We start from the raw sequence: 229,873 nt of genomic DNA, 5'->3' as shown, positions 1-229,873 counted from the left end.
CGAGGACACCGCCGCCGCGATCGCCGAGGGCGACCTGTCGCGACGCGTCCCGCCCGAGCCGCCGACCACCGAGGTGGGCCGGCTCTCCGCCGCGCTCAACACGATGCTCTCCCAGATCGAGCAGGCCTTCGACGCACGGGCCGCCTCCGAGGACCGGATGCGGCGGTTCGTCGCCGACGCCAGCCACGAGCTCCGCACGCCGCTGGCCACGATCCGCGGGTACGGCGAGCTCTACCGGATCGGCGCGCTGCCGCCCGACGAGCACGCCGCGGCCATGCGCCGGATCGAGGACTCGGCGCACCGGATGGGCGCCCTGGTCGAGGACCTGCTGCACCTGGCCCGGCTGGACGAGAACCGCCCGATGCACCGTGACCACGTCGATCTCGCCGTGCTCGCCGCGGACGCGGTCGCCGACCTGCGCGCGCTGGACTCCGCACGCCCGGTCCGTCTCGAGCCGCTCGCCGAGGGCGGGACCACGGCGGGCGCCCTGGCCTGGGGCGACGAGGCCCGCCTGCGGCAGGTGGTCGCGAACCTGATCGGCAACGTCGTCCAGCACACTCCGGGCGGCACCCCGACCGAGCTGGCGGTCGGCCGGACCGACGGCGCGGCGATCCTGGAGGTGCGGGATCACGGTCCCGGCATCCCCCCGGAGCACGCGGCACGGGTCTTCGAGCGCTTCTACCGGATCGACGCCGCACGCGGCCGCGAGTCCGGCGGCGCCGGTCTCGGCATGGCGATCGTCGCCGCGATCGTCGAGGCGCACGGCGGGCGCGTCGAGCTCGCGGCCACGCCCGGGGGCGGCACCACGGTCCGGGTCATCCTCGCCGCCATCGAGGAGGACGCCGACGCGGACGACCTGGACGACCTCGAGGAGCTCGAGGTCGAGCTCGACGACGCACCGCGCACAGCAGCCGAGAGCGCCGACACGGCCGAGCCCGGCGATGCGGCCGACGGGCCCGCGGACCGGTCCGGCGACATCGACGACGACGACTCCCGGATCGAGCAGGGTCACCGGATGGGGTGACCCGTCGAGGAGGTGGTCAGAGGTCCCGCAGCAGCGGGCTACGATGTCCAACCGTTGTCATCGACGGACGGAAGTGTCATGACTGTTCCCGACGCGCCCGAGTGGCTGATCAGGGAGTGGGTACGAACGTGCCAGCACGCCGGCACGACGGCTGACGAGGCCGAGGTCGTCGAGACCGGCGACCGCCTCATCGGGCGCTGGATGCAGGCCGGACGGCATTTCCACAACATCCGGCACCTGACCGACGTCCTGGCGCGGGTCGACGAGCTCGAGCGCGAGACGCACGAGCCCGACCTCGTGCGCCTCGGCGCCTGGTACCACGGTGCGATCTTCGACGCCGACGAGGGCGCCTCCTACGACCGCAGGGGCGGTGAGGACGAGCAGGCCTCGGCCGCGCTGGCCCGTGCCGAGCTCATCGAGCTGGGGATGCCCGCCGAGCGCGCCGACCGGGTCGCCGAGCTGGTGACCGCACTGCGCCGCCACGCCCCCAAGCCGGAGGACGTCGACTGCGGTGTGCTGTGCGACGCCGATCTGGCGATGCTCGCCGGCGACCCGCAGCGCTACAAGACGTACCTCGCCGAGGTACGGGCCGAGTACGCACACCTCCCGGTCGAGGAGTTCGTGCGCGCGCGGATCGCGATCCTGCGCAAGCTCGACCAGCGCGACACGCTCTTCCAGACGCCGCTCGGCGCCGCGTGGGAGGAGCCGGCCCGGCAGAACCTGCGGGCCGAGCTGCACCGGCTCGAGAAGGAGCTCGCCGGGATCGAGGCGGAGCACGCCTCGGCGGACGAGACGCACGACGCCCACGCCTGAGCCGACCCGGCCGGCGGAACCGCTCCGGGCCTGAGACGACCCGGCAGGCGGAACCGCTCCGGGCCTGAGACGACCCGCCCGGTGCACCGGCCCGGGCCTGAGACGACCCTCACCCACGCGCGGGCCGCCGTTCGCGGGGCGCCTCCCAGCCCCGAGGGCGTCTGGCCGTCCCCCGTCTCGGGAGTGGCGTGCGCGTCCACGACCTCCGCGGACCCGCGCGGGCTGCCGTCCGCCTCCGTCTCACCCTGGTTGCCCTGACGAAGGGAGCAACCATGAGGTACGAGGTCGACAGCGATCAGGTCGCCCGGGCGTCGTCCGCGGCGGCCGCGTCGGTCGGCGCGATCCGGACCGAGGTGGCGGCACTGCTGCGCCACCTCACCGACCTGCAGGCGGGCTGGCGGGGCGGCGCGGCGAGCGCGTTCGCGGGCGTGCTGACCGACTGGACGGCCACCCAGCGCCGGGTCGAGGAGAGCCTGGACCAGATCACCGCAGCGCTGGGTGCGGCGGCACAGCACTACGACGCCGCCGAGCAGCAGGCCACGCGCCTGTTCCTGCGGTAGGGCACACGCGGGGCGCGCCCCGGGCCGCCCGCACACCCGCCGTGGCGCCTGGCCGGCGCCGCGCCGCGCGGAGCCACGGGCCACGTGACAGCATCGGCGGATGACCGTGCTCGTGGACCCGCCACTGTGGCCGCGCCACGGGCGCGTCTGGGGCCACCTGGTCAGCGATGCCTCCCTGGGCGAGCTCCACGAGTTCGCGGCACGAGCCGGGATACCCGAGCGCGGCTTCGACCTGGACCACTACGACGTCCCGGCCGAGCGCTACGACGAGCTGCTCGCTCTCGGTGCTCAGCTCGTCGACACCCGCGAGCTCGTGCGCCGGCTGCGCGCCTCAGGGCTCCGGGTGCCCGCGCGCGACCGGCACCGCGACCGACACTGAGCGAGCGGACCGGACGGTCCGCCGCGCGACGCAGCCCCGGCACGACGAACGGCGGGCGCCCCCGAAGGGACGCCCGCCGTTGCGTGTCGGTGGAGCAGGACTCAGAAGTCCATGCCGCCCATGCCGCCGTCCGGCATCGCCGCCGGCGGGTTCTTCTCCGGCTTGTCGGCCACGACGGCCTCGGTGGTGAGGAACAGCGCGGCGATCGACGCGGCGTTCTGCAGCGCCGAGCGGGTCACCTTGACCGGGTCGTTGACACCCGCGGCGAGCAGGTCCTCGTACACGCCGGTCGCGGCGTTGAGGCCCTGGCCTGCCGGGAGGTTGCGGACCTTCTCCGCCACGACGCCGCCCTCGAGACCGGCGTTGACCGCGATCTGCTTGAGCGGGGCGTCGATCGCGAGCTGCACGATCCGCGCACCGGTCGCCTCGTCACCGTCGAGCACGAGGCCCTCGAACGCGTTCTTGCCGGCCTGGATGAGCGCGACGCCGCCACCGGCGACGATGCCCTCCTCGACGGCCGCCTTGGCGTTGCGAACGGCGTCCTCGATGCGGTGCTTGCGCTCCTTGAGCTCGACCTCGGTCGCGGCACCGGCCTTGATGACCGCCACGCCGCCCGCGAGCTTGGCCAGGCGCTCCTGGAGCTTCTCGCGGTCGTAGTCCGAGTCGGAGTTCTCGATCTCGGCGCGGATCTGGGAGACCCGGCCGGCGATCTGGTCGGCGTCGCCCTGGCCCTCGACGATGGTGGTCTCGTCCTTGGTCACGACGACCTTGCGGGCCTGGCCCAGCAGCTCCAGGCCGGCGTTCTCGAGCTTGAGGCCGACGGTCTCGGAGATGACCTGACCCCCGGTGAGGATCGCCATGTCCTGCAGCATCGCCTTGCGGCGGTCGCCGAAGCCCGGGGCCTTGACGGCGACCGACTTGAAGGTGCCGCGGATCTTGTTCACGACCAGGGTCGCCAGGGCCTCGCCCTCGATGTCCTCGGCCACGATGAACAGCGGCTTGCCGGCCTGGATGACCTTCTCCAGCAGCGGCAGCAGGTCCTTGACGTTCGAGATCTTCGACTCGACGAGGAGCACGTAGGCGTCCTCGAGGACGGCCTCCTGACGCTCCGGGTCGGTGACGAAGTACGCCGACAGGAAGCCCTTGTCGAAGCGCATGCCCTCGGTCAGCTCGAGCTCCAGGCCCAGGGCGCTGGACTCCTCGACCGTGATCACGCCCTCCTTGCCGACCTTGTCCATCGCCTCGGCGATGAGCTCGCCGATCGCCGGGTCGCCGGCGGAGATGCCTGCGGTCGCGGCGATCTCCTCCTTGGACTCGACCTCCTTGGCGGCCTTGAGCAGCTCGCCGGTGACGGCCTCGACGGCCTTCTCGATGCCGCGCTTGACGGCGATCGGGTTCGCGCCGGCGGCGACGTTGCGCAGGCCCTCCTTGACCAGGGCCTGGGCGAGCACGGTGGCGGTGGTGGTGCCGTCACCCGCGACGTCGTCGGTCTTCTTCGCGACCTCCTTGACGAGCTCGGCGCCGATCTTCTCCATCGGGTCCTCGAGCTCGATCTCCTTGGCGATCGACACACCGTCGTTGGTGATGGTCGGCGCGCCCCACTTCTTCTCGAGCACGACGTTGCGGCCCTTGGGGCCGAGGGTGACCTTCACGGCATCGGCGAGGGCGTTCATGCCCCGCTCCATGCCGCGACGTGCGTCCTCGTCGAACGCGATGATCTTGGCCATGCGGAACTGTCCTCCGTGTGTGGCGGTGTCTGGCCGCGGTGCCCGCGACGGACGACGCGGGCCGACCGCGGTCACGTCCCGCGCCCGGCCCGGTCTCACCCGGCCAGCTGTGCTGTCACTCTCGTCGCGAGAGTGCTAAGCAGATTATTGGCACTCGGGCACGGCGAGTGCAAGCGGGCGTCCTGGCGACCAGGACACAGCCTCAGGGCGTGTAGTCCGCCTCGAGGACCACGAGCACCACGTCGCCGGCGAGGTCCGCGTTCTCCTCGACCCGGGTGATGCCGAGCGTCTCGGCGATCCGGGCCGCGGTGCCGACGTCCTCGGCCGTCGGGTAGAAGACGGCCGAGGTGCCGACGTCGGCGCCGCTCCAGTTCCCGGTCGACACGTCGGTGAACCCGTCCGCCTCGAGCACGTCACGCGCGCCACCGGCAAGGCCCGAGGTCGTCGTCGCGTTGTCGATCCGCACCGTGCGTGCGAGGTCGGGCTCGGGGGTCGGCGTCTCGGTGGCGGTCTCGGTCGGCGTCTCGGTGGCGGTCTCGGTCGGCGTCTCGGTGGCGGTCTCGGTCGGCGTCTCGGTCGCCGACTCGGTCGCCGACTCGGTCGCCGTGCTCGTGGCCGACGTCGACGACGACTCGGAGCCCGACGCGCCGATCCCGAACCCGAACAGGGTCCCGCCGGACAGCAGCGTCACCGCGACGAACGCGAGCGCAGGGAAGACGATGAGAGCGACGAGCCACGGCCACCACCGGCTCCACGTGGAGCGCGGTGTGCGGTGCACGCCGCGCGGTCCGCCGGCGTTCGCGGCGGCGTCGAACTCGTCTGGGGGATACGGGTAGTCGGCCGACCTCACGGCGGACAGGGTATCCGCTCGCGCCGAGTCCTCCACCCGGATGGCCGACGGGTTTCGATCAGTCGGCCCGCGGGGAGGCTCAGACCTCGACGCCGAGGCGGCGCGCGGTGCGGGCGCGCTGCCGCGACGAGCGCATCCGACGCAGGCGCTTGATCAGCATCGGGTCGTGCGCGAGAGCGGCCGGGGAGTCGATCAAGGCGTTGAGGACCTGGTAGTAGCGGGTCGCCGACATGTCGAACAGCTCGCGGATCGCCTGCTCCTTGGCGCCGGCGTACTTCCACCACTGACGTTCGAAGGCGAGGACCTCACGGTCACGCTCGGACAGCTCGGGAACCACCTGGGCGACCCGGTGTGCGACGGCGTCCATGGTTCTCCCTCCTGACCGACCCCGTCATCGTAGTGCCGGAATCACACGCCTGTCATTCGGCCGTCCGGGCCGCGCGCGCCCCGGTCGCTCTACCCTGCGGATGTGCCACGCCAGCCACTCGACCAGATCATGGCGCCCGACTGGGCCGAGGCCCTCGCACCCGTCGAGCCCACGCTGCGACGCATCGGGGACGCGCTCCGCGCGGAGAACGGCGCCGGCCGGGCGTGGTTGCCTGCGGGCGACGCCGTGCTGCGGGCGTTCGCCCGGCCGATGTCCGAGGTCCGGGTGCTGGTCGTCGGGCAGGATCCCTACCCGACGCCGGGGCACGCCGTCGGGCTCGCGTTCTCGGTGGCGCCGGACGTGCGACCGGTGCCACGCTCGCTGGTCAACATCTTCACCGAGCTGTCCGCCGACCTCGGCTGCCCACCCCCGCCGAACGGCGACCTCACCCCGTGGACCGAGCAGGGCGTCCTGCTGCTCAACCGCGTGCTCACGGTGCGCGCAGGGACCCCCGCGTCACACCGTGACCTCGGCTGGCAGGAGGTCACGACATGCGCGGTCGAGGCCCTCGTGGAGCGCGGCGGCCCGCTGGTGGCGGTGCTCTGGGGCAGCCAGGCGCAGGAGCTGCGGCCCGTGCTGCGCGGCGTGCCTGCCGTGGCGAGCCCGCACCCGAGCCCGCTGTCCGCCGCCCGCGGGTTCTTCGGCTCACGGCCCTTCTCCCGCGTCGACGCGCTGCTCGCGCCGCGGCCCCCCCCGCCGCGGCGGGGGGCCCGCCCCGCGGCCCGCGCCCCGCCCCCCCCCCCCCCCGGGGGGGCGCCGCCACGTCAACCGCATGAGGGGTCAGGCCCCTCCTCTGAGCACGACGCTCACCCCCGTGAGCTGCTCAGCAGCGACCGGCGTGGCCGCCGGTACCACGACGCGTACCCGCGTCGCATCGATCTCGGTGGTCATCTCGGCCAACGGCGCCCCCCCGGGCCCGTTGAGGGAGACGATCGCGTCGTATCCCTGGCAGCGCTCGTCCAGTCCCGACAACCAGGCGGCGCTCACCCCGTATCCACCGAGCTCGACGTCATAGGCGAGGTCGTAGTCGACCTCGATCGCAGAGCTCCCGCACGGATCCGCAGCGGAGCTGCCGATGAGCAGACCGGGTGCGGACAGACCGGAGCCGAGAGCGTTCGCCGTCGGGACGGCCGCCAAGGCCATCACGACAAGGGCCACCGCTGTGGCCCGACGAGTGCTCGCGCTGCTCACGTGTCCCCCTCCGTGGGTCCCGCTCCCGGGTGCTGCTCCGGCGGACGTCCGTGCCCTCCGGTCGTGCCCCGGTCGCGCATCCTGCGGTGTCGGGGCAGTACTTCTCCCGTCAGATCGGGAGCGTGGTCCCCTTCCTGATGGGACCGCGGCACGCCGCACCCCGGGCACGCGTCATGCGTGCCTCACGGGTGGGAAGGGGAGCTGAGCCCCGAGGTGCCCTCATGGTCGATCCTCTGTCGTTCGGTGGCCCGGCTGACCCGGAGGGTCCCGTGGCTTTGCGTCCCCACCTCACGGTGGGTTTGCCGTTTGTCGCTGACATGAACAGGATGACCGAGGGCGTCGGTCGCGTCCAGGTCCGCAAGCGCCCGGTTCGTCCCGACCTGTGCGTGTTGGAGGTGATCTGCGGCGTGGGAATCACCCGATCGCGCCACTCGGATGCCACACCCCGGACCCCGGCCTGGCGGCGGTACGTCGCCGTCGGGGACTCGTTCACCGAGGGCCTGTGGGACGTCCCCGGTGCCGCCCCACCCGAACGGACCACGACGACCGACCCGGCCCTGGTCTGCCGCGGCTGGGCCGACCTGCTCGCCGGGCACCTGGCGGCCAGGGCGGACCACACCTCCGACACCCCGGTGACCTACGCGAACCTGGCGATCCGCGGACGCCTGCTCGGTCCCATCGTCCGCGACCAGGTGCCCGCCGCCCTCCGGCTGGAACCCGATCTGGTCAGCGTGATCGGCGGCGGCAACGACCTGTTGAGGCCCAACGGCGACCCGGACGCCCTCGGCGCGCTGCTCGAGGAGGCGGTCGTCCAGGTCAGGGCCACCGGCGCGGACGTCCTGCTGGCCACCGGGATGGACACCCACGACAGCCCGGTCGTGCGGCACACCCGCAGCCGTACCGGCGTGCTCAACGCGAACATCTGGACGATCGCGCGCCGGCACGGCGCGTACGTCGTCGATGTGTGGGGCATGCGGTCGCTGCGCGACTGGCGGATGTGGGCACCGGACCGCATCCACCTCACCACCGAGGGGCACCGCCGCGTCGCGCAGGCGGCCCTGGTGGCGCTCGGCCTGGAGCCGGACGACGAACGATGGGACGACCCGCTGACACCGCTGCCGGGCCTGCCGCGCAGCCAGCAGGTGCGCACCGACGCCGTGTGGCTGCGCGACCACGCGTACCCGTGGGCCACCCGCCGCCTGCGCGGCCGTTCCTCGGGCGACACGCGCCGCGCGAAGCGCCCGGCGCTGGAGCCCGTCGAACCCGGCTGAGGGCGCCGGTCGTACCGCCCGCCCGCGCGGCCGTCGCCCGATCGCGGGCTCGGTCAGCAGCCGGGCGTCAGGACGTCGTCGTAGCCGGTCTCGGTGCGGTTGACCACGAGCGAGAAGAAGCGGTCGCGACCGGCCCGCACCACCGCGAAGTCGCGGTTGTTGTTCCGGCTCGTCGTGTCGCCGGCCACGGTGAGCGACGGCAGCGCGGAGCAGTCGCTCGTCCGGTGGACGTCGTTGACGTAGCCGCCCTGCGACCACGTCGTGACGGCGTCGGTGTAGGAGTCCAGGTCGGAGTTGCCGAGCCTGGTGACGGTCTGGCCGTAGTACGGGTTGCCGAGGTCGAACGTGACCTCCCAGGTGAGCCACGAGCTCGAGGTCGTGGTGACCCAGACGTCGAAGTAGAGGGCCGATGACGATCCGCCCGGCCGCTGGCCGGTCCACACCGTCACGGTCGCGTCGCAGGTCCCCGAGCCGGCCGTGACGGTGCACGTGGCCGGCGGGACGTACGAGTACGCCACCCGGAGGGCCCAGCCGTCGACGGTCGCCTGCACGGTGACGTCCGGGTCGGTGAACAGGTCGGTCGCCACGGTCGCGGTGCCGTCCACCGTGCCGGCGCCCTGGGCCACCACGGTGCTGCCGGACAGCACGGTGACGTCCACGGTCGCTTCTGCGCAGCCCTCGGGCAGCGTGACCTGGAGGCCCGCGTAACCGGGGTTGAACCAGTCCGTCGAACCGACCGGTGACGCCAGCGCGGTGCCCGGGCACGGGTGCCCGACGCTCGACGCGGAGAGCGTCCCGCCGGACACGTCCAGGGCGGAGGCCGACGCCGTCACCATGCCCGCGGCGGCGAGCGCCGTCAGCGCGGCCACGACCGCTCGGCGCCGTACGGTGATGCCGCGCATCAGTCGGTCACCACCAGCGCCACGGTCCCGATCGAGGTCGTGGGAGTGCTCGGCACCGGCACGGTGAACACGCCCCCGGCGAGCCCCACGCTGCCCCCGACGTCGGTCGCGGAGGTCGACGGGTCGATGTCGATCACGGTCCCGGTGGTGCTGATCAGCTGCATCCGGAAGCGGAGGCCGTCGCACGCTTCGTCGACGCCGCTGAACCGGACGCCGGTGGTCCGGTAGGCGCCCGAGGTGAAGGCGCTGCTGAGCTCGACCCGGATCGGTGTCCCGGCGGGCTGGCAGTCCACCACCAGGCCGACGCCGGACTGGATCGTCCCGCCGTCCACCGCAAGCTGGGACGCCGAGGCCGCCGAGAGCCCGGCGAGGCCCAGCACCGCGAACGCCAGCGCAGCGGCGCGCCGGGTGGGTCGCAGGCGAGGCATCGGGGCTCCAGGTATCAGGGGCTGAGGGACCGCGGGGGTCAGACGACGTCGGCCGGGTGCGGCGCGACGTCGCGCTCCGGGTCCGGTTCGTCGCCCTCCGTCGGCGGGGACGCGCCGCCGTCGGGAAGCGCGGCGTCCACCTCGGGTTCAGGTTTCGACGGCCAGATCACCAGGGCCGCCGCGACCAGCAGCAGCGACACCCAGGTGATCGGGCTGACCAGCACGGTGCCGACCAGGCCGACCTTCGGCAGGTGCAGCACGGCCCGGCCCAGGATCCGCTCGTCGGTCGGCTGCCACGGGTCGAGGAAGTCGTTGTTGTCGCCCTGGATGACCCAGCCCTCGGCGGCGTCGCCGCCGACGATCCGGTGGATCACCCGGGCTTCACCGACGTCCGGCGGGTTGTAGACGACGATGTCGCCGACCTGGTAGCCGCCGCACCGCGCGACCACGAGGTCCCCGGTGTAGTACGTCGGCTCCATCGAGTGACCGGAGACGATCGTCAGGGTCGTGCAGCCACCGAGCGACGTCGGCCACAGGAACCAGCCGACCACCAGGGCCGTGACCAGGAACAGCGCGTCACCGGCGTGACGCCGCAACCGGCGCAGGAGTCCTGCGCCGGTTGCGGGAGCCTCGGTGGCGGTCATCGCCGGGCTTGGCCGAAGTGCGGGTCCGGTCAGTCGGAGATGACCACGGCGACCGACGAGATCGACGCGGCGGCGACCGCGGCGCTGGTCAGGCTGACGTCGCCACCGGCGAACGGGGACGCGACGGTCGTGGTGAGCTCGGCGGCGACCGGTGAACCGGCGTCGTCCAGGAGGGTCACGCGGACGGCCTTGCCGGCGCACGCGGCGTCGACGTCCTGGAGCACGACCGAGCTGACGCCGTAGGAGCCACCGGCGAACCCGGGGGTTCCGAAGCCGATGGTGATGTCACCGCTGGTCTGGCAGTCGGTGAGGTCGGTGACACCGGCCTGCACGGTGCCGCCGGTGAGGTCGAGGGTCGACGCGCTGGCCAGCGAGAGGCCGGCGACACCGAGGACGGCGAGGGCGATGGCAGCGGACTTGCGACGGCTGATGGGCATGGCGAGGCGGGTCCTTCGTGTCGGGTGGGCGCGCTCGGGGGAACGACGCCGCTGGGGGGCAGCCGGCTGGGTGGGCCGGCCAGATGATCTTTCGTCCGAAGAGATCCGAACCTTGAGCCCGCATGACGCCGTTTCGCCCGACTCGTCTGCGATCCCGACCGAGAACCAGGGTGAAACGGACAACTGAGGGCCCACGCGGACAACACGGTCACCCGAACGGCGCAGTCGGAGCGCCGCAGCCCCGTGGAGCCGCCTGTCGGATTCGAACCGACGACCGTCCGCTTACAAGGCGGGTGCTCTACCACTGAGCTAAGGCGGCGGTGCTGCGCCCCGGCACGGACCGAAGGCCTCACGCGCCGTGGAGCAGCAGGCCACAGTCTGCCAGCCCGTGCGTGGCGGGCCGGGACGCCGATGGCCCGGGACCGCGCGGGTCCCGGGCCACCTCTGACGTACGGATCAGCCCTTCGCGGCCTCGATCGCCTGCTCGAGGACGCCGTCCTCGGTCCAGTTCTCGGTCATCTGCTGGCCGTTGAGCAGCACTGTCGGTGTCTGGAGCTGACCGAGGTCCTGCGAGGCGAGGTCGGTCGCGGTCGCGGTGTAGTCGACGAACGCACCGGACTCGATCTGGTCCAGAACCTCCTGCGGCACGCCGACGCCGGCGGCGATCGCCGAGATCTCGGCGTTGGTCAGGCCGTCGCTGTTCTCCTCGGGCTGCGTGCCGTCGGCCATCATCGCCTCGACGAAGTCGAAGTAGTGCTCCGGGGACCCCTCGGCGACCGCGAACGCGGCCGCAGCGGCCCGGCTGGAGTAGTTCGTGCCGTTCGAGTAGCGGTCGAGGATCGCGATCGGGTGCGAGTCGATGACGATGTCACCCGACGCGAGCAGCTTGTCGAGCGTGGCGCCCTGGGTCTGCTCGAAGTACCCGCACCACGGGCACATGAAGTCGAAGTAGACGCTCACGACGACGGGGCCGCCGGACGCGGCCAGGCTCTGCGGCCACACCAGGTCGTCCGCGGTGCCGAGCTCGCCGTCCTCACCCGGTGCGTCCGCACCGGGCTGGAGCAGCCCGGTGCTGTCGAACACGACGCCGCCCCGGGTCGAGACGGAGGCAGGCGTGACCTGGTCGCCGGTCGCGGCGGCCGAGCCGCCCTTGCTGCCGTTGTTGAGGATCACGGCGACGAGCACGCCGACGACGACGAGCCCGACCACCAGAGCGGCGATCGCGATGGTGCGCTGGCGCGCAGCGGCCTTCGCCTGCTGCGACTTGAGGGCGGCCGCGGCGGCCTTCGCCTCTTCGCGGCGGTCCTTCGGTGAGGAGGACATGGGATTCCTTCCGGGTCAGGCCTCGTCGGGGACGACGAGGCCGAGGGTCTGGTCGAGGGAGAAGCGGGAGGTGGGCCACCGCACCAGGAACACCGCACCGGCGGCGATCGCGAGGTCGCGGAAGATCTCCAGCGGGTACTGGGTCTGGTCGGGCTCGGTCGGTCCGCCGCCGCCGAAGCAGCCGCAGTCGATCGCGAGGCCACGAGCCCAGGCGGCGGAGATGCCGATGATGAAGGCCACCATCAGCAGAGCGACCACCGCAGCCGCATAGCGGGTCAGCAGCCCGACCAGGAGGAGCACGCCGAGCGCGATCTCCAGGACGGGCAGGCCGTAGCCGACAGGCTTGGCCAGGGCCTCGGGCAGCAGCTCGAAGGCCCGGACCGCACGGACACTGGCAGGCAGGTCGCCCACCTTGGCCAGGCCCGCCCACAGGCAGACCCCGGCCAGGACGAGCCGCAGCAGCGTCGACACCCACGGCTGGGTCCGTGCCCATCGGGACACAACGGGTTCGTTCATCAGGTCTCCAGGTGCGCGGGAAGGGGCGCGCCGGGACCGACGCGCCTCAGGCAGGCACCACCGGGGGGCCACGCAGCGTGGGGACCGCCAGCCACGGGTCGTCGAGGCGCGCGTGCGTCACCTCGAACGGTGTCCAGCGCGCTCGCACGACCGGCACCCGGACCGCGGTCCGCGGCCGCACCAGGCCGGCCAGGACGTCGCGCACCGTGCGCAGCGCCGACCTGACCCGGGCGACCAGGCTCACCCCGGCGACGGCGCCGAGGAGGTGCGCGACGACCACGGGGAGCGCGACGAGCACGACCACGCCGACCACCTGACGGGTGTCCCCGCCGACGGCGAGCTCACCGGACGGGCACGCCGCGTCGTGGCGCAGGAACGCGAGCCGGAGGCCGATCGCCCCGGCCGTGCCGTCGGCCACGCACTGGTGCACGAGGACCTCGGCGTGCCGGGACAGCGCCATGACACCGGCGACGACGCTCGTGAGCGCGCCGAGCAGCACCACCAGGACTGGTGGCAGGCCGCGGGCGGGCGCTCGGGTCACGCAGCGAGGATACGCGGTGCCCGACGCCGCCCGCCTCACCCGAGGTCGGGTGGTCCGGGCAGCGGCCACCACACCACGTCCTGACCGAGCACCACGAGCGTCGCGACCACACCTGCCCCGGCAAGGAGCAGCAGCGTCGCGATCACCGCCCCGGCGCGCGGCGGCGCCACGGCGGCGAGCGCGAAGCGCGCGCCGACCCGGGTGGTCCGGCTCATCGGGCCGAACCAGATCAGCACCAGGCCGACGGTCACGGCGAGCACGAGCAGCGCCCACTCGACCCACGGCTGGGTCCCCGGCAGCTCGCCGGAGACCTGACCTGGCTCGAGCGGCGCGATCGGCCAGCGCCCCGTCCCGATCCCCCACCAGCCCACACCGCCGACCACGACCACCGCGCTCGCGGCGACCAGGGCCGCCGGCAGCACGCCGAGCACGGCCCGCAGCAGGTACCAGGGCCATCCGACGACCGCGCGTGCGGTCTCGCCGCGTCGCGACCCCTTGCGGACCCGACGCTGGTGCAGCGCGAGCATGTCCAGCCCGACGCTGCGCACCAGGACGGCGAGGACCGCGGCGACGATCAACGAGATGGCCGGCCACGCAGCACCGGCGACGGCGAGCAGGATCCCGGCGGCCAGCACGGTGACGGTGCGCGCCTGCGGGTTCGGCTCGGGCGGCTGCTCGGGCCCGGTGCCCTCGGCCCACTCCTGGGCGCTGCCGTCCCACCCCTCGTCACCGTCCCAGCCGTCCTCGTCGTCCGGACCGGGTGGGACGCCGGTCGCGGCGTCGTCGGACTCCGCGACGGGCGGCGGCGGGGCGGGCGGCGGCGGGGCCGGCACCATCTGGGTCGCGTCCGCCTCGGCGTCCGGTGGCTCCCCGGGTTCCGTGGCCAGCACGGCCGTCGGCGGGACCACGGCGGCCCCGAGGCCCGGCACCTCGTCCCGCGGCGGGGGCGGCGGCAGGACCGTGGTGACCGCACCGCCGCCGTCGGCGGCCCGCTGCAGCGCCGCGAGCACCGCGTCCGGGCCCGCGCGCCGGGCCGGGTCCACCTCGAAGGCCGGCCGCAGCGCGTCGGCCACGGCGTCGTCGACGTCCTCCAGGTCCGCGTCCCCGGTGCGGACGCGAGCCAGGACGGCAGCGAGCGGCCGGATCCCGAACGGCGGGCGGCCGGTCGCCGCGAACGCGAGCACGCCGTTCCAGCCCCACCAGTCCGCGGCCTGCGAGGGCTCGGCGCCGGCGAGCACCTCGGGGCTCAGGTAACCCGGCGTCCCCGCGACGTGGCCCGCGGTCGTGACCCGCGCGTCCTCGGCGGCCTGCGCGATCCCGAAGTCGATGAGCACCGGGCCGTCCGGGCCGATCAGCACGTTGGAGGGGGTCAGGTCCCGGTGCAGCACCCCGGCGTCGTGCACCGCGGTCAGCGCATCGCGCAGCCGGGAGCCGAGGTCGACGAGCCCGGCCGCGTCGAACGGGCCGTGCTCGTCGACGTAGCCGGCCAGGTCCTGGCCGTCCACGAGCTCCGTGACCACGAAGGCCTCGGCCTGGTCGAGCTCGGCGTCGAGCACGCGCGCGACGCCCGGGTGGCGCACCCGCTGCAACGCCGCGACCTCGCGCGCCAGGCGCTCGCGTGCCGGCCCGTCGGTCAGGTACGGGTGCACCAGCTTGAGCGCGACCTCGCCGCCGTCGCCGTCGCGCACGCGGTAGACCGCGCCCATGCCGCCCTGACCGACCGGACCGAGCACCCGGTAGCCACCGATCTCGGTGCCGGGGGCAAGTCCGATCCGCTCCATGTCGGCACGCTAGCCGCCGTCACCCGCGCATGGGGGTGCCCGCGCCGGGCCGGAACCGGACTGCAACGTGCGGTGCCGCCGGATAGCCTCGACGCAGACCTTGGAGGCGATGTGACCTACCCGCTCGTCGTGGTGGCCAACCGACTACCTGTCGACCTCAGCACCGAACCGGACGGATCGACCTCGTGGCGGCGCTCGCCCGGCGGCCTGGTCAGCGCGATGGAGCCCGTGATGCAAGGGGCCGAGGGGGCCTGGGTCGGCTGGCCCGGCTCACCCGGCCCGGCTCCCGCCCCGTTCGACGCCGACGGGATGCACCTCGTGCCGATCGGGCTGTCCGAGGAAGAGGTCGCCGACTTCTACGAGGGCTTCTCCAACGACACCCTCTGGCCGCTGTCGCACGACGTGATCAGCCCGCCCGTCTACCACCGGCACTGGTGGGACGCCTACCGCAGGGTGAACCGGCGGTTCGCCGAGGCGGCTGCGGCCCAGGTGGCCCCAGGCGGCACCGCGTGGGTGCACGACTACCAGCTCCAGCTGGTCCCGGCGATGCTGCGCGAGCTGCGGCCCGACGTCCGGATCGGGTACTTCCACCACATCCCGTTCCCCCCGCTGGAGCTGTTCGCCCAGCTCCCGTGGCGCACCCAGGTGATCCACGGCCTGCTCGGCGCGGACCTGATCGGGTTCCAGCGCTCCGGCGACGCCTCGAACTTCCTGCGCGTCACCCGCCGCTGGACCGACCTCGCGGTCCGGGGCGGCACCGTGTCGATGCCCGACGGGCGCTCCATCCGGGTCGGCTCGTTCCCGATCTCGATCGACTCCCGCCGGTTCGACGAGCTCGCCCGTTCCCCGTGGCTGCGGGCCAGGGCTGCGGAGATCCGTGCGGACCTCGGCGACCCGGAGGTGCTCCTGCTCGGCGTGGACCGGCTGGACTACACCAAGGGCATCCGGCACCGGATCAAGGCTGTCGGCGAGCTGTTCGACGAGGGTCGGCTGGACGTGCCGGGCGCCGCGTTCGTACAGGTCGCCAGCCCGAGCCGGGAGAACGTCGAGGCCTACCAGCAGCTGCGCGAGGAGGTCGAGGTCCTGGTCGGGCGGATCAACGGCGAGCACGGGCGGATCGGCAGCCAGCCGATCCACTACCTGCACCACTCCTACCCGCCCGAGGAGATGGTCGCGCTGTACTCCGCCGCGGACGTCATGCTGGTCACCTCGCTGCGGGACGGCATGAACCTGGTCGCGAAGGAGTTCGTCGCCGCGTGCGTCGACGACCGAGGGGTGCTGGTGCTCTCGGAGTTCACCGGCGCCGCGGACGAGCTGAGCGGCGCTCTGCTGGTCAACCCGCACGACATCGACGGCCTGAAGTCCGCGATCGAACGCGCGGTGACCATGGCGCCGCGCGAGGTCCGCTCCCGGATGCGGCGGCTGCGGCGCCGGGTGCTGACCGACGACGTCGCGAAGTGGTCGACCGGCTTCCTGGAGGCGCTCGCCGGGACCGCGGTGCAGCCCGCGTTCGCGAGGGACGCATGAGCCCGGAGGCTCTCGACGCCGCTCTGGCACGGTTGGCCGAGGCCGCCGGCGCCGGTGACGACGTGCTCGTCGCGCTGGACTTCGACGGCGTCCTCGCGCCCTTGGTCGACGTGCCCTCGCAGTCCAGGCCCACGCCGCGGGGCGCTGCGGCGATGGCGCGTCTGGTGCACGCCCCGCGGGTGCACCTCGCGCTCGTCTCGGGCCGCGGGCTCGGCGATCTCGCTGCGGTCGCCGAGCCGCCGGACGGCACGATCCTGGTCGGCAGCCATGGCGCGGAGCGGGGCACGTGGCACCGCCGCCTGGAGCGCGAGCCGCACGTGCTGGACGACGCCCGGGCCGCGACGCTCGACGAGCTCGCCGCGGGCCTGCGGGACCTGGCGGCCGGCACCACCGCGCGGGTCGAGGTCAAGCCCACCACGGCCGTGCTGCACACCCGTGGGGTCGACCCCGCGACGGCCGACCGGCTGGCGGGCCTGGCGCGCGGTCTCGGCGATCGGCCGGACGTCGACGTGATGACCGGCCGCGACATCGTCGAGCTCTCCGTGCTCACGGTCACCAAGGGCGACGCGCTGCGCGCGCTGCGCGACGCGCTCGAGGTCCGGCACGTGCTGTTCGCCGGCGACGACGTGACGGACGAGCGCGCGCTCGCGACGCTCGCCCCGGGCGACGTCGGGATCCGGGTGGGCGACGGCGAGTCGATCGCCGAGCACCGGGTCGCGGACACCGACGCGATGGCCGAGACGCTGCACCGGTTCGCCGACCTCCTGGACGCCGCGGCCGCCTGACCGTGCGGGTCGGACCGCCCGGCCGCTCGACCTGGTCCGCCACCGCCCCTACAGGACCCCGGGCGCGTATGGCAGGATGGCCGTGGCGTCGTCGACGCCGGCGCGGGGGCCGGCCACCTGCAGTGTCCAGAATCGGAACACCGAGGTTGACCTGCCCTCCGTCCTCTACTCGGATCGTCCGGCACGTACCTGCCGGTGGAGGGAACGACATGGCTACTGTCACCTACGACAAGGCAACCCGGGTGTATCCCGGGACCGAGCGTCCCGCGGTGGACGCGCTCGACCTGGAGATCGCCGACGGCGAGTTCCTCGTCCTCGTCGGCCCGTCGGGCTGCGGGAAGTCCACCTCGCTGCGGATGCTCGCAGGCCTCGAAGACGTCAACGCGGGCCGCATCCTGATCGGCGACCGGGACGTCACCGACGTCCAGCCGAAGGACCGTGACATCGCCATGGTCTTCCAGAACTACGCGCTCTACCCGCACATGTCCGTCGCGGACAACATGGGCTTCGCGCTGAAGATCGCCGGCACCCCGAAGGCCGAGATCCGCAAGCGTGTCGAGGAGGCCGCGAAGATCCTCGACCTCACCGAGTACCTCGACCGCAAGCCGAAGGCGCTCTCCGGCGGCCAGCGCCAGCGTGTCGCGATGGGCCGCGCGATCGTGCGCCAGCCCCAGGTGTTCCTGATGGACGAGCCGCTGTCGAACCTCGACGCGAAGCTGCGCGTGCAGACCCGCACCCAGATCGCCTCGCTGCAGCGCCGGCTCGGCGTCACCACGGTCTACGTCACCCACGACCAGACCGAGGCCATGACGATGGGTGACCGGATCTGCGTGCTGAAGGACGGCATCCTGCAGCAGGTCGGCACCCCGCGTGACCTGTACGACACCCCGCAGAACGTCTTCGTGGCCGGCTTCATCGGCTCGCCCGCGATGAACATCGGCAACTTCCGGATCGACGGCGACCACGCCATCCTCGGCGCCGGCCGGCTGCCGATGCCGCGCGCGGCCCTCGACAAGCTGACCGCCGAGGACAACCGCCAGATCACGATCGGCTTCCGTCCGGAGTCCCTGGACCTGTCCAAGGAGGACCACCCGGAGTCGTTCCACGTCAAGGTGGACCTCGTCGAGGAGCTGGGCTCCGACGCGTTCGTCTACGGCACCATCACCGACCCGATCGCTCCGGGGGCTGAGATCCACTCCGGGGCGGGCGACAACCAGGTGATCGTCCGGGTCGACCCCCGGTCGGTGCCGATGAAGGGCGACACCGTCTCGGTGACGATCCGCAAGGGCGAGGAGCACATGTTCGCCCCATCGACCGGCAAGCGCATCGAAGCCTGACGAACGTCACGGAGGGCGGGGTCGGCGACAGCCGCCCCCGCCCTCCGTCGTGAAGGAGCCCGCATGGCACAACGGCTGCAGATCACCGCTGCCGCCACGGACCCGGCGCTCCTCGACCTGCCCTGGAGCATCCCGCTCGAGGACTGGCCCGCCGACGTGCTCGCCGCGCTGCCCCGCGGCATCTCCCGCCACGTGGTGCGCTTCGTGCGGCTCTCGGGCCGCTTCCTCGCCGTCAAGGAGATCGGCGAGACCGTCGCGCACCGCGAGTACGAGCTGCTGCGCGCGCTCCGCAGGCTCGGGGTGCCGAGCGTGGAGCCGGTCGGGGTCATCACCGGGCGCGCGACGCCGTCGGGTGAGCGGCTCGAAGCGGCGCTGATCACCCGCCACCTGCAGTTCTCGCTGCCGTACCGCGCGCTGTTCAGCCAGCAGCTGCAGCCCGGCACCAGCGCACGCCTGGTCGACGCGCTCACGGTGCTCCTGGTCCGCCTGCACCTGACCGGCTTCTACTGGGGCGACGTGTCACTGTCCAACACGCTGTTCCGCCGCGACGCGGAGAGCTTCGCGGCCTACCTCGTGGACGCCGAGACCGGCGACCTGCACGACGCGCTGACCCCCGGCCAGCGCGCGTACGACCTCGACGTCGCGCGGGTCAACATCATCGGTGAGCTGATGGACCTCGAGGCCGGTGGCCTGCTCGAGGCGGACGTCGACCCCGTGGAGATCGGCGACCGGCTCGTCGACCGCTACAGCCGGCTGTGGGACGCCCTGACCGGGATCGAGTCGTTCGGCGCGGGCGACCGCTGGCGCGTGGCCGAGCGCGTCGACATGCTCAACGAGCTGGGCTTCGACGTCGCCGAGCTCGACATCGTGACCGACGTCGGCGGGACCACGGTCTCGATCCAGCCCAAGGTGGTCGAGGCCGGGCATCACGCACGCCGCCTGGCCCGGCTCACCGGGCTCTCCGTGGAGGAGAACCAGGCCCGGCGCCTGCTCAACGACCTGGACCAGTTCCGCGCGGCGACCGACCGCCAGGCCGAGCCGGAGCAACGGGCCGCGCGCGACTGGCTGGACAACGTCTTCGAACCCACGGTGCACGCCGTGCCCGAGGAGCTGCGCGGCAAGCTCGAGCCCGCGCAGATGTTCCACGAGATGCTCGACCACCGCTGGTTCCTGTCCGCCGAGCAGCAGCGCGACGTCCCCATCCACGAGGCTGCCCGCAGCTACGTCGAGCACGTGCTGCGCAAGCGCCCGGACGAGAAGCGGGTGCTCGGGGTCGACACCGCCGCGCTCCCCCGGGTCGCGCTCGAGCCGGAGGTCTGAGCGCCGGCTCCGGGCACGGCCGCCTGCGGCTCAGGCGTCGGAGCGCTTGCCGCCCTTCTTGGCCGCCCGCCGCGCCGCCCGTGCTGCGCGACGCTCGCGATCGGCTGCCGCGGCCTCCTCCTTGACGCGGGCGGCGCGTTCGACCAGGAACGCGTCGATGGCCGCGGCGTCCTCGATCGAGAACGCCGCGCGCGCCAGCTGTACCTGTCGGTTCGCGGTGCTGAGGAACCAGCCGGTGTGGGCCCGGCGGATGTCGAGCACGTCGGTCCACGGCACGTGCGTCGTGCGGTCGCCGGTCTGCACCGTGACCCGGCGATCGGTCACCTCGAGGTGCTGCACGGCTCCGAGCTGCCCCCGCCACGTCTGCCACGCGAACATCGCCGCGATCAGGCCGACCGCGACGACCGCCGCGACGGCGTAGCCCACCGCTCGCACCACGCGGACCCCCAGATCGGTCGCCGGGTCGCCGAACAGCACCAGCGCGGCGATCGCCACCACGACGAGCCAGAGCCAGGTGAGCTTGGACCCCACGAGCTGCAGGCGCCAGGCAAGCAGCGGCGTGAGCGTGATCTGTCCCTTGACCCGCATCTCAGGCCACCCCTCCGCGCAGTCGGGCGACCTCGTACAGAGCGATCCCGGCCGCGACGCCGGCGTTGAGCGACTCGCTCTCCCCGGCGATCGGGATCGAGGAGATCACGTCACAGGTCTGCCGGACCAGCCGGCCCAACCCCTTGCCCTCCGAGCCGACCACGAGGACCACCGGGTCGGTCGCGAGCTGCAGGTCGGCGATCGGCATCGTGCCGCCGGCGTCCAGCCCGACGATCGAGCAGCCGGCGTCGCGCAGCTCGCCGAGGGCACGCACCAGGTTCGTCACGCGCGCGACCGGGACCCGCGCCGCAGCACCCGCCGAGACCTTCCACGCGGAGGCCGTGACGCCCGCGGCGCGACGCTCGGGCACCACGAGCCCGTGCACGCCGAACGCCCCTGCCGAGCGGAGCACGGCGCCCAGGTTGCGCGGGTCGGTGACCCCGTCGAGCGCGACGAGCAGTGGCGGTCTGCCGCTGCGCTCGGCACGAGTCAGCACGCCGCGCAGATCGGCGTACTCGTACGGCGGGACCTGCATCGCGACGCCCTGGTGGGCGAGCTTCTCGGTCATCCGGTCCAGCTCGGTCCGGGTCACCTCGAGCAGCGGCAGGCCGCGGTCGGTGGCGGTCTGCCGGATCTCGCGGACCCGGTCGTCGACGTCGATCTGGTGCGCGATCCACACCCCGGTGCAGGGCACGCCGGCGCGCAGCGCCTCGACCACCGGGTTGCGGCCGGCGACGACCTCGGTCCCGCCGCGTTGGGTGCGGGCACCGAGCTCGCGCTGCGTGCGGCCGCGCTGCTGCCCGCCGGACGACGCGCGCTTCTCGGCCGCGACCTTGCGCTTGTGCGCGGGGTGGTACTCGCGGTCCTCGGCCTTGGGCGTGGGGCCCTTGCCCTCGAGCGCGCGACGGCCCTTGCCGCCCGTGCCGACGGTGGGCGTCTTCTTCGTCCCCGACTTGCGGGTCGCGCCGCGGCGCTGCGAGTTGCCGGCCATCAGTCCTCCCCCAGCGACCAGCGCGCGCCGGCCGGTGAGTCCTCGACCACGATCCCCGCGGCCGTCAACGTGTCACGGATCGCGTCCGCGGTCGACCAGTCCCGCGCCACCCGGGCCGCAGCGCGGGCGTCGAGCTGGGCGCGCACGAGCGTCTCGAGGGCCTTGTCGGCCCGGCCGCCACCCTCGGACCCCGCCCAGGCCACCGGGTCGAGCCCGAGCACGTCCAGCATCGCCCGGACCACCGTGAGCTCGACCACGACGTCCGCGAGGTCGCCGTCGGCCAGAGCCGTGTTGCCCCGGTGCACGTGCTCGTGCACCACCGCGAGCGCCGCGGAGACGTTGAGGTCGTCGTCCATCGCGGCGACGAAGTCCTCGGGCAGCACGGTGGCCGTCGGGTCACCGGAGCGGACCTGCTCGCCCGCGCGGCGGACGAAGCCCGCCAGACGCGACCAGGTGGCCTCGGCCTCGGCGATCGTCTCCGGGCCCCACTCGAGCATCGAGCGGTAGTGCACCGAGGCCAGCGCGTACCGCAGCACCACGGCGGGCGTCTGGGCGAGCAGCGTCCGCACACCCAGCGTGTTGCCGAGGGACTTGCTCATCTTGGTGCCGCCCTGGGTCACCCAGGCGGTGTGCAGCCACAGCTGCGCGAAGCCGAGCCCCGCTGCCCGCGACTGGGCCTGCTCGTTCTCGTGGTGCGGGAAGCGCAGGTCGAGGCCGCCGCCGTGGATGTCGAACTCGTCGCCGAGGTAGCGGCGGGCCATCGCCGAGCACTCCAGGTGCCAGCCGGGCCGACCGGTGCCGAACGGGGTGGGCCAGGCCGCGGCGGCGGGCTCGCCCGGCTTGGCCCGCTTCCACAGCGCGAAGTCCTTCGGGTCCCGCTTCGCGCCGCCCTCCTCGTCCGCTGAGGCCGAGAGCTCCTCGGGACGCTGGTTGGTCAGGGACCCGTACTCGGGCCACGAGCGCACGTCGAACCAGACGTCGCCGTCCCCCTCGGAGTAGGCGTGGCCCTTGTCGACCAGGGTCTGCATGAGGTCGACCATGTCGGTGACGTGGCCGGTAGCCCGCGGCTCGTAGTCGGCCGGGAGGATGCCCAGGGCGTCGCGCGCGGCAGCGAACTCCCGTTCGTGCTGCAGCGCCCACGCCCACCACGGCACGCCGGCCTCGGCCGCCTTGGCGAGGATCTTGTCGTCGATGTCGGTGACGTTGCGCACCAGCGTGACGCGCAGCCCGGACCGGCGCAGCCAGCGGACCAGGACGTCGAAGGCCACGTCCGTGCGCAGGTGACCGATGTGCGGTGCGCCCTGCACGGTGGCGCCGCAGACGTAGAGGCCGACCTCGCCGGGGTGGAGCGGGGCGAGCTCGCGGAGCTCGCGGGCGGCGGTGTCGAACAGCTGCAGGGTCACCGCGTCAGGGTACCGGCGACACGACCGGCCCCGGCGCCCCGCCGCCGCCACGCGTCCGGCCCGGGCACCCCGCCGTCCCACTCCACGGACCGCCCGTCTCACCGGATCGTCGGCGCTGCCCGCCCAGCCCTGGACCGGGATGGCCAGGCGGAGAATGATCGAGGTATGGCACGAACGGTGGTGGCGACGGGGTACGGCGGTCCCGAGATGCTCCACGTGACCGACATCAGGTCCGGCACCGTGGGGCCGTACGACGTGCTGATCGAGGTGCGCGCCGCCGGGGTCAACCCGGCGGACTGGAAGGCGTACTCGGGCGCGTGGAGCACGGATCCGCTCAAGTTACCCATGCGGCTCGGCGCCGAGGCCGCCGGCATCGTCCTCGCGCACGGCCGCGAGGTGACCGGTCTGGACGTCGGCGACGAGGTCATCGCCTACCCTGCGCGCGGCGCCTACGCGGAACGCCTGGTGGTGCCCGCGACCTCGCTGGTGCCGAAGCCCTCCGCGATGAGCTGGGAGAAGGCCGCCGGCCTGATGGTCGCCGGGGTGACGGCGGTGCACGCGCTCACGGCCACGGGGGTCGGCGCCGGGGACACCGTCCTCGTGCACGGTGCGAGCGGCGGGGTCGGCGCGATGCTCGTGCAGCTCGCGCACGTCCGGGGCGCACGGGTGATCGGCACGGCGAGCCCCGCCAACCACGCCTACCTCACCGACCTGGGCGCGACACCGGTCGCGTACGGCCCCGGTCTGACCGAGCGGGTCCGCACGCTCGGCCCGGTGACTGCGGCGATCGACGCGGCCGGGACGGCCGAGGCGCTGGAGACCTCCGTGACGCTGGTCAGCCGGAAGTCCCGGATCGCCACGCTCGCCGGTCACAAGCTGGGCGCCCGGCTGGGGGTCCAGCTGTTGGGCGGCGGCGAGGGCGCCGATCCCGGCACGGAGGTGCGGCTCGCGGCGCGCGAGAAGCTCGTCAGCCTCTGGGAGGCCGGGAAGATCGACGTCCGGGTCGGTGCGACCTACCACCTGGCGGACGCGGCCCGCGCCCACCGGGCCGGCATCGACGGCCACGTGACCGGCAAGATCATCCTGCTGCCCTGAGCCCGGACCGGCTCAGCGGGGCACGACGAGCGCCGTCGCGATCGCGGCGACGCCTTCGGCCCGGCCGGTCAGGCCCAGCCCGTCGGTCGTGGTCGCGCTGAGCGACACGGGAGCGCCGCACGCCTCGGTGAGCACGGCCACGGCCTCCTCGCGGCGTCCGCCGATCCGGGGCCGGACGCCGATCACCTGGACCGCGACGTTGCCGACCTCGAAGCCGGCGGCCCGCACGCGCGCGCAGGCCTCGGCCAGCAGCGCGACCCCGGACGCTCCGGCCCACTGCGGCTGGTCGGTGCCGAACACCGACCCGAGGTCGCCGACCCCCGATGCGGAGAGCAGGGCGTCCGCCGCGGCGTGCGCGGCCACGTCACCGTCGGAGTGCCCGGCGAGACCGACCTCACCCGGCCACAGCAGGCCCGCGAGCCACATCGGACGGTCCGAACCGGTGGGCGCGAACGCGTGCACGTCCACGCCGATCCCGGTGCGCGGCAGGCCGGTCATCCTCGCTCCTCCCCGAGCAGCAGCTCGGCGACCGCGAGATCACGCTCCGTGGTGATCTTCGCGGCACGCTCGTCCCCCGCCACGACCCAGACCTGCTCCCCGGCGAGCTCGACCAGCCGTGCGTCGTCGGACGCGGCGAGCGACTCGTCGTGGGCGTGCTCGGCCGCGGCGGCGTGCGCACGGTCGAGCAGCTCGCGCTCGAAGCCCTGCGGGGTCTGCACGGCGCGCAGCTCGTCCCGAGGCACGGTCTCGAGCACCGGCAGCGCGGGCCCCGTGCCCTGCGGCACCCGCTTGATCGTGTCGGTCACCGCGAGGCCCGGGACCACTGCCGCATGCCCGGCGCGCACGGCGTCGATCACGCGACCGACCAGCGAACCCGGCACGAGCGGGCGAGCGGCGTCGTGCACGAGCACCACGTCGGCGCGCTCGTCCAGGGCGGCGAGGGCGGCAGCGACGGAGGCCTGCCGGCTCGCGCCCCCGGCGACCACCACGACGGGCAGGTCCAGCCCGACCAGCGCGCCGGCCACGGCGTCGCGGACCTCGTCGAGGTGACCCGCGGGTGCGGTGACCACGAGCTGCTCGATCCGTTCGCCGGTCGCCGACCGGCCGGCCGCGAGGCCCCGGGCGGCATGCCCGGCCAACGGTTCGCCGGCGAGCGTGACCAGCGCCTTGGGCAGGGTGCGGCCGAGACGAGTCCCGCTACCGGCGGCGACGAGCACCGCTGCGACGGTCACCTCAGCCCGCCCCGCGCCCGGTCAGGCGCCTGCTCAGGAGGCGAGGACCTCGTCGAGGATCGCCTCGGCCTTGTCCTCCTCGGTGTGCTCCGCGAGCGCGAGCTCCGAGACCAGGATCTGACGTGCCTTGGCGAGCATCCGCTTCTCACCCGCGGACAGGCCGCGGTCGGCGTCCCGGCGCGAGAGGTCCCGGACGACCTCGGCGACCTTGATGACGTCGCCGGAGGCGAGCTTCTCGAGGTTGGCCTTGTAGCGGCGCGACCAGTTGGTCGGCTCCTCGGTGTACGGCGCGCGCAGCACGTCGAACACCTTCTCCAGCCCCTCGGCGCCAACCACGTCGCGCACACCGACCAGGTCCACGTTCTCCGCGGGGACCTCGATCGTCAGGTCTCCCTGGGCGACCTTGAGCTTGAGGTACTGCTTCTCCTCGCCTCGGATCGTCCGGAACTTGATCTCTTCGATGAGTGCTGCGCCGTGATGCGGGTAGACAACGGTCTCGCCGACGGTGAAGGTCATGTGAAGGCGTCCCCTTTCGCGGAGACCCATCTTACCACGGTGCGAACTGCCCTTGACTCGCGGGGTCACCCGTTTGTGCTGGTCAGGGCGCCGAGGCGAGCACCGAGCCGGATCTCGGCCGCTGATGGGGCCTCGCGCGCGTGCACCGGCTAGGCTGTCCGCGCACGGGACCTTGGACCTGGGAGAGCATCGTGAGCAGCCGCTTCGTCCGCCGCCGTGCGGCACTCGTCGCCCTCGCGGTCGCGGCGGCCGCGACCCTGTCGGCGTGCGCCCCGGAGATGACCTCGCGGCCCTACGCGGCATCGGACGGGATCGACGTCACGGTGGGCGCGCTGCGGGGCGGGAACCTCCTGGTCCTGACCGCCGCCGAGGGCGACCCGGGCACCGTGCTCGGCTCCCTGACCAACACCGGTGAGGCGGCGATCACGGCGCAGGTCGGCTCTCCCGACGCCCCGGTGACCGTCCAGATCGAGCCCGGCGCGACCGCGCTGCTCGGGCCCGACCACGTCGAGGTCGCGATCGCCTCGGTCCCCGCACCGCCCGGCGCGCTCACCACGATCATGGTCGCCTCGGACGTGGACGGCTCGGCCACGGTGGACGTGCCGGTGCTGGACGGCACGCTCGAGGCGTACGCGAGCCTCGTCCCGACCCCCTGAGCACACCCGGCTCGCCGGGTGCCGCCGCACGTCGCTCGCGCCACCGCGGCCGGCACCGCCTCGGGCGCGCGGAGCGCGGCCGGCAGCGCCTCGGCGGCCCGGCCGGCGCTCAGCCGAAGCGGCCGGAGATGTAGTCCTCGGTCTCCTTCTTCGCCGGCGAGGAGAACATCACCCGGGTGTCGTCCATCTCGATCAGCCGCCCCGGCTTGCCGGTGCCCTCGATGTTGAAGAAGCCCGTCTTGTCCGACACCCGCGCGGCCTGCTGCATGTTGTGGGTGACGATGACGATCGTGTAGTCGTCCTTGAGCTCGTGGATGAGGTCCTCGATCGCGAGCGTGGAGATCGGGTCCAGCGCGGAGCACGGCTCGTCCATCAGGAGCACCGAGGGCTTCACCGCGATCGCGCGGGCGATGCAGAGCCGCTGCTGCTGCCCGCCGGACAGGCTCGAGCCGGGCTTGTCCAGGCGGTCCTTGACCTCGTTCCACAGGTTCGCGCCGGTCAGGGACGCCTCGACCAGGTCCTCCGCGTCGGACTTCGCGATCCGCTTGTTGTTCAGCTTGACCCCGGCGAGCACGTTCTCCTTGATCGACATGGTCGGGAACGGGTTGGGCCGCTGGAACACCATGCCGACGTGCCGGCGGACCGCGACGGGGTCCACGCCGGGCCCGTACAGGTCCACGCCGTCCATGACGACCTTGCCCTCGGCGTACGCGCCCGGCACGACCTCGTGCATCCGGTTGAGGGTGCGCAGGAAGGTCGACTTGCCGCAGCCCGACGGCCCGATCAGCGCGGTGACCGCCCGCGGCTCGATGGTCATGGCCACGTCGGCCACGGCGTTGAAGCTGCCGTAGTAGATGTTCAGGTCACTGACGTCGATGCGCTTGCCCACGATGTCCTCAGATCGGTCGGCCGGTCACTTGCCGGTCTTGGGGGAGAAGAGCCGCGAGATGAGTCGGGCGATGAGGTTCAGCCCCATCACGATGATGATGAGCGTGAGAGCGGCGGCCCACGCCCGGTCGTAGTTGATGGTCGCGATGCAATCGGTGGCATCCGCGGCGCACGGCACCAGCCCCTGGCGGTACTGGCTGTAGATGTACACCGGCAGGGTCATCATGCGCCCGCTGAACGGGTTGAGGTTGATCGAGTCGGTCTGACCGGCCACCAGCAGCAGCGGCGCCGTCTCGCCGATCACCCGGGCGATCGACAGCATGACGCCGGTCGTGATGCCCGCGATCGCGGTGCGCAGCACGATCCGCACGACGGTCAACCACTTGGGTACCCCGAGCGCGTAGGACGCCTCGCGCAGCTCGTTCGGCACGAGCCGCAGCATCTCCTCGCAGGACCGGACCACGACCGGGATCATCAGCACCGAGAGCGCGACCGCGCCGACGAACCCCGACCGGATGCCCGGCCCGAGGATCAGCGCGAACAACGCGTAGGCGAACAGACCGGCGACGATCGACGGGATGCCCGTCATCACGTCCACGAAGAACGTCACCCATCGGGCCAGCGGCCCCTTGCCGTACTCCACCAGGTAGATCGCGGTCATCAGACCGATCGGCACCGAGATCAACGTCGCGAGCAGCGTGATGATGAGGGTGCCCATGATCGCGTGGTAGATGCCGCCGGCGTCCATCCCGCCGTAGACGCCCCGCATCGACACCGACAGGAAGTACGGCGTGAGCCGCCCGATGCCGCGCACGATCACGGTCCAGGAGACCGAGACCAGCGGGATCAGCGCGATCAGGAACGCGAGCACGACCAGGCCGGTCATCGCGCGGTCGGCCCACCGCCGACCCGCGGACGTGCCGGCCGAGCTCAGCTCGACCGCGAGCTTGGTGTCCTGCACGACGGCCATCAGTTGGCTCCCGAGAACTCGGCCCGCCGCGCGACGATCCAGCGCGCGATCATGTTGACCACGAGGGTGATGAGGAACAGCACCAGACCGGTCGCGATCAGCAGGCTCACGCCCGACGTGTTCGCCTCGGGGAACTGGGCCGCGATGTTCGCGGCGATCGTCTGGTGCTTGCCCGCCTGCAGGATGAACAGCGAGTAGGTCGCCCCGGGCGACAGGATCAGCAGCACCGCCATGGTCTCGCCGAGTGCGCGACCCAGCCCGAGCATCGCGCCGGACACGATGCCGCCGCGCGCGAAGGGCAGCACCGCGGTGCTGATGAGCTCGAGCTTGGTCGCCCCGAGCGCGAGCGCGGCCTCCTCGTGCAGGCGGGGGGTCTGCAGGAAGACCTCGCGGCACACCGCGGTGACGATCGGCAGGATCATCACCGCGAGCACCAGACCGGCGGTGAACGCCGTGCGGGCCGGCGTCGAGGGCGGACCGGCGAACAGCGGGATCCAGCCGAGGTAGGTCGACAGGAAGTCCTGCACCGGCACGATCGCCGGCGCCAGGACCATCGCGCCCCACAGGCCGTAGACCACGGAGGGGATCGCGGCGAGCAGGTCGACCAGGTAGCCCAGGCCCTGCGCCAGGCGGCGGGGCGCGTAGTGCGAGATGAACAGGCCGATGCCGATCGCCAGCGGTGTCCCGACGATCAGCGCGATGAGTGCGGCGAGCAGCGTGCCGAAGACCAGCGGGCCGACGTAGGCGAAGAACCCCGCCTCCGTGTACCAGGACACGTCGTGCGCGAGCTCGTCCGTCGGGGTGGTGAACGCCGGCATCGCCTCGAGCACGAGGAACGCGGTGACGGCGGCCAGCGTCAGCAGGATCAGGGTGCCGGAGAACGTGGCTGCCCACTGGAAGAACCGGTTGACCATGCTGGCACGGCCGTGCCGCAGGTCGGACTGCACCGAGTCCGGGATCGCCACCTCGACCGTGTCGGCGCGGTGTGCACTCACGAGGTCGACCTTCCTGTCACGTGGAGTGACGGTACCTGGCCGACGGCCGCCCCGAGGAGTCCCCCGGGGCGGCCGTCGTGTGCAGCGGTGTTCAGGAGGCCGAGATCGCGTCGATCGCGGACATCGCCTCGTTGCGCAGCGTGTCGGAGATCGGAGCGGAGCCGGCGGCACCCGCCGCGACGTCCTGACCCTCGGCGCTGACGATGTAGCCGAACCACGCCTTCATCAGGTCCACCTGGTCGGCCGGGTAGTTGACGCAGCCGATCACGTAGGACACCAGGACCACCGGGTAGTTGCCGGACTCGGTCGTGTCGCGCTTGAGGTCGATCGCGAAGTCGAACTCGCTGCGGCCCGAGACCGGGGTCGAGCTGTCGACCACGGCGGCAGCGGCCTCGGCCGAGTAGGGCACGAACTCGTCGCCCACGCCGACCGCGACGGTGCCGAGGCTGCCGGCCTGCGAGGCGTCGGCGTAGCCGATGGTGCCCTCGGCGCCCTGGACGGTCTGCACGACACCCGAGGTGCCCTGCGCGGACTGCTGCCCCTCGACCGGCCAGTCACCGGAGGCCTCGTACGGCCACGCGCTCCCGGCGGCCTTCGAGAGGTAGTCGGTGAAGTTCTTGGTCGTGCCGGACTCGTCGGAGCGGTGCACGACGGTGATCGCCGTGTCGGGCAGGTCCACGCCCTCGTTGTCGGCGGCGATCGCCGGGTCGTTCCACATCGTGATGTCGCCGTTGAAGACCTTGGCGATGGTCTCGGCCGACATGTTGATCTGCGTGGACACCGACGGGAGGTTGTAGATGATCGCGATCGGCGAGATGTAGATCGGCAGCTCCATGATCTCGCCACCGCAGGTGGCCTCGGCCGCCGTCACCTCCTCGTCGGTCAGGTACGCGTCCGAGCCGGCCCAGTCGGTGCCGCCGTCGATGAACTGGGTGCGGCCGCCGCCCGAACCGACCGGGTCGTAGGAGATGGTGACGCCGGAGTTGGCGTTCTGGAACTCGGCGATCCACGCGTTCATCGCGGACTCCTGCGTCGACGCGCCGGCGCCCACGATCTCACCGCTCAAGGTGGAGGCCGAGTCGTCGGCCGAGGCGGAGGAGGACGAGCTCGAGGAGGTAGCACCGGTGGGGTTGTCGGAGCCGCACGCGGCCAGGGTCAGCGCGAGCGCGCCCATGACGGCTGTCGCGGCAAGTCGGCGATTGCGGATGGGGGTCACTCTGGTTCCGTCCTGTCTCGATACACCTGGGCGGGTGCCCGGGGCTGGCTCAGACGCTAGGGAGCGCCGGTGACCCGAAGGCCCCGCGAGGGTGAACGGAGGGTGAACGAGACCGGTCGACTTGGTGCCGCCCCGTGGCGGGGGTCACACCTCAGTCGTCGCTGACCTTGTAGCCCAGGCCGCGGACGGTGACCAGGCGGGTCGGGTTGGCGGGGTCCGTCTCGATCTTCGCGCGGATCCGCTTGACGTGGACGTCCAGCGTCTTGGTGTCCCCGACGTAGTCCGATCCCCACACCCGGTCGATCAGCTGCCCGCGGGTCAGCACCCGGCCCGCGTTGCGCAGCAGCACCTCGAGCAGCTCGAACTCCTTGAGCGGGAACGCGGTCGGCTCGCCGTCCACCTCGACGACGTGGCGGTCCGGGTCGAGGCGGACGTTGCCGACCTCGATCACCGCGTCGTCGGCCTCGACGGGCTCGACGTGCCGACGCAGCACGGCACGGATGCGGGCGAGCAGCTCCCGCGAGGAGTACGGCTTGGTGACGTAGTCGTCCGCCCCGATCTCCAGGCCGACGACCTTGTCGATCTCGCTGTCCTTCGCGGTGAGCATGATCACCGGGACCTGGCTGTGGGTGCGCAGCGCGCGGCACACGTCGGTGCCGCTCATGCCGGGGAGCATGAGGTCGAGCAGGACCAGGTCGGCACCGCCGCGGTCGAACTCGGCGAGCGCGTCCGGCCCGGTCGCCGCGAGCGAGACGTCGAAGCCCTCCTTGCGCAGCAGGTAGGCCAGCGGTTCGCGGTAGGACTCCTCGTCCTCGACCACGAGGATGCGGGTCATCGGCGGGTTCTCCCCTCGGTGGTGTGCGACTCGCGGGCGGACGTCCTGCCAGTCGGCGCTGCGGTCGGGTCGGCGGTCGGGTCCGGGGTCGACCCGTCGGTCGGCGCTGCGTTCGACGGCCCCGCCGACGCCGCCGGCCGGCCGGCCCCCAGGTGGTCGATCACATGCTCCGGCGGCTGCTCGCCGACGAGCGGGAGGCGCACCGTGAACGTCGAACCCTTCCCGGGCTCGGACCAGACCGAGACGTCCCCACCGTGGTCGCCGACGACGTGCTTGACGATGCTGAGGCCGAGACCCGTGCCGCCGGTGTCCCGGGAGCGGGCCGGGTCCACCCGGTAGAACCGCTCGAACAGCCGGGGCAGGTCGTCCGCCGCGATCCCGATGCCCTGGTCGACCACCGCGATCTCGACCGCACCCCCTCGCTCGGTGACCCCGACCCCGATCCTGGTGCCCGGCTCGGAGTAGGAGACGGCGTTGTCGAGCAGGTTGCGCAGCGCGGTGACCAGCAGGTCCGCGACACCCCAGACCCGCAGGCCGCGGTCACCACCGACGTCCAGCTCGATCTCCTTGGCGACCGCGCCGGTCCGCGCACGGTCCACGGCCTCGGCGACGACGTCGTCGACCGACACCGGGCCGGCGTCGGTGAGGGTGTCGGACACCTGGAGACGGGACAGCTCGAGGATCTCCTGCACGAGGGCCGAGAGCCGGGCCGCCTCGGTCTGGATGCGGCCGGAGAACCGGCGCACGGCCTCGGGGTCGTCCGCGGCCTGCTCGACCGTCTCCGCGAGCAGCGACATCGCGCCGATCGGCGTCTTGAGCTCGTGGGACACGTTCACCACGAAGTCGCGGCGGACCTGCTCGACCCGCCGCGCCTCGGTGTGGTCGTCGGCGAGCAGCAGCACCAGGCTCTGGCCCAGCGGCGCGACCCGGACCTGCAGCAACCGGGTGGCCTGGCCGAACCGGCCGCGGGGCAGCTCCAGCTCGGCGTCCCGGGTCTCGCCGTCCGCGACGACGTCCTCGACCACGGTGCGCACCGGACCGGGCGCGATCCGGTCGCCCGCCAGCAGACCGAACGAGTGGGCCTCGGCGCTCGCGCGCACGACCGTCCCGTCGCGTCGGAGCACGACGGTCGCGGAGCGCAGCAGGGCGAGCACACCGGCGGCGGCGTCGTCCAGCTCCGGTGGCGGAGCCGGCTCCGCAGTCAGCTGCTCGCGCTCGCTGCGTCGGAACGCCATGGCTGCCACGACACCGACGACGACGCCGAGCAGGCCGGCGGCCAGCAGCTCCAGTCCCAGGCCCACCCGACCAGCGTACGGTTGCCACAGGGGCACGCGGCGCGTCCCCGCGCGAACGTACGCCTGGCGGCGGAAGGATGTTCATCTGGTCGTGGTGATCCGTTCACCCGGGCCTGCGACCGTGGCGCGACGACCGGAAGGGATCACATGCGGGACATCTTCACCGCCGAGCTCACAGCACTCGGCGAGGACCTCATCGCGATGAGCCGCCTCGTCGAGACCGCCATCTCCTCGGCCGGCACGGCGCTGCTCACCGGAGACCTGGCCCTGGCCGAGAGCGTGATCGCCGACGACCACACCATCGACGCGATGGAACGCGACCTCGACGAGCGCTGCGTGATGATGATCGCGCAGCAGCAGCCCGTCGCACGCGACCTGCGGATCATCATCGCCGGGCTGCGGATGAGCGCCTCGCTCGAGCGGATGGGCGACCTCGCGCGGCACATCGCCCAGATCGCGCGGCTGCGCTACCCCGGCGCCGCCCTGCCGGACTCGATCCGGCCGACGTTCGTCGGGATGCACCACGCAGCGGTCGAGGTTGCCCGCAAGGTCACGACCGTGATCGACACCCTGGACGTCGACCTCGCGGCCGAGCTCGAGTCCGACGACGACGAGCTCGACGCGTTGCTCACCGAGACCTTCGCGGCGACCGCCGCGGAGCCCGCGACGATGACCCCGCAGCAGGTGGTGGACGTCACGCTCTGCGCCCGGTACTTCGAGCGGTTCGGCGACCACGGGGTCTCGGTGGCCGAGCGCGTGGTCTACCTGGTCACCGGTGAGGTGGCCGACCACCACAGCGCGCATTGAGCCGCACGACCTCAGACGCCGAACGGCCCCGGTCCGCAGGAGGGATCGGGGCCGTTCGGTCGTTCGCGGGTGGGGTCAGCGACCCTGGTTGGCCACCGCCTTGATGGCCTCCTCGGCCGCGGCCGGGTCGAGGTAGGTGCCACCCTTGGTCACCGGCTTGAGGGTCTCCTCGTCGAGCTCGTACAGCAGCGGGATGCCGGTCGGGATGTTCAGACCCGCGATGTCGGCGTCGCTGATGTCGTCGAGGTACTTCACGATCGCGCGCAGCGAGTTGCCGTGCGCGGCGACCAGGACGGTCTTGCCGGCCTCGAGGTCCGGCACGATGTCGCTGTGCCAGTAGGGCAGCGCGCGCTCGAGCACGTCCTTGAGGCACTCGGTGAGCACCTCCGGGGCGTCCGCGTAGCGGGGATCGGCGTCCTGGGAGAACTCCGAGCCGGGCTCGATCGCGGGCGGCGGGACGTCGTACGAGCGGCGCCAGAGCATGAACTGCTCCTCGCCGAACTCGTCGAGCGTCTGCTTCTTGTTCTTGCCCTGCAGCGCGCCGTAGTGCCGCTCGTTGAGCCGCCAGCTGCGCTTGACCGGGATCCAGTGCCGGTCGGCCGAGTCCAGCGACAGGTTCGCCGTGGTGATCGCCCGCCGCAGGAGCGAGGTGTGCACGACGTCCGGCAGCACGCCGGCGTCGGTGAGCAGGGTCCCGCCGCGGGTGGCCTCCTCGACGCCCTTCGCGGACAGGGGCACGTCCACCCAACCGGTGAACAGGTTCTTCGCGTTCCACTCGCTCTCGCCGTGGCGGAGCAGCACCAAGGAGTAGGTCATGGGGCCATCCTGCCTCATCGCCCGACGGCCGCCCGCGGGACCTGCGGCCTGCGGTCGTGTGCCGCGAGGTCGTAGACGGCGACCATCTCGTCGGCCGCGGTGTCCCAGCCCATCCGCGCCGCGCGACGCCACGCCCCGGCGCCGAGCGCGGCCCGGCGATCGGGGTCGTCGAGCAGGTCGCCGAGCGCTGCCGCCCACAGGCGAGAGTCGTGGCCACGGACCAGGACGCCGGACACGCCGTCGGCGACGACCGTCCGCAGCCCACCGACGCCGGTCGCGACGACCGGCGTCGCGCACGCCTGGGCCTCGGCCGCGACGAGGCCGAACGACTCCGACCGGGACGGCATGGCGACCACGTCGGCGGCCCGCATCCAGTGCGCGAGCTCGTCCTGCGGACGCGCCGGCTCGAGCCGCAGGCGGTCCCCCACCCCGAGCTCACGCGCATGCCGCGCGAGCTCGTCGACCGCCCCCGGGTGCCCGCTCGGCCCGCCGACCACGACCAGCCGGGGCACCGTCCTGCCCTGCGCACGCAGCTCGGCGAGCGCGGCGACCAGCACGTCCGGGGACTTCAGCGGCTGGACCCGGCCGGCGAACAGCACGACCGGCTCGGCGGGGTCGAGGCCCAGGGTCGCCCGCGTCCGGCGGCGGGCTGCGGCGCTCGCGTCGGCGTCCTGCGGGTCCGCGCCGGGGCGGAACGTGCTCAGGTCGACGCCGGGCGCGACGACGTGCACCCGGTCGGGCCGGGCTCCGTAGAGGTCCACGAGGTCGGCCCGCTCCTCCGCGGTGCTCGCGACCAGGGCGTCGGCCGCCGCCACGACCTGCTCCTCGCCGACGACGCGCGCCTCCGGCTCGAGCCGGTCACCGGGCGGGAGCGTGGCGTTCTTCACCTTCGCGAGGGTGTGCATGGTGTGCACGAGCGGGACACCCCAGGCCGGCGCCAGCGCGCGGCCGACCTGCCCGGAGAGCCAGTAGTGCGAGTGGAGCACGTCGAACGGTGCGGCGCCGCGCCCGCCCGCGGCCCGCGTCGCCCCGTCGGCGAACGCGAGCAGCACCGCCGGAAGGTCGTCCTTGTCCAGTTCTCCGTACGGACCCGCGGCGACGTGCCGCACCAGCACGCCCGGTACGAGCTCGACCGTGCCCGGCTGGTCCGCGGACACCGCGCGGGTGAAGACCTCGACCTCGTCGCCGCGGGCGGCCAACGCGCGGGAGAGCCCTGCGACGTAGACGTTCATGCCGCCCGCGTCGCCGGTCCCGGGCTGGTCCAGCGGCGAGGTGTGCACCGAGAGCATCGCGACGCGGCGGCCCATCACGCCCCCTCTCCTCGGCAGACCGACGACCATTGTCGGCCCCCGTCCGCGCAGGTGCGCGACCGACGCGGACGCCGCGGGCCCCGACCGGGGTGTCCGGTCGGGGCCCGCGTGGCCGACGTGGGTGGCGGTCAGCCGAGGGTGACGGGGGTGCCGCCCGAGTGGGCCGACCTGGTCGCGGCGTCGGCGAGGGCGAGCGCCTCGCGCCCGTCCCACAGCGACGGCGACGGCGCCTTGCCGGCCTCGATCGACGTGATGAAGTGGTCGAGCTCGGCCGCGTACGCCTCGGTGTACCGCTCGAGGAAGAAGTTCAGGTACGGACCCGACGCACCCGAGACCTCCGCACCGAAGAACTGCACGCGGGTCGCGGTGTGGTTCTCCGCGCGCAGCGAACCCCGCGGGCCGAACGCCTCGACCCGCTGGTCGTACCCGGTGGCGCAGTGCCGCGAGTTGATGATCGTCGCGACGCCGCCGTTCGCGCCGCGCAGCGTGAGCACCGCGCCGTCGAAGTCGCCGATCTCCTTGATGTCCTCGGCGAAGTTCTGCCCGACCGCGGTCACCTCGACGATGTCGCCGAGCAGGAAGCGCGCCATGTCGAGGTCGTGGATCGTCATGTCCCGGAAGATGCCGCCGGAGTTCGTCAGGTACTGGGCCGGCGGCGCGGCCGGGTCGCGGCTGATGATGGTCAGCTGCTCGACCTCACCGATCTCGCCGGCGTCGATCCGCGCCCGGACCTCGGCGAAGCCGGGGTCGAAGCGACGGTTGAAGCCCAGCATCACGCGGTCGGCACGGTCGCCCACGGCCGCGACGCACTCGTCGGCGCGCGCCAGGTCGAGGTCGACCGGCTTCTCGGCGAGCACGGCCTTGCCGGCCTCGACCGCCGCGATGATCTGGTCGACGTGGAACGGGGTCGGCGAGCCGACGATCACCGCGTCGACGTCCGACGCGAAGACGTCGGCCACATCGGTGGTCGACGCGGCGCCGTAGCCCGCCGCGAGACGCGCGGCCGCGTCCCCGACCGGGTCGGCGACGAGGGCGAGCTCGCCGGCCGGGTGCCCTGCGACGGCACGCGCGTGCACGCCGCCGATCCGCCCTGCACCGATGATCGCGAACTTGAGCATGTGGGTGTCCTTTCGTGGACTCGAGGGGTTGGTGCGGCGTGGCAGTCGGCCGCGGCCGCCGGGTTCGTGGGTCAGCCGCCGAGCTCGGACTCGATGCGCTCGCGCATCGCGGTGTGGATCTGGTCGGCGCGTTCGTGCCAGCCGAACACGCACACCGACACGACGCCGTCGAAGGAGATGTCGCGCAGGGTCTGGAACACGGTGTCGAACGGGACGTCGCCCAGGCCGATCTCGTTGTGCTGGTGCACCCGGGCGTCCACGCCCGGTGGGTTGATGATGTACCGGTTGCCGTCGTTGGCCTTGTGGTTGAACGCGTTCGCCATGTGCACCTCCCACAGCTTGGGCGCGCTGGAGGTGATCATCCGCGCGACGTCACCGACGCCGTCGTCGAGGTGGAAGGTGTGCGGGCAGCAGTACTCGTACCCGATCCAGTCCAGGTCCGTCCCGCGCACGATCGAGTACGCGTCGTCGTGGCGTTCGACGAAGTCGTACGGGTGCGGCTCCATCGTCAACCGGATCCCGTACTTCTCGAACGTCGGCGCGAGCTCACCGATCGACTTGTACCACTGGTACTCGCACTCCACCGGGGTGTTCGGGTCGCCGGAGAACTCGCTCGCGATCTGCCGCACGTCCAGCGCGTCGGCGATCTCCAGCAGCCGGCGGAACGCCCCCACCTGCGCCTGACGCTCGGCCTCGTCGGTGCTCGACCAGTTGTACACCGGGTTCAGCGTGCGGATCCGCACCCCGGAGGCGGCCTGGGCCTGGTTCAGCTCGGCGATCAGGTCCTTGTCCGCCTTCGGGTACCGCTTCCAGAAGTGCACCTCGGCGTTCGGCGACATCTCGATGAACCGGTACCCGAGCTCGGCCGCCTTGAACAACGTCCGCGACACCGGCATCGCCGGGTAGTACATGTTCGGGTCCAGGGCCAGATCGCCCAGGGCACGCCCCTTCGATTCGGCGTAGCGACGAGGCCGGGGCCGGCGCCCCCTGGGGGCGCCGGCCCGTCCTGCCTCAGGCGTACAGCGCGGGCTTGGCCATCAGCTGGACCTCGACCCAGCCCTCGCCGTCGCTCTCGAGCGACGCGACCCCTGCGTCGCAGACCACGGCAGCGGCGTAGCCGTCCCACGAGGACGACCCGGTGTGCTCGCCCTTGGCGACCGCGTTGATCCACTGCTGGAGCTCGGTGTTGAACGCCAGGTGGAACCGCTGGTTGTGATCCATCGTCATCCGGTTCCGGGCGCCCTGGGCGTCCCGGCGGGAGATGACGTTCTGGTCGGCCAGCTCGACCGTGCCGGACTCGAGCACGAGCTCGCACCGGATGTCGTACGCGTACTGGATGTTGACGAAGACCTCGTCGTCGATCAGCACACCGGACTCGGTCTGCATCACCATGACCAGCGGGTCCTGCAGGTGCGGGAACCGGTTGGTGGTCTTCTTCGGCTTGTCGACCCGGACCTTGACGATCTCCTCACCGAGCAGCCACCGCATGGTGTCGATCTCGTGGATCGCGGTGTCGTTGATCGCCATGTCCGCGGTGTACGACTCCGGCACGGTGGGGTTGCGGTGCCGGTTGTGCACCAGGATCGCCTCGCCGAGCTCACGCGCGTCGAGGACCTCCTTCATCTCGTTGTACGAGCGGTCGAAGCGCCGCATGAACCCCACCGTGACGAGCTTCCTGCCCGCCGCCTGCTCGGCCGCCATCACCCGGACCGCCGCGTCGGCGGTCTTGGTGAGCGGCTTCTCGCAGAACACCGGCTTGCCTGCCTCGATCGTCTTGATCAGATCGGCCTCGTGGAACTGACCGCCGCTGGTGATCATCACGGCGTCGACGTCCGCGGCGCCGATCAGCTCGTCCGTGGAGGCGTACACCGCCGCGCCGAGCGGTCCGGCGACCGCGGCGGCATTGGCGGCGTCCACGTCGAACACCGCGACCACCTGGCCACCGGCCAGCTCGTTGACGATCCGGTCGATGTGGGCCTTGCCCATCCCTCCCGGGCCGATGATGCCGATGCGAACGGTCATGGTCGATCTCCCTTGATCGAGGCTGATCAGATCTCAGAGCAGGCCGAGACCGACCGACGCCAGGTACTGGCGGGTCATCACGGCGTTGGGCAGCGGCAGGCGCGGGTCGCAGGGGTACAGGTCCTGCTCGCACACGACGTACATGTCCTTGTCCAGGTCGGCGAGCGCGTCGACCAGCTCCTGCATGTCGGGCGCACCGGCCGGCGGACGCACCGAGGCGCCGGCAGCGACGGCCTTGACGAACGGCCAGTCCTCGTCGTGGGCCTGCTTGGTGATGTCCTCGTCGAACGCCTTGATGTGCACGTACGCGATCCGCTCGGGGTACTTCTTGATCATCTCGATCGGGTCGCCGCCGCCGTAGACGATGTGGCCGGTGTCCAGGCACAGGTTGACGTAGGTCGGGTCGGTCGCGGCGAAGATCTTGTCGATGTCCTCGGGGGTCTCGATGTGCGAGTCGCCGTGCGGGTGCAGCGCCATCTTGAGGCCGTACTCGTCGAGCAGGATCTGCCCGAGCCGGTTGGCGTTGTCCACGTAGGCCTTCCAGTTGTCCCCGGTCAGCACGCGCTCGTCGGTGAAGTCGCCGGTGTGCTCGTCGCGGAACATCGGGGGCAGGTGGACGATGTACTCCGCGCCGACGGCGGCGTGGGTCTCGGCGACCTGGCGGAAGAAGGCCTCGGTCTCGGCCCACACCTCGGGCTTGTGCAGGATGCCCCACCCGGTGCCGGCGACCACCTTGAAGCCGAACTCGTCCATCACCTTCTGGAGCTCCTTGGGGTCCTTCGGGAAGTACCCGAACGGCCCGGTCTCCATCAGCTCGAAGCCCGCCTCGGCCATCTCGGCCAGTGCGGTCCGCCACGGGATCTGCTGCGGGTCCTCCGGGAACCAGACGCCCCACTGGTCCGGGCAGACCCCGATCGCCAGCTTCGAGTACCGAGGATCGGTGTTGCGCGCCTTGCTCATGTGTTCCTCTTCCCTGGGTGGTGTGAGCGTGCGGGCACTCCCGGCCGGGGCTCACCTTCCTGGCCGGGTGCACTGAGACAGGTGGTTGCCGACGCAGCGCCGAGGCGCGGGCCGCTGCCCGTCCTCGGGTGGCGCAGAAGCGCGAGAGCCACGTCGTCCTCGACTCCCCCCGGGTCCCACGCTGGACCCGGACTCGGCCGCCTCCCGGCGGCCGGATGGCCGCCGGACCCGGGCGCTCGGTCGGGTGTCGCACGCGCCGCCCCGGGTTCGTGCTCATCGTTATCCGCGACCGCATGGGCTGTCAAGAATATGTCTGGACATACGTTCGTCTGCGTTCGAGGAAGCGGCGAGAACGGCGGGACGGGACCCGGGTCGCGGGGCCTTGGTCCCACCGACCGGCCGGGCCCCCGACGTCCTCAGGCGGATGGTGCGGGCCCCACCGAGCCGCGCACCACGAGCCGCGGTGGGACGAGCTCGAGACCGCCCGCCCGCGACGCCACGCCGTCGCCGTCACCCTCGCCCCGAGCGCCGACCGGGCTGCCGGCCCCGCGGGCGACGAGCAGCGCGCGGGCGGCCCGTTCGCCGATCTCCCGCGACGCGAGGTCCACGCTCGCCAGGTCGATGTGCCGCAACCCGGCGAGGTGGGTGTTGTCGTACCCGATCACGGACAGGTCGTCGGGCACCGACAGCCCGAGGTCGCGCGCGGCGGACATCGCGCCGAGCGCCGTCATGTCGTTGTAGCAGACCACCGCCGTCGGCCGCGGGCTCGAGCCGAGCAGCCGGATCGCGGCGCGGTACCCGCCGTCCTCGGTGGGTTCGTCGACCTCGACCGCGACGTGCTCGTCGAGGCCGACGGCGCTCATCGACCGGCGATAGGCGTCCAGCCGGATCCGGCCGACCGTGGTCGAGGTGACGCCGACCGCGGCGATCCGACGGTGCCCGAGGGCCACGAGGTGCTCGACCGCCAAGCGGTCCCCGACCGCGTCGTCCGCGGCGACGGTCAGGACGCCGGGCAGGTCGAGGTCGCGGTTGCCGAGCACCACGGTGGGCAGCGCACGGGCCACCTCCTCGATCGCCCGCGACGGCTGCAGCGAGCCGACCAGCACGATCCCGTCCGCGCGCATCTCGAGCATGCTGCGCACGAACGTCTCGCCGCCGGCGACGTCCAGTCGGTGGTCGGCGAGCAGCACCTGCAGGCCCGCGCGGCCGAGCACGCTCTGCAGGCCCTCGAGCGCGCCGAGGTACCACGGGTTGCGCAGGTCGTCCACGAGGACGCCGACCGCGCGCGCCCGCGACTCGGACAGCGCCCGGGCCGCGGCGTGCGGCCGGTAGCCGAGCTCCTCGATCGCTGCGAGCACCGCGGCCCGGCGTTCGGGGCTGACGTGCGGCGAGTCGCGCAGCACGAGGGAGACCAGGGACTTCGACACCCCGGCCCGCTCGGCGACCGTGCGGATCGTCGGTCCAGGCACCGCCCCTCCCTCCGTACGACGGCCTTGACACTACCGCCTCCGGCCTCTAGTTTGGACGATCGATGGACCGGTCCACAAGCGATCGGTCGGCATCGACCCACCTCGCTCACCGTCGCGCCCGGAAGGGATCCCGTGCACAGGTTCGCCCTCGTCGGCGCCGGCTTCATCGGCGCGGTCCACGCGCGCTCCCTCGCCGCGCACCCCGGCGTCGAGCTGCGGACCGTCGCGGACCCCGACCTCGCCCGGGCGCGCGCGCTGGCCGCCGGCACCGGCGCCGCGGCCACGGCCGACGTGGCGACCGTCTTCGCCGACCCCCAGGTCGACGCCGTCCTGATCGCGTCCTCGACCGACACCCACGCCGCCGTGCTGCACGCCGCCGCGCGCGCGGACAAGGCCGTGCTGTGCGAGAAGCCGATCGACCTGTCGCTGGCCACCGCCGAGCGCGCGGTCGACGCCGTGCGGGCCTCGGGCATCCCGGCCATGGTCGACTTCAACCGACGGTTCGACGCCAACCACCGTGCGCTGCACGACGCGGTCCGCGCCGGCGAGGTCGGCGCCGTGGAGCTCGTCCAGATGACCAGCCGCGGACCGTCGCTTCCCCCGCTGTCCTACCTCGCGGTCTCCGGCGGCCAGCTGCGCGACCAGACGGTGCACTTCTTCGACCTGCTGCGCTGGATCACCGGGCTCGAGCCGGTCGAGGTCTACGTCGCCGGGGCAGCGCTCGCGGACCCGGCGGTCGCCGACGTCCCCGACGTCGACACGTCGGTCGCGACCCTGCGCCTGAGCAACGGCGCCCTGTGCCAGATCGACTCCGCACGCCGGACCGCCTACGGCTACGACGAGCGGATCGAGGTGGCCGGCTCCGCAGGCATGGTCGAGTCCGGCCGCGTCCGGACCGGCGCCGTGTCCCGGTACACGACCGGCACCGTGACGAGCACCGGCATCGACACCGGCTGGTTCGAACGGATGGCCGCGACGTACCCCGCGGCGCTCGACGCGTTCGTGTCGGCCCTCGACGCGGGCGTCGCACCCGAGCCGTCGCTCGAGGACGGGCTGATCGCGCAGCGCGTCGCCGAGGCCGCCACCGAGTCCCTGCGCACCGGGCGACCGGTCCGCATCGAGCACTGACCCGTCCGCGAGGAGGACCCATGCGCATCGCCCTCGTCGGCGCCGGCCAGATCGGCGCGGCCCACGCGCGCCGCCTGGTCGCGCTCGACGCCGTGACCGAGCTCCTGGTGGCCGACGGCGACCCCGACCGCGCGGCGGCCCTCGCCGCCATCAGCCCGAAGGCCACTCACGTCTCGGCCGACGACGCGTTCGGCGCGGGCGTCGACGGCGTGGTGATCACTGCGAACACGTCCGCCCACGCTCCGCTGCTGCACCGCGCGCTCGACGCGGGTGTCGCGGTGTTCACCGAGAAGCCGATCGCGCTCGACGTGCCCACGACGCGCGCGGTCGTCGAGCACGCCGCCGCCCGCCCCGACGTGCCCGTGCAGATCGGCTTCCAGCGCCGGTTCGACGCCGGCTACCTCGCCGCACGGGACGCGTACCGGAGCGGGTCGCTGGGGTTCGTGCACACCGTGCACGCGACCACGTACGACGTGTCTCCCCCGCCCGCGGCCTACATCCCGACCTCGGGCGGGCTGTTCAAGGACTGCTCGATCCACGACGTCGATGCGATCGCATGGCTCACCGGGCGGCAGGCCGTCTCGGTCTGGGGCACCGGCTCGAACATGGGCGCGGACTTCTTCCGCGACGGCGGCGACGTGGACACCTGCAACGCGCTGATCACCTACGACGACGAGATGACCGCGCTGGTCTCCGCGACGCGCTACCACGGCTCGGGTCACGACGTCCGCCTCGAGCTGCACGGGTCGGCCGACTCCCGGTTCGTGGGGCTCGACGACCGCGCGCCGCTGGTCACCGCCGAGGACCCGGCCGCCCTGTCCTGGACCCCGGCCGAGCCCTACCAGACCTACCACCAGCGCTTCGAGGCCGCGTACCGGGCCGAGCTCGCCACGTTCGTGGACGTCGCGGCCGGTCGGGCCCCGAGCCCGTGCACGCCGGCCGAGGCGCTCGAGGCGCTGTACGTCGCCGAGGCGTGCGGCATCTCGATGCGCGAGCACCGCCCCGTCACCATCGCCGAGATCCGCGAGAGCTGAAGGAGTCCCCATGACACGCATCGGCGTCGGCCTCATCTCGGCCGGCTGGATGGGCACCGTGCACTCGCGCGGCTACCTCGCGGTAGGTGACAAGTACCCCGAGCTCGGCGTCTCGCCCGAGCTCGTCGTGGTCGCCGACACGGTCGAGGCCAACTCCCAGCGGCTGGTCGACCGGCTCGGCTACACCCGCAGCACCACCGACTACCGCGAGGTGCTCGCCGACCCCGCCGTCGACGTCGTCTCGATCGCCGCCCCGAACTTCCTGCACAAGGAGTTCGCCCTGGCCGCGGCCGCCGCCGGCAAGCCGTTCTGGATCGAGAAGCCGATGGGCGCCGGCCTGGCGGACTCGCGCGCGATCGCCGCGGCGGTCGACGCCGCCGAGCTGGTGACCGCAGTGGGGTTCAACTACCGGCACGCCCCGGCCGTCCACCACCTGCGCGAGCTCGTCCGCAGCGGACGGCTCGGCCGGGTCACCAACGTGCGGGTCCGGCTCGACGCCGACTACTCGGCGGACCCGACCGGGCCGCGCACCTGGCGGTTCGTCAAGGCCCAGGCCGGCAGCGGGGTCCTCGGCGACCTGCTCAGCCACGGCTTCGACCTCGCCCAGTACGTGCTCGCCGACCCCGTGACCGAGGTCTCGGCGATCACCGCGACGTTCATCCCGGAGCGTCCCGAGGTGGCCGTCGGCGGCGTCGGCCACCAGGTCCGGGCCGCCGCGGGCGCACCGATGCTTCCGGTCGAGAACGAGGACTGGGCCGCGGTCCACACCCGCTTCGCGTCGGGCACCGTCGGCACCTTCGAGTCGTCGCGGGTCGCGGTCGGGCCGCGGTGCGAGTACTCGATCGCGGTCTACGGCACCCGCGGCTCGGCGGTCTGGGACTTCGAGCGGATGAACGAGCTCGCCGTCTGCCTCGGCGACGAGGGCCGGTACGGCTACACGCGCGTGCTCACCGACCCGTCGATGGGTGCCTTCGGGCGCTTCCAGGTGGGCGCCGGGATGGGGCTCAGCTTCGACGACCTCAAGGTGATCGAGGCCGCGCTGTTCCTGGAGTCGGTGCTGACCGGCGAGCAGAAGGCCCCCTCGGTGGCCGACGGCCTCGCCGCCGCCGAGGTCGCGCACGCGGCCGAGGAGTCCGCGGCCGACGGCTCGTGGCGCGACGTGCCCGCGCCGACCGGGCGGACCACCTTCGCGAGCTGAGCCACGCACACGTCGAGGGCCCCGGACCGCGACGGTCCGGGGGCCACGACGCGGGCGGGGCGGGTGCGGCCAGCCCCCCCCCGCCCGCCCCCCCCCCCCCCCCGGCCCCGGCCCCCCCCCCCGCGGCCGGGCCGGCTCCGGCACGCCCACCACCGGCGCCCGGATGCGGACGGGGCCCCGCCGAGCTCGGCAGGGCCCCGTCGCGCCGAGCCGGCTATCTGTTCTTGCGCTCGTCGATGATGATCGCGACGACGATGATCAGACCCTTGACGACCTGCTGCCAGAACGGCGAGACGTTCAGCAGGTCCAGGCCGTTGTTGATCGAGCCGATGATCAGAGCACCGACGACCGAGCCCCAGATGGTGCCGATGCCGCCGGCGAAGCTCGTGCCACCGATGACGGTCGCGGCGATGACGTCGAGCTCGAGGCCCGTGCCCAGCGTCGGGTTGCCGGAACCGATCCGGGCCGAGAGCACCAGGCCCGCGAGGCCGGCGAGGGTGCCGATGAACACGTAGATGCCGAGCTTGACCCGGTCGATGTTGATGCCGGAGACCCGTGCCGCCTGCTCGTTGCCGCCGATCGCATAGGTGTAGCGGCCGAAGCGGGTCCGGTTGAGCATGACCGAGGCGATCAGCACGACGATCGCGAACAGCAGGATCGGGACCGGGACGCCGAGCAGCGAGCCCTGGCCGATCCAGTTGTAGCCGTCCTTGAGGGTCGAGATCGGGCGACCGTTGGAGAAGATGTAGGCGGCGCCACGACCTGCGGTCATCATGCCGAGGGTCGCGATGAACGGCGCGATCTTGAACTTGGTGATCAAGAATCCGTTCACGAAGCCTGCCCCGGCACCCACCGCGAGGCCGGCCAGGACGGCGACGATCACGGGGACGTCGAGACCGGGGAACTTGATCACCGCGGCGTCGGCGGTCTGGGCCAGGCTCGCGCCGACGACCGCCGACATCGCCACGATCGAGCCGACCGACAGGTCGATGCCGAGCGTGATGATGACGAAGACCATGCCGGCCGCGATGATGCCGATCGCGGAGACCTGGCGGATCACGTTGATCAGGTTCTGCGTCTTGATGAAGGCGCCGTCGGTCAGGATCGTCAGCAGGATGACCAGGCCGATCAGGATCAGGACGATCAGGTACTTCTTGGCGAAGGCGCCCAGGTTGAACCGCGCAGCGGTCGAGCTCGGAGCCTCAGCCGGGGCATTGGTGGTGGTGGACATCAGTTTCCCTCTCAGGCCGCGGCTTCGGTGCCGGTGGCGAGTTGCATGATCTTGTCCTGCGTGGCCTCGGCGCGGGGCACCTCGCCAGTGACCTCGCCCTCGTGCATGACCAGGACCCGGTCGCTCATCCCGAGGATCTCCGGCATCTCGGAGGAGACCATCAAGATCGCCTTGCCCTCCTTGGCCATGGTCGAGATGAGCCGGTGGATCTCCGACTTCGCGCCGACGTCGATACCCCGCGTCGGCTCGTCGATCATCAGGATGTCGGGCAGGGTCAGCAGCCAGCGCGAGACGAGCACCTTCTGCTGGTTGCCGCCGGACAGGTTCTTGATCAGCTGGTCCAGGCTCGGAGTCTTGATCGCGAGCGCCTTGCGCTGCTCCTCCGCGGCCTCCTCCAGGCGCTTGGCGTCGACGAAGCCGCCCGGGCTGTAGCGACGCAGCGCGGCGGCGAGCATGTTGTCCCGCACCGAGAGCACGCCCATGATCCCGGTCGCGCGCCGATCCTCGGTCAGCAGGGCCATCCCGGCGTTGATCGCGTCCTTCGGCTGCTTGATCTGCACGGGCTTCCCGTCGACCAGGATCTCGCCCGACTCGGCCCGGTGGACCCCGAAGATCGTCTCCAGCACCTCGGTGCGACCGGCGCCGACCAGCCCGGCCAGGCCGAGGATCTCGCCGCGACGCAGCGTGAACGACACGTCCTTGACCAGCCGGCCACGGTTGAGGTTCTTCACCTCCAGGAGCACCTCGCCGATCTCGGCGTGCTCCTTGGGGAACATCTGGGTCAGCTCGCGACCGACCATCGCGGTGATCAGCGACTGCTGGGTCATCTCCGCGGTGGACTGGGTCAGCACCCACTGCCCGTCCCGGAAGATCGTGACCTCGTCGGCGATCTGGAAGATCTCGTCCATCTTGTGGCTGATGTAGATGATCGCGGTCCCGCGGTCCCGCAGCCGGCGGATCATCGCGAACAGCAGGTCGACCTCACGCTCGGTGATCGCCGAGGTGGGCTCGTCCATGATGATCACCTTGGCGTCGTAGGAGATCGCCTTCGCGATCTCCACGAGCTGCATGCTGGCGACCGTCAGGGCCTTCATCTGCATGCCCGGGTTCAGCGGGATGTTCCACTCGTCGAACAGCTCCTGCGCCATGCGGCGCATCAGGGCCTTGTCGACCAGCTTGAACCGGTTGAGCGGCTCGCGACCGAGGTAGATGTTCTCGGCCACGGTCATCTCGGGCACCGGGGACAGCTCCTGGTGGATCATCGAGATCCCCAGGTTCAGGCCGCCCTTGGTGTCGTGGACCTCGACCTCACGGCCTTCGAGCGTCACCGTGCCGGAGTCCTTCTGGTACATCCCGATCAGGACCTTCATCAGCGTGGACTTGCCTGCGCCGTTCTCGCCCATCAGCGCGTGCACGGTGCCCGCACGCACATCCAGCTTCACGTCGTCCAGCGCGACCACACCGGGGAAGGTCTTCGTGATGTTCGCCATCCGGAGGATGAACTCGTCTGCCATGACGCCTCACGTCTTCGTTCTGGCGCACGACAGGACATCAGGCCATGTCGTGCGGGTACAGGAGGACACTGCTCCCGGCAGCGGGGCCGGGGCAAGTGCCGCGGGTCATGGGCGTCGTGCGCCCACGCCGAGGGGCCGTCGGCCCCGGGGGGAAGCTCCCCGGGGGAGGGACATGAGCCCCTCCCCCGGGGTCGTGCTCACTGGAAGTCGGCCATGTTGTCCGGCGTCACCAGCTGGTAGGGGATGTCGACGTAGTCGTCGACGATCCCGCCACCGATGAGGGTCATGGCGGCATCGACGCCGCCCGCGCCCTGACCGGCCGCGTCCTGGAAGACCGTCACCGAGAGCTCGCCGGCCTCCATCGAGGCGAGAGCGTCGGAGGTCGCGTCCACGCCGCCGACCAGGATGCCGTCCGCACCGAGCGAGATGCCGGCGGCCTTGATCGCGTTGATCGCACCGAGCGCCATCTCGTCGTTGTTCGCGCAGACGACCTTGATGTCGTCACCGGACTGGATCCAGTTCTCCATGATGTTCTGGCCCTCTTCGCGGTACCAGTTGCCGGCCTGCTCCTTGGTGACGGTCATGCCGGGGTTCTCGTCCACGACGTCCTTGCAGCCCTGGGTGCGCTGCACGGCGGCCTCGTTGGCCGGGTCACCGATCAGGATGACGACGTTGCCCTCGCCACCGGCCATCTCCGCGAGCGCCTGCATCTCGACCGTGCCCGCGTAGAGCGAGTCGGAGCCGACGTAGGGCACACCGGCCGGCAGGTCGGACGGCTTGCGGTTCACGTACACCAGCGGGACGCCGGCGTCCTGCGCGGCCTGCGTCATCGGGCCGGCCGCGTCGGTGTCGACCGGGATCACGAGGATCGCGTCGACGCCCTGGGCGATGAAGTTCTCGACCTGGCCGAGCTGGGTGTCGGTCTGCTCGTCAGCCGCCACCACGTTCAGGGTCACGCCGAGCTCGTCGGCCTTGGACTGCATCGCGTCGGCGACGGTCTGCAGGAACTGGTCAAGGATCGGGAAGGTGGCGCCGATCGTGACATCGCCACCGCCCGAACCGCCGGTGGAGTCGCTCGACGACGTGTCCGAGCCTCCGCCGTCAGTGCTCGAGCAACCCACCAGCAGGAAGGCTGCTGCCGCGAACGCGGCGAGCGCCTTGAATCCACGCCTCTTGATCACCGTTGGTCCTTTCCTCTTTGAAGGGACGCGACCCGGGCCCACCGAGCTGACTCGGTACTTCGGACCCCACGAGCTCCGGCAGTCCCGGAGCCGCGCCACGCGATCGCTCGTTGCCGAGACTAGCGAACCTGTCCGGATGAGACAATGTACTGACATTAAAACGTTACCTTCTGTGACCCCACTCACATCCGGACAGGTCGACGGACCCCGCGCGACGGGTCCGGCGGGGTCCGTCGGCAGCCTGACGACCCCCGGGCAGGCCAAGGCCCGGGCCCCGCTCGTGGTCCGGGGCCCGGGCTCTGACCTGCGGTTCGACTACTTCTGGGCGTCGCCCGAGAAGTGGAACGAGACGCCGCCGGTGGTCCGCGGCCAGCGCTGGGTGATGACCTTGCCGCGGGTGTAGAACTTCACACCCTCGGGGCCGTAGATGTGCGTCTCGCCGACCAGCGACTCCTTCCAGCCACCGAAGGAGTGCCAGGCCACCGGCACCGGGATCGGCACGTTGACGCCGACCATGCCGGCCTCGACGCCCCGGGTGAAGGTCCGGGCGGCCTCGCCGGACGAGGTGAAGATCGCCGAGCCGTTGCCGAACTCGTGGCCGTTGATCAGCGCGAGGCCCTCCTCGAGGCCCGAGACCCGGATGATCTCCAGGGTCGGCCCGAACAGCTCCTCCTGGTTCACCCGCATGCCCGGGCGGACCTTGTCGATCAGGGTCGGGCCGAGCCAGTTGCCGCCCTCGTAGCCCTCGACCGTGAAGTTGCGCCCGTCGACCAGGATCTCGGCGCCTTCCTCCTCCGCAGAGGTGATCAGGCCCGTGATGCGCTCCACGGCGTCCTTGGTGATGATCGCGCCCATGTCGGCGTCGGGCGTCATGCCCTCGGCGACCTTGACGGCCTTGGCCTTCTCGACGAGCTTGGCGACCAGCTCGTCGGCGATCTCCTCCTGCACGACCGCGACCGGCAGCGCCATGCACCGCTCGCCGGCGGCACCGTAGGCGGCCGCGATGAGGTTGTTCGCCGTCGACTCGAGGTCGGCGTCGGCCAGCACCAGACCGTGGTTCTTCGCCGCGCCGAGCGCCTGGACACGCTTGCCGTGCTTGGTCCCGGTCTCGAAGATGATCTTCGCCGTGGTGGTCGCGCCGACGAACGAGATCGCGTCGATGTCCGGGTGCGTGAGCAGCCGCGAGATCACCGAGCGGTCGCCGTGCACGACGTTGAACACGCCGTCGGGCAGGCCGGCCTTCTTCCACAGCTTGGCCAGCAGCATGCCGGCGCCGGGGTCGCGGGTCGGCGGCTTGAGGATGAAGGCGTTGCCGGTCGCGATCGCCACCGGCGACATCCACAGCGGGATCATCACCGGGAAGTTGAACGGCGTGATGCCTGCGACGACGCCCACCGGCTGGCGGAACGAGTACACGTCGATCCCGGTGGCGGCCTGGTCGGAGAACTCGCCCTTGAGCAGCGTCGGGATGCTGCAGGCGAACTCGGCGACCTCGAGGCCGCGACCGACCTCACCCTTGGCGTCGGAGAACACCTTGCCGTGCTCACGGACGACGATCTCGGCGATCTCGTCGGTGTGCTCGACGAGCAGCTCGCGGAACCGGAAGAGGATCGCGGTGCGCTTGGCCAGCGACACCTGGGACCACGTCTCCGAGGCCTTCTTGGCCGAGGCGATGATCGCCTCGACGTCCTCCGGCGTGGCGTGCACGACCTCGCCGATGACCTCGCCGGTCGCGGGGTTCTCGAGCGGGGACGTCTTCTCGTAGTGGCCCTCGTAGGGCTCACCATCCATCCAGTTGGCGGTCAGGCTGGTCATTCGGGGTTCTCCTTCACTCATGGGTCGGTCTGCGGGTCGGCGGTCTCGGCCGCTCTCACAGGTAGTGGCGCTGCGCGGTCCGCGCCTCGTCGTACTCGCGCTTGGCACGCTGGGTGGACTCCAGCGTGGAGATCTCCGAGACCGGCACGTCCCACCAGCCGGTACCCGGCGGGTTCGGGCCGAGCAGGTCGGTCTCGATGTGGATGAGGGTCACCCGGTCTGCGGCGACCGCCTCGGCGTAGGCCTTGCGGAACCCGTCGACGCCCTCCGCCCGGATGACGTTCGCGCCGAGGCTCTCCGCGTTGAGCGCGAAGTCCACCGGCAGCCGGTCGCCGTCCAGCTCACCGGTCTCCGGGTTGCGCATCCGGTACTTGGTGCCGAACCGCTGCGATCCGCGGGACTCCGACAGCGCGCCGATCGACGCGAAGCCGTGGTTCTGCAGCAGGACGTAGATGACCTTGATGCCCTCGGCCACCGCGGTGAGGATCTCGGTGGGCATCATCTGCCAGCCGCCGTCACCGACGATCGCCACGACCTCGGCCTCGGGCCGGGCGAGCTTGGCCCCGATCGCGGCCGGCACCTCGTAGCCCATGCACGAGTAGCCGTACTCGAGGTGGTAGCCGACCGGGGTCTTCGCCCGCCACAGGCACTGCAGGTCGCCGGGCTGGGAGCCGGCCGCGTTGATCAGGATGTCCTCGTCGCCCATCAGCTCGTTGAGCGCGCCGAACACCTCGGTCTGCGCGGGCAGCGGCCCGTGGTCGCGGTGGTAGCAGATCTCGGTCTGCTCGGCCCAGGCCGCGACCTCGGAGGTCGCCTTCGCCTGCCACTCCTGCGGCGCGGTGTAGCCCGCGAGCGCGTCGGTGAGCGCGACCAGCGCCTCCTTGGCGTCCGCCACGACCATGGTCGCCGCGTGCTTCGCCGCGTCGAACGACGCGACGTTGACGTTGACGAAGCGCACGTCGGGGTTGCCGAACACGGTGTGGCTCGCGGTGGTGAAGTCGGTGTACCGGGTGCCGATGCCGATGATCACGTCGGCCTCGGCGGCCATCGCGTTCGCCGAGCCGGCACCCGTCGACCCGACGCCGCCGACGGCCTGCGGGTGGTCCCAGTTGATCGCGCCCTTGCCGGCCTGGGTGTCGGACACCGGGATGCCGGTCGCCGACGCGAACGCGCGCAGCTCGGCCGAGGCACCCGAGTAGATCGTGCCGCCGCCGCAGACCACGAGCGGCTTCGAGGCCGAACGGATCACCTCGACCGCACGGGCCAGCTGGGCCGGCTGCGCCGCCGGCCGCCCGATGTGCCACACCCGGTCCGCGAAGAACTCGACCGGCCAGTCGTAGGCCTCGGCCTGCACGTCCTGCGGCAGCGCCACGGTCACGGCACCGGTCTCGACCGGGTCGGTGAGGACGCGCATCGCCTGCGGGAGCGAGGCGATCAGCTGGTCGGGGCGCCAGATCCGGTCGAAGAACCGCGACACCGGCCGGAACGCGTCGTTGACGGACACGTCCGGACCGAGCGGGTACTCGAGCTGCTGGAGCACCGGGTCCGGCACCCGGTTGGCGAAGATGTCCGACGGCAGCAGCAGGACCGGGATGTGGTCGACGGTCGCGAGCGCGGCGCCGGTGATCATGTTGGTCGCGCCCGGGCCGATCGAGGAGGTCACGGCGTAGACCTGCAGCCGGTCCTTGGTGCGGGCGTACGACACCGCGGTGTGCACCATGGCCTGCTCGTTGCGGCCGAGCAGGTAGGGCAGCTCGTCCGGGCCGTGCTCGCCGAGCGCCGAGCCGGGCCCGTAGCCCGCCTCGGCCGCCTCGCGGCGCGCCTGCAGCAGTCCCTGGCCCAGGCCCGCCACGTTCCCGTGACCGAAGATGCCGAAGATGCCGGCGAACAGCTTCTGGCGCTCACCGTCCCGCTCGGTCCACTGGTGGGCCAGGAAGCGGACCACGGCCTGGCCGACGGTCAGGCGCACGGTTGCTGCGGAGTCGTTCATGTGGTGTCCCTCAGTGGGTCGGGGCGTCGTCGTCGACGCCGAGCGGGTCGGGGGTCGGGCAGGGCAGGCGCGGGTCGACCTGCTGGGTCTCCCAGGTCTGCCGCACCCAGGTGACGGCGGGGTCGTCGACGGCGAGCCAGCGCCCGTCCTCGGACGGGCCCGCCATGACGTTGAGGTAGTAGAGGTCGTAGCCCGGGGCAGCCATGCACGGGCCGTGGAAGCCGTGCGGCACCAGCGCGGTGTCGCCCGTGCGCACCTCGGCGAACACCTCGATCGGCCGCCCGGGCGTGCCGTAGGTGCGGTGGTACCCGACCCCGGGGCCGTCCGGGCCGTCCGCCACCTCGAAGTAGTAGATCTCCTCGAGCGCCCGCTCGTCCTCGCCGTGCTCGTCGTGCTTGTGCGGCGGGTAGGACGACCAGTTGCCGCCGGGCGTGACCACCTCGCAGGTCAGCAGGTGGTCCACCTCGACGTCGGTCGCGATCGTGAAGTTGTTGACCTGGCGGCTGCACGACCCGGCGCCACGCAGGTCGACCCGCACCTGCTCCTTGGGGACGTGGCGCAGCGGCAGCACCCTGCTCGCCCTCGACGTGCCGACCGCGACCCGTGCACCCGCGCCGCTGAGCGTCACGGTCGAGCCGACCGGGAGGTAGGCGAAGTCGGTGGGGCCGGCGAACACGCCGGGGCGCCCGGCGAGGTCGATCTCCGCGGCCTCCGGCCCGGTCACCGAGAGGTGGGCACCCCCGCGCAACGGCACCACGACGGCCTCGCGCCCGTCGAGCTCGACGGTCCACTCGTCCCCCGCGGCGAGCTCGCGCACCTCGAGACCGCTCCAGCCCCACCCCGCGGACTCGGGGGTCACGGCGCAGACCGCTTCCCCGGCCGCCGGGTCTCCGGCGCGGCGGACCAGACGCTCGGTGTCGCTCATCGGACCATGACTCCTTCCGGTCGGGCGCCCAGGAGCGCCACGGCACTGTCGACGGCGGCGACGACGTCGCCGTCCGGCGGGTAGAGCAGCGAGCGGCCGATCGTCAGACCGCGCACCGTGGGCAGCGCGAGCGCGGCCGCCCAGTCCGGCAGCGGCGCCCCGCCGTCGGGCACGTCGCCGCCGAGGACGAACGTGGGGAGCGTCGTCGCGGCGAGCACCCGGGCCATGTCCGGGACGAACGGGAGCTTGAGCCAGGTGAACGCGGAGGTCCTGCCGAGCCCCGAGGCGATCGCGATCGACCGGATCACGGCCTCGGCGTCGAGGACGTTGCGGACCCGGCCGTCGGACCGGGTGCTCCAGAACGGCTCGATCATCGCGACCAGGCCACGCTCGGCGAGCCCGTCGACCGCGCTCGCGCACGCCTCGAGCGTCGCGACCGACGCCGGGTCGTCCGGGTCGATGCGGAGCAGCATCTTGCCGCCGTCCAGACCCGCGGCGGCGATCCCCTTCGGGTCGTACCCGGTGAAGCGGTCGTCGAGCTCGAAGGTCGCGCCCGCGACACCGCCCCGGTTCATCGAGCCGAGCACGAGCTTGCCCTCGAGGGCCCCGAGCATGGTGAGGTCCTCGACGAGGTCCGCCGAGCCGAGGAAGCCGTGCACGCCCGGGCGCGCGAGCGCCACCCGGACCCGGCTGAGCAGGTCCCAGCGGTCGGCCATGGCCATGGCGTCGTGGCCCGCGGCGAGCGCACCCCGCGCGGGGTGGTCGGCCGCGATGATCAGCAGGCGTTCCCCGGCGGCGAGCCCCGGGAACGGCGTCCTGGCCGCGAGGCGCGCGGCGATCCGGGCCGGGTCGGTCATCCGCACCTCGGTCAGCCCGGCGCGGTCCTCGACGAAACCGGTGCCCATCACCGCACCCCCCGCTGCTGTGGTGGCATCCCCGAGGCGAGCATCGCGTCGACCTCGGCTGCGGTCGGCATGGCACCCGAGCACTCCAGGCGCGAGGCGACGATCGCGCCCGCAGCCGAGGCGTACTCGATCGTGCGACGCAGCGACCAGCCCTCGAGCAGGCCGTGGCACAGCGCGCCGCCGAACCCGTCGCCGGCACCGAGCCCGTTGACCACCTCGACCACGGTCGGCTCCACGAAGACCCGCTCCGAGCGGGTCTTGGCGAGCACGCCCCGCGGACCCTGCTTGACGACCGCGAGGTCGACGCCGTGGTCCAGGAGGGCGTCCGCGGCACGGTCCGGGTCGGTCTCGCCGACCGCGACCAGGCACTCCTCGCCGTTGCCGACCGCGACGTCGACCTGCCCGAGCACCGCGGCGACCTCGTCGTGCGCGTGCTGCTCGGAGTCCCAGAACATCGGCCGGTAGTCGAGGTCGAGCACGGTGAGCCCGCGGGTGCGCGCGGCGAGCGCGGCCAGGTGCGCCGAGCGGCTCGGCTCCGCGGACAGCCCGCTCGCGGTGAACCACAGCAGCCGGACCTCGGCGACCAGGTCGACCGGCACGTCCTGCGGCCGCAGGCGCAGGTCGGGTGCGCTCGGCGCGCGGTAGAAGCGGAGCGGGAAGGAGTCCGGCGGGAAGATCTCGCAGAAGGTCACCGGGGTGTGCAGGTCGGGCACCACGACCACGTGCGAGTCGTCGACGCCGAAGTCGCGGATGGCCTGGCGCACGAACCGGCCGAACGGGTCGTCGCCGACGCCGGTGAGGACCGCTGCCGAGTGGCCGAGACGCGCGATCGCGACCGCGACGTTGGTCGGGCTGCCGCCGAGGAACTTGCCGAACGTCTGCACGTCCTCGAGGTGGACACCGGTCTGCAGCGGGTACAGGTCGACGCCGCTGCGCCCCACGGTGAGCACCTCGGGGGTTCGGACGCCGGTCACCGCTCCTCCTGTCCGTGCGCGCTGTCCGCCGCGTCGCGGGTCGGGCCGCAGACCCGAGCGCCCGGCTCGTTCCGGGATGTCACGACGATGCACCGTGGATGGCCGTCTCGTCAAGTGTTTGTCAGGACATATCTTCATCCGGACGTGCTGTCAGTACTGCGCTATGCTCACGGATCAGGTGCGGTCCGCGACGATGCGGGCCGACACGCCTTGTTGCCGAGGGAGGCATCCGTGCCGCAGCCGTTGCGCATCGAGCTCGACCGGACCAGCCCGGTGCCGCTCTACCACCAGGTCGCCCAGGCCATCCAGGCTGCGATCGACGACGGTCGACTCGCGCCGGGCGAGCTGCTCGAGAACGAGATCTCGCTCGCCAACCGCCTCGGCATCTCCCGGCCGACCGCTCGCCAGGCCCTGCGCGAGCTGGTCGACAAGGGCCAGCTGGTCCGTAAGCGCGGCGCCGGCACGCACGTCGCCCCGGCCCGGATCCGCCGGCCGGTCGACCTCACGTCGCTGTACGACGACCTCACCAAGAGCGGTCAGAAGCCGACCACCGAGGTGCTCGAGCACACCACGGTGCCGGCCCCGGTGGACGTCGCGCACGCCCTCGACATCCCGGAGGGGACGGAGGTCGTGATGATCCGCCGCCTGCGCCGGGCCGACGGCGACCCGATCGCCCTGATGACGAACTACCTGCCGATCGCGATCGCGCCGTCCCGCGAGGACCTCGAGGCGGACGGCCTGTACGACTGCCTGCGCGGCCGGGGCGTGAAGCCGCGGATCGCGAAGCAGCGGATCGGTGCGCGCACCGCGTCGGCCGCCGAGGCCCGGATGCTCGACGAGGCGCCCCGCGCGGCGCTGCTGACCATGGAGCGCACGGCGTTCGACGAGGCCGGCGCCGCCGTGGAGTTCGGCGCCCACATCTACCGCGCGTCGCGGTACTCGTTCGAGACGACGATGTTCGCGGGCTGATCGGCACACCTGCCCTCTGCCCGACGAACCCGCCCCGCGGCCCGATCCGCGGCCGCACCGGGCGCGACTCCGCGGACCGCGTCCGGGACTTCCGTCTCGCCTCAATATTTGTCAGGACATATGCTTGACATCAAGTGCTGTCCTGCTGTGGAATCTAGTCGTGCGCACCGCAAGGGTGCGGACGGGTTCCGCCAGGGCGGGCGGCCTCGTAGATGCGCGCAGCGGAGGACTCGATGACCCAGCTCGACATGGACCGGATCGCGGTCGACACCACCACCCCCTTGGGGCGGATGACCCAGGCGTTCCCGCAGACCGCCCTGTGGAACGACTCGGCGGACCCCACCCAGCTGCGGACGTCCATCTCGTTCGGCGCGGTCGGCGCCACCTGCAACCCGGTCATCGCGCTCGCCGCGATCAAGGCCGACCTGCCCCGGTGGACCGCCCGGCTGCGCGAGCTCGCCGACGAGCACCCGACGCTCGGCGAGTCCGAGCTCGGCTGGCTCGTGGTCGAGGAGCTCTCGGTCGACGCGGCCGAGCTGCTCGCGCCGATCTTCACCGAGCACAACGGCCGCAACGGACGCCTGTCGATCCAGACCGACCCGCGCCTGCACCGCGACCCGGTCGCGCTCGCCGACCAGGCGGAGCACTTCCACCACCTCGCGCCGAACATCATCGTCAAGCTGCCCGCCACGCGCGCCGGCATCGAGGCGATCGAAGAGGTCACCTACCGCGGCGTGAGCATCAACGCGACGGTGTCCTTCACGGTCCCGCAGGTCGTCGAGGTCGGCGCGGCGGTCGAGCGCGGGCTCGCCCGGCGCGAGGCCGAGGGCCTGCCGACCGAGCAGATGGGCCCGGTCGCGACCCTGATGGGTGGCCGGCTGGACGACTGGCTCAAGCACGTCGCCGCGAAGCGCGGGCTGCTGCTGAGCCCCGGCGTGCTCGAGTGGGCCGGCGTCGCCGCGATGAAGCGCGCCTACCAGATCTTCGCCGAGCGGGGCTACCGGACGCGGGTCCTCTCGGCCGCGTTCCGCAACCACCTCCAGCTCTCCGAGCTGGTCGGCGGCGACGTGGTGATCTCCCCGCCGTTCGGGTGGCAGAAGCTCATCAACGACAACGGCCTCGACCTGCCCTCGCGGATCGACGTGCCGGTGGACCAGGCGATCCTCGACGAGATCGCGGCGCGCATCCCGGACGAGTGGACCAAGGCCTACGAGCCGGACGGCATGACGATCGACGAGTTCGCCGACTTCGGGGCGACCCGCCGCACGCTGCGTCAGTTCCTCGACGCCGACGCCCAGCTGTCCGCGCTGGTCCGCGAGATCCTCGTGCCGAACCCCGACTGACCGGCGCCCCGGCGCCCTGAGACCTCCTCGGCCCGACGGCCGCTCGTCCCCTCGGGGGCGGGCGGCCGTCGGGTTGTCACGGAGGCCTGCGCGAGCGTCCCCGCCTCGGTGCCGTTCGCGCGCCGCCCGTCCGGCAACCTCAGGGCCGCGGCAGGATAAAGGTCGGCGACGGGATCTCGAGCTGGTCGACGACCTCCGCCTGCGGCACCCCGTCGACCATGGCGTGCACCGTGACCCGGTGGCCGCGCTCGCCCGCGACGAGCAGGCACCCGTCCACCACGGCGTGATGGCGCGGCCAGGCCGGTGTGGGGATCGTGCCCCGCGGCACGAGGCGACGACCCACGACGTCGACCACGGCGATCTCGTCCGGGCCGCGCACCCCCACGAACGCCCGGTCACCCTCGGGCGAGACCGTGACGTGCGCCGGCAGCGCGGGCGGTTCAGCGAGCTCGAGGCGATCGAGCGGCTCGACCCGTGCGGTCGTGGCGTCCCAGCCCAGCAGGTAGAGGGTCGCCGACAGCTCCCCGACCACCAGCAGGTCGCCGTCCCGGGTGACCGCAGCGTGCCGGGGCCCCGTGCCGAACGGCAGCCGACCCGCGATCTCGTCGACCGTGAGGACGCCGTCGGCGCCGGCCCGGTAGCGGCGCAGCTCGTCGGTGCCCAGGTCGAGCGCGAGCACGACGTCGTCCACCAGCACGGCCGAGTGCACGTGCGGGCCCGCCTGGCGCTCGTGCGGGCCGATGCCGGAGTGCTCGAAGATCTGCCCCACGCCGCCGGCGAACCCGCCGTCCGGGCTGAGCGGCACCGCGGCGAGCGACCCGCTGCTGTACTGCGCCACGTACAGCGTCCGTCCCGAGGGGTGCACGAGCAGGTGGCACGGGTCGCTGCCGCCCGACGTGATGCGTTCCCGCTCGACCAAGGAGCCGTCCGCTCCGACGGCGAGGGCCAGCACCATGCCCGGGGCCGTCTCCCCGACCGCGTAGAGCGTGGCGCCGTCCGGGCTCAGCGCGAGGTACGAGGGCGCGGGCACCTCAGCCACCTGCCGCGCGACGAGCCGGCCGGTGGCCGGATCGGTCTCGGCGTACCAGATGCCCTCACCGGTACCGACCGGAGTCCCGGCACCGTCCGCGGGATACGTCCCGATCCACAGCCTCATGGGTCCACCCTGGCAGGTCGGCTCACCGCCCGCGTACCCGGCTCGCCCGGGCACGAGAGTGCCGCGCGGCCCGACGACGACCGGGCCGCGCGGCACACGGAGGGGATCGGGTCAGCGGGTGCCGGCCCGCCGCTTGTTCACCAGGTCGAACGCGACCGCGAGGACCAGCACCAACCCCTTGACCACCTGCTGCCACGCCGGGTCGACGCGCATGATCGACAGACCCATGTTGAGCACGCCCATGATCAGCGCACCGACCATGACGCCGGAGACCCGCCCGATGCCGCCGCTGACGGACGTGCCACCGATGAAGCAGGCGGCGATCGCGTCGAGCTCGTACAGGTTGCCCGCCTGAGCGGTGGCGGCCCCGGACTTCGACGTGGTCACCACGGCGGCGACCGAGGCCAGCACGCCCATGTTCACGAAGATCATGAAGTTCATCCGGCGGGTGTTGACGCCGGACAGCACCGCGCCCTGGAAGTTGCCACCCATCGCGTACACGTTGCGACCGAAGACGGTGCTCTGCGTGACGAACGAGTAGACCGCGATGACCACCCCGATGATCACCAGGACGATCGGGGTGCCCCCGCGGCTCCCGGCCAAGGTCCACGCGAAGAACGCGACCAGCACGGACACGAGCGCGAGCTTGAGCACGAGCGCGCCGGCCGACTCGGTCTCCAGGCCGTGCTTGCGCATCGCACGGCGGGACCGGAGCTGGGTGAAGACCAGCAGGCCGATCACCGCCACACCGATCAGCAGCGTCACGACGTCACGGTTCGCGATGTAGCCGAGCGCGTTCGGGATCGACCCGTTGGAGATCGCCACGAACTCCTTCTCGGTGCCGATCGACACGGTGACACCGACGAGCAGGATCGCCAGGCCTCGGAACGCGAGCCATCCGGCGAGCGTCACGATGAACGCCGGGACCCCGACGAACGCGACCCAGAAGCCCTGCCACATGCCGACCACGACGCCGAGCAGCATCCCGCCGAGGATGGCGAGCCACCACGGCAGACCGACGTGCGTCATGAGCAGAGCGACGACGCCGCCGATGAAGCCCACGATCGACCCGACCGACAGGTCGATGTGGCCGGCGATGATCACGATGACCATGCCGGCGGCCAGGATCATGACGTACGCGTTCTGCTGGATCAGGCTCGCCACGTTGTTCGGCAGCAGCAGCTTGCCGCCCGTGGCCAGCTGGAAGAGCAGCACGATCAAGAAGAGCGCGCCGACGATGCCGTACTGGCGGATGTTGCCGCCCAGCATCTCCTTGAGGGCGGTCACTGGGACACCTCCTGGTCCGAGTTGGTCATGTAGCGCATGAGCGTGGCCTCGGTGGCGTCCTCACGGAGCACCTCGCCGGTCACGCGTCCTTCACTGATGGCGTAGATCCGGTCGCACATCCCGAGCAGCTCGGGCAGCTCCGAGGAGATGAGGATGATCGCCTTCCCCTCGGCGGCGAGGCGGTTGATGATCGTGTAGATCTCGTACTTCGCGCCGACGTCGATGCCGCGGGTCGGCTCGTCGAGGATCAGCACGTCGGCGTCCGTGAAGATCCACTTGGACAGCACGACCTTCTGCTGGTTGCCGCCCGACAGGTTGCCGGTGATGACGTCGACGCTCGGCGCCTTGATGTTCATGCTCGTCCGGTACCGCTCGGCGACGTTGGCCTCGGCGCCGGCGTCGACCACGCCGCGGGTGGAGACCTTGCGCAACGACGCCGAGGCGATGTTCCGCTTGATGTCGGTCAGCAGGTTCAGCCCGAAGCGCTTGCGGTCCTCGGTCGCGTAGGCGATCCCGGCCGAGATCGCCGCACCCACGCTGTGCGGGGTCACGTCCTTGCCGTCCTTGATCACCCGGCCGGAGATCCGGGTGCCGTAGGCGCGACCGAAGACGCTCATCGCGAGCTCGGTGCGCCCGGCGCCCATGAGGCCGGCCAGGCCGACCACCTCGCCGGCGCGCGCCGTGATCGATGCACCGTCGACGACCTTGCGCTCCTGCTGGATCGGGTGGTGGACGGTCCAGTCCTCGATCCGGAGCACCTCCTCCCCGATGTGCGGCTCACGGGTCGGGAACCTGGCCTCCATGGCGCGGCCGACCATGGAACGGATGAGGTCCTCCTCGGTGACGGTCCCGGTCCCGAAGTCGAAGCTGCGGATCGTCCGGCCGTCCCTGATCACCGTGGCGCTGTCCGCGACCCGGAGGATCTCGCCGAGCTTGTGGCTGATGATGATCGAGGTGATCCCGCGCCGGCGGAGGTTCTCGATCAGGCCGAGCAGGTGGGTGCTGTCCTCGTCGTTGAGCGCCGCGGTCGGCTCGTCGAGGATGAGCAGCTTCACGTCCTTGCTCAGGGCCTTCGCGATCTCCACCAGCTGCTGCTTGCCGACGCCGATGTCGTAGATCCGGGTCTCCGGCTTCTCCCGCAGGCCCACCTCGGCGAGGAGCCGCGCCGCGTCGGCGTTGGTCTGCTCCCAGTCGATCACCCCGCGCTTCGCGCGCTCGTTGCCGAGGAACAGGTTCTCGGCGATCGACAGGTAGGGGCTCAGCGCGAGCTCCTGGTGGATGATCACGATGCCGTGGTGCTCGCTGTCCCGGATCCCGCGGAACTCCACGGGGCGGCCGTCGAGCACGATCTCGCCCTCGTAGGTGCCGTGCGGGTACACCCCGGAGAGCACCTTCATGAGCGTCGACTTGCCGGCTCCGTTCTCGCCGCAGATGGCGTGGATCTCACCCCTGCGGACCTCGAGCGAGACGTCCTCGAGGGCCTTGACCCCGGGGAAGGTCTTGGTGATGGCACGCATCTCGAGCACGATCTCGCGCTGCGACGGCGTCAGCTCCCCGTGCTGGTTCATGTCGGCTCCGCTCCGTCTCGTGGGCTGGCGGGTTCGTGGCGCGGCGACGGACCTCGGGCGGTGCCGCTGCGTCGCGCCGCCGCACCGCCCGAGGTCATGCCTGCGTCAGAGGCCGAGGTCCTCGGCGCTGTAGAAGCCGGATGCCACGAGGGTGTCCTCGATGTTGTCGGCGGTGACGACCACGGGCGGGATCAGGTAGGTCGGCACGACCTTGACCCCGTTGTCGTAGGTCTCGGTGTCGTTGGTCTCGACGGTCTCGCCGGCCGTGATCTCGTCGATCATCGTCGCCACCCGCTCGGCGAGGGTGCGGGTGTCCTTCCAGACCGTCATCGACTGCTTGCCCGCGATGATGTTGAGCACGTTCGCCTGGTCGCCGTCCTGGCCGGTGAGCACCGGGTAGCCGTCCCCGGGCGTGTAGCCGGCGCCCTCGAGCGCCTGGGCGATGCCGAGCGCCAGCGAGTCGTTCGGCGACAGGACGGCGTCGAGCGCGGTGCCGTCGGCGTAGAACGAGTTGAGCCGGGTGGTCATCTCGTCCTGGGCATCCTCCGAGCCCCAGCCGGGGATGCCGATGCTCTGCCACTCGTCGTTGCTGGCCGGCGACTTGCCCGACGGCGTGGCGAGCTGGCCCGCCTCGACGTAGGGCAGCAGCACGTCCCACGCGCCGGAGAAGAAGAACTTCGCGTTGTTGTCGTCCGGCGAGCCCGCGAACGGCTCGATGTTGAACGGGCCGGCACCGTCGGCGAGCCCGAGGGCCTCCTCGATGTACTGCCCCTGCATCTGCCCGACCATGTAGTTGTCGAACGTCGCGTAGTAGTCGACGTCCGGGGTGTCGTTGATCAGACGGTCGTAGGCGATGACCGTGATGTCCTGCTCCTTGGCGGTCGACAGGATCGGTGCGAGCGCGGTTCCGTCGATCGATGCGATCACGAGGATGTCGGCACCCTCGTTGATCATGTTCTGGATCTGCGAGATCTGCTGGTCGACCTTGTTGTCGGCGTACTGCAGGTTGGTGTCGTAGCCGGCCGTCTGGAGCAGCTCCTCCAGGTGCGAGCCGTCCTTGTTCCAGCGCTCGAGGCTCTTGGTCGGCATCGCGATCCCGACCAGCATCTCCGAGCCGGCTGCCGAGCCGTCGCTGCTCGAGGTCTCACCGCCGGGCTCGTCCGTGCGCTCGGCGCTGCAGGCGGCGAGCCCTCCCACCAACAACGAAGCGGCGGCAACTCCGGCGGCAGCTCTGATCCACGTCCTTGACATCGTTGTCCTCCCGTTGGGTCCAGCGCCACGTCACTGTGGCTCTCGTCCGCGACCAACGCCTTAGTTGGTTTATTCAACATATCAACTCGACGCGATCAGGGCGAGGGTCTCCTGGCACCTGTTTCGATCACCGTTCGGTCACGACGAGCCGGCCGTCGGACGGCCCCGGCACCGGCCCCGGCACCGGCACCGGCGGCCGGATGCGGCTCAGAGCGCCGCGGACTCCTCGTCCCCGCGCACCCAGGCCTCGGGGTCGTCCGCGATCGCCTCGAGCACCGCCCACGCGCCGCCGGACATGGCCGGGAAGCGGCCTGCCGCCGCGGCCTCGATCCGCAACGCGCTCCACGGCGCGGACAGCACGCGGGCGTCGAGCTGCGCCCGGATGCGCGGCGCGAGGCGCGGCGCGAGACCGGCGTAGATGCCGCCGAGCACCACGCACTCGACGTCCACGATGTTCAGGACGGCCGAGAGCGCGAGGCCCAGCGCGTCGGCCGCGCGGTCGAGCGCCCGCTCCGCCCGCTCCCCCCCGTCGAGCAGCGCCGCCACCGCTGCGGTCCGGGGCAGGCCCGCGGCGTCCAGGAGCGCGTCCTGGCCGGCGAGCTCCTCGAGCTGCCCGCCCCGGTCGAACGACCCCTCGGTCCCGAGCGCGACGTGGCCGATCTCGCCGCTCCAGCCGTGCACCCCACCGAAGATCGTCCCGTCGAGGACGATCGCGCCACCGATGCCGACCTCGCCGGAGACGTAGACGAAGCTCGCGGGTCCACCGACCCGACGAGCCCTGGCCTCGGCGATCGCCGCGAGGTTGGCCTCGTTGCCGAGCCACGGCGGCACCTGGGCCAGCACCGGGTGCCGCGCGAGGTGGGCGAGGACGTCCACGTCGCGCCAGCCGAGGTTCGGCGCGAGACGCAGCGGTCCGGTGATGCTGTCCACCAGGCCCGGGAGCGCCAGCGCGGTACCGGCCACGGCGACGCCCCGGTCGGTGAGCGTGGTCACCACCTCGCCCGCGAGCTGCGCGAGCCGGTCCATCACCGGACCCGGCTCGCTGCGCCGGAAGTCGTCGTGCACGATGCGTTCCACCGGCACCTGACCCGCCATGTCGATCGCGCACACGCCGAGGTAGTCGACGTTGATCTCCATGCCGATCGCCACCACCGTGTCCAGCGCAGCCGTGAGCGGCACGGCCGGCCGGCCGGCCCGCTGCCCCGCCACCGGCTCGAGCTCGCGGATCAGCCGGGCGGCGAGCAGCTGCTCGACGAGCGCCGAGACGGTCGCCCGGGTCAGCCCGGTCGACGCCGCGACCTCGGCCCGGGACACCGGGCGAGGTGAGCCGAGGACCTCGCGCAGCACAACGCCTAGGTTGTGAGTACGGAGGCTGCGCTGCCTGGCCGCGCCGGACGGGCCGCGCAGGCTGCGCGACGACGGTCGGGGCGCCCCCGGCTCAACGGACACGGCTTGACCCTACCGCACCGGACGATATAAGTTCATCCATACAACAAATCCGCTCGACGAGGAGCCAGCGATGGTGCGCAAGCCCACCCCCGAGGACAAGTTCTCCTTCGGTCTGTGGACCGTGGGATGGCCGGCCCGTGACCAGTTCGGCGACGCGACCCGGCCTGACCTCGACCCGGTCGAGTCCGTCCACCGGCTCGCCGAGCTCGGCGCGTCCTACGTGACCTTCCACGACGACGACGTCGTGCCGTTCGGCTCCGACGACGCCGAGCGCGAGCGGATCCTCGAGCGCTTCCAGGCCGCGCTCAAGGAGACCGGCATCGAGGTGGAGATGGTGACGACCAACACCTTCACCCACCCGATCTTCAAGGACGGCGCGTTCACCTCCAACGACCGGCGGGTGCGCCGTTACGGCCTGCGCAAGGTGCTGCGCAACGTCGACCTCGCCGGCCGGCTCGGCGCCAGGACGTTCGTGATGTGGGGCGGGCGCGAGGGCGCCGAGTACGACAGCGCCAAGGACCTCAAGGCCGCGCACGACCGCTACGCCGAGGGCATCGACGCGGTCGCGGCGTACATCAAGCAGCAGGGCTACGACCTCAAGATCGCGCTCGAGCCCAAGCCGAACGAGCCCCGCGGTGACATCCTGCTGCCGACCATCGGCCACGCCCTCGCGCTGATCGACCGGCTCGACAACGCCGACATCGTGGGCCTGAACCCCGAGGTCGGCCACGAGCAGATGGCCGGGCTGAACTACACCACCGGCATCGCCGAGGCGCTGTGGGCCGGGAAGCTCTTCCACATCGACCTCAACGGCCAGAAGTCCATCAAGTACGACCAGGACCTGGTGTTCGGCCACGGCGACCTGTTCTCCGCCTTCGCCACCGTCGACCTGCTCGAGAACGGCTTCCCGAGCGGCGGCCCGACCTACGACGGGCCCCGGCACTTCGACTACAAGCCGTCGCGCACCGAGCACATGCAGGGCGTGTGGGACTCGGCCGCGGCCAACATGGCGACGTACATCCTGCTCGCCGAGCGCGCCACGGCGTTCCGAGCGGACCCCGAGGTCAAGGCGGCGATGGAGGAGGCCGGCGTGTTCGACCTCGCCATCCCGACGATGGCCGAGGGCGAGACCTTCGCCGACCTGCTCGCCGACCGGTCCGCCTACGAGGACCTCGACGTCGACGCCGTCGCCGAGCGCAACTTCGGCTTCGTGCGCCTCAACCAGCTGGCCCTCGAGCACGCGCTCGGCGCCCGCTGACCCATGGCCCTCGTCGCCGGGGTGGACTCGTCCACCCAGTCGTGCAAGGTCGTGGTCCGGGACGCCGCCACCGGCGCCCTGCTGCGCAGCGGTCGGGCCTCGCACCCGGACGGTTCCGAGGTCCACCCGCGGTTCTGGTGGGAGGCGTTGTCCGCGGCACTCGCCGAGGCGGGCGGCCTGGACGACGTCTCGGCGGCGGGCGTGGGCGGCCAGCAGCACGGCATGGTCGCGCTGGACGCCGGCGGCGAGGTCGTCCGGGACGCGCTGCTGTGGAACGACACCCGCTCCGCCCAGGCGGCCGTGGACCTGATCGCCGAGCTCGGCGACGGCGACCCGGCCGCCGGGGCGGCGGCGTGGGCGGACGCGATCGGCTCGGTCCCGGTCGCGTCGCTCACCGTGACCAAGCTGCGTTGGCTGCGCGACCACGAGCCCGAGCTCGCCGCCCGGGTCGCCGCGGTCGCCCTTCCGCACGACTGGCTCACCTGGCGCCTGGCCGGCTACGGCCCCGCCGCCGAGGGCGGCGTGCCGGACCTGACCGCGCTGACCACCGACCGCTCGGACGCGTCCGGCACCGGGTACTGGTCCGCCGCCACCGGGGAGTACCTGCCCGAGCTCGTCGTCCGCGCGCTGGGCCACGAGGTCACGCTGCCTCGGGTGCTCGGCCCGGCGGAGATCGCCCAGCAGGTGCACCGGCCCGGCAACCCGGCCGGTGACCTGCTGCTCTCCCCCGGCGCGGGAGACAACGCAGCTGCGGCCCTCGGTCTCGGCATGGTCCCCGGCGACGTGACCGTGTCGATCGGCACCTCGGGCGTGGTCTCCGCGATCAGCCCGCACGCGACCGCGGACGCGAGCGGCATGGTGACCGGGTTCGCCGACGCCACCGGCGCGTACCTGCCGCTGGCCTGCACGCTCAATGCCTCTCGCGTGCTGGACGCCGCGTGCCGGCTGCTCGGCGTCGACCACGCCGGGCTGTCCGCGCTCGCGCTGTCCGCACCGGCCGGCGCGGACGGTCTCGTGCTCGTGCCCTACCTCGAGGGCGAGCGCACCCCGAACAAGCCGGACGCCACCGGCGCGCTGCACGGCATGCAGCTCGCCAACACGACGCCCGCGCACCTGGCCCGCGCGGCCGTCGAGGGCATGCTCTGCGCGCTCGCCGACGGCCTCGACGCGCTGCACGACCAGGGCGTCCCGGTCGAGCGGGTCCGCCTGATCGGCGGGGGCGCGCGGTCCGAGGCCGTCCGGGCGATCGCACCCGCGGTCCTCGGGCTGGACGTCCTGGTGCCCGAGGCCGGCGAGTACGTCGCCGACGGCGCGGCGCGACAGGCGGCCTGGGTCCTGGCCCGCCGGGCCGACACCGCCGCACCGGCACCGACCTGGGTCCTGGCGGCCGAGGAGCTGCGCAGCGCCGAGCCGACGCCCGGCGTCCGCGAGCGCTACGCCGCGGTGCGCGACCTGGTGGCCGACCGCCCCGCCTGAGGGGCGCGACGCTCCGGTCGCGGGTCGGGGCAGCCGGGTCGGTGCGGCCCCGACCCGCGACGCACGCCAGGGTCGGTCAGGCCGGGTGCACGGCCGTCCGGACCTCGCGCCGGTCCGCGACGGTGACCGAGTGCACCGGGCCGACCAGCGTGGTCGTCGTCGCCGGCCCGGGGTCCGCCGCGGAGCGCCCGACCCAGACCTGCACCTCACCCGGTTCGACCACCCGCACCATGCGCCGGTCGCTGAACGCGAGGCGTGTGGTCGGCACGTCGAGCTCGACCACGGCGCGCTGCCCCGGCGCGAGCTCGACCCGGTGGAACGCGACCAGCTGCGCGACCGGCCGGGTGACCGAGGCCACGACGTCGTGCGCGTAGACCTGGACCACCTCGGCGCCGGCGCGGTCGCCGGTGTTGGTCACGGTCACCCGGACCCGCAGCGAACCGTCGGTCGGCACCTCGGCGGGCACCTCGAGCCCGGTGTGCTCGAACGTCGTGTAACCCAGCCCGAAGCCGAACGGGCGCGCCGGGGTCGGGTCGGCGGTCGTGACGTCGCTCGGCCCGCCGAGCGGCGGGTGCAGGTAGGAGAAGGGCTGCGCCCCCGCGGAGCGCGGCAGGCTCATCGGCAGCCGGCCGGAGGGGTTGACCCGCCCGCTCAGCACGCCGGCCACCGCGCGCGCACCCTCCTCACCGGGGAAGAACGCCTGCACCACGGCCGCGCACCGCTCGACGGCCCAGCCCACGGCATAGGGGCGGCCGGTGAGCAGCACGAGCACCACCGGTGTGCCGGTGGCGAGCACCGCCTCGACGAGGTCCCGCTGGACGCCCGGCAGCTCGAGCGAGTCGGCGTCACAGCCCTCCCCCGACGTGCCGCGGCCGAACAGCCCGGCGTGGTCACCGACCACGACGACCGCCACGTCCGCCGCGGCGGCGAGCTCGGCGGCCTCCGCGATGCCGGACCGGTCGAAGTCCTGGACGCCGCAGCCCCGCGCGTAGGTCACTTCGGCGCCGCGGCGCTCGCCCAGCTCGGCCCGCAGGGCCTCGAGCACCGTGGGCGCCTCGATGCCGAGCGGCACCTCCGGGTGGTGGTCGAGCACGTGGTTGACGAACGAGTAGCAGCCGAACAGCGCGTGCGCGCGGTCCGCGTTGGGCCCGAGCACCGCGACCCTGGCCGGCGCGGCCAGCGGGAGCGTCCCGTCGTTGCCGAGCAGGACCACCGACTCCTCGGCGACCCGCGCGGCGATCGCCCGATGCTCCGGCGGGTCGAGGTCGATCGCCCCGCTCGGCTCGGCCTGGTCGATCGCGTCCGGCGCGAGCAGGCCGAGCTCGGCCTTCTGCGCGAGCGTCCGGCGCACCGCGCGGTCCACGAGCTCCACGGGCACCGTCCCGGCCCGGACCGCCTCGGCGAGCGGGGCGAGGTAGGCGTGGCCGGTCGGCAGCTCGATGTCCACCCCTGCGGCGAGCGCCTGCGCGGCCGCCTCGCCGAGGTCGCCCGCGACCCGGTGCAGGGTCTGCAGGAAGGCGATCCCGAAGTAGTCCGCGACGACCGTGCCGTCGAACCCCCATCGATCGCGCAGCACACCGTGCAGCAGGGCCGGGTCGCCGGCCACCGGGACACCGTCGATCTCGGCGTAGGAGTGCATCACCGAGCGGGCTCCGCCGTCGAGCACGGCCATCTCGAACGGCACCAGCAGCACGTCGGACACCTCGCGCGGCCCGGCACTCACGGGGGCGAGGTTCCGCCCGGCGCGCGAGGCCGAGTACCCGACGAAGTGCTTGAGGGTCGCGAGCACCCCGGCCGACTGCAGACCACGCACGTAGGCGGTGCCGACCTCGCCCACCAGGTACGGGTCCTCGCCGATGCACTCCTCGACGCGGCCCCAGCGCGGGTCGCGGACCACGTCGAGCACCGGCGCGAGGCCCTGGTGCACGCCCAGGCCGGCCATCTGCTCGCCGATCGCGGCGGCCATCTCGCCGACCAGCGCGGGGTCGAAGGTCGCACCCCAGGCCGGCGGCACCGGGTAGGTCGTGGCCCGCCACGCGGCGAGCCCGGTGAGGCACTCCTCGTGCGCGACGGCCGGGATGCCGAGGCGCGTCCCGTCGACCAGGTGCCGCTGGCGCCGCCACAGCTCGCGCCGCCCTTCCTCGGGCTCGACCGGCGCCGATCCGAAGATCCGGGTCAGGTGTCCGAGGCCGTGCTCGGCGAACCGCTCGAAGGGCGGCAGCTCGGTGGCCATGGCCTCCTGCAGAGGCGCGACCTCCTCGCCCGCCGAGGTCTCGGTGCTCCACAGCCCGACGATCGCGGCGAGCTTCTCCTCGAGCGTCATGCGCGCCAGCAGGGCGTCGACCGCGTCGTCGCGCGCCCCGCCCACCGAGGTGGCGGTGGTGGTGTCGGTCACGGTGGGTTCCTCACCGGGCTCCGGGACGGAGCCCTCGTCGGTTGCGGGCGCAGCGGGTGCGCGGGCGGTTCGCCAGCGGTGCGCGGTCGGTGCGGGCGGTGTCGGTCTCGATGTCGGTCAACCCTTCACAGCGCCTTGCAGGCCGTTGACGATCCGGCGCTGCATGGCCAGGAAGAAGACCAGGGCGGGGATCATCGCGAGCGACGTGTAGGCGAAGATGCCGGCGATGTCCGCGGCGTACCGGGTGGAGAAGTCCGCGACGCCCAGCGGCAGGGTCTTCATCCCGTCCTCGCGCAGCAGCAGCAACGGCAGCAGGTAGGCGTTCCAGGAGCCGACGAACGCGAGCACGCCGACGGTGACCATGCCCGGCCCCGAGAGCGGCAGCAGGATCCGCCAGAAGAAGCCGATCCGGCTCGCGCCGTCGAGCATCGCCGCCTCCTCGAGCTCGGTCGGCAGCGCCATCAGGAACGGTCGCAGGATCACGATCGTGGTAGGCAGCGCGAACGCGGCCTGCGGGAGCGCGACGCCCCACCAGGTGTTCCCGAGGCCGAGGTCGTTGGTGATCATGATGAACAGCGGGATCACCGCGACGGCGGCCGGGAACAGCAGGCCGAGCACGAAGACCATGTAGAGCGGCTCACGCAGCCGGAACTGGTACCGCGCCAGCGGGTACGCCGCCATGACACCCGCCACCACGACGATCGCCGTGGTGATCACGGCCACCATCGTCGAGTTCAGCGCGTACTGCCAGAACCGGCCGTCGGTGAGCACCCCGGTGTAGTTGCTCAGGACCCACGGGGACGGCCAGCCGGACGGGTTGCGGGACAGGTCGGTGTTGGTGCGGAAGCCGGAGATCACGCCGTAGAGCACCGGGGTCAGCGTCACCGCGACGACGGCGAGCGCGATCCCGTACACCAGCGGGTTGCCGCCGCCCTGGACCGTGCGGCGACCGCGCCGGGCGACCGGCGCCCGGGTCGTGGCCGGAGCTGCGCTCATGCCGCCACCTCCCGGTCGGCCCGGCGCGTGCGCCGGCGCGACGAGCGGGGCGCATCGACCAGGTCGCGGCGCAGGATGAGGCGCTGGTACGCGATCGCGAACACCAGGGCCACCACGAACAGCACGACCGAGGCGGCCGAGGCGATCCCGATCAGGTTGCGGTCCACGCCCCACGAGTAGAGGAACGTGGCCATGGTGTTGGTCGACTCGGCCGGACCGCCCTTGGTGAGGATCCAGACCATGTCGAAGACCTGGATCGAGCCGATCATCGACAGGAAGGCCCAGGTCCGGATCGTCGGGCCGAGCAGCGGGATCGTGATCCGCCGCTGGGTCTGCCACCAGGTCGCGCCGTCGAGCTGCGCGGCCTCGTGCAGCTCGTCCGGCACACCCTGCAGCCCGGCGAGGAAGAGCACCACGGCCAGACCGAGGTACTTCCAGGTGAGCACGACCATGACCGCGCCGAGCGCGAACCGCGGGTCGCCGAGGAAGCCCTGTTCCGGGGTCGGGATGCCGAGCGAGCCCGCGACGGTGTCCACCAGCCCGTAGTCCGCGGTGAGCAGCTGGCGCCAGATCACGCCCGCGATCACCTCGGAGAGCACGTAGGGCACGAACACGATGGTCCGCAGCAGGCCCTGGCCGTGGATCCTGCGGTTCAGCAGCAGCGCGATCCCCAGGCCGAGCGGCAGCTGCACGACGATCGAGACGACCATGATGATCAGGTTGTGCACCAGCGCGTCGGTGAAGACGTCGTTGGTCAGGACGTAGGCGAAGTTGCGCAGACCGACGAAGTCGACCAGGGGCCCGTAGCCCTTCCAGCTGTACAGCGAGTACTGGACGGCCTTGATCACCGGCCAGACCACGAACACCCCGAACACGACCAGCGCGGGGGTCACGAAGAACGTGACCTCGAGCGCCGTGCGGAGGCCGGCTCGCCGCGAGCGCCGGGCCGGGGCCGCCGGCCGTGCCGAGGCACGACCGGCGGCCGTCGACGACGCGCCCGGTGCGCTCGCGTCCTGCTCGGCGCGCGCTCCGTCGGTCACGGCCGTCACTCCAGCTCCGCCGCCTTCTCGGACTCGGTGATGATCGTGTCCGGTGCGGCCTGGCCGGCGAAGACGTTCACGATCGCGGCGTTCATCGCGTTGCCGACGTTCGTGCCCAGCGCGGTGTCGAAGTAGAGCTGGACGTAGGGCGCCGCGTCACGGAAGGCGAGCAGCGAGGCGAGCGTCGGGTCGGACACGGCCCCGGTCGCGGCCGGGTTCGTGGGCAGGCCCATGTCGAGCTCGGCGAAGCCGGTCTGCACGTCGTCGGAGAGCAGGTAGGTGATGAAGTCCACGCACTCCGGCGGGGCGTCGGCCGAGCAGGCCCACGCGTCGCCGCCGCCGATCGCGGCACCCGGGTCGCCCTCGCCGCCGTCGATCGCCGGGAACGGGAACCAGCCGAGGTTCTCCATCGGGGTGCCGTCGTTGAGGCCCTGCATCACGCCGGGCTCCCAGTGGCCCTGCATCTCGGCGGAGACCTGGCCGTTGACCAGCAGGCCGGAGGCGGAGGTCGCGCCGGCCTGCGCCACGGTGGCCAGGTAGCCGTCGTTGAACGGCTCGGAGTCGACGAAGGCCTTCAGGTCGTCGGCCGCCCGCAGGAAGCAGTCGTCGGAGAAGTCGTAGCTCGCCAGACCGTCGGTCAGGGTCTGCTGCGAGCACTCGCGCAGCGCGAAGTAGTAGTAGTAGTGCGCCGCCGGCCAGCCGTCGGCCGCGCCCACGGACAGCGGGGCGATCCCGTTGGCCTTCAGGGTGTCGATGTCCGTGTAGAACTCGTCCCAGGTGGCCGGCGGCTCGAGCCCGTTGTCGGACCAGATCTTGGTGTTGTACCAGAAGCCCACCACGCCGACCGAGAACGGCAGCGCGTAGGTCTTGCCGTCCACCTGCCAGCCGGCGACCGAACCACCGAGCGTGGTGATCGTGTCGGCTGCGGTGTCGGAGATGTCCATGGTGAGGCCGGCCTCGACGTGGTCGCGCAGCTCGCCGCCGCCACGCTCCATGTAGACGTCGGGGGCGTTGCCGGACTGGAAGGCGGCCTCGAGCTGGGTGACCATGTCCTCGTGCTGCATGGCCTCGACCTCGATGGTGACGTTCGGGTGGTCGGCCGTGAAGGCGTCCGCGACGTCCTGGTAGTACTGCATGCCGGGGTCGGTGTTGGAGTTGTGCCACCAGGTGAGGGTGACCTGGTCACCCCCGGCCGAGCCTGAGGCCGAGCCTGAGTCCGAGCTGCCGTCGCCCGCGTCGGCGGTGCCGCTGCAGGCCGCGAGCAGGGCTGCGCTGCCGAGCAGCGCGACGACGGACATGCCTCGCTTGATCGCCATGTGTCTTCCTCGAGTCGTCGTTGACGGGTGGATGAGCGCGAGCGTGCCACCGTCCCGGGCAGCATGTCAATCGTTATCGATAACGTTTTCCACACGATAGGCTCCCACCATGGCACGGGTGACCATCCACGACGTGGCGCGAGCCGCGGGCGTCTCGGTCGCGACCGTGTCCAAGGTCGTCAACGACCGCTACGGCGTCGCCGCCGGCACGTCCGAGCGCGTCCGGCAGGTGATCGACGAGCTCGGCTACGAGTCGAGCCTGGTGGCCCGCAGCCTGCGTTCCCACCAGACCCACGTGATCGGGATCCTGGTCGCGGAGTTCGAGCCGTTCAGCACCGAGATCCTCAAGGGCGTCTCGCAGGCGATCGCCGGCACGGGCTACGAGCTGCTCGCCTACTCCGGCGGCGGCCAGGTCGGCACCGGCGTGGGCTGGGAGCGGCGCTCGTTGTCGCGGCTCAGCGGCACCCTGATCGACGGCGCCCTCCTGGTGACGCCGACCGTCGTCGACGTCACCGCGCCGGTCCCGGTCGTGGCCGTCGACCCGCACACCGGGCCGTCCGGCCTGCCGACCGTCGACTCGGACAACCTCCGCGGCGCGGTCGCCGCGACCGAGCACCTGCTCTCGCTCGGCCACCGCCGGATCGGCTTCCTCGGCGGCCGCGAGGACCTCGAGTCCTCCCGGCGTCGCGAGGAGGGGTTCCGTCAGGCGATGGCCGCCGCCGGCGTCGAGGTGGACCCCGACCTGGTGCAGGTCGGCGGCTACCGGCGCGAGACCGCGGTGGAGCCGGCCGAGCGACTGCTCTCGCTCGCCGACCCACCGACCGCGATCTTCGCGGCGAACGACCTGTCCGCCCTCGGCGTGCTCGACGTCGCGCACCGGCTCGGCCTGCGGATCCCGCACGACCTGTCGGTCGTCGGGTTCGACGACGTCCCCGAGGCCGTGGCCGCCGAGCCGGCGCTGACCACCGTGCGCCAGCCGATCCAGGACATGGGCGCCGCCGCCACGTCCATGCTGCTCGGCCTGATCGGCGGCGCGGCGGACGACCACACCCACCTGCGCCTGCCGACCTCGCTCGTGGTGCGCGGGTCGACCGGTCCGACCAGTCGCCAGGGAGCCTGATGTACACGGACCTGCCCGAACCCCAGCTCTGGGAGCACACCAGCGACCTCGTCGAGCCCGACGACTTCGACGAGTTCTGGGCCACGACGCTCGCCGAGGCACGTGCGGCCGACCGGCCACCGGTCCTGGAGCCGGTCGACGCCCTGGCCACGGTCGACGTGCACGACGTGACGTTCGCCGGTTTCGCCGGCGACCCGGTCCGGGCGTGGTGGCGGGTGCCGAAGAACGCGGCCGGCCCGCTGCCGGTCGTCGTGCAGTTCGTCGGCTACGGCGGCGGGCGCGGGCACGTGCTGGAGAACCTCCAGTGGTCCGCGGCCGGGTACGCCCACCTGCAGATGGACACCCGCGGCCAGGGTTCGGTCTGGAGCCGTGGCGCCACCCCGGACCCCTGGGGCAGCGGCCCGCAGTTCCCCGGGGTGATGACCCGCGGCATCGAGGACCCGCAGACGTACTACTACCGGCGGCTGGTCACCGACGCCGTGCGCGCGGTCGACCTGGCCCGCACCCTCCCGGGCGTCGACCCCGAGCGGGTCGCCGTCGTGGGCGGCAGCCAGGGCGGCGCGCTCGCGATCGCCGCGGCCGCGCTGGTGCCGCAGGTCCGCGCGGTCGCGGCCCACGTGCCGTTCCTGTGCGACATCGCGCGGGCCATCACGATCACCGACGCCGCGCCGTTCTCCGAGGTGCGTGCGTACCTGAGCCAGCATCGGGACGCCGCCGAGCGGGTGCTGCGCACGCTGTCCTACGTCGACGGGGTGGCGTTCGCCCGGCGCGCGAGCGCCCCGGCGCGGATCTCGGTCGCGCTGATGGACGAGATCGTGCCGCCGTCCACCGTGGTGGCGGCGCACCACGCCTGGGCCGGCCCCAAGGAGCTGCGGGTGTGGCGCTACAACGGCCACGAGGGAGGCGGGCCGGAGGACGACGCCGAGGCGATCGCCTTCCTGCGCCGCGCCCTGGCGTCCTGAGGCAGACACGCCTCGGGCCCGGGCGCGCTCCACGCACCCGGGCCCGACGTCGGTGGATCAGGCGTTGGCCTTCTCGTAGGCGGCCCGCAGCTCGGCCGAGATCCGGCCGCGCTCGCTCACCTCGAAACCGTTGGCACGGCCCCACTCACGGATCTCCGTGCTGTTCGTGCGCGAGCGCCCCGGCGCGGAACGGCGACCCGCACGCGTGCGGCCACCGACCCGGCGACCCGATCCGACATAGGGCGCGAAGGCGTCGCGCAACGCCGCCGCATTCGCCGTCGAAAGATCGATCTCGTAGGCGACACCGTCGAGCGAGAACGACACCGTCTCGTCCGCGGTCCCGCCGTCGATGTCATCCACCAGAACGACCTGAACCTTTTGCGCCATCATGATTCCTCACGTCGTCGACCCCCTGTGAACAGGTCAACAATAACGGAGAATCACAGAAATCCGGCACACCGCGCACCCGGTCGTGGAAAATCAGTCCTCGCGCGGTGGGGCATCTCGTTCAGCGGCATCGCGCTCGGCCGCGTCGATTCGCGCGATCGCGGCGCGCTCCTGCCGGTCCGCGCGGACGATCCAGCGCATCACCAGCCAGAAGATGACGCCGACCCCGATCGGCGGGATGAGCGCCCCGACGGACAGCCAGAACGTGTTCACAGCACCCTCACATCGGCTTGACCAGCGGGAACAGGATCGTCTCGCGGATCCCGAGCCCAGTCATCGCCATGAGCAACCGATCGACGCCCATCCCCATTCCCCCACTGGGCGGCATCGCGTGCTCCATCGCCGCAAGAAAATCTTCGTCCAGCCGCATCGCCTCGTCGTCACCGGCGGCCGCAAGGCGTGCCTGCGCCTCGAAACGTTCCCGCTGGATCACCGGGTCGACCAGCTCGGAATAGGCGGTCGCCGTCTCGACCCCGCGGATGTACAGGTCCCACTTCTCGACAAGACCGTCGGCATCGCGGTGGTCGCGCGTCAACGGGCTCGTCTCGACCGGGAAGTCGCGCACGAATGTCGGCGCGTGCAACGCCGAACCGACATGGTGCTCCCACAGCTCCTCGACGAGCTTTCCGTGGTTCTGCCGGGCGCGATCCACCTGAAGGTCGAAACGTTCGACGAGCTCGAGCAGGCGCTCGACCGAGGTCTGCGGAGTGATCTGCTCGCCGATGGCCTCCGACAGCGATCCGTACAGCGTGATCTGCTGCCACTCGCCGCCCAGGTCGTACTCGGTGCCGTCGGCGAGCGTGACCAGCGTCGTCCCGAGGGCCTCCCGGGTCGCGGTCTGGATGAGGTCCTGGGTCAGCTCGGCCATGGTGTCGTAGTCGCCGTACGCCTGGTACGCCTCGACCATCGCGAACTCCGGCGAGTGGCTGGAGTCCGCACCCTCGTTCCGGAAGTTGCGGTTGATCTCGAAGACCCGCTCGACGCCACCGACGACGGCGCGCTTGAGGAACAGCTCCGGAGCGATCCGCAGGTACAGGTCGATGTCGTAGGCGTTCATGTGCGTGACGAACGGCCGCGCCGTCGCCCCGCCGTGCAGCGTCTGCAGCATCGGCGTCTCGACCTCGAGGTAGCCGCGCCGGTGGAAGTTGTCCCGCAGCGAGCGCATCACGTCCGCGCGCAGCCGCACGGCGTCCCGTGCGGCGGGCCGCACGATGAGGTCGACGCTGCGGTTGCGCACCCGAGCCTCCTCGGACAGCTCCTTGTGCAGCACCGGAAGGGGCCGCAGCGCCTTGGCCGCCATCCGCCACTCGTCCGCCATCACCGAGAGCTCACCGCGCTTGGAGCAGATCACCCGCCCGTGCACGAAGAGGTGATCACCCAGGTCGACATCCGCCTTGAAGGCCTCCAGGCTCTCCTCGCCCACCTCGGCCAGCGAGAGCATCACCTGCAGACGGTGGCCCTCGCCGTCCTGCAGCGTCGCGAAGCAGAGCTTCCCGGTGTTGCGCTGGAAGACCACCCGGCCGGCCACGCCGACCACGTCGTCGGTCTCCTCGCCGGGCGCCAGGCCCTCGTGCGCGGTGCGCACCTGCGAGAGGGTCCGGCTGACGGGCACGCTCACCGGGTACGCCTGGCCGCCCTCGGCGAGGATCCGGTCGCGCTTGGCGCGGCGGACCTGCATCTGCTCCGGGAGGTCGTCGGCGGCGTGGACGTCAGGCGTGGTCACCGCGGGAGTCTATCGGGGGCGGTGCGGCCCGACCGTTCGGCGGTGGGCGCCCCGGCGGGCACGAACGTCGGCGGGAACCTCAGGCGCGCAGGTCGAGCGCGAGGTCGAGGATCGGCGAGGAGTGCGTCAGTCCCCCGACCGAGAGGTAGTCGACGCCGGTCCACGCGACCTCGCGGGCCCGGTCGAGCGTCAGGTTCCCGGTCGCCTCCAGCTCGACCCGCCCGGTCTCGGGCTCACGGGCCCGCACCGCGGCGACGACCTCGGCGAGCAGCGGGGTCGCCATGTTGTCCAGCAGCAGGAAGTCCGCGCCCGCGTCGATCGCCTCCATCGCCTGGGCGAGGGTGTCCGCCTCGACCTGGATCGGCACGTCGTACCGCTCCCTGACCGCGCGCACCGCGGCGCCCACCGAGCCCGCCGCGGCGATGTGGTTGTCCTTGACCATCGCGACGTCGTACAGACCCATCCGCTTGTTGGTGCCCCCGCCGCACCGCACGGCGTACTTCTCCAGCGCGCGCAGGCCGGGTGTGGTCTTGCGGGTGTCGAGGACCGTGGCCGCGGTGCCCTCGAGCGTGTCCGCCCAGAGCCGGGTGTGGGTGGCGATCCCCGAGGCCCGGCACACCAGGTTGAGCAGCGTCCGCTCGGCGACGAGCAGTACCTGGACCGGACCGCGCAGCTCTCCCACGACGTCGCCCCGGGTCACGCGCGCACCGTCATCGACGCGGAGCGTGACCAGTGCGCGATCCAGGTCGAGCCGGGCCGCGACGGCGTCGAGCACCGGCTGCACCACGACCAGGCCGGCGACCACGCCGTCGGCCCGGGCGACGAGGTCCGCGACCCCCTCCTGGCCGAGCGGGATGGTGGCCTGCGTCGTCACGTCCCGGCCGGGCGCCGGGCCGAGGTCCTCGTCGAGCGCGATCTCCACGGTGCGGGCCAGCCAGGCCGGGTCCGGCGGAGCGGGCTGCGGGGAGTGCTCCGGGTGCTCGTCCATGAGTCGACCCTAGAGGCCCGCAGTCGACCGCGACATGACCGGGCTGCGCCCCGCATACCCCAGGGGGTATTCTCTGCGCATGCCCTCCTTCCTGGACCGCCTGCTGAGCCGTGACCCCGACGCCCTTCCCAAGAACGTGCGGGTCGACCGCGCGCTGACCCTGCTGGACGACGGCGCCCAGCTGGTCGACGTGCGCGAGACCTCGGAGTGGAAGTCCGGCCACGCGCCACAGGCCCGCCACATCCCGATGGCCAAGCTGGCCGGCGAGGCGCGGCGGCTGAAGAAGGACGTCCCCGTCGTCGTGATGTGCGCCTCGGGGTCCCGGTCGAAGTCCGCTGCCGCCCAGCTACGATCCATGGGGTACAAGGCCACAAGCCTCTCCGGCGGGATCGCAGCCTGGCGCATGGCAGGCGGATCTGTGAGGTGAGGTGAGCATGGCCGAGGAGTCGTCGACGGCGCAGCAGAAGCCGCGCGGTTCGGAGGTAGGCATGCAGCTCGACCCCGAGGAGCTGACCGCGGTCATCCACCGGCTCCGCCGCGCCCAGGGACAGATCGGCGGCGTGCTCAAGCTGCTGGAGTCCGGGGCCGACTGCGCCGACGTGGTGACCCAGCTGTCGGCAGCGTCCAAGGCGCTCGACCGCGCGGGCTTCGTCATCATCGCCTCCGGGCTCGAGCAGTGCATCACCCGCGGCGACGAGGCCGCGGGCGTGGACCGCGCCAAGCTCCAGAAGCTGTTCCTCTCGCTCGCGTGACCGACCCGGCCCGGGGCACCGCGGCCGACTGGGACCAGCGCTACGCCCAGGGCTCGCCCTGGCACGCCGGACCGAACGTCACGGTCCGCGAGGTCGTGAGCGCGCTGCCGCCCGGCCGCGCGCGTGACGTCGCCTGCGGCGACGGCCGGCACTCGATCTGGCTCGCCGGCCTGGGCTGGTCCGTCGACGCGGTCGACTTCTCCGCGGTCGCGGTCGAGCGAGGTCGCGAGACGGCGGAGCGGCTCGCGGCCGACGGCGCGCTGCCCGGCCCGATCCGGTGGGCGGTCGCCGACGTCAGCACCGATCGCCCCGAGCCCGGCTCGGCCGACCTGGTGCTGCTGAGCTTCGTCCACCTGCCGCCGGACCAGGCCCGCAGCACGCTCGAGCTGTCGGCGAGCGCACTGGCGCCCGGTGGGCGGCTCCTGCTCGTCGGCCACGACCGGACGAACCTCACCGCCGGGGTGGGCGGACCGCGCCGGCACGAGGTGCTCACCGACCCGGACGAGGTCGCCGAGGTCCTGACCGGCGCCGGCCTGCGGGTCGAGCGCGCCGAGATCGTCCGCCGCAGCGTCGCCGGGGCCGACCGGGATGCGCTGGACACGGTCGTCGAGGCCGTCCGCCCGGTGCCGGACTAGGACCTTCGGACTGTCGGAAATATACCCCCCGGGGTATATGGTTGGTGCCGAGGAACCGCAACGGGGTGGGCCAGGTGCCCACCCTTCGTCGTGCCCGGGCCGTAGCCTCGACGGCACGATGCGGCCAGTGACCGTTCGTCGGCTCGAGCCGACCGACCAGTGAGGACCACCATGAGGATCGTTGTCGTCGGCGGTGTCGCCGGAGGGATGAGCGCCGCGGCCCGGGCCCGCCGCCTGGACGAGGACGCCGAGATCGTCGTCCTCGAGCGCGGCGACTACGTGTCGTTCGCCAACTGCGGACTGCCGTACCACGTCGGTGGCGAGATCGCCGACCGCGCCTCCCTCCTGCTGCAGACCCCCGCGTCGCTGCGCGCCGCGCTCAACCTCGACGTGCGCACCGGCCACGAGGTCGTCTCGATCGACCCGGACGCCAAGCAGGTCACCGTGCGGCTCCCGCACGACGGCACCGACGTCGTCGACTACGACGCACTCGTGCTCGCCCCCGGCGCCGCCGCCGTCCGCCCGCCGATCGACGGTCTCGACCTGCCGCAGGTGCACACCCTGCGCAGCGTCCCGGACGCCGACGCGATCCGCGCGCTGCTCACCGACTCCGCGTCCCGGGCCGTCGTGCTCGGCGCCGGGTTCATCGGCCTGGAGGCCGCCGAGGCCCTGCGCGAGCGCGGTCTCGACGTCGACCTCGTCGACCTCGCGCCGCACGTCCTGCCGCCGCTGGACGCCGAGCTGGCCAGCCTGCTCGACGACGAGCTCAGCGCGCACGGCGTGACCACGCACGTCGGGGTCGCCGCGCAGGGCGTGCGACCGACCCGCGGCGCCGACCACGCCGTCGAGGTCGAGCTGTCCGACGGCACGGTGCTCGCCGCCGACGTCGTGGTGCTCTCGGTCGGCGTGCGGCCGGACACCCACCTCGCGGCCGGCGCGGGCCTGGAGCTGACCGAGCAGGGTGCGATCGTCGTGGACACCGCGCAGCGCACCTCGGACCGGCACATCTGGGCGGTCGGCGACGCGACCGCTGTGCGGCACGGCGTGACCGGCGCGCTCGGCCCGATCCCGCTGGCCGGCCCGGCCAACCGTCAGGGCCGCCGCGCTGCGGACTCGATCATGGGCCGGCTGACCGAGGCCACCGAGGCGCGCCCGGTGATCGGCACCGCGGTGGTCCGCGTGTTCGGCCTGACCGCCGCGGTCACCGGCGCCAGCCAGCACCAGCTGCAGCGCGCCGGCATCGAGCACCACGTGGTGCACACCCACCCGGGCCACCACGCGGGCTACTTCCCCGGCTCCGAGCAGCTGCACATGACGGTGATGTTCGCGCCGGACGGCCGCCTGCTCGGCGCCCAGGCCGTCGGGCGCGCCGGCGTGGACAAGCGGATCGACGTGTTCGCCACCGCGCTCGCCGCGGGCATGACCATGGACGACGTGGCCGAGCTCGAGCTCGCGTACGCCCCGCCTTACGGCTCGGCCAAGGACGCGGTCAACATGGCCGGCATGGTCGCGCAGAACGTCCTCGACGGGACGCTGACCCTCTGGTACCCGCACCAGCTCGACGAGGTCATGGACACCGCGCTGATCCTCGACGTCCGTTCGGCCGGCGAGTACCGCCGCGGGCACCTGCCCAAGGCGCTCAACGTGCCGCACACCGAGGTCCGGGCCCGGCTCGAGGAGATCCGCGAGGCCGCCGAGGGCCGTCCCGTGCGGGTGCACTGCGCGAGCGGTTTCCGCTCGTACCTGGCCCACCGCGTCCTCGACCAGGCGGGCCTCGACTCGGCGAACCTCTCCGGCGGCATGCTCACCCTGCGCGCCGCGCTGCCCGAGCTGGTCCTCGAGGTCGGCTGAGACCCACCACCCCCCCCCGGGCGCCGCGTTCGCTGACCGTCGCCGAGTTCGCTGGTCAGGTCCAGCGAACTCGGCGCCCACCAGCGAACTCGGCGTCGCGGCGCGAGCGGTGCCGGGCGTGTGAGGAGCCTGGTGGCTCAGTCGGCGACGGGGGCGAGCGCGATCTCGGGCTCGGCGTCGGGGGTGAGCCGGACGACCTGCCGGGCACGCCAGGCCGGTGAGGTCTCCGGGAAGTCCTCGCGGTAGTGCCCGCCGCGGGACTCCTCGCGCCGCAGCGCCGTGAGCGTCAGCAGCGTCGCCACCTGGTGCAGGTTCGTGGTCTCCCACTCGGCCGCCTGCGGGGTCGCCTGGACCCCCGGCACCTCGTGCGCGTGGGTCGGCACGGCGGCGAGCGCCTGGGCCGCGCGCTCGAGACCCGCAGCCGTGCGGATCACGCCGGGCCCCTGAGCCGCGAGACGCTGGACCCGGCTCCGGGTCGGCGCCGCGACCAGCGCGACCCCGTCACGCTCCACCGGCTCGCGCTGCACCAGGTCGCGATCGGCGACCCGGGAGGCCACGTCGGCCGCCGCGCGGTAGGCGTAGACGAGTCCCTCGAGCAACGAGTTCGAGGCGAGCCGGTTCGCGCCGTGCACACCGGTGCACGCCGCCTCGCCCGCCGCGTACAGCCCCTCGAGGTCCGAGCGCCCACGCAGGTCGGTCAGCACGCCACCCGAGTGGTAGTGCTGGGCCGGGGCCACCGGGACCAGGTCGGTCGCCAGGTCGATGCCCTCGGCCCGCAGGCTCTCGTCGATGGTCGGGAACCTCGCACGCAGGAAGTCCGCCCCCAGGTGCCGCGCGTCGAGGAACACGTGGTCCGAGGACGTCTCCGCCATCCGCCGCACGATCGCGTGCGCGACCACGTCCCGCGGCGCGAGCTCCGCCATCGGGTGCACCTCGGGCATGAACCGCAGGCCGTCGGTGTCCAGCAGCATGGCGCCCTCGCCCCGCACCGCCTCGGACACCAGGGTGAGCTGCCCCTTCACGCCCGACCCCAGCCACAGCACGGTCGGGTGGAACTGCACGAACTCCACGTCCGCCACCGACGCACCGGCCCGCAGCGCGGCCGCCAGCCCGTCGCCCGTCGCCTGCACCGGGTTGGTCGAGGACGGGTAGACCTGCCCGATCCCGCCGGTCGCCAGGATCACGGCCGGGGCCAGGGCGGCGCCCACGCCGTCCCGCTGGCCCGCGCCGATGACGTGCAGCGTCACGCCGCACACCGGCCCGGGCCGGCCGTCGGCGTCCGGCGCCGCGGTCAGCAGGTCGAGCACCAGGGCGTTCTCGAGCACCTCGATGCCCGGGTCGTTGCGCACCGCCTCGAGCTGCGCGACGAGGGCCCTGGAGATCTCGGCGCCGGTCGCGTCACCGCCCGCGTGCGCGATCCGGTCGGCGTGGTGCCCGCCCTCGCGGGTCAGCGAGATGCCGCCGTCGGAGTCGGTGTCGAACCTGGCGCCGAGCGCCATGAGCTCACGGACGCGGTCCGGACCCTCGGTGACCAGCACCTCCACGGCGCCCCGGTCACAGAGCCCGGCACCGGCGACCAGCGTGTCGCTGAGATGGGCCTCGGGGCTGTCCTCCGGGTCGAGCGCGGCGGCGATGCCACCCTGTGCCCAGACCGTCGACCCCGACGCGAGCGGCCCCTTGGTGACCAGCAGCACGCGAGGGACGCGAGACCGCAGCCGCAGTGCCGCCGTCAGACCCGCGACCCCTGACCCGACGACGATCGCGTCGGCGTGCGCGGTCCAGCCCGGCTGAGGTCCGGCAAGGCGCCGGGCGAGCCTCACCGGTGCCCGTCCCAGGGCACCGCCGAGGTCTTCAGACCCGGCTGCGGCACCCCGGGGTCGGTCCCGAGGTCGACGATGCGGTTGCCCGAGTCCACGTGGACGACCCTGGGCGTGTACGTGCGCGCCTCCACGTCGGAGAGCTGCCCGTAGGCGATCACGATCACCAGGTCGTCGGGCTCGACGAGGTGCGCCGCGGCGCCGTTGATCCCGAGCACGCCGCTGCCGGGCTCGCCCGGGATCGCGTACGTGGTCAGCCGCGCACCGTTGGTGACGTCGACGACGTCCACCTGCTCACCGGGCAGGATGTCGGCAGCGGCCATGAGGTCGGCGTCGATCGTGATCGACCCGACGTAGTCCAGGTCCGCGTGGGTGATCCGGGCGCGGTGGATCTTGCCCGTCATCATCGTGCGAAGACGACCGGTGGACATCAGTGCTCCTCGTTGCTCTCGACCGACCCGGCGCCCGCGACGTCGATCCCCGCGATGTCGATCACCACGTTGTCGATCAGGCGCGTGGTCCCCACCCGCCCGGCCACGAGCAGGAGGGCCGAACCACGGTACCCCTCCGGCAGCGGGTCGAGCGCGGGGTCGACCAGCGCGAGGTAGTCCAGGACGACGCCCGGCTCGGCGGCGAGCACCTCCGCCGCGGCCGCGTGCACCGCCCGCGGACCGCCGCCCGCGGCCGCCAGGTCAGCACCGGCGGCGAGCGCGCGGGACAGCGCGAGGGCCACCGTCCGCTCGTCGGGTGCGAGGTAGGCGTTCCGCGAGGAGAGCGCGAGGCCGTCCGGTTCGCGCACGATGGGCACGCCGACGATCTCCACACCCAGGTCGAGGTCCGCCACCATCCGGCGGATCGCCGCGAGCTGCTGGGCGTCCTTCTGGCCGAACAGCGCGACGTCGGGTGCCGTGAGGTGCAGCAGCTTGAGCACCACGGTGAGCACCCCGTCCATGTGCGCGGGCCGGAACTCCCCCTCGAGCACCTCGCCGACCCGGCCGGCGCTGACCGTGACCACCGCCGGGGTCGGGTACACCTCGGCCACACCCGGTGCGAAGACGAGGTCCGCGCCGGCACCGGCGAGCTTGGCCACGTCGCCCTCGAGGTCACGCGGGTAGCGCGCCAGGTCCTCGGTCGGCCCGAACTGCAACGGGTTCACGAAGATCGTGACGACCACGACGTCCGCGAGGGTGCGGGCGGTGCGCACGAGCGTGAGGTGCCCCTCGTGCAGCGCACCCATGGTCATCACCACGGCGCGGCGCCCGGGCAGCGCGGCGAGCGCGTCCGCGAGCTCCGCCTTGGTGCTGACGACTCTCATCGATCCTCCTCAGGGTCGGGCCCGGTGGGCTCGAGGGCGTCCAGCAGGCGCTCGGCCTGGCCCGCGTCGATCCGTCCACCGCGCAGCGCGCGGGCCGTCGCGGAGCGGGCCAACGCGCGGTACGCGACCACGACGTCCGCCGCGTCCGGACGGTTCCCGGCGAGCTCGCCGAGCACCCGGACGTGGGCGCGGACCGTGCCGGCGTCGCCGCGCACGACCGGTCCGGTCAGCGAGGCCACCCCACCCGGGGCCGCGACGCCCGCGGCGGCGGAACGCACCGCGCCGTCCAGCGCGGCGGACAGCAACGGGCCGAGCACCCGGTCCGCGTCGTCGACCCCGGCGGCCCGCAGCGCGTCGGCGGCCTGGGCGACGAGCACGGCGAGGTGGTTGGCGGCGTGCGCCAGGGCCGCGTGGTACAGCGGCCGCTGCTCCTCCGCGACCACCACCGGCTCGGCACCGAGCTCGACGACCAGGGCCTGGCCGATCGGCAGCACGGGTGCGGCGGCGGTGACGGCGACCGTGCAGCCGGGCAGCCGCGCGAGGTCCAGCGAGGTGCCCGTGAAGGTCATCGCGGGGTGCAGCGCGATCGTGATCGCCCCGGCCCGCGCGGCCGGCGCCAGCACGCCCGTGCCGGACGCGCCGGAGGTGTGCACCACGATCTGGCCCGGCTGCCAGGCGCCGGTCGCGGCGAGACCCTCGACGAGGCCGGGCAGCGCGTCGTCCGGCACGGTCAGCAGGACCAGCTCGGCCCGCTCGACGACCTGCGGCACCTCGAGCTCGGGCACCCCGGGCAGCAGGGCCCCGATCCGCTCGCGGCTCGCCTCGGAGATCCCGCTCGCACCGACCACCGCGTGCCCGACCGCACGCAGGGCGTTGCCGAGAACTGCTCCGACCCGGCCCGCGCCCACCACGCCGACCCCGAGCCGGCCCGCCTGGACCGCGCTCACGGCGCAGGCGGGGGCGGGGGCGGGGGCGGGGGCGTCGGACCCGGCTGGGCGGGTGGCGCCGGTGGACCGGGCGGAGCCACCGGCAGGTCACGCGGCGCGTGCCCGCCGGGCTGCGCCTCCGGGCGTGCCATCCAGCGCTCGGGCCCGGCGAGGCTGCGCGCCCGCCGGGCGCGGGACGCCTGCATCGTGACGAGCTCGCCGGCGGCCGCCTGGTCGAGGTGCGGCACGACGGGGCTCACCGGACCGGGCGTGGAGTGCAGCTGCACGCTGGCGAGAGCGAGCCGACGCTGCCACGGCCCCTGAGCCACGCCGATCGACTGGGTCCGCTCGTGCGGCACCACGACGAGGCGACGGTGCAGCCGACCGGTCCGCGCCAGCAGGGCGCGCTCGGTGACCAGGTAGCCGTTGCGCCGCCACCCCAGCGGGTCCAGCCAGACGGCCCGGGACGGGCTGCCCACGAAGCCCTCCTCCGGGCCCATGCCGCTCAGCCCGACGTCCAGGACCTCGCGGGCGCGCTCGGCGCCGAGGTCCGGCAGCACGAGCCAGAGCGCGAGCATCGCCTCGTCCCTCGTCGCGACCGGCAGCAGCACGGTCTCCTGGGGCCGGTTGCCCTGCTGGACGTAGCCGGCGATGTTCACCTCGACCCGCCACCAGTCACGCCCCCGCCACAGCAAGGGCTGGCTGAGCTGGACCGCCTGCACCCGGCCGGGCGGCACGGTCTGCGCGCGAGCCTCGAGCAACCCGTGACGCAGACGGATGCCGTCCGGGGACTGCGCGAGCCGGAAGTTGAACTCGCTGCTGAACCGGGTCCACACGAAGCTCCCGGAGGCGATCACGGCGGGGATCATCGTCAGGAAGACGGCCGGCTGGTGCGTGCCGATCATCACGGCCAGGCTCGCCACGAGGACCAGCACCGCGACGATCGCGGCCCCCGAGCGCACCAGGCCCAGCACGACCCTGGCCGGCGGCACCACGACGAGCTCCCGTTCCGGGGCTGCCGCGACCGGTGTCGGAGCGCCGCCCTCGCGGGCCGAGCCGACCTCGAGACCGGCCGCCCGGGCGAGCAGCTCGTTGCGCAGCCGCTGGGCCTCGTCGTCGCGCAGGAAGGCCAGGCGTACGGCCGAGTCCTGCCCGCCGGCCACCTCGATCTTCAGCTCGGTGAGCCCGAACATCCGCGCCAGCAGCGGCTGGATGGTGTCGATCCCCTGGATCCGGTCCAGGCGCGCCGCGCGCTGGCGGCGGAACACCACACCGGACTGGAGGTAGATGGTCTCGTCGTCGATCGCGTAGCGGGTCATCCGCCACGCGAGCGCCGACCACGCGAACCCGATCAGCACGACCACGGCGACGCCGGCCACGATCGTGGCGAGTCCGGCGAGCCTGACCAGCTCGGTCAGGTTCGACGGGTCGAAGTCGAGCTGCTGCGCCGCGATCACCAGCAGGACCGCGAACACCTTCCACCCGCTGACCAGAGGCGTCACGGGGTGCACCCGCTGCCAGGTCAGACCGGTGGGCGGGTCCTGCGGCATGGCCCCCCGACCGCTCACAGGCCGGCCAGCCTCGCCTCGCCGCGCGCCGCGAGACGGTCGCGCAGACGGGCGGCCTCGGCCGGGACGAGCCCGGGGATCGCGGCGTCGCTCGACGCCGAGGCGGTGTGCAGCTGGACGCTCGCCACGCCGGCCCAGCGATCGAGCGGTCCGGCGTGGACGTCGACGAACTGCATCCGCCCGTAGGGCACGACGACCAACGACCGGAACATCACGCCGCGACGGATCAGCAGGTCGTCGTCCCGCTCGGCGTAGCCGACGGCGCGGACCTGACGGGGCACCAGCACGGCACCCCAGACCAGGAGGAGCGCGAGGACCGCGGGGATCGCCCACAGCCCTGCGATCCCGCTCAGGGCGGCTGCCGCGGCGCTGCCGAGCAGCGGGAGGCCCAGCACCAGGCCGAGCGGGATGAGCCGCACCGTGACCAGACGGCCGGAGACCGGCTGCCACACGACGTCGGCCGGCTCGAACGGGTTCTTCGGCTCACTCATGGCCGCCATCCTCCCACCGCTCACGCGGTGGACCCGGCCTGGACCCCGCGGTCGTCGTCCTCCGGCGGGACCTCGCACCAGTGCTCGGCGACCAGGCCGGCGACCGTCAGCACGACCGCGCCGAGCAGCGCCACGCCGGCGCCGATCGCCACGTCCCGGCGCGCGGCGATCGCGAGGTCTCCGACCACCAGCAGCACGTGGCCGGCGTACCAGCCGGTGAGCAGGGTGCCGGTGTAGGCGGCCGCCGTGGCAAGGGCCACCGTGCGCGCGGCGACGATCGGGTCGGTGCCCGGCCGCTTGCCCTTGACGAACTGCCGGACGTTCCACCCCATCGCGAGCACCACGGCGGCGATCCCGAGGGTCACCACGGTCGACAGCACCGGCGGGCCGAGCACGATCCATCCGCGCCCCTCGAGCACCCGCAGCAGCGCTGTGGACAGCGCCGCCACCACCCCGGCGATCAGGACGAGCCGGGGCCAGGGCGTTCGTCGCATCAGTCGACCCCCGGCGGGGTCCACCAGTCGAGCGCGAGCCAGCGCACGCCGTCGCGATCGGGCGCCGTGCCGGCGAGCGCGGCGACCGGGCCGCCGCCGAGGCCGGGCAGCACGGCGTCAGGGTCGACCTGCGCCCACGGCTGCAGCACGAACGCCCGTTCGTGCGCACGCGGGTGCGGCAGCTCCAGGTCGTCCGTCACGCCCGTGGTGCTGCCGTGCACGATCAGGTCGACGTCGAGCGTGCGCGGTCCCCAGCGCTCCTCGCGGCGCCGGCCGTGCGCAGCCTCGATCGTCTGGCACGCGTGCAGCAGGGCACGCGGGCTCAGGGTGGTCCGACCGAGCACGACCGTGTTGAGGAAGTCCGGCTGCGGCGGGCCGCCCACGGCCGCGGTGCGGGCCAACGGGGCGACGGCCGTCACCTCGAAGCCCGGCAGGGCGGCGAGCTCGTTCACCGCTCGACGCAGGGTCTCCTGGCTCGGGCCCTCGTTCGACCCGAGCGCGAGCACGACCCGGACCGGCTCGTCGGGAGCGAAGTCCAGCCGGTCCCGAGGCACCACGTCGGCGACGGGCACGGGCCCGGGGAACGGGACGGGCTCCGGCACCGGCACCGGTTCCGGCTCCGGCTCGGGCTCGGGCGCGAGGGTCGGGACGGGCCCGGGGAAGCCAGCCGGCTCGGGCGCGAGGGTCGGGACCGGCCCGGGGAAGCCGGCCGGCTCGGGCACCGGCATCGGCGCCGTCCCGGACGGCGGCTCGTGGAACGGAGCCGGCTCCGGCACCTGCCCGACAGGGCTCCAGGTCGGCGCCGCCGCAGGCACCGGTGGCGCAGGCGGGAGCGGGGAGGCGGCCGGCTGCGCCGGGGTGGCCGGCGGGACGGACTCGGTGGGCCACGCGGGCGCGGCGGGCTCCGGCGGCACCCCGGGAGGGGCCGACGGCGTCGACGCGTCGGGCCGCGCGGTCAACGGCGCAGCGAGGTCGTCCAGGTCGAGCACGGCGGTCGGGGCGTCCTCGAGCGCGGCCGGCGCGACGGCCGGCTCCCACGCGTCGGCCTCCTCCGGGGTGAGCGTCGAACCGGGCTCCCACGCGTCGGCCTCCTCCGGCTCGAACGCCGAGCCGGTCGCCCACACGCCGGGCTCCCCCGGCGTCGACGCCGGCACCTCAGGTTCCGCGGGCGGCTCCCATCGCTCGCCCGCACCCGCCAGGGGAGCCGGCACGGGCACCGGCGGGACCGGCGGCTGAGGAACCGTGCCGGCCGTCGGAGCGACGCTCGGCACCGGCTCGGGCGGCGGAAGCGGCTCCGGCAGCGGTACGGGCTCGGGCACCGGCTCGGGCAGCTCGTCCGCGAGCGCCGCGGCCACGATGCCGGCGACCGGCGACCACGCCGGCACCTGACGTTCGACGACGGTCGGCGCCTCGGCCGCCACGACCGGCGGGTCCTCGCGGGAGCGGCTGATCTCCACCGTGACGTCGGTGAGCGCGACGGTGACCGGAGCGTGCGGCTTGTGCACCACGACGTCGACCGCGACGACCCGCTCGTGCGCGAGCGCCACCGCGGCGATCCGCTCCGCGAGGGTCTCCACCAGGTTGACCGGCGGACCCGCCAGCACGGCGTGGACCTGCGTCGCGACCGCGGAGTAGTCCACGGTGAGCTCGAGACGGTCCGCGGACGCGGACGCCCTGGTGTCCACGTGCAGCACCACGTCGACGACGAACTCCTGCCCGTCACGCCGTTCGTGCTCCAGCACCCCGTGGTACCCGGTGGCCCGGATCCCGGTCAGCCGGATGCGGTCCTCAGCCACCGTGTCCTCCTGTTCGGACGTCGTCGGCGCCCGGCTCGCCGCGCGCTGCGGTCCACGCCGCTGCGACGCGGACTGCGTCCACCGAGCCTGCCACGTCGTGCACCCGGACGCACCATGCTCCGGCCGCCGCTGCGAGCGCCGTCACCGCCGCGGTCGCGAGGTCCCGCTCGACGGGCGGGACCGGGTCGACACCCCCGTCCCGGCCGGCCAGCAGGTGCCCCAGGAACCGCTTGCGCGACGCTCCCACGAGCACCGGGTGCCCGAGCGCGACGAGCGCGTCGAGGTGCGCGAGCAGCGGCCAGTTGTCGCGGCCGGGCTTCGCGAAGCCGAGCCCCGGGTCGAGCACGAGCTGCTCGGGTCGAACGCCCGCGGTGACCGCGGCGTCGACCCGCTCGGCGAGCTCACGGCACACGTCGGCCACGATGTCGTCGTAGTCGGCCAGGTCGTCCATCACGTCGGCGTGCCCGCGCCAGTGCATCGCGACGTAGGGCACGCCCGCCTCCGCGACCAGGCGGTACATCGCGGGGTCGGCGAGGCCGCCGGAGACGTCGTTGACGATCGCCGCACCCGCCGCGACCGCGTCGTGTGCGACGGCGGCGCGAGTCGTGTCGACGCTGACGACGGCGCCGGCGCCGGCCAGCTCCTGGATCACCGGCAGCACCCGGGCCCGTTCGGTGTCCGGGTCGACGCGGGCCGCTCCGGGACGGGTCGACTCCCCGCCGACGTCGAGCAGGTCGGCGCCGCGGGCGAGGAGCTCGAGACCGTGCGCCACCGCAGCGTCCGGCTCGTACCACCGGCCGCCGTCGCTGAACGAGTCCGGTGTCACGTTCACGACGCCCATCACCAGGGTCCGGTCCAGCGCGGCGAGGTCCGCGCGCAGCGGTGCCGGGTGCAGCACGTTCACCCACCCAGCCTAGGGCCGGGTCGTGCCCCGACCCGGACTGCCGGGCGGGGTGCCGGGTGCGCGCTCACTGTGCGGTGATGAGCCCCATCGCCTCGGCCCGCGTGGCGCTGTTGCGCAGCTGACCGCGGACCGCCGAGGTCAGCGTTCGGGCGCCCGGTGTGCGCACACCTCGCATCGACATGCACAGGTGCTCGCACTCGACGACGACGATCACCCCGGCCGCCCCGAGGACGTCGACCAACGCGTCGGCGATCTGGGTGGTCATCCGCTCCTGGACCTGCGGGCGCCGTGCGTAGAGGTCGACCAGCCGCGCGAGCTTCGACAGCCCTGCGATCCGGCCGTCCCGCCCGGGGATGTAGCCGACGTGCGCGACGCCGTGGAACGGCAGGAGGTGGTGCTCGCACTGGGAGTACACGGGGATGTCCCGGATCAGGACCATCTCCTCGTGGCTCTCGTCGAACGTGGTGGTGAGCACCTCACGGGGGTCGCGACCGAGGCCGGAGAACATCTCGGCGTACGCGCGTGCGACCCGCGCCGGGGTGTCGCGCAGGCCGTCGCGGTCCGGGTCCTCGCCGACCGCGAGCAACAGCTCGCGCACCGCGGCCTCGGCGCGCGCGAGGTCGAAGCCGCTCGGCTCCTCGGGCGGCCGGCCGGCGACGTCGTCGTCGAGCGTGCTCACGACGTCGGGCCGCCCGGAAGGGTGCCGCCGCCCTCGACGCCGCCGGCCGGCTCGTCGAGCGGCGGGAGCGCGTGCTCGGGCGACGCCTGGGCCGCCTCGTCCTGCGGAGCCTCGGCCGGGACCGCCTTGCCGTTGCCCGCGGCCTTCTCCGCCGGGGTCTGGACCGGCGGGATGTCGCTGACCTGTCGTTCCGGGCTGGACAGCCAGACCTCGCGCAGGTCGCGCTTGATCACCGGCTGGAAGACCTCGGCCAGCTCGGCCTGGTTGAGCGTCTCGCGCTCGAGGAGCTGGACGACCAGCTCGTCGAGCACGGCCCGGTTGGTGACCAGGATCTCGTAGGCCTCGTCGTGCGCGGCGTCGATGAGCTTGCGCACCTCGACGTCCACGACGGCCGCCACGTCCTCGGAGTAGTCGCGCTGGTGGCCCACGTCGCGACCGAGGAACACCTCGCCGGAGTCCTGACCGAGGTGCACGGCGCCGACCTTGTCGCTCATGCCGTACTGCGTGACCATCTTGCGGGCCGTCGTGGTGGCCTTCTCGATGTCGTTGGACGCCCCCGTGGTGGGGTCGTGGAAGACGATCTCCTCCGCGACCCGACCACCCATCGCGTAGGCGAGCTGGTCGAGCAGCTCGTTGCGGGTGACCGAGTACTTGTCCTCGGCGGGCATCACCATCGTGTAGCCGAGGGCACGACCCCGCGGCAGGATCGTCACCTTCGTCACCGGGTCGGTGTACCGCAGCGACGCCGCGACCAGGGCGTGGCCGCCCTCGTGGTACGCGGTGATCTTCTTCTCCTTGTCGTTCATCAGCCGGGTGCGCTTCTGCGGTCCGGCGATGACCCGGTCGATCGCCTCGTCGAGCTCGTGGTTGCCGACCAGCTGCCCGGCCGAGCGCGCGGTGAGCAGCGCGGCCTCGTTCAGCACGTTCGCCAGGTCGGCGCCGGTGAAGCCGGGGGTGCGCTTGGCGACCGCCGCCAGGTCGACGTCGGGCGCCATCGGCTTGCCCTGGGCGTGCACCCGGAGGATCTGCTCGCGGCCGCGCAGGTCGGGGGCGTCCACCGACACCTGCCGGTCGAACCGGCCCGGGCGCAGCAGCGCGGGGTCCAGGATGTCCGGGCGGTTGGTCGCGGCGATCAGGATGACGTTCGCGTTGACGTCGAAGCCGTCCATCTCGACGAGCATCTGGTTGAGCGTCTGCTCGCGCTCGTCGTGGCCACCGCCGAGCCCCGCACCGCGGTGCCGGCCGACCGCGTCGATCTCGTCGATGAAGATGATCGCCGGCGCGTTCTGCTTGGCCTGGTCGAACAGGTCACGCACCCGCGAGGCACCGACGCCGACGAACATCTCGACGAAGTCCGAGCCGGAGATCGAGTAGAACGGCACACCGGCCTCGCCGGCCACCGCGCGGGCCAGCAGGGTCTTGCCCGTGCCGGGCTGGCCGTACAGCAGCACGCCCTTGGGGATCTTCGCGCCGACGGCCTGGAACTTGCCCGGGTCGGCGAGGAACTCCTTGATCTCCTGCAGCTCCTCGACCGCCTCGTCGACCCCCGCGACGTCCTCGAACGTCACCTGCGGGTTCTCCTTGGAGACCAGCTTCGCGCGGGACTTGCCGAACTGCATGACCCGGGACCCGCCGCCCTGCATGCGCATCATCAGCCACCAGAACAGGCCGAGCAGCAGCAGCATCGGCAGCACGAACGTGATCAGGCTGTCCCACCACGTCGTCTGCGGGTTGACCGAGTTGTAGCCCTGGGGCGGGTCCGCGTTCTGCACCGCGTCGACGACGGTCTGACCCTGCGGTGCGACGTAGTAGAACTGCACGTTCTTGCCGTAGTTCTGGTCACCCTTGGTGAAGTCCTGGGACAGCGTGAGGTCCACCCGCTGCTGGCCGTCGATGATGAGCGCCTGCTCGACGGTGTCGCCGGCCAGCAGTGCCAGGCCGTCGGAGGTGTCGATCCGGTGCACCGACGGCGTGAACAGGCTCGACGCCGCGAAGAGCAGGATGATCACGGCCAGGGCGATCCAGAGGATCGGGCCGCGGGTGAGTCGGCTGAGATTCATGGGTGCCGGGCCGTCGCCCGGTGCCTTTCCGTCGCGGAACGGGTCTGCTGGGCAGGGTACCCGCTGCGCCTACGGCGAGCCCCGCCAGTTCGCCCAGGGCAGGAAGGGGAACCCGGACGCGCGGCGGGACGTTGCCCGGGGGCTCGCCCGGCGTCGGCGTTCAGTCCGCGTAGACGTGCGGTGCGAGCGTGCCGACGAACGGCAGGTTGCGGTACTTCTCCGCGTAGTCCAGGCCGTAGCCCACCACGAACTCGGTGGGGATCTCGAAGCCGACGTACCGCACGTCCACGTCGACCTTGGCGGCCTCGGGCTTGCGGAGCATGGTCAGGATCTCGACGCTCGCAGGGTTGCGGCTGCGCAGGTTGGACAGCAGCCAGGAGAGCGTCAGGCCCGAGTCGACGATGTCCTCGACGATCAGCACGTGCCGGTCGGACAGGTCGGTGTCCAGGTCCTTGAGGATCCGGACCACGCCGGAGGACGTCGTGCCCGCGCCGTAGGAGGACACCGCCATCCAGTCCATCTGGATCGGCAGGTGCAGCCGGCGGGCGAAGTCGGCCATCACCATGACGGCGCCCTTGAGCACCCCGACCAGCAGCAGGTCGCGTCCTGCGTAGTCCGCGTCCACCTGTGCCGCCAGCTCGTCGAGCCGGGTCTGGAGCTGCTCCTCGGACAGGAGCACCTTCGCCAGGTCGCCGCCCATGTCAGTCGCGTCCACCGCGCGTCCTCTCGGTCGAGGTGAGGGGGCCAAGCCTGCCACACCGTCTGGCCACCCTCAGGCCCGGAAGGTCCGCCGGCCCCTGGCCGTTCCAGCGGGTCACCAGCGCGTCCACCGCGGCGACGTGCACCGCGTGCACGGAGCCGGCCGGCGCGCCCCAGGCGAGCACCGCGAGCCGCAGCGCGCGGGTGCGCAGCGCCTCGGGCGCGGCGGCGAGCGTGGCGACGTCCAGCAGGTCCGACCCGGCCGGCGCCCCGGCGAGGGAGCCGGCCGCGGGGTCGCCGGCCCCGGCGGCCCTCGCCCGGTCCAGCAGGTCCGAGGCGAGCTCGTCGAGCACCTCCGCGTCGGCACGCAGCAGGTCCGCGGTCCGGGCCAGCGCCGCGTCGACCCCCGAACCGAGCACGTCGTCGAACATCGGGAGCAGCTCGTGGCGGACCCGCGCGCGCAGCGCACCACCGCCGTCGGGATGGTTGGTCGGGTCGTGCCACGGCTCGAGCCCCTGGTCGGTGCAGGCCTGCGCGAGCACGCTGCGCGGCAGGCCCAGCAACGGCCGCCGCACGAGCCCGCGCACCGCCGGCATCCCCGCGAGCGACCTGGCCCCCGAGCCGCGCGCCAGGCCGAGCAGCACCTGCTCGGCCTGGTCGTCGCGCGTGTGGCCGAGCAGCACGGCGAGCGCCCCGGATCGCTCGGCCTCCTCGGCCAGGGCGGCGTGACGGACCTCGCGCGCGGCGGCCTCGCTCGGGTCGCGAGGTGTCACGGCACGCACCCGGGCCGGCAGACCTAGCTCTCGGCAGCTGTCCGCCGCACGTTCGGCGACCTCGGCGCTGCCCGGCTGCAGGCCGTGGTCGACGACCACCGCCTCGGCCCGCAGGCCCAGTCGCGGTGCGACGAACGCGACGGCGGCGGCGAGCGCGAGCGAGTCCGGACCGCCCGACACCGCGACGAGGACGAGCCCCCGGCCCCCGACCGTCGACCGCGGCCCGCTCACGTCGGCGGCTGCGTCGACGTCCGGGCCGGCCGAGGCCCCGGCGGCCTCCGCGAGCAGGGCGGTCAGGTCGGCTCGCACCGCGGCGCGCACCGCGGCGACGGCGGGAGCCGGTCCGGTCACGGCCGGGTGCGCCGCAACCACGCGGCGGGATCGGCGATCTCGACATCCGTCGGCAGCGCCTCGGGCTCGCGCCACACCAGGTCGAGCGCGTCCGGGGCCGCCCGGCGGACCTCTCGCACGAAGGCCGCGCCGTCGCGGTACTGCGCGAGCTTCGCCTCCAGGCCGAGCAGGCGACGAAGCACGAGCTGGAACCCACCCGACCGGCGCCTGGCCTCCATGCGTCGGCGCAGCGTGTTCTTGGACCGGATCGACGCCGTCGGGACGCGGTCCATGGTGACGTCGGCGTGGCCCTCGAGCAGCGACATCACGGCCGTCACGCGACGCAGCCGGGAGGCTTGCTCCTCGTCCAGGAGCCCTTCCAGCGGCGTGCCGCCACCGTCCCGGACCGCGCGGGTCACCTGCTCGAACGCCGCGCCGAGCTCCCGGCCGGGCCCTTGCAGGGCGCCGAGCAGCGCGGCCGCCTCGGAGCGCAGGTGGTCCGCCAGCCACGGGGCGGCGGCGAACTGCAGCGCGTGGGTCTGCTCGTGCACGCAGACCCACAGCGCGAAGTCGTCCGCCTCGGCCCGCATCGCGCGGCCCACCTCGAGCACGTTCGGCGCGACGAGCAGCAGCCGCGGCCGCACGTAGGGGTCGAACTGCCCGAGCACGCGCGTCCCGATCACGCCCAGCGCCACGGCGAGCTGGGTGGTCGCTCCCGGGCCGGTCAGTGCGGGGCCGGCGAGCTCGACGAAGGACTGCGCCGCGGCACGGGCCCAGCCGGGACGGTCCACGACGAGCACCTCGGCCGGGCCCGGGCGCCCCGCCGCGTCCAGGGCGGCGCCCATCCGGCCGGCCCGCTCGGCCAGCGGCAGCGCACGGCCCGCCGCCGTGCGCAGGCGATCGACCAGCGCGACGGCCTCGGCCCGGTCGACCGGCGGCCCGGGCGGCATGAGGCGACCGGCCCACCGGCCCGCGGCCGCCCAGTCGGCGCTCACGCCGCCGCCTCGGTGCAACCGCACCCGGCGAGCTTCTGCACGAACGCGTCGATCGCGGCCCGTGGACCCCACTGCCCGCCCGAGGGGGTGTCGTCGGCCAGCACCGCGAACGCGAGCAGCCGACCGTCCACCGTCTGCACGGTCCCGGCCAGCGACGTCACCCCGGGCAGCGACCCGGTCTTGGCGCGCACCGTGCCCTCGCCGGGTCCGCTCGTGAAGCGGTCGTTCAGGGTGCCGACCAGGCCGCCGATCGGCAGGTAGGTGAGCACGGCCCGCAGGCTCGGCTGCTCGGACGCGAAGCGCACGGCCTCGACCAGCAGGTCCGCGGGGATCGACGACGTGGCCGCGAGGCCGCTGCAGTCGGCCAGGGTCGCGCCCGCGACGGGCAGGCCGTCGAACGCGAGCTGGGCCAGCACCGCGGTGCCGGCCCCGGTGAAGCTGCCGGGCAGGCCGCGCTCGACCGCGACCAGCCGGCCGAGCACCTCGGCGATCGTGTTCTCCGAGACCAGCAGCACGTGGTGCACGATCTCGGCGATCGGCGCGGACTCGACCCGGCCGATCTCGGTCGCGCCCTCGGGTGCGGCCGCGACCTGGACCGAACCGGTCACCGAGATGCCTCGCTCGGCGAGCAGGTCGATGAAGATCCCGGTGGCGTTCCCCGTGGGGTCCGGGTACCGGGGCGGGTAGGCCTCCTCGGGGTCGGTCTTCGCGATCTCGACCGCGAGCGGGGTCACCGCCGCGACGTAGCCGTGAGCGACGTCGCTCGCCACCCAGTCGGGGTGGATCGACGGTCCCGAGAACAGCGTGTCGTCCACCGCGAGCGTCACTTCGTCGCGGCCTTCCTCGGCCAGGGCCGCCGCGACCTGGTCGGCGAGGTCGCCCAGGCCGGCGTGGCCGACCACGGCGTCCGGGTCGCCCGCTCCGGGCGCGAGCATCATGTCCCCGCCGCCGACCAGCACGAGCTCGCCCGGCGCGGCCTGGACGACCGTCGTGGGCAGCGTGCGGTCCGGGCCGAGCGCGCTCAGCGCCGCCATGGTGGTCAGCAGCTTCGCGGTGGACGCCGGCACCTGCGGCACGCTCCCGTCGAGGTCGACCAGGACCTCGCCGGTGAGCGCGTCGGACACGACGACCGAGGTCGAGTCACCCATCCGGGAGTCGGACACCAGCGACTGCGCCCACGCGCTCACGGTCGCCGCGTCCGGCACGAGGGCATCGGGGTCGAGGTCCGCCACCACCTGCTCGGGCTCGGGCACCACGACCGCGCCGGGCGCGGTGGGGAACGGCTCGGCGGCGGGCGGCACGGGGGCGAGGGTGAGGACGCCGGGCACCAGGTCGAGCGCGTCCAGCACCGACCAGCCGGCGCCCAGACCGAGCACCGCGACGAGCACTCCGGCCGTCACCTGCCTGGTGGTCGCCACGCCCGCCCTCCTCGTCATCCGCCGCCGCCGCCCGCGCCCGCCGGACACCACGCCGCCGAACCCGAGGCGGCTTTTCGGCCGTCGGTGCGCCACACTAGGTCACGCTCAGCGTCCATCACGTGCCGGCCGAAGGAGAACCGTGGAGTTCGACGTCACGATCGAGATCCCCAAGGGCAACCGGAACAAGTACGAGGTCGACCACGAGACGGGGCGCATCAAGCTCGACCGCATGCTCTTCACCTCGACCCGGTACCCGGACGACTACGGGTTCATCGACGACACTCTCGGCGAGGACGGCGACCCCCTGGACGCCCTCGTGCTGCTCGAGGAGCCGACCTTCCCCGGCTGCCTCATCCGTTGCCGGGCCCTCGGCATGTTCCGGATGCGCGACGAGGCCGGCGGCGACGACAAGGTGCTGTGCGTCCCGGTCGGCGATCAGCGCGCGTCGTGGCGGCAGGACATCGACGACGTCTCGGAGTTCCACCGGCTGGAGATCCAGCACTTCTTCGAGGTCTACAAGGACCTCGAGCCCGGCAAGTCCGTCGAGGGCGCGCACTGGGTGGACAAGGCGGCTGCCGAGGAAGAGATCCGACGCTCCTACGAGCGGGCCAAGGAAGCCGGGTACGGCCACCACTGAGCCGGCCGCTCTCCCTCAGGTGCTGCCCATTCGTGCCGATCAGGCACGGTGAAGGTCGAATCGATACAAGGCCTTCGCCTGCTCGACACTGCTGCTCCGCGGTCCGTTCACCGGCGCCGTCTAGCGTCGAGCCCGTGATGACACGACCGGAGGAGGGCCCGATGCCGACGTACCTGTTCGTCGACGGCCCGCTGGACGGCGAGATGATCGGCACGTCGGACGCCCACGAGGCCGGCGACGTGCTCGAGGTCGAGGTCGTCGACGTCGCACAGCTCGACGCACCACGGTTCCGCTACACCGTGGAGACGACCGCCGCCTACCAGCGGCCCGGACGGCTGCGCCACCTGCCACTGGCCGGCTGACCGCGTCCGGGCCCCGCACCTCAGGTGCGGGGCCTCACTGGTTCCCGGTGCGGGCGGTCCGCCCAATTCACAGGCTGTGTTCACCTGACGCCTTCCGCGTCTCAGCAGCCCGGTCTAGCGTGAGGACCTCCGCCGCCCCGCTCGGGAGGCGACCACGGGAGGCCCCGATGACCGACGACGAAGCAGCCCAGCTCGCGACCGTGGGAGACCGGCTCGGGGCGATGCACCCCGAGGTGAGCCGCGCGGAGATCGACGCCGTCGTCCACGAGTGCCATGCCGCGTACGACCGCAGCAAGGTCCGCGACTTCGTCGCCCTGCTCGTCGAGCGCGAGGCGTCCGAACGGCTGCAGCGCGGCCCGGCCGCCTGAGCAGCGGACGAGCGGTGGCGGGCGAGCTACGTCAGGGCCGCCCGGCGTACGGCATCGTCCCCGACCACCGCATCGGCACGACCCGCACGGTCAGCCCGGGGCGCGGCGCCTCGACGATCTGGCCACCGCCGATGTACATCGCGACGTGGTACACGCTGCTGGGGTTCGACGGGTCGGTGCCCCAGAAGACGAGGTCCCCGGGCCGCAGCGAGTCGTAGCTGATCTTCTTCACCTGGCGGTACTGGTCGCGCGAGGTCCGGTAGATCGAGACCCCGGCGGCCTGCCACGACCGCATCGTCAGGCCCGAGCAGTCGAAGCTGTCCGGCCCGGCGGCCCCGTACACGTAGGGCTTGCCGACCTGGCTGAGCGCCCAGGCCACCGCCGACTCACCCTGCGAGGCCGAGCCGCGCTGCGAGCCGGTGCCGAGCCCGTACGGGTCCGAGGTCGGCGCCGGGGTCGGCGTCGGGGTCGGCGTGGACGTGGCGGACGGCGTCGGGCTCGGCTCGGCACTCGGCGACGTGGTCGGCGTGCTCGTCGGAGCGGTCGTCGGCTCAGCGCTGGGGGCAGTCGACGGGGACGTCGTCGGGGTTCCGGTCGACGGCGTCGACGGCGTGCTCGTCGTGGGCGTGCCGGACGACTCGCGCGCCGCGCGCGCCGCGGCCTCCTCCCGGGCGCGCCGCTCGGCGTCCTGCTGCGCCATGCGCGCGGTCTCGACCTCGACCGAGGTCTGCCGCGCGGTGGCGAGCCGGACGAGCAGCGTCTCGCGCTCGGCCTGGATCGCCGCGACCCGCTGCTCGGTGTCCTGCTGGGTCTGCTCGGCCTGGGCCAGCGCCTCGGCGGCGTGGTCCGCGGCGGCGGTCGCCTCCTGCGAAGCGGTCTGTGCCCGCTCGTTGAGCGTGTCGGCGACGATCTGTGCGGCCTCGAGCCGCTGAACGGCCTGCTGGGCTCGCGTGCCCAGCTGGTCCATCGCGGCGCTGCGGGCCATGAGGTCCTCGACGCCGTCGGCGACCAGGAGCGCACCGATCGCGTCGAGGCCACCGCCGGATCGGTACGCCTCGAGGGCGATCGCCCCGAGCTCACGCCCGGCCTGCTCCGCGTCGGCGTTGGCCTGGTCGGCGCGCGCGGTGGCGTCGGCGAACGTGGCCTGCGCCGTGTCGGCGTCGACGGTGGCCTGCGTGTAGGCCTCGCCGGCGACCGCGACGGCGGTCCACGCGTCGTCCAGCTCGCTGGACTGCACGGCGAGCTCGAGCTCGATCCGGGCGACGTCCGCGCTCGCCGCGTCGACGGCGGCGGCCGCCTGGGCGACGTCATCGTCGTCGATCGGGTCGGCCCCGGCGGGGCCCGCCGTCCCTGCGCCGATCACGAGGGCGAGCGCGATCGCGGCACTGCGCACGCGCATCCAGCACTCCCCTCGATGACGGAACCTCGCCCGACGCTAGTGGCTACGACCTCAGAAGTGAACAGAAGTAACACCAGCATCAGCCGTTAACACGCGCCACCACCCGGATGGGTGAGTCACTCTGCACCCATCGGCACGTCGGCGCGCCTGCTTGACGAACGGATCCACGGGCTCGCGCTCGACAGTCCGTCGACCGCAGCAGGCCACCACCGTGACCCGCGCGGGTGAAGCACCGTTCGTCCCGAACCGGGATCAGCCGGGCACGTCGGTCCCAGATGCCGAGACGGGTGTACGCCCTCCGGGACAGCGCGACATACGCTCTGCGCCATGACCCGTCGAATGTGCCGCTGACGCGCACGTTCGGCGTGCCCGAAACCCGGTAGCACTCGGCGCACTGGCGCCTGACCGGAACGGGCCAACTTCCCGACGTGCCATTCCTGTCCCGACCCCCATCTGCGGGCCGGCCAGGGTCAGCACGCTGCCCGTGGTCTCCCGCGCCCTTCCACCCAGGAGCCCACGATGAGCAACGAGAACTGGTCCTTCGAGACCCGCCAGATCCACGCCGGCCAGACCCCGGACGCCGCCACCGGCGCCCGTGCGCTGCCGATCTACCAGACCACGTCGTTCGTGTTCGACTCGGCCCAGCAGGCCGCGGACAGGTTCGCGCTGAAGGAGCTCGGCCCGATCTACACCCGGATCGGCAACCCGACCACCGAGGCCGTCGAGAACCGGATCGCCGACCTCGAGGGCGGTGTCGGCGCCCTGCTGGTCTCCTCCGGCCAGGCCGCCGAGACCCTTGCGATCCTCAACATCGCCGAGGCGGGCGACCACGTGGTCGCGTCCTCGTCGCTGTACGGCGGCACCTACAACCTGCTGCACTACACGCTCGCCAAGCTCGGCGTGGAGACCACCTTCGTGGCCGACCCGCACGACGCGCAGCAGTGGCGCGACGCCGTCCAGCCGAACACCAAGCTGTTCTTCGCCGAGACCATCCCGAACCCGCGGATCGACGTGCTCGACATCGAGACCGTCGCCGGCGTCGCCCACGAGGCCGGCGTCCCGCTGATCGTCGACAACACCGTCGCGACGCCGTTCCTGGTCAACCCGCTGCGCTGGGGCGCCGACATCGTCGTGCACTCGGCCACGAAGTACCTCGGCGGGCACGGCACCGCGATCGGCGGCGTGATCGTCGACGGCGGGACGTTCGACTTCGCCCAGCACCCCGAGCGCTTCCCGAACTACAACACGCCCGACCCGTCGTACAACGGCCTGGTGTACGCCCGCGACCTGGGCGTCGGCGGCGCGTTCGGCGCGAACCTCGCGTTCATCCTCAAGGCCCGGGTCCAGCTGCTGCGCGACCTCGGCACGGCGATCAGCCCGTTCAACGCGTTCCTCATCTCGCAGGGCATCGAGACCCTCTCGCTGCGTCTGGAGCGGCACGTCGCGAACGCCCAGGCGGTGGCCGAGTGGCTCGAGGCACGTGAGGACGTCGTGCACGTCAACTACGCGGGCCTGGCCTCCTCGCCGTGGCACGCCAACCAGCTCAAGTACGCCCCGCGCGGCGCGGGCGCCGTGCTCTCCTTCGAGCTCGAGGGCGGCACCGAGGCGGGCCAGGCCTTCGTCTCGGCGCTCGAGCTGCACTCGAACGTCGCGAACATCGGCGACGTCCGCTCGCTGGTCATCCACCCCGCGTCCACGACGCACAGCCAGCTCACCCCGGAGGAGCAGGCCTTCTCCGGTGTCACGCCCGGTCTGGTCCGCCTCGCGGTCGGCATCGAGCACATCGACGACATCCTGGCCGACCTCGAGGCCGGCTTCCGGGCCGCGAAGGAAGCCTGATGTCCTCGCCCTCCCGCCGGACCTCGACCCCGGGCGCCCTTCGGGTGCTGCCCGGCGGGCGCACGCGCGCCGGCGCGGTCTGGCGGGAGGGCGACCCGCTCGGCGACCGGAAGCTGTGCGACATCGGCCCGCTGGACCTCGAGACCGGTGGGCACCTGTCCGCCGTCCGACTCGCCTACGAGACCTGGGGCACGCTCGCCGCCGACGGGTCGAACGCCGTGCTCGTCGAGCACGCGCTCACCGGCGACTCGCACGTGACCGGCGACCGTGGCCCCGGCCACCCCACGCCCGGGTGGTGGGGCACGATGGTCGGCCCGGGCCGGCCGATCGACACCGACCGCTGGTTCGTCGTCGCGGCCAACGTGGTCGGTGGCTGTCAGGGATCGACCGGACCCTCGTCACCCGCGCCCGACGGACGCCCCTGGGGTTCACGCTTCCCCTACGTCACGGTGCGCGACCAGGTGCGCGCCGAGGTCGCCCTCGCGGACGCCCTCGGCGTGCCGAGCTGGGCCCTGGTGATCGGTGGCTCGATGGGCGGCATGCGCGCCCTCGAGTGGGCCGTGATGGAGCCGGACCGGGTCCGCGCGGTCGCACCGGTCGCGACCACGGCCCTGTCCAGCGGGGACCAGATCGCGTGGGCGCACGCCCAGCTCGCCGCGATCCGCTCCGACCCCGCCTGGCACGGCGGGGACTACTACGACGTCGCCGACGGCAACGGCCCGCTCGCGGGGATGGGTGTGGCACGTCAGATCGCGCACACCACCTACCGCAGCGCGTTCGAGCTCGACACCCGGTTCGGCCGGCGCGCGCAGGACGGCGAGCAGCCGCTGGGTGGCGGCGGCCGGTTCGCCGTGCAGTCCTACCTCGACCACCACGCCGGCAAGCTCGTCGGCCGGTTCGACCCCGGGTCGTACGTCGCACTCACCGAGTCGATCCTGTCCCACGACGTCGGGCGCGGGCGGGGCGGCGTGGCGGCCGCGCTCGCCGGTGTGACGGCCCGCACGGCGGTCGTCGCGGTCGACTCCGACCGGCTCTACCTGCCCGAGGAGTCCGCGCGGATCGCCGCAGCGCTTCCCGGCTCCCCCGACGTGCACCTGGTGCACTCCGACCACGGGCACGACGGCTTCCTGATCGAGATCGAGCAGGTCGGCGCCGTGGTCCGCGACCTGCTGGAGTCGCCCGCCTAGCATGATCGCCATGGGCGGACCTCTCAGTGCTGACGACGTCGCCGCGCTCGCGGCCCTGCTCGAGACCCAGTGGCGCCGGCTCCGGGCCTGGGTCGAGCTGACCGACGCCGCGACCGACCCGGCCCCGAGCAGCCTGCCCGGGTGGTCCGTCGCCGAGCTCGTCGCGCACCTGGCCCGGGCGATGAGCGCGCTCGCGGTGTGCCGCCCGGCCGAGCCCGGCACCGTTCCTCTCACGCTCGGCGAGTACCTCGGCACCTATCCCGACCGCGCGGAGCAGATCACCGCGGTGACCCGGGACCTCGCGGTCGAGATCCAGCACGACCCGCTGCGCGGCATCGACCGGCTCTCCGCCGAGACGTTCGACCGTCTCCGCGAGCTGCGGGCGGTCGGGCCGGACCCGGTGGTCCAGGCCCGGCGTGCCCCGATCCTGCTGTCCGAGATGGTGGTCTCCCGGCTCGTCGAGCTCGTCGTGCACGGCGACGACCTGGTGCGGTCCCGCGGGCCCTGGCCCGGTCCGGGTCCGCTCGAGCCCGGGGCCGTCCAGGTGGTCAGCGACGCGCTGCTCGAGGTCCTCCTGGACCGCGGGGGCTGGGACCTCGAGGTCGTCGACCCGCTGGCCTGGCTCCGGGTCGCGACCGGACGCGTCCCGGTCTCGGTCGGCACGGTCACCGCTGCGCTCCGAGCCCGCTCCACCGCGGACTCGGTTCCCGATCTCGGTTCGCGGCTTCCGCTGCTCTGACCCGCCCGAGGGCCGTACGTTGAGCCCATGCGTGCCGCCTTCGCCGCCCGGATCTCCCCCGACGACCCCGCCTCCGGCCTCGAGGTCGCCGAGGTGCCCGACGCCGCCGCTCCCGACGGGCGCCCCGACTGGTCGGTGGTCCAGGTGCGCGCTGCGAGCCTCAACCACCACGACCTGTGGTCGCTGCGCGGCGTGGGCCTGAGCGCCGCCCAGCTGCCCATGGTGCTCGGCACCGACGCCGCCGGCGTCGTCGACGGACCGAACGGCCCGCTGGACGTCGTGGTGCACGGCGTGATCGGCGCGACCGGGCACGGGGTCGGACCGACCGAGCGGCGCAGCCTGCTCTCGGAGCGGTACCCGGGCACGCTCGCCGAACGCGTCGCGGTCCCGACCTGGAACCTGGTGCCCAAGCCCGAAGAGCTGAGCTTCGCCGAGGCTGCCTGCCTGCCCACCGCATGGCTGACGGCCTACCGGATGCTGTTCACCAGCGCCGGGCTGCGCCCCGGGGACCGTGTGCTCGTGCAGGGTGCCGGTGGCGGGGTCTCGTCGGCGGCGATCGCGCTCGGTGCCGCAGCCGGTCTCGAGGTCGTCGCGACCAGCCGCAGCGCGGCCAAGCGGGAGCACGCGACCGCGTCCGGGGCGGTGGCCGCGATCGAGCCCGGCGGCCGGGCACCGTTCCGGGTCGACGCGGTGATCGAGACCGTCGGGGCCGCGACCTGGTCGCACTCGGTCAAGGCGCTGCGCCCGGGCGGCGTGATCGTGGTGGCGGGTGCGACCACCGGGGACCAGCCCGGCGCCGAGCTGACCCGGATGTTCTTCACCGAGCTGCGCGTGGTCGGCGCCACGATGGGCAGCAAGGACGACCTGGAAGCCCTGATGAGGTTCTGCGTCCGCAGCGGCCTTCGCCCGACGATCGACGCGACCTTCCCGCTCTCCGACGCCCGGTCGGCGCTCGCCCGGCTCGCCTCCGGCGAGCAGATCGGCAAGGTGGTGGTGCTCCCGTGACCGAGCCGCCAGGCCCGGAACGGACGCCCCGCTGGACCGCGCCCGACCCGTCCGACGGCTGGGTGACCGACGTGCTCGGGCCGGACTTCCAGGCCCGCACCCTCCCGCTGGCCCCCGACGACGAGGGCGAGGTCGTCGCGACCCTCGTCCGCCACCGGCCACCCGCGCCCGAGCCGACCCGGCCCGCCCGGGTGGTCCTCTACCTGCACGGCTGGAACGACTACTTCTTCCAGGCCCACCTCGCCGAGTACTGGCACGCCCAGCAGGTCGCGTTCTACGCGCTCGACCTGCGCAAGTACGGGCGGAGCCTGCGTCCGCACCAGACGCCGAACTACATCGAGGACCTCGCGACCTACGACGAGGAGATCGATGCGGCCGTCGCCCTGATCCGGGCCGAGCACGGGCACGTCGCGCGGCTGCTCGTCATGGCCCACTCCACCGGTGGCCTGGTGGCCGCACTGTGGGCCCGTCGGCACCCCGACGCCATCACGTCGCTCGTGCTCAACGCACCGTGGCTCGAGCTCGCCGGCGCCTCGTTCACCCGCAGCATCACGACGCCGGTCGTCGCGACGCTCGCCCGCTCGCAGCCGCGCACGCCCATGCCGAACATCGACCCCGGTCACTACGCCCGGTCGGTGCTCGCCCGGCACGGGGGCGAGTGGGAGTACGACGAGGCGTGGCGACCGCACCCGATGTTCCCGGTCCGGCCGGGGTGGCTGCAGGCCATCCTGCTCGGCCACGCCCAGGTCGCCCGCGGGCTGGTCCTCGAGATCCCCGTGCTGATGGCCGCCTCGACCACGAGCATCCTCGCCCCGCGCTGGCGCGAGGAGATGCGCAGCGCGGACACCGTGCTCGACGTGGACCTCCTCGCCCGACGGGCCGTGCTGCTCGGGCGCCACGTGACCGTGGTGCGGATCCCGGGCGGGCTGCACGACCTCACGCTCTCGGCCAGACCGGCGCGGGACCGCTTCCTCACCGCCCTGACCCGATGGATCGGCACGTACGGGTGGGGCTGATCGGGCGGATGTCCTTGGTCCGGCCGGGGTCGCGAGGGAGGATGGCCCCATGACACGGCGCACCTGGACCGGAACCGCGATCGCCGCCGCCGTGCTCCTGCTGGCGGCGTGCGCGACCGGCAGCTCGGAACCGTCGACCAGCACGTCCGGCACGAGCTCCGAGTCGGCGACCACGACCGAGCCGATGACCTCCGAACCGGCCGAGACGACGCCCGCGACGACCGAGCAGCCGGCCGTGTGGCCCGCGGCTGACACCGTCTACGCGACCCCGGAGGAGGCCGCGGCCGACTTCGTGGAGCAGGCGCTCGGCGTCCCGCCGAACCTCGGCGAGTTCATGGCGGGCGACTCGCGGTCCGGTGAGATGCAGCTGCTCTTCGCCGGCGAGGACGGCGCCACGCCGATCGAGCGGAGCCTGCTGCTGCTTCGCCAGCTCGGCGCCTCGGACGGCTGGTTCGTGACCGCCGCGGTGAGCGACTACGCCCAGATCACCTCGCCCGAGCAGGGCGCGACGGTACCCGCCGGGTCGCTCGAGCTCAGCGGCATGGGCCGCGGCTTCGAAGGCACGGTCCTGGTCGAGGCGTTCCGCCCCGGCGACCCCACGCCGCTGGACACCCAGATCGCCCAGGGCGGGTCGATGGAGACGGCCGAGCCGTTCACGGTGACCCTGGACCTGTCGGCCGCGACGCCGGGCGAGACGATCGCGCTGGTCGTGCACGGCGGCACCGGTCACGAGCTGGACCCGGGCGAGCTCGGCGCGATCGCGGTGACGATCGCCGGCTGACCCGCACCGCTCTCAGGACTCGCAGGCCTCGGCCAGCGTCGGTCCTTCCGCGTGGCCGACCCGCCACACCCGCCAGCCGTCCACGGGCACCTGGGAGCCGCTCGCGATCTCGGCGGCCGCGGACGGGTCGATGAGGCGCGTCCCGTCCTCGAGCTCGATCAGGCCGTCGGTGTGCACGAGAGCCTCGAGGTACTCACCCCGCCGGCGGCGGTGCCACACCAGCGCGACCGGTCCGGACTGCGCGAGCCGGGACAGGCGGCCGTCACCGGCCACGACGGGCACGTCCGCCGTGGCGGTGCGGGGCGCCTGGACCGTCACGCTCGCAGGTCGCACCGGCAACGGCCCGCCGGTGGACCGCGAGACGCCGTTGTGCGACCGGTCCGCGTGGTCGTCGAGCGCACGGTCGTCGAGCGCACCGTGGTCGAGCGCACGGTGGTCCGGCGCACTGTGGTCGAGCGCACGGTCGTCGAGCGCACTGTGGTCCGGCGCCCTGCTGTCGAGCTCATGGCGGTCCGGCGAGTGGTGGTTCGGCGCGTGGTCGTCGAGTCGGTGCGAACCCGCCGCGTGCCCGGAGGCAGCGGGGGCCGGCTCGTGCTCCGCGTGCTCGCGGTCGTCGGCGCCGACCGGCACCGGCGTGGGCGGTTCGTCCGGCACGACGCTCCACGACGCGGCCGGCAGGCCACCGGACGGTGTCGCCTGGGCCGACTGCGCCGGCACTCCCGACAACGGCCGGACCCCGGTGGGGACCCGGACCACGGTGCCGGGCGGTCGGGGTGGGAGCTCGCTCAGGGTGTCCTCGTCCGGGGGTTCGCCGATGCCCGGCTCCGGCCTCGTCTCCGGGGTCGGGCCGCCCGCCGTGAGGCTCGCGACACCGTTGGACACCGACCACGAGCCGTCCGGCGCGGCGAGGTGGACGGGCGACACGTCGATCAGGTGCCCGCCCGGCCCGTCGACGAGACCGACCTTGAGGACCTCGATGCCTCGGTCCGCGAGGCCCGCGACGACGTCGCCCATGCCGTCGGCGACCTGAGCGCAGACCAGCAGCAGCCGCGCCCCGCCGCCCCCGGCGCCCAGCCGCACCACGGGCACCGACTCGCGGAAGGTCGCCAGGTCGGTGTTGAACCGGTTGGCGCCGCCGCGGTAGAGCCCGGCCAGATCGCGCAGGCTCAGTCGGGCCGCGCGCCCGAGGTAGACCAGGGCCCGGAGCAGCGTGGCACCGTCCAGCAGACCGACGACCTCGACGACGACCGGCCGCCCGTGCGCGTCGACCGCGAGGAGGTAGGGCTCGTCGTCACCCGCGCGACGCGAGCGCACCGGCAGCAGGTGCTCGCCGAGCAGCGCACCCAGGTGCTCGTCGACCACCGACGCGCCGTACGTCGTGTCGGCAGGCCGCATGGCACGGGTCGCCAGAGGTAGCCCGCCATCCACGGGGAAGATCGGCATGCTGCGTCCAGTCTCGGGGGTGCTCCGAGCCTACGTGCTCGTCCGGTTGGCCCGAAATGTCACGCCGGGCGGTTTGCCCCGTTCGGGTGCATCGGATACCCCGTCAGGGTGACGACGGCAGGGCTCGCGCGAGCAGCTGCGCCAGGTGGACGCCGGACACACCGGCCAGGTCGTCGGCCTGGGTCCGGCACGAGAAGCCGTCCGCGAGCAGCACGGTCCCCGGCTCGGCGTCCCGCAGGGCGGGCAGCAGGGCGTGCTCGGCGACGGCGACCGAGACCTCGTAGTGACCCCGTTCCATGCCGAAGTTCCCGGCGAGACCGCAGCACCCGGCGAGCGGGGTGACCTCCGCCCCGGCGGCGGCGAGCAGCGCGAGATCGGCCTCGTAGCCCATCACCGAGTGCTGGTGACAGTGCGGCTGGGCGACCACCCGGACGCCGTCCAGGCGCGGCACGGTCCAGCCACCGGTCGGGCCGACCGGAGGCTCGGCGGTGAGCAGCTCGGCGAGCGTCCGGACCTGGCCGGCCACCGCGACCGCGCGGGGGTCGTCCCCGAGCAGCTCGAGCAGGTCCGAGCGGAGCACCGCCGTGCAGGACGGTTCGACACCCACGATCGGGACCCCGTTGACCGCGAACGGGCCGAGCACGCCGAGCAGGTGCTGCAGCCGCCGCCGCGCACCCTCGAGCTGACCGGTCGAGATCCAGGTCAGGCCGCAGCACGCGTCCTGCTCGGGCACGACCACGCGGTAGCCCGCGGCGCGCAGCACGTCGACCATCGCCTGCGGCACGTCCGGGTCGAACCCGTCGGAGAACGAGTCGGCCCACAGCACCACGGTCGGCCGGGCCCCGTCGGACTCGCGCGCCGGGTCGGCGCCGAGGGCTGCCTCCGGCGCGCCGGTCGCTCCGGCACCGGAGGTCCCGGAGGCGGACGGCGCGCCCTCCGCCGCCGGACCGGACGACGCGGCCCAGGCCCGACGGAACGAGGTCGGGGCGAAGGCCGGCACCGAGCGGCGCGGGTCCATCCCGCCGACCCGCAGCACGAGCCTCGCCAGCGGCCGGAACCCGAGCAGGGCGTTCGCCAGCCGCGCGACCCGCAGCCGCGTGACCAGCCGCGTCCAGCGCGGGAGCCACCCCAGCGCGTAGTGGTTCATCGGCCGGAGCCGGCCGCGGAAGGCGTGGTGCAGCACCTCGGCCTTGTACGCGGCCATGTCGACCCCGGCGGGGCAGTCGCTCGAGCAGGCCTTGCAGCTCAGGCACAGGTCGAGGACGTCACGCACCTCCGGGGCGCGCCACCCCTGCGTGACCAGGGTGCCGTTGGCCATCTCCTGCAGCACCCGTGCCCGGCCGCGCGTGGAGTCCTTCTCGTCCTTGGTCGCGAGGTACGACGGGCACATGAACCCGCCCGCGGCCGACGTGTCGGCCCGGCACTTGCCGACGCCGACGCACCGGTGCACCGCCGTCGTGAGGTCACCGTGGTCGTGCTCGAACGCGAAGCCCTGGTGACGGGTCAGCGGCGTGGCGTGCGGACGGCGCAGGTCCCCGTCCAGCGGGGCCGGGCGCACCACGATCCCCGGGTTGAGCACGTCGTGCGGGTCGAACAGGTCCTTGACCGCGGCGAACGCGGCGAGCGCGTCCGGGGAGTACATCGTGGAGAGGAGCTCGCTGCGGGCCCGGCCGTCACCGTGCTCGCCGGACAGCGAGCCGCCGTGCGAGACCACCAGGGCCGCCGACTCCTCGAGGAAGGCCCGGAAGCCGGCCACGTCCGCGACCCGCTCGAGGGGCAGGTCGAGGCGGACGTGCACGCAGCCGTCGCCGAAGTGCCCGTACGGCAGGCCGTCGACACCGTGCGCGGCCATCAGCGCCTCGAACTCGCGCAGGTACACGCCCAGCCGCTCGGGCGGCACGGCGGCGTCCTCCCAGCCGGGCCAGGCCTGCGCGCCCGCCGGGGTACGACCGGCCAGGCCCGCACCGTCGGCGCGGATCTGCCACATCGCGGTCGCCTCGGGGCCCGGCGGCAGCACCCGGGTCGCAGCGGTGCCCGCGTCGGCAGCGGCGGCGCGCGCACGGTCGAGCGCCTCCTGCTGGGTGGCTCCGCCCATCTCGACCATCAGCCAGCCCGCGCCCGGCGGCAGCTCGGGCACGCCCCCGTGGTGCCGGCGCACCACCTCGACCAGTCGGGCGTCGAGGCCCTCGACGGCGAGCGGGTCGTGCGCGAGCAGGGCGGGCACCGCGTCGGCCGCGGAGGCCATGTCCGGGTAGCCGAGCACCACGAGCACCGCGGCGTCGGCGATCGGCACCAGGTCGACCGTCGCACCGAGCACGGTCGCGAGCGTGCCCTCGGTGCCGACCAGCATCCGGGCCAGGTGCGTGCCGTTCTCCGGCAGCAGGTGCTCGAGCGAGTAGCCGGAGACCTGGCGGCCGAACCGGCCGAGCTCGGTGCGGATCGTGGCCAGGTTCGCCTGCACGAGGTCGGCCAGGCCGGGCACGGCGTCGAGCGCGCCGGTGCCGCTGCCCGCGGTCCAGCGCCGCCCGTGGCCGTCCAGCACGTCGAGGCTCACCACGTTGTCGGCGGTCCGGCCGTAGGCGACGGCGTGCGGGCCGCACGCGTTGTTGCCGATCATCCCGCCGAGCGTCGCGCGGTTCTGGGTCGAGGGGTCCGGGCCGAACCGGAGCCCGTGCGGCCGCGCGGCCGCCTGCAGGTCGCTCATCACCACGCCGGGCTCGACGGTCGCGGTGCGGCTCTCGGGGTCCACCCGGATCGCGCGCAGGTGCCGCGAGGTGTCCACCACGATCCCCGGTCCGATCGCGTTCCCGGCCACCGACGTGCCACCGCCACGCAGGGTCAGCGGGGTCCGGGTCTCCAGCGCGACCTGGTGCACGGCGACGAGGTCGTCGACGTCCCGCGGCACGACGACCACCTGCGGCACGACCCGGTAGTTGGACGCGTCGGTGGAGTACGCGGCACGCCGCAGGGTCGAGGCGTCGACGTCACCGCGCACCGCGGCCCTGAGCCGCTCGAGCAGCTCAGGTGCCGGCACGGTGTCCGTGATCACGTCTGCGGTCGGCACGGCCCGATCCTTCCACGGGGTTCCTGGACGGTGTCCGGGACGTCCGGGACGGGCGTCAGGCCAGCGAGGCGGACAGCGTGATCGGCACGCCGGTGAGCGCCTTGCTCACCGGGCAGGTCCGCTTGGCGTCCTCGGCGACCGAGGCGAAGCCCGCCTCGTCGAGCCCCTCGACCTCGCCGCGCAGCGTGATCGCGATCCCGGAGATGTGGAACCCGCCCGCCGGGTCCGGCCCGAAGCTGACGTCCGCGGTCACCTCGAGCGAGTGCGGGGTCCCGCCGGCCGCGGCGATCAGGGCCGAGAGCTGCATCGCGAAGCACGAGCTGTGGGCCGCCGCGATCAGCTCCTCCGGGCTGGTCACCCCGGCGGCGTCCTCCTCGCTCCGGCGCGGCCAGGACACCTCGAACGTGCCGCGGCCCGAGCTGGTCAGCTCGACCTGCCCGGAGCCTTCGGCGAGCGTGCCGTCCCAGGCGGTGCGGGCGGTGCGGATGGTCATGGATGCTCCCCTGCCGATGGCCTGCGGGACCGGCGGGCGCCGGCCCCGCTCGACGCTAGTTCTGCCCGCCCTTGCGCGCACCCGGAGCGCCGCCACGGGACGCCCCCCGGGCCGGCGCGCGGCGCCCGGTGTCGGGGCGCAGGTCGATCAGCTGACCGCTGATCCGGGTCCGGCCGAGCCGGCGCAGCACACCGGCCGGCAGGTCGCTCGGCAGGTCGACCAGCGAGAAGCCCGAGTGGATCGAGATCGCACCGACGTCGCCCCGGCCGAGGCCGCCCTCGTTGGCGATCGCGCCCATGATCTGGCGTGGCTCGACCTTGTGACGACGACCCACCGCGATCCGGTAGGTGGTCATGGCCGCCCCGCCGAGCCGCCGGTCGCGACCACCGTGCGCGGCCTTGCCGCCCCGTTGCCGCCCTTCGGTCGCCGCGCGCCGGTCGGCCTCGAACTGCTCGCGCACCTGCTCGGCCTCGGCGTCCAGCAGCAGCGGCCCGCCGTGCGCCGCGAGGGCGAGCGCCGCGGCGACGTCCACCTCGGGCACGTCGTGGTGCGCGACGTAGTGCGCGACGATGTCGCGGAACTGGTCGATCTCGCCGGCCCGGCCCAGCGCCTCCGTGATCGAGTCGTCGAACCGGGTGAGCCGCGTGGCGTTGACGTCCTCGACGCTCGGCAGGTGCATCGGGGTGAGCGGCTGGCGGGTGGCCTTCTCGATCGCGGTGAGCAGCCGGCGCTCGCGCGGCGTCACGAAGCTGATCGCCCGGCCGGCCCGGCCTGCCCGGCCGGTGCGCCCGACCCGGTGCACGTAGGACTCGGTGTCGATCGGCAGGTCGTAGTTGACCACGAGCCCGATCCGGTCCACGTCCAGGCCGCGCGCCGCGACGTCGGTGGCCACCAGCACGTCGAGGTCGCCAGACCGCAGCTGCTTGACCGTCTTCTCGCGCTGGACCTGCTGGATGTCGCCGTTGATCGCCGCGGCCGCATGACCGCGGGCCCGGAGCTTCTCGGCGACGACCTCGGTCTCGTTCTTCGTGCGGGTGAACACGATGGTCGCCTCGGCGTCCTCGACCTCGAGGATCCGGGTCAGCGCGTCCAGCTTCTGCGCGTAGGACACCACGAGGTAACGCTGCGTGACGTTCGTGGCGGTCTGGGTCCGCCCCGCGACGGCGATGTGCTCGGGGTCGCGCAGGTAGGTCTGAGACAGCCGCCGGATCGGCGCCGGCATCGTGGCCGAGAACAGCGCGACCTGCTTGTCCTGCGGGGTCGAGCCGAGGATCGTCTCGAGGTCCTCGGCGAAGCCCATGGAGAGCATCTCGTCGGCCTCGTCGAGCACCAGGAACCGCAGCCCGGACAGGTCGAGCGTGCCCTTGCCGAGATGGTCGACGATCCGCCCGGGCGTGCCGACCACCACGTGCACGCCGCGACGCAACGCGGAGAGCTGGACGCCGTAGCCCTGACCGCCGTAGATCGGCAGGACGTGGACGCCGCCGGAGTGCGCCGCGTAGCGCTCGAAGGCCTCGCAGACCTGCAGCGCGAGCTCCCGCGTCGGGGCGAGGACCAGGGCCTGCGGGCGGCCCCGCTCACGGTCGAGCCGCTCGAGGATCGGCAGCGCGAAGGCTGCGGTCTTGCCGGTGCCGGTCTGCGCCGTGCCGAGCACGTCGCGGCCGGCGAGCAGCGGCGGGATCGTCGCTGCCTGGATCGCCGAGGGGGTCTCGTACCCGACGTCGGCGATCGCCGCGAGCACCGGGCCGCGCAGGCCGAGGTCGGCGAAGGTCGTGGTGGCGGAGGCGTCGGCCGAGCCGTCGGCCGCGCTGTCGGGCGCTTCAGAGGTCACGCGCCACGGTACCCCGCGGCGCGCCGCGCCCGGACGCGCAGACGCGACGGCCCGGGTCCTCGGGGAACCCGGGCCGTCGCGTGAGTCGGACTCAGCGGGTGTCGCCACCACCCGAGACGACCGCTGCGCGGCCGGCCTCGAGCCGGGCGATCGGGATGCGGAACGGCGAGCAGGACACGTAGTCCAGCCCGACGCCGTGGAAGAAGTGGATCGAGTCGGGGTCGCCACCGTGCTCGCCGCAGACACCGAGCGTGATGTCCGGACGCGTGGCGCGGCCCTTCTCGACCGCCATCTTCACCAGGCCGCCGACACCCTGGGTGTCGATCGACTCGAACGGCGACACCGAGAACACACCCTTCTCGGTGTACTGCGTGAAGAACGCACCCTCGACGTCGTCACGCGAGAAGCCCCACGTGGTCTGCGTCAGGTCGTTCGTGCCGAACGAGAAGAACTCCGCCACGTCCGCCATGCGGTCCGCGGTGAAGGCGGCGCGCGGCAGCTCGATCATCGCGCCGATCGGGATGTCGAGCGTGACGCCCTGCTCCTCGGCGACGGCCTTGAGCACGGCCTCGGCCTCGTCGCGGATCAGGTGCAGCTCCATGACCGACGCGGCGAGCGGGATCATGATCTCGGCCTTCGGCGCACCGCCGGCCTTGAGCCGCGCCGCGTGGGCCTCGGCGATCGCCCGCACCTGCATGGTGAACAGGCCCGGGATGACGATGCCGAGCCGGACACCACGCAGACCGAGCATCGGGTTCGCCTCGCGGGTCTTGTCGACCGCAGCCAGCAGGACCTTGTCGCGTGCCGCGTCCTCGGAGGTGTCGCCGCGCTCCTCGGCCAGGGCGACCTTGACCTTGAGCTCGGTGTAGTCCGGCAGGAACTCGTGCAGCGGCGGGTCGATCAGCCGGATGGTGACCGGCAGGCCGTCCATCGCGGTGAGGATCCCGATGAAGTCCTCGCGCTGCAGCGGCATGAGCGCGTCGAGCGCGGACTGCTGCTCGGCCTCGTCCTTGGCGAGGATCAGGCGCTCGACGAGCACCCGGCGGTCGCCGAGGAACATGTGCTCGGTGCGGCACAGGCCGATGCCCTGACCGCCGAGGGTGCGTGCCCGCTGGGCGTCCTCGGGGGTGTCGGCGTTGGCCTCGACGTGCAGCTTGCGCACCTCGTCTGCGTGGGTGAGCAGGGCGTCGACCGCGACCACGAGCTCGCGGGTCTCCTCGTCGTCGACAGCGACCTCGTCGAGCGCGGCGTCCAGGCCGTCCTCGAGGTAGCGGACCACGGGCGAGGGCACCACGGGCACCGAGCCGAGGAAGATCTCACCGGTCGAGCCGTCGATGGCGATGGTGTCGCCCTCGGTGATCACGGTCCCGTTGACGGCGAACTGCTTGGCGGCCACGTCGACCTGGAGCGCCTCGGCGCCCACCACACAGGTGGTGCCCATGCCGCGTGCGACCACGGCCGCGTGCGAGGTCTTGCCGCCGCGCGAGGTCAGCACGCCGACCGAGGCGATCATGCCGCCCAGGTCGTCGGGGTTCGTCTCGCGGCGGACCAGGATCACGTCCTTGCCCTCGGCCTTCCACGCCTCGGCGGTCGCCGAGGAGAAGACCGCCTGGCCGACGGCCGCGCCGGGCGAGGCCGCCATGCCCTTGGCGAGCAGCGTGCGGTCGGCCTTGACGTCGAACTGCGGGAACATCAGCTTGGACAGCTGCTCGCCGGTGACCCGCTCGAGCGCCTCGTCCATCGTGATGAGGTGCTCCTCGACCAGGTGGTGGGCGATCCGGAAGGCTGCCGCGGCGGTCCGCTTGCCGACCCGGGTCTGCAGCATCCAGAGCTTGCCGCGCTCGACCGTGAACTCGATGTCGCACAGGTCGCGGTAGTGCGTCTCGAGGCGGCGCATGACCTGCTTGAGCTCGCCGAACGCGTTCGGGTCGAGCTTCTCGAAGTCGGCCAGCGACAGCGTGTTGCGGATGCCGGCCACGACGTCCTCGCCCTGCGCGTTCGGCAGGTAGTCGCCGTAGTCGCCCGGGGTGCCGGTGGCGGGGTCGCGCGTGAAGCAGACGCCCGTGCCGGAGTCGTCGCCGAGGTTGCCGAACACCATGGCGACCACGTTGACCGCGGTGCCGAGGTCGTCGGAGATCCGCTCGCGACGGCGGTACAGCCGGGCGCGCTCGGTGTTCCACGAGTTGAAGACGGCCTCGATGGCGAGGTCGAGCTGCTCGCGCGGGTGCTGCGGGAAGTCGCGGCCGGACTCGCGCTTGACGATCGCCTTGAACTCGGTGACGAGCGCCTTGAGGTCCTCGGCGTCCAGACCGGTGTCCGCCGCGACACCCTTGGCGGTCTTCTTCGCCTCGAGCGCGTGCGCGAACAGGTCGCCGTCGATGTCCAGGACGGTCTTGCCGAACATCTGGATCAGCCGGCGGTAGGAGTCCCAGGCGAACCGCTCGTTGTTGGCGAACGAGGCCAGGCCCTCGACCGAGGCGTCGTTGAGGCCGACGTTCAGGACGGTCTCCATCATGCCGGGCATCGAGAACTTCGCGCCGGAGCGGACCGAGACCAGCAACGGGTCGTGGAAGTCGCCGAGCTGGCGCCCGAGGGCGTCCTCGAGCTGACGCAGGGACTGGGTGACCTCGACACGCAGGCCGGGCGGGAGCACGCCGGAGTGCATGTACTCGCGGCAAGCGTCGGTGGTGATCGTGAAGCCGGGCGGTACCGGGAGCCCCAGGTTCGTCATCTCGGCAAGGTTCGCGCCCTTGCCGCCGAGGAGATCCTTGAGGTCCTTGTTGCCCTCGCTGAACTCGTAGACGTACTTGACCACGTTGTGCCTCTCTGCACGGAGTCCGGCCTCGTCGCCGGCTGTCCCAGGGTGCCGAAGGTGTGCCCCGGAACGTGGGGACCTTGGACCCGCCGCGACCACTCTAGACGCGCCGTCGCGGGGCACGTCGAGGCCCGTCTCAGCGAAGATCAGCGCATCGGGTCGTCGGGCCCCCACAGGCTCAGCGTGAGCCGGCGCGCATCGGTCCGGAGGATCTGGCCGGTGCGTGCGTGCAGCGTCGTCGGGGTGTCCGCACCGGCCCGGATGAATCGCCCCGCGAGCTCGTCGAGCTCACCGGCACCGATCGCGGCGACGAGCTCGATGACGTCGTCCGGCCTGGTCCACTCGGTGCGGTCCGCGTGCACCGGCATGCCGTGCGTCATGTCCGTCGCGACCACGCCGGGCGCCAGGTCGAACACCAGGAGCCCGCGGTCGCGGTACTGGGTGTCGAGCATCGTGGTCAGGCGGGCCAGCGCACCCTTGGAGATGTTGTACCCGGTGTACGCGCCCGCACCGCGGTACCCGGCCCCCGAGTTGAGGTGCACGACCCGGGCGCCACCGGCCGCGAGCATGCCGGGCAGCAGGGCGTGGACGAGCAGCAACGGCCCGCGCAGGTTGGTCTCGACGACCCGCCAGACGTCCTCGACGTCGTCGTCGGCGAACGCCACCTCGGCGCGTTCGATGACCCCGGCGTTCTGCACCAGCAGGTCCACCTCGCCGAGGCCGTCGACGACGGCGAGCGCGGCGACCTGCACCTGGTCGCGGTCGGTCAGGTCGACCGGGACCACGTGCACCTCCGCTCCGGGCACCCGGGCGGCGATCCGATCGGCGGTGGCGTGCAGGTGGGTCGCGGTGCGGCCGAGCAGGGCGAGCCGGTAGCCGCGCTCGGCGAGCCCGGTGGCGATCATCGAGCCGATGCCGCGTCCGGCGCCGGTGACCACGGCGGTGCGGGCAGGCGGTGGGGTCATGCCGCCAATCCTGCCCCGAGCGGGCCGTCCGTGCTCGAGTCGTGACCTGGAAGGCGCCGTCGCGCGACCGGGCGCGTGGTTCGGTGTAGCCGCAGGTGATCAGCAGGTCGTGTCAGGGGGCGATGAGCGTGCGGCTGTCCGGGACCGTCGTGGTGGCGATGGGTGTGGCGTTGCTCGGTGGGTGCACGAGCGCAGCGGAGCCGGCCGCGGAACCGTCGCCGAGCACCACGTCCACGACACCCGTGTCGACACCCACCCCCACCCCGACGCTGCTGACCACGGTGACCGTCGATCCGTCCTTCCCGGAGGCCGAACCGCTCACGGCCGGGCTGCTGGCCACGACCGACGCCACGTGGCTCGTCGCCCGGGTCGTGGCGAGCGACGCCGGCTCGCCCGAGCCGAGGGCCGTCGTGCACTACCTGATCTCCCCCGACGGCACCCGGTACGAGCTGCCCGACCTCGGCGACGTCACCGTGGTCCAGTGGCTCCCGGGCACGCCCGACGCTCTGGTCCTCGGCAGCGACGGCACCGCGGCCACCATGGCGGTGGTCGACCTCGAGACCGGTCGCTCGATCGGCGACCTGGACTGGTCGGCGCTGCTCGCATCGGAACCCGAGGCCACCGGGGTCTCGGTGACCTTGCTGGGCGGCAGCGAACCGGACCTGATCGTGACGGTGGACTCCCCGACCGGCGGGCGGGTGCTGGCCACCACGGTCGACGGGTCGATCACGGCATCCGTGGACGCCGACTGGTGGGGCGTGGCACCGGCTCCCGACGGGCACGTGCTGCTCGCCGTGGACCCGACCTCGGGCCAGGTGGTCGAGGTCGACCCCGCGACGCTCCAGGAGACCGCGCACCCGCTCGACGGATCCTGCTGGCCCACCTGGCTCGATGACGACCGCTGGCTCGCTGGGTGCCAGGAGGGCGGTCGGGGGACGTGGTACCTGGTCGGCCCGACCGGCGTGACCCCGCTGGCCGTGGACGATGCCAGCGTGGTGGCGCTCGGCACCGACGACGGATCGGTGGTGCTGGCGCTCGGCGACGGGACCTCCGGGGGCGAGCAGCGGGTGGTCGAGGTCGCGGACGGCGCCGTCCGCGAGGTCGACACGGGGCTCGGCTACGTCACCGGCGCGACCCGGTCGGCCCTTCTGGGGAGCACGACGGCACCGGGCTGGGGGGCCGGGCTGCTCTCCGGCCAGAGCGCTCCCTTGCTCGCCTGGCTCCCGTCCGACGGCTCGGTCACCTCCCTGGTCCCCGCCGGCCCCGACGGCGCCGCGACGGTCTTCCCGGTCGGGGGCCCGGGGGCACCGCTCGGGGGCTGGCTGGACGTGACCGACGACGGGGTGCAGTTCGTCGTCGCTGACTGAGCGGCGACGCCCGGCACAGGGGTCGGCACAGCGGTCGGCGCGACAGCCGGCACGGCGGTCGGCGCGACAGCCGGCACAGCCGTCAGCACAGCCGTCGGCGTGCTCGCATCGGCCCGGGGCGGGACGACCGGCCCTGTTCCGGCCGTCGGCCGCCGACCGACGATGGAGGCATGAGGCGCGCGTGCTCGCGTCGGCTCGCGACCCTCATGGCGCTCGGCGCCCTGGTGGGCTGCGGGACGAGCACGCCCCCCGAGCCCTCGCCTGCGCCGAGCGCGGCGCCCGCGTCCTCGCCCGCCTCGTCACCCGGCACCACGACGCCCTGCCCGCCGTCCACGTCGCCGACGACGAGCTCGCCCGAACCCTCGCCGCCGGCGGACCGTCCGGCCTCGTCCACCGCCGCCCCGACCCCGAGCGCGACCCCCTCGACCACGGCCCCCGCCGCGGCACCCCCCACCAGCGGCCCCGGGTGCGTGCCGCTGCCGGCCGATGTCCTCGGCACGGACTGGACCACCCTGCCGACCTCACGCCGGGTCGTCGCGCTCACCTTCGACTGCGGCGCGTCCGACGCGGGCGTGGCCTCGATCCTCGCGACCCTCGCCGCGTCCGGGGTACCCGCGACGTTCTTCGTCACGGGTGCGTTCGCCCGCAGGTACCCGGCCGACGTCGCCGCGATCACGGCCGCGGGTCACGTGATCGGCAACCACAGCGACAACCATGACCACTACCCGCTGCTGACCGAAGCGCAGATCGCCGCCGACCTGGCCGCCGCCCGGACCGCGATCGTCGCGGCCGGGGGCACGCCCGGGCCGTGGTTCCGCTTCCCGTACGGCGACCGCACCGACGCGGACGTGCGGGCCGTGAACGCCGCCGGCTACGCGTGCATGCGGTGGACCGTCGACACCCTCGGCTGGCAGGGCACGAGCGGGGGTAGGTCCGCGGCCGAGGTGACGGACCGCGTGCTCGGCGCGGCGACGCCCGGCGAGATCGTGCTCATGCACGTCGGCGCGAACCCCGACGACGGCACGACGCTCGACGCCGACGCGCTGCCCGAGGTCATCGCACGCCTGGCGGCCGCCGGGTACTCGTTCACGACCGTCGAGGAGCTCCTCGACGGCTGAGCGTGCCGGGCACGACCGTCCGCGCCGGGCTCAGCCCGTGCCGGCGAACAGCCGCCGCTGACGTTCGCGCCACGACCCCGGCGCGTAGTACCGCGCGCTCCAGGCGTCGGTCTCGTCCAGGTGGCCGGTCCAGTGCGCCGCGCCGCTGTTGACGTCCTGCCGGGCGGCCATCGCGCGGAACACGTGGTGCATGAACAGCCGGTGGTACTCGGTGAGGTAGATGTCGGCGACCCGACGCACCGCGCGACCCGAGGACGCGAGGGTCGATCCGGTGCGGATCACCAGGGTGTTCTCCTCGTTGGAGAACGTGGAGGCGTCGGAGTAGTTGGCCGAACCGGTGAGCAGCGTCGGGTCGTCGGTCAGCGGGTCGATCATGATGATCTTGGTGTGGATGTAGCGGACGTGGGTGTTGAACCCGGTGAGCCGTTCGGCGGCCCACTGCTCGAGGGATCCTGCCGAGAGGTGACTGCCGGTGGACAGCCGGACGTCGGGGTCGGTGAGCGGGATCCGTTGCCCCGGCGGCGGCACCTTGTCGAGCAGCACGGTCCGCACCAGGTCCCGGTCCACGGCCAGCACGTCCCGGAAGACCTTGTTCAGCCCGAACGCCCCGGTGAGGTGCGCCGACGAGGTCGCGGCGTCGACCAGGTCGGCGTACCAGTGCAGCGCGGCGAGCGACGAGCGCGGCGACATCACGACCGTAACGCCCGGGTCGGCCGGCACCGGGGTGGCGAGGGGCGGCTCGTCGTGCACGACGCGCAGGTCCTGGGTGGTCTCGCCGTCCACGAGCCGCTGCCACTCGGCCCGGTACGCGCCGGCGACCTCGCGGTGGTGCACCAGGTGCCCGACGTTCGAGTGCCCGTACAGCGCGCCCCGGGTGAGGTTGGTCGACCCCGTCCACACCGCGACCGGGTCGCCGTGGTGGGCGAGCACGAGGAACTTGTGGTGGTGCAGCGCCGACCGGTTCGCCACGTCGCGCCAGATCACCAGGTCCTCCGTGCCGGTGCGGGCCACGGCGGCGTGCGCGGCCTCGGCGGTCCGGTCGTCGTTGACGTCCGGCGTGGAGTCCCGGTCCCGGCCGTGCACGACGAGTCGCACCTCGGCACCCCGGTCGCGTGCGTCGGCCAGTGCACTCAGCCCCGCGTCCCAGGTGAGCTCGTAGAACGCGCCGTGCAGGCTCCAGTCGGCGTCGGTCGCCCGGGCGACGAACGCCAGGAACGCCTCGGCGAGCCCGCGCGACAGCCAGACCATCGCAGGGTCGGACTCGTCGGGATCCGCGCCCGGCAGCCACCCGCCGAACCGGCGCGCGAAGGCCTGCGAACCGGCCACGCCGCGGTTGAACCAGACCCCGTGGACCCCGTCGTCCTCGACCTCGGTGCTCACCCGGACCGCCGACGAGGCGAGCACCACCGGTGCCGCCGGAGGACCACCGAGGGACGAGACCGTGTACGTGTAGTCGTGGCCCGGCTTGGCCGAGTAGTCACCCCACTGGAAGCCCTGGACCGGGTGGTCCCGCGTGCTCCAGTCGGAACCCGGCGCCGGATCGGGCACCACGCTCGGGAACGTCTTCATGGCCCGCAGCCAGGTGCACTCACCCTCGGTGTGGTCCACCCGGTGGATCGCGAAGCCGAGGCTCCCCGCCGGATCGGCGAGGTCGAGCCCGAGCAGCACGGTGTGCGTGCCGGCGATCGCCCGCACGGTGAGGCCCTGCGCCCGGTGGCTACGGCGCACACCTCACGGTAGACCGCGGACCCGCCCGGCTACAGCCCCTCGGCGACCGCGGCTGCGACGTGCAGCCACGCCTCCCGGGTGCGCCGGTCGAGACGCTGCACCTCCAGCGGCGTCCCGCCGACCAGGCTCGCGTCGTACGGGACGTCCACCACGGCGCGGGTGAGCTGGCCGAAGTGCTCGTGCAGGCGGTCCGCGAGGTTCGGGTCGCGGCGCGGGGCCGGGTCGGACAGCACGGTCACCGCGTGCCGCACCGCCTCCTCGTGGCCGGTGGCGCGCAACGCGTCGATCGCCCAGGCCGCGGACTGCGCGGTGTCCTCGCGCACGGTCGAGACGATGACCACCTGGTCGGCGGCCTCGACGGCCGCCTGCCAGTTGGAGGCCCGCATGTTGTTCCCGGTGTCGATCACCATGATCCGGTAGAACCGCGCGAGCGTGCGGTGCAGGGCCCGGAAGGCGAACGCGTCGATCGAGGCGGCCGAGGCCGCGTCCTCGTCCGAGGCGAGCACGTCGAACTGCGCCGACCCCTGCGAGCGCACGTAGTTGTCCAGGTCCCCGACCCGCGCCGTGCCGGACGCGGTGAACCGTTCGAGGTCCTGCAGCAGGTTGACGGCGGTGTTGTGGTGGTACGCCTGCTGGGCGCGCCAGCCGAGCGTGCCGCGGGTCTCGTTGTTGTCCCACGCGAGCGTGTAGCCGCCGCGGTGCTGGCCGAACGTCGCCGCGAGCAGCAGCGTCGCGGTGGTCTTGTGCGCGCCACCCTTGGGGTTGATCACCACGACCGTGCGCGGGCCGTCCAGCGAGCGCTGCACGCTGGCGACCGACGCACGGTGCCGCTGCTCGGCCGGGCCGGGGCGCAGGGCGAGCAGGCCGCCGGTGAGCCGCCGCAGGGTGCCCTGCCAGCCCTGCTCCGCGGGCCCGGCGGGAGCCTCGGGCCGGGCCGCGAGCAGGTCGGACAGCGTCGGCAGCTCGGGCTCGACGCCGGGCACCTCGGCGACCGCGGCCGGGAGCTCGGGCTCGTCCAGCTCGTCGGGCTCGAAGTGCAGGGGCGGTGCGGCCTCGGGGGGCAGCGGGGACGCCACGTCGGCGCTCGCCCAGGCGGACACCCGGGTCGGCGCCCCCCAGGCGGGCACGGGGGCGGCCTCCGCCTCACCCGCAGCCTCGGGCTCCGCGGCCACGCCGGGCGCGGGCCGCTCGCCGACCGGCTCACCGAAGGGCCACGCGGCGTCCTCGACGCCGGGCTGCTCGCCGGCCAGCGTCTCGTCGCCGGCGCCCTCCTGAGCGGGCCACTCGCCCTCCGGCTCCTCGGGCCAGTCGGGCTCCACGGGCAGGTGCTGCGACTCCGCGTCCTCGCCGTCGAGCTCGCGCAGCGTCTGCAGCGGGATCGTGTCGAAGTCCCAGCGGACGTCGTCCTCCGAGTCCGGCTCGGGCGGCAGCTCGCGCGGCAGCTCGCCGTGCAGGGACCAGCGGACGTCGTCCGACCATGTCGTCGTGCCGGTCGTGGACGCCGCGCTCGGGACGAACTCCGGCTGGTAGGGCTCGTCGGCCTCGGGCGGCTCCTCGCCGGCCGCGTGCTCGGGCTCCTCCGGTCCTTCGGCCGCCGGCAGGTCGGCCGGCAGCTCGTCCGGCGCGGGTTCGGGCGACTGCGGCTCGGGCCCGGTCAGCTCGGGTGACGGCGCGGCGTCGGGCTCCTGGGCCTGGTCGGGCTCGGCCGACTGCATGGCCTCGAGCGCGCGCAGCTCACGACGGGTGAGGGGGCGGGGCGGCCCGCTCGGCTCTTGGCTGTCCACGACAGAACCTCCTGGCGGCGTCGGACGCACCGGCGACACGCCGAACCTAGCCCGCGAACCCGCCGGACGCACGCACCGGACCAGCCACGACGGTGCGGTGCGGCACCGGGCCGCACCGCACCGGGGACCGCCGGAGGGGGCCCTCCACCCCGCCCGCAGCCTCGCTCAGGAGAAGTCGAGCGCGTCGTCAGCCACCGCGAGGACCGACCAGACCGAGCCGTCCGAGCCGGTGAGCCGGTAGGTCGGCACGAGCAGCACGGCACCCGCTCCGTCCGTCTGCATGCCCGACACGAGCTCCGCGCCGGTGATCGTCACGTGCTGCACCGGCCAGGACACCGGGCTGCCCGGCTCCGGCGTGTCCGGCACGCCGGTCGGGACCGCGTCCGGCGCGGGCAGGGTCGAGACCGAGTCGCTGAGCCCGACGGTGTCGTCGAACCACATCGGCCCGGACGTCCCGAACCGGGGGTCGGACAGCCGTGCGACCGCCTCGACCGGGCTGACCACCGGGTACTCGCCGAGGTCGACGAGCGGCGCGAGCGAGCCGTAGAGCGACTGCAGGCCGCCGCCGGTGTAGGAGGCGCTCCAGGTCCGACCGGTCCGCACACCGTCGATCACCTCGTACGCGGTGACGTAGGTCCACTGCGTGTCGGACCCCGCGTCGGCCTCGATCTGGAAGCCGGCGGCGTCCAGGCCGAGCGCGCCGAGCAGGTCGGCGAGCTGCGCCTCGGCCTCGGTCGCGGACGGGGCCGGACCCAGGTCGCGCTCGGTGCAGCCGGTGTCCTTCGCGGCGTCCTCCGCGGTGCAGGACCACGGGTCGGCGGTCGGGTCGTAGAAGTTCAGCCCGGCGTTCCCCTCCGGGTACATCGACAGGGACGCGGCGGAGCCGTCCTGCGGCCCGACGGCCCACACGCCGTCGGTCTGCTCGGGCGTGCCGGGCACGCCGAGGACGGTCGCAGCGGCGGCCATGCTGTCGGCGTCGAACACCGCGGCGGCGTCCACCGCGCGGACCTGCGCGGTCCCGGCCTGGTCCGACAGGCCCTGCGCCGTGAACACCGTGCGGCCGTAGCCCCACCACGCCGCGTCGCCGGCCGCCATCGAGCTGTCGCTCGCCACGCCGCCGCCGGCCACCCGTCCCGGCTCGGGGGCGGCCGACTCCATCGCGCCGCCCATGGCGCCGTCCTCGGCCGTCGCGACGCTCAAGGCCTCGTCGGAGCCGCTGCTCGCGGTGCCCTGCACGGCGCCGATCGCGTACCCCCCACCGGCTCCGATCACCAGGGCCGCGGCTGCCGCGGCGGCGATCGGCCACCGGGCGCGCCGGGTGGCCAGCTGGTCACCTGCGGCGGCGCCGGCCTCGGCGCGCGCGGCGACCGCGGCGCGCAGCGCGCGCAGGTCGGGCTCGGACCCGGCCGCGGGGTCTGCCGCGCGGAGCCGGTCGAACGCCTCGTCACCGGTCGAGCCGGGACCGTTCGGGGGGATGCTGCTCATGGTGACCTCCTCGAGGTGCTCTCAGCCGTTCTGTGTCGCGGACCCGGCGTCGCTTGCGTCCCACGCCTGCCGCAACCTGGCCCGCGCCCGGGAGAGCGCCGCGTCGGCACCACCTCGGCTCACCCCCAGGACCTCGGCGAGCTCCTCGCCGCCCAGCCCCTCCCAGGCGTGCAGGAGCAGCACCCTGCGGTCCCGCGGGGACAGCGCGGCCAGCGCCGAGCGCACCTGCTCGTCCTTGACCGCGAGGTCCGCGGGGTCGACGTCGTCGACCTCCTCGGGGACGAGCTCGACCGGGACCGGACGCAGCTTGCGCCGGTGGTTGGCCAGCACGTACCCGGCCGTGCGGTACAGCCAGGGCAGCTCGGCGCCCTCGGGCACGTCCTCGCGGCGCCGCCACGCCGTCACGAGGACATCGGCGGTCAGGTCCGCGACGTCGGACGGCGCAGCGCGGCGTGCGACGTAGCGGTGCAGGGCGGCGGCGTGCTCGGCGAACAACCGCTCGAACCAGGCGTCGTCACGCACCGGGGCCTCCAGGGTTCGCACCGGGTGGGGTCACTCCTTGAGTGTGGCGACCCGGCCGGATCTTGCAGGCGCGGCGTGCCGGATCTGCTCGGGTTGCGCACCGGATCCCTGGCGACGGCTCGCCGATCGTCCGGCGGCGCATGCCCGATCGGCCGTCCGGGTCGCGTCGGGGGGTCCTGCGCGCGTCGGCCCGCACGCGCGGGACGCGCATCGGTCACACTGGCGCCACCCGTGCCGATAGGAGGGCGATGGCACACGGCACAGGGCCCTCGATGCCCCCTGACGAGCTCGCCCGGATGCTCGACCTGCTCACCGAGCAGGTCGTCCGCTACCGGGTCGACGACCTGTGCATCGTGTACTGCAATCGCGCCTACGCGTCGCAGTTCAAGGCCGACCCCGACGACCTCATCGGCACCCCGCTGACCGGGATGCTGAACGACCGCGAGATGGCGGGGCTGCACGCGCAGCTCGGCCGGCTCGGCCCCGAGGCCCCGCACCTGCGCGACACCGAGCCGAGGCCTGCGTCGCGCACGCCCGGCATGTGGATCGAGTGGGCCGACCGGTACCTCCCGCTGCCCACCGGCGCCGAGATCCTCGCGGTGGGTCGCGACGTCACGGAGCGCCACCTCGCCGAGCAACGCCTCGCGGCGAGCGAGTCGATGTTCCGAACCCTCGCCGAGGCGTCGAGCGACCTGGTCTGGCGGCTGCAGGTCACCCCCGAGCCCCGGTTGACGTACGTCTCGCCCTCGGTGGAGACCTTGCTCGGCTGGGACAAGGAGCGACTGCTCGGCGACCCGGAGCAGATCCTGCACGTGCTCGACGACGACGGCCGCACCGCGTTCGCCCGCGCCCTGGCCGGGGACGAGCCGCCCGAGCGGTTCGACCTGCAGTTCCGTCGTCCGGACGACACCTGGGTGACCATCGAGATGCACGTCGCCCGGATCCCGGGAGGCTGGCAGGGCATCGGCCGGGACGTGACCGAGATGCGGCAGATGCAGGACGGCCTCGCCGACCTCGCGCTGCGCGACCCGCTGACCGGCGCGGCGAACCGGCGGCTGCTCAGCATGCTGCTCGACGCCGCGCTGACCCGCAACGCCCGCGAGGGCACCTCGCTGGTGCTCAGCTACATCGACCTGGACGACTTCAAGCCGGTCAACGACGTGTTCGGGCACGCGGCCGGCGACATGGTGCTGCTCGAGGTCGCCCGCCGGCTGACCAGCACGGTGCGCGGCGCCGACATCGTCGCCCGGATCGGCGGCGACGAGTTCGTCGTGGTGCACGAGGCCGAGCCCGGGGCGGCGGAACGGATCCTCCGTCGGCTCGTCGAGGTCCTGTCCCCGCCCTACCTGCTCCCGGACGGCTCCGAGGTGCTCTGCCCGCCGAGCGTCGGGGCTGCGGTGTCCACCGACCACGCCGACGCCGACGACCTGCTCGCGGCCGCGGACGAGGCGATGTACGCGGCCAAGCGGGCTCATCGCGCCGCGCGGCGTGCGCACGTGTGAAGCCCTAGGCTCAGGCCGCGTGAAGCCGTTCCTGCTGATCGGCACGCGTCCGGAGGACGCCGCGGCCGATGGCGAGCTCGAGGCCGTGCTGCGCTTCGGCGGGCTCGACCGTGCGGAGCTCGTCCGCGTCCGGCTCGAGGCCGGGCCGCTGCCCGAGCTGGACCTCGACGAGTTCTCGGGGATCGTGGTCGGCGGGAGCCCGTTCAACGCGAGCGACCCGGTCGAGACGAAGTCCGCGACGCAACGCCGGGTCGAGGCCGAGCTCGCCGCGCTGCTCGACGAGGTGGTGGCCCGCGACCTGCCGTTCCTCGGTGCGTGCTACGGCGTCGGCACGCTGGGCGTGCACCAGGGCGGAGTGGTGGACCGCACCTTCGGCGAGCCGGTCGGCGCCGTCCCGGTGACCCTCACCGCCGAGGGCCGGGCGGACCCGCTGTTCGCCGGCCTGCCGGACACCTTCGAGGCGTTCGTCGGCCACAAGGAGGCGATCCGCACACCGCCGCGGGACGCCGTGGTGCTCGCCACCTCGCCGACCTGCCCGGTCCAGGCGTTCCGGATCCGGGAGAACCTCTACGCCACGCAGTTCCACCCGGAGCTCGACGTGCCGGGCATCGTGACCCGGATCGAGGTGTACCGGCACGCCGGCTACTTCCCGGCGCACACCACCGAGACCCTGATCGCCGAGGTGCGCCGCCAGGTCGTCGTGCACCCGCCGCTCGTGCTCGCGAACTTCGTGCGACGTTACGCACGCGACTGACCGGGTCAACACAACGGTTCGGTCACGTCTGGCGCGTCGACTGGCGGAGTGCCGGATGACGGGGCACCCTCGGCAGGATGTTCGCGCTCTCATCCGGGGACGACCTCGGGCCCACGGCTCAGGATCCGGCCCTCGCGGACGATCTGCTCGACATGAGCAGCATCGCCGAGATCACCGCGGTCGACGACCACACGGTCGCCGATCTGGCGGTCGTCCCGTGCGCAGCGCGACCCTCCACCGGCTTCGTGCACCTGGACGGTCCGTGCCGATGCTTCGTCGGCGGTCCGGCTCCCGAGTTCGCTCCCTCACCGGACCTCGACCGCCGCGCCGGCTGACCCGAACCCAGGGCTGACCTGCGGCTTCATGATCTCGTTCGCTACCGGTCGGTAACTCTTACCGCCCGACGCCGGACCCGCGCGTCCGGAACCGGTTCCGCTGAGGGGTTTCACCCGCCTGTGACCTGCCGTTATGGTGCGCATTGCGTGCCGCGTCCGATAGGTCCGGTTCGGACCGGCACCGCGTCCGGGCACCAGCTGCCTTCCTCGGGGGAAAGAGCGCCATGAGCCGTCGACTCATCGCTGCCGTCACCACGACAGCGCTCACCATCACACTCAGCACGGGAGCAGCCATCGGTGCGGCTGCGACCGACGACGACAAGCCAGACGTACCCAAGGCCGGCGATCTGCCGATCAGCCAGGCCCAGGACAAGATCTCGCCCGCGCTCGCCGCCGCCGACGGGGAGGTCACCGTCTTCGTCGAGCTCGACGCGACGTCGGGCGTCGACACCGCCGAGGCCGGTGGCAGCACCGCCGCGGTCGAGGCCGCCGCCGACGACGTCGAGGCGCTCGCGGCCGAGGTCGTCGACTCCGCCGACTCGGAGACCATCGCGGTCACCACGGACCTCGTGCCCGGCGTCGTCGTCCGCGGCGACGCGGCCGAGCTGCGCGCGCTGGCCGCCAAGGACGGCGTCACCTCGATCCGCGTCATGACGCCGAAGGTGCCGATGAACAAGGGCACCGACGTCTTCACCAAGGCCATGGACGCCTGGACGCAGACCGGCTTCACCGGCAAGGACGTCACGATCGGCGTGATCGACACCGGGCTGGACTACACGCACGCCGACTTCGGCGGCCCCGGCACCGCCGAGGCCTACGCGACCGCGTACGCCAGCGACACGATCCCGGCCGGCCTGTACGACCCGGCCAAGTTCCTCGGCGGCTGGGACTTCGCCGGCCCCACGTACGACGCGGGTGGTTCGGGCGACCAGCTCGTCCCGCACCCGGACGCCAACCCGATCGACTCGCCCGAGGGCAGCACGCCCGGGTCGAGCCACGGCTCGCACGTCGCGGGCACCGCGGCCGGCTACGGCGTCGCCGCCGACGGCACCACCTTCACCGGTGACTACTCGACCCTGACCGACATCTCCGACTTCCAGATCGGCCCGGGCTCGGCGCCCGAGGCGGGGATCTACGCGCTCAAGGTGTTCGGTGACGCGGTCGGGTCGACCAACCTCACCGTGCAGGCGCTGGAGTGGGCCGCCGACCCGAACAACGACGGCGACTACTCCGACCACCTGGACATCGTGAACATGTCGCTCGGCTCGGACTACGGACCGGCCGACGACCCGGAGAACGACTTCATCGACCAGCTCAGCAAGCTCGGCGTGCTCTCCGTCGTGGCGTCCGGCAACGCGTCCGACGTCGTGGACGTCGGCGGCACCCCGGGCAACGCGGCCTCGGCACTCACCGTGGCGAACTCGGTCGGCACCTCGTTCCTGTACGACGCGGTCGAGGTCACCTCCGGCTCGGCGAGCGTGGACACCGGCCTCTACGGCGCGCAGAACACGATCGCCTACACCGGCGACGACGTGACCGCCGACGTCGTCTACATCGGTGACGTCGAGGGCTGCGACAACCCGGACGGCAGCAACTCGCTCGAGCCCTACCGGGACCAGATCGAGGGCAAGATCGTCTACCTGCTGTGGCCCGAGCCGGGCTTCTCGTGCGGCAGCGTCGCACGGTGGACGAACGCCGCCGAGGCCGGCGCGGCCGGTGCGATCGTCGGCTGGGAGGGCCCGGTGTTCACCTACGGCCTGACCGGCTCGTCGCTCATCCCGGGCGCCATGCTGACCGCCAACGCGACCTCGACGATCGTCCCGGCGCTCAAGGCCGGCGAGCAGATCACGATGCACATGGGCCCCGGCCTGGCGAACGCGGTCTACGAGACCAACCCGGACGCCGGTGACCTGGTCAACGACAGCTCCTCGCGCGGCGTGCACGGCTCGCTGGGCATCGTGAAGCCCGACGTCGCCGCACCCGGCACGTCGATCTCCTCGGTGGCCTCGAGCACGGGCAACGGTGCGACCACCAAGTCGGGCACCTCGATGGCCACCCCGCACGTCGCGGGTCTGGCCGCCCTGGTGCGCGAGGCGCACCCGCGCTGGACCGCTCTGCAGGTCAAGGCCGCGGTGATGAACACCGCGACGCACGACCTGTACACCGACCCGGGTCAGACCGGTGACGTGTACGCCCCGGAGCGGGTCGGCTCGGGCCGGGTGGACGCGCTCGCCGCGGTCACCGACGACGTCATCGCCTACGCCAAGGCCGACCCGTCGCTGGTGTCGGTCACGTTCGGCGTGGTGAACGTCGGGACGGACACGGTGACCAAGACCGCCAAGGTCACGGTCAAGAACATGGGCCGGACGACGCACTACTTCGACGCGTCGTTCCTCCAGGCCACCGGTGCAGGCGGGGCGACCATCACGGTCTCGCCGTCGTCGTTCAAGCTGACCCCGAACGGCACCCAGACCGTGAAGGTCACGCTGACCGCCGACCCGGCGAGCCTGGCCAAGGAGATCGACCCGACGTCCGACCCGAGCGCCCTCGGGCTGCCCCGGGAGTTCGTCACCACGATCTCCGGCCGCCTCGTGCTCACCGACACGGCCGACGGCTCGACCCTGCGGGTCCCGGTCCAGGCCGCCCCGCGGCTGGTGTCCGACATGTCCACCGACCCGGTGGTCTTCGACGGCGACGTCACGGCCCCGGTGAACCTCACCGGGCAGGACGCGCTGTCCGGCGGCTGGTACTCGATCGTGTCGCCGATGGTGCTCGGGGCCGAGAGCCCCGTGCTGCCGGACGACGCCCTGCCGGGTGTCGCACCGTCCGCCGTGAAGTCCGGTGACCTGCGCTTCGTCGGGGCCTCCTCGACGGCACCGCAGTACGCCGCCGCGGGTGAGGACCCGTCGAACGGGATGCTGAACATCGGCATCGCGGTCGAGGGTGAGTGGACCTCGCTCGGCTCGGTCGTCTACCCGGTGATCGACATCGACGTGGACGGCGACGACGTCCCCGACTACGAGACGATCGTCTGGAAGTACACCGCCGACGTGGACCTCACCACGGTGGAGACCTACGAGGTCGTCGACACCGGCGCGGGCCTCTCGCTCGGTGGCATGGTCGACCTGGAGCTCGTCAACGGCCTGCCGGCGAGCTTCCAGACGACCATCTTCGACAACAACGTCCTGGTCGCCCCGATCTGGCTCGGTGCCCTCGACAAGCTCGAGCCCGGGATGACGCCGACGTTCTCGGTGCAGACCTGGTCGGGCCTGTGGGACGGCGGTCCGATCGACGTCGCCGACACCTTCTCGTTCGACCCGTACGCCCCGGCGTTCTGGTTCGACGACGGCTCGGTCGACTCGACCTGGTACATCGACACGCCGGGCACGGCGTTCACGGTGCACCGCGCCGAGGAGCAGGGCGACGCGTCGCTGCTGATGCTGCACGCGATCAACAAGCTCGGCAGCCGGGCCGAGGTCGTGCCGGTCTCGACGGAGGCGCGAGCCGACGTCGAGCTCTCGGTGCAGCTGCCCCGACGGGTGACCACGCGTGACCACGCGCTGGTCAAGGTGACCCTCACGTCCGACGCGGTGCCGAGCGGCACCGTCCAGGTCAGCGAGGGCAGCACGGTTCTCGCCTCCGGCGAGGTCCGCATCGGCCGGCACGGCGAGGCGACGGCGGCGATCCGCCTGCCCAAGCTGTCCGCCGGCGACCACACCCTGACGGTGTCCTACCTGGGCAACGTGGAGGCGAGCCCCGCCTCCACGGACGTCGCGCTGCGGGTGTGGAGCACGCACGGACGCTGGACGCCGTGCTGACACCAGCACACCCGGTCCGGCCGCACGGCAGGACCTGACGGAAGGGCCCCGGGCGATCGCCCGGGGCCCTTCCCGTTGCGCTCACCGGGCCGCGACGGCGGCCGAGCTCAGAACTCGGCGAGGTCGAGCTCGAACCAGACGGTCTTGCCGCCCTCGGGGTGGGGCTCGATGCCCCACCGGGTCGACATCGCCTCGACGATCGCCATGCCGCGGCCGTTGATCGACTGCGGGTCGGTGTCGAGCACGACCGGGTTGTGCTCGCCGGCGTCCGAGACCGAGATCCGGACGCTCGCGATCGTGTGCCGCACCTGGACGCCGATCGCCTGTCCGCTCGCGCCGTGCAGCACCGCGTTCGACAGCAGCTCGCTGGACAGCAGCTCGACCACCTGGTTGGCCATGCCGTCGACGCCGCGCGCAGCGGCGGTCCGCACCACCCAGTGGCGCCCTACGGCGACGGACTGGCGATGACCGGGAAGGACGAGGCTCGCGTCGGAGGTGCCGTCCGGACGGACCGGGTCGAGTGTGCCGCGCGGCACGCCGTCGTTGCCCACCAGACGCAGGGTGCGGCCGGACGGCGTGCGCCGCTCATGCTCGCCCCCCATCCAGTCCTCCTCATGGTCGTGGCGCATCTGCCCGGCCATCCTCCCCCCCTGCGATGAGCATGCCGGTCAGGCGGCACGCGAGTTGTTCACGATTTCATCACGGTTGCGCATGGAGCGGATCCCCCGCCAGCGGGTGAAATCATCGGGCGGACACCCGCACACCGCGCTCGTCGGCCTCCACCACGACGGCGGACAGATCACCGATCACCCGGTCCGCTTCCGGCTCGGGTGTCGTGGTCCGCAGGCCGAGAGTCACCGCGCCCGCCGCACGGGCAGCGCTCAGGCCCGCCGGCGCGTCCTCGATGACGAGGCAGTCGGCCGGCTCGACGCCGAGCAGCGCCGCACCCGCCAGGTACGGGTCCGGTGCGGGCTTGCCCCGGCTGACGTCGTCCGCCGTGACCATCGGCGGCACCGGCAGCCCCGCGCCGCCGAGCCGCATCGTCGCGAGCGCCCGGCCGGCCGACGTGACGATCGCGCAGCGCCTTGCCGACACGAGCGTCTCGAGCACCTCGCGCGCCCCCGGCAGGACCACGACCGGGCCCGGCTCGGCGAGCTCGATCTCGTCGATCCGGCGGCGCGCAGCGGCCCGTTCCGTGGCCGGCCGGCCGGCGAGCAGCCGCGCGACGAGGTCGTCCGCGGTCACGCCGTGCACCGTCGCGAAGTCGGGGACCGGGACGTCGTGCTCGGTGGCCCACCGGGTCCACGACCGTTCGACCGCCTCGGTCGAGGACACGAGCGTGCCGTCCATGTCGAGCAGCACGGCGGCGAAGACCCGGTCGAACACGCGCACAGCCTGGCACAGGCCCAGCGACGGACGCCGCACGTCCCAGCGCTCGGGCCCTAGCGTCCCAGCTCGATCAGCCGCGGGATGCCGGGGGGCGCGGCCATCGACAGCTCGAGGTACTTCGCCTCCGCGCGGTGCAGCCGCACGTGCTCGTCGAGGGTCCAGGTCGGGCCGTTGCGCAGGAGCGTGCCGCACGAGCACTCGAGCCAGACCGTCCCGTCACCGTCGGTCTGCAGCGTGCCCACGGTGTAGTGCGCGACGCGCGCGCGGGCCTTGGCATCACGCAGCGAGGCGCTGACCGGGTTCTGGCTCACGCGCCAAGTGTGTCAGGACTCGAGCAGGTCGAGCAGCGCACGCTGGGTCGGCGAGCCGGTCGGCACCGGGAACCGGGCAGCGTCGTGGTGCACCCGGATCTCCTCGACGTCCTCGTACCCGGTGGGCACCACCTCGAGCGGCACGGTGCGGGTCAGCGGCAGCACGGTGCGGACGATCGAGTGCACCGGACGTGAGCCGCGCACCCACCACGACCGGCGGTGCAGCACCATCAGCTCGACGCCGTCGGTGCACACCACAGCACCCTGCAGCCACATCGGCCAGACCTTGTGCACCAGGCGGTTCATCGACCCGGCGTCGCGCGGCGTGACCAGCAGGCGGGCGTGCGCGCCACGCAGGTCCATCGCCGGTTCGGCCGCGATGAGCTCCCGGTACTCGCCGACCAGCGCGACGTCCGGACCGAGGTCGCGCAACCCGAGCGGGACGTGCTCGACGGTGCCGGAGCCGACCTTGCTCGGCGGGGTGTCGCGCCACAGCAGCCGGAGCCCGTCGACCAGCGGCGCCATCGTGTCGCGGGACGCGCCGTTGTAGCGCACCACGAGCGGCTTCTCGTCGAGCACCCGCACCGAGAACCGGCCGTCGAGCAGCTCCGCGCCGTCCTCGACCGCGAGCAGCTGGTCCCCGGTCACGACCCGGCGGCGCACGCCCCCGGTGTCACCCGGAGCGCGGGACAGCAGCGTGAGCTCGTCGCCACGCAGCACGAGGAGGTGGTCGTACAGGTCCATCCGCGGGTTGGCGTCCCGGCGGGAGATGCGCCTGGGGATCTTGAGCACCACCTGCGCGCTGCCGGGGTCCTGCTCGAACGACCGGAACAGGCGGGGCACCTCGTCGCGGGTGCGCACCGGCAGGACCCACGGACCGAAGGCGTCGAACTCCTCGGTCCGCTCGAACTGCTGACCCTTGACCCCGTTGTCAGTAGTCATGATTCGACGGTACGCCCGCTGTCCGGCGCCGTCACGGGAACCCGGTCCCGGGCCGCGTCACAGGGGCCTCAGCCCTCGAGCCGCCGCTGAGGCCCTGCCTCAGACCCCGGCTGAGGTGCCTTAGGCACCACCCGGCCGCGAGCGGGCGCCAGGATCCGACGACCGACCGATCCGCCCGGCCGGCCCTCAGGACGACCGTGGTGGTCATCGAGAGGAGCCCACCATGTCGCTCACCACCTGGGGCCCGGCCCTGGACGCCGAGCTCACGTACCGCCAGGACCGCGTCCGCCGGACCTACGCCGGCCCGCGACGGCTCTCGTCGGTCGCACGCCGCGCCCGTGCGGCGGTCGCGCGCAGCACGGCCACGGCCACTGCCACCACCGCGTCCGCCACCGCCACGGCCGCCACCGCCACGTCCGCCACCACCGCGTCCGCCACCGCCGGGCAGCCGGGCCCTGCGCCCGTGCTGCACCTGTCACCCACTCCCTCGCGTCAGGACCCGGTGCGAGGATCGGAGGCATGGCCCGCGGCATGACCGACTTCGTCGCCCGGGAGGCCCCGGTCGCCCGCCTCACCGACGCTCTCGCCGACGCCGCCCGCGGCGTGCCCGGGATCGTCCTGCTGGGTGCGGACGCCGGGGTGGGCAAGACCCGGCTGCTGCAGCACGTTGCGGGCCTCGCCGAGCACGACGGCGCCACGGCGATCACCGTGCAGTGCGTCGACCTCGGCGAGGTCGGCCTGCCCTACCTGCCCTTCGCCCAGGCGATCGGCGAGCTGGCCCGGCGCGGCGACGCGCTCGAGCCGGTGCAGCGCGCCCGCCCGGCCCTGGCCCGCCTCACCCCCGGCAGCGGCCCGGACGGTGACGCGCCGGGCGCCGACGACGCCGCGCGCCTGCAGCTCTTCGACGGCATCGCCGCAGCGCTCGGCGCGGCCGGTGGGCCCGGCCACCCGCTCCTGCTGGTGATCGAGGACGTGCACTGGGCGGACTCGTCGACCCGCGACGTCCTGCGGTTCCTGGCGAGCCGGCTGCGTGACGAGCACCTGCTGGTCGTGGCCAGCTACCGCGCCGACGACCTGCACCGCCGCCACCCGCTGCGCCCGCTGCTCGCCGAGCTGTGGCGCAACCCGCGGGTGGACCGCCTGGACCTGCCGGCGTTCGACGTCGACGAGCTGCGGCGGTTCGCCGTCGCGGTGCAGGGCGGACCGGTGGCGGACTCCGTCGTGCGCCAGGTGATGGCCCGCTCCGAGGGCAACGCGTACTTCGCCCAGGAGCTGCTCGAGGCGGGCGCGGGCGGCGAGCTGCCGTGGAGCCTCGCCGACGTGCTGCACGCGCGGCTCGAACGGCTGGACCCCGCGGTGCTGCGTCTGGCTCGCGTCGCGGCGGTGGCGGGCCGTCAGGTGCGCGAGCCGCTGCTGCGGGCGGTCTGGGCCGAGGTCGGGGCGGGTGACTTCGACGCCCTGGTGCACGAGGCGGTCGCCGCCCAGGTGCTCGCGCAGGACGGCGCGACGCTGGCGTTCCGGCACGCGCTGCTCGCCGAGGTCGTCGAGGCGGACCTGCTCCCCGGCGAACGGCTCGTGCTGGACCAGGCCTACCTGCGGGCGCTGCTGGCGGACCCGACGCTGGGCTCGGCCGCCCGGCTCGCCGAGCACGCCCGCCGGGCGCACGACCTGCCGACCGCGGTGCGCGCGGCGACCATGGCCGCGGACGAGGCCGCCGCGCTCTTCGCGCCGGCCGAGGAGCTGGACCACCTCGAGCAGCTGCTGCGCCTCGCGGAGCTGGTCCCCGGTGTGGACCGGGTCGGGGTCGCCGATCGTGCGGCCGCTGCGGCGAACCGCGCCGGGCGCACCGAGCGCGCGGTCGAGCTCGCCCGGTTCGCCGTGGCCCAGGCGGACGGTGACCCGGGTCGCCAGGCCCCGCTGCGCGGCCGGCTCTCGCAGTACCTGCTGGTCGTGGAGGACCACTCGGTGGTCGCCGAGGCGGACCGCGCACTGGCCGACCTACCGGCCGACGCCCCGGCGGCCGATCGCGCCTGGCTGCTGGCCATCCACGCCCGGGTGAGCCTCAACGTCGACCTCGACGAGCAGGCCGCGCGCAGCGCGCAGGCCGCGGTCGAGCTGGCCCGCTCCGCCGGCGTCCCGGCCGCGGAGGCCGACGCGTCGGCCACGCTCGCGGTGCTCGGCGTGGACGACCCGGACACCGCCACGGCCCTGCTGGACACCGCCGTGCGCCGCGCCCGCGAGGCGGGTGACCTGGTGACCGAGCAGCGGTGCGCCTACAACCTCGCGACGACGTTCTACTACGCCGGTCGGCTGGACGAGTCCGCCGCGGTGCTCGAGGCCGGCCTGGCACGGGCCGAGGCCGCGGGGCTCGGCTGGAGCGAGTTCGGTCTGTCCCAGCGGTTCTTCCAGCGCCTGGTGCGGTACGCGCAGGGCGACCTCCGTGCGCCCGACTCCGCGCGGCCCTACGGCACGCCGTGGCAGGAGATCGCGTTGGCGGCGGTCGATCTGTATGCCGCCACCGCCCGCGGTGACGACGACGTGCTCGACGCCGCCGCCGCGCTCGAGGAGTACTGGGACCGCGACGCGCAGATCGCCCTGATCACGGGCGGGACGAACGCCGACGCCCTCACCTGGTCGGGCCGCCCGCGCGAGGCCGTCGAGGTCGCCGAGTCGATGCTCGAGCGCCTGTCGCGGGTGTGGGACGACTTCTTCCTCGGCGGGATCTGGCTCGCCGCGCTCGCGCTCGCGGCACTGGCGGACATCGCGGCCGCTGACCGGCTGACCGGTGCGGACTCCGCGCTCACCGTGCGGCACGGCGACCGACTGCTCGAGCGCGCCAGGACGACCGCCGAGCGCGGCCGACCCCGCGGCGGGCGCCTGGGACCGGAAGGGCGGGCCTGGCTTGCGCGCGCCGAGGCCGAGCACAGCCGCCTGAGCGGCCGGGACGACCCCGAGGTCTGGCGCGCCGCGACCGAGGCGTTCGGGTACGGCTACCGCTACGAGGAGGCGCGCAGCAGGTTCCGCTGGGCGGGTGCGCTGGTCGCGGCCGGGGACCGGGTCGCCGCCACCGCGCAGTTGCGCGCCGCCGCCGACGCGGCCGAGCAGATGGGCGCCGCGCCGCTGCTGGGCGCGTGCCGCGACCTGGCTCGACGCGCGAGGCTCGACCTGCCGGGAGCCGGTCGGCCCGCGGTGGACGTGCTGACCGACCGGGAGGCGGAGGTTCTCGCGCTCGTCGCGGAGGGGCTGAGCAACCGTCAGATCGGCGAGCGGCTGTTCATCAGCGCGAAGACGGTCAGCGTGCACGTGTCGAACCTCATCGCGAAGCTCGGCGTGGGCGGCCGGACCGAGGCGGTCACCGTCGCGCACCGCCGAGGGCTGCTGGACCCGCCGGCCTGAGGGCGCCGAGCGCGGCCCGGTCGGCAAGGATCGTGAGGTCCGGGTGGTCCAGCAGCGCCGTACCCGGTGCCTGGGGACCGGCCGGCCCCTCGAGCAGCGCTCGCAGGGCCGCGGCCTTGGACTCGCCGGTCACGAGCATGAGCAGCGAGCGCGCCTCGTGGATCGTCGCGAGCCCCTGGGTCACCGCGGCGCGCGGCACCAGGTCGGTGCGGCCGCCGAAGAACCGGGCGTTGTCCTGCACGGTGCGGTCGCTGAGCGCGGTCACGCGGGTGCGAGAGGCCGGCGACGAACCCGGCATGTTGAACGCCACGTGCCCGTCGCTGCCGAGGCCGAGGATCTGCAGGTCGACCCCGCCGAGGTCGCGGATCAGCGCCTCGTACGCGGCGCACGCCCCGTCCAGGTCGGACGCGTCGACGTCCGGCACGTGCACCCGCTCGTGCGGGAGCGCGATCCGGTCGGCGAGCTCCCGGCGCACCACGGCCCCGTAGCGCTCCGGGTGGCCCGCGGCGAGCCCGACGTACTCGTCGAGCTGCACCACGTGCAGGCCGCCGAGGTCCACGCCCGACTCCGCCCGCCGGCCCAGCTCGCGGTAGGTGGCCAGCGGGCTGGACCCGGTTGCGACGCCCAGCACGGCGTGGGGCACGCCACCGACGGCAGCGACGATCCGGTCGGCCGCGGCCACGGCCACGTCCTGCGACCCGGCAAGCTCGACGAGCTCGGTCACTCGCGCACCGCCCCTTCGAGCATGCCGGCGATGAAGTGCCGCTGGAGGAACAGGTAGACGACGACCACGGGCAGCGCGACGAGCACCGCCGCGGCGGCGAGCAGCGTCGTGCCCTGCACGTACTGGCCCTGGAAGAACGCCAGGCCCAGCGGCGCGGTGCGCACGTCGCCGCGGGGGGACATGACGAGCGGGATGAGGAACTCGTTCCAGGTCCACATGAAGGTGAGCAACACGAGGGTGGTGATCGCCGGCCGGCCGACCGGCACGAGGATCTGCCACAGCACGCGGTGGTTGCCGGCGCCGTCGAGCCGTGCCGCCTCGACGATCGAGCGGTCCGAGGCCCGGAAGTACGCGCGCATCCAGTAGGTGCCGAACGCGATGGACTGCGCGATCTGCGGCAGCGCGACGCCGAGCAGGGTGTCGGTCAGGCCGAGGTCCCGCAGGTCGAAGTAGAGCGGGACGATGATCGCCTCGGTGGGCACCATGATCCCGAGCAGGAACAGGTAGAAGACCAGCTGCTCGCCGCGGAACCGCATCGTGCCCAGGGCGTAGCCGGCCATCACCGAGCACACCAGCGCCACCGAGACCACGAGCAGCGAGACCTGGACCGAGGTCAGCATGTAGTGGCCGAACTTCCCCTGGGTCCAGGCCGCGGCGAAGTTCTCCAAGTGGAACCGGCCCGACTCGGCCGCGGTGCGGTTCTCCGGTCCGACCGCGGTGACCAGGATCGAGAGCACGGGCCACAGCGCGAACGCCGCGAACAGCGTCAGGATCGCGTAGTTCGCCACCTTCTCGGCGCGGGAGATCGTCATGAGGTGCGGTCCCCCACCTTGTTGACCACGAGGTTGATCAGGAAGATCACCACGGTCAGCGTGATCCCGATCGCGGCGGCGAGCCCGACCTGGCCGCGCTCGAACGCGTTGCGGTACACCTCGTAGCTCGGCACGGTCGTGGACGTCCCGGGGCCGCCGTTGGTGGTCATGTAGACTAGGTCGAAGGTCTTCAGCGCGGCGATGATCGTCAGGGTCAGCGCCACCGCGATCTCACCGCGCACGGCCGGGAGGGTGATCGCGAAGAACTCCCGGACCGCACCCGCGCCGTCCAGCCGTGCCGCCTCGTACAGCTCGCCGGGGATCCGGGCCATGCCGGCCAGCAGCAGCACGGTGACCAGACCCATCGAGACCCAGGTCCCCACGAACCCGACCGCGGGCAGCGCGAAGGTGTAGTCGCCGAGCCACGCGCGGGTCAGCGCGTCCAGCCCGACCGCCCGCAGCGCGGTGTTCAGCGACCCGTTCGGCGCGTAGATCTGCCGCCACGCGACCGCGACGACCACCATCGCGACCACCTGCGGCAGGAACACCACGGTGCGGAAGAACCCCAGGCCGCGCACCCGGGCGCGGTTCAGGATCGCCGCGAGCACGAGCCCGATCGCCAGCGGGATCACCGCGTAGAACACGATCAGCACGAGCGCGTGCCCGAAGGCGGCCCGAAGCCGCTCGTCGGCGAGCACGGCCCGGTAGTTGTCGAGGCCCACCCACACGCCGAGGCTCAGCCCGTCCCAGCGGTACAGGGAGAGCTGGACGGCGCGCAGGATCGGGTAGAGCAGGAACGCGGCGTACAGCACGAACGCCGGCGCCAGGAACCCGTACGGGCTCAGCCGCCGGCCGCTCGCGGGGCGACGACGATCGGGTGCGGGGCGACGGCGGCCGCCCCGCACCCGATCGGTGTCAGTCGGACTGACCGACGAAGTCGGCATAGTCCGCCTCGAGCGCCTCGGTGAACTCCGCCGGGGTCTTCTGGCCGGCGATGAGGTCCTGCAGCGACGTCGCGAGGGTGTCGCTGAAGGTCGGCGTCGCGTAGTCCAGGTACGGCAGGAGCGCGCCGCTGGAGCTGACCTCGTCGAAGGTCGCGAACACGTCGGCCTGCACACCGGAGTCGGGGGCGAGCTCGGCGGTCCGGTTGACCGGGAGGTTGCCCTTCTCCGCGATGATGCTCATGGCGTCGTCGCTGGTGATGAAGTCGATGTACGCGGCGGCCACGTCCGGGTTCTTCGAGCCCGAGGTGATCGCGAACGGCAGGCCGGTGCCGCCGGTCGTCGCGATCGTGCCGTCGTCGAGGGCCGGCGCGAAGAAGCCGACGTCGTCGCCCATGGCGTCCTCGAGGTCGGCGGCGAGCCACGAGCCACCGATCAGGAAGACCCCGTCACCGTCCGCGAGCGCCTGCCAGGCGGCGTCGTAGTCGGTGCCGTTCGGGCCGTCGTTGAAGTACCCGTCCTCGACCCAGCCCTGCAGGGTCGCCGCGGCGGCCTCGTTCTCCGGCGTGGTCCAGCTGGCGCCGGGGTTGCCAAGGCCGAGCGCGACGATCTGGTCGGCGGGCACGGTCGCGCCCTGCAGCGGGCCGAACACGTGGATGGCCGGCCAGCCCTCGATGTTGCCGAGCTGCATCGGGGTCTCGCCTGCGGCCTTGGCGGCGGCCAGCGCGTCCTCGAAGTCCGCCCAGGTCGCCGGCACGTCGAGACCGAGGTCGGCGAGCTTGGACTTGCTGTAGAAGATCCCGACGACCTCGCCGACCTGCGGCAGCCCGTAGAGGTTGCCGTCGCCGAAGACCGTGCCGTCCTCGGAGTACGACGAGTACTGCAGCACGTTGGGCGAGTAGCGGTCGAACCAGCCGTACGCCTCGGCCCACGGGTCCAGCGGGACCAGCTGACCGGCGGCGACGAACTGGCCCATGGTGTTGCGGCCGTTGTTGGCCTGGACCACGTCGGGTGCCTCGTCGTCGGTCAGCGCGAGGCGGAGCGTGGTCGCCAGGTCGTCGAACGACTGCGAGTTCCGGTCGATCGTGACGTTCGGGTACTTCTCCATGAAGGCCGCGTTGAGGGCCTCGATCTGCTCGTTCTGCCCGCCGCGCACCTCCTGGTCCCAGACGCTCAGCGTGACGTCGCCCAGCGAGGCGATGTCGGTCTGGACCTCACCACTGGTGGCCGGCGCGCTGGTCTCCTCGGAAGTGCCCGAGCCGGGCGCGCAGGCCGCGAGCGCGAAGGCCGCACCGACGGCCAGGGCACCCCAGCGGGTGGATGCTCGTACGTTCATCGTCGTCCTCTCCTCGTCGGCGTACTGGTTCGCCGCGCCCCGCGGGCGTGGCGTGAACTGGGTTCGTGCAGGTCGGAGTAGAGCGTGAGAGTGGCCTCGGCACGGCGGACCGCGTCGACCGCGCCGCGCGGCAGCACGTCGTCGAGGAAGCCGTAGCGCGCCACCAGGTCCCGGTCGCCCGAGGTCTGGCTGGTGCGCTGCCACCAGTCCGCGATGTCGCCCCAGCCGGGCGCGGCGAGCGAGCCGCCGAACTGCTGGACCGCGAGCGCGGAGCACAGCGCGGAGAACGCGAGGCGGTCGGCGAGCGGCCACCCGGCGAGCGTGCCGACCACGAGCGACGCACCGAACACGTCGCCGGCGCCGGTCGCGTCGAGCGCGACGACCTCGACTGGTGGCACGTGCGCCTGCTCTCCCGTGCTGGAGTCGATCCCCCGGGCGCCCTCCGTGCCGCAGGTCACGATGGCCAGCGGAACCCGCTCGGCCAGCGCGGCGACTGCTGCCTGCGCCGTCTCGGTCCGGGTGTAGGCCGTCGCCTCGACGACGTTCGGGCTGAACGCGTGGCAGCGGTCCAGCGCGTCGAGCACGCTGGGCGCCCAGCGTTCGGTCGGGTCCCAGCCGACGTCGGCGAACACCAGCGCGCCGCGCTCGGCGGCGGTCGTCCACCACGCCGGAGCGGTCTCGCCCTCGGGCGGCAGGTCGGTGATCACGGCGCGCGAGCGGGGCGGGTCACCGACGAGCTCGTCGTCGGTGATCGGGAGGGGGTGGCCGTGCGTCACCATGCTCCGGTCGCCGTGCCTGGCCATCGACACGGTGACGGCCGAGTGGCCGGGGAAGCGGCGCGAGCTCGTCAGGTCGACGCGCTCCTGCCGTTCCAGGACGTCCCAGCACCACGACCCGTACACGTCTTCGCCGAACCCGGCGGCGAGCCCGGTGCGCAGCCCGAGCCGGCTGGCGGCGACCGCGAGGTTCGCGATGCCGCCGGGGCACGAGCCCATCCCGGCCGCCCAGACCTCGGTCCCGGGGGCGGGGTCGGCCGGCAGGTCGGTGAAGATGATGTCGTAGAAGATCTGGCCCGAGAGCAGCACGTCGAGCTCGGGACCACCGTCGGCGCGCAAGGCAGCGAGCGGGTCACCCCGCCGGGTCGCGCCATCGGCTCCGGTCACGTGCTCGCTCCCTTCGGTAGGGCGTCCGCCACACCTCGGTGCTCGTGGTTGCTTGCAGCATAGTCTCGAAGATGCTCGGAATTGCACCCTTCTGACTGATAGTGTTTCAACGTGCTCACCGCGACGCGACAGGCGGAGATCCTGCGACTGCTCCAGGAGTCGGGTGCGGTCGCGGTCGAGGACCTCGCCGACCGGTTCGGCGTCTCGGCCTCCACCATCCGGCGCGACCTCAACGTGCTCAGCGCCGAGGGTCTGCTGCGGCGCGTGCGCGGCGGCAGCATCGAGGCCGACGCGGTCCCGTTCGCCGACGTCGCCCGCCAGGCCGCCACCGAGAAGGAGCGCGTCGCCGAGGCGGCGGCCGCGCTGGTCCGTGACGGCGACGTCGTGCTGGTCGACATCGGTACGACGACCGCGGGCCTCGCGCGCAGGCTGCGCGGCAAGCGGATCACCGTGCTGACCTCGAGCCTGGCCGTGGTCGACGAGCTGCGGGACGACGACGACGTCGAGCTCGTGGTGCTCGGCGGCGTGGTGCGCAAGAACTACCAGTCCATGGTCGGCATGCTCACCGAGCAGGCGATCAGCCAGCTGCGCGCGCACGTGTGCTTCCTCGGCACCAGCGGCGTGCGGCCCGACGGCGTGGTCATGGACACGACAGGGATCGAGGTACCCGTGAAGCGCGCCATGATCGCGTCGGCCGAGCGCACCGTGCTGCTCGCCGACCGCACGAAGTTCCCCGGCACCGGCCTGCTGGACGTGTGCGGTGCGAACGCCGTGCAGACCCTGGTCACCAACGTCGACGCCGACCCGGCGACGCTGGACACCTTCCGCCTGGCCGGGGCCGAGGTCGTGACCGCATGAGGCTCACGATCCTCGGCGGCGGCGGCTTCCGCGTCCCCCAGGTGATCGAGGCGGTCGCCGACCCGCAGGCGCCGGTGCGCATCGACGAGGTCGCCCTCTACGACGTGGACCCGGCCCGGCTGCGCGTGATCGCCCGGGTGGTCGGGCCGATCGCGGAGCGCAGCCCGCACGCACCGCGGCTCACCGTGACGACCGACCTGGACGAGGCGCTGCGCGGCACCGACTTCGTGTTCTCCGCGATCCGGGTCGGCGGGACGGCGAGCCGGGTGCTCGACGAGCGCGTCGCGCTCGAGCTCGGCGTGCTCGGCCAGGAGACCACCGGGCCCGGCGGCCTCGCCTACGCGCTGCGCACCGTCCCGGTGATGGTCGAGCTGGCCCGGCGGATCAGGGCGGTCGCGCCGGACGCCTGGGTGATCAACTTCACGAACCCGGCCGGCATCGTCACCGAGGCCATGCGTACGGTGCTCGGCGACCGGGTCGTCGGCATCTGCGACACCCCGATCGGGCTGATGCGTCGCGCCGCCCGGGCGCTCGACCTCGCCGAGGCGCCGCACGGCGCGGGGGCGTTCGACTACGTCGGGCTGAACCACCTGGGCTGGCTGCGCGGGCTGCGGGTCGACGGCCGCGACGGCCTCGGGGACCTGATCGGCGACGACGCGCGGCTGATCGGGATCGAGGAGGCGCGGCTGATGGGTCCGGACTGGGTCCGGGCGATCGGCGCGCTGCCCAACGAGTACCTCTACTACTACTACTTCACGCGGGAGGCGACGCAGCGGATCGCCGCGTCGGCGGCCACTCGCGGGGAGTTCCTGGACGAGCAGCAGCGCGCGTTCTACGCCGCGGCGGACCGCGACGGCGCCGACGCGCTGGACACCTGGCACGCGTCGCACCGCGAGCGCGAGGCGACCTACATGGCCGAGAGCCGCCCGGAGGGCAAGGAGGGCGAGCGCGCCCCCGAGGACGCCGAGGGCGGGTACCACCAGGTCGCCGCACAGCTCATGGCTGCGATCGCGACCGACCGCCCGGCGACGATGATCCTCAACGTCCGCAACGGCGACCTCGTGCCGGGGCTGCCGCCCGAGGCCGTGGTCGAGGTCGGCTGCGAGGTCGACGCGGAGGGCGTGCACCCGTGGCCGATCGCGCCGGTCGAGGGGCACATGCTCGGCCTGATGGCGCAGGTCAAGGCGGTCGAGCAGCTCACCATCGAGGCCGCGCTCGAGGGCTCGGCGGACCTCGCCTGGAAGGCCTTCGCCCTGCACCCGCTGGTGGACTCGGTGGCCGTCGGGCGCCGCCTGCTCGAGGACTACCGCGGCGCCTTCCCGGAGCTCGGCCGCACGCTCGGCTGAGCGGTCGCGGTCCCGGGCCGCCGGCTCGGCGCCCCCAGGCACGGCCCGGGCCGACCCCTGACCGGCCCGGGCCGTGCGGGCACCCCTGGCCGGCTCGGCGCCGGCCGCCCGAACACGCTCGGCGTGCCGCTGTCACCCCCAGCACCTAGCGTGTCGGCATGGCAGCGCCCGCCGTCGAGCTCGAGGTGGCCGGCCGCACCGTGCGCGTGTCCAGCGCGGACCGCGAGGTGTTCCCCGGCGTCACGAAGCTGCAGGTCGTCGAGCACTTCGTCGCGGTCGGCGACGGCATCCTCGCGGCCCTGCGGGACCGCCCCACCACGCTGGAGCGCTGGCCGAAGGGCTGGCACGAGGGCGCTCGGCTCTCCACCCGGATGGACTCCTCGGGTGACGGCTTCTACCAGAAGCGCGTGCCACAGGGCGCTCCCGACTGGGTGCAGACGTCGACGATCGGGTTCCCCAGCGGCCGGACCGCCGACGAGGTGCGCCCCACCGAGCTCGCCGTGGTGGCCTGGGCCGCGAACCTCGGCACGCTCACCTTCCACCCGTGGCCGGTGACCTCGGCGGACACCGATTCCCCCGACCAGCTCCGGATCGACCTCGACCCGCAGCCCGGCACCGACTTCACCGACGCGGTCCGCGTCGCCCCGCACCTGCGGGAGCTGCTCACCGAGCTCGGCATGCAGGGCTGGCCGAAGACGTCCGGTGGGCGCGGCCTGCACGTGTTCGTCCCGATCGAGCCGCGCTGGACGTTCACCCAGGCGCGCCGCGCGACGATCGCGCTGGGCCGCGAGCTCGAGCGCCGGCTGCCCGGGAAGGTCACCACGAAGTGGTGGAAGGAGGAGCGCGGCGAGACGATCTTCGTCGACTACAACCAGATGGCCCGGGACCGCACGATCGCGTCCGCGTACTCGATCCGGGCCAACGCCCGCGCCACGGTGTCCACGCCACTGCACTGGGACGAGCTCGACGCGGTGCACCCCGACGACTTCACGGTCCGCACGGCGGCCGCACGCTTCGCCGAGGTCGGCGACCTGTTCGCACCGCTCGCGGCCGGCGCCGCGCCCCGGTTCTCGATCGAGCCGCTGCTCGAGATGGCCGACCGGGACGAACGCGACCACGGCGCCGGCGACCTGCCCTACCCACCCGAGTACCCGAAGATGCCGGGCGAGCCCAAGCGGGTGCAGCCCAGCCGCGACGCCGATCGCGAGCGCTGAGGGGCGCCGGACAGTCGCCGGGCCCGGCCGACAGGGCGCCGACCGTTCCAGGCGAATCCCGCTACGCGCGGCCCGACCGAGGCCCGCGCGGTCGCACCGATGTGCGCTGTCCGTCTCCGCGAGTTCGCTGGCTGTGCGCGAGTTCGCTGGGTGGGCTCAGCGAACTCGGCGCCGATCAGCGAACTCAAGTGCCCATCGCGCGTCACGAGGGTCTTCCGACGAGCACGGTGTCAGCGCACGCGGCGGGGTGGTCTGCGTCGTTCGCGGCGTGGGACGTGCGGCGGGTGGGGCGGGTAGTCGTCGGTCAGGTAGGCGGGCACCAGGTCGGCCAGGTCGAGCACCAGCTCGGCGAGGCCCTCCACGCGGACCAGATCGGTGGGCCCGGGCACGTGCACGACGACGTCGCGACCCTCCACGAGCAGGGACAGCCCGGGGAACGCGGCGCGGTCCAGGCGCTCCAGCAGGCGAGGGTGGGCCACCTCGTGCGCGAAGCGCAGGTCTGCGCAGCGCACCCGCCACCGCTCGTTGATCTGATAGGACTCCACGGCGATGTCCTGGCCACCCAGGGCCAGGTCGACGCGGTCGTGGACGGCCATCGGGGTCAGGTGCAGCGCGGGGAACCTCCGTGGCCCGGCGACCATCACCGCGTGGGTGGCCCATCGGGTCCAGTCCCTGCCCAGTCCCAGGGTCAGCGAGGTGACCTCACCGCGCGGGGTGGCACGGGTCAGCACGTCGCGCACCCAGGTGCTGGTCGGCGTTCCGGGTGCGTCCCACCGGCTGGACAACAGCCTCGAGCGGGGCTGGTACGCCCAGCCATGGGCCTCGGCCCAGCCGCGCATCCGGGCCTGGTGCACGGCCAGCCGCAGCCGACGCCGCCGCGCTCCGACCGCCGCGAGAGGGATCACCACGATGCACACCGCAACGGTGACGGTCAGGAGCACCGGGTCGTTCCATCTCGGCTCTGCGCCGCCGCGGGCGATGCCCACAAGCGTCCGCACCACGCCGTAGCACAGCAGCGTGGTCAGGCCCGCGGCGATCAGCCCCGACGCCGCCAGCCCACCGACCACGCCGGCGGCCCGCCAGCGCGACAACCGTCCTTCGCGCACCCCGCGCCGCAGCCCTGCGAAGAACCCACGCCACCACGGCACGTCCGCGGCCCCCTGCGCACTCACCCCACCCACATCGGCATCCGGGCGCGAACGCCTGAGCACCGTGTGCCGGCTCGCCCGTCGCGGCGGTCAGCGGGCGGGCACCCGGCCCCGCGACTAGCCGACCAGCGACAGCGGTCGCCGCCACCGGTTCCCCGGCAGCCCGCGCAGCGCGGCCACCCCGACGGCGTACTTGCTGATCGCGAGCGGCCGGACGCCGTGGGCCCACAGCCACCGGTCGGCGGGTGTGGCCCGCGCACCGGACTTCACCTCGACGATCGCCATGCCGTCCAGGCCGACCTCGTCCGCCCCGTCGCCGCAGCGCAGGTCGGTGTCGATCGTCATCCGCATCGGCACCGCCGCGTCGACGACGGTGGTCCGGCGGTACCGCGTGGTGAGCGTCGGCACGAGCTCACGGTCGCCGACGAGGTCGCCGATCCGCTCCTCGATGAAGGCGATCCCGGCCCGGTCGAGCGTGGTGGTCTCGGCGTCGTGCGTGATCCGCTCCTTGACGGTCTCGCCGCGGCTGCCGCGGGTCTTGACCTCGAGCACACTGTGCCCGCTGTCCAGGTAGGTGCGGGTGCGGACCTTGAACCGGTGCCGCCGCCGGCCCGCCGCCGCCCGGTAGGCGGCGAGGTCGTCGGTGTCGAAGTAGACCGACTCGTAGCCGAACCCGGTGCGGCCGTCGATGGTGAGGACCCTGCCGTGCGGCACGGCCTCGCCGACCAGCTGGTCGGCCAGCTCGAGCGGCACGAGGTATTTGCGGTCCACCCGCGTCTGCAGGTGCGCGACCTGCTCGATCTCCGCGAGGTCGATCGGTGCGAGGGCCTCGGCCGCGGGTACGGTCGCGGTGCTCATCGCATGAGCTCCGCGGCACGGGCGCCGGCCGCGGTCGGCACCTCAGGGTCCCGGCGACCCGCCGGGAGCACCTCGTAGCGGACGTCGATGACCATCGAGTCACGCACGAGGTCCGAGCTCTGCACGGTCGCCAGCCGGATCTTCGCGCCCAGCATCGCGGCGAGGTGGGCCTCGAGCTCGCGCTCGTCGGTGATCACACGGTCGAGCGTGATGACCTGGCGGCGGGCCCGCACCTGCCAGGGCAGGTGGTCGACGGCCGCGACCACACCGATGACGAGTGCGGCGAGAACGGGTGCGAGCCACTCGGGGTTCGGCTGCAGGCCGAACAGCAGGCCGAGGGCGAGCGAGGCGAAGTAGTACGCGACCTCCTCGTGGCTGATCTCGGACGAGCGCAGCCGCACGATCGACAGGACGCCGAACAGGCCGAGGCCGAGGCCGAGACCGACCGCCGCGTTGGTGAGGACCGACGTGACGGCGAGGACGCCGACGTTCAGCCCGACGTACGCGACGAGCATCTCGCGACGCCCGTGGCGCCGGAAGTACGAGCCGTAGGCGAGCAGGGTGACGGCGACCAGGTCGATCGCGATGAGCAGGAGGTCGGGCACGGCCCCTCCAAGAGTCGGGAGCGAGGAACGCTCGTAGCTGCGCGGGGTGGTCCCCCTTGTCACCGACAGTTCTACGGAGGTGCCCTACGGCACCGCTGTGCCGAACCTGTGAGTCACCTTTGGGGGCGTGACCTGGGGCTTCAATCCGCTCGACGACCCGCGTTCACCGGGCGTTCAGGCGGGCGCGGGCCCGGTGGACCGGCGCACGACGAGCTGGAGCGGGAGGAGCTCGTGACGGGCCTCGACAGGTTCTCCGGCGCGCACCCGCGCGATCTCCGACACCAGCAGCTGCGCGGCCAGGTGCCCCTTGGCGACGAGGTCCTGGTGCACGGTCGTGAGCGCCGGGCGCACGCTGCGCGCCAGGGCGGAGTCGTCGAAGCCGACCACCGAGAGGTCCTCGGGCACGCGCAGTCCGAGGTCGTGCGCGGCGTGCACGACGCCCCACGCCATCAGGTCGGAGAAGCACAGCACCGCGGTGGGCGGGTCCTCGGTGTCGAGCAGCAGCTGGGCGCCCTCGTACGCGTCGCGCTCGGCGTTCGACTGCGCCTGCACGGCGACGACCTCGACCCCGCCGAGCCCCTCCAGCCAGCCGGCCACCCGTTCGTTCGCTACGTAGTTGGTGCCTCGGACGGTGGGGTCCGCGATGAGGCCGTGCGGCCCGTACCAGTCGATCGCGATCAGCCCGACCTTGCGGTGGCCGAGCTCGACCAGGTGCCGTGCCGCGGCCCGGGCCCCGCCCCGGTCGTCGAGCAGCACGCTGGACGCCTCACCTTCGGGTGCCTGGTCGACGTAGACCAGCGGGAGTCGCCGCTTGCGCAGCCAGGACAGCGCCTCGGAGTCGCCGGCGCAGGCGTAGATCAGTGCACCGTCGATGGGGATGTCGCGCGCGGGGATCCGCTCGGTCGACAACCCGGACGGCAGCAGGGCGACGGCCATGCCGGTCGGCGCGAGGCTCTCGGCGACCGCGCCGAAGAACTCGGCCGCGATCGGGTCGGTGAACGCGTGGCGCACCGACTTGGTGAGCAGGACGCCGATGGCACCCGTGGCACCGCGCGCCAGGGCGCGTCCTGCAGGGTCGGGGCCGACGTACCCGAGCTCGTCGGCGGCGGCCAGGATCTTCTCGCGCAGCTCCGAGGAGAGCTGGTCGGGCCGGGAGAACGCGTTGGAGACGGTCATCCGCGAGACCCCGACGTGGTCGGCGACGGTCTGCAGGGTCACCCGGCCCACGGCGACGTCCTCACCGTGCCGCGGGACCCGATCCTCACCCGACCCAGGGTAGGGGCCTTCAGCCGGGGCGTCGCCCCGGGTGCCCATCGCCTCCCGCGCGCCGTCGACGGTCGGCAGCGCACCTCGGGTGTCGCCCCCGGCCGGCGGTCCCTCCGGCCGGGGGCGTCGCGGGGCGTGCACCGTCACGGTCGGCGCCGGGCCCCGTCCCGGTGCTCGCGACGACGTGCGAGCACCCGTGCGCGCCGTGATCGGTCCTCGACCGGCGGCGCCCACGGCATGACGGACTCGATCTCGTCCAGGACGGACGCCCGGGCGAGCAGGTGTGCGAACGGCAGGTACATGTCCCCCTCCTTCTGTACCGATCAAGAATTCTGTACCGATACAGTAGGCGGCCGGTCTTTACCGGTCAAGTCCTTTCGAGGAGGCGCCTCAGGATCCCGTCGACGCGCAGCCCGTCCCGCCTCCCGACCGCACGGTCGCGAGGGCGTCCTCAGCGCGCGACCGACCGAGGTTCCACGACGCCCAGTCGGTGTCGTCCGGCGCCACCGCGCAGCCCAGCACCCACGACCGCTGCGGATCGTCGAGACCTGCGAGCACCGGTGTCGCGTCGGCGGACAACCCGGCCAGGTAGTACTCGTCCAGCGGCGCGTCCGCGGCCAGGTCGTACCGGGCGATCGTGGCGTCCGGGTTGATCGCGACGAGAACGCCGACCCCGACCACGACCGCGGCCGCCGCCGCGCGGGGCAGCCACGCACCTCGCCACCGGATCCCCGCTGCCATCACCAGGACCAGCACCACGCCCAGCACGACCTCCGCGACGAGCACGAGCAGCCGAAGCCGGGTGAGCCCGTAGGCGTCGACGTACAGGACCATCCGACGCAGCGCCGACGCGACCACGCCGAGCGTGCCGACTCCGAGCACCCCGAGCGCGACGCTCGTCGCGAGCCGCTCGCGCCGGGAGCCGCGCGGCGCCCGACGCGCGGCGACCCCCACCACCACGAGGGTCAGCGCCGTGACCACGACCAGCTGCCCGAACCCCGCCCGCGCGTAGTCGGCGTAGGTCAGACCGGTGGTCGCCATCACGTAGCCGTGCCCGGCCAGCAGCCCCTTCGCCTGGACCGCGAGGAACGCCACGACTAGCACGTCGAGCGCCACGATCGGCGCCAGCCAGTCCGGCAGGCGCGCGGGCCGTCGGCGGTCGGCGGCGTCCGGCCAGTGGACCGGCGCGGCAGCCAGGTGGGCAGCGGTCAGCGCTGCACCGGCCACCAGGAGCCCGAGGACCACCCGCCCAGGCAACGAGCCGACATCCACCCGCGGCAGGTACGCGGCGAACAACGCGTCAGCCCCGGCGAACAGCGCACCGAACACCACGACCAGAATCACGGTGACCAGTGCGCTGCGCAGCGCACGCACGAGCGCGGCGCGCCGCTCCCCCACCGCGCGCCGTGCCAGACGGGCCGCGAGCGGTCCGGTACGCAGCGCGCCGACCGCCGTCGCGAACGGTGCGAGCAGCACAGCCGCCGCGCTGCGGGCCCCGGTCACCGCGACGAGCACGGCAGCGATCCCGGTCACGGTGGCGACCCCGACCACCCAGCCGGCGTCCCGCACCGCCACGGTCGCCAGCAGCGCAAGGCCGCCGACCGCGAACGCGAGGTCGAGCCACGCGCGCCGCCGCAGGATCAGGACGGCCGGCGGCACCCACACCGCGAGCTCGACGAGCGCCAGCCCGAGGCCCGGCCGGTGCCCGATCACCAGGACCCCGCCGAGCACGCCCGCGAGGCCGACGGCGATCAACGCCCAGACCGGCAGCTCGGCGCGACCGGCCTCCCAGGTCCGCCGCAGCGCGCCGTCCCACCGCCCCGGCGGCCGCGGCGGCACCAGCGCACGGCCCGCAGGGTCCGCCCACCCGGACCCGCCTGGCCCCCCGGCCGGACTCGGGTACAGCGTGGTGCTCGGGCCGGGGCGCGGGGGCGGTGTCGTCATGTCGCTCACGCTAGGAACCGGCGGCCCCGACGTCTGCGGTTGGCCGCGGGGGTCACGGAACGATCATGTGCAGGGTCCGCCACACCTGTGCACGACCTGTGCGGTCCGTGCGCGTCCGGTGCAGGCCGTCACCCGCGCGGGTGACGAGGCGACATTCGCCGTTCCCCCGAACGGCGGGCTAGACCTCGCCGACCAGCTTCGGGTGGTTCCGCCACGCAGGCATCGTCGCGAGGTAGGCACGGGTGTCCGCCTCCAGCTGCTCCCGTGAGGCGTCCGGCTTGCGCCGCGCCTGCCAGTCGACCATCGCCGCGAAGCGGACGTCGAACTCCTGCAGCGCGCCCTCGGCGTCCGTGCAGTGGCGGCAGTAGCGGCCGGACTCGATCGGCATGCCACAGCTCTCGCAGGCCGGTGTCGTCATTCGTTGTTCCTCTCCGACGCCCTGATCAAGGCGTCGGGTCCGTCGACGAGGCCGCGCCGGGTCGCCTCGTCGAGCTGTTCCATGGCCTCCGCCACCCGTCGGCGGTCCAGCACGTCCGCGTCGGCGCGCAGCCTGGCGATGCCCGCTTCGGTCAGCCAGACGAGCGTGCGTCGGCGGTTGGCGGGATCGGGCTCGCGCTCGAGGAACCCGTGGCCCTCGAGCTGGCTGACGATCTCGCTCACCACCGACTGGCTGCGGTCCAGGTGCCTCGCCGCCTCGCCGATCGCGATCGGCCCCGTCAGGGAGAGGTGCTGGAGCACCGCTCGCGAGGCGTTGGTCAGCTCGCTGCGCCGTCCGTCCCGCCGGTGGAACGCCAGGAACGCGGCCGGGAAGCTCTCGCAGAAGTCGTCGGCGGCGCTCACCTCCCCATCGTCGAATCAGCCCCATTCATCGTCAATCCCGATGGAAGCCGCCGGTCGCACGCCGACCCGACGCGGGCCGGGACCGGGGACCTTCGCACCTCGATGCCTCGGGCGAGCGCGGCCGATCATGGGAGCAGTCGGAACCCGAAGGGAGCCGATCATGAAGAAGTGGCAGGACCTCACGCCCCTCACCCGCGCGACGCTGCTGTTCGTGGCGAGCGTCGAGCTCTCGATGGCGGCGACTGCCTGGGCCGACCTGGCGATCCGGCCGAAGACCCACCTCAACGGCTCGAAGCCGATGTGGGCGGCCCTGATCGGGGTGAGCTTCGTCGGGCCGATCGCGTACGCCGTGCTGGGCGTGCACAGCCGGCACGTGTCGCCGATCCCCGAGGACTGAGATCCCGCGCCGGTGACCTCGGCGGCGTGACCGTTGCCGAGGCGCTTCGGCGCGCCCGGCGCGGGCGGTCGCACGTCGGCGCCCGCTCACAGCGGGTTCACCGTCCGGCTACCGCCACCGGGTCAGGATGTCCTCGCGGTTGAACATCGCCCGGGCCGCCCAGAGCAGTCCCGCGACCAGGACCACGAGGACCGCGCAGACCCATAGCATCGTCTCGGTGTCCAGGTCGATGCCGCCGACCTCGCTCGTGACGTACAGGGCCGCGAACGGCAGGGCCGGCAGCGCACCGATCTGCTGCGCGGTGCGGACGTCGTTCGCCCGCGCCGAGACCAGGACGCTGATCGCCACCCCGAGCGCGGCCGCAAGGGGCACCACGACGAACGCGGTGAGCATCGACGGCCCGGTCGGGAAGTAGGCGCCGCTGAGGAGGTCGCGCGTCTGCAGGTCGGCGAGGGTCATGAACACCGCCATGCCGACCCAGGTGGCGCCGATCGAGGGCAGCCAGGCCGCGAGGAACTTGCCCACCAGGATGTCGCCGTCGCTGACCGGCGTGGCGAGCAGCGGCTCGAGGCTGCGCTCGACCTTCTCGCCGACCAGCGAGTAGGCCGCGATCCCGGTCGGGATGGTCGCGGCGCCGATGACGGAGAAGAAGAGGAACGAGTCCAGCAGGCCGGTGAGCACGTCCGCGGGGATGTTCTCGGCCCGGTGCACGATGTAGCGCACCACGATGCCCAGCCCGACGCCCGCGATCAGCGGGAACAGCGCGATGGTCCCCACGGTCGCGCGCCGGTGCAGAGCGACCCACAGGTCCTTCGCGGCGATGGTCCGCACGTCGGCGAGGCTCATGCGGCACCCCCGACCAGTCCGAGGTAGGCGTCCTCGAGGGACTCCTCCTGCGGGATCACGGCCCGGATCGCTGCGCCGGCCTGCGCGAGGCCCGTGACCACCGCGGGCGTGCCCGCCCAGCCGGCCGCGAGGTCGACCGTCACGGTGGCGCGGTCGACGCGCACCAGGGTGGCGCCGGCCGCTGCGACGACCTCGGCGTAGGCCGGGTCCCAGGCCTCGAGCTCGACGCGGAGCCGCGCGACCTTGCTGCGGTCCCGCAGGTGGTCGGGCGTGCCGACGGCGACCAGCCGCCCGCGCAGCACGCCGACGCGGTCGCAGACCCGTTCCGCCTCGTCGAGCCGGTGGGTGTTGACCACCACCGCCCGTCCGTCCGCACGGAGCTCGGCGAGCATGCCCCGGACCAGGGTGGCGGCCTCGGGGTCGAGGTTCGCGGTGGGCTCGTCGAGCAGCACCACCGGCGGCTCGTGCACCAGGGCGCGGGCCAGGCCGAGTCGCTGCTTGAGGCCTTTGGACAGCGTGGCGGCCGCGGCGTCGCGGCGGTCCCACAGGCCGAACCGGACCAGGAGGCCGTCGATCCGGTCCGCCGCCTCGGCGGGCGGCACGTGGTAGAGCCTGGCGAAGAGCGCAAGGGTCTTCGCGACGGTCAGATCGGGGTAGAGGCCGACCTCCTCGGGCAGGACGCCGACCAGGCGGCGCGCCCGCTGCGCCTGCTTCGGGCCGTCGGTGACCCGCTCGCCCGCGACCGTCACCGTGCCCGTGGTGGGGCCGATCAGCCCGGCGATCATCCGGAGCGTCGTGGTCTTGCCGGCGCCGTTCGGCCCGAGCAGCCCGAACACCTCACCGCTGTGCACCTGCAGCGAGAGACCGTCCACGGCGACCAGGTCACCGAACGTGCGGGTCAGCCCCTCGGTCACGATCAGGTCCATCGCACGACCGTTCGTCGGCGCCCGCGGGCCCGTCACCCGCTCCGGCGCAGCCTGGCCGAGAACACCGGCCACTTCCAGTGATACCACCGTGCGGCCGGACCCGATCGCCGGGAGGGCGAAGGTGACGCGACGGTGGGTACGCTCGCCGCGTCGGATCCATCCTCCGGGGGTGCGCATGTCGCAGGTCGTCGACTTCGTGAACGTCTCGACCGCAGGACTGGAGTCCTCGCCCGTCGCGGACGCTCTCGCGGGGCTGCGGGCCAACGAGGCCCGCTACTTCAAGAACAAGTACGACCACGTCTTCACGGTCGACCCGGCCGACGAGGCCACCGAGATCGTCGACCGGGTGCACCGGATCCTCAAGGACGAGCGCGACCTGGTGATCGCGTCCCGGCCGCTCGAGGCGACCGAGTTCGAGGTCGACGGCATCCGGTGGTCGTACGTGTTCTACGAGTCGGGCCTGTCGATCAACGTCCTGTACAGCATCGAGGACGGCAAGAAGCGCGCGGTCGGCTTCAAGCTCTCCGACGGCATGGACGTCCCCGAGGAGCTCGCGGACCGGTTCAAGTTCGCGCGGCAGAAGTCGAAGCTCGCCGGCACGATCCGCGGCTCGTTCTTCGTGATCAAGGGCGAGTACTGAGCCCTCAGGCCCACACGTCCGGCGCGACGCGCACGTCAGCGCCGAGGCGTGCCGACTCCTCGATGGCCAGCCCGACCGCGTGGTCCTGGCACGCGTCGGCGAGCGAGTACGGGCCGGGCGCCTCGCCCCTCGCCCAGGCGCCGGTCGCGGCGAGGTTGCTCGCCACGGCGATGTCGTCCTCCGACAGCCGGGTCCCCACCCACGGGTTCCGGTAGACCACGCGCCCGTCGAACGAGGCGTGCACCACCTCGTTGCCCTCCAGGTTCAGGTCGATCCCGCTGCGGCGGTACACGATCGGCGAGGTCACCGGGCCGTCGGCGGTGAGCCGGGTCACGGTGTCGTCGACGATCTCGCCGAGCGAGCCCCGGACCACGAGCCGGCGCGCCCGCAGCGGGTTCCACCACTGGTTGTCGACGAAGTCGTACAGCCCCATCCGGCCGTCCCCGAAGTCGAGTGTCGCGATGGTGGTGGTGCGCGGCTCGGGCCGGGGGTCGTCCACCCAGTCACCGAGGTGCAGCGGGTCGGCCAGCGGCGCGGTGAAGGTCCGGGCGTTCACCGTCACCCCGGCCATCCCGACGCCGAGGAACGCCCGCACCAGCGACACCGCGTGGTACAGGTGCGTCGAGGAGATCTCGACCGACGTCGGCGCGCCGATCACACCGCCACCCACCACAGCGAGCCTGGCTGCGTGCCCGGGCATGAGCACGTACTGCTCGCCGACCTGCACCGTGGCGCCGGGGCCGACGTCGGCCCACAGCGCGCGCAAGCCGTCGAGGTCCGGTGCGGGCGGCGTCTCCGCCAGCACCTTCGCGCCGGCCGCGACCAGCTCACGGATCAGCACGGGCATGGCCGGCCAGGTCACGTCGGCGACCACGAAGTCCGGCTCGAGCGCGAGCGCCTCCGCGACGGTGCGCACCGTCGGGACGCCCCACCTGGCGGCGATGCGCTCGCCCGCCGACGCGGTCCGGGTCACGACCGCGACGGCCTGCAACGCCTCCGGTGCCGCGCGGGCGATCCGCAGGTGGAACTCGGAGCGCCACCCGCTCCCGACGACGGCGAACCTCACTGGATCGGGCAACGGACGTCCTTCCCGGTCGACGCGGTTGCCGGCGCGAACCGCACCCGAAGCACTTCTACCGCACGCGCTCGGCGCGGGCCTCACCAGGATCGCAGCCGGCGCCCGCCCGGCAGGTCACTTCCTGGCGTGAACCGTGACGACGTAGCCGTCTGGGTCGCGGAAGGCGAACTGGAGGCCGAACGGTCCCTCGAACGGCTCCTGCACGATGGGCGCCCCGAGCTCGAGCAGCCGCGAGTGCAGCCCGGCGGGGTCGTCGTTGTGGAACCACACGCCGACCCCGGCGCCGAGCTGCCCGACCGCGTCGAGGTCGACACCCGGGAACGGGTCGCGGACCGCGAACGCCACGTCTCCCGCTGCGAACACGACCGCGGCCGGGTTCGGCGCCGGCAGGCGGGTCAGCCCGACAACCTCCTCGTAGAAGCGCGCGGAAGCCTCCCGGTCGCGCACCTGGAACGAGACGAAGTCGGGTCCGGTCGTCGTGGATGCCATGTCAGTTCTCCCTTGTCGCTCCTCATCAGTGTCAACACACTGACACTCGCTCAGTGATGTGTCAAACTATTGACATGGCAGACGGGCGTCGCACGGCACCGGAAGAGCTGGGCGTGCTGATCAAGGAGACGCAGGCGATCCTGCACCAGCGCATGGACGAGGTCCTACGCCCCCTCGGGCTGAGCGTGCCCCAGTACGCGTGCCTCGAGGCGCTCGCCGACACACCGGGGATCACCAGCTCCGAGCTCGCCCGGCGTGCCTTCGTGTCGCGCCAGTCGATGAACGTGCTCCTGCAGGGGCTGGAGAAGCACGGGCTCATCGAACGGTCCGAGGAACCCGGACCCCGCCGCGAGCGAGCCACCGCGCTCACGGCCTCGGCTGCCGGGCTGCTGGACCGGGCCCGAACCGAGGTCTCCGGGGTCGTGGAGGTGATGACCGGGGGGCTCACCGCCCCCGAGATCCGGCGTCTCCAAGTCCTCCTCGGGAGCTGCCGGGACGCGCTCCTGGCGCCATGACGCCCTGCTGAGCGGCCCGGTCCGGTTCATGCGCGACTTGGCGACCACGTCGTGGGGTGGCCGGGCGCGGCGCGCGGTCGGCGCGGACCCGAGTTGGTCAATGGGCGAAGCCGCACGACGGAACTCGCGCGGCAGGACCCTCAGTTCGGGCAGACTCCGCAGCAGACACCGCTAGCTGGAGGTACGAACGTGCGTCGGCGTATAGGAGTGATCACGTTCCTGATCGGCGGGCTGGTCGCCGCCGCTGCCACACCCGCGCAGGCCGCTGAGCAGACCCCAGAGCCGGTGAGCGCCACCACGAGCGCCGAGGGGTACGTCTACGCACGTGACGTCCTCGAGGCGTTGTGGATCGAGCCCGAGAACACCTCGACGTACAGCCGGTCGTCCTTCAACTTCTGGATCGACGCCAACCACGACGGGTGCGACACCCGCGACGAGGTCCTGATCGCCGAGGCCCTGGGCGGCAGCACCAACCCTCGGGGCCCGCGATGCCCGGTCCGGTCAGGCATCTGGGTCTCCCCCTATGACTCCGTACACACGACGGTTCTGTCCGACCTCGACATCGACCACATGGTGCCGCCGGCGGAGGCGTGGGACTCCGGGGCCTGGGCATGGAGCGCAGCCCAGCGCGAGGCGTTCGCTAACGACCTGGACTGGCCGGCCAGCCTCATCGCAGTGACCACCACCATGACGGCGGCCAAGGGCGAGAAGGACCCGGCCCAGTGGATGCCCCCCGCCTACTACACGTGTCAGTACGTCATCGACTGGGTGACCGTGAAGTACCGGTGGAACCTGTCGATCGACGAGGCCGAGTACAGCGCGCTCGCCGCCCTGCTCGATGGAAAGTGCGCCGGCGTCACCACCCAGGTGCCGGCGAAGGCGAACGTCCCGGAGCCGCCGGTCGCGATCCGCGCCTACATCACCGCGGTCTACTACGACCTCTTCGGGCGCAGGCCCGACCCCACGGGCCTTGCGACCTGGACCGCCAAGCTGCAGACCGGCACGCCCTACGGTGAGGTCGCCAACGGCATCACCTACTCCGACGAGTTCCGCACTGGCCTCATCCAGAGTTCCTACCGGCGCTATCTCGGTCGCGGCGCGGACTCCTCGGGGCTCGCGTTCTGGCTGGACAAGATGCGCGACGGCTGGCACATCGAGCAGATGCAGTCCGGGTTCATCGCCTCCGACGAGTTCTACGCCCGCGGCGGCGGCACCGACGCCGGCTGGGTCCGCCTGCTGTACCGCACGGTGCTCGGCCGCTCCGCCGGATCCTCCGAGGTCGCCTACTGGGTCGGCGAGATCAACGGCGGACGTACCCGCCAGAGCGTCGCACTCGGCTTCCTGTACTCCACCGAGCACCTGACCGACGTGGTCGACGGCTACTACGTCAGCCTGCTGTACCGACACATTGACCCGACGGGTCGCACGTTCTGGGTCACCCAGATCCAGCAGGGCGCCCGCGACGAGCAGATCATCGCCGGCATCGTCTCCTCCGACGAGTACCGCGCGAGCACGCGAGCCGTCTGACCCTACGAGCAGAACGACGGGCGCTGGCGGTCACGCTTCTGGGGCCGCCAGCAGTCACACTCTGACAACCTTGAGCCGCGATGGCTCGGGCGTGTCGCGCGATTGGCTACCCAGACAGGTCCATGCGGGCCACGAGCCCGGGCAAGTTCGAGGGCGTCGCGCCCGGTGATGTCACTCCGGTCGGAACGCCCGGAGCGCAGGCACCCGCCAACCAGCTCCGCGCAGGCCCGTCGATGCATCCCGCTGATGCGCCATGCCCGATGAACAAAGGCCCGTCCCTGCACGTCCGCAGGTGAGGGGCCTCGTCTTCAGGGAGCCGCCTGTGGGAATCGAACCCACGACCTTCTCATTACGAGTGAGACGCTCTGCCGACTGAGCTAAGGCGGCGTCGTCGGTTCGGTCCTGCGACCGGCTGACGAGCGCGGCCTACTGTACCGGCGCGCGCACGAGCGACCAAAGCGGGATCGGCGGCCCGTCGTCGCGGCACCCGGTCGCGGGCCGACCAGCCGCCGCGGAGACGCCGCGCAGCCTGCCCCGACTCAGCTGCAGACCGTGCCCGCGGCCGGCACCGTCCCGTTGATCAGGTACCCCTCGACGGCGTCCGAGATGCAGCTCCCCGCACGGCCGTAGGCGGTGTGGCCCTCGCCCTCCCAGGTGAGCAGCGTGCCGGACTCAAGCTGGTCGGCCAGGGCCTGCGCCCACTTGTAGGGGGTCGCCGGGTCGCCCGTCGTGCCGACCACCAGGATCGGGTTCGCGCCGGCTGCGGTGACCGCGTGCGGCGTGCGGGTCGACTGGTACGGCCAGGTCTCGCAGCCGGGCCCGAGGGCGAACCAGTCGGCGAACGTCGGCGCAACCGTGGCGACCTCGTCGCGGAACGCGAGCATCTGCTCGAAGTCGCGGGTCTCGGTCGGGTAGTCCAGGCAGTTGATCGCCTGGAATGCGAGGTTCGAGTTCGACAGGTACGTGCCGTCCGGGGTGCGGTCCAGGTAGTAGTCCGCGAACTCGTAGAGCATGCTCCCGGTGCCCTGGTCGATCGCCTCGGACAGCGCCTGGGTGAGCAGCGGCCAGTACTGGTCGTCGTAGAGCGTCAGGATGATGCCGTAGAACGCCATGGTCCCGTTGGTGACGTTGCCGTCGCCGGCGTCCAGCGGCCGGGCCTCGGCGCGGGTCACCAGGTCGGCGATCTGCTGCATGCCCTCGTCGACCGTGCCGTTCAGCGGGCAGCCGCGCGTCTCGTAGCAGTACGACACGTAGGAGCGCAGCGCGTCGTCGAATCCCTGCGCCTGCTGGATGGACAGCTCGTCGTTGGTCAGGGTCGGGTCGAGGGCGCCGTCGAGCACCAGACGGCCCACGTTCTCGGGGTAGAGGTCCGCGTAGGTCGAGCCCAGGAACGTGCCGTACGAGAAGCCCAGGTAGTGCAGCTGGTCGTCGCCGAGCACGGCGCGCATGAGGTCCATGTCGCGGGCCGCGCTCACCGTGTCGACGTGCTCGAGCAGCGGGCCGGTGTTGTCCAGGCACTGCTGGCCGAACGCGGTGGCCTCGGCCCGGGCCGCGTCCAGGTCGGCCTGTGAGGTCATGGGCGTGTCCTCGGTGAGGAACGGGTCCACCGCGGAGTCGGGACCGCAGTCCACCGCGCTGGACTTCCCGACGCCGCGCGGGTCGAACGCGACCACGTCGTAGGCGTTGAGCATGTCCTGGCTCAGCACGTTGTTCACCAGGTACGACAGGAAGTCGATGCCGGACCCACCCGGACCGCCGGGGTTGATCAGCAGCGAGCCGATCCGTGCGTTCGGGTCGGACGACGCGTCGCGCTCCAGCGCGAGCTCGACGGACCCCGCGGTCGGGTCGTCCCAGTCGAGCGGGGCCAGCACCGTCGCGCACTCGTAGTCGCCGCAGTCGGTCCAGGTGAGCTGCTGGCCGTAGAAGTCGTCCAGGGACCCACCGTCGGTCGGCCCGGTGGCGCCGGAGGAGCTCGACGAGGTGCTCGTCGACCCCTCGGCGGGGGTGGTCTGCTCCTTGGGCGCGACGCAACCGGCCAGGGTCAGCGCAAGGACGGGGAGCAGGACGACGGGTCGGAGAAGGCGGGAGACGCGCACGAGCACCGGGTCACAGTAACGGAGCAGGCTGGGTCCGGACGGCGCTTCTCACCCCTGCGGACGCAGCGCGACCGCCATCGCCTCCATCGCGAGCAGCGGCGCGACGTTCCCCGCCAGGCGGGTGCGGGCCTCCCCGATCGCATCCATCCGCCGCAAGGTCTGCTCGGCCGAAGCCTCGGCGGCGAGCCGTTCGACCAGCGCGGTGTGCTCGGTGTTGACCAGCTCGACCTCACCGCCGAGCTGCAGCACGAGCACGTCGCGGTACAGCGACAGCAGGTCCAGCAGGCTGCGGTCCAGCACGTCGCGCTGGGCCCGGGTGGCGCGGCGTTTCTGCTCGTCCTCGAGCTGGCGCACCTGGGCGCGCAGCGTCGGGGGCAGACGGCCGCCGTCGTCCGCGCCGAGCGTGTGCAGCAGCGCGGCCTTCTCCGCGGCGTCACGGTCCTCCGTCGCGGCCTTCGCCTCGGCCTGGGCGACCTCGACGAGGTCAGCCGCGGCCAGCACGGCGTCGCCGACGCCCCTGATCTCGCCGACCAGCTCGAGCGTGCGCCGCCGCCGCTCGCGGGCGTCCGGGTCGCGGGCGAGGCGGCGCGCGAGGCCGATGTGGCTCTGCGCGGCGCGCGCCGCATGGTCGGCGGTGGCCTCGTCCACGCCGTCCCGTTCGACCAGCAGCCGCGCGACCGCCTCGGGCGCCGGGACGCGCAGCGCGAGCGGTCGGCAGCGCGAGCGGATCGTGACCTGGACGTCCTGCGGGCTGGTCGAGCACAGCAACCACACCGTGCGGGGCGGCGGCTCCTCGATCGCCTTGAGCAGCACGTTGGACGTGCGCTCGGTCATCCGGTCGGCGTCCTCGACGATGATCACGCGCCAGCGCCCCTGCGACGGCGAGCGCTGAGCCACGCCGATCAGGTCACGGACCTCGTCGATCGAGATGGTGACCTTCTCGGTCGCGACCACCGTGACGTCCGCGTGCGTGCCCGCCAGAGCCGTGCTGCACGACGCGCACGTGCCGCACCCGCCGGCCTCGCACTGCAGGGCTGCGGCGAACGCGCGGGCCGCGTTGGACCGGCCCGACCCCGGCGGACCGGTGATCAGCCAGGCGTGCGTCATGGCCTCGACGTCGGACACCGCCGTGCGCAGCACCGCGACCGCCGCCTCCTGGCCGACCACGCCGTCCCAGACGCTCACCCGGCGACACCCACCAACGGCGCGATCCGGGCGCGCACCTGGGCCGCGATCTCGTCGACCGGCGCCGACGCGTCGACCACGAGCCAGCGTCCGGGGTCGGCGGCGGCGCGACGCAGGAACTCCGCACGGGCCCGTGCGTGCAGCGCTTCCCCGGCTCGCTCCAGGCGGTCGGGCGCCTCGGTGCGGTCCGCGAGCCGGGCTAGCCCGACGCTCGGGTCCAGGTCGAGCAGCACCGTCAGGTGCGGCAGCAGCCCCTCGGTGGCCCACAGCGAGAGCGCCTCGACGGCCTCGACGCCGAGCTCGCGACCCGCCCCCTGGTAAGCGACCGACGAGTCAAGGTACCGGTCCGTCACCACGACCGCACCACGCTCCAGCGCCGGCCGGACCACGGCGTCGACGTGGTGCGCGCGGTCCGTCGCGTAGAGCATCGCCTCGGTCCGGGCCGAGACGTGCCCGCCGTGCATCACCGCGGCGCGCAGCTCGAGCCCCAGCTCGGTGCCGCCCGGCTCGCGCGTCACGACCACCTCGACCCCACGGCTCTCCAGCCACTCGCCGAGCAGCCGGATCTGGGTGGTCTTGCCGACCCCGTCACCACCCTCGAAGGAGCAGAACACGCCCGTGGCGCTCGGGCCGGAAAGCGTGGACGGCAGGCTCACGCGGGCAAGGCTAGTGGCGGGCGCCGACGGGCTCGTGCACGCCCCGCTCATTCGAACGGGTAGCGCACCCCGATCTGACGGCGGATCTCGTCCATGGTCCGCATCACGTCGAGCGTGCCCTGCCAGCTCATCCGCGGGCTCTCGAGCTCGCCCGCGGCGACCCGCCGGGCCACCTCGGCGACCTCGTACTGGAACCCGCCCTCGACCGGGCGGTCCCACGCCCACCACGTGCCGTCGTCACGCTGCACCGTGAACGAGGTCGTGCTGTAGAAGTCGCCCTCGACCTCGATCCGGCCCTCCGTCCCGGCGATCACCGCGGTCGTCGCGGTCTTCGCCCAGAGGGTCGTGTGCAGGCTCGCCTGGGCGCGGTCGCCGAAGCCGAGCGCGATGCTGATCTGCCCGTCGACGCCGGTGGGCGTGAGCGAGCCGGTCGCCTGCACCCGGTCCGGGGCACCGAGCATGTCGTGCGCGAACGAGACCGGGTAGACGCCGAGGTCGAGCAGCGCCCCACCGGCGAGCGCCGCGGCGTGCAGGCGGTGGGTCGGTGGATGGCGCTTCATGTTCTGGCCGTGGTCCGCCGTGACCGAGACGACCTCGCCGATGTCGCCGCGGGCGATGGCGGCACGCAGCGCGGCGACGTGCGGCAGGTGCCTGGTCCACATCGCCTCCATGGCGAAGACCCCGGCGTCCCGCGCCGCGTCGAAGACCTCCTCGGCCTGCGCCGCGTTGACCATGAACGCCTTCTCGACCAGCACGTGCTTGCCGGCCGCGATGGCGAGCAGGGCGTGCTCGTGGTGCGCCGAGTGCGGGCTCGCGACGTAGACCGCCTGCACCTCGGGGTCGTCCACGAGCTCCTGGTAGCTGCCGTGGGCGCTGCGGATGCCGCGCTCCGCGGCGAACGCGGCCGCTCGGTCGGCGCTGCGCGAACCGACCGCGACCACCTCGCTCGCGGTGAACCGCGTGACGTTGTCGACGAACTTCTCGGAGATCCAGCCGGGGCCGAGCACGCCCCAGCGCAGCGGAGGGGCAGAGGCGGGGTCGGGGGCGTAGCCGTCGGTCATGCCCCGACCCTAGGGCCCGGCGGCGACGCGCACCCGGCGACCGCTAGCCTCGTGGCGTGCCGACTGTCCTGGCCTGCGGTCTCGCAGTGCTCGACGTGGTGCAGGACGTCGACCACGTGCCCGCCGCGGACGAGAAGCTGGTCGCCACCGACCTGCACGTCGCGGCCGGCGGTCCGGCCGCGAACGCCGCCGTCACCGCAGCGGCGCTCGGCATGACCGCCCGCCTCGTCACGCGGGTCGGGGCCACACCGCTGGGCACGCTGGTCCGCGCGGACCTCGCCGCGCACCACGTCGACGTGGTGGACCTCGCCGGGCCCGGTGACGCGCCGGGGGTCTCCACCGTCCTCGTCACGGCGTCGACCGGCCAGCGCGCCGTCGTGTCGGTCAACGCGGCACGCGCCACCGGCGCCGGCACCGAACCGGACTGGCCGACGCTGGTGTCCGACGCCGACGTGCTGCTGGTCGACGGCCACCACCTGGACCTCGCGCTGGGCGCCGCGGGTGCGGCGCGAGCGTCAGGTGTACCGGTGCTGCTCGACGGCGGCTCGTGGAAGCCCGGCCTCGAGGCCCTGCTCGCCCTGGTCGACGTCGCCGTGGTCTCGGCGGACCTCCGCATCCCGGCCGACGTCGCGGCGGACTCGTCCGACCTGCTCGCGACGCTCCTCCGGCTCGGCCCCGCGGTGGCCGCACGGTCGCGCGGCGCCGGCCTCATCGAGGTGCTCGACGCCGCTGGGTACCGCGAGGTACCGGTCGGGGCCGTCGACGTCGTGGACACGCTGGGCGCGGGCGACGCGCTGCACGGCGCACTCGCCGCGTGGCTCGCCGCAGCCGGGGGGCGGACCGGGCCCGACGCGGCGCTGCGCTGGGCCGGCGAGGTCGCGTCGGCCTCATGCACCGGTCGCGGGGCACGCGGCTGGCTCGAGGACGCGGATCGCCTGGCGCGGCTGCGCGCGGGGCTCCCGGGCGCCGAGGACTGAGCGTCTACCCGGGCCCCAGCACCCGGATCTCGTCGACGGTCGCCACCAGCACCGAGCCGTCGGGCAGCACGACGAGGCGTGCCACCGGGGTCTCGCCCAGCCCGACCCGCCAACGGACCTGCCCGGTCCGCGGGTCCATCGACACCAGCGCTGCCCGCGAGCCATCGCCCAGCGTGGTGGCGACCGACCAGCCGTCGGTCACCGCCGAGGCGCCCTGGGTGAGGCCGCTCGGCAGGGTCCAGAGCTCGGTCCCGTCGGCCGCGTCCAGCCCGACCAGGGTGGCGCCGACCCCGCAGACCAGCACGCCGTCCACGGTGAGCAGCGGCACGGCCGGCGTCCCGCCCGAGGCGGTGAACCGGTACGCCCAGGACACCGCCCCGTCGGGCTCGAGACGCTCCAGGTCCGCAGCGTCGACCCGCAGCCGCAGGCGCGCCGCGAGCGCGTCACCGGCGGGCACGGTGACCGACCGGTCCACATCGACCGGCGCAGCGCCCAGGTCCGCGCCGCTGACCAGGGAGAACGTCACCTGCCCGTGACTGGTCACCCGGACCCGGTCGGTCCCCGTCTCCCAGGTCGTCTGCTGGGGCCACACCACGTCGGGGGCGCTGGCGAAGGTCCACACCGTCGCGCCCGTGGCCGGCGACCAGCGCACGGCGGCCACCCGGCCCTCGTCCCCGCTCCCGACCAGCACCACGTCGTCCTCGACCGGCAGGTCGAGCACCGCCGCAGTAGCCCAGTCCAGGCGCTGGAGCACGGCACCGCTGACCGGGTCGAGCGCGATGACCGACGTCTGCCCCGCCGCGCTCACGCTGCTGCACACCGGTGTCCGGCCGGCGAGCAGGCACGAACCCTGGCCGACCGGGACGGGCACGGACCACAGCTCGGTCCCGTCGGCGGTCCGCAAGCCGCGCAGGGTGTCGTCCGGGTCCACGGTGACCAGCACCGCACCCGTCGCGCCGAGCACCGAGGTCGCGTCCGCCGACCACCGCGTGGACCACGGCGCCGCGAGCGAACCGGTGAGCGCCACGGCGCCGGACAGCCGTGCCGCGGTCGTCGCGACCTGCCGGCCGGCCGCGACGCTCACCCCCGCGAGCAGCACGGCGAGCACCGCCGCCCAGACCGCGGCGCTGCGGGCCCACGCCGGCACGCGCGGCACGGCGATCCCGGTGCCGGGCGAACCCGGTCGCGGCGGGCCGGAGCCCGCCTCCTCGTCGAGGAGGACGTCGACCTGGTCGTCGCGCGCCACCGTCCGAGGCTACGACCGCACCCTGACGGCCGCCGGGCCCGGTGGCCCACAGCTCAGCGCTTCGTGGCCGCCTTCGAGCGGGTCGACGTGCGACGCCCGCCCTTCTTCGCCGGACCCTTCGCGCGCTTCTCGGCGAGCAGCTCGGCGGCGCGCTCGATCGTGATCGACTCGACCGCGTCCTCCTTGCGCAGCGTCGCGTTGGTCTCGCCGTCGGTCACGTACGGCCCGAACCGGCCGTCCTTGACGACCACCGGCTTCTTGGTGGCCGGGTCCTCGCCGAGCTCGCGCAGCGGTGCGGCGCTGCTCGCGCCACGCCCGCGCTTGGGCTGGGCGTAGATCGCCAACGCCTCGTCGAGCGTGACCTCGAACATCGCGTCCTCGCTCGGCAGGCTGCGCGAGTCGGTGCCCTTCTTCAGGTAGGGCCCGTACCGGCCGTTCTGCGCGGTGATCTCCTCGCCGGTGGCGGGGTCGGTGCCGACCACCCGCGGCAGCGAGAGCAGCTTGAGCGCGTCCTCGAGCGTCACGGTCTCCAGCTGCATCGACGCGAGCAGCGACGCCGTGCGCGGCTTGGGCGCCGCCGCGAGCGCCTTCTTCCGCTGCGCCGGGGTGAGGTCCGGGTCGAGCTGCGGCTCGGGCAGCAGCTCGGTGACGTACGGGCCGAACCGGCCCTTCTTCGCGACGATCGTGGTGCCGGTGCTCGGGTCCACGCCGAGCTCGAGATCACCCTCGGGCTGCGCGGCCAGCAGCTCACGCGCCCGCTCCGCCGTGAGCTCGTCCGGGGCCAGGTCGTCCGGCACGGACGCGCGGCGCTCCTCACCGTCGAGCTCGCCCTCGAGGTACGGGCCGTAACGGCCGACCCGCAGCGTGACACCGTCCGCGATCGGGATGGAGTTCACCTCGCGTGCGTCGATGTCGCCCAGCCCGGCGACCAGGTCACGCAGCCCGACCTCGTCGCCCTCGCCGAAGTAGAAGTGGGTCAGCCAGGCGACCCGCTCCTTCTCGCCCGAGGCGATCGCGTCGAGGTCGGTCTCCATGCCGGCCGTGAAGTCGTAGTCCACCAGGTCGGCGAGGTTGTCCTCGAGCAGCCGGGTCACCGCGAACGCGAGCCAGCTCGGGACGAGCGCCTGCCCGCGGCTCGTCACGTAGCCACGGTCCTGGATCACCGAGATCGTCGCCGCGTACGTCGACGGCCGGCCGATGCCGCGCTCCTCGAGCGCCTTGACCAGGCTCGCCTCGGTGTAGCGCGGCGGCGGGGAGGTGCGGTGGCCGTCCGCGGTGAGGTCGGTGCCGGCCATCCGGTCGCCCTCGGCCATCGCGGGCAGCCGGACCTCGCGCGGGCCGCCCTTCGACCGGGTGTCGTCGTCCTCGTAGCGCTCGGCGTCCCGGCCCTCCTCGTACGCGGCGAGGAACCCGCGGAACGTGATGACCGTGCCGGACGCCCCGAACAGCGCGGTGGTCCGCGGGGTGCCGCGCACCGTGCCGGCGGTGTCGGGCAGGCCGTCGGTGGCGATCTCGGCGCCGACCCGGACGGTCGCGGTGGAGCCGCGCGCGTCGGCCATCTGCGAGGCGACGGTGCGCTTCCAGATCAGCTCGTAGAGCCGGAACTCGTCCCCGGACAGCTCCCGCGACACCTGCGCGGGGGTGCGGAAGTGGTCACCGGCGGGGCGGATCGCCTCGTGCGCCTCCTGGGCGCCCTTCGCCTTCGCGCCGTACGTGCGCGGAGCGTCCGGGACGTACTCCGGGCCGTACAGCTCGGCGGCCTGCCGGCGCGCGGCGGCGATCGCCTGGCCGGACAGCACGGGCGAGTCGGTCCGCATGTAGGTGATGTAGCCGTTCTCGTACAGCGACTGCGCGACCCGCATGGCCTGGCGTGAGCCCATCCGCAGCTTGCGGCTGGCCTCCTGCTGCAGCGTCGACGTGGTGAACGGTGCCGCCGGGCGGCGCGTGTACGGCTTGGTCTCGAGGCTACGCACGGTGAACTCGGCGTCCTCGAGAGCGGTCACCAGCGCACCGGCGGCGGCCTCGTCGAGGTGCACGGCACCGCGCGTGGTCAGCGTGCCGCGGTCGTCGAAGTCCCGGCCGGTCGCCACCCGGGCGTCGCCGAGGGCGACCAGGCGCCCCTCGAACCACCCCTCCTGCTCCACCGCGCCGGGCGACGCGTGCCCGAAGGTGGCCGTGACGTCCCAGTAGTCGGCGGACCGGAAGGCCATCCGCTCGCGCTCGCGCTCGACCACGAGGCGCATCGCGACGGACTGCACACGACCCGCGGACAGTCCCTGGCGGACCTTGCGCCACAGCACCGGGGAGACCTCGTACCCGTAGAGCCGGTCGAGGATGCGCCGGGTCTCCTGGGCGTCGACGAGCCGGTCGTCGACCTCGCGGGTGGCCTCGAGCGCACGCTGGATGGCCTCCCGGGTGATCTCGTGGAACACCATCCGCTTGACCGGCACCTTGGGCTTGAGCTCGGCCAGCAGGTGCCAGGCGATCGCCTCGCCCTCGCGGTCCTCATCGGTCGCGAGGTAGAGCTCGTCGGCGTCCTTGAGCGCCCGCTTGAGCTCGGCGACCTTCTTCTTCTTGTCCGAGTCGACCACGTAGTACGGCTCGAAGTCGTGGTCGACGTCGACCGCGAACTTGCCGAACGGGCCCTTCTTCATGTCCGCGGGCAGCTCGGAGGGCTGCGGAAGGTCACGGATGTGACCGACCGACGCCTCGACGGTGTATCCCTCGCCGAGGTAGCCGGCGATCGTGCGCGCCTTCGCCGGCGACTCCACGATCACGAGCCTGCGGGTCATCGTCTTCCTCGTTCAGCTGGCGGGTGGTCCGGTGGCGCACTTTACGCACATCCGGCGCCGAGCGCCGCGTCCGGGCACCCGATCGGGGCTGTCCCGGGGCCTCTCGAAGCGCTCGTTCAGTCGGCCGGATCGGCTGCGGCGACGATCCCGACGAGGATCCCGAACGCCACCGAGCAGACCGCGACGATGCCGAGCGCACCGCCCGCGTAGGCGACCAGGAGTTCGGTGTCACCGATCGTGTCCGCGGCCGCGACCCGCATGTACGCGACCGCCGACAGACCGCCGACCACGATGCCCACGCCGACCAGCATCGAGGCCACGCCGCGCACGTGACCGGCGCGCCCGAACCCGGTGCCGCGCGGCCCGAAGGCTAGCACGAGCCCCGCCCAGGCCATCACCACGCCGAGCGCCGCGACCACGTCGGACGGACGGTGCCAGCCACCGATCAGGGTGGAGATCCCGGTCGCGGCGGTGTAGACGGCGCCGACCGTCGCGGCGAGGGCGCGGTAGCGGCGCGGCACGGCCAGCACGAGGGCGGCAGCAGCGGACGCCGCGACCGTGGTGTGGCCGCTGGGCAGGGAGTTGGCGATCCGGTCGTCCAGACCGAGGTCGGGGCGCACCAGGTAGTTCTTCAGCACCTGGGTCGTCACGTTGGAGCCGACGACCAGGACCGCGACCTGCACCGCGAGCGCGATCCGGCGGCGCAGCACGGCCATCAGCATCGCGACCAGCACGACGACGATCACGAACGGCACCGAGATCACGCTGAGCACCGGCTCGGCCACCTGCCAGAGCCGGCCGCGGCCGTACTCGGCGCCCTCCAGCGCTGCCCCGTCGACCTGGCGACCGCTCACCGAGGTGACGAACAGCAGGTGCACCACGAACACCGACAGGCCCGCGAGCACCGCGACCGCGAACGCCGGGAGCCGATGACCGGGAGGGCTCTCGGCCGGCGGGGCGGCGGTCTCGGCGGTCACGGCCCCCACGGTAGGTCACACGTCGCGGATCACCACGGCGCGGCACTCCGCGAGGTGCTCGCGCGTCTCGGCGTCGGCGTTCACGCACAGCAGGCAGCCGCCGGCGTGCTCGAGGCGGCGGGCGGCGTCGTCGATCGCCGCGGCGGCGCGCGGGCTGCTCAGGCGGACCGCGGCGAGGTCGAGGACGACGATCGAGGCACAGGCCGACAGTGCGTCGAGCAGCGCCCGGAGGCGGCCGGCGTCGTGCCGGCCGAACGTGCCGGCCGGGCGGACCTCGGCAGTGAGCCAGGCCGTGCCGAGGTCCGCGGCCGGCGCGGGGCGGGCGTCGAGCGTCGTTGTCATGTCGATCCTTCCCGAGCACTGCCGGCAGCTGCCGGATGACCCCACCGTCCGCCCCGGGTCTGGGTGGAGCCTGAGCGCCACCGGAAGAACTGCTGTGGTCGCGACGGGCGCGCATCACGCGGGAGCTCGCCGCGCGACGGACGTGGACCGCGACGCACGGTCCGGGCCGCGACGTACGATGCCGATGGGCACGGCGCCCACAGACTTCTCACAGGAACTCCCCAGCCGTTGCCGAGGCGGAGGCGTGACGATGGGACGCATGACGACGACGACCCCCCAGACCCGCACGCGCGACCACCTCACCCGCGCCGACGGCAGCCCGGTCCGGGCGCTCGTCGTCGACGACGAGCCGAACCTCGGAGAGCTGCTCTCCACCGCCCTGCGCTACGAAGGCTTCGAGGTGCAGACCGCGACGACCGGCTTCGGCGCGGTGAAGGCCGCCAAGGCGTGGGAGCCGGACGTGATCCTGCTCGACATCATGCTGCCGGACCTCGACGGCCTCGAGGTGCTGCGCCGGGTGCGCTCGACCAACCCGTACGTGCCCGTGCTGTTCCTCACCGCCAAGGACGCGGTCGAGGACCGGGTCGCGGGTCTGACCGCCGGCGGCGACGACTACGTGACCAAGCCGTTCTCGCTCGAGGAGGTCGTCGCGCGGCTGCGCTCGCTGCTGCGCCGGGCCGGGGCGACCGCCGCGCGTGACGACGCCGTGCTGCGGGTCGGCGACCTGGTGCTGGACGAGGACTCCCACGAGGTCTCGCGCGCCGGGGACGACATCCACCTCACGGCGACCGAGTTCGAGCTGCTCCGCTACTTCATGCGCAACCCCAAGCGGGTGCTGTCGAAGGCACAGATCCTGGACCGCGTGTGGCAGTACGACTTCGGCGGCCAGGCCAACATCGTCGAGCTGTACGTCTCCTACCTGCGTCGCAAGATCGACAAGGGTCGCGAGCCGATGCTGCACACGCTGCGCGGCGTGGGCTACGTGCTCAAGCCCGCGCCCGGCACCGAAGGGTGACAGCGGCCGGATGAGGATCTCGATCGGGCCGTCCCGACGGGCACCGCTGCGGCGACGTCTGGTGCTCGTCGTGCTCGGCGCGGTGGCCGTGGTCGCTGCGACGATGGCGGCGATCTCGACGTTCGCCCTGCGCAGCAGCCTGGTGGCCCAGCTCGACCAGCGTCTGGTCCAGTCGGCCGACCGCGCGACGAAGGCGGAGAGCGCGCTCCCGGGGGTCGTGCCGCCCGACGGCTCGACCGGGACACCGCCGAACGGCGACGGCAGTCCTCCGGTGGGCCTGGTGGCGCTCGGCCAGGGCGCCGGGACGCTGACCGTGGCGGTGCGCGGCACCGACGTGCAGTCCGGCTACCTCGACCAGACCGGCACGGTGCACGAGCTCGACGCGGAGCAGCAGGCGACCCTGCTCGACGTGACGCCCTCGAGCGGCGTGCAGACCGTCTCGCTGGGCGACCTCGGGCAGTGGCGCGTGATCGCGTTCGACAACCGGGACGGCACCGTGATCACCGGTCTGTCGATGACCGACATCTCGACCACCGTCGACACGTACCTGCTCACCGAGGCCACGATCGCGCTGGCCGGGCTGCTGATCGCCGCGCTCGCCGGCACCGTGCTGGTGCGCCGTGAGCTGGAGCCGCTCGAGCGGGTGGCCGCGACCGCGACCCGGGTCTCCGAGCAGCCCCTGGACCGCGGCGCCGTGACGCTGGACCGGGTGCCCGAGCAGGACACCGACACCTCGACCGAGGTCGGTCAGGTCGGCGTCGCGCTCAACCGGCTCCTCGGCCACGTGGAGTCGGCGCTGGCCGCGCGCCACGAGTCCGAGATGCAGGTGCGCCAGTTCGTCGCCGACGCGAGCCACGAGCTGCGCACACCGCTCGCCTCGATCCGCGGCTACGCCGAGCTGGTCCAGCGACTTCCCGAACCGCTGCCGGACGACGCCGTGCGCGCCATGGAGCGCGTCGAGTCGGAGTCCCGGCGGATGACCACCTTGGTCGAGGACCTGCTGCTGCTCGCGCGCCTCGACGCCGGGCGGGCGCTCGACCGCGACGAGGTCGACATGGTGGGCCTCGCGGTGGACGCCGTGGCCGATGCGCACGTCGCGGGCCGGGACCACGTGTGGCGGCTGGACCTGGGCGACGGCGACGTGCTCGAGGACACCGCGGGCGGACCGACGGACGACGGCGCGTCGGCGACCACGACGGACGACGGCACCGTGCCGGAAGCCGTGACCGAGGACCTGGACTTCGCCGACCCGGAGCCGGCGCTCGTGCTCGGCGACGACCACCGGTTGCGCCAGGTGCTGGTGAACCTGCTCGCGAACGCTCGGGTGCACACGCCGCCCGGGACGACCGTGACGACGTCGGTGCGGGTCGAGGGCGACCAGGTCGTGGTGCGGGTCTGCGACGACGGCCCCGGCATCGCTCCGGAGCTGCTGCCCCGCCTCTTCCAGCGGTTCACCCGGGGCGACGCAGCGCGCACGCCGATGGCGGGGCGCGACGCGGGCGCCGGGTCGACCGGGCTCGGCCTGGCCATCGTGCACGCGGTGGTCGCCGCGCACGGCGGTCAGATCGAGGTCGACGGGACGCCCGGGGCGACCACGTTCACCGTGCGCCTGCCCGCCGTGGGCGAGGGCGCACGGGCGGACGAGCCGACGTCGGCGCGGTCCGCGGCGGAGCATGGCAGGAGCGCCGGCACCGCGGCACCTGGCGGGAGCACCGCGGACCCCGCGCCTGCGGAGCCCGCCGCCGGCGACGTGGCCTCCGGCGCGAACGCGACCGGCGAGCCTGCCTCCGGAGAGCCTGCCTCCGGAGAGCCTGCCTCCGGAGAGTCGACGCAACGGCCGGCGCGCACGCGTTCGTGATCGGCGGGCCGCGCCCCTGCACGAGCGCTCTGCTGGATCACCCGCCGGGGCGTCGGTCCGCCTGATCCAGGGCGATCACCGGCAGGTCCGCCCGTCCTGTGGAAAACACCGAAGCGATTCTGCTGTGCATTTCCTTCGACGCCGGCCGGAATGGCCTCGCGACATTCTTTGTCAGAGGTCGGTGATGGAATAGGAGGCGTCGAGGGGGGGATCGTGTCGCGGATCGCACTGGCGCCGGAGGTCGCGGGCGAGAGCGACGCGCCTGCGCGGCGATCTGCCCTGCCGCCGCGCCTCGCCGATGCGGTCGCGGCGCTGTTCGCCGATCTCGACTCGCTGCTCGGCGTCGACCTCGAGGACCTGACAGGTGAGGCGATGGCCGAGGTCGTCGGCGCACTCCACCTGGTGGCTGAACGAGCGTCCGCCGGCGTCACGACGGCCCTGCCCCGCCTCGAGCGTGAGGGGTGGTGGGCGCTGGGCGACGAAGCCACCTTCCCGCGGTGGGTCGCTCGCCGCTGGGGCATGTCGGTGCCGGCCGCCAAGCGGCGGGTCCGGGTCGGGCGGGCGCTCAGCGACCACCTGCCGGCAACCACCGCCGCAGCGCGAGCCGGCACGATCTCCGCAGAGGCGGCCGGCGTCATCGCCGCCGCAGCGAGCACCGACGCCCGCCGGGAGGTCCTGGCCGACCCGGAGCACGCCTGCAACGAGGGGTTCCTCGTCACCCAGGCCGCCCGGCTCGGCGTCGACGACCTCCGCGCAGTCGTCCGGGTCTGGTCCGATCGCGCCGATCCGGCGGCCGACGAGCACGGCTACCGCGAGGCGTCCGAGCGCGAGCACCTCACGCTGGCTCGGCTCCCCTACGGGTACCGCGTCGACGGTCAGCTCACCATCGAGCACGGCCAGCAGCTGACCGCCGCCCTCGCCGCGGTGAGCCCGGTCCCCGCTGCGGGTGACCCGCGCAGTGCGGGCCAGCGGCGCGCCCAGGCCCTCGCCGATCTCGCCCGCACCGTGCTCGAGCACCATCCTCTGCCCACCGGACGCGTGACCCGGCCCGGGGTCGTGGTGCACGTGGACCACGGCACGCTGACCGCGCTCGTCGACCGCGCCTCCCGGCGGTGGGGCGGCGGTGCGGGAGACGCGCTCGGCCGGGACGCCGGCTTCGGCGCAGGCGGCGCCGCGGGTCCTCGCTTCGGCGCCGGCGGCGGCGCGGGTCCTCGCTTCAGCCCCGACGACCTGCGGCGCGGCGCGTTCTTCACCGACGCCACGCCCGTGCCGCGCGACGTCCTGGACCGGTTGGCGTGCGACGGTGAGCTGAACCGGATCCTCTTCTCGCCCGACGGCGAGGTCCTCGACGTCGGGCGCACCAAGCGGATCTTCTCCGGCCCGACCCGCGTCGCGGTCGTGGCCCGCGACGGTCACTGCGCCTACCCCGGGTGCACGGCACCGTCGCACCTCGGCGAGGTGCACCACGTGGCGCACTGGACGCGTGACGGCGGAGACACCGAACCCCGGAACGGGATCCTGCTCTGCTACCACCACCACGACCTCGTCCACCGGCGCTCGCTGCGCATCCACCGGGATGAGGGAGCGTGGGAGTTCACCGGCCGCGACGGCACGGTGATCCGGCGCTGATCGCGCCCGGGCGGCTCAGGTGTTGCCGTCGGTCACGCCATCGTCACGGGTGGCTCAGGTGTTGCCGTCGGTCACGCCATCGTCACTGGTGCCGCTGCCGTCCGTCCCCGTGTCACCGCCGCGGTGCGGGGTTCCGAAGCCGCCCTGGTCGCGGTCGAGGCCGCCGAGCCCGTCCCGGTCCACGCTCTCGTGCTGGACGATCTCGTCCGCGCGATGGTCCGCCACGACGAAGCCGAGACCGAAGCCGACGGCCACACCGATGCCGAGCAGCAGCAGACCGCCGAAGACCGCGACCACCGGGATCCACCACGCCATCGGTCGGGGCGTGGCGACGGACGGCACCATGCCCGGTTGGGCCGGAGGGCCACCGGCGTACGGGTAGTGCGCACGTGGGTCGGGAGCACCGGTGGGCCCGGGGGTCGGGAGCACCGGGAGGAACCGGCGGGGAGGTCGACGACCCGGCCGCGGCTGCCGCCTGGGCAGGGGTGGCGGCCGCGGTCGCGGCCGGTGCGTCCGCTGGGGCCCCGTCCGGCTCGACGATGGGCTGCGTCGGCTTGTCGTCGGGGGCGGGGTCGTTCTCGGGCATGACGTCCTCATCGAGTCGCGTACAGGTGTACCTGACCCAGGATCGCGGCCCAGCCTGGTGCGCCCCTGCTGGCAACCTGGACGCACCCTGTGAGGACTGGCGCCTCACGCGACCGGACCGTCACCCGCCGGGAGGTCCTCCCATCCCGCCGGGCGCCATGCCGCCACCCGGCACGGTCGACACGTCGGAGCTGGAGCTGTCCGAGAGCCCGGTGAGCCCCGACGACGTCTCCGTGCTGCTCGACTCCATCGGCTCGTCGAGATCGGCGAGCACGACGACGTCACCCACGCTCAGACCCGACCGGATCTCGGTGAGCTCCGTCCCGACCGCGCCCGTGGTCACCTCGGTCTCGGTCACCACGCCGTCCTCGAGCAGGTCGACCGTGCTCGTCGAACCGTCGACGTGCACCGCCGACGTCGGCACCGTCACGGTCTCGTCCCCCGCGCCCACGGTGATGCTCACCTCCGCGGATCCACCGTTGAAGAGCGGAGCGTCGGTCCCGGCGATCGCCAGGACGACCGAGTAGGCGGGTTCCGCCGTCGTGGACTCGTTCAGCACGCCGATGCTCGTGACGGTCGCCTCGAGCGTCTCATCGGTGCTGGACGTGGTCACCGTCGCCTCCTGACCGACCTCGACGAGGTCGATGTCGGTCGCACCCACCGAGATCGTCACCAGGAAGCCCGTGTCACCGATCACCGTCACGACCGCAGAGGTCGACGAGGCGGTGACGGAGTCGCCCACGGCCATCGTGACCTGGGCGACGGTGCCCGCGATCGGGGTCGTCAGGACGTCGCGGTCGAGCGCGTCCTGCGCGATCGCCACGTCGGCCTCCGCCGCGTCGATCTCGGCCTGGTCCGCCAGGATGTCGGCGGCGGTCGGGACCGAGGACGTCGCGCCGCTCTGGCTCGAACCCCCGACGGTGAGCACCGTGCTCGACACGGTCGACGTGCTCGAGTCCGTCGTGCCCGAGTCAGTCGTGCCCGTGCCGGTCGTGCCCGCGCCCGTCGTGCCCGAGTCGCTGGAGCTCGAGTCCGTCGGCGTCGTGCCCGAGGTGCCCGCGTCGTCACCAGAGGCCGTGCCGGTGCTGCCACCAGGCCCGGCGCCGTCGCTCGAGAACAGCGCCAGCACCGCAGCGACCGCCCGATCGAGGTCGTCGGCGCGGTCCATCAGCGCCGACTGCGCGGCGTCGACGCTCTCCTGCGCGGCCAGCACAGCCGCAAGGGCGGTCGTGCAGGCGGCCAGCGCGGCGTCGTCCGTGCCGGTGCCGTCGTCGGTGCCGGTGCCGTCGTCCGTGCCCGTGCCGTCGTCGGTGCCGGTGCCGTCGTCCGTGCCCGTGCCGTCATCCGTGCCCGTGCCGTCATCGGTGCCGGTGCCGTCGTCCGTGCCCGTGCCGTCGTCCGTGCCGTCGTCGGTGCCGGTGCCGTCATCCGTGCCGGTGCCGTCGCCGGTCCCGTCGCCGAGCACCGGTGCGCACGTCGTCTGCGCCGCGTCGAGCGCCGTCCGGCTGGTGGCCAGGGCCTGCTGCGCCGCATCGTGCTGGGCGAGCAGCGCGGACTGGGCTTCGTGAACGGCCGCCACCGCCGCGGCGAGGGCCTGCTCGTCCACGCTCGAGCCGGTGCTCCCGGTGCCCGAGGAGCCCGTGTCCGTCGAACCCGTGTCCGACGATCCGCCGCTCGGGGTGGACCCGGTCGAGCTCGACCCGGTGGATCCGCTCGAGCTCGACGAGCTCGAGCTCGACGAGCTGCTGGTCTGCGCATCCAGGTCGTCCTCGAGTCGCTGCTCGGCGTCCGCGAGCCGGGACTCTGCCTCGTCGACCGCGTCCTCCAGCGAGGTCCGGTCCAGCGACGCGAGCTGCTGGCCGGCCGTGACGGTGTCGCCGACGGCGACATCCACTGTCCCGACCGTGCCCGCCACGGAGAACGCGGCATCCACCCGATCGGCCGACTCGAGCGTCCCGGTCGCATCGATCGTCTGGATCACCGAGCCGAGCGCCGCGGTCGCAGTGCGGTACCGCCCGGCGCTGTCCTGACCGTGAGCCAGCGCGACCCCGCCCCCGACCAGCGCCACCACGACCGCCGTGCCGCCCGCGATCAGCGCCCGGCGGCCACGCCGGCCGGCGCTACCCCGGGCACCACCGCCACGTGAACCACCGCGCCCACCGGTACCACCGGCGGCACCGGCGGAACCGCCCGGAGCGGAGCCGCTCGCGTCCACGCCACCACCGGCGGAACCGCCCCGTGCCGCGCGACCGGTGCGTCCGCGCCGCGGCGGCACCTCGCCGATCACCTCAGGCACCTCGGCCTCCGACGCTCGTGCACGCACCGTCCACCGCATCGCTCAGGCTCAGCGACGTGGCCGTCATCCCGCCGCGGTCGTCACTCTCGCCGCGCGCGCTCACGCACAGCCCGACCGAGATCGCGGAGGAGTCCACGGTCTGCGTCGTCGTGTAGGTGGTCGCGTCGTCGATCGTCACGGTGCTCGTGGTGCCGTCCTGGTCGACCGTGATCCCCGCGTCGTCCACGGCCGTCACGGTGCCGGCCACCATCGCGCCGAAGCCCCGCGAGCCACCGGTCGGCATCCCCGACGGCAGGTCCGTCGAGCCACCGCTCGGCAGGTCCGTCGGCCCACCGCTCGGCATGTCGGTCGGCATGCCGCTCGGCATGCCCGTCGCCCCGTCGGTCGGCGCACCGGCCATCTGGCCACCGGGCATCCCGCCGGCGCCCGCACCGGCGAAGCCCGTGCACTCGCCGTCGACCGGCTCGCTCACCACGACGCTCGACGCAGGCCCGGCGGTTCCGGCCGTGTCACCGCTCGTGACCCCGCCGCTCGAGGTGTCGGAGGAGGTGTCGGCGCTCGACTCGATCACCACCACGCACGAGCCCACGGTCACCGCGGACAGGTCCGTGCTGACCTCCTGCGTGATGGTCGTGTCGTCCGACCAGGTCACCGCGGTCTGCACGTCGGACTGCACCTGCATGGTCGTCCCGGTCACCGCCGCGATCAGGCCCGACACCCCACCACGACCATCCGCGGAGCCGGCCGCCGAGCCGTCCTGCACGCCGCCGGACGTGTCCTGCGAGCCGTCGCCGGCCGTCACCGCCGCGGCCGTGGCCGCCGCCTCCGTGGTCGAGCCCCCGCCGCACCCGGCGAGCACGAGCGCGACGCCCAGCCCCCCTGCCAGCGCGGCCGAACCGCGCACCAACCGTCGTCCCATCGTCTCCGTCCTCACTCGCTGCGCAGCGCGTCGATCGGCGCGAGCCGCGCCGCCCGCGTCGCCGGGTAGACCCCGAACACCAGACCGATCCCCACCGCGACCACCAGGGATCCCACGACCGCCAGCCCGGAGACGACGATCGATGTGCCGAGGAGGTCCGGGAGCACCCGCGCGCCGAGGATCCCCAGCACCGCCCCGAGCACACCGCCGGCCAGCCCGAGCACCGAGGCCTCGATCAGGAACTGGCGGCGGATCGCCCACGGCGGCGCACCGAGCGCCTTGCGCAGGCCGATCTCCCTGGTCCGCTCGGTCACCGAGACGAGCATGATGTTCATCACGCCGATCCCGCCGACCAGCAGGGACAGCGCCGCGATCCCGGTGAGCAGCACGGTCAGGGTCCGGTAGACCGCGGTCGCGGTGCTGACCAGCGCGTCCTGGCTGTTGATCGTGAAGTCGGCGCTGTCGGCCGACGTGATGCCGTGCAGGTTCAGCAGCAGGCTCTCGACCTCCTGGTAGGCGGCGGACAGCTGGTCCGTCGACGCCGCCTGCACGTACACCGTGGTGAGGGCGTTGCGGTCACGCCCGCCGATCACCTGGTCGCTCGCGGTCGACAGCGGGATCACCGCGAGGTCGTCCAGGTCCGTCGAGGAGTCCGCGCCGGCGTCGGCGAGCACCCCGACCACCGTGAACGTGAGGTCGGACATCGTGACGGTCTGCCCCACCACGTCCGTGCTGCCGAACAGCTCGGTCGCGGTCGAGGACCCGAGCACCACGACCGCAGCCCCGGTCGCCTCGTCCTCGTCGGTGAAGAACTCACCCGACGCGAGCGTCCGGGCCCGCACCGAGGGCCAGTCCGCCGTCGTGCCGACCACGGTCGTGGTCCAGTTGGTCTCCGAGGTCTCCAGGGACAGCTGGCTCGACTTCTCCGGCGCGACCCCCGCGACGTCCGGCGCGTTGACCTCGGACGCGAGCGCCTCCGCGTCCGACCTGGTCAGCGTCGCCCGGGTACCGAAGCCGCCCCGCGTCCCCTCGCTCGACGTGCTCGACCCCGGCGTCACGATCAGCAGGTCCGACCCCAACGAGCTGATCTGCTCCGACACGTCCTTCTGCGTGCCCAGACCGAGACCCACCGTGAGGATCACCGCGGCGATGCCGATCAGGATGCCGAGCACGGTGAGGGTCGACCGCAGGCTGTGCGCGCGGATGGCCGCGAGGCCGGTGCGCAGCGTCTCGGTCCAGCTCACCGGGCACCCGCCTGCATCGATCCGGGCGCCCCGGCAGGGGCCCGGCCCCCGGCGGCACCGGCCGCCCCGGCCGCCCCGGCCGATCGTGCCGAGTTCGCGTGCCGGCTCGACACGGTGTCGGACTGGATCCGCCCGTCGAGCACCCGCACCACGCGGCGCGCGTGCTCGGCGACCTCGAGCTCGTGCGTGATGAGCACGATCGTCCGCCCCTGTGCGTGCAGCTCGTCGAGCAGCGCGAGCACGTCCTTGGTGGACGCGGAGTCCAGGTTGCCGGTGGGCTCGTCGGCGAGCAGCAGCGCCGGCTCGCCGACCAGCGCCCGCGCGACCGCGACCCGTTGCTGCTGGCCGCCGGACATCTCGCCGGGACGGTTCGCGAACTTGTCCGCGAGCCCCACCCGCTCCAGCGCGGCCTCCGCCCTGGCGCGCCGATCGGCGGCCGGCACGTGGCCGTAGAGCAGCGGGAGCTCGACGTTGCGCCACGCCGACAGCGACGGCAGCAGGTGGAACTGCTGGAACACGAACCCGATCCGCCGGTTGCGGATCGCGGCGAGCTCGACCTCGTCGAGCTCGTTCACGTCCTCCCCCGCCAGCCGGTAGCTCCCGACCGTCAGCGTGTCCAGGCATCCCAACAGGTTCATCAGCGTCGACTTGCCGGACCCGGACGGCCCCATCACCGCGACGTACTCGCCCTCCTCGATGCGCAGGTCCACGTCCTTGAGCGCCTCGAACTCGAGCGACCCGGTCCGGTAGGTCTTGCCGGCTCCCTGCAGGTCGATGACGGGTGCCGCGGCGTCGACCGCGACCGGCTCCGCCTCGACCAGCGCCTCAGCCATTGGTGCCGCCCTGCTGCCCGCCCGGCATCTGCATCTGCGACGGGTCGAAGCCGCCGCTCGGGAAGTCGGTCGGCATCTGCCCGCGCTGGTCCGTGCCCGACTGGTCGGACTGGTCGGACTGCTGGGTCTGGGTGACCACCGTGACGAGCACCTCGTCGCCCTCGCTGAGCCCCGACGTGATCTCGGTGACGTCACCGACGGTCTCGCCGACGGTCACCGGCGTCTGGACCTCGGAGCCGTCGGAACCGGCCTGCATCACGACCGACTGCCCGTCGACCGTGCGTACCGCGGCGGACGGCACGGTGAGCACGTCGGTGCGCCGCTCGTACACGATCGCGACGTCGGCGGAGACACCGTCGTGCACCCCGTCCGGGCTGCCCGTGATCGCGATCGTCACCGGGTAGGCCGCGACGCCCGACGAGCTGGTCGACAGCAGGCCGATCTCGGAGACGGTGCCGAACACCGTCCCGTCAGCGCCGTCGACGGTGAGCTCGGCCTGGTCGCCGACCGCGATGAGCGCCACGTCGGCGTCGTCCACGCTGATGTCGACGTCCCACGAGTCGGTGCCGACGATGACGAACTGCGCCGACGAGGAGGTCCCGGTGGACCCGGTCGACCCGGTGGTCGAGGCTCCGCCCATCGAGCTCGACCCGCCGCCGCTCACGGCCTCACCGACGGTGAGGTTCACCTCGGTCACCAGACCCGCGACCGGCGCGACGAGCGTCGCGTCGTCCATGGCGTCCTGCGCCGTGTCGACCGCTGCCTGCGCGACGTCCACCTGTGCCGAGGCGGCCGCGATCTGCGCGTCTGCCGCATCCGACCCGTCGTCGGAGTCCTCGAGGTCGGCGAGCGACGCCTCGGCCGTGGCCAGCGTCGCCTTCGCCGAGAGCAGGTCCGCGTTGAGCTGCAGCGTGTCGACCGTCGCGAGCTGCTGGCCCTCCTCGACCGTGTCCCCGGCCGCGGCGTCGACGCTGAGCACGGTGCCGCTGACCGCGAAGCTGACGTCCTCCTGCACCGTGGGCGCGATCGTGCCGCTCCCGCTGACCGACTTCTCCAACGTGGTCGTCGAGGCGGCGACCGACTGCGTCGTCGACTCGGGGGCCGACGCCGCGGCCGCCTTGCCGTGCAGGACGAACCACCACAACGCCGTCCCGGCGACCACCACCAGCACCACAGCCGTGCCGAGCGCCCAGGGGCGCCGCAACCGTCGCAGCATCCTGCTCCCTTCGATCCGACGGGAACGTACGAACCTCCCCTGAGCCGGACGTAGCACCGCACTGTGCGCGACCTGTGCGCCTGTGCGGGACCTGTGCACGTGCGGCCCGTACCGGTGCGCGGCCGCCGCAGCGGCACCTAGCGTGGGGTCGATGACCGACCGCGAGGACCTCGTCGACCTGGAGAAGCGCGGGTGGCGCGCCCTGAGCGACACCCCGGACGCCGCCGACGCGTTCTACCGCGAGGTGCTCGACGACGCCGTCGTCCTGCTGCTCCCCGGTGGCCTGCGCATCACCGACCGCGACGCCGCGCTGCGCTCGATGGGCGGCGCCCCGTGGGACGGTTTCGTCCTGGACGGCGTCGACGTGGCGTTCCCGCGCACCGGTGTCGGACTGGTCACCTACGGCGTGGTCGCGCGGCGCGGACCCACGCGGTACTCAGCCCTGGTCAGCAGCCTCTACGTGCGACGTGCCGAGGGCTGGCGGCTCGTGCACCACCAGCAGACGCCGCGCTGACGCTCAGACCTCGAGCAGCCCGTCCCGGATCAGGTCGCGCACCTGCGGGAAGAGCTCGCTGCGCAACGCGTCGACCGGCACGTCGAGCAGGGCGGCGATGCCGATGGTGATCTGCCCCACGGTCAGCTCGCCGCGGCACGCACCCACCAGACCCGCGAGCGCGGTCCCCGCCTGCACCACCCGGCCGAAGCCGCCGCCCTGCCGCAGCAGGATCACCTGCGGGTCGGTGTCACCCGGCCGCAGGTGCCGCTCCTCGGTGACGTCCGACGCCGCGGTCAGCCGCAGCTGGACCAGCACGTCGTCGTCCACCGAGGCCATCAGGTCGTGCGCCGCGAGACCCGCCGCGATCGCGCCGCCGAGCGGCCCCTCGGCCCGCCCGTGCTGCTCCTCGAGCCGGCGCAGCCGGGGCCGCTCGCCGGCCTTCGGGCGTCGCAGCACCACGAACCCCATGCCGACCGCCTCGACCCCGCGGGCAGTGAAGTCCTCGAGCCAGGCGCTGACGACACCGTCCCAGGCCTCCGGGTCGCAGTCCCGGCTCGCGCCGCCGTCCCGCAGCCACATCTCGGCGTACTCGGCCGGGTCGAGCACCTCACGCTGCACGACCCAGGCGTCCATCCCGGTGCCGTCCACCCAGTCCCCGACCCGGTCCACCCAGCCCTCGCCGGTGCGGTGCTCCCAGTTGCCGAGCAGCTGCGCGACACCGCCCGGCGCCAGCACCCCGCCGGCCTCGCGCACCAGCGACTCGACCAGCGCGTCGCCGGCCATCCCGCCGTCGCGGTAGACGTAGCTGGGCAGCCCGGCCGCGGCGGTCCGTGCCTCACCGCGCGGGGTGATGACGAACGGCGGGTTCGAGACCAGCAGGTCGACCCGCTCACCGAACACCGGCGCGAGCAACGAACCGCGTCGTAGGTCCAGCTCGACGCCGGCCAGGGCGGCGTTCACGGCGGCGAACGCGAGCGCCCGCTCCGAGACGTCGGTCGCGACCACCGACCTGGCGTGTCGGGTGGCCTGCAGGGCCTGGATGCCGCACCCGGTCCCCAGGTCGACCACGCGCCGGCGGGGGTCCCGCACGGTGAGCCGCGCGAGCATCGTCGACGCCCCGCCCACGCCGAGCACGTGCTCGGGGTGCAGCATCGAACCGGTGATGTCCGAGCCGAGGTCGGACGCGACCCACCAGGTCGCACGACCGGCCGCGTCGTCGACCGTGACGGGTCGCAGGTCGACCAATGACAGCACCTCGTCGTGCCGGCTGTGCCCCGCGGTCATCACCAGGCCGAGCCGCTCGAGCGCATCCGTCCCGGTGAGCGGGAGGGCACGGTCGAGGTCGACGCGATGCACCGGCAGGCCGAGCATGAACAGCCGGACCAGGGTGGCGAGCGTGGAGCGGTCGCCGGCGGTGGCCATCGCGGCCGCCGCGGGCTGGTCCCGGTGCAGCGCGGCCGCGGCCATCGGTCCGAGCACCGCCTCGACGTCGTCGACGTCGTGGATCCCGAGGTCCGCAGCGAGTGCACCGAGCTCGGGGCGCAGCAGGTGTGGCGGGGGTGGCAGGCTCGGCTCGGGCCTCTCGACGCGGTGCGGACCAGTCCCCGGCCGCGCGGCCTCGCTCACCGTGCCCCCTGCCATGACGTTCTCCAGTCCTGGACGGATCTAGCCCTGCACCTCGTGCTCGAGTCGCCCTTCACGGTCCACCCGCGCCGCACGCACCCGAGAGCTGATCACCACGCCGAACGCGATGAGCATGGCACCGGTGGCGATCGTCAACCGAATCGGGTGGTTCGCGCCCGCGCCGACGCTGAGGTGCACCACGGCGGGCGCGATCAGCAGGGCGACCAGGTTCATCACCTTGATCAGCGGGTTGATGGCCGGGCCCGCGGTGTCCTTGAACGGGTCACCGACCGTGTCCCCGATCACCGCGGCGGCGTGCGCCTCGGAGTTCTTCCCGCCGAACCGGCCGTCCTCGACGATCTTCTTCGCGTTGTCCCACGCGCCGCCCGAGTTGGCCAGGAACACCGCCATGAGCACACCGGCGGCGATCGCCCCGGCCAGGAACCCGGCGAGCGGTCCGACGCCGAGGCCGAAACCGACGGCGATCGGCGCGAACGCCGCGAGCAGCCCCGGCGTGGCGAGCTCACGCAACGAGTCACGCGTGCAGATGTCGACGACCCGGCCGTACTCCGGGCGGACCTCGCCGGTCATGATCCCGGGCATCTCCCGGAACTGCCGGCGCACCTCGAACACGATCGCGCCGGCCGCCCGGGTCACCGCGTCGATCGCGAGCCCGGAGAACAGGAACACGGTCGCGGCGCCGAGGATCACGCCCACGAGCGTGATCGGCGAGATCACCTGGTAGGAGAGCATCGCGAGGGTCAAGCCCGCGGCCTGCGCGGCGTCGCCCACCTCGGCGACGGTGCTGCGCACCGCATCGGTGTACGAGCCGAACAGCGCGGTCGCTGCGAGGACCGCGGTCGCGATCGCGATGCCCTTGGTGATCGCCTTCGTCGTGTTCCCGACGGCGTCCAGGTCGGTGAGCACCTGCGCGCCGGCCGCGTCGACGTCCTTCGACATCTCGGCGATGCCCTGCGCGTTGTCGCTCACCGGACCGAACGTGTCCATCGCCACGATGACACCCACCGTCGTGAGCAGCCCGCAGCCGGCGAGGGCGATGAGGAACAGCGACAGCGTGACCGAGCCGCCGGAGATCAGGAACACCGCGCAGATCGCCGCCGCGATGATGCCCGCCGTGTAGACGGCGGACTCGAACCCGACGCCGACGCCGGACAGCACCACGGTCGCGGGACCGGTGAGCGTGGTGCGTGCGACGTGCATCGTCGGGTTGGACGTCGTGCCGGTGAAGTACCCGGTGAGCCACAGGATGATGCCCGCCAGCAGGACGCCGATGACCACGGCGAGCGTCGCGACGACCCGCGGGTCGCCGGTGTGGTCGACCAGGTCCGCCGAGATCCCGCTCAGACCGGCGAACGTCGACGGCAGGTAGACGAACGCGGCGATCGCCGTGATCACCGCGCCGAACGCGGCCGACGAGTAGAAGCCGCGGTAGATCGCCCGGAGTCCCGACTCCTGGCCGCGCACCCGGGTGAGCACCACGCCGAGCGCCGCGGTGATCGCACCGATGCCGGCGACCACGAGCGGGAACACCAGGCCCTGCTCACCGAACGCGACCTTGCCGAGGATGAGCGCGGCCACCAGCGTCACCGCGTACGACTCGAACAGGTCCGCCGCCATGCCCGCGCAGTCGCCCACGTTGTCGCCCACGTTGTCCGCGATGGTCGCCGCGTTGCGCGGGTCGTCCTCGGGGATGTTGTGCTCGACCTTGCCGACCAGGTCCGCACCGACGTCGGCCGCCTTGGTGAAGATGCCGCCGCCGACCCGCATGAACATCGCGAGCAGGGCCGCGCCGAAGCCGAAGCCCTCCAGGACCGCAGGCGCCTGTTCGCGGTAGATCAGCACCACGGACGTCGCGCCGAGCAGCCCGAGACCGACCACACCCATGCCGACCACACCGCCGGTGCGGAACGCGATGCGGGCTCCTTCGACCCGACCCCCGGCGTCCCGCGCCGCCGCCGCGACCCGCACGTTCGCGCGGACCGCGAGCCACATGCCGAGGTAGCCGATCGCCGCGGAGAAGCCCGCCCCGAGCAGGAAGAAGATGGACCGGCCGAGCTTGACCCCGCCGTCGCCGGGCAGCAGGAAGAGCAGCCCGAACACCACGACCGCGAACAGCACCAAGGTGCGGAACATCCGGTTCAGGTATGCCGACGCGCCCTCCTGCACGGCGAGCGCGATCGCCTGCATCCGAGGTGTGCCCTCGTGGGCGGCCAGCACCTGCCTGCGGAGCACCACGGCGAAGCCGAGGGCGACGACCGCGATCGCGGAGATCACAGCGACGATGACGATGCTCGAGCTTCCGAGCGTGGGCATCCGACCTCCTTGGTGTGACGCGCGCACGGGATGTCCGGTGGCGTCGTCGCCGGGGCGCTGTGGCGCCGCGTGGCTCGGAGTCTACGGGTGACCATGGTCCCCGGGTCCACCCTTCGGCGACGGGTAAGGACGATCGGCCCAGGCCGGTCGCCCCGCCTGCGCTCACGCGCGGGCCGGGTGCCCGACGTTCGCCCTGCTAGGTTCCGGTCGTGCGCCCCCGGGGTGCACGATCGACGACGGGCGGGGAGCGATGACGGACCGGGAGCCCTCCGAGGCGTCACGACGAGCGACCTGGCTGGTCTGGGCGGTCGTGGCTGCGGTGTTCGTCGGCCTCGGCATCCTGGCCCTCGTCACCGGCCGCTTCAGCCCCTCCGACGCCGGCACGTCGGAGCCCTCGGCCACCGTCACGGCCCCCGGGACCACCGAGTCGGCGACGGAGCCGGCGACGACGGAGCCGGCCACCGAGCGGCCGACCGCCACCGAGACCGCCACGGCCGAGCCGACCGCGTCGCCGACCGCTCCCGACTTCGGGGCCTGCGGCGAGGAGCTCGACGTCACGAGCGACCCGGGACTCTGGGTCGGCGACTACGGCGGCGGCACCGACGCCGAGTCCGACACCCCCGTGGACCTGCGCTGGTCGCTGATCGCGGTCGAGGACTGGAGCGACCGCGCCGTCGCGGTCGCCGTCCTCGGGCTCTGGCTCACCCGCGAGGACGAGACCACCGTCGCGGCCGTCCCGTCGGAGGTGCCGGTGGCCCCCGGGACCGTCGAGTTCACGCCGGGCTCCGAGGGTGGCGGAGGGGGCAGCGAAGGCGTCCTCGAGCTGAGCGTGCCGTTCACCGCCTGCCCCGGCGGCCTCGACCCCATCCCGGTGGGCGTCTACCAGGCGCGGGTGCACCTGCTGGTCGACGACGGCACCACCGAGCACGACACCTGGGGCTACGAGTTCGTCTTCGTCGGCGGCTACGACGCCGCGACGGCGGCCGCGGGCTGAGCGGGGACGGCCTCCTCACCCGAACGGGTGAGCGCCACAACGATCCGCGACCACGGGACGTCTACGTTGCGACAGAGGGGGGTACCGGTGTCGCACACGGACGAGGTGCTGGTCGAGCTCGCCAGGGAACGCGGGCGCGACCTGGTCGCCTACGCGTACCTGTTCACCGGTGACCACGCGAGCGCGCAGGACCTGGTCCAGGACGCGTTCGTGAAGGTCTTCGGCCGGCTCCGCGCCGGCTTCACCCCCGACACCGCCGAGGCCTACGTCCGCCGCGCGATCGCGACGCTCTACGTCGACGGGTTCCGGCGCCAGCGCCGCTGGGCCGAGCGCAAGCACCTGGTCGCCGGGGCGGAGCAGGTGCCGGGTTCCGCGGCCGAGGTCGTGGACCGGGTCACCGTGCACCGGGCGCTCGCCGGGCTCAGCGGTCAGGAACGGGCCTGCGTCGTGCTGCGGTTCTACCGCGACCTCACCGTCCCGGAGATCGCCGCGGAGCTGCGGCTCGCCGAGGGGACGGTGAAGCGCTACCTGAGCAACGCGATGCACAAGCTCGAGGGCCTGCTGGGCCCGATCGCCCCGGCCGCGCACGACGTGGTCGACGTGCTCCCGCCGGCCGAGAAGCAGGGATGACCATGGAATTCGACCTCGACGAAGCCCTCGCCGCGATGCACCGCCAGGCCCGCGACGGCGCCGACGCGCTCCCGGTCGAGGCGGTCGTACGGCGGGCGCGCAGGCACCGGATCGCCAAGCGGAGCGGCTACGGCGCCGTCGGGATGGGTGCGGCAGTCGCGCTCGCACTCGGCGCCGTGTCGCTCGCCCAGGGCACGCCGGCGCCGGTCGCGACCTCACCGGAGGTCGCCACCACGCCACCGAGCCCGTCCGAGACACCGGCAAGCGCGCCGACCGCAGACGTGACCCAAGCGCCGGGCGCGGTCGGGTGGAGCCCGAACCTGTCCCGGTGCGGCATGCCCGGCCAGACCTGGGTCGAGGCCCGCGACGGGTCCGACGGCCAGGTGAGCGTCATCAACTACTGGGGCTGGGACGAGGCGACCTCCACGGACGAGTGGCCCACGCGTTCCGACGCGATCTGGGTCGACGACCACGGGGGCACGACGATGACCGTCGAGGTGCTCGACGCCGTCGTCATGCCGGACGGCGAGGGCTGGGGCGACGTCGTCGCCGTGCTCGGCGGGCCGGTCGACCCGGTCGACGTCGACGTCACCTCCGGCTCCGAGGGTGGAGGGACCGGGAGCACCGGCCTCATCGACCTGGCCGTGCCCCTCGCGACCTGCGACGGCGGGTCGACTCTCCCGGACGGCACCTACACCACGATCACGCGGTACCACCTCACCGTCGGGGCGACGAGCGTCCTCGTCTACGGCCAGTCCACGCAGTACCTCGGGGCGTCTCCGTGGGTCAACGAGCCCGCGCCCATCGACGTCCCGGCCTCGGTCGATCTCTCCGCGGAGGTTCCGGCGTGCGGCTCCCGGTACCAGCTCGACGAGGTGCACTACGTCGAAGGCGAGTCCGAACCCTTGTGGTTCCTGGAGCCGCTGGGTCACCACCTCTATGCGCCGGACGGCGGGGTCGGCCCGTGGGTCGATACGATCGTCTACGGGGGCTTCAGCTGGACCTGGAGCGGCTCACCGGCGCAGGCCGGATACACCGATCCGGTCGCCGTCCTGGTCCGCCGCAGCGACGGCCTCGTCGTGGCCCGGACCGACCTGCAGTCGGTGGCCCAGCACTGGGCCTACGACCAGCTCCAGGTCCCACCGGACCGCTCCACTGCTGCCTACCCCTGGCCCGAGGTGACACTCATGGGCCAGTTCAACCTCGAGTGGACCCCGGTCGGCTGCGCCGACCTGGGACAGGGCATCGAAGCCGGCGTCCCGTTCGACCCCGGCAACTGGGACGACGACCTGGGCTACACCCTGCACGTCGGGCAACGACTGCTGATGGACGACGGCACGACCCGGTGGTTCTGGTGGTCCGACAACCCGAACGACCCGCAGTCGGCACCGTGACCCGGAACGAGTGCGCCGGGTCGGACCACGGGTGACGGAAGGGCCCGGCCGATCGGCCGGGCCCTTTCTCGTGGTTCTGGTGTCGGTACGGCTCGCTCAGGCGAGCGCTTCCTCCAGCGTCGGGTGGATCGAGAACACCTGGGTCAGCGCGGTGATCCGGAAGACCTTGAGGATCTTCTCCTCGTTGATCACGAGCGACAGGTCGCCGCCGAGCGTGCGCACCTTCTTCAGAGCGCCGACGAGCACCCCGAGACCGGTGGAGTCCATGAACGAGACCTGCGTGAGGTCCACCACGATGGTGGTGTGCTCGGCGTCGACGAGGTTCGAGATCTCCTCGCGCAGCACGGGCGCGGTGTAGACGTCGATCTCTCCCTTGACGTCGATCACCGTCCGATCGCCGCTCTCGCGGCTCGTGACGGACACGTCCACTCCGGCCTCCTCTTGCTGGTTGGTGCCCTAGTCAACACCACGCGGAACGCGGGGTCACTCACGTTCCAGCCATCTGCGTCACCCGGCGGGAAGCAGGCTAGCCCGTTCAGGTGAACGACGGGCGCCTTCGGGCGGGCTCCGCGCGTCGGCCGCGGATGGCACGATCGTGCGGTGACCGACCTGCTCGACGTGCTGCTCGCGGGCGGGCGTCGTGCCGACCGTGCGCTGCACGTCGAGCACCTGCCCGGACGCGCCGGCCGCACCTCGGACTGGCCGGCGTGGGCCGATCCGGACCTGGTCGCCGGCTACCGTGCGCTCGGGGTGGACCTGCCGTGGCAGCACCAGGTCCAGGCCGCCGACGCGGTGCACGCCGGGCGGCACACGGTGCTCGCGACGTCGACCGGGTCGGGCAAGTCGCTGGCGTTCTGGCTGCCGTCGTTGACCGCGGTGCGCGCCCCGTCGCTGCGGCGGGGTTCGGTCCTGTACCTGTCCCCGACGAAGGCGCTCGCCGCCGACCAGCTCACCGGGCTCGAGCGCCTCCTCACTGCCGCGCACGTCCCGGACGTCCGGGTCGCGACCTGCGACGGCGACACCGACACGACCGCGCGACGGTGGGTGATCGAGCACGCCGACGTGGTGCTGACCAACCCCGACTTCCTGCACTTCTCGCTGCTGCCGAGCCACCGGCGGTGGATGCGTGTGCTGCGCGGGCTGCGGGTGGTGGTGCTGGACGAGAGCCACGCCTACCGCGGAGTGTTCGGCGCGCACGTGGCCGTGGTGCTGCGCCGCCTCCTGCGGCTGGCCCGCGGGTACGGCGCCGAGCCCGCCGTGGTGCTCGCGTCCGCGACGACGTCCGACCCGGCCGCGACCGCGGCTCGCCTGATCGGCGTCGAGGCGGACCAGGTGGTCGCGGTCACCGACGACGCCGCACCGCGCGGCCGCACGACGCTGGTCCTGTGGCAGCCGCCGTTGCTGCCGGGGTCGGGCTCGCTCCTCGGCGCTGTCGCCGCGCTGCGGTCCGCGGGCTCCGAGGCGGAGGCCGACACCGAGGCGGGCGCCCGAACCGCCACGGCGGCGCACACCGGCCAGGACGGTCGCACCGCCGGGGAGGCACGCACGGGCGAGCCTGCGACGGGCGACGACGGCGAGGGGCTCGTCGACGCTCCCCCGAGCACGGCCCGTCGCGCGGCGCCCACCGAGGTCGCGGACCTCTTGGCGGACCTCGTGGCGGCCGGCGCTCGCGCCCTGGCGTTCACCCGGTCCCGGCGCGCCGCGGAGTCCGTCGCCGCGATGGCGCGGGAGCACCTCGACGAAGTGGCCGTGGGCTTGGGTGACGGGGTCGCCGCCTACCGTGGCGGGTACCTGCCGGAGGAACGCCGAGAGCTCGAGGCCCGGCTGCGCTCCGGTGAGCTGCGCGCGCTGGCGACCACGAACGCGCTCGAGCTCGGGGTGGACATCACCGGGCTGGACGCCGTGCTCATCGCCGGGTGGCCGGGCACGCGGGTGTCGTTGTGGCAGCAGGCCGGCCGTGCGGGACGGGCGGGCGCGGACGGGCTGGTCACGCTCGTGGCCCGGGAGGACCCGCTGGACACCTATCTGGTGCACCACCCGGAGGATGTCGTGGGTGTCCCGGTCGAGGCCACGGTGGTGGATCCCACCAACCCGTACGTGCTGGCACCGCACCTGTGCGCGGCGGCGGCAGAGCGCCCGCTGCGCAGCGAGGACCTGCCGCTGTTCGGCCCGGACACCCGCGCGCTGCTCGACGTGCTGGTCGACCGTGGTGCTCTGCGCCGACGCGAGTCGGGCTGGTACTGGACGCACGCGGACGCGGCGAGCCGGCTGACCGACCTGCGCGGGACGGGCGGAGAACCGGTGCGCGTGGTCGAGGACGGCACCGGTCGGCTGCTCGGGACGGTGGATGCGTCGGCCGCCGACGCGACGCTGCACGAGGGGGCTGTGTACGTGCACCAGGGCCGCACCTACGTCGTCGACGCCCTCGACCTCACAGCCGCCGTCGCGATCGTGCACGAGGAAGCGGTGGACCACCGGACCTGGGCGCACTGGATGAGCAGCGTCGAGATCCGCGAGGTCCGCGAGGAGCGGCACGCGGGGCCGATCACCTGGGGCTTCGGGGTCGTGGACGCCACGAGCCAGGTGGTCAGCTACACCAAGCGTCGGCTCCCCGACCTGGCCAACGTCGGCGGCGACACGCTCGAGCTCCCGCCGCGGACCATGCGCACGAATGCCGTGTGGTGGACCGCGCCGCCCGAGGTGCTCGATGTGGCCCAGCTCGACTCCGGTGACGCGCCCGGTGCGCTGCACGCCGCCGAGCACGCCTCGATCGGTTTGCTTCCCCTGCTCGCGACGTGCGACCGCTGGGACCTGGGCGGGCTGTCCACCGCACTGCACGCGGACACCGGCACCGCGACGGTCTTCGTGCACGACGCCTACCCCGGCGGCGCCGGCTTCGCCGAGCGAGGGTTTCGCCTCGGCGCCCGCTGGCTCGGAGCCACGCGGGACGCGATCGCCGGGTGCTCCTGCGCATCGGGCTGCCCGGCGTGCGTGCAGTCGCCCAAGTGCGGCAACGGCAACGACCCGCTCGACAAGGCCGGCGCGCTGCGCCTGCTCGACGTCGTGCTGGGGCACGAGTCCTGACCGGTGCGGCGTCACGGGTCGGCGTCGTCCTGACGTGGCCCGGCCCGCGACCCGGCAGCGTCCTGACGTGGCCCGGCCCGCGACCCGGCGACGACGGCGCCGAACGGTCCGTCCCTGCGTACCGTGACCTGCACCTCACGCGCACCGGCCGCTGAGCACGCCACGAGTGCCGCGCCGTTGCGCGACGCCGCCTCGGCCGCGCGATCGCACGCCGCGTCCAGGGGCAGCACGACCCCTGGCGCCAGCGCGACCCCGTCCGGCACGGCAAGCGCCTGCGCCGCGGCCAGCGCCGCGAGGTCCGCCGCCGTGCGGGCGCTCTGACGCGCCGCCAGACCGCCGACCAGCACGCCGAGCAGCGCGAGGCCGACCAGGACGACGCCGACGGCACCGAGCACGAGGACCGTCCCGGCACCGTCGTCCGGTCCGTCCCTCCGCTCGTCCTTCCGCCCGTCCCTACGCCCGTCCCTCCGCCCGTCCGTGGTCACGGTTCCTGCCACGCCGTCGCGGCCGCGCGCACCTCGAGCGGCCCCGATGTGAGCCATCCGCCCGCCGCCCCTGCCGCGACCCGCACCTCGACCCACGGCGCCTCGTGCGCGATGTCGACGGTCGCGCCAGGCAGCAGCTGCACGGCAGCGGCCCGGACCTCGGCGTCACTCGCCCCGAATGCCGCGAGCCGGGCCGCAGTGCGGGCCGCCTCGTCCGCACGCAGCTGGGTGCCCCCGGCGCTCACCGTGACGAGCAGCGCCGCCACGACGAGCACCACCGCGGGCAGGGCGACGGCCAGCTCGGCGGTGACGGAACCACGCTCGCGCCCGCCGGCAGCGGCGCCACGCCACCGCCCGGCGGTGATCGAGGCACGATCCCCCTCGCCGGTCACGTGCTCAGCGCGCCGCGCACGAGGTCCAGCAGCATCCCCCGGACCTCGTCGCTCCGCAGGATCAGCATCAGCACCCCGGCGAACCCGACCGCCGCGAGCGTGACGATCGCGTACTCGGCGGTCGCCATGCCGGCGTCCCGCACCGTTCGCGGCCGCCGCGACCGCAACGGCGCGGGCCGCAGCTGTGCCGTCCAGTGCAGTGCCGTCCGCAGCTGTCCCCACCGCGCCAGTGCCCATCGGTTCAGTGCCCCTCGGTTCGGTGCCCCTTGGTTCAGTGCCCCTTGGTTCAGCGCCCCTTGGTTCAGCGCCCTGGGCCCCTCGACGTTCGTCATCCTCGTCCTCCTCCCGTGCGCCCCGACGGCGCGAGCCCAGGTTCGAGGCGAAGCGCCGCAGTGGCCGCCGGCGACCGGTGCCGCGGTGGAGGCACCAGACCGCGGGTGGGCTGTGGAGACGGGTGCGTGCGCGACGCGCCACGTCACCAGGCGACGGTGTCGCGCGCCAGCGAGACGAGCACCGGCATGAGGCCCACCAGCACGAACGCCGGCAGGTGGCACAGCCCGAGCGGGAGCAGCAGCCGCACACCGAGCCGGCCGGCCGCCTCGGTGGCGTCCGCGACGCGGGCACGCCGTCGGCGGTCTGCCGCAGCATGCAGCAGGCCGGCCGGAGGCGTGCCGTCCTGCCACGCCGGACGCAGGCCGTCCGAGACCGCCGACAGCTCAGCAGGGGCGGCCACCCACGCCTCGGACCACTCGGCACCCATGCCCAGCAGCGTCGCGGCCCGCACGAGGCCCTCACCCCGGCTCCCGCCCGCCGCCGACCCGACCGCTCGCAACGCGTCCGGCACGCTCGCCCCGGCCGTGTGCGCCGCCGCGAGCAGCTCGAGCAGCAGCGCCACCCCGACCTCGGGCTCGCGCTCGTCGGTCGCCCGCCCGCGCAGGCGCGCGGCGCGGCCACCCGGAATCCTGGGACGTCGCCCGGTCGGGGCCTCGCTGGCGACCGCTCGCGCCGCACCGAGCAGGGCCCGCGACCAGCCACGCCCGGCGGCAGCCAGGACACCTCCGGCGACGAGCAGCATCGTCCCCAGCCGACCGTCGAGGAGCACGCCGAAGGGATCAGCCCCGATCGCGAGCCCGAGCAGCGGCCCGATCGCCGGCAGGGCGCCGAGCACGCGCGCCGATGCCGCCGGGCCCGCGAGCGCGGCCCGCCGCCGCGCGTCGAGCTCCGCGTCGGCGTCGAGCGCGTCGGCCACCGCCTCCAGGGCCGGCGCGGGTGGCGCTCCCGATCGCGCGGTGAGCCGGGCCGCCGCGCGCACCCCGGCGAGTGCACCGGGTGTCGCACGCAGGGCGACGAGATCGGCCCTCCGTGGTACCCCGTGCACCGTCCCGACCCCGACCGCGCTCCACGCCCGCTCGACCGTGGCGCCGGCCCGCACCGCAGCCGCCACCTGGCGCACCGCGCCCACGAGCTCGGTCTCCCCCGTCACCCGCCCACGCCGACGACCGGGCACCGCCCGCCGACCGCCGTGCCGGCCGCCGGCAGAGGCTCGAGCGTGGACCGAGGCACCCAGACGCGCGGCCCGGCTCACGGCGCGGGCCATCGCCGGTGCAGCTCGGCCCAGGCGGGGCCCGGCGACAGCCCGCCGTGCGGGTCGGCGACGGCGGCGTTCTCGACCCAGATCCGCTCCAGGTCATGACGCAGCAGGCCGACCTCCGCCACCCGACGCAGACCACCGTCCCGGCGCAGGTGCACCACCACGTCGAGGGCGCCGGACGCCTGGGCGACCAGCGCCGTGCCGGTCAGCCCGGCCAGCGCACCGAGCGCCGCGAGGCGGGCCGGCACGTCCGCCGGAGCGTTCGCGTGCAACGTCGCCCAGCCGCCGTCATGGCCCGTGTTGAGCGCCGCGAGGACCTCCCGGACCTCGGCCCCGCGGCACTCCCCGAGCACGATCCGGTCCGGGCGCATGCGCAGCGCGTGCCGCACGAGGTCGACCAGTCCGACGCCGCCGGCGCCCTCGACGTTCGCGCGCCGCACGACCAGGCGCACCACGTGCGGGTGCGCCGGCTCCAGCTCGGGAACCTCCTCGACGCAGACCAGGCGCTCGTGCGGTGCGGCGAGGCCGAGGAGCGCAGCCAGGAGCGTCGTCTTGCCCGTCCCGGTGGCCCCGGTCACGAGCCCGTTGGCCCTTCCCCGCATGAGACCCACGAGCACCGGGGCGAGGTCGCGGTGGACGCCGCGGGCTGCGACGAGGCCGCCGAGCGAGAACGGCTCGCTGCGCGGGACGCGGAGGCTCAGCAGCACGGTGTCGGCGATCGGCGGCAGCACGGCGTGCACCCGGACCCCGTCCCGCAGGCACGCGTCCGCCACCGGGCACGCGTCGTCCAGCCGCTGGCCGCCGGACGCAGCGAGCCGCACCGCGAGGGACCGCAGGCGCTCGGGACCGCCGAGGTCCACCGCTCGGCGCTCGAGACCTTCGCCGCGGTCCACCCAGACCTCGGTCGGCCCGTTGACCAGCACGTCGGTCACGCCCGGCTCGTCGACGAGCGCCTGGAGCGGTCCCGCGCCGGACAGCTCGGACCGGACGGCCTCGGCGGCGCGGTCCAGACCCTCGTGGCCGAGCAGCACCCCGTGCCCCCGCGCCCAGCGGGCCAGCCCGTCGTCCTCGAGCAGCCCGCGCCGGACGTCGGCCAGCATCCGGTCGTCCATCAGGGCCCCACCCTCACTGGGACGCCAGCCGGTGCGACACGCGTGCGACGGCGCGCCGCAGCCGCCGGCCGGCGACCGGGCCGAGCCCCCGGTCCACCGCGTCGGCCAGGCGACGATCTCCCGGCAGCAGGCCGAGCAGAGGCAGGTCGCTCACGTGCGCGGCCTCGATCGGAGCGACCCGCGAGCGTCGGCGGCGGAGCACGAGCTGGGCAGGCACGGTGAGCCGGCGGCGCAGCGCCAGCAGGCCGGCGACGCCGAGCACGTCCTGCCCCGCGACCAGCACGAGCTCACCGCCGAGGCCCCCGACCAGGGCCTCCGGGACCTCCGACGGGAGGTCCCCGAGCACCCGGGAGCCGGGCAGGTCGACCACCACGCTCACGCCGCCGTCGACGAGCGCCGTGCAGACCGCGAGCACCGCCTCGGCGCCGGGCACCGCGCCGTCGCGGGCCGCGCTCAGCACCTCGATACCCCGCCAGCGCGGCAGCAACCCGGTCAGCTCGGCCGCCGCGACCCGGCCGTGCACACCCGCGAGCTCCGGCCAGCGCGATCCCGCCGCGGCCTCGATGCCGAGCAGCACGTCCAGCCCGCCGCCGGGGCCGAGGTCGACGAGCGCCGTCGGCCCGCTGGTGGCTCGCGCGGCAGCGATCAGCGCCGCGAAGGTCGACGCACCCACTCCACCCACGGCCCCGCTGACCACGACCATCCGCTGCACCCGGGCACCGTGTCCGACTGGCGTCGCGCACCCCGGCCTGTGCCGCAGATCCTGGGGACGAGCACACCGACGAGGCACCTGTGGAGACAGCGTCGGGCCCGATCCGCGCGGTGCGGCGGCGAGTCGTCGCGCCCCACCCACCAGGCCTGCGACCGGGTGTCAAGGGACCCGCGGGTCTTCCCAGCCCCGGGGTCCGAGGCGTACAAAGGAGATACAACAGCACAGCGGGCGACGAGCAACCCACGCTCGACCAGTCCTCGAGAGGACCTGCCGACCGGGCTTGTCCCGTTGCGGCAGCGATTCAAGCGCCTGATCACTCGTCTCCCGCGCTGTACGACGACGGCGTCCCTCACGGGGCGCCGTCGCCGCGTGTCCGGGCCGACGCCGCCCGGTCGAGCTGACCCGTCAGTCGAGCCGAGCCCTCAGTCGAGCCGGCCCGCCGCGACCGCGTCCGCCACCGCGTGCCCCTCCTCGACGCCGGCGAGCACGGCCTCGGCGCAGTGCCGCAACCAGGCCGTCCACCCCGCCGGCCCGGTCGTCGTCAACGCCACCGACCCGAGCAGCACCTGCGGCGCCGGCGCCCAGGCGACCTCGGGCACCACGACACCGACCGGGTCGATCCCGGTGACGATCAGCATCCGGCGGAACGCCGCCCGCGCGACCGCCCCGTTGTGCGAACCGAACGGCCGCACCAGGAGCAGCTCGCCGAGCACCGCGCCGGCGATCGCGAGGCTCGTGCGGGGGTCCGGGGCCGTCAGGAGGTCGGCCAGCGCCGTCATCCGGGCGCCGACGGCCGGGCCGAGCGGCGCGGGCCCCAGGCCACGCAGGTCGTCGGGCTGCTCGCTCGTGCGGAGTCGACCGTCGCCCCCGGCGGCCACGTGCAGCCGCACCAGGAGCTGGCCGAGCGGGAGGTCGGCCGGCCGCGACCCCGGTTCGGCCCACCCGGCGACCACCGCCGCCTGCGAGCGCACGAGGCCCAGCGCAGCCTCCTCGGCGACGCCGGAGGGCGACGACCCCGCCGCGAGCTCGCGCACCCGGCGGAGGTCGACCGGGACACCGTCGCACCGCGCCCCGGCCGCCGCGGCGCGGACACCGGCCTCGACCCGGGCCACCGCCCAGCCGCGCCGGAGCGCCGGGTGCCAGCGCAGCTCGGCGGTGCGCTCGCGAACCCTCGTCAGCAGGACGTCGACATCCTCGGGCACGGTGTCCTCGGGCACGGGCACACCCTAGGCCGCCGCGGCGTCCCGCACGGGGGGCCGCTCCAGGCAAGAATGGCGCCATGCCCTCAGCGCCGAGCGTGTCGTCCTCGATCACCGTCCGCATGCAGGTCGAGGCTCGGCCCACCGCGGTCAGCGACCTCACCACCACGATCGAACGAGCCGGGGGCATCGTCACCGCGCTGGACGTCACGCACTCCGGGCACTCCCGGATCGGTGTCGACGTGACCTGCGCGACCCGCGGCGAGGATCACGCGCAGGAGATCGTCGAGACGCTGCAGGACCTGGACGGCGTGCTGGTGGAACGGGTCAGCGACCGGACGTTCCTGATGCACCTCGGCGGGAAGCTCTCGATCGAGCCCAAGGTGCCGATCCGCAACCGCGACGACCTGTCGATGGTCTACACCCCGGGCGTCGCGCGGGTCTGCGAGGCGATCGCCGCCCGCCCGGCCGACGCCCGCAACCTCACGATCAAGCGGAACACGATCGCCGTGGTCACCGACGGCACGGCGGTGCTGGGCCTCGGGGACATCGGTCCGTTGGCCGCGCTCCCGGTGATGGAGGGCAAGGCCGCGCTGTTCAAGCGGTTCGCGGGCATCGATGCGTTCCCCCTGCCGCTGGCGACCACCGACACCGACGAGATCGTGCGCACCGTCGTCGCGATCGCCCCGGCCTTCGCCGGGATCAACCTGGAGGACATCTCCGCCCCGCGGTGCTTCGAGGTCGAGGCGCGGCTGCGCGAGGCGCTGGACATCCCCGTGTTCCACGACGACCAGCACGGCACGGCGATCGTCGCGCTCGCGGCGCTGACCAACGCGCTCAAGGTGGTCGGCAAGGAGCTCGCGGAGGTCCGCATCGTGATGTCCGGCGCGGGCGCGGCGGGCACCGCCGTGCTCAAGCTGCTGCTGCGGGCCGGCGCGCGCGACGTCGTGGTCTGCGACATCGACGGCGTCGTGCACACGGCGCGGCCGGGGCTGGACGCCTCGCTGGCGTGGACCGCCCAGCACACCAACCCGCGCGGCGTCACCGGCACGCTGCGCGACGCGATCGCGGGAGCGGACGTGTTCATCGGGCTCTCCGCGCCGGACCTGCTCACCGGTGACGACATCGCCACGATGGCACCGGAGTCGATCGTGTTCGCGATGGCCAACCCGCGCCCCGAGGTCGACCCGGACGAGGCCGCGGCGCACGCCGCGATCGTGGGCACCGGCCGCTCGGACTGGGCGAACCAGATCAACAACGTGCTGGCCTTCCCCGGCGTCTTCCGCGGCCTGCTCGACGCCCACTCCACCTCGGTCAACGACGAGATGCTCCTCGCCGCGGCGCGAGCCCTCGCCGACGTCGTCACCGACGAGGAGCGCAACGCGACCTACATCGTGCCGAGCGTCTTCCACCCGGACGTCACCACGAGGGTCGCCGCGGCGGTGGAGCGGGCGGCCCGGGAGACCGGCGCGGCCTCGCACCGGATCGGCGCAGACGTGGGCTGACACCCGGGACCGGGCCGCCGCACACCTCTCCGAGTCACTTTCCCGGTGAAGACCGGGCTTTCGTCCCACGAATCATGGGACGATCTACGACATCCTCGTCGCGTGCTGAGCATCGCAGAGACCGTCGAGCAGCAGTCCGTCGCCGCCGCAGGCAAGTCCGGGCTGCTCACCCAGCCCGCCACCTTCCTCGTCCGCACCATGCTCGCGGGCGCCTACATCGGGATCGGCGTGGTCATCATGACCACCGCGTCCGGCCCGCTCGTCGCGGCTGGGTGGCCGCTCGCCCCCCTGGTCTCCGGTCTGGTGTTCGGCGTCGCGCTGACCATCGTCGTGATCGCCGGCGCCGAGCTCGCCACCTCGTCGATGATGTACCTCACGCACGGCGCCCTGCTGCGGCGGATCACCTGGGGGCGTGCGGGCGGTGTGCTCGCCGCGACCCTGGGCGGCAACCTGCTCGGCGCGATGGTGTTCGGCGGCCTGGTGCACCTGTCCGGCGTGCTCGCGCCCGGCACGGCACCCGGCGACATGCTCGCCTCGATGGTCGAGCACAAGGCCGCCGAGTCGTTCGGCCAGCTCCTGGTCCGCGGGATCCTCTGCAACCTGCTGGTGTGCCTCGCGGTGTGGAGCGCCAACCGGCTGACCTCGGAGGTCGCGAAGATCATCGTGATCTTCGCGTGCGTCATGGTGTTCATCACGTCCGGCTTCGAGCACGTGGTCGCGAACATGACGACCTTCTCGATCGGCCTCTACCAGGGCCTGCCGGACGCGACGGTCGCCGAGTTCGCGCGCAACATCCTGGCCGTCGGGCTGGGCAACACGATCGGCGGTGCCCTGCTGGTCGGCGCCTCCTACTCGGTGGGCTCGCGACCCAGGGACTGAGCAACCCCGGACTGAGCGGCCCGGACCCGCACCCGCGCCGCGGTTCGCCACGCCCAGCGCTGTGCGCGGCGCTACGTTGACGTGGAGACCTGCCGCAGGCGGGCCGGGAGGGGGACGTCGATGACCACGCCGGAGAACACGCCGGACAGCACGCCGACCGACCACGACGACGCCGCCGCGGCGACCGAGGTGACCGGCGACGCCGGCAGGCCGGCGGACCAGGACGCGCCCGTGGCCGAGGCGCCGGCCGAGACTGCCGACGTGCCGGCCGAGACCGCCGAGGTGCCGGCCGAACCTGCCGAGGTGCCGACCGAACCTGCCGAGGTGCCGACCGAGACTGCTGTCCAGACTGACGAGGCACCGGCCGAGACGGCCGCCGAGGCACCCCCCGAGACCGCTGTGGACCCGGTCGTCGAGACGCCCGAGGCACCGGCCGCGACCCCTGAGATGTCGAGCCCCGCCGCAGAGGCGTCGGCCCCGGCCGCCACCGTGCCGAAGGCCGACGCGCCGGAGCCGACCGCACCGCCCGAGGCTGCTGCTGCAGCACCCGAGACTGCCGCTGCAGCACCCGAGCCTGTGGCCGCAGCGCCCGAGACTGTGGCTGCACCGCCCGAGCCCGTCGCCGCACCACCGGCACCCAGTGCAGAGCCCGCAGAGGCTCCCGCTCCCGCCATGGCCGCCCCGGAGCCCGTCCCCACAGCGCCCGCGGAGGTCCCTGCTCCCGGGCCGTCCGCCCCGGAGCCCGTCTCGCCGGCGGCGCCCGCGGCGTCCGTGACCGAGCCCCCCATCGCTGCGCCCGGGCAGCACGCGGCACCGCGGCCCTACCCACCGACTCCGACCCGGGTGTCGACGGCCGACGCTCTCGCCGCCGCGTCGGGCGCCACCCCGTCGAACGCCACGCTCCCGCCCGACGCGAGCGCGATCACCGGGCCGCCCTCCGTGGCGACCACCGGGGCCGCTCCGGCCGACCCGGCCGCCGCGGCGTCCGAGACCGCTGTGCTTCCGCCCACCGGATCCGACCGGCCGGCGGCGGGGTCGATCTGGAGCCCGTCGGGGGCGAGCGTCACCGCGGCCGGTGCGGCTGCGGGCGCGATGGCGGCGACCACGGCGTCGGGCACGGCGTCGGGCGCGACGGCCAGCCAGCCCGAGACCGCCCCAGCCCCGACCACCCGGCGCGCGGCCCGGCGGGAGCGGGTCGAGATCCCCGAGCTGCCGCCCCGCCCCGGAGCCGGTCGCCACCTCCTCGGCGTCCTCGTCGGCTTCCTGCTCGCGCCGATCGCCCTGGTCGTGACCGCCGTCGGACTCGGCCGTCTCCAGGTGTTCGACGCCGAGCTCGCGGCGCCGGTGCCGGTCGACAGCACCGCGCTGTCGCTGCTCGGCATCGGAGCCCTGCTGCTCGTCGTCGTGGTGCTGCTCGGGCTGTGGACCCCGGCCGTGCCGCTGACCGGCGGTGTGCTCTGGGGCATCGGGCTCGGCACGCTCTACCTCGCGTGGCCGCAAGGCGTCGAGGACGCCCTGGACTCGGCCTACTCGGTGCGGCCGGAGAGCCTCGACCAGGCGGTGACCCAGCTCGACAACGGCTCCTGGCTGGTGCTCGGCCTCCTGCTGGCCGTCGCGGGGCTGACCACCGCCGTGGCCCGTCGGATGGGGCGCCGGTTCGGCGAGCGCTGGTCGCTCGCGAGGTACGCCCGCAACGAGGCGATCCACGCCGAGGAGGCGCGCCGCCAGGCCGCCGACGCGGAGGAGGCCGCCCTCGCCGAACGGGCCCGTTCGATCTGACCGACCGGGCCCCACCCGGTGGATGCCCATCGATTCGATCGGGACTTTGGTCCCCATCGAACGCCTTCGGCGTCTACCATCCGAGAACCGGTCACCCGGCCGGACCGCACCGATGTCGTTGCGCCTGGAGGTCTTGTGTCCGACTCCACCCAGCCCACGCTGGACAACCTGCTGTCGGAGGAACGCACGTTCCCGCCCAGCGCCGAGTTCGCCGCCCGGTCGAACGCGCACGCCGAGATCTACTCCTGGGCGGCCTCCGACCGGCTGAGCTTCTGGGCCGAGCAGGCCCGGGCGATGCTCGACTGGAGCACACCGTTCACCCAGGTGCTCGACTGGTCGGACGCGCCCGTCGCACGCTGGTTCGCCGACGGCCGCCTGAACGCGTGCGAGAACGCCGTCGACCGGCACGTCGCGGCCGGCCGCGGCGACCGCGTGGCGCTGCTCTTCGAGGGCGAGCCCGGCGACACCCGGGAGATCACCTACGCCGACCTGCAGCGCGAGGTCTCCAAGGCCGCCAACGCGCTCCAGACGCTCGGCGTCGGCACCGGCGACCGCGTCGCGATCTACCTGCCGATGATCCCCGAGGCCGTCGTCGCGATGCTCGCGTGCGCCCGGATCGGCGCGGTGCACTCCGTGGTGTTCGGTGGCTTCTCCGCGGAGGCGCTGCGCTCCCGGATCGACGACGCCGAGGCCTCGCTCGTGATCACCGCGGACGGTGGGTACCGCCGGGGCAACCCGAGCGCACTCAAGCCGGCCGTCGACGAGGCCCTCGCCCCCGGCGACGAGCACGACGCCTGCCGCACCGTGCAGCACGTCCTCGTGGTCCGCCGCACCGGCCAGGCCGTCGACTGGGTCGAGGGCCGCGACGTCTGGTGGCACGAGGCCGTCGGGGCAGCGTCCGACCAGCACACACCGGTCCAGGTCGAGGCGGAGCACCCGCTGTTCATCCTCTACACCTCGGGCACCACCGGGAAGCCGAAGGGCATCTTCCACACCACCGGCGGCTACCTCACGCAGGCGGCGTACACCCACCTCAACGTGTTCGACCTCAAACCCGAGACCGACGTCTACTGGTGCACCGCGGACATCGGCTGGATCACCGGGCACAGCTACGTCACCTACGGCCCGCTGGTGAACGGCGCGACGCAGGTGATCTACGAGGGCACGCCGGACACCCCGCACCAGGGGCGCTGGTGGGACATCGTGCAGAAGTACCGGGTGAGCATCCTGTACACGGCGCCCACCGCGATCCGGACCTTCATGAAGTGGGGCGAGCAGATCCCCGCCGGCTACGACCTGTCCTCGCTGCGGGTGCTCGGCTCGGTGGGTGAGCCGATCAACCCCGAGGCGTGGATGTGGTACCGCCGGGTGATCGGCGGCGACCGCGCCCCGATCGTCGACACCTGGTGGCAGACCGAGACCGGCGCGATCATGATCTCGCCGCTGCCCGGCATCACCGCGACCAAGCCGGGGTCGGCCCAGGCGCCGCTGCCGGGGATCTCGGCCGAGGTCGTCGACGAGATGGCCGAACCGGTGCCGAACGGGTCGGGCGGCTACCTCGTCCTCACCGAGCCGTGGCCGTCGATGCTGCGCGGCATCTGGGGGGACCCGCAGCGGTTCCGGGACACCTACTGGTCCCGGTTCCCGGGGCTGTACTTCGCCGGGGACGGCGCGAAGAAGGACGCCGACGGCGACATCTGGCTGCTCGGCCGGGTCGACGACGTGATGAACGTCTCCGGGCACCGGCTCTCGACCACCGAGATCGAGTCCGCGCTGGTCTCGCACCCGATGGTCGCGGAGGCCGCCGTGGTCGGTGCCGCGGACCAGACCACCGGTCAGGCCGTCGTCGCGTTCGTCATCCTGCGCGCCGAGTTCCGCGACCGGATCGACGAGGTCGGTGAGGGCGGCGACGTCGCGGCCGAGCTGCGCGCGCACGTGACCAAGGAGATCGGCCCGATCGCGAAGCCCCGCACGATCCTGGTCGTCCCGGAGCTGCCGAAGACGCGGTCCGGGAAGATCATGCGCCGCCTGCTTCGCGACGTGGCAGAGCACCGCACGGTCGGCGACGTCACGACGCTCGCGGACTCGTCGGTGATGGGCCAGATCGCCGCCGGGCTCGGGTCGAGCTGACCGCACACCTGCTGCGGTTCGGCCGGGTGCGCAGCGCGGCCGATCCTGGCCTGCGGCGGGCCGGCCGGACCCGTGGTGGGATGGGCCGGTGAGCCCGACCACCTCCACCCGGCACGGCCCGCTCACGTCCGCGCAGGCGGCCGAGGTGCGTCGCCTGGCCGACGCCGTGGCCGAGCGCGACGGGGTCGAGCCGCTCGGCGAGCAGACCCTGCTCGACCTCGACGACCCCGCCGCCGACCACGTGCTGGCCGAGGACGGCGGCCTGGTCGGCTACGGACAGCTCGGGCCCGAGCGGGGCGGGGTGCGCACGGCCGAGCTCGTCGTCGCGCCGCACGCCCGTGGCGCCGGCCTCGGCCGGAGCGTGCTCGACGCGCTGCTGGCCGCCGCGGACCACCCCGGCTCCGTGCGGCTGTGGGCGCACGACACGTCGGACGCGGCACGGGCGCTCGCGCGGGACGCGGGTCTGACCTCGGTCCGTGAGCTCTGGCGGATGGCGCGGGGCCTCGACGGCCCGCTGCCGGCCGCGACGCTGCCCGGGGACGTCACGCTGCGCGCGTTCGTCGAGGGCCGCGACGAGGCCGCGTGGCTCGCCGCGAACGCCGCAGCCTTCGCCCACCACCCCGAGCAGGGCACGCTCACTGCCGCGGACCTCGCCGCGCGCCAGGCAGAGCCGTGGTTCGACGCCGGCGACCTGCTGCTCGCCGAACGGGGCGGAGCGCTGGCCGGCTTCGTGTGGACCAAGGTGACGCCGCCGCTCGGCGAGCTGTACGTCGTCGGGGTCGTGCCCGAGGCCCAGGGCAGCGGGCTCGGCCGCGGCCTCACCGCCGCCGCCCTGGCGCACCTGCGCGGCCGCGGGGTGACGCGCGCAGTGCTGTTCACCGACGCCGACAACACCCCGGCGGTGCGCACCTACACGGCCGCCGGCTTCGCGACCGACCGGGTGGACACCCAGTTCGCAGCGACCTGAGCCCCTCGGCACACGCCGTTCACGTGGTGATGCAACGATGTCTGGCATGGCGACACCTCCGCAGACCTCCCCGCGCCGCCCGGCCGGCCCGCGGACCCGGACCGACGCCCCGACGAACGGCCGTCGGCGAGACCCGGCCACCGGCCGCTGGGCGAGCACGTCCGCGCCGGACGAGACCGAGCTCGAGGACTTCGAGGCCGAGCGCGCGTCGGCAGGTGAGGTGCTCGACGCCGGCATCGTGCCCGTCCCGGTCGAGCCCGCGGACGTGATCACCGCCGAGTCCCTGCCCGAGCTGCCCGGCGACCGGTTCGCCGACCGTGAGGTCTCCTGGCTCGCGTTCAACGAGCGCGTGCTCGAGCTCGCCGAGGACCCCGACCTGCCGCTGCTCGAACGGGTGCGGTTCCTCGCGATCTTCGCCTCGAACCTGGACGAGTTCTTCATGGTCCGGGTGGCAGGCCTGAAGCGCCGCATCGCCACCGGGATGGCGGTCACCGCGGCGTCCGGCCTCTCGCCCCGACAGGTGCTGGAGACGATCGCCGAGAGCGCGCACCGCCTCCAGGCGCGGCACGCCAGGGTGTTCCTCGACCAGGTCCAGCCGGCTCTGGTCGCGGAGGGCATCACGATCGTCCACTGGGACGACCTCGGCCCGGACGAGCAGGAGCGGCTGCGCAAGTACTTCCGCCGGCAGATCTTCCCCGTGCTGACCCCGCTCGCGGTCGACCCCGCTCACCCGTTCCCGTACATCTCGGGGCTGTCGCTGAACCTCGCGGTCGTGGTGGTCAACCCCGCGACCGGCAAGGAGCACTTCGCGCGGGTCAAGGTGCCGCCGCTGCTGCCCCGGTTCATCGCGGTCGACGCGTCCGGCAAGCCGAGCGCACCGTCCACCCAGACCGCCGCACCCGAGAAGGGCCCGACCTCGTTCGTCCCGCTCGAGGACGTCATCGCGGTGCACCTGGACTACCTGTTCCCCGGCATGGAGGTGCGCGAGCACCACACCTTCCGGGTCACCCGCAACGAGGACGTCGAGGTCGAGGAGGACGACGCCGAGAACATCCTCCAGGCGATGGAGAAGGAGCTCCTGCGCCGCAGGTTCGGCCCGCCGGTGCGCCTCGAGGTGGCCGAGGACGTCGCGCCACGCATCCTGCGGCTCCTGGTCCGCGAGCTCGGCATCGCCGAGTCCGAGGTGTACTCGCTGCCAGCACCGCTCGACCTCACCGGGCTCAACGTGATCGCCGACCTCGACCGGACGGACCTGATGTACCCCCGGTTCATCGGCGGGACGCACCGCCACCTCGCCGAGGTGGAGTCCGCGACGCCGACCGACATCTTCGCCGCGATCCGGGCCCGGGACATCCTGCTGCACCACCCGTACGACTCGTTCGCCACCTCGGTGCAGGCCTTCCTCGCGCAGGCCGCCGCCGACCCCAAGGTGCTCGCGATCAAGCAGACCCTCTACCGGACCTCGGGCGACTCCCCGATCGTCGACTCCCTGATCGACGCGGCCGAGGCCGGCAAGCAGGTGCTCGCGCTGGTCGAGATCAAGGCCCGGTTCGACGAGCAGGCGAACATCAGCTGGGCGCGCAAGCTCGAGCAGGCCGGTGTGCACGTCGTGTACGGCATCGTCGGTCTCAAGACCCACTCGAAGCTGTCCCTCGTGGTGCGTCAGGAGTCCGACGGGCTGCGGCGGTACTGCCACGTCGGCACCGGCAACTACCACCCGCGCACGGCGCGGCTCTACGAGGACCTCGGCCTGCTCACGGCCGACCCCGAGGTGGGCGTCGACCTGACCCGGCTGTTCAACCAGCTCTCCGGCTACGCGCCGAAGGCCCGCTTCCACCGCCTGCTCGTCGCGCCGCGCTCGGTGCGGGCGGGTCTGGTCGAACGGATCGACCGCGAGCGCCAGGCCTTCCTGGAGGGCCGCGAGGCGTGGGTGCGGATCAAGGTGAACTCGGTGGTCGACGAGGAGACCATCGACGCGCTCTACCGCGCGTCGCAGGCCGGCGTGCCGGTCGACCTCGTGGTGCGCGGGATCTGCGCCGTGAAGGCCGGCGTGCCCGGCCTGTCGGAGACCATCCGGGTGCGCTCGATCCTCGGCCGGTTCCTCGAGCACGCCCGGGTGTTCGCGTTCGCGAACGACGGCGACCCCGAGGTGTACATCGGGTCGGCGGACCTCATGCACCGCAACCTCGACCGCCGCGTCGAGGCCCTGGTGCGCCTGTCCGACCCGGACCACGTCGAGGAGATGCTGCGACTGCTCGAGCTGTCCACCGACGACGGCACGTCGAGCTGGCACCTCGAACCCGAGGGTTCCTGGCAGAGGCACCACCTGGCGCCGGACGGCTCGCCGCTGCTGGACCTGCAGGAGCACCTGATCCAGCGCCAGCGCCGTCGTCCCGACCAGTCGCTGTGAGCAGCCTTCTCCCGGTCCTCGGCACGCCCCAGACGGTCCACGCCGCCGGGGCGGTCGTGTGGCGCGAGCGCGGCGAGCGGCTCGAGGTCGCCCTGGTGCACCGCCCGCGCTACAAGGACTGGTCCTGGCCCAAGGGCAAGCTCGACCCCGGCGAGCCGGTCGCCGCCGCGGCAGTGCGGGAGGTCGAGGAGGAGACCGGCACGGCGATCGTGCTCGGCGCACCGCTGCCCCTGCTGCGCTACCGCACACCGGACGGCAACGCGAAGATCGTGCGGTACTGGTCGGCCCAGGCCGCGTCGGAGCACTACCACCGCCCGCTCGCCGCCAGGCGTGAGGTCGTCCCGGCCAAGACGACCGAGATCGACGACGTCGTGTGGGTCGGCGCCTCCACGGCGCGCGAGATGCTCACCCGCAGGGCCGACCACCGGCCGCTCGACGTGCTCGAGGACCTGTGGCAGCGCGGGCGGCTGGAGACCCGGGTGCTGGCGATCGCACGCCACGGGCAGGCCGTCCCGCGCAACCGGTGGCACGAGGGCGAGGCCAGCCGGCCGCTCACCGCGGTGGGTCGCCGCCAGGCCAAGGCGATCGTGCCGGTGCTCGCGGCGTTCGGCGTCCGGTCGGTGCTCACCAGCCCGTGGGACCGTTGCGCAGCGACCGTGGCGCCGTACGCGGAGAAGGCCTCGCTCGAGGTCGACGTCTCCGCCGCGCTCACCGAGGCCGCGCACGCGAAGCACCCGCACGACGTGGTCAAGGTGATCGAGGGGCTGCTCGCGACGCCGCGCGACGCGGTCGTCGCCACCCACCGGCCGGTGCTGCCGACCGCGCTGGACACGATCAGCGAGGCCACGCGCCGCTGGACCCACGGCATCCTGCCCGCCAAGGACCCGTACCTGCGCACCGGCGAGATCCTCGTCGCGCACGTCACGGGCCAGGGCCGCAAGGCACGCGTGGTCGCCGTCGAGCACCACCGCCCGGTGCGTCAGCCCGCCGCCGTCTAGCGGACGGCCGCCCTCACCTCCCCCGTGCGGGTGGACTCACGCCCGGCCCCCGCGTGCCCGGGCCTCGCCGGATCGGACGGCACCTACGATGTGTCCGACCCGGGCTGTGGCGTGATGCGGAGGCGGCAGTGCGCCGTGCGGTGGTGGTGGTGCTGGTCGCGCTGCTCGCGTGCGCGGGCCTGGCGTCCGCGTCGTCGCTGGGCGTGACGAGCTCCGGGATCACGTCGGTCTCCGCGTCGCACCCGTGCCCGGGCGGCGCGACCGCGGTCGCCACGAACGGCACCGTGACCGTCACGCTCCCGTCGGCGGCGTGCGACGGGCTGACCGTGCAGCTGACCACGCTGACCTCGGCCGGAGGATCGGTGGCCTCCGGCTCGGCCACGGTCACCGGAACGGTCGCCGCGGTGCCGGTCGCCACGACGGGCGCGACGGCGGCCGCCGCGACCGTCGCGGGCTGGCCGCTCACGGTGACCTACGCGGCCGCGTCGCTCGGTCCGGTCTCGCCCGCGAACCAGGCCACGGTGCTCACCGACGTCACGTGGGACCTGGTGTCCAACAACCCCACCCAGGCGTGCTTCCACGGCACTGTCACCACGACGTCGGCCACGCCGGTCGAGTGGGCGCTGACGATCGACCTGTCCGTCGCGCCGTTCAACGGCGTGAGCCACAACACGCTCCAGCTCGCCGGCGTCGACGGCTGGCGGTACCGGATCGGGCCGAACCAGCCGTCCCCCGGTTTCGCGCAGGTCGAGGGCACCAACAACGGCGGGCGGCGCACGATCGTCGCGGGGCAGTCGTACCGGGTCGACGTGTGCGACTGGTCGCTGCCGGCGGGCGTGGACACCCCGTCCGCCTACACCGTCACCACGGCGCCGAGCCCGACGCAGTGGACCACCACGAAGGCCTGCCTGGACACCACGGTCACCGGCAACGGGACGTCGCAGTTCTACGTCGGCTGGACGGCGCAGATCGACCTCGCCCCGGCGGTCGCGCGGCTCGCGGAGGGTGGCAACGTCCGGGACGCGTGGGCCTACGGCGAGACCGAGTGGATGGTCACCCGGACCCAGACCGGGCCGACCACCTTCACGCTCGCGTCCACGGCGCCGTCGACGGTCGCCGGGACGGGGACCTTCACCGTGACGACCTGCGCCGTGGACTTCTGACCCGGGCCCACCGCGAGGCCGTGGCCGGCCGCCGCGAGCCTGCGGACGCCGCGCCGCACTACACGTCGTCCTCCTCGAGCGGATCGTGCTCGGGCGTGCCGAGGTCGCCGAGCAGCTGCTCCGCCGCGTGGTCGGCGAGCGCGGCGCCCGCCGAGCCGTAGAGGTGGAAGACCGCGTCGGCGCCGTGCCTGCGGAGCTCGGCCACGTCGTCGTCGTAGCGCGCGACGGCAGCGACCCGGCCCTCGAAGCCCGCGGCGTGCAACCGGGCCAGGGCGATCAGGTTGGCCTTGTGGAACGGCATCGCGAGCACGGCGACCCGCACGCTGCCGGCCCGCTCCACCCGGTTCCAGAACTGCAGGTCGGTCGCGTCGGCGCGGAAGGTCTCGAAGCCGTGCCGCTCGAGCTCGGCGATCCGGAGCTCGTCGTGCTCGACCCCCACGACACGCAGGCCGTACTCGTCGCGCAGCCGCATGTACGTCGCCGCGCCGATCCGGCCGAGCCCGAGCACGACCGCGTCGGCCTCGCCGATGTCGACCAGCCGGTCCTCGGGATGCAGCACCGCGTTGCCCTGGTGCGGCAGCAGCGGGACCAGCCGCGTCGCGAGCTCGACGCCACGCCGGTTGACCACGGCGGACAGTGCGAAGCTCAGCGCGACCGCGAGCGACACGATCACCACCCACTGCTCGCCGAGCAGCCCGTACTCGGCGCCCACGGCGGCGACGATGATGCCGAACTCGGAGTAGTTCGCGAGCACCAGCCCCGCGAGGAACGCGGTGCGGCGGCGCAGCCGCATGAACCAGAGCAGGATCGCGTAGGCCGCGACCTGCAGCGGCAGCATCAGCAGCAGGAGCAGCGCGATGACCGCCTGGCTCAGCGTCGGGCTGCCGTGCAGCCCGATCTCGAGGAAGAACCCGACGAGCATCAGGTCCTTGAAGGTCATCAGGGACCGGGACAGCTCGGCCGCCTGGCGGTGGCCCGCCATCAGCACGCCGACCACCAGCGCACCGACCTCGCCCGAGATGCCGACCGCCTGGAACGCCGCGTAGCCGACGCCGAGCGCGACGGCCACACCGAACAGCGCCTGCAGCTCGCCGTGGCCGACCAGGTCCCACACCCGGTGCAGCACCCAGGCCCCGGGGATCAGCGCCAGCAGCGCGAAGGCCCACGGACTGGGCGCGGAGGCCCCGGCCAGGCTCATGAAGCCCACCGCGGCGACGTCCTGCACCACGAGGACGCCGACCGCGATCCGCCCGTACAGGCTGCGTGCGTCCGACCGGTCCTCCAGGACCTTCACCACGAACACCGTCGAGGAGAACGACAGCGCGAAGCCGATCAGCGCGAGCGCACCGAACGGCTCCTCGGCGACGAGGGTCGCCCCGAGGACCGCGAGCAGACCCAGGAACCCGACCCCGATGCCCACGCTGATCCCCAGGTGCGCCACCGTGGTGAACCAGACCTCACGGCGCAGCAGGAAGCGGGGGTCGAGCTTGAGGCCGATCGCGAACAGCAGCAGCACGACGCCGAGCTCGGCGATCATCGGCAGGTACGGCAGCTCCGGCGTCCCGGCCGCGCCGAGCGCGAAGCCCGCGGCGAGGAACCCGACCAGCGGCGGGAGCCGCAGGAGCACGGCCAGCAGGCCCCCGACGACCGCAGCCGCCAGGTAGAGCGCCGCCACGGCCATGCGTCACCTCCCCGCCCGGGCCCCATTCTCGGGCACGGGGCGGGCGCGGGCCCACCCCGTCGGCGACACGGATCCGCGGCGTCCGGCCCGCCAGGGGCCCGGCGAACCCGGCGGCTCAGCCCATCACGGCGTGCAGCACGAGGTACACGACGGCCGCGACGCTCGCCGCGGCCGGGATGGTCAGCACCCAGGCGACGGCGATGTGACCGGCGACGCCCCAGCGCACCGCGGACAGGCGCTTGGTCGCGCCGACCCCCATGATCGAGGACGTGATGGTGTGGGTCGTGGAGATCGGCGCCTGGAACGCGAACGCCGTGGTGTAGAGCACCGAGGCGGCCACCGTCTCCGCGACGAACCCGCGGGCCGGGTCGAGCTCGATGACCCGGCGGCCGAGCGTGCGCATGATCCGCCACCCGCCGGAGTAGGTGCCGAGCGAGATCGCTCCGGCCGCGGCGAGCTTCACCCAGATCGGGATGTCGTCGCCGTCCTGGAACCCGCCCGCAACGAGCGCGAGCACGATCACGCCCATCGTCTTCTGCGCGTCCTGCAGGCCGTGGCCGAGCGCCATCGCCGCGGCGGAGGCCGTCTGCGCGATCCGGAACCGGCGGGTGACCTTGTGCGGGTTCGCGTTCCGGAACAGCCACAGCAGGGCGGTCATCCCGAGGAACGCCAGCGTGAACCCGACGACCGGCGAGAGCACCATCGGGATGACGACCTTGTCCAGGATGACGTTCCAGTACACCGTGACCCCGCCGACGATGCCGACGCCGGTCAGCGCGCCGATCAGCGCGTGCGACGAGGACGACGGCAGGCCGCGCCACCAGGTGATCAGGTTCCAGACGATCGCCCCGATCACCGCGGAGAGCACCAGGATCAGGCCCTCACGGGGGTGCACTCCGGCCTCGCCACCGAGGTCGATGATCCCCGAGCCGATCGTGTGGGCGACCCGGTCGCCCAGCAGCGCACCGACCATGTTGAAGACCGCCGCCATGAGCAGGGCCACCCGCGGGGTCAGGGCCCGGGTCGAGACCGACGTCGCGATGGCGTTCGCCGCGTCGTGGAACCCGTTGGTGTAGTCGAAGCCGAGGGCGAACAGCACGACGACGACGACGAGCGCGATCTCCACGGTCGCTCAGGACTCCTTGAGCGCGATCGTCTCGACCATGTTCGCCACGCTCTCGAAGGAGTCGGCGGCCGCCTCGAGCGCGTCCACGACGTCCTTGAGCTTCATGACCTCGATGGGGTTCGCCTCACCGCGGAACATCTCGGCGAGCAGCTTGCGGTAGGACTTGTCCGCCTCGTTCTCCAGGCGGTTGATCTCGACCCAGTAGTCGCTCAGGTCCTTCATCGAGCGCAGCCGCGGCATCGCCTCCGCGGTGAGCTCGGCGCACCGTCGCAGCACGTCGACCTGCTTGTGCACCCGCGGCGGAAGGGTGTCGATCTGGTACAGCACGACCAGGTCGCCGGCCTCCTCCATGTGGTCCATGCAGTCGTCCAGGCCGGAGGCGAGGCCGTAGATGTCGTGCCGGTCGAACGGGGTGACGAAGGTCTGGTTCAGCCGGCGCATGATCTCGTGCGTCGACTCGTCCGCCGCGTGCTCGGCGTCGCGCAGCTCGGCGGCGATCGGCTTGCGGTCGCCGGGAGCGGCCCCCAGGAGTCGGCCCAACAGCTCCGCCCCACCGACCAGGTGCTGCGCCGAGCCGGCGAGCAGGTCGAAGAAGCTCGTGTTCGTGGGCGTCAGGCGCAGACGCACGGCAGTGCTCCAGAAGTCGGGGGTGTGTCGGGCTCAGGGTAGGGCAGCACGAAGGTGAACACCCAACGCCTCGGGTGGCCTCTCGGTGACGTCATGCCGAACGCACAGCGACGGGACAGGCCGCACCCACCCGAGCGGGACGAGGGTCCCAGGCGCACCGGGGCACGCAACGAGGGAGACCGAGGGAGAACGGCGCCGGACCGCGAAGCGCCTGACGGCGCGAAGGCCGCTCGAAGCGGCTTGAAGTGGAGCCCGGGGCTTGACGCGGTCCGACGCCGTCCCACCATGCTAACCGCCGCCGAGCGAGGCGCTCACCCGCCGGGTGGGTGAGGGCGCGGTGCGACGGGTCGGTCCCGGTCCCGGCCACCAGGGTCGGTGGTCAGTCCAGGGTTCCGGCCCGCCACAGGCCGGCGCACTCCTCGAGCTCCTCGGCGGTGCGCACCAGACCCGCGGCGCCGCGGGTGAGCTGGCGGGCCTCCTCGTCGTCGGCGACCACGTCCGCGTCGAGCACGGCACCCGTCGCCAGCACGCGGCAGAACGCCCCGGCGCGCTCGAGCGCGACGGCGAGATCACCCGTGTACACCCCGGACAGCACCGCGTCGGCGACGTGCGCGACCTCCTCCGGGCCCGGCGGTGCGGCGACGCCCGCCACCGCGCCGTGCACCTCGGCGCGCTGCTCGCCGAGCCGGTAGCGCTCGGCCACGGTGCGCGGGTCCCGGCGCACCCACTCGCGCAGCGCGTACAGCCGCCACAGCGCGCCCGGCAGGGTGTGCGGCGCGCTGTCGGCCCACAGCCCTGCGACGGTGTCCAGACCCTCGGCCTCGACCAGCCGCACCAGGCGGTCGACCACCTCGGGGTCCTCCGCGGCGCGACCGCCGTGCACGAGCGCGTTCGCGGTGGTGTGCGCGACCTCGCCGCGCAGGGCGGGGTCGAGGTCGCCGGGGATCTCCTCGGCGTCGCGCGGGTCGAGCATCGCGGGGCGGCGCGGGCGGCGTGGGCTGTCGGGCGTCACCCGTCCAGTCTCGCCCAGCCGCGTGGTGCCCGCGCTACCGGTCCTCGGCCTCGAAGCTCAGCGACACCGAGTTCATGCAGAACCGGTCCCCGGTCGGGGTCTGGGGCGCATCGTCGAAGACGTGCCCGAGGTGGGACCCGCACCGCGCGCAGCGCACCTCGGTGCGGACCATGCCGAGCGTGCGGTCCTCGATCAGCTCGACGGCGTCGTCCGCGCTGGGCCGGTAGAAGCTCGGCCACCCGCAGTGCGAGTCGAACTTGGTCTCCGCGGTGAAGAGGACCTGACCGCAGGCCCGGCACCGGTAGGTCCCGCGCCGCTTCTCGTCGAGCAGCTCCCCGGTCCAGGGCCGCTCGGTGGCGGCCTCGCGCAGCACGGCGTACTCCTGCGGCGACAGCTCCTCGCGCCACTGCTCGTCGGACCTGGTGACCTCGTAGCCCATCGCGTCCCTCCTCGTGAGCGCCCGGCGCGGCCCGGCAGGCCCGGTCGGAGCCTGCTCAGCACACACCCGTCGGACGGTGTTCGCACGCCGGGCGGGAGTGGACGGGTCGTTCGCTCGGCCGACCTCAGCCGGCGTCCTCCTCGCGGAGCCGCACGGCGCTCGCCCGCTCCGGGCGGATGCCTCGCTTGTCGGTGTAGTAGGCGCGGATCCGGTCCATGTCGACCGTGACGTCGCCGGTCATCTCGAGCGTCGGCCCGGTCCCGACCGTCTTCGAGGGGCCGTCGGCGAACGCGAGGGTGACCGGCAGCCCGGTGGACATGGCCAGTCGGTAGAAGCCCGACTTCCAGTGGTCGACGGCGCGACGGGTGCCGTCCGGCGCCAGCGCGAGCACGAACCGGTCCGCGGCGGCCGCCTCGGTCGCGAGCCGCTCGACCAGCCCGGTGCCACCGCGCCGATCCGTCTCGACCGCACCGATCCAGCGCAGGAACGGGCCGAGCGGCCACCAGAACATCTCGGTCTTCACCAGGACGCGCGGGTGGACGTCGTGCGCCCAGAACACCAGCACCGCGAGCACGAAGTCCCAGTTCGAGGTGTGCGGCGCGCCGACCACGATGCCGCGCTGCGGGAACGTGCCGACCAGGCGGAAGCCGACGCGCCCGAGAGCCCAGCGAGCGAACCGGGCGTGCCGGCTGCGACCGGCGACCGGGGGGTCGGTCTTCTCGTCGGCCATGCGCGCTCCTCGTTCGGTCCTCAGCATTGCGCCGTTCGATGGAACGACCACTCCGGCAGCGGGTGAAAAGGCCCCCAGAACCCTCGATCAGCCCACGACCCGGCTCGCGGGCTCAACCTACCGTCGTCGAGAGCCGATCTTCGTCTCGCGAGGCGCCACCCACGTCCCGTGCACCCGACCCAGGGCTCCGCCATGGCCCGACGAGGAGATCACGATGGCCCGCAGCACCCGGCGCACGTCCCTCAGCGGGACCGGTCGCCTCTCGCTGTCCGGGCGCTTCGTGCTCATCTCGCTGGTCGGCATCGTGCTCGTCGCGGTGAGCGTCGTGGTCGCTGCGGCGCAGGTGATGCGCCAGCAGTCGATCGACGACGGCGTGCGCACCGCGCAGACCGCGGCGGGCTGGGTCTCGCCGCTCGTACCGCTGCACGCGCTGGAGTCCGGCGTGCTCGCCGACGAGGACCGCGCCGCCCTGGACGCGGCCACCGCAGGCCTGGCCGACACCATGCTCGGGCTCCGGTTGTGGACCGTGGACGGGGCCCTGATCTACGACAGCGAGTCCGACTCGCTCGCCGGGTTCCCCAGCGGCACCCAGCTCGAGCAGGCCGTGATCGCCGGTGAGCCGTCCGCACGGATCCGGTACCACCTCGCCGGGGCCGACGAGGGCCAGGTGGGCGCGAGCTCGACCGCGATGGACGTCTACGTGCCGCTCCGGCTCGGTGGCACCGTCGCCGGCGCGCTCGAGGTGGTGCTCGATCACACCACGGCCGCCGCGACCCAGGCGCAGGCCGTGCGGACGATCGCACTCGCCGCAGGCCTCGGGCTGCTGGTGCTCTGGCTGGTGCTCTACCGCACGGTGCACCGCGCGTCGGAGAACCTCCAGCGGTCCGCGATGGACAACGCGCGGATGGCGCTGCTGGACTCGCTGACCGGGCTGCCGAACCGGCGGATGCTGCTCGACCGTCTGCGCCGCGCGGTCGTGGCGTGCGAGGCCGGCGGGCCTGGCGTCGGCATCCTGCTGCTCGACGTCGACCGGTTCAAGGAGATCAACGACACCCTGGGCCACGACCGCGGCGACGACCTCCTCGAGCAGGTGGCCCAGCGCCTGCAGGCCGCGTTCCGCGGTCGCGACCTGGTCGCCAGGCTCGGCGGCGACGAGTTCGCCGTGCTGCTCGCGGTGGACAACGTCGACGACGCCGAGCGCCTCGCTCACCGGGCCCGCTCGGTGTTCGTCGAGCCGTTCGCGCTCGGCGACCTCACGGTGCACGTCGCGACCTCGATCGGGGTCGCGATGATCCCCGACCACGCGGACGACGCGAGCGGCCTGATGCGCAAGGCCGACATCGCGATGTACACGGCCAAGCAGCACCGCCTCGGGGTGTCGGTCTACGACGTGGCCGAGGACGGCTCGAGCCCGTCCCGCCTGGTGCTCCAGGGTGAGCTCCACGAGGCGCTGGCCACGGGCGAGCTGGCCGTGCACTACCAGCCCAAGATCGACCTCGTCACCGGCCGGACGGCGGGTCTCGAGGCGCTCGTGCGGTGGCGCCACCCGGCGCGCGGCTGGGTGCCGCCGACGGTGTTCATCCCGCTCGCCGAGCAGTCCGGCCTGATCAACGACGTGACCGACGTGGTGCTGCGCTCCGTGGTGGAGCAGCTCGCCCGGTGGGCACCCGCCGACCGGGTGCCGATCGCGGTGAACCTCTCGGCGCACACCGTCGTCTCACCGAGCATCGTCGACACCGTCTGCAGCCTGCTCGCCGAGCACGACGTTGATCCCGAGCACCTGCAGGTCGAGATCACCGAGACCGCCCTGGTGGCCGACCCGACCCGGGTCGTCCCGGTGCTGCGCGCGCTGGACGAGTCCGGCGTCCGGGTCGCGATCGACGACTTCGGCATCGGCCAGACCTCGATCGCCCAGCTGCGCGACCTCCCGGTCGACGTGCTGAAGATCGACCAGCTGTTCGTCGCCGACCTCGCCGACCCGCACGACGGCGAGCGCGCGCGGTCCGTGATCAAGGCGATGGTCGACCTCGCGCACTCGTTCGGTCTCCAGGTGGTCGCCGAGGGCGTCGAGGACGGCGCCACGGCGGCGACCCTCCGATCCCTCGACGTCGACCAGGCACAGGGTTTCTGGTACTCGCGGGCGGTGCCCGCCGAGGACGTCGTGATCTCCCGGGGCGAGGTGCATGCCTGACACCCCACTCCTGACGCAGCATCCCCACGCCCGGCCCGACCCCGATCCCCTGCACCACCGAGCCGCACCACCCGACCGGCCCCCGGTCACCGCACCACCACCCGGCCCCCCACCGGGTCCCGACGGAGCGGCACCCGCCGCCTAGGAGTCACCATGGACGATCTCATCCGCGAGATGATCGCGCCGCAACGACGCAGCGACCTCGACCGTGGCCGCCGCACCCGCCTCGTGGCCACGGCCACGACCGTCGGCCTGGCCGCGATCGGCCTGACGACGCTGACGACCGGTGCCCTCTTCACCGATGCCGACACCACCGGGAGCGCGAACTTCACCACCGGCACCGTCGACATCTCCGCCACCCACTCGGCGACGCAGACGCTCGGCGCCCTGAACCTCGCGCCCGGCGACGTCGCCTACGGCGTGGTGCCGGTGAGCAACGACGGGACGCTCGAGCTGCGCTACGCGCTCTCCGCGCAGGGCAGCAACGACGACCCCGCCGTCGACCTCGCGGGCCAGTTCGAGCTCACCGTCTACGCGGGCGTCGCCGCGGCGAGCTGCAACGCCGCCGGCGTGGCGGCCGCCACGAGCTGGTCGATGAGCGGCGTGCCGACCACGCTGACGCCGCTGATCGGTAGCTCGGCGACCGGGCAGGACACCGACGACCGCGTGCTGGCCGCCAAGACCGCCGAGGACCTGTGCGTGTCCGTCGGCCTCCCGCTGTCCACCGGCAACGAGTTCCAGGGCGCGACCGCCTCGATCGACCTGCAGGTCGATGCCGAGCAGACCGTGAACAACCCCTGACCGATGGCCCTGGCCCTCACCGCCGAGGCTCCGGCGAGCGTGCTCGCCGGAGCTCTCGGCCGTGCTTGGGCCGCCGTGCGCGGGACCGTCGCCGGGGCGGCACTGCCCTGGCGCGCGTGGTTCCGCGTCACCGCAGCCGACCTCTCGTTCGCGACGGTGCTGGCCGCAGCACCCTGGCGGGCCTGGTTCGGCGTCACCGCCACCGGCGTCCGCGAGGCCGCGGTGCTCGCCGCCGCGCCATGGCGCGCCTGGGCGTCGATGGTCGGCGCACCGACCTGGACGGCCGCGGAGGTCGCCCTGACGACCCGCTCCGGCGACGCTCCGGAACGCGCGGCCCGGGCGCTCGGCTCGGCGCTGGCCACCACCGGCGCACGGGTCACCGGCGCCATGGCCGAGCACGCCGACCGGCCGCGCAGGCGCCGTCGAGCACCGAGCCCGCGCCAGGTGTTCAAGGTGCTCGTCTGGACGGTCGTGCTGACCTTCGTCGGTGCGTTCGCGACCAGCCTCGCGCTCCCGTACTGGTACCAGCTGCACGGCCAGCGGCTGCTCGTGGTGACGTCCGGCTCGATGTCGCCGTTCGTCGAGGCCGGGGACGTGGCCGTGCTGCAGCTCATCGACGACCCGAGCCAGCTGGCGGTCGGCCAGGTCGCGACGTTCTACCCGCCCGGCAGCAACCACCTCGTCACGCACCGGATCGTCGACCTGCAGATGTACCCGGTGATGGTGCAGAACACGCTGACCGGCCGGATGGAGGCCCAGCTCGACACGAGCGGCAGCCCGATCATGCGGCCGTACATCTTCACCAAGGGCGACGCGAACGAGACCCGCGACCCCAACGCGACACCGCTCAGCGGTGTGCGGGGCGTCGTGGTGGACGCGAAGGCCGACTGGGGCCGGTGGCTCGGCTGGGCGCAGTCCAAGGTGGGTCGGCTCGCTCTCCTCGCCCCACCGTTGCTGCTGCTCGCGACGCTCGAGCTCGTCGACTCGCTCGCCGAGCGACGCCGGGCTCCCGCGCGCCGGCCCGCACCGCGACGGGAGGTGGACGATGCGCTCGGCGCGTTCTGAGCGTCTGACGCGCCTCGCCGTCGCCGCCGCGGCGGCGCTGCTCGGCGTCGCGGTCGGCCTCGCTCTGCCGCGGGTCGGGTCGACGGCCGCCGCGTACGTGGACAGCGCCGCGGTGAGCACGCCGGTCTCGGTCCGGCCCTGCTCCGGCACGTGGTCGTCCACGGTCGCGTCGCTGGGTCCGATCCGCCACCTGGACTTCGCCGCGGCGTCGGCCCTGCCCGGCGACGTGGCCGCGCCCGGGCTGCTGACCTGCGACGACAGCGGCGCCCTCACGCTGCACGGCAGCCTCGAGGAGTCCTGGGCCGACCCTGCGGGTGCCCTCACCTCGACCGGCGCGCTGAGCGTGACGGTCTGGACGTCGTTCACCGACACGGCGACGCCCGGCGACCTGCTGTGGCTCACCCAGGCCGACGGCTACGGGCTGGGCCTGGGTGTCTCCGGCGGCCTGCTCCAGGTGGTCGAGGTGCCCCCGGGCGGCGGGCCGCCGACGGTGCTGGTGCAGACCGGCGCGCCGGGTTCCGCCCCGCACCTGGTGACGATGACCCGGTCCGACGCCGCACTGACGGTCTACCTGGACGCCACCCCGGTGGGCTCCGCGACGCTCTCCGCGACCAGCGTGAGCGACGTGTCGCTGGTGCTCGGCGCACCGGCCGGCAGCGGTGACGCGTCGGCGCACGCGGTCCTGGACGAGGTCGTCGTGGTCCCGGTGACGCTCGACGCCGGCCAGGTCGCGACGCTCGCCGGGTCGAACGTCTGGTGACCGCGCCCGACGACACGCTGGGACCTGTGCCTCAGGCCCACGGGCGCGACAGCGACCAGGGTTGAGCCATGAAGGCGTTGGTGGTCTACGAGTCGATGTTCGGCAGCACCCGGACGATCGCAGACACGATCGGTTCGGCCCTGTCCCAGCGCGGCAGCGTCCGCGTCGTGGAGGTGGGCACCCTCGCGGCCGAACCCGGTGGCGCCGTGGTCACGCACGACGTCGACCTGCTCGTGGTCGGCGGGCCCACGCACACGTTCGGCATGTCCCGACCGGCCACCCGCGCCGAGGCGGTCCGCAAGCACGGCTCGGTGATCTCGACCGGGATCGGCATCCGCGAGTGGCTGGACGCCGTGCGCCTGCCCGCCGACATCCACGGCGCCGCGTTCGACACCCGGGTCGGCACCATGCGGCTGGCCAGCGGGGCGGCCGCGAAGGGCATCGACAAGTGGCTCCGTCGGATGGGCGTCGACATCGTCGGCGGGCCGACGTCGTTCCTGGTCAAGGGCATGACCGGCGGCCTGATGGACGGCCAGCTGGCGAAGGCCAAGGAGTGGGGCGCGCAGCTCGCGCTCGCCGTCGAGTGACACCCGGGACCTGAGCCCCTGGCCCATCGGCACCGGGGAGCGGACGGTGGAGCCGTGACCGTTCTGGTGATCTACGAGTCCATGTGGGGTGCGACCAAGGCCGTCGCCGAGGCGATCGGAGCCGGCCTGGGCGAGGCGGACGTCCGGGTCGTGGACGTCGGCGAGGCCGAACCGGTGGTGCCCGGCGACGTCGACCTGCTCGTGGTCGGTGGACCGACGCACGCGTTCGGGATGACCCGGGCCTCGACGCGGGCGAACGCAGCCAAGGACCACCCCCCGGTCCTGTCCCCGACCGGGGTGCGGGAGTGGCTCGAGACGGCGAAGCTGCCGGCCGGGCTCGCCTGCGCAGCGTTCGACACGAAGGTCGTCACCCCGGACCTGCCCGGGTCCGCCGGCAAGGGCATCGACAAGTCCCTGCGGCGACTGGGCGGACACCCGGTCGCGAAGCCGACGACCTTCCGGGTGCACGGCAAGTGGGACGGGCTCGCCGAGGGCGAGGCCGAGCGGGCCCGTGCGTGGGGCGCCGAGCTCGCGGCCACCCTGAGCTGAGCGTCAGGCCGCGCCGGCCGGCGCCCTGGCGCCGGCTCAGCCGGCGAGCGCGTCCACCAGGCGCGCCACGGCCGACTCGAGGCCCCAGCGCCCGGCGAGCGCGACCAGGCCGTCGGGGTCGACCGGGGTGCGCGGCAGCTCGTCGTCGACCTCGCCGAGCGGCAGGTCGCGCAGCACGCGCACGACCCCCGGGGCCACCGCGAGGTAGTCGGCCGCGCCGCGCAGCCGACCGGCCTGGGTCGCGGTGAGGCCGGGGTCGCCGGCCTCGAGCGCGCCCAGGACCCCCGCGAGCGAGCCGTACCGCCGGATCATCGCCGCGGCGGTCTTCTCACCGACCCCGGGCACCCCCGGCAGGCCGTCGCTCGGGTCCCCCCGAAGTGTGGCCATGTCGGCGTAGGCGTCGCCGCTCGCGACGTCGTAGGTCGCAGCAAGGTGGGCCTGGTCGACCACGAGCGGCTCGCCACCGCCCTTGACCGGGTACAGCACCCGGACCGGGCCGGTGTCGTCGACGAGCTGGAACAGGTCGCGGTCGCCGGTCATGATCTCGACCGGCAGCCGCTCGCCGTCCGGGCGGGACCGCTCGCGGCTCGCCAGCGTGCCGATCACGTCGTCGGCCTCGGCCCCGGCCGCGCCGACCCGCGCGATCCCGAAGGCCGCGAGCACATCCTTGATCACGTCCACCTGCGGGACCAGCAGGTCCGGGACCTCCTCGCCCCCGTCGGCGGCGACCCGGTGGGCCTTGTAGGACGCGATCGCGTCCACCCGGAACTGCGGCCGCCAGTCGTCGTCCCAGCAGGCCACCAGACGGCTCGGCCGCCGGGCGAGGACCAGCCGGCTGATCGCGTCCAGGAACCCCCGCGCCGCGTTCACCGGCGACCCGTCGGGCGCCCGCACCGAGTCGGGCACGCCGTAGAAGGCTCGGAAGTACATGGACGCGCTGTCCAGCAGCAGAAGCGGAGCCCGGTCGGTCGCCATGGGTGGAGTGTGCCAGGCGGGTCCCACGGGCTCACGGCAGGAGCGCCACCGCCGCGACGTCGCCGCCGGTGTGCGGGGCGATCTGACGATCGCGCGGGAGCTGTCCCCGGCGGGGTGATCGGCCGCCGGAGCCGAGGGCCAGCCCTGCCCGGGCTCTCAGCCGCCCGTCCAGGGGTCGGCCGAGTCCCACCAGACCGGGTGCCGCTCGGCCTCGCCCAGCACCACGTCGAGCAGCTCCGCGGCGCGCGCCAGGGCCGCGTCGAGCGGCAGGCGGCCGAGCGGGCCGACCGGGCCGATCGCGTCGAGGTCGCGCGGCTCGTAGTCCACGGCGCCGGACACCAGGACCGACGCCGACGGCCCGAGGTCACCCGGGTCGCGCGGCCGGTCCAGTCCCACGGCCTCGGGCGCGAGGTCGTCCCGGTCGACGGAGCGCAGCAGCCGGTCCAGACCCTGCGAGTCGAGGCGGACCTGGTCGAGGTACGCCGCGCCGTCGGCCTCGAGCCCGACGACCACGACGAGGTCGTGGCACTCCCAGGGCTCCGGCTCCGGGCCGTCCGCGGCCCGGACGGCGAGCCCGCCGAACCGGTCGCGGATCACCCGAGCCGGCGCACAGAACGTGATCTCGACCTCGCGCCCGGACCGGCCGACCTGCCCGGCGGCGAACCCGCGCGGCACGAGCACCGGGTCGAGCACACGACGGACGGCGGCCCCGGGGTCGGCCAGGGCCGCGGGCAGGTCCATGCCTGCAGTGTGCCGCTCAGCTCAGGCGTGCACCTTCGCCGGCACGCCCGTGGAGTCCTCGATCTGCTCCTCGGCGGTGTCCAGCAGCCGGTCGGCCAACCGCCGCAGCGCCCGGGCGACCGCCACCTCCTCGCCGACGACCTCGATCGAGGCGTCCTCGGGGTTGCGACGCGCACGGCCCACCGCGCCGAGGTGGTCGGGGTTGCCGGCCACCAGCACCGCCTGGGCCGTCGTCTCCGCTCCCTCGTGGCTCAGCGTGACCTGCACGCGCCAGGTGCTCGCGAGCGCCTCCGGCGTCACGCCGCGCGTCGCGTCACCTCCGTGCTCGACGTGCGCGTCCGGCCCGGGGTAGACCAGCGACTCCTCCCCCGTGTCGTGCCAGCGCACCGTGTAGGGCGGCGAGCCGTCCGGGTGGCGCACGGCGACCACTGTGCCGTCCCGCACCGTCCCGTCGACCACGCTCGACGCCAGGACCAACCGGTCTCCCACCGACGCCTTCATCGCCGTCATCTCCTCGCAGGGTCCGACATCTCATCATGACCCGCCGGCGATCGGTCGCGGCAAGGGCCCTTCGACCTCCGAGACAGGACCGTCCACCAGCCGACCCGCGCACGGGCCACGAGACCTGGCGTCAGCCCTGCGAGCGCGAGATCCCGCTGTACGTGTGCTTGCCGCCGAGCAGCATGTTCACGCCGGTGAGGTTGAAGATCAGCACGGCGAAGCCGGCGATCGAGAACCAGGCGACGGCTCGCGCGGACCAGCCGCGCGTGGTGCGCGCGTGCAGGTAGGCCGCGTAGACCACCCACACGATGAAGCTCCAGACCTCCTTGGGGTCCCAGCCCCAGAACCGCGACCAGGCGTGCTCGGCCCAGACCGCGCCGGCCATCACCGTGAAGGTCCACAGCACGAAGCCGACCGCGTTGAGCCGGAACGCGAGCGCCTCGAGCGAGCGCACCGACGGCAGCTGGCCGAGCAGCCGGAACCGCGGGTGCGCCAGGCGCGGCGACCCCTGCTCCCAGGCGTCCTTGAGCAGCTGCAGCACGCTCGCGCTCACCGCGACCGTGAAGACGCCCGTCGCGATCACCGCGATGGTGACGTGGATGACCAGCCAGTAGCTCTGCAGCGCGGGCTCCACACCCTGGGCGGGCATGTAGAAGGCGGTCAGCCCGAGACCGAGCGCCACCACCGAGAAGCCCAGCACCCCCGCACCGAGGAACCGCACGTCGCGTCGCAGGCACAGGATGCGGAAGGTCAGGACGGCCACGAACGTGCCGACCACGAGGAACTCGTAGAGGTTCGCCCACGGGATCCGCTCGGCCGCGAGGCCCCGCAGCACGATGCCGGCCAGCTGGAGCCCGAGCCCGAGGGTGGTCAAGGACATCGCGATGCCGAGCGCCTTGCCGGGGCGGTACTCGGGCAGCTCGTCGGCGACGTCCGGGCCGTCGGGCGCGTCGTCGGCGGCCTCCGGGTCGGCCGGACCGTCGGCGGCGTCGTTCTCGAGGCCGTCGAGATCGGCGTCCGCCTCGGCCACGTCCGCGGACGCCTCACCGCCGGACACCAACGCCCCGGCCAGCACCGGGGTGGTGTGGCGGACCCGCTTGGTGCTCGCGACCTCGGCCCGACGTGCGAGGTCCGCGGCGAACGCGCCGAACGCGATCGCGTAGGCCGTGGTGGCCCCCCACACGACGATGGTGCTCAGCTCACCGAGGTTCATCCACGTCCTCCGAGTCGTGCGCCGCCGTCGGCGCCGCGTCAGGGTCCGGCTGCGACCACGGCCCGAGCTCACGGACCGCGTCGAGCACGCGCTCGACCTCACCGGCCAGCCCGCCGTCGTCCGCGCGGGCCAGCGCGGCGGCCTCAACTGTACGTCGCTCACCGTCGGACGCCACCCGGAGCCAGACCCGCCGCCGCGGCGTGAACAGCGACACCGCGAGCCCGACCAGCGCGGTCAGCGCGAACGCGAGGACCCAGCCCAGCGACGGGTCGTACCGCATGTCGAGAGCGACGTACCGGGGCAGCCCGTCGAAGCTCAGCGTGCCGAGCCCGCCGGGCAGCTCGACCTCCTCGCCGAGCGGCACGACGACGGTGACCGGCGTCCCGTCGGCGTCGCTGACCTGGGCCATCCCGGCCGTGTCGAGCTGGTACACGTTCTGCGGGACCCCGGAGTCCAGACCGAGGTCGCCGCGCCACACCTGGAGCACCAGGACCGGGTTGCCGGGCTGCGGGTACGCCGAGTACGCCGAGTCCTCGGTGATCACCGCCGTCGGCAGCAGGTAGCCGACCAGGCCGATCTGGTCCCCGGACGTCACGTCGGGCACCTTGACCACGCCGCGGGACCGGTACGACGCGTCCTGCGGCAGGAACGGGACGGGCCCCTCGAACGCGACGTTGCCGTCCGAGTCGCGCACCGTGAGCTGCGGCGCGTAGCCGTTGCCGGCGAGGTAGATCTTGGCGCCGCCGGCGTCCAGCGGGCGGTTGACCCGGATCGTGGTGTCCCGCGTCGCCTGGTCGGGCTCGGTCACCGAGACCGCGGCCTCGAAGAAGGTCGGCCGCCCGGCGGAGTCGAAGCTCGCGGTGAACGAGTTCAGCTCGACCGTGAACGGCACGAGGCTCGCGGTGTCCACCCCGCTGCCGGCGTCGAAGGTGTCGTACGCGCTCGGCGTGTTGGCGAAGCCGCGGCCCTCCACGACCAGCACCTGCCCGCGGTAGTGCAGCAGCTGACCGGTCGCGACCGAGATCAGCAGCCCGACCAGTGCGAGGTGGAAGACGATGTTGCCGGTCTCGCGGAAGTACCCGCGCTCGGCGGACAGCGTTCGCGCACCACCCGGCTCCTCGCCCGGCTCGACCCGGAACCGGCGCCCGCCGCGCAGCGCGCGGTGCGCCGCTGCGAGCACCTCGTCGGTGCCCGCCTCGGTGCTGAGCGTCTCGTGCACCTCGAAGCGGTCGAACCGGCGCGGCGCGCGCGGCGGGCGCGCCCGCCAGGCCCGGGCGTGCGCGCCGATCCGCGGCAGGATGCAGCCGACCAGGGACACGAACAGCAGCAGGTAGACCGCGGAGAACCACACCGAGCCGTACACGTCGAAGAACCCGAGCCGGTCGAGCAGCGGACCCCAGTCCGGGTTGTCGGCGAGGTAGCGCGCCACGGCCGCGGCGTCCTGCGGGCGCTGCGGCAGGATCGAGCCGGGCACCGCGACCACCGCGAGCAGCATCAGGAGCATCAGCGCGACGCGCATGCTGGTCAGCTGGCGCCACACCCAGCGGATCGCGCCGCGCAGCCCGAGCCGGGGCAGCGTCGGCGGTGAGGCCGGCGGGGAGGTCGTCGTCGCCATCACACCACCGGCTCGAATCCGCCGATCAGGCTCTGCAGCGACTCGGTCACCATGCCCCACAGCCCGGTCACCAGGGCGATCCCGATCAGCACGAGCAGCCCGCCGCCGATCCGCATCACCGCCACCCGGTGGGTGCGGAGCACCCCGAGCACGCGCTGCGAGCGCTCCAGACCCAGCGCGACGAGCAGGAACGGCAGACCGAGCCCCACGCAGTACGCGACCGAGAGCACCGCACCGCGGCCCCCGGAGGCCTGGTCGAGCGCGAGCGTGTACACCGCGACCAGGGTCGGTCCGATGCACGGCACCCAGCCGAGGCCGAACACCAGGCCGAGCAGCGGCGCACCCCACAGTCCGGCGGTGGGCGCGACGTGCAGGCGCCGCTCGCGCTGGGCGATCGGCAGCCAGCCCGCGAACACCAGGCCCATCACGATCACGACCACGCCGAGCACCATGGTGATGGTGTCGGCGTACCGCAGCAGGGCCTGGCCGACCGAGCCGGCCAGCACGCCGAGGACCACGAAGACGACCGTGAAGCCGGCCACGAAGAGCGCGACGCCGAGCAGCAGCCTGCTTCGCCGGACCTCGGTGAGCGTGCCCCCGGTGCGCCCCGTGCCGCCGCCGGCACCGCCGGCCCCCGAGCCGTCCGCTCCCGAGGTCCCGTTCCGCGCCGGCGCCGCAGCACCGCTCGCCGCCATGCCGCTGACGAAGCCCAGGTAGCCCGGGACGAGGGGCAGCACGCACGGCGACGCGAACGAGACGAGCCCCGCCACCACGGCGAGCGGCACGGCGAGCAGCATCGAGCCGCTCAGCACGGTCTGGGCGACGGTGTCGCCCACCGAGGCTCCGACCGGACCTGCGAACCAGCCGGCGAGCGGACCCGGGACGACCACCGCAGCGTTCACGCCTGCTCGGCCATCAGGTCGTCGATCAGCGAGCGCAGCGTGCTGGGGTCGGCCATCCCGAGGATCCGCGCGGCGACCCGCCCCTGCCGGTCGAGCAGCACCGTGGTGGGCACGGCCTGCAGCGGCACGGTGCCCTGCATCGCGGCGACGGCCTTGCCGTCCGAGCCCGGGATCGACCCGTACGGCAGGGCGAAGGTCCGCTCGAACGCCTGCGCGGTGCCCGCGTCGTCGGAGACGTTGATGCCGACCGCCTGGAGGCCCTCAGCCTGGTACTCGCCGACGATCTCGGCCAGGTCCGGGGCCTCGGCCCGGCACGGCGGGCAGTTCGCGAACCAGGTGTTCACCAGCACCACGTCACCGCGCCACGCAGCGAGGTCGACCTCGTCCCCGGCGAACGTCTCGGCGGTGAGCTCGATCGGGCCGGGGCGCTCGTCCGGCTGCCAGGTGGTCACCGAGCGGTCGACGGTCGTGGTGCCGCTGTCGCCGGCCGAGCCGGTCTCGTCGTAGAGCGGCGACCCGCTGCACGACGCGAGCGCGATCACCATCGCAGCCGCCACCGCGACGGCGAGCACGAACATCAGGGGGCGCAGCACCCCGTGCATCCGGCGCATCAGGCCCCCGGGACCTGTCGGCCGCGGACCACCAGGTGACCCGCGGGTTCGGTGTAGTCGATGCCGACCAGCCGGTCGCCGTCCCAGCGCAGGCTGGTCAGCGAGGCGACCGAGCACTCGCGGCGGCGCGGGTCGTGCCACAGGCGCCGGCCCTCGAGCGACTGGCGGGTCACCCAGATCGGCAGCTGGTGGCTCACCACGACGGCCTCGTGCCCCTCGGCGGCCTCGCGGGCGCCGGCCACGGCGGCGAGCATCCGCTCGACCTGCTCGGTGTAGGGCTCGCCCCACGAGGGCCGGAACGGGTTCCACAGGAACCGCCAGTGCGTGGGCCGACGCAGCGAGCCGTCTCCCACGCCGAACGTGAGGCCCTCGAAGTGGTTCGCGGCCTCGATCAGCCGCGCGTCCTCGGCGACCGGCAGGTCGAAGGCGTCGGCGATCGGCCGGGCGGTCTCCTGCGCGCGGGTCAGCGGCGAAGCGACCACGTGGACGACGTCGCGCCGTTCGGTGCCGTCCTCGCCCGCCAGGTGGCCGGCCACGGCGTCGGCCATCGCGCGGCCGCGGTCGGAGAGGTGGTAGCCGGGCAGCCGGCCGTAGAGCACGCCGGCCGGGTTGTGCACCTCACCGTGGCGCAGCAGATGGACGGTGGTCAGCGGCATGGGGTCCAGTGTGACCTACCGTCCTGTGTGGCGCGGCCCGGGACGACCGGCTGTGACCGATCGCTCACACGGCGTCGACGTCGGGCGCCACGTGCTGCATCGCCTCGCCCAGCGCGCGCATCTGGTCGTCGGTGAGCCGGTCGACCAGGTGCTCGCGGACCGCGCGCACGTGGCCCGGGGCGGCTTCGACCAGCGCGGCCATCCCCTGGTCGGTGAGCACGGCGTTGATGCCACGGCCGTCGGACGCGCAGGCCCGGCGCTCGACCAGGCCACGGCGCTCCATCCGCGCGACGGTGTGCGTGACCCGGCTGCGGGAGTGCACCAACGAGGAGGCGAGCTCGGCCATCCGCATGGTGCGCCCCTCGGCCTCGGAGAGCCGGACCATCACCTCGTACTCGTTGAGCGAGAGCCCGGAGTCGGTCTCCAGCTGCCGCGACAGCGCCTCGGTCAGCCGCGCGGTCCCCTGGAGGTAGGACCGCCACCACTGCTGCTGCTCGGCGGTGAGCCAGCGCACGTCGGTCTCGGTGACGGACATCGGTGTCTCCTTCTCACGGCCGGCGACCGGTGGCCGCCGCTTGCGTTCCGCGACCCAGTGTAGTAGAAAGTTGAACGACACGGGTAATTGAATCTTCCACATTCCAAGGAGAACCCCATGACGACCCTCACCACCGCCGCCCCGGCCGGCACCTGGAGCATCGAGACCAGCCACTCGCACGCCTCGTTCACCGTCCGCCACGCGGGCATCGCCAAGGTCCGCGGCTCCATCGCGATCACCGAGGGAACGATCGTGCTCGGCGACGACGTGACCACCTCGACCGTGACCGCGACCCTGGACCCGGCGACCGTGGACACCCGCGACGCCAACCGCGACGGCCACCTGGTCAGCGCCGACTTCTTCGACGTGGCGACCTACCCGACGTGGACCTTCGCCTCGACCTCGGTCGAGGAGGGCGGCTCCGGCCTGCTCGTGCACGGCGACCTCACGATCCACGGCGTGACCCGTCCGGCCACCCTGGACGTCGAGCTCAACGGCGCGGCCACCGACCCGTTCGGCACCTCGCGCGTCGGTTTCTCGGCGACCACCACGATCTCGCGCAAGGACTTCGGTCTGACCTGGAACGCCGCGCTGGAGACCGGTGGCGTGCTGGTCAGCGACACCGTGCAGATCGCGCTCGAGATCGAGGGCGCCAAGTCCGAGTGATCCCGCGGGCCCGATCGGCCCGCCCTGTACGACCCTCCCGCGACGCGGCGCCGGCTCAGTCCGGCGCCGCGGCCGGCATGGTGCGGCGGCGTTCGGGGAAGGCGTGGATCG

212 protein-coding genes, 2 tRNA genes, 1 pseudogene and 1 riboswitch (1 of these 216 only partly in view) are annotated in these 229,873 nt (G+C 73.4%); of the genes and pseudogenes, 74 read left to right on the top strand and 141 right to left on the bottom strand.

Annotation, left to right across the window (positions count from 1 at the left end; all coding sequences use genetic code 11):
• The 4 genes from OEB99_RS12235 to OEB99_RS12220 all read left to right on the top strand — a co-directional run.
• A protein-coding gene (locus OEB99_RS12235; RefSeq protein WP_263577543.1) for a sensor histidine kinase crosses the window boundary here: on the top strand, positions 1-1,024 show its 3' portion. Its footprint begins 599 nt before the window's first position; the window shows 1,024 of its 1,623 coding nt (coding positions 600-1,623); its start codon lies beyond the left edge, outside the window; the stop codon is at positions 1,022-1,024.
• Positions 1,025-1,102: 78 nt separating this feature from the next.
• Positions 1,103-1,837: an HD domain-containing protein gene (locus OEB99_RS12230; protein WP_263577542.1), complete on the top strand. Its 735-nt coding sequence runs from the start codon at positions 1,103-1,105 to the stop codon at positions 1,835-1,837.
• A 272-nt stretch (positions 1,838-2,109) separates the two neighbouring features.
• A complete protein-coding gene (locus OEB99_RS12225; protein WP_263577541.1) occupies positions 2,110-2,397 on the top strand; it encodes a WXG100 family type VII secretion target in 288 nt (95 codons plus the stop codon).
• A 100-nt stretch (positions 2,398-2,497) separates the two neighbouring features.
• Entirely contained in the window at positions 2,498-2,776 is a 279-nt protein-coding gene (locus OEB99_RS12220; protein ID WP_263577540.1) for a DUF4031 domain-containing protein, read from the top strand.
• Between the two features lie 101 nt (positions 2,777-2,877).
• Here the strand turns inward: OEB99_RS12220 and groL are convergent, their stop codons facing one another.
• The 3 genes from groL to OEB99_RS12205 all read right to left on the bottom strand — a co-directional run bounded on the left by groL (position 2,878) and on the right by OEB99_RS12205 (position 5,720).
• Positions 2,878-4,503, bottom strand: coding sequence for a chaperonin GroEL (gene groL, locus OEB99_RS12215; protein ID WP_263577539.1), 1,626 nt, complete (start codon positions 4,501-4,503; stop codon positions 2,878-2,880).
• A gap of 202 nt (positions 4,504-4,705) precedes the next feature.
• Entirely contained in the window at positions 4,706-5,353 is a 648-nt protein-coding gene (locus OEB99_RS12210) for a LytR C-terminal domain-containing protein (protein WP_263577538.1), read from the bottom strand.
• Positions 5,354-5,432: 79 nt separating this feature from the next.
• Positions 5,433-5,720, bottom strand: coding sequence for a DUF3263 domain-containing protein (locus OEB99_RS12205; RefSeq protein WP_263577537.1), 288 nt, complete (start codon positions 5,718-5,720; stop codon positions 5,433-5,435).
• A 102-nt stretch (positions 5,721-5,822) separates the two neighbouring features.
• Here OEB99_RS12205 and OEB99_RS12200 point away from each other — a divergent pair.
• Positions 5,823-6,479 (top strand): annotated as a pseudogene (locus OEB99_RS12200) (uracil-DNA glycosylase); the annotation flags it as partial.
• Between the two features lie 81 nt (positions 6,480-6,560).
• Here the strand turns inward: OEB99_RS12200 and OEB99_RS12195 are convergent.
• Complete coding sequence (locus OEB99_RS12195; protein WP_263577624.1) at positions 6,561-6,971, bottom strand: hypothetical protein; 411 nt, start codon at positions 6,969-6,971, stop codon at positions 6,561-6,563.
• A gap of 239 nt (positions 6,972-7,210) precedes the next feature.
• Positions 7,211-7,285, bottom strand: a riboswitch (cyclic di-GMP riboswitch).
• A gap of 99 nt (positions 7,286-7,384) precedes the next feature.
• On the opposite strand from OEB99_RS12195, the gene OEB99_RS12190 reads away from it, so the two are divergent.
• Positions 7,385-8,242 carry an SGNH/GDSL hydrolase family protein gene (locus OEB99_RS12190; RefSeq protein WP_411910693.1) on the top strand — a complete coding sequence of 286 codons (858 nt, stop codon included), beginning with the start codon at positions 7,385-7,387 and terminating at the stop codon, positions 8,240-8,242.
• Positions 8,243-8,295: 53 nt separating this feature from the next.
• On the opposite strand, the gene OEB99_RS12185 is transcribed toward OEB99_RS12190, so the two are convergent.
• The 9 genes from OEB99_RS12185 to OEB99_RS12145 form a co-directional block, all read right to left on the bottom strand.
• The gene (locus OEB99_RS12185) at positions 8,296-9,144 is read right to left on the bottom strand and encodes a hypothetical protein (RefSeq protein WP_263577535.1); all 849 of its coding nucleotides are present in this window, start codon (positions 9,142-9,144) and stop codon (positions 8,296-8,298) included.
• Positions 9,144-9,572, bottom strand: coding sequence for a hypothetical protein (locus OEB99_RS12180; RefSeq protein ID WP_263577534.1), 429 nt, complete (start codon positions 9,570-9,572; stop codon positions 9,144-9,146). The genes OEB99_RS12185 and OEB99_RS12180 overlap by 1 nt, the downstream gene beginning before the upstream one ends.
• Before the next feature lie 38 nt (positions 9,573-9,610).
• A complete protein-coding gene (locus OEB99_RS12175; RefSeq protein ID WP_263577533.1) occupies positions 9,611-10,216 on the bottom strand; it encodes a signal peptidase I in 606 nt (201 codons plus the stop codon).
• 29 nt (positions 10,217-10,245) lie between these two features.
• Positions 10,246-10,653, bottom strand: a complete 408-nt coding sequence (locus OEB99_RS12170) for a hypothetical protein (RefSeq protein ID WP_263577532.1) — start codon at positions 10,651-10,653, stop codon at positions 10,246-10,248.
• A 244-nt stretch (positions 10,654-10,897) separates the two neighbouring features.
• A tRNA-Thr gene (locus OEB99_RS12165) sits at positions 10,898-10,972 on the bottom strand.
• Positions 10,973-11,109: 137 nt separating this feature from the next.
• The gene (locus tag OEB99_RS12160) at positions 11,110-11,976 is read right to left on the bottom strand and encodes a DsbA family protein (protein WP_263577531.1); all 867 of its coding nucleotides are present in this window, start codon (positions 11,974-11,976) and stop codon (positions 11,110-11,112) included.
• A gap of 15 nt (positions 11,977-11,991) precedes the next feature.
• On the bottom strand, positions 11,992-12,492 hold the full coding sequence (locus tag OEB99_RS12155; protein WP_263577530.1) for a MauE/DoxX family redox-associated membrane protein: 501 nt from the start codon (positions 12,490-12,492) through the stop codon (positions 11,992-11,994).
• A 46-nt stretch (positions 12,493-12,538) separates the two neighbouring features.
• On the bottom strand, positions 12,539-13,033 hold the full coding sequence (locus tag OEB99_RS12150; RefSeq protein WP_263577529.1) for a wax ester/triacylglycerol synthase domain-containing protein: 495 nt from the start codon (positions 13,031-13,033) through the stop codon (positions 12,539-12,541).
• Positions 13,034-13,068: 35 nt separating this feature from the next.
• Positions 13,069-14,814, bottom strand: a complete 1,746-nt coding sequence (locus OEB99_RS12145; RefSeq protein WP_263577528.1) for a serine/threonine-protein kinase — start codon at positions 14,812-14,814, stop codon at positions 13,069-13,071.
• Between the two features lie 111 nt (positions 14,815-14,925).
• Here OEB99_RS12145 and OEB99_RS12140 point away from each other — a divergent pair, with 111 nt between their 5' ends.
• The 4 genes from OEB99_RS12140 to OEB99_RS12125 all read left to right on the top strand — a co-directional run bounded on the left by OEB99_RS12140 (position 14,926) and on the right by OEB99_RS12125 (position 19,783).
• Positions 14,926-16,341, top strand: a complete 1,416-nt coding sequence (locus tag OEB99_RS12140) for an alpha,alpha-trehalose-phosphate synthase (UDP-forming) (RefSeq protein WP_318011415.1) — start codon at positions 14,926-14,928, stop codon at positions 16,339-16,341.
• Positions 16,338-17,126: a trehalose-phosphatase gene (otsB, locus tag OEB99_RS12135; protein WP_263577526.1), complete on the top strand. Its 789-nt coding sequence runs from the start codon at positions 16,338-16,340 to the stop codon at positions 17,124-17,126. Before OEB99_RS12140 ends, otsB begins: the two co-directional genes overlap by 4 nt.
• 209 nt (positions 17,127-17,335) lie before the next feature.
• Positions 17,336-18,463, top strand: coding sequence for an ABC transporter ATP-binding protein (locus tag OEB99_RS12130; RefSeq protein ID WP_263577525.1), 1,128 nt, complete (start codon positions 17,336-17,338; stop codon positions 18,461-18,463).
• 63 nt (positions 18,464-18,526) lie between these two features.
• Complete coding sequence (locus OEB99_RS12125) at positions 18,527-19,783, top strand: DUF4032 domain-containing protein (protein ID WP_263577524.1); 1,257 nt, start codon at positions 18,527-18,529, stop codon at positions 19,781-19,783.
• A 30-nt stretch (positions 19,784-19,813) separates the two neighbouring features.
• Here the strand turns inward: OEB99_RS12125 and OEB99_RS12120 are convergent, their stop codons facing one another.
• From OEB99_RS12120 to cysS, 3 genes are read right to left on the bottom strand one after another with little or no spacing between them, the layout of a single operon-like run.
• Entirely contained in the window at positions 19,814-20,371 is a 558-nt protein-coding gene (locus OEB99_RS12120) for a YcxB family protein (RefSeq protein WP_263577523.1), read from the bottom strand.
• Position 20,372: 1 nt separating this feature from the next.
• Positions 20,373-21,362, bottom strand: a complete 990-nt coding sequence (gene rlmB / locus OEB99_RS12115) for a 23S rRNA (guanosine(2251)-2'-O)-methyltransferase RlmB (protein WP_263577522.1) — start codon at positions 21,360-21,362, stop codon at positions 20,373-20,375.
• A complete protein-coding gene (gene cysS, locus OEB99_RS12110) occupies positions 21,362-22,765 on the bottom strand; it encodes a cysteine--tRNA ligase (protein ID WP_263577521.1) in 1,404 nt (467 codons plus the stop codon). The genes rlmB and cysS overlap by 1 nt, the downstream gene beginning before the upstream one ends.
• Before the next feature lie 165 nt (positions 22,766-22,930).
• On the opposite strand from cysS, the gene OEB99_RS12105 reads away from it, so the two are divergent.
• Positions 22,931-23,860: an NADP-dependent oxidoreductase gene (locus tag OEB99_RS12105; protein ID WP_263577520.1), complete on the top strand. Its 930-nt coding sequence runs from the start codon at positions 22,931-22,933 to the stop codon at positions 23,858-23,860.
• 12 nt (positions 23,861-23,872) lie between these two features.
• On the opposite strand, the gene ispF is transcribed toward OEB99_RS12105, so the two are convergent.
• Genes ispF through OEB99_RS12090 form a run of 3 tightly spaced genes read right to left on the bottom strand, consistent with a single transcriptional unit; the run spans position 23,873 to position 25,608 of the window.
• On the bottom strand, positions 23,873-24,358 hold the full coding sequence (gene ispF / locus OEB99_RS12100; protein ID WP_263577519.1) for a 2-C-methyl-D-erythritol 2,4-cyclodiphosphate synthase: 486 nt from the start codon (positions 24,356-24,358) through the stop codon (positions 23,873-23,875).
• Positions 24,355-25,092 (bottom strand): 2-C-methyl-D-erythritol 4-phosphate cytidylyltransferase, encoded by a 738-nt coding sequence (gene ispD / locus OEB99_RS12095; RefSeq protein ID WP_263577518.1) that lies wholly within the window; start codon positions 25,090-25,092, stop codon positions 24,355-24,357. Before ispD ends, ispF begins: the two co-directional genes overlap by 4 nt.
• 33 nt (positions 25,093-25,125) lie before the next feature.
• Positions 25,126-25,608 (bottom strand): CarD family transcriptional regulator, encoded by a 483-nt coding sequence (locus tag OEB99_RS12090; protein ID WP_263577517.1) that lies wholly within the window; start codon positions 25,606-25,608, stop codon positions 25,126-25,128.
• Between the two features lie 191 nt (positions 25,609-25,799).
• Between OEB99_RS12090 and OEB99_RS12085 the strand changes: the two genes are divergently transcribed.
• Positions 25,800-26,264, top strand: coding sequence for a hypothetical protein (locus tag OEB99_RS12085; RefSeq protein ID WP_263577516.1), 465 nt, complete (start codon positions 25,800-25,802; stop codon positions 26,262-26,264).
• Between the two features lie 109 nt (positions 26,265-26,373).
• Here OEB99_RS12085 and pstB read toward each other — a convergent pair whose 3' ends face one another.
• The 6 genes from pstB to OEB99_RS12055 form a co-directional block, all read right to left on the bottom strand.
• Entirely contained in the window at positions 26,374-27,153 is a 780-nt protein-coding gene (pstB, locus tag OEB99_RS12080) for a phosphate ABC transporter ATP-binding protein PstB (RefSeq protein WP_263577515.1), read from the bottom strand.
• Between the two features lie 24 nt (positions 27,154-27,177).
• Positions 27,178-28,122: a phosphate ABC transporter permease PstA gene (gene pstA, locus OEB99_RS12075; RefSeq protein WP_263577514.1), complete on the bottom strand. Its 945-nt coding sequence runs from the start codon at positions 28,120-28,122 to the stop codon at positions 27,178-27,180.
• A complete protein-coding gene (pstC, locus tag OEB99_RS12070; protein WP_263577622.1) occupies positions 28,122-29,036 on the bottom strand; it encodes a phosphate ABC transporter permease subunit PstC in 915 nt (304 codons plus the stop codon). Before pstC ends, pstA begins: the two co-directional genes overlap by 1 nt.
• A gap of 172 nt (positions 29,037-29,208) precedes the next feature.
• Positions 29,209-30,333 carry a phosphate ABC transporter substrate-binding protein PstS gene (gene pstS / locus OEB99_RS12065; RefSeq protein WP_263577513.1) on the bottom strand — a complete coding sequence of 375 codons (1,125 nt, stop codon included), beginning with the start codon at positions 30,331-30,333 and terminating at the stop codon, positions 29,209-29,211.
• A gap of 151 nt (positions 30,334-30,484) precedes the next feature.
• Positions 30,485-31,168: a response regulator transcription factor gene (locus OEB99_RS12060; protein WP_263577512.1), complete on the bottom strand. Its 684-nt coding sequence runs from the start codon at positions 31,166-31,168 to the stop codon at positions 30,485-30,487.
• Positions 31,165-32,403 carry a sensor histidine kinase gene (locus tag OEB99_RS12055; protein WP_411910692.1) on the bottom strand — a complete coding sequence of 413 codons (1,239 nt, stop codon included), beginning with the start codon at positions 32,401-32,403 and terminating at the stop codon, positions 31,165-31,167. The genes OEB99_RS12060 and OEB99_RS12055 overlap by 4 nt, the downstream gene beginning before the upstream one ends.
• 207 nt (positions 32,404-32,610) lie before the next feature.
• On the opposite strand from OEB99_RS12055, the gene phoU reads away from it, so the two are divergent.
• A complete protein-coding gene (gene phoU / locus OEB99_RS12050; protein WP_263577510.1) occupies positions 32,611-33,270 on the top strand; it encodes a phosphate signaling complex protein PhoU in 660 nt (219 codons plus the stop codon).
• A gap of 75 nt (positions 33,271-33,345) precedes the next feature.
• Here the strand turns inward: phoU and OEB99_RS12045 are convergent, their stop codons facing one another.
• The 7 genes from OEB99_RS12045 to OEB99_RS12015 form a co-directional block, all read right to left on the bottom strand.
• Positions 33,346-34,086 carry a phosphoglyceromutase gene (locus OEB99_RS12045; protein ID WP_263577509.1) on the bottom strand — a complete coding sequence of 247 codons (741 nt, stop codon included), beginning with the start codon at positions 34,084-34,086 and terminating at the stop codon, positions 33,346-33,348.
• Between the two features lie 14 nt (positions 34,087-34,100).
• Entirely contained in the window at positions 34,101-35,393 is a 1,293-nt protein-coding gene (gene mshA, locus OEB99_RS12040; RefSeq protein WP_263577621.1) for a D-inositol-3-phosphate glycosyltransferase, read from the bottom strand.
• A 131-nt stretch (positions 35,394-35,524) separates the two neighbouring features.
• Positions 35,525-36,514 carry an inositol 2-dehydrogenase gene (iolG, locus tag OEB99_RS12035; RefSeq protein ID WP_263577508.1) on the bottom strand — a complete coding sequence of 330 codons (990 nt, stop codon included), beginning with the start codon at positions 36,512-36,514 and terminating at the stop codon, positions 35,525-35,527.
• Positions 36,515-36,585: 71 nt separating this feature from the next.
• On the bottom strand, positions 36,586-37,425 hold the full coding sequence (locus OEB99_RS12030) for a sugar phosphate isomerase/epimerase family protein (RefSeq protein ID WP_263577507.1): 840 nt from the start codon (positions 37,423-37,425) through the stop codon (positions 36,586-36,588).
• Between the two features lie 100 nt (positions 37,426-37,525).
• Positions 37,526-38,536, bottom strand: a complete 1,011-nt coding sequence (locus OEB99_RS12025; RefSeq protein WP_263577506.1) for a Gfo/Idh/MocA family oxidoreductase — start codon at positions 38,534-38,536, stop codon at positions 37,526-37,528.
• A 33-nt stretch (positions 38,537-38,569) separates the two neighbouring features.
• A complete protein-coding gene (locus OEB99_RS12020) occupies positions 38,570-39,496 on the bottom strand; it encodes a sugar phosphate isomerase/epimerase (protein ID WP_263577505.1) in 927 nt (308 codons plus the stop codon).
• Positions 39,497-39,912: 416 nt separating this feature from the next.
• Positions 39,913-40,965 carry a LacI family DNA-binding transcriptional regulator gene (locus OEB99_RS12015; RefSeq protein WP_263577504.1) on the bottom strand — a complete coding sequence of 351 codons (1,053 nt, stop codon included), beginning with the start codon at positions 40,963-40,965 and terminating at the stop codon, positions 39,913-39,915.
• Positions 40,966-41,097: 132 nt separating this feature from the next.
• On the opposite strand from OEB99_RS12015, the gene OEB99_RS12010 reads away from it, so the two are divergent.
• Genes OEB99_RS12010 through OEB99_RS12000 form a run of 3 tightly spaced genes read left to right on the top strand, consistent with a single transcriptional unit; the run spans position 41,098 to position 44,325 of the window.
• Positions 41,098-42,093 carry a Gfo/Idh/MocA family oxidoreductase gene (locus tag OEB99_RS12010; protein ID WP_263577503.1) on the top strand — a complete coding sequence of 332 codons (996 nt, stop codon included), beginning with the start codon at positions 41,098-41,100 and terminating at the stop codon, positions 42,091-42,093.
• Between the two features lie 20 nt (positions 42,094-42,113).
• Positions 42,114-43,127 carry a Gfo/Idh/MocA family oxidoreductase gene (locus tag OEB99_RS12005; protein ID WP_263577502.1) on the top strand — a complete coding sequence of 338 codons (1,014 nt, stop codon included), beginning with the start codon at positions 42,114-42,116 and terminating at the stop codon, positions 43,125-43,127.
• A gap of 10 nt (positions 43,128-43,137) precedes the next feature.
• Positions 43,138-44,325, top strand: coding sequence for a Gfo/Idh/MocA family protein (locus OEB99_RS12000; protein WP_263577501.1), 1,188 nt, complete (start codon positions 43,138-43,140; stop codon positions 44,323-44,325).
• A gap of 214 nt (positions 44,326-44,539) precedes the next feature.
• Here the strand turns inward: OEB99_RS12000 and OEB99_RS11995 are convergent, their stop codons facing one another.
• The 8 genes from OEB99_RS11995 to iolC form a co-directional block, all read right to left on the bottom strand.
• Positions 44,540-45,556, bottom strand: coding sequence for an ABC transporter permease (locus tag OEB99_RS11995; RefSeq protein ID WP_263577500.1), 1,017 nt, complete (start codon positions 45,554-45,556; stop codon positions 44,540-44,542).
• 11 nt (positions 45,557-45,567) lie between these two features.
• Positions 45,568-47,070: a sugar ABC transporter ATP-binding protein gene (locus OEB99_RS11990; RefSeq protein WP_263577499.1), complete on the bottom strand. Its 1,503-nt coding sequence runs from the start codon at positions 47,068-47,070 to the stop codon at positions 45,568-45,570.
• A 197-nt stretch (positions 47,071-47,267) separates the two neighbouring features.
• Entirely contained in the window at positions 47,268-48,251 is a 984-nt protein-coding gene (locus OEB99_RS11985) for a sugar ABC transporter substrate-binding protein (protein ID WP_263577498.1), read from the bottom strand.
• A 315-nt stretch (positions 48,252-48,566) separates the two neighbouring features.
• The gene (locus OEB99_RS11980) at positions 48,567-50,066 is read right to left on the bottom strand and encodes a CoA-acylating methylmalonate-semialdehyde dehydrogenase (protein ID WP_263577497.1); all 1,500 of its coding nucleotides are present in this window, start codon (positions 50,064-50,066) and stop codon (positions 48,567-48,569) included.
• A gap of 55 nt (positions 50,067-50,121) precedes the next feature.
• Complete coding sequence (gene iolD, locus OEB99_RS11975) at positions 50,122-52,056, bottom strand: 3D-(3,5/4)-trihydroxycyclohexane-1,2-dione acylhydrolase (decyclizing) (protein WP_263577496.1); 1,935 nt, start codon at positions 52,054-52,056, stop codon at positions 50,122-50,124.
• 10 nt (positions 52,057-52,066) lie between these two features.
• Positions 52,067-52,981 (bottom strand): 5-deoxy-glucuronate isomerase, encoded by a 915-nt coding sequence (gene iolB, locus OEB99_RS11970; RefSeq protein WP_263577495.1) that lies wholly within the window; start codon positions 52,979-52,981, stop codon positions 52,067-52,069.
• Positions 52,978-53,886, bottom strand: a complete 909-nt coding sequence (locus OEB99_RS11965; RefSeq protein ID WP_263577494.1) for a Cgl0159 family (beta/alpha)8-fold protein — start codon at positions 53,884-53,886, stop codon at positions 52,978-52,980. The genes iolB and OEB99_RS11965 overlap by 4 nt, the downstream gene beginning before the upstream one ends.
• Complete coding sequence (gene iolC, locus OEB99_RS11960) at positions 53,886-54,860, bottom strand: 5-dehydro-2-deoxygluconokinase (protein WP_263577493.1); 975 nt, start codon at positions 54,858-54,860, stop codon at positions 53,886-53,888. The genes OEB99_RS11965 and iolC overlap by 1 nt, the downstream gene beginning before the upstream one ends.
• Before the next feature lie 231 nt (positions 54,861-55,091).
• Between iolC and OEB99_RS11955 the strand changes: the two genes are divergently transcribed.
• Together OEB99_RS11955 and OEB99_RS11950 are read left to right on the top strand one after the other, a co-directional pair.
• Positions 55,092-55,829 (top strand): GntR family transcriptional regulator, encoded by a 738-nt coding sequence (locus OEB99_RS11955; protein WP_263577492.1) that lies wholly within the window; start codon positions 55,092-55,094, stop codon positions 55,827-55,829.
• Between the two features lie 233 nt (positions 55,830-56,062).
• On the top strand, positions 56,063-57,172 hold the full coding sequence (locus tag OEB99_RS11950; RefSeq protein WP_263577491.1) for a transaldolase family protein: 1,110 nt from the start codon (positions 56,063-56,065) through the stop codon (positions 57,170-57,172).
• A gap of 139 nt (positions 57,173-57,311) precedes the next feature.
• Here the strand turns inward: OEB99_RS11950 and OEB99_RS11945 are convergent, their stop codons facing one another.
• The 5 genes from OEB99_RS11945 to OEB99_RS11925 form a co-directional block, all read right to left on the bottom strand.
• Positions 57,312-58,328, bottom strand: a complete 1,017-nt coding sequence (locus tag OEB99_RS11945) for a lactonase family protein (RefSeq protein ID WP_263577490.1) — start codon at positions 58,326-58,328, stop codon at positions 57,312-57,314.
• 111 nt (positions 58,329-58,439) lie between these two features.
• Positions 58,440-59,615, bottom strand: coding sequence for a multiple monosaccharide ABC transporter permease (gene mmsB / locus OEB99_RS11940; protein WP_263577489.1), 1,176 nt, complete (start codon positions 59,613-59,615; stop codon positions 58,440-58,442).
• On the bottom strand, positions 59,612-61,183 hold the full coding sequence (gene mmsA / locus OEB99_RS11935; RefSeq protein ID WP_263577488.1) for a multiple monosaccharide ABC transporter ATP-binding protein: 1,572 nt from the start codon (positions 61,181-61,183) through the stop codon (positions 59,612-59,614). The genes mmsB and mmsA overlap by 4 nt, the downstream gene beginning before the upstream one ends.
• A 105-nt stretch (positions 61,184-61,288) precedes the next feature.
• Positions 61,289-62,434 carry a multiple monosaccharide ABC transporter substrate-binding protein gene (gene chvE / locus OEB99_RS11930; protein ID WP_263577487.1) on the bottom strand — a complete coding sequence of 382 codons (1,146 nt, stop codon included), beginning with the start codon at positions 62,432-62,434 and terminating at the stop codon, positions 61,289-61,291.
• Positions 62,435-62,641: 207 nt separating this feature from the next.
• On the bottom strand, positions 62,642-63,781 hold the full coding sequence (locus tag OEB99_RS11925; protein WP_263577486.1) for an ROK family protein: 1,140 nt from the start codon (positions 63,779-63,781) through the stop codon (positions 62,642-62,644).
• 172 nt (positions 63,782-63,953) lie between these two features.
• On the opposite strand from OEB99_RS11925, the gene xylA reads away from it, so the two are divergent.
• Both xylA and xylB read left to right on the top strand, forming a co-directional pair.
• Complete coding sequence (gene xylA, locus OEB99_RS11920; RefSeq protein WP_263577485.1) at positions 63,954-65,141, top strand: xylose isomerase; 1,188 nt, start codon at positions 63,954-63,956, stop codon at positions 65,139-65,141.
• A gap of 3 nt (positions 65,142-65,144) precedes the next feature.
• Positions 65,145-66,617 carry a xylulokinase gene (gene xylB, locus OEB99_RS11915; RefSeq protein WP_263577484.1) on the top strand — a complete coding sequence of 491 codons (1,473 nt, stop codon included), beginning with the start codon at positions 65,145-65,147 and terminating at the stop codon, positions 66,615-66,617.
• Positions 66,618-66,693: 76 nt separating this feature from the next.
• Here xylB and OEB99_RS11910 read toward each other — a convergent pair whose 3' ends face one another.
• From OEB99_RS11910 to OEB99_RS11895, 4 genes are all read right to left on the bottom strand, one after another.
• Complete coding sequence (locus OEB99_RS11910; protein ID WP_263577483.1) at positions 66,694-69,012, bottom strand: beta-xylosidase/alpha-l-arabinosidase; 2,319 nt, start codon at positions 69,010-69,012, stop codon at positions 66,694-66,696.
• Positions 69,013-69,129: 117 nt separating this feature from the next.
• Positions 69,130-70,008, bottom strand: coding sequence for a carbohydrate ABC transporter permease (locus OEB99_RS11905; RefSeq protein WP_263577482.1), 879 nt, complete (start codon positions 70,006-70,008; stop codon positions 69,130-69,132).
• Positions 70,005-71,048 (bottom strand): carbohydrate ABC transporter permease, encoded by a 1,044-nt coding sequence (locus OEB99_RS11900; RefSeq protein WP_263577481.1) that lies wholly within the window; start codon positions 71,046-71,048, stop codon positions 70,005-70,007. The genes OEB99_RS11905 and OEB99_RS11900 overlap by 4 nt, the downstream gene beginning before the upstream one ends.
• A gap of 5 nt (positions 71,049-71,053) precedes the next feature.
• The gene (locus OEB99_RS11895) at positions 71,054-72,364 is read right to left on the bottom strand and encodes an ABC transporter substrate-binding protein (RefSeq protein WP_263577480.1); all 1,311 of its coding nucleotides are present in this window, start codon (positions 72,362-72,364) and stop codon (positions 71,054-71,056) included.
• Between the two features lie 109 nt (positions 72,365-72,473).
• Between OEB99_RS11895 and OEB99_RS11890 the strand changes: the two genes are divergently transcribed.
• Both OEB99_RS11890 and OEB99_RS11885 read left to right on the top strand, forming a co-directional pair.
• On the top strand, positions 72,474-73,484 hold the full coding sequence (locus tag OEB99_RS11890; protein ID WP_263577479.1) for a LacI family DNA-binding transcriptional regulator: 1,011 nt from the start codon (positions 72,474-72,476) through the stop codon (positions 73,482-73,484).
• Positions 73,484-74,446 carry an acetylxylan esterase gene (locus tag OEB99_RS11885; protein ID WP_318011414.1) on the top strand — a complete coding sequence of 321 codons (963 nt, stop codon included), beginning with the start codon at positions 73,484-73,486 and terminating at the stop codon, positions 74,444-74,446. The genes OEB99_RS11890 and OEB99_RS11885 overlap by 1 nt, the downstream gene beginning before the upstream one ends.
• A 57-nt stretch (positions 74,447-74,503) precedes the next feature.
• Here the strand turns inward: OEB99_RS11885 and OEB99_RS11880 are convergent, their stop codons facing one another.
• The 4 genes from OEB99_RS11880 to nadC all read right to left on the bottom strand — a co-directional run bounded on the left by OEB99_RS11880 (position 74,504) and on the right by nadC (position 77,604).
• Positions 74,504-74,833 carry a histone-like nucleoid-structuring protein Lsr2 gene (locus tag OEB99_RS11880; protein ID WP_263577478.1) on the bottom strand — a complete coding sequence of 110 codons (330 nt, stop codon included), beginning with the start codon at positions 74,831-74,833 and terminating at the stop codon, positions 74,504-74,506.
• Positions 74,834-74,926: 93 nt separating this feature from the next.
• Complete coding sequence (locus OEB99_RS11875; RefSeq protein ID WP_263577477.1) at positions 74,927-75,106, bottom strand: hypothetical protein; 180 nt, start codon at positions 75,104-75,106, stop codon at positions 74,927-74,929.
• Between the two features lie 7 nt (positions 75,107-75,113).
• On the bottom strand, positions 75,114-76,571 hold the full coding sequence (gene lysS, locus OEB99_RS11870) for a lysine--tRNA ligase (protein WP_263577619.1): 1,458 nt from the start codon (positions 76,569-76,571) through the stop codon (positions 75,114-75,116).
• 124 nt (positions 76,572-76,695) lie between these two features.
• Positions 76,696-77,604, bottom strand: coding sequence for a carboxylating nicotinate-nucleotide diphosphorylase (nadC, locus tag OEB99_RS11865; protein ID WP_263577476.1), 909 nt, complete (start codon positions 77,602-77,604; stop codon positions 76,696-76,698).
• Between the two features lie 79 nt (positions 77,605-77,683).
• Here nadC and OEB99_RS11860 point away from each other — a divergent pair, with 79 nt between their 5' ends.
• The 4 genes from OEB99_RS11860 to OEB99_RS11845 all read left to right on the top strand — a co-directional run bounded on the left by OEB99_RS11860 (position 77,684) and on the right by OEB99_RS11845 (position 80,842).
• Positions 77,684-78,031, top strand: a complete 348-nt coding sequence (locus OEB99_RS11860) for a rhodanese-like domain-containing protein (RefSeq protein ID WP_263510342.1) — start codon at positions 77,684-77,686, stop codon at positions 78,029-78,031.
• Between the two features lie 61 nt (positions 78,032-78,092).
• Entirely contained in the window at positions 78,093-78,356 is a 264-nt protein-coding gene (locus OEB99_RS11855; RefSeq protein ID WP_263577618.1) for a metal-sensitive transcriptional regulator, read from the top strand.
• Positions 78,353-78,991 carry a class I SAM-dependent methyltransferase gene (locus OEB99_RS11850; protein ID WP_263510341.1) on the top strand — a complete coding sequence of 213 codons (639 nt, stop codon included), beginning with the start codon at positions 78,353-78,355 and terminating at the stop codon, positions 78,989-78,991. Before OEB99_RS11855 ends, OEB99_RS11850 begins: the two co-directional genes overlap by 4 nt.
• A gap of 171 nt (positions 78,992-79,162) precedes the next feature.
• Entirely contained in the window at positions 79,163-80,842 is a 1,680-nt protein-coding gene (locus OEB99_RS11845) for an FAD-dependent oxidoreductase (RefSeq protein WP_263510340.1), read from the top strand.
• A 137-nt stretch (positions 80,843-80,979) separates the two neighbouring features.
• Here the strand turns inward: OEB99_RS11845 and OEB99_RS11840 are convergent, their stop codons facing one another.
• The 15 genes from OEB99_RS11840 to dacB form a co-directional block, all read right to left on the bottom strand.
• The gene (locus tag OEB99_RS11840; RefSeq protein ID WP_263510339.1) at positions 80,980-82,662 is read right to left on the bottom strand and encodes an L-aspartate oxidase; all 1,683 of its coding nucleotides are present in this window, start codon (positions 82,660-82,662) and stop codon (positions 80,980-80,982) included.
• The gene (panD, locus tag OEB99_RS11835) at positions 82,659-83,090 is read right to left on the bottom strand and encodes an aspartate 1-decarboxylase (protein WP_263510338.1); all 432 of its coding nucleotides are present in this window, start codon (positions 83,088-83,090) and stop codon (positions 82,659-82,661) included. The genes OEB99_RS11840 and panD overlap by 4 nt, the downstream gene beginning before the upstream one ends.
• Entirely contained in the window at positions 83,090-83,974 is an 885-nt protein-coding gene (panC, locus tag OEB99_RS11830) for a pantoate--beta-alanine ligase (protein ID WP_263510335.1), read from the bottom strand. The genes panD and panC overlap by 1 nt, the downstream gene beginning before the upstream one ends.
• Positions 83,971-84,921, bottom strand: a complete 951-nt coding sequence (locus OEB99_RS11825) for a Rossmann-like and DUF2520 domain-containing protein (RefSeq protein ID WP_263510333.1) — start codon at positions 84,919-84,921, stop codon at positions 83,971-83,973. The genes panC and OEB99_RS11825 overlap by 4 nt, the downstream gene beginning before the upstream one ends.
• Positions 84,918-86,468: a PH domain-containing protein gene (locus OEB99_RS11820; protein WP_263510332.1), complete on the bottom strand. Its 1,551-nt coding sequence runs from the start codon at positions 86,466-86,468 to the stop codon at positions 84,918-84,920. The genes OEB99_RS11825 and OEB99_RS11820 overlap by 4 nt, the downstream gene beginning before the upstream one ends.
• Complete coding sequence (locus OEB99_RS11815) at positions 86,465-86,968, bottom strand: PH domain-containing protein (protein ID WP_411910690.1); 504 nt, start codon at positions 86,966-86,968, stop codon at positions 86,465-86,467. The genes OEB99_RS11820 and OEB99_RS11815 overlap by 4 nt, the downstream gene beginning before the upstream one ends.
• Positions 86,969-86,979: 11 nt before the next feature.
• Positions 86,980-87,453, bottom strand: a complete 474-nt coding sequence (locus tag OEB99_RS11810) for a DUF3180 domain-containing protein (protein ID WP_263510328.1) — start codon at positions 87,451-87,453, stop codon at positions 86,980-86,982.
• Positions 87,453-89,249, bottom strand: coding sequence for a 2-amino-4-hydroxy-6-hydroxymethyldihydropteridine diphosphokinase (gene folK, locus OEB99_RS11805; RefSeq protein WP_263510326.1), 1,797 nt, complete (start codon positions 89,247-89,249; stop codon positions 87,453-87,455). The genes OEB99_RS11810 and folK overlap by 1 nt, the downstream gene beginning before the upstream one ends.
• Positions 89,242-90,090, bottom strand: coding sequence for a dihydropteroate synthase (gene folP, locus OEB99_RS11800; RefSeq protein ID WP_263577617.1), 849 nt, complete (start codon positions 90,088-90,090; stop codon positions 89,242-89,244). The genes folK and folP overlap by 8 nt, the downstream gene beginning before the upstream one ends.
• Positions 90,091-90,217: 127 nt before the next feature.
• Positions 90,218-90,832 (bottom strand): GTP cyclohydrolase I FolE, encoded by a 615-nt coding sequence (gene folE / locus OEB99_RS11795; RefSeq protein WP_263510323.1) that lies wholly within the window; start codon positions 90,830-90,832, stop codon positions 90,218-90,220.
• Positions 90,829-92,892, bottom strand: coding sequence for an ATP-dependent zinc metalloprotease FtsH (gene ftsH / locus OEB99_RS11790; protein WP_263510322.1), 2,064 nt, complete (start codon positions 92,890-92,892; stop codon positions 90,829-90,831). The genes folE and ftsH overlap by 4 nt, the downstream gene beginning before the upstream one ends.
• Positions 92,893-93,052: 160 nt before the next feature.
• Positions 93,053-93,607 (bottom strand): hypoxanthine phosphoribosyltransferase, encoded by a 555-nt coding sequence (hpt, locus tag OEB99_RS11785; protein WP_263510319.1) that lies wholly within the window; start codon positions 93,605-93,607, stop codon positions 93,053-93,055.
• Positions 93,594-94,715: a tRNA lysidine(34) synthetase TilS gene (gene tilS / locus OEB99_RS11780; protein WP_263510313.1), complete on the bottom strand. Its 1,122-nt coding sequence runs from the start codon at positions 94,713-94,715 to the stop codon at positions 93,594-93,596. Before tilS ends, hpt begins: the two co-directional genes overlap by 14 nt.
• Positions 94,712-95,689, bottom strand: coding sequence for a zinc-dependent metalloprotease (locus tag OEB99_RS11775; RefSeq protein ID WP_263510308.1), 978 nt, complete (start codon positions 95,687-95,689; stop codon positions 94,712-94,714). The genes tilS and OEB99_RS11775 overlap by 4 nt, the downstream gene beginning before the upstream one ends.
• Positions 95,686-97,107, bottom strand: a complete 1,422-nt coding sequence (gene dacB, locus OEB99_RS11770) for a D-alanyl-D-alanine carboxypeptidase/D-alanyl-D-alanine endopeptidase (RefSeq protein WP_263510302.1) — start codon at positions 97,105-97,107, stop codon at positions 95,686-95,688. Before dacB ends, OEB99_RS11775 begins: the two co-directional genes overlap by 4 nt.
• A gap of 139 nt (positions 97,108-97,246) precedes the next feature.
• Between dacB and OEB99_RS11765 the strand changes: the two genes are divergently transcribed.
• The 3 genes from OEB99_RS11765 (at position 97,247) to OEB99_RS11755 (ending at position 98,474) form a co-directional block, all read left to right on the top strand.
• Positions 97,247-97,744, top strand: a complete 498-nt coding sequence (locus tag OEB99_RS11765) for an inorganic diphosphatase (protein ID WP_263510298.1) — start codon at positions 97,247-97,249, stop codon at positions 97,742-97,744.
• Between the two features lie 134 nt (positions 97,745-97,878).
• Complete coding sequence (locus OEB99_RS11760; RefSeq protein WP_263510295.1) at positions 97,879-98,106, top strand: hypothetical protein; 228 nt, start codon at positions 97,879-97,881, stop codon at positions 98,104-98,106.
• 167 nt (positions 98,107-98,273) lie between these two features.
• The gene (locus tag OEB99_RS11755) at positions 98,274-98,474 is read left to right on the top strand and encodes a three-helix bundle dimerization domain-containing protein (protein ID WP_263510290.1); all 201 of its coding nucleotides are present in this window, start codon (positions 98,274-98,276) and stop codon (positions 98,472-98,474) included.
• A 31-nt stretch (positions 98,475-98,505) separates the two neighbouring features.
• Here OEB99_RS11755 and OEB99_RS11750 read toward each other — a convergent pair whose 3' ends face one another.
• A complete protein-coding gene (locus tag OEB99_RS11750) occupies positions 98,506-99,873 on the bottom strand; it encodes a C40 family peptidase (RefSeq protein WP_263510287.1) in 1,368 nt (455 codons plus the stop codon).
• A gap of 519 nt (positions 99,874-100,392) precedes the next feature.
• On the opposite strand from OEB99_RS11750, the gene OEB99_RS11745 reads away from it, so the two are divergent.
• Genes OEB99_RS11745 through OEB99_RS11720 form a run of 6 tightly spaced genes read left to right on the top strand, consistent with a single transcriptional unit; the run spans position 100,393 to position 106,440 of the window.
• Positions 100,393-101,712, top strand: a complete 1,320-nt coding sequence (locus OEB99_RS11745; RefSeq protein ID WP_263510286.1) for a bifunctional o-acetylhomoserine/o-acetylserine sulfhydrylase — start codon at positions 100,393-100,395, stop codon at positions 101,710-101,712.
• Positions 101,712-102,899 carry a homoserine O-acetyltransferase MetX gene (gene metX, locus OEB99_RS11740; protein WP_263510284.1) on the top strand — a complete coding sequence of 396 codons (1,188 nt, stop codon included), beginning with the start codon at positions 101,712-101,714 and terminating at the stop codon, positions 102,897-102,899. The genes OEB99_RS11745 and metX overlap by 1 nt, the downstream gene beginning before the upstream one ends.
• Before the next feature lie 10 nt (positions 102,900-102,909).
• A complete protein-coding gene (locus tag OEB99_RS11735) occupies positions 102,910-103,638 on the top strand; it encodes a maleylpyruvate isomerase N-terminal domain-containing protein (protein WP_263510283.1) in 729 nt (242 codons plus the stop codon).
• 27 nt (positions 103,639-103,665) lie between these two features.
• Entirely contained in the window at positions 103,666-104,643 is a 978-nt protein-coding gene (locus OEB99_RS11730; RefSeq protein ID WP_263510282.1) for a zinc-binding dehydrogenase, read from the top strand.
• Entirely contained in the window at positions 104,640-105,659 is a 1,020-nt protein-coding gene (locus OEB99_RS11725; RefSeq protein ID WP_263510280.1) for an alpha/beta hydrolase, read from the top strand. The genes OEB99_RS11730 and OEB99_RS11725 overlap by 4 nt, the downstream gene beginning before the upstream one ends.
• Before the next feature lie 49 nt (positions 105,660-105,708).
• Positions 105,709-106,440 (top strand): Gmad2 immunoglobulin-like domain-containing protein, encoded by a 732-nt coding sequence (locus OEB99_RS11720; protein ID WP_263510279.1) that lies wholly within the window; start codon positions 105,709-105,711, stop codon positions 106,438-106,440.
• 12 nt (positions 106,441-106,452) lie between these two features.
• Here OEB99_RS11720 and OEB99_RS11715 read toward each other — a convergent pair whose 3' ends face one another.
• The 6 genes from OEB99_RS11715 to OEB99_RS11690 all read right to left on the bottom strand — a co-directional run bounded on the left by OEB99_RS11715 (position 106,453) and on the right by OEB99_RS11690 (position 117,051).
• Positions 106,453-107,883, bottom strand: coding sequence for a hypothetical protein (locus OEB99_RS11715; RefSeq protein WP_263510278.1), 1,431 nt, complete (start codon positions 107,881-107,883; stop codon positions 106,453-106,455).
• A gap of 103 nt (positions 107,884-107,986) precedes the next feature.
• Positions 107,987-110,947, bottom strand: a complete 2,961-nt coding sequence (locus OEB99_RS11710; protein WP_263510277.1) for an FAD-binding and (Fe-S)-binding domain-containing protein — start codon at positions 110,945-110,947, stop codon at positions 107,987-107,989.
• A 55-nt stretch (positions 110,948-111,002) separates the two neighbouring features.
• The gene (locus OEB99_RS11705; protein ID WP_263510276.1) at positions 111,003-111,440 is read right to left on the bottom strand and encodes an OsmC family peroxiredoxin; all 438 of its coding nucleotides are present in this window, start codon (positions 111,438-111,440) and stop codon (positions 111,003-111,005) included.
• Between the two features lie 55 nt (positions 111,441-111,495).
• Positions 111,496-113,271: a DEAD/DEAH box helicase gene (locus tag OEB99_RS11700; protein ID WP_263510275.1), complete on the bottom strand. Its 1,776-nt coding sequence runs from the start codon at positions 113,269-113,271 to the stop codon at positions 111,496-111,498.
• Positions 113,272-113,362: 91 nt separating this feature from the next.
• Positions 113,363-116,086 carry a pyruvate, phosphate dikinase gene (gene ppdK, locus OEB99_RS11695; protein ID WP_263510273.1) on the bottom strand — a complete coding sequence of 908 codons (2,724 nt, stop codon included), beginning with the start codon at positions 116,084-116,086 and terminating at the stop codon, positions 113,363-113,365.
• Positions 116,087-116,232: 146 nt separating this feature from the next.
• A complete protein-coding gene (locus OEB99_RS11690) occupies positions 116,233-117,051 on the bottom strand; it encodes an SDR family NAD(P)-dependent oxidoreductase (RefSeq protein WP_263510272.1) in 819 nt (272 codons plus the stop codon).
• Between the two features lie 122 nt (positions 117,052-117,173).
• Here OEB99_RS11690 and OEB99_RS11685 point away from each other — a divergent pair, with 122 nt between their 5' ends.
• On the top strand, positions 117,174-118,418 hold the full coding sequence (locus OEB99_RS11685; protein WP_263510271.1) for a hypothetical protein: 1,245 nt from the start codon (positions 117,174-117,176) through the stop codon (positions 118,416-118,418).
• 82 nt (positions 118,419-118,500) lie between these two features.
• On the opposite strand, the gene OEB99_RS11680 is transcribed toward OEB99_RS11685, so the two are convergent.
• On the bottom strand, positions 118,501-118,872 hold the full coding sequence (locus tag OEB99_RS11680; RefSeq protein ID WP_263510270.1) for a hypothetical protein: 372 nt from the start codon (positions 118,870-118,872) through the stop codon (positions 118,501-118,503).
• A 16-nt stretch (positions 118,873-118,888) separates the two neighbouring features.
• Between OEB99_RS11680 and OEB99_RS11675 the strand changes: the two genes are divergently transcribed.
• Entirely contained in the window at positions 118,889-119,536 is a 648-nt protein-coding gene (locus OEB99_RS11675; RefSeq protein WP_263510269.1) for a polysaccharide deacetylase family protein, read from the top strand.
• A gap of 30 nt (positions 119,537-119,566) precedes the next feature.
• Here OEB99_RS11675 and OEB99_RS11670 read toward each other — a convergent pair whose 3' ends face one another.
• The 4 genes from OEB99_RS11670 to OEB99_RS11655 form a co-directional block, all read right to left on the bottom strand.
• Positions 119,567-121,264, bottom strand: a complete 1,698-nt coding sequence (locus OEB99_RS11670; RefSeq protein ID WP_263510268.1) for a phospholipase D-like domain-containing protein — start codon at positions 121,262-121,264, stop codon at positions 119,567-119,569.
• Positions 121,265-121,293: 29 nt separating this feature from the next.
• Positions 121,294-123,048 (bottom strand): MinD/ParA family ATP-binding protein, encoded by a 1,755-nt coding sequence (locus OEB99_RS11665; RefSeq protein WP_263510266.1) that lies wholly within the window; start codon positions 123,046-123,048, stop codon positions 121,294-121,296.
• Between the two features lie 165 nt (positions 123,049-123,213).
• Complete coding sequence (locus tag OEB99_RS11660; RefSeq protein ID WP_263510265.1) at positions 123,214-124,533, bottom strand: hypothetical protein; 1,320 nt, start codon at positions 124,531-124,533, stop codon at positions 123,214-123,216.
• A 21-nt stretch (positions 124,534-124,554) separates the two neighbouring features.
• Positions 124,555-125,076 (bottom strand): RNA polymerase sigma factor, encoded by a 522-nt coding sequence (locus OEB99_RS11655; RefSeq protein WP_318011413.1) that lies wholly within the window; start codon positions 125,074-125,076, stop codon positions 124,555-124,557.
• Positions 125,077-125,303: 227 nt separating this feature from the next.
• Here OEB99_RS11655 and OEB99_RS11650 point away from each other — a divergent pair, with 227 nt between their 5' ends.
• The 4 genes from OEB99_RS11650 to OEB99_RS11635 all read left to right on the top strand — a co-directional run bounded on the left by OEB99_RS11650 (position 125,304) and on the right by OEB99_RS11635 (position 131,464).
• On the top strand, positions 125,304-126,557 hold the full coding sequence (locus OEB99_RS11650; RefSeq protein WP_263510264.1) for a diguanylate cyclase: 1,254 nt from the start codon (positions 125,304-125,306) through the stop codon (positions 126,555-126,557).
• 19 nt (positions 126,558-126,576) lie between these two features.
• A complete protein-coding gene (locus OEB99_RS11645) occupies positions 126,577-127,311 on the top strand; it encodes a glutamine amidotransferase (RefSeq protein WP_263510263.1) in 735 nt (244 codons plus the stop codon).
• A gap of 77 nt (positions 127,312-127,388) precedes the next feature.
• Positions 127,389-127,646, top strand: a complete 258-nt coding sequence (locus OEB99_RS11640; protein WP_263510262.1) for a hypothetical protein — start codon at positions 127,389-127,391, stop codon at positions 127,644-127,646.
• A 224-nt stretch (positions 127,647-127,870) separates the two neighbouring features.
• On the top strand, positions 127,871-131,464 hold the full coding sequence (locus OEB99_RS11635; protein ID WP_263510261.1) for a S8 family serine peptidase: 3,594 nt from the start codon (positions 127,871-127,873) through the stop codon (positions 131,462-131,464).
• Positions 131,465-131,571: 107 nt separating this feature from the next.
• On the opposite strand, the gene OEB99_RS11630 is transcribed toward OEB99_RS11635, so the two are convergent.
• The 4 genes from OEB99_RS11630 to OEB99_RS11615 form a co-directional block, all read right to left on the bottom strand.
• Positions 131,572-132,066: an ATP-binding protein gene (locus OEB99_RS11630; protein WP_263510260.1), complete on the bottom strand. Its 495-nt coding sequence runs from the start codon at positions 132,064-132,066 to the stop codon at positions 131,572-131,574.
• 139 nt (positions 132,067-132,205) lie between these two features.
• Complete coding sequence (locus OEB99_RS11625; RefSeq protein ID WP_263510259.1) at positions 132,206-132,850, bottom strand: HAD-IA family hydrolase; 645 nt, start codon at positions 132,848-132,850, stop codon at positions 132,206-132,208.
• Between the two features lie 56 nt (positions 132,851-132,906).
• The gene (locus OEB99_RS11620) at positions 132,907-133,164 is read right to left on the bottom strand and encodes a hypothetical protein (protein WP_263510258.1); all 258 of its coding nucleotides are present in this window, start codon (positions 133,162-133,164) and stop codon (positions 132,907-132,909) included.
• A gap of 12 nt (positions 133,165-133,176) precedes the next feature.
• Positions 133,177-134,106 (bottom strand): hypothetical protein, encoded by a 930-nt coding sequence (locus OEB99_RS11615; protein WP_263510257.1) that lies wholly within the window; start codon positions 134,104-134,106, stop codon positions 133,177-133,179.
• A gap of 223 nt (positions 134,107-134,329) precedes the next feature.
• Between OEB99_RS11615 and OEB99_RS11610 the strand changes: the two genes are divergently transcribed.
• A complete protein-coding gene (locus tag OEB99_RS11610; RefSeq protein WP_263510256.1) occupies positions 134,330-134,641 on the top strand; it encodes a hypothetical protein in 312 nt (103 codons plus the stop codon).
• Positions 134,626-137,502 carry a helix-turn-helix transcriptional regulator gene (locus tag OEB99_RS19735; protein ID WP_318011411.1) on the top strand — a complete coding sequence of 959 codons (2,877 nt, stop codon included), beginning with the start codon at positions 134,626-134,628 and terminating at the stop codon, positions 137,500-137,502. Before OEB99_RS11610 ends, OEB99_RS19735 begins: the two co-directional genes overlap by 16 nt.
• Here OEB99_RS19735 and OEB99_RS11595 read toward each other — a convergent pair.
• From OEB99_RS11595 to OEB99_RS11575, 5 genes are read right to left on the bottom strand one after another with little or no spacing between them, the layout of a single operon-like run.
• Entirely contained in the window at positions 137,459-138,226 is a 768-nt protein-coding gene (locus tag OEB99_RS11595) for a glucosamine-6-phosphate deaminase (RefSeq protein WP_263510255.1), read from the bottom strand. The genes OEB99_RS19735 and OEB99_RS11595 overlap by 44 nt on opposite strands.
• Positions 138,223-139,038, bottom strand: coding sequence for a carbohydrate ABC transporter permease (locus OEB99_RS11590; RefSeq protein ID WP_263510254.1), 816 nt, complete (start codon positions 139,036-139,038; stop codon positions 138,223-138,225). The genes OEB99_RS11595 and OEB99_RS11590 overlap by 4 nt, the downstream gene beginning before the upstream one ends.
• Positions 139,035-139,943, bottom strand: a complete 909-nt coding sequence (locus OEB99_RS11585; RefSeq protein WP_263510253.1) for a carbohydrate ABC transporter permease — start codon at positions 139,941-139,943, stop codon at positions 139,035-139,037. The genes OEB99_RS11590 and OEB99_RS11585 overlap by 4 nt, the downstream gene beginning before the upstream one ends.
• A gap of 10 nt (positions 139,944-139,953) precedes the next feature.
• A complete protein-coding gene (locus OEB99_RS11580) occupies positions 139,954-141,315 on the bottom strand; it encodes an ABC transporter substrate-binding protein (RefSeq protein WP_263510252.1) in 1,362 nt (453 codons plus the stop codon).
• Positions 141,312-142,478: a carbohydrate kinase family protein gene (locus tag OEB99_RS11575; RefSeq protein ID WP_263510251.1), complete on the bottom strand. Its 1,167-nt coding sequence runs from the start codon at positions 142,476-142,478 to the stop codon at positions 141,312-141,314. The genes OEB99_RS11580 and OEB99_RS11575 overlap by 4 nt, the downstream gene beginning before the upstream one ends.
• 111 nt (positions 142,479-142,589) lie before the next feature.
• On the opposite strand from OEB99_RS11575, the gene OEB99_RS11570 reads away from it, so the two are divergent.
• The 3 genes from OEB99_RS11570 to OEB99_RS11560 all read left to right on the top strand — a co-directional run bounded on the left by OEB99_RS11570 (position 142,590) and on the right by OEB99_RS11560 (position 145,896).
• A complete protein-coding gene (locus OEB99_RS11570; RefSeq protein WP_263510250.1) occupies positions 142,590-143,336 on the top strand; it encodes a DeoR/GlpR family DNA-binding transcription regulator in 747 nt (248 codons plus the stop codon).
• The gene (locus OEB99_RS11565; RefSeq protein WP_263510249.1) at positions 143,333-144,682 is read left to right on the top strand and encodes a 6-phospho-beta-glucosidase; all 1,350 of its coding nucleotides are present in this window, start codon (positions 143,333-143,335) and stop codon (positions 144,680-144,682) included. Before OEB99_RS11570 ends, OEB99_RS11565 begins: the two co-directional genes overlap by 4 nt.
• A 158-nt stretch (positions 144,683-144,840) precedes the next feature.
• Positions 144,841-145,896, top strand: coding sequence for a DNA polymerase domain-containing protein (locus OEB99_RS11560; protein WP_263510248.1), 1,056 nt, complete (start codon positions 144,841-144,843; stop codon positions 145,894-145,896).
• A gap of 230 nt (positions 145,897-146,126) precedes the next feature.
• On the opposite strand, the gene OEB99_RS11555 is transcribed toward OEB99_RS11560, so the two are convergent.
• From OEB99_RS11555 to OEB99_RS11520, 8 genes are all read right to left on the bottom strand, one after another.
• Positions 146,127-147,068 (bottom strand): hypothetical protein, encoded by a 942-nt coding sequence (locus tag OEB99_RS11555; RefSeq protein WP_263510247.1) that lies wholly within the window; start codon positions 147,066-147,068, stop codon positions 146,127-146,129.
• Between the two features lie 93 nt (positions 147,069-147,161).
• Entirely contained in the window at positions 147,162-147,902 is a 741-nt protein-coding gene (locus tag OEB99_RS11550; protein WP_263510245.1) for a polyphosphate polymerase domain-containing protein, read from the bottom strand.
• Complete coding sequence (locus tag OEB99_RS11545) at positions 147,899-148,507, bottom strand: DUF4956 domain-containing protein (protein WP_263510244.1); 609 nt, start codon at positions 148,505-148,507, stop codon at positions 147,899-147,901. The genes OEB99_RS11550 and OEB99_RS11545 overlap by 4 nt, the downstream gene beginning before the upstream one ends.
• A 174-nt stretch (positions 148,508-148,681) precedes the next feature.
• Positions 148,682-149,734, bottom strand: a complete 1,053-nt coding sequence (locus tag OEB99_RS11540; RefSeq protein ID WP_263510243.1) for a LacI family DNA-binding transcriptional regulator — start codon at positions 149,732-149,734, stop codon at positions 148,682-148,684.
• A 182-nt stretch (positions 149,735-149,916) separates the two neighbouring features.
• Positions 149,917-150,075: a hypothetical protein gene (locus OEB99_RS11535; RefSeq protein WP_263510242.1), complete on the bottom strand. Its 159-nt coding sequence runs from the start codon at positions 150,073-150,075 to the stop codon at positions 149,917-149,919.
• 88 nt (positions 150,076-150,163) lie between these two features.
• Positions 150,164-151,717, bottom strand: coding sequence for a DUF4153 domain-containing protein (locus tag OEB99_RS11530; protein ID WP_263510241.1), 1,554 nt, complete (start codon positions 151,715-151,717; stop codon positions 150,164-150,166).
• A 178-nt stretch (positions 151,718-151,895) separates the two neighbouring features.
• Entirely contained in the window at positions 151,896-152,135 is a 240-nt protein-coding gene (locus tag OEB99_RS11525; protein ID WP_263510240.1) for a zinc ribbon domain-containing protein, read from the bottom strand.
• Complete coding sequence (locus OEB99_RS11520) at positions 152,132-152,557, bottom strand: MarR family winged helix-turn-helix transcriptional regulator (protein WP_263510239.1); 426 nt, start codon at positions 152,555-152,557, stop codon at positions 152,132-152,134. Before OEB99_RS11520 ends, OEB99_RS11525 begins: the two co-directional genes overlap by 4 nt.
• A gap of 160 nt (positions 152,558-152,717) precedes the next feature.
• Here OEB99_RS11520 and OEB99_RS11515 point away from each other — a divergent pair, with 160 nt between their 5' ends.
• Positions 152,718-152,954, top strand: a complete 237-nt coding sequence (locus tag OEB99_RS11515) for a hypothetical protein (RefSeq protein ID WP_263510238.1) — start codon at positions 152,718-152,720, stop codon at positions 152,952-152,954.
• 108 nt (positions 152,955-153,062) lie between these two features.
• Here the strand turns inward: OEB99_RS11515 and OEB99_RS11510 are convergent, their stop codons facing one another.
• A complete protein-coding gene (locus OEB99_RS11510; RefSeq protein ID WP_263510237.1) occupies positions 153,063-153,800 on the bottom strand; it encodes an ABC transporter permease in 738 nt (245 codons plus the stop codon).
• Positions 153,797-154,726: an ABC transporter ATP-binding protein gene (locus tag OEB99_RS11505; protein WP_263510235.1), complete on the bottom strand. Its 930-nt coding sequence runs from the start codon at positions 154,724-154,726 to the stop codon at positions 153,797-153,799. The genes OEB99_RS11510 and OEB99_RS11505 overlap by 4 nt, the downstream gene beginning before the upstream one ends.
• Before the next feature lie 175 nt (positions 154,727-154,901).
• Between OEB99_RS11505 and OEB99_RS11500 the strand changes: the two genes are divergently transcribed.
• Entirely contained in the window at positions 154,902-155,366 is a 465-nt protein-coding gene (locus OEB99_RS11500) for a DUF8821 family protein (protein ID WP_263577615.1), read from the top strand.
• Positions 155,367-155,370: 4 nt separating this feature from the next.
• Here the strand turns inward: OEB99_RS11500 and OEB99_RS11495 are convergent, their stop codons facing one another.
• Positions 155,371-156,444, bottom strand: a complete 1,074-nt coding sequence (locus OEB99_RS11495; RefSeq protein WP_263510234.1) for a Gfo/Idh/MocA family protein — start codon at positions 156,442-156,444, stop codon at positions 155,371-155,373.
• A 114-nt stretch (positions 156,445-156,558) separates the two neighbouring features.
• Positions 156,559-156,933, bottom strand: coding sequence for a VOC family protein (locus OEB99_RS11490; protein WP_263510232.1), 375 nt, complete (start codon positions 156,931-156,933; stop codon positions 156,559-156,561).
• 74 nt (positions 156,934-157,007) lie between these two features.
• On the opposite strand from OEB99_RS11490, the gene OEB99_RS11485 reads away from it, so the two are divergent.
• Both OEB99_RS11485 and OEB99_RS11480 read left to right on the top strand, forming a co-directional pair.
• Entirely contained in the window at positions 157,008-157,448 is a 441-nt protein-coding gene (locus OEB99_RS11485) for a MarR family winged helix-turn-helix transcriptional regulator (RefSeq protein WP_263510231.1), read from the top strand.
• A gap of 189 nt (positions 157,449-157,637) precedes the next feature.
• On the top strand, positions 157,638-158,975 hold the full coding sequence (locus tag OEB99_RS11480) for a DUF4214 domain-containing protein (RefSeq protein ID WP_263510228.1): 1,338 nt from the start codon (positions 157,638-157,640) through the stop codon (positions 158,973-158,975).
• 314 nt (positions 158,976-159,289) lie between these two features.
• Here OEB99_RS11480 and OEB99_RS11475 read toward each other — a convergent pair.
• From OEB99_RS11475 to OEB99_RS11455, 5 genes are all read right to left on the bottom strand, one after another.
• Positions 159,290-159,362, bottom strand: a tRNA-Thr gene (locus OEB99_RS11475).
• Between the two features lie 152 nt (positions 159,363-159,514).
• Positions 159,515-161,077, bottom strand: coding sequence for an alpha/beta hydrolase (locus OEB99_RS11470; RefSeq protein WP_263510227.1), 1,563 nt, complete (start codon positions 161,075-161,077; stop codon positions 159,515-159,517).
• Between the two features lie 42 nt (positions 161,078-161,119).
• Entirely contained in the window at positions 161,120-162,256 is a 1,137-nt protein-coding gene (locus OEB99_RS11465) for a DNA polymerase III subunit delta' (protein ID WP_263510226.1), read from the bottom strand.
• Positions 162,253-162,912, bottom strand: a complete 660-nt coding sequence (gene tmk / locus OEB99_RS11460; protein WP_263510225.1) for a dTMP kinase — start codon at positions 162,910-162,912, stop codon at positions 162,253-162,255. The genes OEB99_RS11465 and tmk overlap by 4 nt, the downstream gene beginning before the upstream one ends.
• A gap of 47 nt (positions 162,913-162,959) precedes the next feature.
• Positions 162,960-163,973, bottom strand: coding sequence for a Gfo/Idh/MocA family protein (locus OEB99_RS11455; protein WP_263510224.1), 1,014 nt, complete (start codon positions 163,971-163,973; stop codon positions 162,960-162,962).
• Between the two features lie 56 nt (positions 163,974-164,029).
• Between OEB99_RS11455 and OEB99_RS11450 the strand changes: the two genes are divergently transcribed.
• The gene (locus tag OEB99_RS11450) at positions 164,030-164,950 is read left to right on the top strand and encodes a PfkB family carbohydrate kinase (RefSeq protein WP_263510222.1); all 921 of its coding nucleotides are present in this window, start codon (positions 164,030-164,032) and stop codon (positions 164,948-164,950) included.
• Between the two features lie 4 nt (positions 164,951-164,954).
• On the opposite strand, the gene OEB99_RS11445 is transcribed toward OEB99_RS11450, so the two are convergent.
• The 4 genes from OEB99_RS11445 to OEB99_RS11430 form a co-directional block, all read right to left on the bottom strand.
• Positions 164,955-166,196 (bottom strand): PQQ-like beta-propeller repeat protein, encoded by a 1,242-nt coding sequence (locus OEB99_RS11445; protein WP_263510221.1) that lies wholly within the window; start codon positions 166,194-166,196, stop codon positions 164,955-164,957.
• A 53-nt stretch (positions 166,197-166,249) separates the two neighbouring features.
• Entirely contained in the window at positions 166,250-168,988 is a 2,739-nt protein-coding gene (gene topA, locus OEB99_RS11440; protein ID WP_263510219.1) for a type I DNA topoisomerase, read from the bottom strand.
• A 116-nt stretch (positions 168,989-169,104) separates the two neighbouring features.
• Positions 169,105-169,965: a phosphatase PAP2 family protein gene (locus OEB99_RS11435; RefSeq protein WP_263510217.1), complete on the bottom strand. Its 861-nt coding sequence runs from the start codon at positions 169,963-169,965 to the stop codon at positions 169,105-169,107.
• Positions 169,966-169,980: 15 nt separating this feature from the next.
• Complete coding sequence (locus OEB99_RS11430) at positions 169,981-170,307, bottom strand: hypothetical protein (protein WP_263510215.1); 327 nt, start codon at positions 170,305-170,307, stop codon at positions 169,981-169,983.
• Between the two features lie 259 nt (positions 170,308-170,566).
• Here OEB99_RS11430 and OEB99_RS11425 point away from each other — a divergent pair, with 259 nt between their 5' ends.
• From OEB99_RS11425 to OEB99_RS11415, 3 genes are all read left to right on the top strand, one after another.
• Positions 170,567-171,322 carry a response regulator transcription factor gene (locus OEB99_RS11425; protein ID WP_263510214.1) on the top strand — a complete coding sequence of 252 codons (756 nt, stop codon included), beginning with the start codon at positions 170,567-170,569 and terminating at the stop codon, positions 171,320-171,322.
• A 10-nt stretch (positions 171,323-171,332) separates the two neighbouring features.
• Positions 171,333-173,180 carry a sensor histidine kinase gene (locus tag OEB99_RS11420; protein WP_263510213.1) on the top strand — a complete coding sequence of 616 codons (1,848 nt, stop codon included), beginning with the start codon at positions 171,333-171,335 and terminating at the stop codon, positions 173,178-173,180.
• A 213-nt stretch (positions 173,181-173,393) separates the two neighbouring features.
• A complete protein-coding gene (locus OEB99_RS11415; RefSeq protein ID WP_263510212.1) occupies positions 173,394-174,809 on the top strand; it encodes an HNH endonuclease signature motif containing protein in 1,416 nt (471 codons plus the stop codon).
• 54 nt (positions 174,810-174,863) lie between these two features.
• On the opposite strand, the gene OEB99_RS11410 is transcribed toward OEB99_RS11415, so the two are convergent.
• The 6 genes from OEB99_RS11410 to OEB99_RS11385 all read right to left on the bottom strand — a co-directional run bounded on the left by OEB99_RS11410 (position 174,864) and on the right by OEB99_RS11385 (position 181,902).
• Positions 174,864-175,124, bottom strand: a complete 261-nt coding sequence (locus tag OEB99_RS11410; RefSeq protein ID WP_263510210.1) for a hypothetical protein — start codon at positions 175,122-175,124, stop codon at positions 174,864-174,866.
• 391 nt (positions 175,125-175,515) lie between these two features.
• A complete protein-coding gene (locus tag OEB99_RS11405) occupies positions 175,516-177,462 on the bottom strand; it encodes a permuted SH3 domain-containing protein (protein ID WP_263510209.1) in 1,947 nt (648 codons plus the stop codon).
• A gap of 220 nt (positions 177,463-177,682) precedes the next feature.
• On the bottom strand, positions 177,683-178,609 hold the full coding sequence (locus tag OEB99_RS11400) for a PT domain-containing protein (RefSeq protein WP_263510208.1): 927 nt from the start codon (positions 178,607-178,609) through the stop codon (positions 177,683-177,685).
• A gap of 11 nt (positions 178,610-178,620) precedes the next feature.
• Complete coding sequence (locus OEB99_RS11395; protein ID WP_263510207.1) at positions 178,621-179,853, bottom strand: ABC transporter permease; 1,233 nt, start codon at positions 179,851-179,853, stop codon at positions 178,621-178,623.
• On the bottom strand, positions 179,850-180,686 hold the full coding sequence (locus tag OEB99_RS11390) for an ABC transporter ATP-binding protein (RefSeq protein WP_318011410.1): 837 nt from the start codon (positions 180,684-180,686) through the stop codon (positions 179,850-179,852). The genes OEB99_RS11395 and OEB99_RS11390 overlap by 4 nt, the downstream gene beginning before the upstream one ends.
• Positions 180,679-181,902 carry an efflux RND transporter periplasmic adaptor subunit gene (locus OEB99_RS11385; protein ID WP_263510206.1) on the bottom strand — a complete coding sequence of 408 codons (1,224 nt, stop codon included), beginning with the start codon at positions 181,900-181,902 and terminating at the stop codon, positions 180,679-180,681. Before OEB99_RS11385 ends, OEB99_RS11390 begins: the two co-directional genes overlap by 8 nt.
• Positions 181,903-182,053: 151 nt before the next feature.
• Between OEB99_RS11385 and OEB99_RS11380 the strand changes: the two genes are divergently transcribed.
• Entirely contained in the window at positions 182,054-182,416 is a 363-nt protein-coding gene (locus OEB99_RS11380) for a DUF4440 domain-containing protein (protein ID WP_263510205.1), read from the top strand.
• 3 nt (positions 182,417-182,419) lie between these two features.
• Here the strand turns inward: OEB99_RS11380 and OEB99_RS11375 are convergent, their stop codons facing one another.
• Positions 182,420-184,039, bottom strand: coding sequence for a DUF7059 domain-containing protein (locus tag OEB99_RS11375; RefSeq protein WP_263510204.1), 1,620 nt, complete (start codon positions 184,037-184,039; stop codon positions 182,420-182,422).
• A 24-nt stretch (positions 184,040-184,063) separates the two neighbouring features.
• Positions 184,064-186,355 (bottom strand): sodium-translocating pyrophosphatase, encoded by a 2,292-nt coding sequence (locus OEB99_RS11370; protein ID WP_263510203.1) that lies wholly within the window; start codon positions 186,353-186,355, stop codon positions 184,064-184,066.
• Positions 186,356-186,605: 250 nt separating this feature from the next.
• Between OEB99_RS11370 and OEB99_RS11365 the strand changes: the two genes are divergently transcribed.
• From OEB99_RS11365 to OEB99_RS11355, 3 genes are all read left to right on the top strand, one after another.
• Complete coding sequence (locus OEB99_RS11365; protein WP_263510201.1) at positions 186,606-187,349, top strand: hypothetical protein; 744 nt, start codon at positions 186,606-186,608, stop codon at positions 187,347-187,349.
• Positions 187,350-187,436: 87 nt separating this feature from the next.
• The gene (locus OEB99_RS11360; RefSeq protein WP_263510200.1) at positions 187,437-187,979 is read left to right on the top strand and encodes a sigma-70 family RNA polymerase sigma factor; all 543 of its coding nucleotides are present in this window, start codon (positions 187,437-187,439) and stop codon (positions 187,977-187,979) included.
• Positions 187,976-189,373 (top strand): hypothetical protein, encoded by a 1,398-nt coding sequence (locus OEB99_RS11355; protein WP_263510198.1) that lies wholly within the window; start codon positions 187,976-187,978, stop codon positions 189,371-189,373. Before OEB99_RS11360 ends, OEB99_RS11355 begins: the two co-directional genes overlap by 4 nt.
• Positions 189,374-189,469: 96 nt before the next feature.
• On the opposite strand, the gene OEB99_RS11350 is transcribed toward OEB99_RS11355, so the two are convergent.
• Positions 189,470-189,802 carry an STAS domain-containing protein gene (locus tag OEB99_RS11350; RefSeq protein WP_263510197.1) on the bottom strand — a complete coding sequence of 111 codons (333 nt, stop codon included), beginning with the start codon at positions 189,800-189,802 and terminating at the stop codon, positions 189,470-189,472.
• A gap of 171 nt (positions 189,803-189,973) precedes the next feature.
• On the opposite strand from OEB99_RS11350, the gene OEB99_RS11345 reads away from it, so the two are divergent.
• Positions 189,974-192,457 carry a DEAD/DEAH box helicase gene (locus OEB99_RS11345; RefSeq protein WP_263510196.1) on the top strand — a complete coding sequence of 828 codons (2,484 nt, stop codon included), beginning with the start codon at positions 189,974-189,976 and terminating at the stop codon, positions 192,455-192,457.
• 11 nt (positions 192,458-192,468) lie between these two features.
• On the opposite strand, the gene OEB99_RS11340 is transcribed toward OEB99_RS11345, so the two are convergent.
• The 7 genes from OEB99_RS11340 to OEB99_RS11310 all read right to left on the bottom strand — a co-directional run bounded on the left by OEB99_RS11340 (position 192,469) and on the right by OEB99_RS11310 (position 197,966).
• Positions 192,469-192,852 carry a hypothetical protein gene (locus OEB99_RS11340; protein WP_263510195.1) on the bottom strand — a complete coding sequence of 128 codons (384 nt, stop codon included), beginning with the start codon at positions 192,850-192,852 and terminating at the stop codon, positions 192,469-192,471.
• A gap of 86 nt (positions 192,853-192,938) precedes the next feature.
• Positions 192,939-193,334, bottom strand: a complete 396-nt coding sequence (locus OEB99_RS11335; RefSeq protein ID WP_263510194.1) for a TadE family type IV pilus minor pilin — start codon at positions 193,332-193,334, stop codon at positions 192,939-192,941.
• Complete coding sequence (locus OEB99_RS19790; RefSeq protein ID WP_411910689.1) at positions 193,331-193,666, bottom strand: DUF4244 domain-containing protein; 336 nt, start codon at positions 193,664-193,666, stop codon at positions 193,331-193,333. Before OEB99_RS19790 ends, OEB99_RS11335 begins: the two co-directional genes overlap by 4 nt.
• Positions 193,667-193,809: 143 nt before the next feature.
• Complete coding sequence (locus OEB99_RS11325; protein ID WP_263510193.1) at positions 193,810-194,817, bottom strand: type II secretion system F family protein; 1,008 nt, start codon at positions 194,815-194,817, stop codon at positions 193,810-193,812.
• A 98-nt stretch (positions 194,818-194,915) separates the two neighbouring features.
• Positions 194,916-196,037, bottom strand: a complete 1,122-nt coding sequence (locus OEB99_RS11320; RefSeq protein ID WP_263510192.1) for a TadA family conjugal transfer-associated ATPase — start codon at positions 196,035-196,037, stop codon at positions 194,916-194,918.
• A gap of 13 nt (positions 196,038-196,050) precedes the next feature.
• The gene (locus OEB99_RS11315) at positions 196,051-196,749 is read right to left on the bottom strand and encodes a pilus assembly protein FlpE (RefSeq protein ID WP_263510191.1); all 699 of its coding nucleotides are present in this window, start codon (positions 196,747-196,749) and stop codon (positions 196,051-196,053) included.
• Positions 196,750-197,171: 422 nt separating this feature from the next.
• Positions 197,172-197,966 carry a Fic family protein gene (locus OEB99_RS11310; protein ID WP_263510190.1) on the bottom strand — a complete coding sequence of 265 codons (795 nt, stop codon included), beginning with the start codon at positions 197,964-197,966 and terminating at the stop codon, positions 197,172-197,174.
• Between the two features lie 62 nt (positions 197,967-198,028).
• On the opposite strand from OEB99_RS11310, the gene OEB99_RS11305 reads away from it, so the two are divergent.
• The 8 genes from OEB99_RS11305 (at position 198,029) to OEB99_RS11270 (ending at position 209,779) form a co-directional block, all read left to right on the top strand.
• Positions 198,029-199,453, top strand: coding sequence for an NAD-dependent malic enzyme (locus OEB99_RS11305; protein ID WP_263510189.1), 1,425 nt, complete (start codon positions 198,029-198,031; stop codon positions 199,451-199,453).
• A 102-nt stretch (positions 199,454-199,555) separates the two neighbouring features.
• Complete coding sequence (locus OEB99_RS11300) at positions 199,556-200,332, top strand: formate/nitrite transporter family protein (protein WP_263510187.1); 777 nt, start codon at positions 199,556-199,558, stop codon at positions 200,330-200,332.
• A gap of 120 nt (positions 200,333-200,452) precedes the next feature.
• Positions 200,453-202,111: a hypothetical protein gene (locus OEB99_RS11295; protein WP_263510186.1), complete on the top strand. Its 1,659-nt coding sequence runs from the start codon at positions 200,453-200,455 to the stop codon at positions 202,109-202,111.
• A gap of 135 nt (positions 202,112-202,246) precedes the next feature.
• Positions 202,247-204,241, top strand: coding sequence for an acetate--CoA ligase (acs, locus tag OEB99_RS11290; protein WP_263510185.1), 1,995 nt, complete (start codon positions 202,247-202,249; stop codon positions 204,239-204,241).
• A gap of 88 nt (positions 204,242-204,329) precedes the next feature.
• Positions 204,330-205,208, top strand: coding sequence for a mycothiol synthase (gene mshD, locus OEB99_RS11285; protein ID WP_263510184.1), 879 nt, complete (start codon positions 204,330-204,332; stop codon positions 205,206-205,208).
• 46 nt (positions 205,209-205,254) lie between these two features.
• Positions 205,255-207,618, top strand: coding sequence for an RNA degradosome polyphosphate kinase (locus tag OEB99_RS11280; RefSeq protein WP_263510183.1), 2,364 nt, complete (start codon positions 205,255-205,257; stop codon positions 207,616-207,618).
• Positions 207,615-208,616, top strand: coding sequence for an NUDIX hydrolase (locus OEB99_RS11275; protein WP_263510182.1), 1,002 nt, complete (start codon positions 207,615-207,617; stop codon positions 208,614-208,616). The genes OEB99_RS11280 and OEB99_RS11275 overlap by 4 nt, the downstream gene beginning before the upstream one ends.
• Before the next feature lie 128 nt (positions 208,617-208,744).
• Positions 208,745-209,779 carry a hypothetical protein gene (locus OEB99_RS11270; RefSeq protein ID WP_263510181.1) on the top strand — a complete coding sequence of 345 codons (1,035 nt, stop codon included), beginning with the start codon at positions 208,745-208,747 and terminating at the stop codon, positions 209,777-209,779.
• 58 nt (positions 209,780-209,837) lie between these two features.
• Here the strand turns inward: OEB99_RS11270 and OEB99_RS11265 are convergent, their stop codons facing one another.
• From OEB99_RS11265 to OEB99_RS11240, 6 genes are all read right to left on the bottom strand, one after another.
• The gene (locus tag OEB99_RS11265; protein WP_263510180.1) at positions 209,838-211,460 is read right to left on the bottom strand and encodes a cation:proton antiporter family protein; all 1,623 of its coding nucleotides are present in this window, start codon (positions 211,458-211,460) and stop codon (positions 209,838-209,840) included.
• A gap of 115 nt (positions 211,461-211,575) precedes the next feature.
• Positions 211,576-212,586, bottom strand: coding sequence for an inorganic phosphate transporter (locus OEB99_RS11260; RefSeq protein ID WP_263510179.1), 1,011 nt, complete (start codon positions 212,584-212,586; stop codon positions 211,576-211,578).
• 6 nt (positions 212,587-212,592) lie between these two features.
• Positions 212,593-213,213, bottom strand: a complete 621-nt coding sequence (locus OEB99_RS11255; protein WP_263510178.1) for a DUF47 domain-containing protein — start codon at positions 213,211-213,213, stop codon at positions 212,593-212,595.
• 379 nt (positions 213,214-213,592) lie between these two features.
• A complete protein-coding gene (locus tag OEB99_RS11250) occupies positions 213,593-214,186 on the bottom strand; it encodes a hypothetical protein (protein WP_263577614.1) in 594 nt (197 codons plus the stop codon).
• 73 nt (positions 214,187-214,259) lie between these two features.
• Complete coding sequence (msrB, locus tag OEB99_RS11245) at positions 214,260-214,664, bottom strand: peptide-methionine (R)-S-oxide reductase MsrB (protein WP_263510176.1); 405 nt, start codon at positions 214,662-214,664, stop codon at positions 214,260-214,262.
• Positions 214,665-214,788: 124 nt separating this feature from the next.
• The gene (locus tag OEB99_RS11240; protein ID WP_263510175.1) at positions 214,789-215,394 is read right to left on the bottom strand and encodes a 1-acyl-sn-glycerol-3-phosphate acyltransferase; all 606 of its coding nucleotides are present in this window, start codon (positions 215,392-215,394) and stop codon (positions 214,789-214,791) included.
• 214 nt (positions 215,395-215,608) lie between these two features.
• Here OEB99_RS11240 and OEB99_RS11235 point away from each other — a divergent pair, with 214 nt between their 5' ends.
• The 6 genes from OEB99_RS11235 to OEB99_RS11210 all read left to right on the top strand — a co-directional run bounded on the left by OEB99_RS11235 (position 215,609) and on the right by OEB99_RS11210 (position 221,347).
• Positions 215,609-217,585, top strand: coding sequence for a putative bifunctional diguanylate cyclase/phosphodiesterase (locus tag OEB99_RS11235; RefSeq protein ID WP_263510174.1), 1,977 nt, complete (start codon positions 215,609-215,611; stop codon positions 217,583-217,585).
• Positions 217,586-217,738: 153 nt separating this feature from the next.
• Entirely contained in the window at positions 217,739-218,386 is a 648-nt protein-coding gene (locus OEB99_RS11230) for a CalY family protein (protein WP_263510173.1), read from the top strand.
• Between the two features lie 3 nt (positions 218,387-218,389).
• On the top strand, positions 218,390-219,451 hold the full coding sequence (locus OEB99_RS11225; protein ID WP_263510172.1) for a S24/S26 family peptidase: 1,062 nt from the start codon (positions 218,390-218,392) through the stop codon (positions 219,449-219,451).
• Positions 219,432-220,211 carry a LamG-like jellyroll fold domain-containing protein gene (locus OEB99_RS11220; protein WP_263510171.1) on the top strand — a complete coding sequence of 260 codons (780 nt, stop codon included), beginning with the start codon at positions 219,432-219,434 and terminating at the stop codon, positions 220,209-220,211. Before OEB99_RS11225 ends, OEB99_RS11220 begins: the two co-directional genes overlap by 20 nt.
• Positions 220,212-220,279: 68 nt before the next feature.
• Positions 220,280-220,798, top strand: a complete 519-nt coding sequence (locus OEB99_RS11215; protein ID WP_263510170.1) for a flavodoxin family protein — start codon at positions 220,280-220,282, stop codon at positions 220,796-220,798.
• 54 nt (positions 220,799-220,852) lie between these two features.
• Entirely contained in the window at positions 220,853-221,347 is a 495-nt protein-coding gene (locus OEB99_RS11210) for a flavodoxin family protein (RefSeq protein WP_263510169.1), read from the top strand.
• Between the two features lie 36 nt (positions 221,348-221,383).
• Here OEB99_RS11210 and OEB99_RS11205 read toward each other — a convergent pair whose 3' ends face one another.
• The 9 genes from OEB99_RS11205 to OEB99_RS11165 all read right to left on the bottom strand — a co-directional run bounded on the left by OEB99_RS11205 (position 221,384) and on the right by OEB99_RS11165 (position 229,096).
• Complete coding sequence (locus OEB99_RS11205; protein ID WP_263510168.1) at positions 221,384-222,322, bottom strand: 5'-3' exonuclease; 939 nt, start codon at positions 222,320-222,322, stop codon at positions 221,384-221,386.
• Positions 222,323-222,478: 156 nt separating this feature from the next.
• Positions 222,479-223,063, bottom strand: a complete 585-nt coding sequence (locus tag OEB99_RS11200) for a hypothetical protein (RefSeq protein ID WP_263510167.1) — start codon at positions 223,061-223,063, stop codon at positions 222,479-222,481.
• 21 nt (positions 223,064-223,084) lie between these two features.
• Entirely contained in the window at positions 223,085-223,573 is a 489-nt protein-coding gene (locus OEB99_RS11195; RefSeq protein WP_263510166.1) for a DUF1918 domain-containing protein, read from the bottom strand.
• A 121-nt stretch (positions 223,574-223,694) separates the two neighbouring features.
• Positions 223,695-224,777, bottom strand: coding sequence for a c-type cytochrome biogenesis protein CcsB (gene ccsB, locus OEB99_RS11190; protein WP_263510165.1), 1,083 nt, complete (start codon positions 224,775-224,777; stop codon positions 223,695-223,697).
• Positions 224,764-226,392, bottom strand: a complete 1,629-nt coding sequence (resB, locus tag OEB99_RS11185; protein ID WP_263510164.1) for a cytochrome c biogenesis protein ResB — start codon at positions 226,390-226,392, stop codon at positions 224,764-224,766. Before resB ends, ccsB begins: the two co-directional genes overlap by 14 nt.
• Positions 226,392-227,189, bottom strand: coding sequence for a cytochrome c biogenesis CcdA family protein (locus OEB99_RS11180; RefSeq protein ID WP_263577613.1), 798 nt, complete (start codon positions 227,187-227,189; stop codon positions 226,392-226,394). Before OEB99_RS11180 ends, resB begins: the two co-directional genes overlap by 1 nt.
• 101 nt (positions 227,190-227,290) lie before the next feature.
• On the bottom strand, positions 227,291-227,905 hold the full coding sequence (locus tag OEB99_RS11175; protein ID WP_263510163.1) for a TlpA family protein disulfide reductase: 615 nt from the start codon (positions 227,903-227,905) through the stop codon (positions 227,291-227,293).
• Complete coding sequence (locus OEB99_RS11170; protein WP_263510162.1) at positions 227,905-228,561, bottom strand: histidine phosphatase family protein; 657 nt, start codon at positions 228,559-228,561, stop codon at positions 227,905-227,907. Before OEB99_RS11170 ends, OEB99_RS11175 begins: the two co-directional genes overlap by 1 nt.
• Before the next feature lie 64 nt (positions 228,562-228,625).
• A complete protein-coding gene (locus OEB99_RS11165; protein WP_263510161.1) occupies positions 228,626-229,096 on the bottom strand; it encodes a MarR family winged helix-turn-helix transcriptional regulator in 471 nt (156 codons plus the stop codon).
• A gap of 117 nt (positions 229,097-229,213) precedes the next feature.
• Between OEB99_RS11165 and OEB99_RS11160 the strand changes: the two genes are divergently transcribed.
• Positions 229,214-229,762: a YceI family protein gene (locus OEB99_RS11160; RefSeq protein ID WP_263510160.1), complete on the top strand. Its 549-nt coding sequence runs from the start codon at positions 229,214-229,216 to the stop codon at positions 229,760-229,762.
• Positions 229,763-229,873: the final 111 nt, after the last annotated feature.

Origin of the sequence: Actinotalea endophytica (assembly GCF_025717005.1) — a bacterium.
Taxonomy (GTDB): Bacteria; Actinomycetota; Actinomycetes; order Actinomycetales; family Cellulomonadaceae; genus Actinotalea.
The sequence above is the reverse complement of the archived record's forward strand: the minus strand, read 5'-3'. Positions and strand labels throughout refer to the sequence as shown.

Coding starts and splice junctions, on each gene's coding strand:
- OEB99_RS12000 (WP_263577501.1), top strand. CDS start 43,138: ATGACACGCATCGGCGTCGGCCTCATCTCGGCCGGCTGGATGGGCACC.
- OEB99_RS11490 (WP_263510232.1), bottom strand. CDS start 156,933: ATGGCATCCACGACGACCGGACCCGACTTCGTCTCGTTCCAGGTGCGC.
- mmsA (WP_263577488.1), bottom strand. CDS start 61,183: ATGAACCAGCACGGGGAGCTGACGCCGTCGCAGCGCGAGATCGTGCTC.
- OEB99_RS11640 (WP_263510262.1), top strand. CDS start 127,389: ATGTTCGCGCTCTCATCCGGGGACGACCTCGGGCCCACGGCTCAGGAT.
- OEB99_RS11235 (WP_263510174.1), top strand. CDS start 215,609: ATGGCCCGCAGCACCCGGCGCACGTCCCTCAGCGGGACCGGTCGCCTC.
- OEB99_RS11215 (WP_263510170.1), top strand. CDS start 220,280: ATGAAGGCGTTGGTGGTCTACGAGTCGATGTTCGGCAGCACCCGGACG.
- OEB99_RS11200 (WP_263510167.1), bottom strand. CDS start 223,063: ATGGACCTGCCCGCGGCCCTGGCCGACCCCGGGGCCGCCGTCCGTCGT.
- msrB (WP_263510176.1), bottom strand. CDS start 214,664: ATGGGCTACGAGGTCACCAGGTCCGACGAGCAGTGGCGCGAGGAGCTG.
- OEB99_RS11745 (WP_263510286.1), top strand. CDS start 100,393: ATGAGCAACGAGAACTGGTCCTTCGAGACCCGCCAGATCCACGCCGGC.
- OEB99_RS11230 (WP_263510173.1), top strand. CDS start 217,739: ATGGACGATCTCATCCGCGAGATGATCGCGCCGCAACGACGCAGCGAC.
- OEB99_RS11895 (WP_263577480.1), bottom strand. CDS start 72,364: ATGGCGATCAAGCGAGGCATGTCCGTCGTCGCGCTGCTCGGCAGCGCA.
- OEB99_RS11615 (WP_263510257.1), bottom strand. CDS start 134,106: ATGACTACTGACAACGGGGTCAAGGGTCAGCAGTTCGAGCGGACCGAG.
- OEB99_RS11565 (WP_263510249.1), top strand. CDS start 143,333: ATGAGGCTCACGATCCTCGGCGGCGGCGGCTTCCGCGTCCCCCAGGTG.
- OEB99_RS11880 (WP_263577478.1), bottom strand. CDS start 74,833: ATGGCGCAAAAGGTTCAGGTCGTTCTGGTGGATGACATCGACGGCGGG.
- OEB99_RS11550 (WP_263510245.1), bottom strand. CDS start 147,902: ATGAGCACCGCGACCGTACCCGCGGCCGAGGCCCTCGCACCGATCGAC.
- OEB99_RS12130 (WP_263577525.1), top strand. CDS start 17,336: ATGGCTACTGTCACCTACGACAAGGCAACCCGGGTGTATCCCGGGACC.
- otsB (WP_263577526.1), top strand. CDS start 16,338: ATGAGCCCGGAGGCTCTCGACGCCGCTCTGGCACGGTTGGCCGAGGCC.
- OEB99_RS11295 (WP_263510186.1), top strand. CDS start 200,453: ATGACCACGCCGGAGAACACGCCGGACAGCACGCCGACCGACCACGAC.
- OEB99_RS11280 (WP_263510183.1), top strand. CDS start 205,255: ATGGCGACACCTCCGCAGACCTCCCCGCGCCGCCCGGCCGGCCCGCGG.
- iolD (WP_263577496.1), bottom strand. CDS start 52,056: ATGAACGACTCCGCAGCAACCGTGCGCCTGACCGTCGGCCAGGCCGTG.
- OEB99_RS11635 (WP_263510261.1), top strand. CDS start 127,871: ATGAGCCGTCGACTCATCGCTGCCGTCACCACGACAGCGCTCACCATC.
- OEB99_RS11410 (WP_263510210.1), bottom strand. CDS start 175,124: ATGGCGTGGTGGATCCCGGTGGTCGCGGTCTTCGGCGGTCTGCTGCTG.
- OEB99_RS12205 (WP_263577537.1), bottom strand. CDS start 5,720: ATGGACGCCGTCGCACACCGGGTCGCCCAGGTGGTTCCCGAGCTGTCC.
- OEB99_RS11170 (WP_263510162.1), bottom strand. CDS start 228,561: ATGCCGCTGACCACCGTCCATCTGCTGCGCCACGGTGAGGTGCACAAC.
- OEB99_RS11505 (WP_263510235.1), bottom strand. CDS start 154,726: ATGGACCTGATCGTGACCGAGGGGCTGACCCGCACGTTCGGTGACCTG.
- OEB99_RS11945 (WP_263577490.1), bottom strand. CDS start 58,328: ATGAGGCTGTGGATCGGGACGTATCCCGCGGACGGTGCCGGGACTCCG.
- OEB99_RS12170 (WP_263577532.1), bottom strand. CDS start 10,653: ATGCCCATCAGCCGTCGCAAGTCCGCTGCCATCGCCCTCGCCGTCCTC.
- OEB99_RS12060 (WP_263577512.1), bottom strand. CDS start 31,168: ATGACCCGCATCCTCGTGGTCGAGGACGAGGAGTCCTACCGCGAACCG.
- OEB99_RS19790 (WP_411910689.1), bottom strand. CDS start 193,666: ATGACGAACGTCGAGGGGCCCAGGGCGCTGAACCAAGGGGCGCTGAAC.
- OEB99_RS11890 (WP_263577479.1), top strand. CDS start 72,474: ATGGCACGGGTGACCATCCACGACGTGGCGCGAGCCGCGGGCGTCTCG.
- iolG (WP_263577508.1), bottom strand. CDS start 36,514: ATGCTCAAGTTCGCGATCATCGGTGCAGGGCGGATCGGCGGCGTGCAC.
- OEB99_RS11810 (WP_263510328.1), bottom strand. CDS start 87,453: ATGCGACGAACGCCCTGGCCCCGGCTCGTCCTGATCGCCGGGGTGGTG.
- OEB99_RS11525 (WP_263510240.1), bottom strand. CDS start 152,135: ATGACGACACCGGCCTGCGAGAGCTGTGGCATGCCGATCGAGTCCGGC.
- folP (WP_263577617.1), bottom strand. CDS start 90,090: ATGGGCGTCGTGAACGTGACACCGGACTCGTTCAGCGACGGCGGCCGG.
- OEB99_RS11390 (WP_318011410.1), bottom strand. CDS start 180,686: ATGGCTGAGGCGCTGGTCGAGGCGGAGCCGGTCGCGGTCGACGCCGCG.
- xylA (WP_263577485.1), top strand. CDS start 63,954: ATGGTGCGCAAGCCCACCCCCGAGGACAAGTTCTCCTTCGGTCTGTGG.
- OEB99_RS11730 (WP_263510282.1), top strand. CDS start 103,666: ATGCGTGCCGCCTTCGCCGCCCGGATCTCCCCCGACGACCCCGCCTCC.
- iolB (WP_263577495.1), bottom strand. CDS start 52,981: ATGAGCGACACCGAGCGTCTGGTCCGCCGCGCCGGAGACCCGGCGGCC.
- OEB99_RS11400 (WP_263510208.1), bottom strand. CDS start 178,609: ATGGGACGACGGTTGGTGCGCGGTTCGGCCGCGCTGGCAGGGGGGCTG.
- OEB99_RS11510 (WP_263510237.1), bottom strand. CDS start 153,800: ATGAGCCTCGCCGACGTGCGGACCATCGCCGCGAAGGACCTGTGGGTC.
- OEB99_RS11420 (WP_263510213.1), top strand. CDS start 171,333: ATGAGGATCTCGATCGGGCCGTCCCGACGGGCACCGCTGCGGCGACGT.
- nadC (WP_263577476.1), bottom strand. CDS start 77,604: ATGGACGAGCACCCGGAGCACTCCCCGCAGCCCGCTCCGCCGGACCCG.
- OEB99_RS11965 (WP_263577494.1), bottom strand. CDS start 53,886: ATGGGCACCGGTTTCGTCGAGGACCGCGCCGGGCTGACCGAGGTGCGG.
- pstC (WP_263577622.1), bottom strand. CDS start 29,036: ATGGTCAACCGGTTCTTCCAGTGGGCAGCCACGTTCTCCGGCACCCTG.
- OEB99_RS11515 (WP_263510238.1), top strand. CDS start 152,718: ATGAAGAAGTGGCAGGACCTCACGCCCCTCACCCGCGCGACGCTGCTG.
- OEB99_RS11455 (WP_263510224.1), bottom strand. CDS start 163,973: ATGACCGACGGCTACGCCCCCGACCCCGCCTCTGCCCCTCCGCTGCGC.
- OEB99_RS12220 (WP_263577540.1), top strand. CDS start 2,498: ATGACCGTGCTCGTGGACCCGCCACTGTGGCCGCGCCACGGGCGCGTC.
- OEB99_RS12180 (WP_263577534.1), bottom strand. CDS start 9,572: ATGCCTCGCCTGCGACCCACCCGGCGCGCCGCTGCGCTGGCGTTCGCG.
- OEB99_RS11980 (WP_263577497.1), bottom strand. CDS start 50,066: ATGACCAGCCTGACCGCCAACTGGATGGATGGTGAGCCCTACGAGGGC.
- OEB99_RS11860 (WP_263510342.1), top strand. CDS start 77,684: ATGCCCTCCTTCCTGGACCGCCTGCTGAGCCGTGACCCCGACGCCCTT.
- topA (WP_263510219.1), bottom strand. CDS start 168,988: ATGACCCGCAGGCTCGTGATCGTGGAGTCGCCGGCGAAGGCGCGCACG.
- OEB99_RS12125 (WP_263577524.1), top strand. CDS start 18,527: ATGGCACAACGGCTGCAGATCACCGCTGCCGCCACGGACCCGGCGCTC.
- OEB99_RS12030 (WP_263577507.1), bottom strand. CDS start 37,425: ATGTACTACCCGGCGATGCCGGTGTCGCGGACGTTGTTCAAGGCGGCC.
- panC (WP_263510335.1), bottom strand. CDS start 83,974: ATGAGAGTCGTCAGCACCAAGGCGGAGCTCGCGGACGCGCTCGCCGCG.
- xylB (WP_263577484.1), top strand. CDS start 65,145: ATGGCCCTCGTCGCCGGGGTGGACTCGTCCACCCAGTCGTGCAAGGTC.
- OEB99_RS11160 (WP_263510160.1), top strand. CDS start 229,214: ATGACGACCCTCACCACCGCCGCCCCGGCCGGCACCTGGAGCATCGAG.
- OEB99_RS11630 (WP_263510260.1), bottom strand. CDS start 132,066: ATGGGGGGCGAGCATGAGCGGCGCACGCCGTCCGGCCGCACCCTGCGT.
- OEB99_RS11225 (WP_263510172.1), top strand. CDS start 218,390: ATGGCCCTGGCCCTCACCGCCGAGGCTCCGGCGAGCGTGCTCGCCGGA.
- OEB99_RS11380 (WP_263510205.1), top strand. CDS start 182,054: ATGACCGACCGCGAGGACCTCGTCGACCTGGAGAAGCGCGGGTGGCGC.
- OEB99_RS11750 (WP_263510287.1), bottom strand. CDS start 99,873: ATGCGCGTGCGCAGTGCCGCGATCGCGCTCGCCCTCGTGATCGGCGCA.
- phoU (WP_263577510.1), top strand. CDS start 32,611: ATGCGGGACATCTTCACCGCCGAGCTCACAGCACTCGGCGAGGACCTC.
- panD (WP_263510338.1), bottom strand. CDS start 83,090: ATGTCCACCGGTCGTCTTCGCACGATGATGACGGGCAAGATCCACCGC.
- OEB99_RS11500 (WP_263577615.1), top strand. CDS start 154,902: ATGTCGCAGGTCGTCGACTTCGTGAACGTCTCGACCGCAGGACTGGAG.
- lysS (WP_263577619.1), bottom strand. CDS start 76,571: ATGCAGGTCCGCCGCGCCAAGCGCGACCGGATCCTCGCCGAGGGCGGC.
- OEB99_RS11365 (WP_263510201.1), top strand. CDS start 186,606: ATGACGGACCGGGAGCCCTCCGAGGCGTCACGACGAGCGACCTGGCTG.
- OEB99_RS12160 (WP_263577531.1), bottom strand. CDS start 11,976: ATGTCCTCCTCACCGAAGGACCGCCGCGAAGAGGCGAAGGCCGCCGCG.
- metX (WP_263510284.1), top strand. CDS start 101,712: ATGTCCTCGCCCTCCCGCCGGACCTCGACCCCGGGCGCCCTTCGGGTG.
- OEB99_RS12225 (WP_263577541.1), top strand. CDS start 2,110: ATGAGGTACGAGGTCGACAGCGATCAGGTCGCCCGGGCGTCGTCCGCG.
- OEB99_RS12230 (WP_263577542.1), top strand. CDS start 1,103: ATGACTGTTCCCGACGCGCCCGAGTGGCTGATCAGGGAGTGGGTACGA.
- OEB99_RS11720 (WP_263510279.1), top strand. CDS start 105,709: ATGACACGGCGCACCTGGACCGGAACCGCGATCGCCGCCGCCGTGCTC.
- OEB99_RS11250 (WP_263577614.1), bottom strand. CDS start 214,186: ATGCTCGACCCGCGCGACGCCGAGGAGATCCCCGGCGACCTCGACCCC.
- OEB99_RS11430 (WP_263510215.1), bottom strand. CDS start 170,307: ATGACAACGACGCTCGACGCCCGCCCCGCGCCGGCCGCGGACCTCGGC.
- chvE (WP_263577487.1), bottom strand. CDS start 62,434: ATGTCAAGGACGTGGATCAGAGCTGCCGCCGGAGTTGCCGCCGCTTCG.
- OEB99_RS11220 (WP_263510171.1), top strand. CDS start 219,432: ATGCGCTCGGCGCGTTCTGAGCGTCTGACGCGCCTCGCCGTCGCCGCC.
- OEB99_RS11845 (WP_263510340.1), top strand. CDS start 79,163: ATGAGGATCGTTGTCGTCGGCGGTGTCGCCGGAGGGATGAGCGCCGCG.
- OEB99_RS11885 (WP_318011414.1), top strand. CDS start 73,484: ATGTACACGGACCTGCCCGAACCCCAGCTCTGGGAGCACACCAGCGAC.
- OEB99_RS11530 (WP_263510241.1), bottom strand. CDS start 151,717: ATGACGACACCGCCCCCGCGCCCCGGCCCGAGCACCACGCTGTACCCG.
- pstA (WP_263577514.1), bottom strand. CDS start 28,122: ATGGCCGTCGTGCAGGACACCAAGCTCGCGGTCGAGCTGAGCTCGGCC.
- OEB99_RS12185 (WP_263577535.1), bottom strand. CDS start 9,144: ATGCGCGGCATCACCGTACGGCGCCGAGCGGTCGTGGCCGCGCTGACG.
- OEB99_RS11320 (WP_263510192.1), bottom strand. CDS start 196,037: ATGGACGACCGGATGCTGGCCGACGTCCGGCGCGGGCTGCTCGAGGAC.
- OEB99_RS11905 (WP_263577482.1), bottom strand. CDS start 70,008: ATGAGCGCAGCTCCGGCCACGACCCGGGCGCCGGTCGCCCGGCGCGGT.
- OEB99_RS11610 (WP_263510256.1), top strand. CDS start 134,330: ATGTCGCTCACCACCTGGGGCCCGGCCCTGGACGCCGAGCTCACGTAC.
- OEB99_RS11705 (WP_263510276.1), bottom strand. CDS start 111,440: ATGACCATCCGCACCGCCCGCACCGCCTGGGACGGCACGCTCGCCGAA.
- OEB99_RS11950 (WP_263577491.1), top strand. CDS start 56,063: ATGACCCAGCTCGACATGGACCGGATCGCGGTCGACACCACCACCCCC.
- OEB99_RS11205 (WP_263510168.1), bottom strand. CDS start 222,322: ATGGCGACCGACCGGGCTCCGCTTCTGCTGCTGGACAGCGCGTCCATG.
- OEB99_RS11580 (WP_263510252.1), bottom strand. CDS start 141,315: ATGAACGTACGAGCATCCACCCGCTGGGGTGCCCTGGCCGTCGGTGCG.
- OEB99_RS12055 (WP_411910692.1), bottom strand. CDS start 32,403: ATGGCGTTCCGACGCAGCGAGCGCGAGCAGCTGACTGCGGAGCCGGCT.
- OEB99_RS11690 (WP_263510272.1), bottom strand. CDS start 117,051: ATGACCCCACCGCCTGCCCGCACCGCCGTGGTCACCGGCGCCGGACGC.
- OEB99_RS11195 (WP_263510166.1), bottom strand. CDS start 223,573: ATGACGGCGATGAAGGCGTCGGTGGGAGACCGGTTGGTCCTGGCGTCG.
- OEB99_RS12145 (WP_263577528.1), bottom strand. CDS start 14,814: ATGGAGCGGATCGGACTTGCCCCCGGCACCGAGATCGGTGGCTACCGG.
- OEB99_RS11240 (WP_263510175.1), bottom strand. CDS start 215,394: ATGGCCGACGAGAAGACCGACCCCCCGGTCGCCGGTCGCAGCCGGCAC.
- OEB99_RS12025 (WP_263577506.1), bottom strand. CDS start 38,536: ATGACCGTTCGCATCGGCATCATCGGCCCGGGAGGGATGGGCAAGGCC.
- OEB99_RS11370 (WP_263510203.1), bottom strand. CDS start 186,355: ATGCCCACGCTCGGAAGCTCGAGCATCGTCATCGTCGCTGTGATCTCC.
- OEB99_RS11375 (WP_263510204.1), bottom strand. CDS start 184,039: ATGGCAGGGGGCACGGTGAGCGAGGCCGCGCGGCCGGGGACTGGTCCG.
- OEB99_RS11305 (WP_263510189.1), top strand. CDS start 198,029: ATGCCCTCAGCGCCGAGCGTGTCGTCCTCGATCACCGTCCGCATGCAG.
- OEB99_RS11265 (WP_263510180.1), bottom strand. CDS start 211,460: ATGGCCGTGGCGGCGCTCTACCTGGCGGCTGCGGTCGTCGGGGGCCTG.
- resB (WP_263510164.1), bottom strand. CDS start 226,392: ATGGCGACGACGACCTCCCCGCCGGCCTCACCGCCGACGCTGCCCCGG.
- OEB99_RS11355 (WP_263510198.1), top strand. CDS start 187,976: ATGACCATGGAATTCGACCTCGACGAAGCCCTCGCCGCGATGCACCGC.
- groL (WP_263577539.1), bottom strand. CDS start 4,503: ATGGCCAAGATCATCGCGTTCGACGAGGACGCACGTCGCGGCATGGAG.
- OEB99_RS12105 (WP_263577520.1), top strand. CDS start 22,931: ATGGCACGAACGGTGGTGGCGACGGGGTACGGCGGTCCCGAGATGCTC.
- OEB99_RS11425 (WP_263510214.1), top strand. CDS start 170,567: ATGACGACGACGACCCCCCAGACCCGCACGCGCGACCACCTCACCCGC.
- OEB99_RS11650 (WP_263510264.1), top strand. CDS start 125,304: ATGGCACACGGCACAGGGCCCTCGATGCCCCCTGACGAGCTCGCCCGG.
- ccsB (WP_263510165.1), bottom strand. CDS start 224,777: ATGAACCTCGGTGAGCTGAGCACCATCGTCGTGTGGGGGGCCACCACG.
- OEB99_RS12045 (WP_263577509.1), bottom strand. CDS start 34,086: ATGACCTACTCCTTGGTGCTGCTCCGCCACGGCGAGAGCGAGTGGAAC.
- OEB99_RS11815 (WP_411910690.1), bottom strand. CDS start 86,968: ATGGCGGCCATGAGTGAGCCGAAGAACCCGTTCGAGCCGGCCGACGTC.
- OEB99_RS12090 (WP_263577517.1), bottom strand. CDS start 25,608: ATGACCTTCACCGTCGGCGAGACCGTTGTCTACCCGCATCACGGCGCA.
- OEB99_RS19735 (WP_318011411.1), top strand. CDS start 134,626: ATGGCCCGCGGCATGACCGACTTCGTCGCCCGGGAGGCCCCGGTCGCC.
- OEB99_RS11385 (WP_263510206.1), bottom strand. CDS start 181,902: ATGCTGCGACGGTTGCGGCGCCCCTGGGCGCTCGGCACGGCTGTGGTG.
- OEB99_RS11685 (WP_263510271.1), top strand. CDS start 117,174: ATGAGCGTGCGGCTGTCCGGGACCGTCGTGGTGGCGATGGGTGTGGCG.
- OEB99_RS11175 (WP_263510163.1), bottom strand. CDS start 227,905: ATGCGCCGGATGCACGGGGTGCTGCGCCCCCTGATGTTCGTGCTCGCC.
- OEB99_RS11590 (WP_263510254.1), bottom strand. CDS start 139,038: ATGACGATCTCCCGCGCCGAGAAGGTGGCGAACTACGCGATCCTGACG.
- OEB99_RS11855 (WP_263577618.1), top strand. CDS start 78,093: ATGCAGCTCGACCCCGAGGAGCTGACCGCGGTCATCCACCGGCTCCGC.
- OEB99_RS12005 (WP_263577502.1), top strand. CDS start 42,114: ATGCGCATCGCCCTCGTCGGCGCCGGCCAGATCGGCGCGGCCCACGCG.
- OEB99_RS11165 (WP_263510161.1), bottom strand. CDS start 229,096: ATGTCCGTCACCGAGACCGACGTGCGCTGGCTCACCGCCGAGCAGCAG.
- ftsH (WP_263510322.1), bottom strand. CDS start 92,892: ATGAATCTCAGCCGACTCACCCGCGGCCCGATCCTCTGGATCGCCCTG.
- rlmB (WP_263577522.1), bottom strand. CDS start 21,362: ATGGCCGGCAACTCGCAGCGCCGCGGCGCGACCCGCAAGTCGGGGACG.
- OEB99_RS12155 (WP_263577530.1), bottom strand. CDS start 12,492: ATGAACGAACCCGTTGTGTCCCGATGGGCACGGACCCAGCCGTGGGTG.
- ispF (WP_263577519.1), bottom strand. CDS start 24,358: ATGACCGGCCTGCCGCGCACCGGGATCGGCGTGGACGTGCACGCGTTC.
- OEB99_RS11560 (WP_263510248.1), top strand. CDS start 144,841: ATGGCAGCGCCCGCCGTCGAGCTCGAGGTGGCCGGCCGCACCGTGCGC.
- OEB99_RS11485 (WP_263510231.1), top strand. CDS start 157,008: ATGGCAGACGGGCGTCGCACGGCACCGGAAGAGCTGGGCGTGCTGATC.
- mshA (WP_263577621.1), bottom strand. CDS start 35,393: ATGGGCCGCCGCGTCGCGATGCTCTCGGTGCACACCTCGCCGCTGGAC.
- OEB99_RS11990 (WP_263577499.1), bottom strand. CDS start 47,070: ATGGCAGACGAGTTCATCCTCCGGATGGCGAACATCACGAAGACCTTC.
- OEB99_RS11660 (WP_263510265.1), bottom strand. CDS start 124,533: ATGAGCAGCATCCCCCCGAACGGTCCCGGCTCGACCGGTGACGAGGCG.
- OEB99_RS11995 (WP_263577500.1), bottom strand. CDS start 45,556: ATGTCCACCACCACCAATGCCCCGGCTGAGGCTCCGAGCTCGACCGCT.
- OEB99_RS11715 (WP_263510278.1), bottom strand. CDS start 107,883: ATGCCGATCTTCCCCGTGGATGGCGGGCTACCTCTGGCGACCCGTGCC.
- OEB99_RS11535 (WP_263510242.1), bottom strand. CDS start 150,075: ATGTACCTGCCGTTCGCACACCTGCTCGCCCGGGCGTCCGTCCTGGAC.
- OEB99_RS12175 (WP_263577533.1), bottom strand. CDS start 10,216: ATGACCGCCACCGAGGCTCCCGCAACCGGCGCAGGACTCCTGCGCCGG.
- OEB99_RS12020 (WP_263577505.1), bottom strand. CDS start 39,496: ATGAGCAAGGCGCGCAACACCGATCCTCGGTACTCGAAGCTGGCGATC.
- OEB99_RS12120 (WP_263577523.1), bottom strand. CDS start 20,371: ATGCGGGTCAAGGGACAGATCACGCTCACGCCGCTGCTTGCCTGGCGC.
- OEB99_RS11180 (WP_263577613.1), bottom strand. CDS start 227,189: ATGCTGCTCGCCGTGCCGCTCGCCGTGGTGGCGGGGCTCGTCTCGTTC.
- OEB99_RS11735 (WP_263510283.1), top strand. CDS start 102,910: ATGGGCGGACCTCTCAGTGCTGACGACGTCGCCGCGCTCGCGGCCCTG.
- OEB99_RS11755 (WP_263510290.1), top strand. CDS start 98,274: ATGACCGACGACGAAGCAGCCCAGCTCGCGACCGTGGGAGACCGGCTC.